Genomic DNA, 230,686 nt, shown 5'->3' with positions numbered 1-230,686 from the left:
CGATTTACTGCACCGTGGACCCGCATATTCAGGAAATTGCAGAGTCCGTGTATCAGGAGCGTGCCAATCTGGACGTGACCTCCTCCAGCGGACAGGACCTTCAGTCCGGCATCACCATTGTGGACCCGTCCACCGGCAATGTGAAGGCCATGGTGGGCAAGGTGGGCACCAAGCAGGATAATCTGGGCTGGAACTATGCCGTGGGCAAGCGGCAGTGCGGCTCCGCTATCAAGCCCATCACGGTTTATGCCCCGGCGCTGGACGCCGGAGTGGTTACCATGGCGTCTACCTTCGACGACTATCCCGTTCGCTTGCTGAACGACAACCCTTGGCCGAAAAACTCTCCCCAAGGCTATAAGGGCTGGACAACCCTTGCAAGCGGTGTTGCAAATTCCGTCAACACCGTGGCGGTGCAGGTAATCGAAAAGCTGGGCGTTAAAAACTCCTTTGACTTTGCTACGGAGAAGGAAAATCTGGATTTGGTAGCGGACGATATCAACACGGCGGCGCTGGGTCTGGGCGGTCTGACCTACGGTGTTTCAACCGAGGAAATGGCTGCGGCCTTCGCGGTGTTTGCCAACGGCGGCGTGTACAACTCTCCCCGTCTTTACACAAAGATGGAGGACAGCAACGGAAACGTGATTCTGGACAACGAGACGGAAACCCATGTGGCCGTGAAGGAAACGACTGCCTATTTCATGAACCAGCTGCTTCAGGGCGTGATGAACGGAGGCACCGCCTCCCGGTACAAGCTCTCTGGTATGAGCAGCGCCGGTAAAACCGGCACCACCAGTGACAATAAGGATCGGTATTTCGTGGGCTATACGCCCTATTATGCCGCGGCGGTCTGGTGCGGCTATGACAAGCCAGAGCGCATTAGCTATTCCGGAAACCCCGCCGCCTCCATGTGGCAGAAAGTCATGCAGAAAATTGCGGACGAGCAGGAGAACAAGTCCTTTACCAAGCCCACCAGCGGTCTCGTCAAGGTGACCGTGTGTGCCGACAGCGGCCTTCTGGCCACGGACGCCTGTGCGTCGGACCTGCGGGGCAGCCGTGTGCGAGAGGTTGAGGTGGCTGCGGGTACTGCGCCGGTGGAAGAGTGCAGTCTCCATAAGTTCTATGACTACTGCACCGAGGGCAAGGTTCTTGCCACGCCGTTGTGCCCGGCTACCAGTGTGAAGCCGGCGGCCTTGCTGGACTATACCCGGGTGGACTACGGTCCCAGCATCAAGGCGGACGATGACGCCTATCTGATTGGCTCCCTGCAAACGAAGTTGGAGGATGGAACGGTGGTGCTTCCGCCCTGCCCGGTTCATCAGGACGGCGTTTTGCCCACCGACCCCGACGGCGAGGGGGAGATTACGAATCCCGACGATGGGGGAGACACGGGACTTGCTCCCGAAACGCCTAAAACAGAACCCGGCGGCAGCGGCGGCGGAACGACTGTGCCGACAGAACCCACGCTGCCCACAGAACCCACAGAGCCTTCCACCGGGATAGACGATTGGATCAACAACGTCTGGAACACGGGAAACTGATACAGCATAAAACCCGCCGCACGGCTGTGCGGCGGGTTTCTTATTTTTGCGGAACAAAAGCCAACGACTTCACAGGCAAAAAAAGGACGTAGATTCCATGCCATGAGAACACCCCGGGGCCACCGAATAATCTGATTTTTCCCGTTTTACGGAATTAGGCCGCGGGGTATGGACATTTCACCGAAAAATTTTCCCAGAGGGCGGAAAAATTCTTGTGTTTGTGCATTGCAACCGGTCCGCTTCTATGGTAAACTAGTCAAAGTGCAAAGACAAATGACCATGGGAGGCGGACGAAATGGGCAGAGAGGTCAAGTTTTACATTGTAGCGGCGGACGCCCTGCCGGAGATTTTTGTGAAGGTGGCGGAAGCCAAGCGCATGATACAGACCGGCGAGGTAAACACGGTGGGCGCCGCCACCCGAATGGCCGGGATCAGCCGCAGCGCATTTTATAAGTACAAGGATTCCGTGCAGCCCTTCAACGATTTAAAATCGGAGCACATCATTACGTTTTACGGAATGCTGAAGGACGCCCCGGGTGTACTGAGCCGTGTTCTGTCGGGCTTCGCGGGGGCGGGCGCCAACATCCTGACCATCAATCAGAGCATTCCCACCAACGGCTGTGCCGCCGTCACCGTGTCTGCGGAGACCTCGGACATGGAGATGACGCTGGAGGCGTTTTTGGAGCAGGTTTCCGGCGTGGAGGGCGTGGTCCGGTTTGAGGTGCTGGCCGGATAAAAACAGCGAAAGGATCGATCCATGAGTAAGATTGCAATTTTGGGCCTTGGCACGGTGGGGACCGGCGTAGCCAAGGTAGTGGTGGAAAACGCCCGGCAGATCGAGAAAAAGCTGGGAGAGCCGCTGAGTGTAAAAGCTATTCTGGTCCGGCATTTTAAGGACGGCCCCTACCGTCAGCTGATGACCGACGATTTTGCATCTATTGAGCGGGACGATGAAATCCGCGTGGTGGTGGAGACAATCGGTGGGACAGAGGCCGCCTATGAGTACACAAAACGGGCGCTGGAGGCGGGCAAGCATGTGGTGACCGCCAACAAGCAGCTGGTGGCCGAAAAGGGCTGGGAGCTGATGGAGCTGGCCCAAAAGAAGAATGTGAACTACCTTTTTGAGGCCAGTGTGGGCGGCGGCATCCCTGTGCTGCACCCGTTGACGGAGTGCCTGTGCGCCAACCGGGTGGATGAGATTTTCGGGATTCTCAACGGTACCACCAATTACATTCTCACCCGCATGGTCCGCACCGGCGCCTTTTTTTCCGACGCGCTGCGGGAGGCTCAGGCCAAGGGCTATGCCGAGGCAGACCCCACCGCCGACGTGCAGGGCATTGACGCGGGGCGAAAAATCTGCATTCTGGCCGATTTGGCCTTTGGCGCACAGGTGCGTCCGGAGGACGTTCCCATGGAGGGAATCACAAAGCTGTCCCTCCGGGACGTGAAGGTGGCCCAGAGGGCGGGCTACCGCATCAAACTGCTGGGCCGGTGCCTGCGGATGCCCGGCGGGGGACGTACCGCCTACGTTGCGCCCCATCTGGTGCCGGAGGAGCACCCCCTGGCCAACGTGGAGGACGTGTACAACGCTGTGGCCATTCGGGGCAGTGCTGTCGGCGAGGTGATGTTTTACGGCAGGGGCGCGGGAGAGCTGCCCACCGCTTCGGCCTGCGTGTCGGACGTGATGGAGAGTCTGCGCCGCAGTCCCCGGCAGGAGGGACTTGGCTGGAGCGGTGACGCCGACGGGTTTGTGGACCCCGCAGAGGTGCCCACCCGCTTCTATTTCCGTATTGAGGGTAGCCTGATGGACGCGGCGATGGCTTTCGGTCAGGTGGAGGTGCTCAGTGAGGATGGAGAAACCGGCTTTTTGACGGATTCCATCACTTTGCGGGAGGCGCTGGAAAAATCCGAGCGTCTGAATGTGCTTGCCCGGCTGCGGGTGCTGGGCTGAGCCGGGACTGATTGCCCGGTGATCCAGAGGAGAAGGGGTTAAAGCAAATGAGTTTGATTGTGCAGAAATTTGGCGGCAGCTCGGTGAAAAATGCCGAGCGTATCCGCCACGTGGCGGAGATTATCGAGCGGACTTATCAGGCCGGGAACGACGTCATCGTGGTGCTGTCCGCGCAGGGGGACACCACCGACGACCTGATTGAACGGGCGCAGGAGATCAATCCCCGCCCCTCCAACCGGGAGATGGACATGCTGCTGTCCGTGGGAGAGCAGATTTCCATTTCTCTGTGCGCCATGGAACTGGAGCGGCGCGGCCTTCGCTGCGTATCTCTGGCAGGATGGCAGGCGGGGGTTCAGACCTCTGCCGTGTACGGCGAGGCCCGCATCAAGCGGATAGACGCGGAGCGGATTCAGTCTGAGCTGGACCAGCGCCGCATTGTTCTGGTGGCCGGCTTTCAGGGGATTGACCGCACCGGAAATATCACCACACTGGGCCGGGGCGGGTCGGATACCAGCGCCGTGGCGCTGGCAGCTACCTTCCATGCGTCGCTGTGCCAGATTTTTACGGATGTGGACGGTGTTTACACCACAGACCCCCGCCTTGTGCCAAACGCAAAAAAGCTCAGCGAGATTACCTATGATGAAATGCTGGAGCTGGCAAGTCAGGGCGCGCAGGTGCTTCACAACCGCAGCGTGGAGCTTGCCAAAAAATTTCATGTGAATTTGCAGGTCGTGTCCAGCCTGGAGGATAAGCCCGGTACGACCATCAAGGAGGTTACGAAAGTGGAAAAGACGAATATCGCAGGTGTGGTGAAGGATTCCAGCATTGCCCGCATTGCCCTGGTGGGCCTGCAAAACAATCCCGGCGTGGCATTTCAGGTCTTTGACCTTTTGAGCAAGGGCAACATCAATGTGGACGTGATTTTGCAGTCCATCGGACGGGAGAACACAAAGGACATTACCTTTACCGTCCATAAAAAGGACGTGGATCAGGCCGTGGAACTGCTGGATGAACATAAGACGGCCCTGAAATTCGACCACATCAACACCGACGAGCACATCGGAAAGGTGTCTATCGTGGGGATGGGTCTGATGAGCAACTGCGGCGTGGCCGCCAGAATGTTTGAGGCGCTGTATGAGGCGGGCATCAACATTCAGATGATCAACACCTCTGAAATCCGTGTCTCTGTCCTGCTGGACGAGGCGGACGTGGATAAGGCCGTCCGCGCCATCCACGCGAAATTCTTTGACGAAACCTGATTTCCACAGCGACGGAATCTGAAAAGGACCAAGCGGTTCTGATTTTTCATTGGGGCGCATAAAGTCTCAGTGAGGTGAGTCGTCCTATGAAAAATCGTTTTGCGCATTTTTCCATCCGCTTTTTGACGGTTCTGCTGGCGGGGCTGTTTTTACTGCTGCTTCGCTCAGTGGGGAGCAACCCGGTTTTTGCCGTGCTGACGCCTCGGTTTGCAAGTCCGTGGGAGCTGGGAAAGCTTCTGTTCTGGCCGCTGCTGCTGGCTGCGGTGATCCCTTTACGGGACGGCGGAAAATTCTTCGAAAGGCTCCCGTGGCTTACGCTGACGCCGCTGGCCGCTGTCCTGATTTTCTGGGTGCTGACCGCCGTCAGGCCGGGACCGGGGGCATATCTGCTGGTGTGGATCGTGCTCTCTGCCGTGGCGTTGGCGCTGGCGCAGCGGGGGATTCTTTCCAAGGGGGATCGCTCTGTCTGGCTGGTTTTGGCGGTGGCGATGGGTATACTATACATCATGCTGACGTTCCTGCCGCCTGCCTTCGGGCCTTTTTTGGACCCGTCGGACGTGGCGGCCATGGCAACCATTCCGTGCTGACGGCACGCGGGGGAAAGGGCGCCGATGGGCGGCCCTTTCCTTGCTTTGCATGGGATTTTACAGAGGAAGGGCGCGGCGCGGTCCGCGCAAAAACAAGAGAGAGGAAGATAGAAATGAACGCAATCGTAACGGTAGTAGGGGAGGACAGGGTTGGCATTATTGCCGGCGTGTGCACGCTTCTGGCGGAAAATAACGTCAATATTCTGGACATTACGCAGACCATCATGCAGGGGAGCTTCACCATGGTGATGGCCGTAGACGTGAGCAAGGCACCTGTGCCCATCGGGGAGCTGGGCACCCGGCTGGAAACTCTGGGCAAGCAGCTTGATATCTCCATCCGCATTCAGCGGGAGGAAATTTTCGACGCGATGCACCGTATTTGAGGGCGAGACTATGTTAAATCAAAAGGACATTCTCTCCACCATTGAGATGATCGACCAGCAGCATCTGGACATCCGCACCGTCACCATGGGTATTTCGCTTCTGGACTGCTGCGATTCAGACCCCGTGCGGGCCTGCCAAAAAATTTATGATAAAATTACAAAATCCGCAGAAAAGCTGGTGAAAACCGGGGAGGACATTGAGCGGGAATTTGGTATCCCCATCGTTCATAAGCGGATTTCCGTTACGCCCATGGCGCTGGTGGCTGGGGCCTCCGACGCGGAGGACTACGTGCCCTTTGCGCTGGCCATGGACCGGGCCGCCGCGGCCTGCGGTGTGAATTTCATCGGGGGATATTCCGCCTTGGTGCAAAAGGGAATGACGAGGGCGGATGAAAAGCTCATCCGCTCGATTCCCGAGGCGCTGGCCTCCACTGAGCTGGTCTGCTCCTCCGTCAACGTGGGCTCCACCAAAGCGGGCATCAATATGGACGCGGTGGCCCTGATGGGCCGCATTGTCAAGGAGACAGCGGCGCGCACCGCAGACCGGGACGGGCTTGGCTGTGCCAAGCTGGTGGTATTTTGCAACGCGGTGGAGGACAACCCCTTTATGGCGGGGGCTTTCCACGGCGTGGGCGAGGCCGAGCGGGTCATCAATGTGGGCGTCTCTGGCCCGGGCGTGGTGTGCAGCGCGCTGAAGGCCGTTCGGGGCCGCCCCTTTGACGAGCTGGCAGAGATGGTGAAAAAGACCGCGTTCCGCATTACCCGCATGGGCCAGTTGGTGGCACAGGAAGCATCCCGCCGGCTGGATGTCCCCTTTGGTATTGTGGATTTGAGCCTTGCGCCCACCCCTGCAGTGGGGGATTCCGTGGCCCGGATTCTGGAGGAGATGGGGCTTGAAACCTGCGGTACTCATGGGACCACGGCGGCCCTCGCCTTGCTGAACGATGCCGTGAAAAAGGGTGGCGTGATGGCGTCCTCCTCCGTGGGCGGGCTTTCGGGTGCGTTTATCCCCGTCAGCGAGGACGAGGGGATGATTGCCGCCGCCCGGGCCGGGACGCTGACCATTGATAAGCTGGAGGCCATGACCTGCGTGTGCTCCGTGGGGCTGGACATGATCGCCGTCCCCGGCGATACCTCCGCGGACACCATTTCCGCCATCATCGCGGACGAGGCGGCGATCGGCATGGTGAACTGCAAAACCACCGCCGTGCGTATCCTGCCTGTACCCGGCGGAAAGGTAGGGGACACCGTGGAGATGGGCGGATTGCTTGGCAGCGCCCCGGTGATGCCGGTCCACACGGAGTCCGCGGCCGACTTTATCGCCCGGGGCGGGCGTATTCCCGCTCCGCTCCACAGCCTGAAAAACTGAGAATCCTCTGCGGCACATACCACAACGCAGCCCGCATACACTGGCTGGGGAGGGATACTCCGTGAAAGAAAAGCTTATCAAGCTGATCGATGTGAAGAGCATTGTGACGTTTCTGCTCACCGGAACCTTTGCCGTGCTGGCGATTCGGGGAGATATCAACGAGCGGGAATTTATGACGGTCTTTACCGTGGTGATCAGCTTTTATTTTGGCACAGAGATTCAAAGGTGTGTCAGCGAATCCAGAAAATAACGGCTTTGCCGAAAGTAAATGCCCCAACGCCCCCGCACCCTAAGGTGCGGGGGCGTTGGGGCAAATATGAAGGGTTTTTGCTAAATTAGCAGCAGGGAGTAGGATTGCAGCCGCCGCAGTTGTTCCCGCAGCCACCGCAGTTGTTGTTGCAGCCGCAGCCGCAATTGTTGCCGCCCCAGCTGTTGCCGTTGCCACAGAAGCAGAACAGGAGGATGAGGATAATGATCCAGCAGCAGTTCCCGCCGCCAAAGAAGCCGTTATTACACATAATTGGACCTCCTATGAAATCGTAGACCGACCATGCATCAGTCTCAATCCATAGTATGCGGGCCTGCGTTGTGTGTTACGAAAGGCGGTGAGATGAAATCATTGCTTGGGCAAAAGAGTGCTCCTCTGCTGTAAAAACGCCCCGATTCAGTAGTGTCTGGCACAACGTCTCCCCTGTACCGGCAACCTCCGCGTCCAGGGCGTACCAAGAGACATAGACCAGATCTGCCCGCAGGAAGGAGCCCTTGGCCAGAACGGCCCGCTCCCCAGAGGTCAGAACGCCGCGGTCCACCGCCCGATCCAGCGTCCCGGTCAGGTCTGTCGTGCCGGTGGAGCTGTGGCCCAGCGCCCGGAGGACAAATTCCACGTATTGATAAGAATTTACCTTTTGCCCGGGACGGAAAGTGGTTTTGGTATAGCCGTTGGAATAGCCCTTGGAATAGGCGTAGCCCACATATTTTGCGGGCTCGGACCCAGCCTCGATGTCGGTAAACGGGGTGGAGCCGGTATAGGCCAGCGCCGCGTCCTCCTCGCCCAGCAGGCGGATGAACATAATCAGCGCCTGGAGCCGTGTGGGGGATACCTCCAAGTCAAAGCCCTCGCCAAAGCCGGTAAGGCTGCCCCGGAACAGGCGGACTGCCTTCAGGGCTGACGCGATGGCGTTGTAGTCCGTGGCGGAGGAATAGGAAAGGGTGTTGGGCCCCTGATAGGACAGCACGGCGGTTTTCCCCGTCACCGAGAAGGCGGCGGACGTGTTCTCCGCCACCAGATAGCGGTGCCGAGGGAGCAGGGCAGAGCCGGAGGAAACCTCCGTTCCGGTGGTTGCGTCCACCACTGCACCGGAGGAAAAGGTAACCCCGACCTCTCCCGCCAGCGGCAATACAAAGGTTCCGGTAGAGCCGGAGAGAACGTCTCCGGATTTCAGCCGGGTTTCCGTCCATTCGGCTGCGCCGGAGGGTTCGCCAATGGACGTACCGGAGCCCAGCGCGTCGATTTTTTTCCGCACGGTGTCGGTAAAGGTCCCGTTCAAATAGGAAAGGGAAACAAGCGGATCGTCGGCCCCGCCGCCTGCCGCAGCGGCGTACCAGCCAACCATGGCCGACAGCAGCAAAAAGAGCGCGGGAAGCAGCGCCCGTTTTTTCATAGGAACTCCTTTCACGCGCCTGAGCAGCTCAGCGGTTTGCGATGCGGTAGCTCAGCGTCAGCAGGCTGTCTGCAAAGTGAATGTTTTCAAACTGCACCACTGGGTCCGTGCTGGACAGCTCCGTATTGGTAAAATTCCAGAAGCCGCGGATGCCCAGTGCAATCAGCCGGTCGGCAACCTCCTGCGCCACATGCTGGGGAATGGTCAGCGACACCACATCTATCTGATGAGTCCGGATAAACTCATCCAGCTCGTTCATAGAGCGGACGGGAACGCCGTTAATGCTCGTTCCCACAAGTCTCGGGTCCACATCGAACGCGGCGTCCACGGTAAAGCCGGTCTGGGAGAAAGGGAAATTTTGCAAAAGAGCATGGCCAAGATTGCCCGCGCCGATCATGACAAGGTGGTGATTTTTGTCCACACCCAGAATGTGGCCGATTTCTGCCCGCAGCTCCTCTACATTATAGCCGTAGCCCTGCTGCCCAAATTCGCCGAAGCAGCTGAAATCCTGCCGGATTTGGGAGGCGGTAATGTTCATTTCCTGCCCCAGAGAGTGGGAGGAAATACGGACAACGCCGCTGTTGTGCAGGCTATTGAGCTGGCGGTAGTATCGGGGAAGACGCCGAATTACGGCGTCGGAGATGTTTTCTTTTTTCAAAGGGATACCCCTCCTCTGACAAAATCCGTTAAATAATTCTCAAATAATAGTTTAGACCAAAACAGGAATAATGTCAATTTTTTTAACAATCTTTTTGTGAAAATTTTTTTCTGCATCAGGGCTTTACTTTTGTAGAATTACCTGTTATACTAATTTTTGCTGTTTGGTTGTTTCCAAATTGCGGATATGCGCCCGTAGCTCAGTTGGATAGAGCGTTAGACTCCGACTCTAAAGGCCACTGGTTCGAATCCAGCCGGGCGTACCAAAAATAAACCCCTGAGGCTTGAGCCTCAGGGGTTTATTTTTTTAACTAAGTACACAAAAGAGTACACACACGCTATATTTTTAATAATTGCGTAAAATGCGTTCATGGTGTCATCTGCTGCTTTTTCAAATCCAGTCGGACAGAAATTGCTGCATTTTAACACATGGGACCACGTTGCGTGCCAAAAACTGTGATATTTTGGTATCGTGGATTTTTACATACAAAGGAATGATAGAGTAAATTCTCCGCATACTAGAGTAAAACGAAGGGAGGAATTACCTTGGGCATCTTAGGATGGATCGTTATAGGCGCTCTCGCTGGTTGGATCGCAAGTATGATTACCAATCATGATGAAAAGATGGGAGCAGGCGCCAATATTGCCGTGGGTATCGTTGGCGGCTTTCTAGGCGGACTGGTTATGAATCTATTGGGTGGCAGTGGAATCACCGGATTTAATCTATGGAGTTTGCTGGTTGCCGTAATCGGAGCTGTTATCTTACTGTGGATTGTAAGTGCAGTTAAAAGAAAAGCTTAACTGAAACAAGAAACCGACCGCCTCTGGGTGGCCGGTTTCTTTTGGCCGGCGAGCATCTACCGGGCGTCCGCCTTTCTGTGTCACGCCCCCGAGTGAACCAGAAGCGGGAAAAGAGCCACCGGAGGACATCATCCGCTGGTGGCTCTTTTAAAAAATTATCTTTTCCATATAAGCGCTGCGACAATTACAATCGCTACAAAAAAAGATGCCAGCAACAAAGCAAGGATTGTGAATGACATTGAGAGTAATCACTCCTTTCTCGTATGTACTTGTACAAAAACATACTAACAGACAATCGGAGCAAAGTCCGATCAATTCAGCCGCCATTCCTGTACACAGGCGAGATAGAAAAAATAGAGCCTGTGGATTCGCTTTTTACCCCAGGAAAAAAGCTAATCCACATAGTAGCGGTCGTTTCCGGATTCGTCCCGAACGGTAAAGCGGTCCACCCGGGAGAACCCCTTTTATCTGATATACAGCTTCATATTGTTTTCCAATCCGTTACGCCCGCAAAACCAGTTCCTGAATGTGGGTGTTCAGTGTGTCTTCTTCCGCCTGCATGACGGACTTCATACCTTCCAGTTTCCCCTGAATGTCCTCTACCTGACAGCGAGTGGAGCCAATTTGCTGCTGGGAGCTGTGAATGCTGTCCAGCACCGCCCAGTCGGCAAATAGTCCGTCAAAGAAATAATCCGCAAAACGAAGAAATCCATCCACCTGTGCCTGTACATTGGCCTGCACAGTCACGTCGGCAAGCTCGGTGTGGTAGCGACGCAGACGATCCTGCAAATCGTTGATTTGCGCCTGTGCATCGTCCAGATGAGAGTGCTTGACAAGGTCGGAAATCAGTCCGCCCCCCAGCAGGTCCCAAGTGCCCCAGCCCTCGGCGCTATCCAGAGAGCCTTCAATGGATGCAATCTGCCGCAGTACGCCTTGCCCAACGGATATTGCCTCGTCAATTTCCCGCTTTTGTGCCGCTATATAGCCCAGCCGGTTTTCCATATGGCACAGTTTGTCACCAAAAGCTGGATTTTCTAGTTTTACGGCGTCCATCTTCTCCGCGAACAGCCGGTCGTACTTCACTTGTACTTCGGAGAGATCACACAGCTCGGTTTCCAGCGCGTGAATGTCATATTCCGCCGCCTCCACCTGACGACGGGCGGTGTCGTGTTTCACCGCTGCTGCATAGGCTTCCGCTTTTTCCTTGTCCAGTTTTTCTTCCTTTTTACTGATGGCCGCGTAAAAAAAGGCGGCAAGGCTGTTTTTTTCCAGCCGATCAACATCGGCCTGCTCTTTGGAGCGTTGGGTGGAAAGCCGCCCCTCCTCCGCTTGAAGCTCGGTCAGCTGGGAGCGAAGACTCCGCAGCATGGATTCTATTTTTCCCTTGCGCGCCAGCTTTTCCTGCAGCGCATTCAGCTCGGTATTATAATCACGCATAGCGCACCTCTTTTTTGTTTATCATTTACTATGTCACTTACTATATCACGAAATAGCCGTAAATTCCACTGTTTTGACATGACAAATACTTCTTGGAGGGGATGCCCTGCACAGCTATCTTTGTAAAGGAGCACCCGGAAAGAGAACATGTCCCAAGTGCAGTTTGTTTTACGCACTGTGCAATTTAAACATAAAATATTAATTATTTTGTACATGTTAATATTTGCAAAATTTGCTATACTTTATAGGAAGACAAACAACCTGTAAAATATCTGATATATAAAACAAAGGAGATGGAATGATGTCTAAAATTACTGCCGTGACAGCAAGAGAAATTCTGGATTCCAGAGGGAATCCGACGGTTGAGGTAGACGTAGCGCTGGAGAGCGGCGCTTTGGGCCGTGCAGCGGTCCCCTCCGGAGCCTCCACCGGGACGCGAGAGGCCGTGGAGCTTCGGGATCACGACGAAAAACGGTTTCATGGCAAGGGCGTTCAGACGGTGGTAGGCAATGTGAAGACCATCATTGCGCCCGAAATCGTCGGCTTTGACGTGCTGGACCAAAGGAAGCTTGACCGCACGCTCATTGAGTTGGACGGTACGGAAAATAAATCGCGGCTTGGTGCCAATGCGATCTTAGGGGTATCTCTCGCTGCGGCAAGGGCCGCTGCCGCCTCTTTAAATCTGCCCCTGTTCCGGTATATCGGCGGAGCGGGTGCCTGCGAACTGCCGGTGCCGATGATGAACATTCTCAACGGAGGCAAGCACGCGGACAACACCGTGGATGTGCAGGAATTTATGATTATGCCTGTGGGTGCGGACAGCTTTGCCGGGGCCCTGCGGACATGCGCCGAGGTATACCAGACCCTGAAGGGCGTTATGAAAGATAAGGGGATGAACACCGCGGTGGGCGACGAGGGTGGCTTTGCGCCGGATCTCGCCACCAATGAGGACGCGCTGAAGCTGATTGTAGAGGCGATTGAAAAGGCGGGCTACCGGCCCGGAGAGGATGTGTCCATTGCACTGGACCCCGCCTCCTCCGAATTCCGTGTTGATGGGAAATATGTGTTTGCCGGGGAAAAGGTCAGCCGCACCTCTGAAGAAATGATCGACCTTTACGCCGAGTGGATTCGCAAGTATCCCATCATCTCCCTTGAAGATGGGCTGGCCGAGGACGATTGGGACGGCTGGGCTGCTCTGACGAAGCGGCTTGGTGACAGGGTGCAGCTGGTGGGCGACGATATTTTTGTCACCAATCCGAAGATTCTCAAGGAGGGAATTAAGAAGCATGTGGCAAATTCCATCCTGATTAAACTCAACCAGATCGGAACGCTGTCCGAAACGCTGGAAACGATTCAAACGGCGCAGAAGGCGGGCTATACTGCCGTTGTCTCCCACCGGTCGGGAGAAACGGAGGACACCACGCTGGCGGATGTGGCGGTTGCGCTGAATGCGGGCCAGATTAAGAGCGGCGCGCCCTGCCGGGTGGACAGAATCGCAAAATATAATCAATTGCTGCGAATTGAAGAACTGCTGGGCGGCAGCGCCGTTTTCAGAGGAAAAGACAGCTTTTACAGCATCAAGAGATAAAGCACAGTCTCCACCCACAGGGTCAAGCGCTGAACAAAGGCCGTGGACGTAAAGACCGGCTTTGAAATGCAGCTGGGGGAGACACCATAAAAAACAAACAACATCCCCGCGGGAGCGCATCGGCTCCCGCGGGGATGTTGTTGCGTATAAATTCAAATTCGCTGTGCAAGCTTCGCTTCCAAGGGTCTTATTTATGACAAGAGGTACGGAGCCTTGCAGCCGCCCCTGCGGAGCAAAAAATAATTTCCAAAGCTATCGTGCAGATGCGCTTTGCACCGCGTGCTGTCCCTTATTCCCAGAGGTGTTGCTTTTCAGGGATATCAATCCGTTGCGGCTCTAAACAAAAAGAAAAGAAGCCTTGAAAAATCAAGACTTCTTTTCTGGTACGCCGTGAGGGATTCGAACCCCCGGCCTTCTGGTCCGTAGCCAGACGCTCTATCCAGCTGAGCTAACGGCGCGTACCACTGTTTTCAAACAGCTTAGTTATAATAGCACGGCATTCTATAAAATGCAAGCATTTTCTTCTAAAAATTTTCACTTTTTTTCCTGGGGCTTGTAATGAGAAAAACGCTATGCTATAATTATCAAAACTTGCAAAGCCCACGGACGCCGGTTGGATGCGCGGCGGCAGAGGCCTTTTGAGGGCGTTGCCCGCATAAGACGGATGCCCCAAAAGCCCCGGTAAAGGCTCGGGCGGGACCCGGAGAAGGAGCGGCGAACATGGAAATAAAAAATTTCAGAAGCGTTACATTCGGTGGCTTTGATAAAGAGGAAGTCATTCAATACGTGCAAAAGACCGCGCAGGAAAACACGGATGAACAGGAAGCGCTTCGCAAGGACAACAGCGCCCTGCGCGAGGAGAATGAGGCGCTGAAAAAGCAGCTGGAAGTCTCATTGCGGGAGCAGGCGGAAACGGCCCGGCGGGAAGGCACGGAGCTGCGGGAGAAAATTCGCTCGCTCACGGCCGAGTTGGAAGAGCTGCGCCCCCAGGCCCTATCTTATCAGGAGGTCCGCGCGCAGGTGGGGGACATCGAGTGTCAGGCCCGGCGGCGGGCTGGGGAGCTGGAAACAGCCACCACCGCGCGGCTGAATGCGCTGGTATCTGATATTCAAAAGCAATATCAGGACTTGGCCGGGGCTTTTGATGTAACTGCCGTTCAGGTCACTGCGGAGCTGCGGAAAATTGAAGTGGGTCTTTCTCAGCTTCCCCGGGCAATGGATCAGGCCGGCAAGGAGCTCAGCGAGCTGGTGTCCGCCGCAGGCGGCGAGAAAAAAGCATGATGTGCACAGACAGAGCACTTTCCTATGGGGGGTGCTCTGTTTTTTCATACCTCTAAAAGTTTTTTTTTCTACCTAAAACTATTTATACTGACGGATATAGCAAATTTATGCACGGATATTGCTGCTTTTTGCGACGGTAAAGTGCGAAAAAAACGGTGAGATGGTTGTGGGGCGTGAAAAAAATAGCCTTGCTTTACAAATTTGAATGCCATATAATGGACTAAAGTATTGTGTGGTGTCTTATTCTTTAGAGCAATACAAATTCATTGGGAGAGAAGGTGATTAAGGAATGTCACTGGAAGCCATTGAAACCGTTGTCAGGGCGGAAAACGAGTGCAAGGCACGCAAAGCCGCCGCGGAGCAAGAGGCAAAAGAGCGGATTGCCCAGGCAGAAAAGGATGGTCCCGCACTTCTGGAGCGGATGCGTGCGGCATCTGTGCAGGAGGGCAAGCGGCTGCTGCGGGATGCGGAGGAACGCGCTGAAAAACAGTGCGCAGCGATTCGGGAGGATGCCGCAAAGGAATGCGAGGCCCTGATCAAGCAGGCGGAGAGCCATATGTCCGCTGCGGCAGAGCGCATTGTTGGAAAGGTCGTGAAGCAGTAAAATGGCCATCGTAAAAATGAAAAAGCTCAGGGTGGTGGCCATGGCGGAGGAACGGGATGCGCTGCTTGGGGAGTTGCTGCGCCTGGGCTGTGTGGAAATCAGTGAGCCGGACGGCCAACTGGAGGACCCGGCCCTGTCTGCGCCGCTGGCCCGGAACGTATGCGCTCTAATGGATACCAAGGGCTCCGTCGCCGACGTAACCACCGCGTTGGGCGCCATCCGGCGGTACGCTGCCGTAAAGGATGGAATGTTTATCAAGAGGACACCTGTTAAGGAGTCGGAATTTCACAGTGCTGATTCTGCGGAGCAGGCCAGGGAGACCTGCGAAAAAATCAACGGACTGCTGGCCCAGCTGTACAATATCGAATGCGATGAGGGGCGGGTCGCGTCTCAGGCCGCGGCCCTGACGCCGTGGAAGGATCTGGATTTCCCGCTGGAGACGCAGGATACGGCCCACGTCGTTTTTCGTATGGGGGTGTGTCCTGCCGCCGCGGATGTAGGGGCGCTGAGGGCGGAGCTTGGAGGCGGGGAACTGGCCGCGGAGCTGTACCCCGTGGGAGCCGACAAAACGCAGCAGTATCTGTTCTTAATCTGTCACCGGGCAGATGAACCGGCGGCCATGGAAATCCTGCGCCGTGTCGGATTCAGCGTGGTGACCTTCTCGGATTACATAGGGACTCCGGCTAAAAATCTGGAGGCGATTGCCTGCTGCGTTCAGGAAGCAAGGGCCGAGCAGGCGCGTATCACGGATGAACTGGCTGCCTGCGGCGGTGCGCGGGATGCGCTGCGCCTCCACTCTGACCGCCTGAATACGGAGGCGGCGCAGGATGAGGATGCCCGGCGCATTCTTACCGACGGAACCATTGTCTTTTTTGAAGGCTGGGTTCCTGCGGAGGCGGAGGGAAGGCTTGCGGCTTTGCTGGAGAAACGGGGCTGCGCATGGGAGACTGCCGAGCCCAGCGAGGAGGAGTATCCGGACGTTCCGGTGCAGTTGAAGAACAACTGGCTGACAAAGCCGCTGAACATGGTGACGGATATGTACTCCCTTCCGGCGTACGGAAGTCTGGACCCCAACCCGCTGATGGCGCCGTTTTTCATTTTGTTTTACGGAATCATGATGGCGGATATGGGCTACGGCCTTTTGATGCTGCTGGCCTCATCGATTGTGCTGAAAAAGTACAGACCTAAGGGAGGCACGGAGCATTTCTTCAGCTTGATGCGCCTTTGCGGCGTCAGCGTGTTTATCATAGGGGCACTGACCGGCGGCTTCTTCGGAGACTTTTTGACCCAGCTTGTGGGAATTATCAGCCCGGGTACGGTGTTTACGCTGCCCGCCCTGTTTACCCCGCTGGACGATACGCTGATGATTCTGATTGGTTCTATGTGTCTGGGCTTTGTCCAGATAAACGTAGGCATGGCCGTCAGCTTTTACAAAAAGCTCAAGCGGGGTCAGATCATGGATGCCCTGTGGGAAGAAGTGACCTGGTGGGTCGTGTTTCTCGGCGGAGGTCTGGCCGCGCTGGGTGTGACCAAGCTGGTGCTGCTTATCGGCGGCGTGATGGTGCTGGTTGGCTCCGGTTGGAATGCCAAGGGCTTTGGCAAGGTGGGGGCCGTGTTTGGCTCGCTCTATAACCACGTCACGGGCTATTTCGGAGATATTTTGTCCTATTCCCGTCTGATGGCCCTGATGCTGGCGGGCAGCGTGATTGCACAGGTATTCAACACCTTGGGCGCCATCCCCGGCAACGTGGTGGTGTTTCTGATTATCTCTCTGGCGGGCAACGCTCTGAACTTCGCGCTGAACCTGCTGGGCTGCTACGTCCATGACCTGAGACTCCAGTGTCTGGAGTATTTCAACAAGTTCTACGAGGACGGAGGCAAGCGGTTCCGGCCTTTGGAGATTAAAACCAAATATGTTGATATCGTAAAAGAATAAGGGAGGAAACTTACAATGAGTGATTTAGCACAGATGGTAGAACTCCAGCAGAGCCTGACCTTTTTGGGCAGCATCGGTGGTTTGGCTTTGGCGCTGTTGGGCGCGGGTCTGGCGGCGGTTCTTTCGGGCATCGGCTCCGCAAAAGGCACCGGCATTGCCGGCGAGGCGGGCGCGGGCCTGCTTTGCCAGGACCCCAGCAAGTTCGGCAAGGTTATGATTCTTCAGGTCATTCCCGGTACGCAGGGCCTGTACGGTCTGGTGGTATGGTTCTTCGCCATTTTCCGCATGGGTATGCTCAGCGGGGCGCTTCCCGCATTGACGGTGGCGCAGGGTATGCAGTATCTTATGGCCTGCCTTCCCATGGCGCTGGGCGGACTGTTCTCTGCCATTGCGCAGGGCCGCGTGGCTGCCGCCTCTATTAATATTCTTGCCAAGAAGCCGGAGGACTGGTCCAAGGGCATGGTGCTGTGCATCACCGTGGAGTTCTATGCCATTTTGTCCTTGCTGGCTTCCATGCTCATGCTGATCAACATTAGCTGATGGCCCCACAGAAAGGGGAGTCGATATGAACGGAATCGAAAAAATCACGGACCGCATTGCCGCCGAGGCGCAGTTGGAAATCGACCGCGTACTTTCCGGGGCAAAGGACGAGGTGGAGAAAATCTCTGAAAAATACCGCGTTCAGGCGGACCGTGAGGCGGCGGAAGCTGCCGCGAAGAATGAAAAAGCTGCCGAAGAGCGGGAGGAACGTCTGGTGAGCGTTGCGCAGATGGAGGCCCGAAAGGACCTGCTGACCGCGCGGCAGTCTCAGGTGGAAGCCGCCTTCGAGCTGGCGCTGAAGACCCTCCGGGATTTGCCGGAGGATCGGTACATTGCTGTGGCTGCGGACCTGCTGGTCCGGGCTGCCGGTGAGGGCGGGGGAGAAGTCGTGTTTTCTCCCGCAGCCCGGGAGAAAATTGGCCGGGCCGCGGTGGACGAGGCCAATCGGCGGCTGAACGGAAAGCTGACCCTCTCCGAAGAAACAAGACCGCTGAAGGGCGGCTTCATTCTGGTGGACGGCAGCGTGGAGGTCAACTGCACCTTTGACACGCTGGTGCGCCTGCAAAGGGGAGAGATGGCCGGCGAGGTCGCCGCAGTACTGTTCCCGGAAGGGTAACGAATCAACGAGCAGGGAGGAAGCGCCTTGTCAAATAAAATCAAGGACACCGATTATCTGGTGATATCCGCCCGCATCCGCGCCATGGAAACGGGGCTGCTGACGGGCGAGAGAATGGAGCAGATCCTCTCCGCCCGCAGCGACGAAGAAGTGGTAAAGCTCCTGCAGGAAAACGGGTATCCCGACATGAGCCTTGAAAGTCCGGAGGCTATGGATGCGGCAATTACTGCCGCAAGGGAAGAGACTTTACGGGACTTGGGCGACAGTGCTCCGGATAGGAGATATCTGGATATCTTCAAGTTAAAATACGATTATCACAACGCGAAGGCCATTTTGAAGGCGCAGGCGCTGGGGATCGATCCGGACCACATGCTGACGGACCTGGGCAGGGTTCCGGCGGAGGAGCTGAAAGAAGCGGTTACCGGCGGGGACGGCAATCAGCTTCCGCCTCTGCTGGCCTTTGCCATCGCCGAAGGAAAGGCGGTTCTGGAAACCACCCGCGATCCCCAGCTGGGGGACATGGTGCTGGACCGCTGGAGATATCAAGATGAGCTGGAGACGGCGAAGGAAACCGGAAGCGAGTTTCTTCTGGGCTATGTCCGCATCTCCATCGATGCGGCAAACCTCCGTGCGCTGGTCCGGACCATCCGCATGGGCAAGACCGAGGCCTTTTTGGAGGGCGTACTCTTTTCCGGCGGAAGCGTGGACGAGAGCGAGGTGCTGGAGGTTGCGTGCGACTGCGGAGACAGCCTTGAGGACCTGTACGCGGGCACGGAGCTGGAGGCCGCTGCAAAGGCTGGCTTTGACGCACTGAAGGGCGGAGGACTGACGAAGTTTGAAAAGCTGTGTGACGACGCGGTGTCCGGGTATCTTTCCGGCGCACAGCTGGTGGCGTTTGGCGAAGCGCCGCTGATTGGCTATCTGGCCGCGCGGGAGACGGAGTATACCAATCTCCGGATTCTTCTAATGGGCCGGGCCGCAGGGCTGGACCCGGAAATTATCCGGGCGCGGCTGCGGACGTAAGGAGTGTGAAAAAATGGCAACGACCTATCGTATCGCGGTAGTGGGGGACTGGGAGTCTGTCATGGGCTTTCGGGCCTTGGGGCTGGACACCTATCCTATCTCCGTGCCGGAGGAGGCCCGCAAAAAGATTCACGAGCTGGCGAAAACCGACTGCGCGGTGATCTATCTGACGGAGCAGCTGGCGGCAAAGCTGCCGGATGTGTTGGATCGGTACAAGGACGAGCTGCGTCCCGCCGTCATCCTGATTCCCGGACGGGGCGGAAGCCTTGGCATCGGCAGGCGCAACATCCAGAACTCGATTGAAAGGGCGGTCGGCGCCGATATCCTGTGACGCGGGGAATGAAGACTGCGTTCCTGCCAGGAATGCGTCTTTCGTCCAGAGAGCGAATTTATCCTGAAAGAAGGTTGTCTGTTTGAGCGGTAAAGTTGTGAAAGTATCCGGACCGCTGGTGGTGGCCACGGGCCTGTCGGACGCGAATATGTCCGACGTGGTGCGTGTGGGCCCCCAGCGGCTGATCGGCGAAATTCTGACCATGACGGGCGATTCCGCGTCCATTCAGGTCTATGAGGAGACCTCAGGCTTAGGCCCCGGCGCGGAGGTAGTGACCACCGGCGCGCCCATGAGCGTGGAGTTGGGACCCGGTATGATCGAGGGCATTTACGACGGAATCCAGCGTCCGCTGGAGAAAATCGTGGAAAAGGTAGGCTCCAACATCACCCGCGGCATTGAGGTTCCTGCGTTGGACCATGACAAGAAATGGGACTTTACACCTGTTGCAAATGTTGGCGATAAAGTAATTGGCGGCGATATTCTGGGAACTGTTCCGGAGACGCCGGTGGTGCTGCACAAGGTCATGGTGCCGCCGAATGTCAGCGGCACGGTGAAGAAGATTGAAAACGGCTCTTTCACCGTTTTGGAGACAGTGGCGGTGATTGAGACGGAGGACGGCAAGACGGTGGAACTAGCCATGGCTCAGAAGTGGCCCGTCCGCGTTGGTCGCCCCTACCGGCACAAGTATCCCCCCACCCGGCCTCTCAGCTCCGGCCAGCGGGTCATTGATACCCTGTTCCCGATTGCCAAGGGCGGCACCGCCGCGGTGCCCGGCCCCTTCGGCTCCGGCAAGACGGTGGTTCAGCATCAGCTGGCCAAATGGTCCGACGTGGACATCGTGGTTTACATCGGCTGCGGCGAGCGGGGCAACGAAATGACCGACGTGCTGCGGGAATTTCCCGAGCTGAACGACCCCCGCACCGGCGAGTCCCTGATGAAGCGCACGGTGCTGATTGCCAATACCTCCGATATGCCCGTGGCGGCCCGTGAGGCGTCGGTTTACACCGGCATCACCATCGCGGAGTATTTCCGCGACATGGGCTACGACGTGGCGGTTATCGCCGACTCCACCTCCCGCTGGGCCGAGGCGCTGCGAGAGATGTCCGGACGGCTGGAGGAGATGCCCGGCGAGGAAGGCTATCCCGCGTATTTAAGCTCTCGTCTGGCCCAGTTCTACGAGCGGGCAGGCAGCGTGGAGTGCATCGGCTCCGGCGAGCGCCGGGGCAGCCTTACCGCTGTGGGCGCGGTGTCGCCTCCGGGCGGCGATTTGTCCGAGCCGGTGTCTCAGGCCACGATGCGGATTGTCAAGGTTTTCTGGGCACTGGATTCGTCTCTGGCCTATAAGCGTCATTTCCCGGCTATTAACTGGCTGAATTCCTATTCGCTGTATCTGGATTCCCTGAAGCCCTGGTTTGACGAGAATTTGGGCGAGGGCTTCATGAAGGACCGGAGTCAGGCCATGAGTGTTCTGCAAAGCGAGGCCAGCCTGAATGAAATCGTCCAGCTGGTGGGCAAGGACGCCCTGTCTGCCAGCGACCAGCTGACGCTGGAGACGGCCCGCATGATTCGGGAGGACTTCTTGCAGCAGAACGCATTCACGGATATCGACGGCTATTCCAGCTATGACCGGCAGAAGAAGCTGCTGTTTATCATTTTGCGGTACGATCAGCTCTGCCGTGAGGCAATCGCGGCCGGCGCCGACGCAGCGGATCTGTTTTCCATTCCGTCCCGGGAGAGTATCGGCCGCGCCAAAAGCGTGCCTGCGGAGGAATATGAGGCGACGTATGCCGCCATGGAAGAGGCCATGACACAGGAGATCGCGGCGATTGCCGCGCAGGGAGGTGAGGACTGATGATTAAGGAATACCGCACCGTAGAACAGATTGTCAGCCCCCTGATGATGGTCCGGCAGGTTGAGGGCGTCACCTATGACGAGCTTGTGGAGGTGGAGCTGCAAAATGGCACCGTCCGTCAGGGCAAGGTGCTGGAAGTCAACGGCGACACCGCCGTGGTTCAGCTGTTCGACTCTGCCGCAGGCATCAATCTGGCGCAGTCCAAGGTTCGTTTTCTGGGCCATCCGCTGCGTTTGGGCGTTTCCGCAGATATGCTAGGCCGCGTGTTCAATGGCATGGGTGAGCCTATCGACGGCGGCCCCGCCATTCTGGCGGAGGGGTACAAGGACATCAACGGCCTGCCCATGAACCCTGCCGCACGGGACTATCCCAACGAATTTATTCAGACCGGCGTGTCCACTATCGACGGACTGAACACGCTGGTTCGCGGGCAGAAGCTGCCCATTTTCTCCGGCTCCGGCCTGCCCCATGCGAATCTGGCGGCGCAGATTGCCCGTCAGGCCAGGGTGCGGGGCGACGAGGCTTCCAACTTCGCCGTGGTGTTTGCCGCCATCGGCATCACCTTCGAGGAGTCGGAGTTCTTTGTCAGCGAGTTTAAGCGCACCGGCGCCATTGACCGGACGGTGCTGTTTTCAAACCTTGCAAACGACCCCGCCGTGGAGCGCATTTCAACGCCCCGTATGGCCCTGACCGCTGCGGAGTACTTAGCATTTGAGAAGGATATGCACGTGCTGGTTATCCTGACGGACATCACCAACTACGCCGAGGCGCTGCGCGAAGTTTCCGCCGCAAAGAAAGAGGTTCCCGGCCGCCGGGGCTTCCCTGGCTATCTGTACACCGACCTTGCCACCATGTACGAGCGGGCCGGCCGTCAGTTGGGGAAGAAGGGTTCCATTACTTTGATCCCCATTCTGACCATGCCGGAGGACGACAAGACCCATCCCATCCCGGATCTGACGGGGTATATCACCGAGGGGCAGATTATTCTGGCCCGGGAGCTGTACCGCAAGAATATCCATCCCCCGGTGGATGTGCTGCCCTCCCTGTCCCGTTTGAAGGACAAGGGTATCGGCGAGGGGAAGACCCGGGAGGACCACGCCAGCACCATGAACCAGCTCTTTGCCGCCTATTCCACCGGTAAGGACAACAAGGAGCTGATGAGCATCCTGGGCGAGGCCGCTCTGACGCCTACGGATTTGCTGTACGCAAAATTTGCGGACGAGTTTGAGCGGCGGTATGTGAATCAGGGCTATGATGAAAACCGCTCCATCGAAGAGACGCTGGATTTGGGCTGGGAACTGTTGAGCATCCTGCCCAAAAGCGAACTAAAGCGCATTAAGCCGGAGCTGATTGAAAAATACTGGCCCAAAAAGGACGAACAGTAAGGAGGGGGGACCATGCCAAAGCTCAATGTGAACCCCACCCGCATGGAGCTGACCCGTCTGAAGGGAAAGCTCCGCACGGCCCAGCGGGGCCACAAGCTGCTCAAGGATAAGCGGGATGAGCTGATGAAGCAGTTTCTGGAAACTGTCCGGGAGGTGCGCGCTCTCCGGGCGGAGGTGGAAGAGGAGCTGATGACCGTACACGCTTCGTTTACCGTGGCGTCAGCGCTCATGTCCTCCGAGGCGATGGAGCAGGCGCTGCTGTATCCCAAGCAGAGCGTGGAATTGACCATGGGCTTTCAAAACGTCATGTCCGTCAATGTGCCGGTCTATGACTTCAAGACCAAAACCCAGTCAGATAGCGACATTTACCCCTATGGCTTCGCCGGAACCTCCGGCGAGCTGGACACCGCAGTGGACGCGCTGGGAAAGGTTTTCCGCAAGATGCTGAAGCTGGCGCAGATTGAAAAATCCGCCCAGCTCATGGCAGAGGAAATCGAGAAAACCCGCCGCCGCGTCAATGCGCTGGAGTACGTGATGATTCCCAATACGCAGGAAACCATCCGGTTTATCAATATGAAGCTGGATGAAAATGACCGTGCCACCACCATCCGTCTCATGAAGGTGAAGGATATGATCCTGAAAGAGGCGCTGGAGGAAAAGCGGCAGCAGGATGCGAGTGCCATTAATGGTTTTAAGGGTTAAGCAAAACTACTGAATCTGGAATAACCTGTTAGTTTGACCATCAATTGACTAATTCTACGTTCCATCTAAATGAACCAAGGCGGTATTCCCTGATATAAAAAGGGAATACCGCCTTGGTTTTTATTCTTTGACTTTGACTGAAAGAGAAGTAAGGAAGGGGTAACATTAGCACACAAAGTCGAACTTATTGATTATTTGGGAAATTGTGGTATACTATAAAAATGCAATAAAATAATAAGGTTTTTCAGGAGGTTTTGACATATTGATAGTGCCTAATAGCAATGAGGGGGAGTTTGCATAACAGTGGCTGCGAGGTAAAATCATCTATCAATTACTTAAATATATCGCATGATGAACTACTGCAAATTTCGCATTTATTGTCCGACATGCGCACGGTTAGCTTATAGGAGATTCTTATAATGATAGAAAAGGATAAAAAAACAAGTAACTTCATCACAATAAATGCGCAGAGCAGCGCTTCTTTTGGAAGTCCGCTGCGCCCGGTTGCCGTGAAGGACAGTGTGAAGCCCGTGTTTCTAAATCGTCTGTCGTAGAATACGGCGGCACTCTGGGATGTGATAGCGTCACATCCTGAATCATTTCCTGTCGGTAGATTGTGGTCGGCCCCTTTCGGTGTGGTTTGCCGTAATAATAATGTACCATTGGGGGCTGGCTGTTTCTATTTTTCGTAGTGACAATTGCGTGTTGCCCTGACGCGAACCCTTTGATTGCACTATATTTATCAGGTTTTGCTTACGATTAAAAATGAAGATCATTGGGAGGTAATGGTTTGAAACGATTGATATATGTATTTCTTGCGGTTTACGTGCTTGGTATTCTCTTCTCGCTGATCGGCCCTGAAAAAGACGAACGGTTTCAAACTACTTTTCCATTAGAGGAGGAAGTGGTTACTGCTACGCTGGAAAAAACCGGGCTACCCGGTATAATTTCCGAATCAGAAACGGATTCTTATAGAAAAGGACATATGCATTATGTAGTTCGCAGTCCAACAGAAACTTATGACGGCACCAACAATAGCGTGTTTCTCGCGGATATTTCCTCTTCAAATTATGAAGGCGAACGGATGTTATTTACAATATTTGATCAGAGTATTGATTCGGATCAAATTGAGTGGGAGGACTGGAAACAGCAAATCGTGTTCGCTACGCTGCTTTACGGCGGTTTCGAGAATGAAGAAGACGTTTATCAGGCTTTCCTAGAAAAGGAGCTTCCAGATGGTAAAACCTCATTTAGGTGGGACGCTCAGCTTTCAGGGGGATATTGCAGGGTGGACTATTCCTCCCGTAGTCATACAACCTATAACGAAGACGGCTTACCTATAAAGAAGCAATCCGCTTTTTTGCGAGTAGACATCTATGAGTCCTACGAGCTTTATCAAAAACTCAACACGAACCAGCAAGGCAAAACAAGCTGATAAGGCGCACCTGCTCTATGCCAATGAGTATAGGAATTTGGATGAGAGTCGCAAAAGATAAAAAGGCCACGGATGCCTATGACGGAAATATATATAAATTAGAGTTGGGAGACTGCGGTAAACCAATAAGCGAATCTCGTCGAGGAGAGCAAGGCGACGAGTATTACGTCAAACTTAATATTGTAAAATACGAACTTGAGCACCACATTGGTAAGAAGCGGTGGAATGAACCACTTATATACGTTGCGCATTGATACAGTGTGGGACTTCGAGAATAGTTGAGTTATTGTAGGAGCACTTCCGGCTTATTTAGACCTAAGAGCAAGCAGCGAACATTGTTTGGATAGCAAATTATCTGGGCAAAGACGAGAAAAAGCAGTCGAGAAGAACTGCCTTTGTTTGGATAATTCAATAGTACGAAACCGCCATCTATGGGAAAAGTATAAGTTCTCTTGCTAACTTTTCACAAGTATAGTATCCGCAAAAGCCTAGTAAATCAAGGATTGCGGCAAATACGAAATAGGGAAATTATATTTTTAGATGTAACAAATAGACCTCCACTGGTATGAGGGAGAACAGGTAGTTGAATTTTCATAGCCTTGTTCCATCTGATAGGTGATTAATGTATAGTACAATTTGATCAAGTCCAGGCCATTCAGGAAGTGGATGAGCTGGAAAAGTTGAATCAGTTTCTAGGATAAATAACGCCTCAGCAGTGGGAAGCCACTGCTGAGGCGTTATTTTTTGAAAAGTCAAGATGAAAACAGGTGTATTGCTTGTATTTGATAATATAAATACCTTGCCTATCGTTGTTTACAATAATATATTAATATAAGGAATAAGTGAATTACATGCGTAATATTAAAGTATAAAAGATGTTGCAAAGCAAAACACACCTAAAAGGTGATCATATAAACCATTATTTTTGTATATTTATACTAAAACTTGTCGCAGTACAACTAATACTGAGAGTGGCATTTTGAAAATAATTTTATGGTTTTATTGTAGTTTAACTGCTTATATTTGTCAACTATGCCTACAAAAAAATTGACATGTTGCATGTTTTTGATCCTTAAACCTACTTCAAATCTGTGCATAAAAAAATAGGCCGTCAAAAATGCCGTCATATACGAGAGGAGAATTGCATGTCACGCAAAGGAGAAAACATCTATAAACGCAAAGATAATCGATGGGAGGGTAGAATTCATAAGCCCGATGGAAAATACCATTCTATCTATGGAAAATCATACAAGGAAGTCAGGGAAAAAATGCAACAGGCAAAGTCAAAAACAAGTATTTCAAAAGGGGTATCTCCCTCCAAAAATAAAAACATAGCTGTAAATTTATTTAAAGCATGGATATCTGGGGAAGTGGCTATACGAGTAAAGCCCTCGACTTACGAAAGCTACGATCAGTGTATAAATAAATATGTATTACCTTATTTTAGCCAGCCTGGCTACGAGCGTTTGACGGCCAGTTCTGTTTCCAAGTTTGTAAAAAGCATTCGAAAAACCGAAACACTTTCTGAGACATCTCAAAAAAAAATTATATCAATCTTTAAAATTGCGATGCGGGAAATTGCCAAAGATATACCAGAATATACGGCACTTTTAGATGAAATAGCAGTTCCTTCCGCAAGCAGTTGTAAAAGTATTCCGGTATTTACAATAACAGAACAACGAAAAATTGAAAATGCTGTAAAAAATTCATCTGATCAGCGAAGCTTTGGTATCATTCTCTGCCTTTATACGGGAATTCGCATTGGGGAACTTTGCGCTTTAAAATGGCGTGATTTTGATCTGGATAGTGGCATTATGACTATTTCAAGAACTGTATCACGAGTTAGAAACTTTGAATCCACCACTTCAAAAACACAGCTTCATATAGGTACGCCTAAGAGTCGTACTTCAATGAGAAAGATACCCTTACCAGAATTTTTATTGAAAATGATACGTGTATATCAACCGATTGCAGCGAAAGGAGAGTGGGGGATTCTCTCTAATCAGCCTGATCCATTTGAGCCACGCGCCTATCAGCGGATATATAAACAAATTCTGAAAGAAGCTGGTGTGGAGAATCGAAAATTTCATGCGCTCCGACATAGCTTTGCGACACGAGCGCTTGAGCTTGGCGTGGATATAAAAACACTTAGTGAAATATTGGGACATGCCAACATAAGCATCACGCTAAACATCTATGCGCATTCTCTCATGGAACAGAAAAAGATTGCCATTGAAAAATTTAACGACATGCATCTTATGTATATGGAGTCCCCGTCTTACGCCGTCAAATCTCTGGTCAGTGCATTGAATTAGACCAGAAGAATCAGTATATTTGCAATAATCTGCTCAGTATTAGTTGTACTGCGACACATTTTATTGAAAATTAATTTTATAAAAACCATTATACTCTAGACAGACAAAAATTATTTAAATAATTAGAAAAGAAACGAGGGGAAAGAGATGTCTGGTTATTTTAACAAAGTGCCTGATGAGTATTTTATTGAGCAAGATGCTACATGTATTTTAAAAAAAGATATTTACAATAATAATGGAAGGCTGTTACTTGCCCGGGGTACAAAAATAACCAAGGAAACAAAGTTGAGATTACAAAGTATGGGGACCTTTCAGCCCACATATGCAAATAGCTTTAATGACCCCCTTGATTTTACATCCTCTCCAACAATTAAAGAACCCGAAGACATGTTAACACCGGTTGTTCAGACATTTGCATTAAGAAAAAATATTTCAAATGTGCAAATAATTGAACAGCCCTATCGGATACTGACGCCGATTATGTTTGAATCCAAAGGAGAACCTTGGTGGGCTCTTGTGGAAGCAATGATTAGCGATTCAAAGCCACTATATGCCCACTCAATTGATGTGGCCATCATTTCATTGATTTTAGCGGTAGAATTGAAATTTGATGAAGATGCACAAAAAAATCTGGGGCTTGGGGCTTTCCTGCATGATGTGGGTAAACTGCTTTTACCCAAAACGGACACGGAACCACAAAATTCTATTGCCAGTATTGATGCATTTCGGGATCGGCAGCATTGTGAGCTAGGTGCAAATACCCTAAAGGTATTTGGCCTTCCCGAACTTTGTACGGATATTGTCATGGATCATCATGAATATCTCGATGGAAGCGGATATCCAAGAGGCCTAAAAGGCAACGAAATACCCAGAGAAGCTCAAGTTGTGATGGTTGCCAACATTTTAGATAACCTGACATCTTCACAATCTTATGAACCACCACTTTCAATAGACTCCGCAATAAATAGATTGAAGAACGAGATAAATAAATATCCGCAGGAAATTGTCCTTATTCTGGAAAGGGTATTAAAATCATCATTGTAATTTGCCGTATCCTTTTATAAAGTTCTAAAAAGCGAAATATGCTTATGAACGCAGCGGATACCCGATAAAAGCGGCAAGCTTTACAGGCCGCAGTCAGCCTAATCCGGGTTAAAAAAATATCTTGCTATGACTATGGCAAAAGCGGCGTTTTTTCCCGTATAATCTTATTGCGACGGCAAACACTACCTCCACACAGAATTTGAATCATAGAATTTACAACAGGAGGTCGTGTTCCCTTGAAAATGACAAATAAGCAAGCCCGCGTATCGGCGTTGCTGCTGGCGCTGCTGGTGACGCTGACGGTGCCCGCTCAGGCACTGTTCGGAAAGAAGAGCGAGGAATCGGCGCCGCCGGTTCAGGGCGCGCCCATTGCAAAGGAAATTTCCGTCAGAACCTATCGCAACATTCCCTACCGTGCACAGTTCTTGGCCTCAGACGACGAAAACGGCGAGCTGACCTTTACCGTGGACACGGCGCCCAAGAAAGGCACCGTCACCGTGGCGGGGGACGTATTCACCTATACGCCGACGGAGGGCAAAAGCGGGAAGGATAGCTTCACCTACGTGGTGACCGACACCACAGGGAATGTCTCCGCTCCCGCAACTGTTACCGTGATGGTGGAAAAAACCAAGTCCGGTGTCGAGTATCAGGACATGGGGGACAACTCCGCTGCCGCCGCTGCCCAGTATCTTGCGGAGACGGGGGCCTTTACCGGCGCACGCATCGGCGGACAATATTATTTTGAGCCGGAGCGCACGCTTTCCCGGGCCGAATTTTTGGCTATGACCATGGAGCTTGCAAACCTCCCGGCGGATACCGTTACCATGACCGGCTTCTCTGACGACGAGGCGATTCCCACCTGGGCTAAGTCCTATGCAGCGGCGGGCCTGTCCGAGGGAATTATCCGGGGCGTCTCCACCGAGACGGGGGCGGCGTTCCGCAGCAATGAAGCCGTGACCTTCAACGAGGCGGCGGCCATTTTGGACCGGATGCTGGCAGTTGGTGACGTGGACCTTGCCACATGGTATGCCGACCGGGACGCCACGCCTTCCTGGGCGGCGCAGGCCGTGGGGAATCTGGAAGCAGTCAGCGTGATGTCCGTGGGCAGCTTCGGAAGCGGCACACTTGCCCAGCCCATGACCCGGGCGGACGCGGCGCAGATGCTCTGCGCGGCGGGGACGCTGCTGGACGGAGAGCAGACCGGGCTTCTGGACTGGATGCGCTGAAAAAGTCCCGGCGCTTCATTTATAAAAAAGTACAGGAACCTGCCGAAAAGTATTTCCGGCAGGTTCCTGCGCTTGTATTCACGGAAAATTTGTGCTAAACTGGTACGGATTGCAATAGCTATTGGATAGTCCGGTCCTGCCTGTGGCAGGCTGTGGAAAAGGGCATTTGTGTGGGCCGCCGACGGCGGCGGAAGGAGGAACCATGAAGATCGTGGTATTGGCCGGTGGACTTTCGCAGGAGCGTGAAGTTTCGCTGGTTACGGGGACGGCGGTGTGCCGGGCGCTTCGTAAGGGGGGGCACCGGGCCGTTTTGGTGGATTTGTTTTTGGGGCTTGAGGACTATGACGGTCCGCTGGAGGCCGTGTTCGACGCGCCGGACGGACGTTGCGGCGACGCCGCCATTAAAACCACCGCGCCGGATCTGGAATCGGTGCGCCGCAGCCGGAAGGACCAAGGCCCCAGCCTGATCGGAAAGGATGTTTTAAACGTCTGTGCTTTGGCCGACCTTGTGTTCGTGGGGCTGCACGGCGAGAGCGGGGAGGACGGCCGCATTCAGGCTACGCTGGATTTGCTGGGGATCCCCTACACCGGCTCGGGACACCTTTCTTCCGCCATGGCGATGGATAAGGTCGTTACCAAGCGGCTGATGGAAGCCGCGGGTATCCGCACGCCTAAGTGGCGGCTGGTGGAGTACGGCGAGGCAGAGGTGGAAGCTCTGTCTGAAGAGCTGCCCATGCCCTGCGTGGTAAAGACGCCGGGAGGCGGCTCCTCCATCGGAGTTTACATGCCCGAGACGCGGGAGGAGCTGAAAGCTGCCCTGCGGGACCTTCTGCACTTTGACGGCCAGATTATTGTGGAAGAGCGGATTGTGGGCCGGGACATTTTCACCGGCATACTGGGGGACCGGTGGCTGCCGTCGGTAGAGGTCATTTCCGCCAAGGGGAAATTCGACTACGAAGCAAAGTACCAGTCTGGCGGAGCGCTGGAGCTGTGTCCGGCCAATATCACCGGGGAGCAGCAGGAGGAGATTGGCGAAATGGCGCTGAATCTTCACCGCCTGCTGGGCCTGTCGGTGTATTCCCGGGCCGATTTTGTGCTGGATGGGGCCGGTGTGCCGTGGTGCCTGGAGATCAATTCCCTCCCGGGCCTGACCTCCGCCAGCCTGATGCCCAAGGAGGCTGCCGCCGTGGGGCTTACCTATGAGGAGCTCTGCGAGGAGATTGTTCAGCTTTCTTTAAGGAGGACGTGTCATCATGCTGCCAATGACTGTCAGGGAGATTGAATCCGCCGTCGGCGGCGTGTGGTGGAATCCCCGGGAGGACGCGCCGGCTGTTTCCGCCGTCTGCACCGACAGCCGGGATATAGCCCCCGGATGCCTGTTCGTGCCATGGAAGGGCGAGCGGTTTGACGGTCACGACTTTATTGACAGTGCACTGGAAGCGGGCGCTGCTGGGATTTTGTGCGCCCGTCTGCCCGCCGACTTTCGCCCCGATAAATTCTACATCAAGGTGGACGACACCCGTTTGGCTCTGAAGGCGCTGGCCTCCGCCTACCGGGATCGGTTTGACATTCCCTTTGTCCAGATTACCGGCTCTGTGGGGAAGACCACCACCAAGGAGATGATCGCCACAGTCCTTTCTGCGGGACTAAAGGTGCTGAAAACGCCGGAGAATTTCAACAACGACATCGGAACGCCGCTGACGCTGTTCGGCCTGACGTCGGAGCATCAGGCGGCGGTGATTGAAACGGGCATGAACCACTTCGGAGAGATTCACTATCTCTCCGAGCTGGTGCGTCCCGATATTGCGGTGATTTCCAACGTCGGGGACGCCCACATCGAATTTTTGGGCAGCCGGGAGGGAATTTTAAAGGCCAAAAGTGAGATTTTTGACTTTTTGAAGCCCGACGGCGTGGCAATTCTCAATGGAGACGACGCGCTGCTGAATACCCTGGAGCTTCCCTTTACCACATTGCGGTGCGGACAGTCGGAGGGGTGCAGTGTCCGCGTCAGCGACGTGGCCGACCGGGGGCTGGACGGAACCTGCTGCCGCGTCACCACGAAAAAAGATGTGTACGATTTGACGATTAACGCGCCGGGACAGCATTTGGTGTACTGCGCCTCCATGGCGGTGGCCATCGCAGAGCTGCTGGGCCTGGATCATTCGCAGATTGTCTCCGGCGTGGCGGCCTTTCAGGGCGTGGGAAACCGGATGGAGGTGGTGCGCCTTTCCGGCGGCCGCATCATCCTGAACGACTGCTACAACGCCAATCCCCAGTCGGTTGCGGCAGGGTTGGAGGTGCTGGCAAAGAGCACCGGCTCCCGCAAGCTGGCAATTTTGGGGGATATGGGCGAGCTGGGGGACCACGGCGATGCTGCCCACTATAATATCGGCGCGCTGGCGGCTATGCTGGGCATCGACATGGTGATCGCCATCGGGGAAAAGGCGGAGAAAATCGCGGAGGGAACGCTGGCCTCCGGCGGGTGCGCACTTCACTTCCCGGACAAGGACGCGGCGAAGGATGAGCTGCTGTGCCAGTTCGAGCCAGATACCAGCGCGCTGGTGAAGGCTTCTCACTTTTCCATGCATTTTGAAACGATTGTGGAGTTTTTGAAAGCACAGGATTATCAGGATTAAGGAACACGAATGATAGAAATACAGGTAGAAGGGCTGGTCAAGTCCTTTGATTTGGAAAAGAAAATACTGGACGGACTGACCTTTCAAATTGACGAGGGGGAGCGGGTGGGGCTTTTGGGGCCCAACGGCGCGGGGAAAACCACGCTGTTCCGCATCCTCACCGGTGAGCTGGACTATGACGCGGGCAGTGTGTCTCTGGCAAAGGGCCGTCGGCTGGGGCTGATTTCTCAAATTCCCGTCTATCCTGAGGGGTATACGGTGGAGGATGTGCTCCGCACGGCCTTCGACCGTCTTTCCGCGCTTGCAAAAGAGATGGAAGACCTTGCGGGCCGGATGGAGGCAGGGGAGAGCGACCCGGCGCTGCTGCGGCGGTACGGGGCGCTGACGGAAAAGTTTGAGCTGTTTGGCGGGTATGACACGGAGGTGGCCGTCAACAAGGTTGCAAACGGCCTCTCCATCCCGCAGTCTATGCGCTCGGAACCCTTTGACCGTCTCTCCGGCGGAGAGAAGACCCGGGTGAATCTGGGCCGCCTGATTCTGGAGGACACGGACGTTTTGCTGCTGGACGAGCCCACCAACCATCTGGACCTTCATGCCACGGAGTGGCTGGAGGATTATATCTCCCATTTCAAGGGCACCGTGGTGGCAATCTCCCATGACCGGTATTTTCTGGACCGGGCCGTGACGCGGATTATCGAGATCAACGGCGGCAAAGCAGAGTTTTACAGCGGGAATTACAGCTTTTACGCCGTGGAAAAAGAGCGGCGCTATCAGGAAAAGCTGAAGCAGTACGAAAAAGAACAGGCTAAAATCGCCCAGCTTACCGAGGCAGCGGACCGCCTGCGGCTGTGGGCCTTTATGGGAAACGACGCGATGTACAAGCGGGCGTTTTCCATGGAAAAGCGCATCGAACGGATGCGCACCACCGACAGGCCTACCAAGCGCAGGAAGATGGATGCCCGCTTTTCCTCCATTGACTTTCAGGGAGACGAGGCGCTGACAATTCGGAATGTGTCCAAGTCTTTCGGGGCGCGGAAGCTCTTCGAGGATATCAGCTTAAAAGTGGAGGGGGGCGAACGCATCGCCCTCATCGGCGACAATGGGGCGGGAAAATCCACCCTCATCAAGATGGTGATGGACGAGGAGTATCCCGACGAGGGGCGCATGAAGCTGGGGCCTGCCGTCAAGGTGGCCTGCCTGCCCCAGATTATCCATTTCGACCATCCCGACTGGAATCTGGTGGAGAACCTTCAGGCAACCAAGCGGGGCATGACGGAAACCAGCGCGAGAAACCGGCTGGCATCCTATGATTTCCGCGGCGAGGACGTGTTTAAGTCCGTCTCCGTCCTTTCCGGCGGGGAAAAAAGCCGCCTGCGCCTGTGTATGCTGATGGACGGGGAGATTAACTTTCTGATTCTGGACGAACCTACCAACCATCTGGACATCGATTCCCGTGAGTGGATAGAGGACGCGGTGGAGAGCTTTGACGGGACGCTTCTGTTCGTTTCCCATGACCGGTATTTTATCAACCGCTTTGCCACCCGCATCTGGGAGGTGGCCGACGGAACCATTACGGACTGGCCCATGGGGTTTGCCCGATACCGGGAGGAAAAGGAACGGGAAACGCAGAAAAAACATGAGAATACAAAGGCGGTAAAGGATAAGGCCATTACGCAAAAACCGCCCCGGACGGGACGGGAACAGACCGCCGCCCGCAAGCAGTTGGTTATCTGTGAACGCCATATTGGCGAGACGGAGGCCCTCCTTGAGAAACTGGATGCGGACATGATGGCGGCCGCTTGCGACTATGAAAAGCTGAACGCCCTGCTTGCGGAGAAGGACGCGGTGCAGGCGGCGCTGGACGAGCTGTATGAAAAGTGGGAGGCACTTTCGGAGGCGGCAGAGTGAAAAAATCGGTTCGGATTTCTCTGGCGGCGGCAGGCTTGGCGCTGCTGGCGGGAATGGGAATCTGGTTTGTGCCCGGCATGAAGTTTTCCGCATGGCTGTGTGGAGGAATTGCCACAATTTTTGTTCTGTGGGCAGCACTGATTCGCTGGAGCGAAAAAAGTAGGGCCGGGAAGGTCTGCAAGGTGCTGTTTTTGCTCTGTGCCGTAATGGGAATCCTGTCCTTTGCGGCGGTAGAGGCGCTTTTAGTGAAGGTGGGACGGATTCCACCCACCGGGGACTCGCCTGCGGCGGTGGTTGTGCTGGGGGCGGGAGTCAACGGAACGACGCCCTCTGTGGTGCTGGCCTCCCGGCTGAACACCGCAAGAACCTATCTGGGCCAGATGCCGCCGGACACCCCCGTGATTCTCTCCGGCGGACAGGGACCGGGGGAAGACATCACCGAGGCGCAGGCTATGTACAATTATCTGACGGCGGTTGGAATTAGCGGAGAACGGCTGTATCTGGAGGAGAGCTCCACCACCACGGCGGAAAATCTGGCGTATTCCAGCGTGATTCTTGATGAACTGGGAATTGACACCTACAATAACAGCGTGGCTGTTGTAACCAACGACTTTCATATGGCGCGGGTCCGCTATCTGGCGGATTTCGAAACGCCTATGTCTGTAACCGGCGTCCCCGCGCGGCTGCCATACTGGTGGCTGACGGCAAACTATTACACCCGGGAGTATTTCGCACTGGCAAAGGCTCTTTGGAACAGACTGAACGGGGCGGGCTGAGGAATTGACCGCTGAGGCCGGGCGCGAACGCGCCCGCGAGATGATCAGGGAGGTCTTATGAGCGATATTTTATGTATGTATTACTCCCGCACGGGGAACACCAAGACGGCGATGCAGGAGCTGGCTGCCGCGCTGGATGCGGAGCTGGTGGAGCTGCGGGACGGGGTGAACCGGTCTGGTGTGACGGGCTTCCTGCGCAGCGGAATGGACGCCATGCGCCGCACGGTGGAGACGCTCCAGCCCATTGAAACAGAAAAGCCGCTGACGAATTATAAGCTGGTGATTCTGGGTACGCCGGTTTGGGCCGGGCGGTGCAGCAGTGCGGTGCGCAGCTTTTTGCAGGAGCAGGGACATCTCCTGACCGACGTATCCTATGTGCTGCTTCGGGGCGGCAACGCCAAATACGAGGAGATTTACGACCAGATGGACAAGTATCTCTCCCAGCCCCACCAGACGGCCGTGTCTCTTCGGGCCGGGTCCGTGGGCTATCATTTCTGGCAGGAGGAGTTTCTCCGCCGGACCCGGGCGTTTCTGGAGGGACGGGAGTGTCAGAATTAGCGGCCTTCCCGGCATAAAAGAGGGGAGGCGAACTGCTTGTTTGAAAAACTGAAAGAGATTGCGGTGCGGTACGACGCGCTGCAGACCCAGCTTGGCGATCCGTCGGTTTATGGAGATGCAGACCGGTTGCGGGTGGTGAATCAGGAGCTGAAGGAGCTTTCTCCTGTGGCAGAGGCGTTCTCCGCCTGGGAGTGGGCAGACCGCCGCCTTCGGGAGACGGAGGCACTTTTGAGCGACCCTGAGTTGCGGGCCATGGCACAGGAAGAACTCCCGGAAGCACGGGCGGAGGCGGAGCGGCTGGAGGCCGCGTTAAAGCCCTTGCTGCTGCCCCGGGACCCGGACGATGGGCGCAACGTGGTGGTGGAAATCCGGGGCGGCGTCGGCGGGGAGGAAAGCGCGCTGTTTGCAGCGTCTCTTTTCCGAATGTATCTGATGTACGCCGAAAAGCGGGGATTTTCCGTGGATGTTGTTAACGAAAATAGAACGGAGCTTGGCGGTGTAAAGGAAATCAGCTTTCTGGTGGAGGGCGATGGCGCGTGGTCCCGGTTCAAGTTTGAAAGCGGGGTCCACCGGGTGCAGCGGGTTCCGGAGACGGAGTCCGCAGGGCGCATCCATACCAGCGCGGCTACCGTTGCTGTGCTGCCGGAGGCGCAGGAGGTGGAATTCGCCATCGACCCCGGCGATTTGCAGATCGACACCTTCCGCGCCTCGGGCGCGGGCGGGCAGCATATCAACAAAACAGAGTCCGCCATCCGCATCACCCATCTGCCCACCGGGACGGTGGTGGAATGCCAGGACGAGCGAAGCCAATACAAAAACCGGGAGAGGGCCATGAAGGTGCTCCGCTCCCGACTGTACGAGGCGGAGCTTGCCCGGCGGGACGCAGATCAGGCCGCCCGCCGCCGCAGTCAGGTGGGCAGTGGGGACCGGAGCGAGCGTATTCGCACCTATAACTTTCCTCAGAGCCGGGTGACGGACCATCGCATCGGGCTGACGCTGTACAAGTTGGACAGTGTGATGAACGGCGAGCTGGACGAGTTGATAGACGCGTTGATCGCCGCCGACACGGCGGAAAGACTGCGAAAGCAGGAAAAATAAAAACGGGCGAAGCCCGCGTAAAACAGAAGGTAAAACCGCATGGAGACAAAATTCATTGATTTGACAAATATCAAGGGCCAGCAGCGGATTGTGGAGGAAAAGATTCAGACAGCCGCCGACATCATTCGCTCCGGAGGGCTGCTGGCCGTGCCTACGGAGACGGTGTACGGTCTGGGGGCCAATGCGTTGGACGAGGCGGCGGTGCGCAGGATTTTTGAGGCGAAGGGACGTCCGCAGGATAATCCTTTGATTATCCATGTTCCATCCGCTCAGTGGCTGCCCCGGTTCTGCGTAGACGTGCCGCCTCTTGCATATACGCTGGCGCGGAACTTTTGGCCCGGCCCCCTCACCATGATTTTAAAGCGAAGCCCCGCCATCCCCGCCGCAGTGACGGCGGGACTGGATACGGTGGGCGTCCGCTGCCCGGCCCACACGGTGACGCAGGCAATCATCCGCTATGCGGGAGTGCCCATCGCAGCGCCCTCCGCCAATCTCTCCGGCCGCCCAAGCTGTACCTCCGCGGCAGACGTGGCGGCGGATATGGACGGCAGAATTGAGGGAATTGTGGACGGCGGTCCCTGCACTGTGGGCGTGGAATCCACCATCGTGGATTTGACCGTCTCGCCGCCCCGGATGCTGCGCCCCGGCGGACTTCCGTTGGAAGACCTTCAGCGTGTTCTGGGAGAGATCGACGTGGATAAGGCCGTTTCCGCGCCGCTGGGAGAGGGGGAAGCCCCCAAGGCCCCCGGCATGAAATACCGCCATTATGCGCCCAAGGCGGCTGTTACTGTGTTTACCGGTAATCCCCGGCGGACGGCGCAGGCAGTGGTCCAGCGTTTAAAGCCCGGTGTGGGCGTGATCTGTTTTGACGAGTTTGAATCTCTGTTTCAGGGCTATGAAACGCATCTGCTTGGCCCCGTGGACGACAAGGAGATTCAGGCCCAGCGCGTGTTCGACGCGCTGCGGGCCTTTGATACAGGCAATGTGACGGAAATTCTGGCCCAGTGTCCCGACAACCGGGGGCTGGGGCTGGCTATCGGCAACCGGCTGAAAAAGGCGGCGGGCTTCAACGTGGTGGACGTGGAGGAGGAGCGCATCATTCTGGGCCTCACCGGCGGCACCGGCGCTGGGAAAACCAGCGCGCTGAAGGCCGTGGAGGATTTGGGCGGACTGGCGCTGGACTGCGACGCGGTGTATTACGAGCTGCTGAACACCGACCCGGGCCTGCGGGACGCCATTGCGGGCGCTTTTGGCTCGCAGGTCTTTAATCCCAATGGCGCGCTGAACCGCAAGGCGTTGGGTGAGCTGGTCTTCGGAGATAACGACCGGCTGGACCAGCTCAACGACATCGTCTTCCGTTTCCTGCGGCCGGAGCTGGAGCGGCGGATTGCCGCTTTTCAGGGAAAGCTATGTGCGCTGGACGCCATCAATCTCTTTGAGTCCGGCATCGACAGGCTGTGCGACTGCACCGTGGCGGTGACCTCGCCCATTGAGATGCGGGTCAGGCGGATTATGGAGCGGGACGGAATCGACGAAAAGTATGCAAGGCTTCGTGTTTCCGCCCAGCAGCAGGACGATTATTTCCGGGAGAAATGCGACCGGGAGCTGAGCAACACCGCCGAAACGCCCAAGGCGTTTCGGGAGGCGGCAAAGGAATTTTTTAAACGTCTGATTGAGCAGATTAAGGAGGATAAAGCAAATGGCAGAAAATAAAAAGACGAAGGATCTGCGCGAGAAGCTTCTCGCAGGCAAAAAGCATGGCTACGACCGGTTTGACACCAAGAACGAGCAGGCCATGGAGTCCTACTGCGCGGACTATCGGACATTCTTAGACGCAGGGAAGACCGAGCGGGAGTGCGCCGGGGAGCTGGTGCGTCTGGCGGAGGCGGCGGGCTTCCGTGCCTTTACCCGGGGCATGAAGCTGAAAACGGGGGACAAGCTGTACTTTTCCAACCGGAGCAAGAGCGTGTATCTTGCCCGCATCGGCAAGCAGCCCCTGAGTGTCGGCGCGCAGATTGCGGCCGCCCACATCGACTCGCCCCGGCTGGATTTGAAGCCCAATCCCCTGTATGAGGACGGTGAGCTGGCCTATTTCAAAACCCATTATTACGGTGGCATCCGCAAGTATCAGTGGACCACCGTCCCGCTGGAGCTTCGTGGCGTGGTGGCCCTGAAAAACGGGGAAACGGTTTCTGTGCGCATCGGCGCAGACCCGGGGGACCCCAAGCTGGTTATCACGGACCTGCTGCCCCATCTGGGAGCCGAGCAGAACAAAAAGCCCTTGGGCGAGGCGGTTCCCGGTGAAACGCTGAACCTGCTGCTGGGCAGCCGCCCCTTGCCGGACAGTGAGGGCAGTGACCGGGTGAAGCTGGCGGTGATGCAGATTCTCAACGAAAAATACGGCATTGTGGAGGAGGATTTGACCTCCGCCGAGCTGGAGGCTGTTCCCGCTTCCATGTCCTGCGACATCGGGCTGGACCGCAGCATGATCGGCGCCTACGGCCACGATGACCGGGTGTGCGCCTACGCGGCGTTCCGGGCACTGGTGGACTTGGAGGAAACGCCGGAGAAGACGGCGGTGTGCATTCTGGCGGACAAGGAAGAAATTGGTTCCGATGGTGTGACCGGCTTACAGTCTGCCGCGTTTGACACCTTTATGGAGGACCTGTGCGAAGCGCAGGGTGTCCCCCTGCGGGTGTGCCTGGAGAAGTCCTTCTGCCTCAGCGCGGACGTGACGGCAGCGTTTGACCCCAATTTCTCGGACGTGTTTGAAAAGCGGAACGCCGCTTGGCTGAACCACGGCGTGGGCCTTTGTAAGTACACCGGCGCCCGTGGCAAGTCCGGCGCGTCCGACGCGGACGCGGAGACGGTGGCTTATGTCCGTTCGCTGTTCGACGAGGCGGGCGTGCTCTGGCAGATTGCGGAGCTGGGCAAGGTAGACGCAGGCGGCGGCGGTACGGTGGCGGCCTATATGGCCAACCGCAACATCGCCACGCTGGACGCGGGCGTTCCGGTGCTGAGCATGCACGCCCCCTTTGAGGTGGTGGCGAAGCTGGACTGCTACGAAACCTATAAGGGCATGAAGGCTGTGTTTCTTGCAAACAAATAACCCGCGACAAATTCGGCCCCCAGCTTTAAAAAGCTGGTCCCGAGAAAATTTACGAAGGAGCCGCTAAAAGCGGCTCCTTCGTGCATTTGCGGATACCTGTTGCAGCTGACACAGCGGGAAAAGCTATAAATTGACGCGGATTCTTTTCGCGTTAAGGAAACTGTACGGAGAGCGTGCCCATTCCGTCGAATGACCTCTCAGCGTGAAACCAAGACAAAAAGTCACACGAATTTTTCGGGAGCAGGAAAACTGAAAAGAAAAGCCCGGCCCGGCCCTGCCTTTTGGCAGGGCCGGGAACTTATTAAAGACTTAGGAAGACTTACAGAAGAATGATGCCCGCTTTTTCGCAGGCGGCCATCGTCTCCTTATCCCAAAGACTGGCCTGAACCTCGCCAATGTGGCAGGTGCCAAGCAGCAGCATGCACAGCCGGGACTGGCCGATACCGCCGCCGATGGACTGAGGCAGCTGGCCGTCCAGCAGCATCTTATGGAAGGGAAGGCTTCTCCGCTCGTCGTGGCCGGAGAGGGCAAGTTGGCGGTCCAGCGCGGCCTCGTCCACACGGATACCCATGGAGGATACCTCGAAATTGCGCTCCAAAACGGGATTCCACATGAGGATATCGCCGTTGAGCGTCCAGTCGTCATAGTCCGGGGCGCGACCGTCGTGGGGCTTACCGGAGTTGAGCTTTCCGCCGATCTGCATGAGGAACACGGTGCGGTGCTTCTGGCAGACGGCTTTTTCCCGCTCGTTGGGGGTTAGATCCGGGAAGCGGTCCTCCAGCTCCTGTGTGGTGATGAAAAACACGTCCCGATCCGGACGGAAGGTGAGGGCAGGATAGGTCCTGCGCAAATCCTCCGCTGTGTCGCAGATAGAGCCTACAATGGTGCGGACGGTATCCTTGAGGAACTGGAGGTTCCGGTCCTCGCGCCGGATGTGCTTTTCCCAGTCCCACTGGTCCACGTACACGGAATGGAGATTGTCCACCTCCTCGTCCCGGCGGATGGCGTTCATGTCGGTATACAGGCCCGTTCCTGCCTTGAACTCATACCGCTTCAGCGCCAGACGCTTCCACTTGGCGAGGGAGTGAACCACCTGTCCGTCGGTTCCCACGTCGGGGATGTCAAAGCTCACGGGGCGCTCCACGCCGTTAAGGTCGTCGTTCAGGCCTGTGGCCCCATCCACGAACAGGGGGGCGGAAACCCGGTGAAGGTCCAGCCGATTCGTCAGATTTTTCTGAAAGTCGGCGTGGATAAATTCGATGGCGCGCTGAAGCTGGTTATTGGTCAGGGGCATTTTGTAACCGGCGGGAATTACAATTTTACTCATGTTGGGCTACCCATCCTTCTGAATTTGTATTTCACCGGCGCTCAGCCCAGCAGGGAGAGGCCGTGCCGCAGTCTTTTCAGTGTTTCGTCCCGCCCCAGGATGCGGCAGATTTCCACCGCGCCGCCGGGCGTCACCAGCTTACCCGCCGCCGCGATGCGCACGGGCCACATCAGCGTGGCGTTTTTTACCTCCAGCTTCTCCGCAAGGCCCGTCAGCGCGTCGTGAATAACGTCCGTGTCCCAAGTGGGCAAAGCCTCCAGCGCGGGAATGGCGGCGGAGAGCATCGCCTTGGAGATATCCTTGTCTGTCTTGGACTTTTTGTTGACATAAAATTCAACGTTATAGTCGGGGAGCTCGTCGAAAAAGTCTACCTTTTCGGGAATCTCCGTCAGCTTTTCGCACCGGGCCTGCAACAGCGCGGCAACGTCTGCGGGGTGAATGGCCGGGTTTTTCACGCTCTGGCGGATATACGGCTCCGCGATTTTTGCAAATTCCTCCGGCGCAAGGGCGCGGAGATAAGTGGCATTGAAATAATCCAGCTTGGCGATGTCAAAAATAGCGGGGGATTTTGAGATTCCCGCAATGTCAAAAGCCTCCACCAGCTCGTCCAGAGAGAAAATCTCCTGCTCCTTCTGTTCCCCCTTAGGTGCCCAGCCCAGCAGGGCAACATAATTCAAAACGGCGGTGGTGAGATACCCCTGCGCAATGAGGTCCTCGTAGGAGGGGTCCCCGTGGCGCTTGGACATTTTATTGTGCGCGTCCCGCATGACGGGAGAGCAGTGCACATAGGTGGGAATCTCCCAGCCGAAGGCCTGATACAGCAAATTGTACTTGGGGGCGGAGCTGAGGTATTCACTGCCACGGACCACATGGGTGATGCCCATGAGATGGTCGTCCACCACGTTGGCAAAGTTATAGGTGGGCAGCCCGTCGGACTTGATGAGCACCTGATCGTCCAAAGTGTCGTTTTCCACAGTGATGTCCCCGAAGGTCACGTCGCGGAAGGTGGTGCTGCCCTCCCGGGGAATTCTCTGGCGGATGACATGAGGGGTTCCCGCGTCAAGCCTGACCTGAATTTCGTTGAAGGGGAGGTCAGGACAGCCGCACTGGTGCTTTTTGACCTTCACACCCTCGGCAACTTCCTGTGCCTCGTCCTCCTCTTTCCCGCAAAAGCAGCGGTAAGCGGAGCCTTTTTCCACCAGCAGCTCGGCGTACTTTCCGTACAGCTCCCGCCGCTCCGACTGGATATAGGGTCCCACCGGGCCGCCCACATCCGGGCCCTCGTCGTGCCCAAGGCCGCACTGGGCCATGGTCTTGTAGATGACGTCGGTGGCGCCCTCTACAAGGCGGCCCTGATCGGTGTCCTCAATGCGCAGGAGAAAGGTGCCCCCCGCGTGGCGGGCGATCAGCCAAGTGTACAGCGCGGTGCGCAGGTTGCCCACGTGCATATAGCCGGTGGGGGAGGGGGCGAAACGGGTGCGAACCTTCCCTTTGGGAATACGGGCCTCCATTTCGTCAAAGAATGCTTTATCTACGGCCATGAATTTACCTCCATGTATTGTTTAACAATTTATTATCGCTTTTGCAGCCCGGAATGTCAAGGGGTTTCCTGCGGCAAACGCCGCAAATACGGCGGCGGCAGAGCCGCCCACACCGGGGCAAAATCCCCGAAACAGATTGCACTTTTCAATGCTTCGTGCTACAATGACAAGGCTATATTGCCGCTTTCTGGACAAAGGGCGCGAGAGCGGCAGATTATGAGGTGGTATCATGGAAAACGAGACGATTAAACGGCGGATTCTCAGCGGAATTCAGCCCTCCGGCGACCTGACCCTTGGCTCCTATCTGGGGGCCATCCGCAACTGGACGGCGCTGGCGGACGAGTACGACTGCTATTATATGCTGGTGGATATGCACACCATCACGGTCCGGCAGGAGCCGGCGGAGCTTCGGCGACATACCCTGACGCAGCTGGCCGCCTACATCGCCTGCGGCCTTAACCCAGAGAAAAACACGCTGTTTATCCAGTCCCACGTTCCGGCCCACGCCCAGCTTGCATGGGTGCTGAACTGCTACACCATGTTCGGTGAGCTGAGCCGCATGACCCAGTTTAAGGACAAGTCCTCCAAAAACGCGGACAACATCAACGCGGGGCTGTTTACCTATCCGGCCCTGATGGCGGCAGACATTTTGCTGTATCAGGCGGATCTGGTTCCGGTGGGAAGCGACCAGAAGCAGCATGTGGAGATCTGCCGGGACATTGCGGCCCGGTTCAATGGAATTTACGGCGACGTGTTCAAAATCCCGGAGCCATATATTCCGCAGGTGGGGGCGCGGATTATGAGCCTGACCTCCCCTGAGAGCAAAATGAGCAAGTCCGACAAGGATCAAAGTGGCTGCGTCTATATGCTGGAAAAGCCGGAGGACATCCTGCGCAAGTTCAAAAAGGCGGTGACGGATTCCGAAGCCTGCGTGCGGTATGACCAGAAGGAAAAGCCGGGCGTGTCCAACCTGATGCAGATTTATTCCGCCTGTACCGGCCGGGACTTCGCCGCCATCGAAGCGGAGTTTGCCGGCCACGGCTACGGGGACTTCAAGGCCGCCGTGGGCGAGGTGGTGGTGGAGCTGCTGCGCCCGATCCGGGAGGAGACGGAGCGGCTGCTGGCGGATAAGCCCGCGCTACAGGCCGTCTACCGCGATGGAGCGGAGCGGGCTTCCCGGGTGGCCAATCGGACGCTGGGCAAGGTCTACAAAAAGGTCGGCTTCATCGACCGGTGATTATGGTGCGCGCCGCCATGAAGGCTGAACATACGCGCGGTGAAAGGAAACGTTGTCGCAATGCTAATCAATACAAATTTGCTGGCCGGGGTGTTTCTGGCTTTGCTGGTGGCGCTGGCGGTGAGCTTTCTGGCGTCTCCGGTGGTGAAGGCGTTTGCCTATAAGGTGGGTGCCATCGACGTGCCCAAGGACAACCGCCGGATGCACCATATCCCCATCCCCCGGCTGGGGGGGCTGGCCATTTTCCTGGGCTTCATTGTCAGCATCCTGCTGTTCGCGGAGATGACAAACCAGTTCCGCAGTATTTTGCTGGGAGCGGTGATTATCGTGGTGCTGGGTGTGGTGGACGATATTACGCCTCTGCCTGCAAAATTCAAGTTCCTGGTCCAGATCGGTGCGGCGCTGATTCCCACGCTGAACGGTGTGCGCATCCATGTGCTGAGTAACCCCAACCTCTTCTCGCCCGATCCCTATTGGGACATGGGCGTGCTGTCTGTTCCCGTGACCGTGCTGTGGATTGTGGCCATCACCAACGCCGTGAACCTGATCGACGGACTGGATGGGCTGGCTATCGGTGTGTCCGCCATTTCGGCCACCACCGTGCTGGTAATTTCCCTGCTTGTAAGTGAGGTGCAGGTGGCTGTGGTCATGGCGGCGCTGGTGGGAGCATGCGTGGGCTTTATGCCCTATAACCTCAATCCTGCCAAGATGTTTATGGGAGACACCGGAGCCACGTTTTTAGGGTATATTCTGGCCTGTATGTCTGTGGAGGGGCTGTTTAAATCCTGGGCCATCATCTCCTTTGCGGTGCCTTTTTTAATTCTGGGCCTGCCCATTTTCGACACGGCCTTTGCGATCCTCCGCCGTCTTGCCCACGGGCAAAGCCCCATGCAGGCGGACCGGAGCCATATTCACCACCGCCTGATCGACATGGGACTGAACCAGAAGCAGGCGGTTGCAACGCTGTACGTGATTTCCGCGATTCTGGGCCTCAGCGCTGTGGTGCTTACCACCAGCGGGGAGCTGCGGGCCATGATGTTCTTCGTGTCGCTGTGCGTGGTGGCTGTGGTTGCTGCCAGAGTTGTCTTCCCCAAGGAGGTCCGGGAGGAGCTTCACGAGGAGATGGAGGAGCTTCACGAGGAGATGGAGGAGCTGAGGGACCATGGGCACCACGTCGAAAAGCGGGAAGAACCGGATGAGGCCGCGCCCCCTGTCGGGGAGGAATCGGAAGGGGAACATGCCCCCGGCCCCTGCGACGGGAATCCGGAAGCCCCGCAGGAGAAGACCGCCCCGGTGCCGACTGTTGAAAATTCCCCTGCGCAGGAGCAGGACAGTTGGGAAGGAGAGGAGGATCAGTGATGAAAAACATTCGCGTCATGAGCGTCTTCGGCACCCGGCCCGAGGCCATTAAAATGGCGCCCCTTGTCAAGGAGCTTGCCGCACGGGAGGGCATTGAGAGCCTTTGCTGTGTCACAGCCCAGCACCGTCAGATGCTGGACTCCGTGCTGGAGGTTTTTGACCTGAAGCCGGACTGGGATTTGGATATCATGACCCCCCGGCAGACCCTTTCCACCATTACCAGCAAGTGCCTTTTAGGGATGGACGAGGCCATTGATGCGCTGAAACCGGATTTGATTCTGGTCCATGGAGATACCTCTACCACCTTTGCAGGAGCGCTGTCTGCATTTTATCATCAGGTGAAGGTAGGCCATGTGGAGGCTGGATTACGAACCTATGACAAGTATTCACCCTTTCCAGAAGAAATGAACCGGGTGATGACCTCCCGACTGGCAGATCTCCATTTTTGCCCCACGGCTGGCAACCGGGACAACCTGCGCCGGGAGAGCGTGCGTGGGGATTTGTTTATTACCGGCAACACAGTGATTGATGCGCTGCGTACCACCGTCCGTTCCAGGTTTCATTTCTCCACGGAAGAGCTGAACCACCTTCCCTACGGAGAAAAAAAGGTGTGTCTTGTCACCTGCCACCGCAGGGAGAATTACGGCGAGCCCATGAAAAACATTATGATTGCCCTGCGCCGGATTGCGGAGGAGAACAAGGACGTGGAGCTGGTGTATCCTGTTCATCTCAGCCCTGTGGTGCGGGAGAGCGTGGACCAATATCTCCGGGGCGCGCCCCGGGTTCACCTGATCGACCCGCTGCCCGCCGACGAGATGCACAACCTGATGGCCCTGTGCTATCTGGTGCTGACCGACTCGGGAGGACTTCAGGAGGAGGCCCCCGCCCTTGGAAAGCCCGTGCTGGTGCTGCGGCGGGAGACGGAGCGGCCCGAGGCCGTGGCCGCCGGAACGGTGAAGCTTGCCGGAGTGGCGCAGGACGACATTGTGACCATGGCCACCCGCCTGCTGCGGGACCGGGAAGCCTATGACAAAATGGCCCGTGCCGTGAATCCCTATGGCGACGGACGTGCCTGCGGGCGCATTGCGGACGCGGTGGAGTGGCATTTTGGCCTGCGCCGCGACCCGCCGGAGGACTATTCCGGCGTCTGAGCCGGATGCGCGGAGAGGGGGCCTCATGAGAAACAGCAAGGTTGGAAAATTTACCGTCGCCGGCTTTGTCATCCTGATTTTGCTGGTTGTGGCAATTCTTTTGAGCAACGGCCTGCGCCGTTCCTCCCGCATTGTGCTGCCGGATGCTGTCCTGCCCACAGGAGATTCCTCCGCGTCGGGCGGAGGAGAGGACGACGGCATTGCCCTGATTGCCGTGACGCCGGGGACGGTGCAGTCCGCCATTGAGTCGCTGGAACGCCCTGCCGTCTATCGGCGGAGCATTGCAGAAGAGCGGTTTTGGACCGGGGGCAGCGGCACGACACAGGTGCTTGTCTCCGTCAGCGGCGACTGGACCAGAACGGACTGTGCGCCCAAGGGGCAGCAAATCCGCCACTCACTCACCGACGGAACCACCACGTATATCTGGTATGGAAACAAGACGGAGGTTTACCAATGTCCCACCGGGGATGTTTCCGCAGATCAGGAACAGGGCATTCCCACCTATGAGGACGTGCTTGCCCTGCCGGTGAATCAGATTGAACAGGCGGACTACCGCTCTCTTTCCGGGGTGAATTGCATTTATGTGGAAACGGGAGAGGATGAAAACGGCTTTGTCCTGCGGTACTGGATCAGTGTGGACACAGGGCTTCTGGCAGCGGCGGAGTGGCTGAAATACGGCGAGACAATCTACCGCATGGGCTCTCTCGTGTTGGATGCGGCTGGCCCTGTCACGCAGGATTTCACGCTTCCGGATGGAACAGTATTGACCGCAATCGAATAGGAAAAAGCGGCTTTCCCACTGTGGGAAAGCCGCTTTTTAAAGAATCAGCAGGAGACCCAGAGCGATTAGAAGCTCCTCGTCCGCTTCTTCCCGGAACAGGAAGAAAATCATCAGAAGAAGAATCAGATCTCCGGAATCCACGTTGTCCAAATGTAGTTTATCCAGCAGCCGCCGCAGCGTGGCGGAGAAGCCTTCGCCGTGGAGCGGCGGGGGCGGCGGGCCAAAAAACGGGTCATTAGGCGGCGGAAATGGCCCCGCCCCACCGCCTCCGCCGGGAGGAGGCGGTGGAGGGGGAGGTCCACCTGGACCGGACCCAAATGCGCCGCTGGGCGGAGGTGGGGGAGGTGGTCCGCCGGGACCGGGCCCAAAGCCACCGCCGGACGGTGAGGGGCCCCCGGGACCGGACCGGGCATCCTCTTCGGGAATGCGGAAATAGGAGCCGTCATCGTTGCGGATATAGCGGTTATACATCCCTCATCCTCCCTTACGTCTCCCAGTTGGCGATGAATTTTTTCCCGATATGAACAATGCGCGCCAGTTGGAGCGCCCGTTCGATTTTTGTTTGCCGTTCGGTCTTTAAGTAGGGTCGCAGCGCATAGAGCAGCGCCCGGCTGTTGTTGTTTTGGTGACTGCCCAGCTCTCCAATCAGGGGCATCAGGCGGGCAATGGTGCTCGGGTCGATGCTGCCCAGCAAGGAACTCAGGGGGTTCTCCCCAGGGGCAGGTCCCGGCGAGGGAGGATAATTCCCCGGAGGAGCATAATTTCCCGACGGGGGGGCCTGATAGCCCTGCCCCGGCGGAGAATACGGGGGATACCCGCCCTGAGCCTGCCCCGGCTGGGAGGCCGGGGCAGAGCTAGTTCCCCCATTGATAGACTGTGCAAGCTGCATAATCTGCGCCATGCTGTTGGGGTCCGACAGTATCGCGTTCAGCTTATCCTCAAATTCCGCCATTCCGTCCGCCCCTTTTCCGTTTATTTTTGGGTTGCCTGATTGATGCGCTCCACCAGCGCGGCCCCCTCGGGGCTTTGCATCAGCTGGTTAATCATCTGTGTAATCCGGGCGGAGTCGCCTCGCATGGCGCTCATTGCTGCCTGCTGAATGGCCGCGCCTCCGTTTGCCTGGGACATCATTTCCACCAGTCTGCGTCCATCCTGCGAGGTGAGCAGGCGCTGAACGGTGGCTGGGTCCTGATTGAGCTGCTGAATGGTTTGTCTGGTCTTGTCGTCCATGATAGCCTCCTGTCGGTGGTTGAACAATCGTTGTCAAGGCAGTATATGAACGAAGTGGAAAAAAAGTGCGTCTTATCGGAAAATTCCCGCCCGGACAAGGTATTCCTCGTGGGAAGGCCTTTATCAAAGCGGGAATTTTCGTGCGGGCCGGTGAAAGAAGTTTATCGTCCGCCCAGATATGCGTCAATTTCAAAGTCCAGCAGTGCCGTATCCTGCCGGAGATACAGCGGGTGGTGGGGATGTCCGGATTTCAGAAGGGGGCCTGCGGAAAACCACTTGGCCCCGGCGGTGCGGCCCTCCTCCGCAAAGTCCCGCAGGCAGTCCATCAGGTAGGGCCGCTTCTCGATGATATTGCCCCACGCGGCCCAGACGGCGGGCTGGGGAGACAGGGACAGGAGATAGGCAAAGGCCCTGCGGTTTTCCCCGTGGAGATAGGCGTTGCAGGAGTGCTCCATGTCGTTGGGCCGGGTGGCCCGCTGGGCATAGACATTGAACATGAGAAAGCTGTCATACCCGTTGTTCATGGCAATGCGCCGGGCGGAGCTGACGGTGGGGTCCAGCTTGTCGGGCACGGCGGTAGAGGGGTTGATGCCCAGACAGATCAGGGGCTTTTCCCCTCGGGTGCCCAGAATGTAACGGTATTCGGAATAGGCATTGGGGACATACAGCCACTTGGCTGCATCGTAAGCCGGATTGGGGCACAGTGCGGCTTCCAGTGCCGCGTCAAAGGACAGGACCTCAATTTCTCCGGTAGTAGAACTGGGAATATGCATGGGCACGGCTCCTTTTCGACAGTTTTCTCCAGTGTAGCAGGCCCAGTGCAAAAATGCAAATCCGCTGTTCATATGGGCCAACATGTGGTATCATGTCGATGGAGCAGAGGCAGACAATTTTGGCTGCAAGGGTACGGTGTGCCTGCGGTATTTTGCACCTGCAAAAGGCGCCGAAAGTGCTTTTGCGGGGGATACGGCCATACGGCGGAAGGGAAGAAAACCATGCTGAAAATTCTCATGGGACGGGCAAGAAGCGGAAAATCCCGCCGGATTTTAAAGGAGATTGCGGAAAAGGGCGATTCCTCCCGTCAGGTTCTGCTGGTGCCGGAGCATGCCTCCCATCAGGCCGAGGTGGATTTGTGCCGTGTCTGCGGCGACACCGCCAGCCGCCACGCAGAGGTTTTGAGCTTTCGCCGCCTTGCTACCCGGGTGCTGGCCATCACCGGCGGCGCGGCGGACGTGAGCATTGACGCGGGGGGAAAACTATTGCTGCTTCAAAGGGCCCTGACGGAGCTGGCCCCGGTACTGAAGGTCTACCGCCGTCCCAGCCAGCGGGCCGGGTTTCTGGAGCAGCTTCTGGGACTTTTGGACGAGCTGACCAGCTACGCTGTCTCGCCCATGACCTTGGCCGCACAGGCAGAGGACATTCCCGGCGCTATGGGGGACAAGCTCCGGGACCTTGCCTTGATTTACGCTGATTACGAAGCGCACCTCCACCGCCCGGAAAAGGACGGCAGGGACCGCATCGTAAAGCTGCGAGACCACTTAGAGGAATCCCGGTACGTCGATGGAGCGGACGTGTATCTAGACGGCTTTTCCTACTTTAACGGACTGGAAATGGAAATTCTGTCCGTGCTTTTGCGCCGTGCTGCCAGTGTAACGGTGACGCTTTTGGGGGACGAGCACGACCCGGGCGAGATTTTCGAGGTATCGGTGCGTACCCGGGACCGGCTGCGCCGATTGGCGGAGGCATCGGGAGTGCCCCTTGAAATTCAGTACGTCGCATCCCGGGATAACTCTCCCATGGGGCTTGTAGAGCGGTCATTTTTTGACGGAGACGAGACTTGGGAGGGGGAAACCTCCTCTGTGCGGCTCCGGGAAGCGGACTCCGCCTTTACGGAGGTGGAGCAGATTGCCGCCGATATTCTGCGGCTGGTGAAAACAGGAAAATGTCGCTTCCGGGACATTACCGTGGCGGCACGGAACATGAAGGATTACGCATCCGTCATTGAAAACGTATTTGAGCGGTATGGCGTGCCGGTTTATCTCAGCCGCCGAAGCGACATTCTGGAAAAGCCGGTGCTGTCTCTTTTGACGGGGGCCTTGGATGCCGTCACTGGCGGGTGCGAATATGAGGATATGTTTCACTACCTGAAAACCGGTCTGGCGGGGCTTTCGCCCGAGGAGTGCGACCGGCTGGAAAACTATGCCCTCACATGGGAAATTCACGGCTCCCTCTGGCTGCGGGAGGCCGACTGGTCCGCCAATCCCGGAGGCTACGGCGCCCCGTGGACCGACGCGCGGCAGGCGGAGCTTGGAGAGCTGAACGAATTGCGCCGCCGGGTGCGCGGTCCCCTAAAGCTGCTGTCAGACGGGATGAAAACAGCGCAGACTGCGAGGGGACAGGTGGATGCACTTTACAGATTTATGGAAATGCTGGATCTTCAATCGGCTCTGGAAGAGCAGCTTCGTGCCCTCGGGAATCAGGGAGAATTACAGACGGCGGAGGAAACGGGCCAGCTGTGGGGAATTCTCTGCGGTGTGCTGGATCAGTTCGTGGAAATTCTCGGTGATGAGGATATGGATGCCGAGATGTTTACCCGCTTGTTCCGACTGTTACTGACCCAGTACAGCGTGGGAACTATTCCGCCAGCGCTGGATCAGGTGTCCGCCAGCGAAATTACCCGGAACGACCGCCACACTGCAAAGTACCTTTTCTTGCTGGGGGCAAACGACCATGTACTGCCCGCCGTGGCCCAGCGGGGGGGTGTGCTGAATGACGAGGACCGGGAAGAGCTTGCTGCCCGGGGGATTCGTCTGGCTCCCACTGGCATGGAGCAGTTCAATGTGGAATTGCAAAACCTTTATGCGGCCCTTGCCCAGCCCACGGATGGGCTGACCGTCAGCTATCCCGTTTCCGATGTCAACGGGGCGCAGCTTCGGCCCTCCTTCGTGGTGGAGCGGCTGGGAAAGCTGTTCCCAGAGAACCGGGTGGAGCGGGAGAGCGGAAAAAGAGAATACCGTCTGGCGGCCATTGCCCCGGCACTGGAAGCCGCGGGAGCAAATCCGGGCGGGCCGGTGTGGCGCTGGTTTGCGGAAAAGCCGGAGTGGGCGGCGCGGTTGCAGGCGATGCAACGGGCCGCGGCCATGGGCCGGGGGCGGTTGAGCCTGCCTGCCGTCCGGGCGCTGTACGGCGAGCAATTCAGCATGTCCGCCTCCCGACTGGAGCGGCTTCGCCAGTGCCATTTTGCGTATTTCATGCAGTATGGACTTAAGGCCCGACAACGGAAAACAGCCTCCTTTGATGCGCCGCAAATCGGCACGTTTTTGCATTTTATATTGGAAAACGTCACGGAAGAAGTAGCGAAACAAGGCGGATTTGCAACTGTTTCCCGGGAAATGCTTTTTAAGCTGACAGATCGCTTCATGGACGAGTACGTCCAGCGGGAGCTGCCCAATCTTCAGGATCGGACCGCTCGGTTCCGCTATCTCTTCTCCCGGCTGCGGACCACGGCTTATGCCGTGGTGGAGGAGACAGCGCGGGAGCTGGCGCAGTCGGACTTTGTGCCGGTGGAATTTGAGCTGTCCTTTGGAGACAAGGGAACGCTGCCCGCCGTCACCGTATCGGAACCGGACGGGGAGCTGCGGGTAAACGGGAAGGTAGACCGGATTGACGGGTGGCTGAAGAACGGGAAGCTCTACCTGCGGGTAGTGGATTACAAAACCGGGAAGAAGACCTTCGATCTGGCGGAGGTACGCATGGGACTGGACATCCAGATGCTGCTGTATCTGTTCACGCTGAAAAATCAGGGTAGCTCCTATTTTAGGCAGGAGGTGGTTCCCGCTGGGGTGCTGTATCTCCCGGCCCGGGATGAGATTTTGGCGCAGGAGCGGAACGTGACCCCGGAGAGATTGGCGCAGGAGCGGGCGAAGGCATTGCGCCGCAGCGGCCTTTTGCTGAACGAGCCGGAGGTTTTGCAGGCCATGGAGCACGATGCTTTGACGGAGCCGAAGTATCTTCCTTTGCGGGTGGACCGGGAGGGAAACCTTTCCGGTGGCATCGCCACTGCCGCCCAGCTTGGGCGACTTGGCAGCTACGTGGAGCGGCTGCTCCATGACATTGCCGCTGAGGTGCGGGACGGCGTGATTGACGCGGACCCCTGTTGCCACGATGAAAATGACAGTGTGTGCCGGTTTTGCGATTGGGCCGGGGCCTGTCACTTTGAGGACGGGCGGGGAGGCGACCGCCTGCGCTACATTCGAAAGGTAACGGCGGCGGAATTCTGGCAGGAGCTGGACGGAGAGGAGGACGGACGTGGCTAAGATACAACTGACCCCCGCCCAGCGCGCGGCGGCGGAAAACCGGGGCGGAAGCCTGCTGGTGTCGGCGGCTGCCGGGTCCGGTAAGACAAAGGTGCTGGTGGAGCGCCTGTTTCTCTACATTCTGGAGGATGGCTGCAACATTGACGACTTCCTCATCATCACCTATACGAAAGCAGCGGCGGCAGAGCTGCGGGGAAAAATTGCGTCGGAGCTTGGAAAGCTTTTGGGAGAGCATCCCGGCAACGCCCATCTTCGCCGCCAGCTTATGCGAGTATATCAGGCGGACGTGAAAACCGTGGACGCGTTCTGTACGGCGCTGCTGCGGGAAAATGCCCACCTGCTGGCAAAGGAGGGCGAGCGGCACTGTCTGACACCGGACTTCCGGGTGCTGGACGAGGGCGAGGCAGAGCTGCTGCGCCGCCGGGTGCTGGACCGCACACTGGAGGATTTCTATAAAACGCTGGACGATGCTCCCGGCGGCGCGCTGCTGGCGGACACGCTGGGTGCGGGCCGGGACGATGGCGCGCTGGCGGAGCTGGTATTGGAGCTGCACGGAAAGCTTCAGAGCCACGCCTATCCGGAGCGGTGGCTGGAGGAAAACCGGAAATCCTGGATGAATCTGTCCGGAACCTTCGATGAAACGGCCTACGCCAAGGAGTTGTTGGAAGGAGCCGCTCACAGGGCGACATCTTGGGTGGAGATATTTCGCTCCGCCGCCCAAAGCGTGGAAAGCGATACGGCTTTACATACGGGATACGGTGAGAAGTTCCTGACTGCTGCCGCTTCGCTGGACGCGCTGGGGGAAGCGGCAAGGAAAAGCTGGGATGAAGCAGGGGCAATGGCAGAGGCGGTGGACTTTCCCCGCCTAACCACACCTAAAGGTCGCAAGGACGACCCCGAGGTCCTGCGGCTGAAATCTCTGTGGGACGGATGCAAGGCCGACGTAAAAAAGCTGCGGGCCGAGTTGAATGTCACAGGGCAGGAGGCTATGGAGGATTTGACCGCCGTGGCCCCCGCCATGGCGGCGCTGCTGGAACTGACGGGGGAGTTTTCCCGGCGCTATCGGCGGGAAAAACTGCGGCTGAATCAGGCGGACTTTTCAGATCAGGAGCATTTGGCGCTGGAGCTTTTGACGGGGGAGGATGGAACGTCCACGGAATTGGGGGAGCAGATTTCAGCCCGCTATATGGAGATTCTGGTGGACGAGTATCAGGACACCAACGAGGTTCAAAACCACATTTTTCAGGCGGTGTCCCACGGAGGACGAAACCTGTTCACCGTGGGGGACGTGAAGCAGTCCATCTACCGTTTCCGGCTGGCAGACCCCACCATTTTTCTGCGGAAATACGCCGCTTTCAAGTACCATACCGATGCGCAGGAAGGGGAGGAACGGAAAATTCTTCTGTCGCAGAACTTCCGCTCCCGCCGGGAAATTCTGGATGCGGCTAACTTTGTTTTTGAAAATATCATGTCCCCGGAGCTGGGGGAGATGGAATACGGCGCGGACGAAAAGCTGTATTTTGGCGCGGAGTATTACCCGGAGCGGAGCGACTGTGCCCCGGAATACCACCTGATTTGTGCCCACCAGCGGTCGGCAGAGCTGGAGCGTCCGGTAAAAAAGGGCATGGCGGAGGCCCGCCTTGCGGCGAAGCGAATTCGCAGTCTGTTGGACGAAGGGTACCCCGTCACCGGTGAAGACGGCATTTTGCGGCCCTGCCGGGCGGAGGACATCGTGATTCTGATGCGCTCACCGGGGAGCCGGGGACTGGCGTTTTCGGCGGCGCTGGCGGAACAGGGCGTGCCCTGTTCGTTTCAGGAGCAGAGCGACTACTTTTCCTCAATGGAAGTAGCCACCGCTTTGAGCCTTCTTCAGGTCATCGACAATCCCCGGCAGGACGTGCCGCTGATTGCCGTGCTTCGTTCACCCCTGTTCGGATTTACGCCGGATCGGCTGGCCCGGGTGCGGGCGGGCACGGCGGACGGGGATTATTACGACGCGGTGTGCCGGGACGGGGGAGAGGACTGCCGTTCCTTTCTTGAGACGCTGGACAGTCTGCGTCTTTTGGCCCGGGACATGAGCGTGGAGCGCCTGCTGTGGCGGATCTACAACGATTTGAACGCGCTGGGTGTGTTCGGCGCTATGGACCGGGGAGAGGAGCGGAAGGAAAACCTGATTGCGCTGACGGAGCACGCGGAGAATTTCGAGGCCAACGGCTGCCGGGGCCTGTTCCTGTTTTTGGAGCAGCTTCAAAAGCTCATTGACAGTGACCGCGCCCCTGCCACTCGGGGAAAATCCGACGCGGGTGGCGTGCGGCTGATGAGCGTCCACAAATCCAAGGGGCTGGAATTTCCCATTGTGCTGCTGTGCGATCTGGACCGGGCTTTCTCCCGGATGGACTTTGACACTCCTGTGCTGGTGCATCCGGAGTTGGGCCTTGGTCCACGACGGGTGGATCTGGACCGCCGCATTTACTATCCCACCATGGCCCGTCGGGCCTTGGAGGGAAAGCTTCGGCGGGAGAATCAGTCGGAGGAGCAGCGCATTTTGTACGTGGCTATGACCCGGCCCAAGGAAAAGCTGATTCTGCTTCATAGTCTTTATCACGCGGAAAGTAAGCTGAAGCAATTGACCAGCCTTGCGGCCTGCCCCGTCCCGCCAGAGACGGCGGCGGGTTGTCGGAGCTACGGAGAGTGGCTGCTACTGCCCCTGCTCTGCCGCCCAGAGGCAAAGCCTCTGCGGGATCTTGCGGGTGTGGAGCCGGAGAATTATTACGCCGGAGACGAGAATGCCTGGCAAGTGTTTATCCATGACAGTGAGGATTTTCAAGGAGTTTTAACGTCTAAGACGGAGAGGGAAGAAGATGGGACGCAAGATGATGCGGATTTAAGTCTTTTAGAGCTGGTCTATCCCTACGAGGCTGCCACCCGCTTCCCCGCAAAGCGGACGGCTACCCAGCTTAAAGGCAGGGAGAAGGACGAGGAAGCGTCGGAAAACGCGCCCCGCCCAACGGTGCTGCGGCCATTGGATCAGCCCCGGTTCCGGCAGGCCGGCGGGGGACTTACCCCTACGGAGCGGGGCACGGCTGCCCATCTGGCCCTCCAGTATCTGGATTTTTCCAACCCGGACGCAGCGGAGCAGGTGGCGGCTCTTGCGGAAAAGCGCCTCTTGACGCGGGAGCAGGCGGACAGCGTGGACATTTCGCAGCTAAAGGCATTGCTTTCCTCTCCGCTGGGGGAGGAGATTCGCCGGGGAAAAAACGTGTTGCGGGAGTATCCATTTACTGTCCTGATTCCAGCCACGGAGCTGGACGGGGACGCGGGGGACGATCAGGTCCTGCTTCAGGGCGTGGTGGACTGCTGCTTCGAGACGGAGGAAGGCCTCACCGTGGTGGATTTCAAGACCGACCGGGTGTTCGGGGAGGAGGTCGCCCGCCGGGCGGAGCATTATAGACCGCAGCTTGCGGCATACGGCGCGGCGCTGGAACGGGTTTTAGAGAAAAAGGTAGTTCGCAAGGCGCTCTATTTTCTGGCCTCCGGCGAAACGGTGAGCCTGTGATGCAATCCGGCAAAAACCGCTGGAAAATTTGACCGGATTGTGGTATACTACCAATTTAACAATTGATCTTTGTCGGAAACGAATATTTTGAGGTGGATTCATGGAAAATGAAATGAGGACCTTCGGCTATCTCTGTCCCGCCTGCGGAAAACCCGTGATGGCGGCCCGTTCCCTGTTCGCGCTGGAGGCCTCCGGCGTGGAGGTGGAGTGCGGCTGCGGCGGCTCGGCCCTGCGGACGGAATTTGACGGGCAGCGGTGTAAGCTGTTTGTCCCCTGTGGGCTGTGCGGCGAGACACATACTGCCCGCTGTGCCCCGGAGGAATTGACCCGGGAGGGCGGCGTGGCTTTCGGCTGTGCCAACTCGCAGGAGTTTTGCTGTTACGTGGGGGACGAGGGAAGCGTAGAGAAGCATCTTCGGACGCTGGAAGTTCTGGCGGAGAAGGAAAAACGAAATCAGGAAAACGGCGGCGAGCCGTTTTTGGACAGCGTGATTATGTATGAGGTCCTGTCCGAATTGAAGGAGATTGCCGCCCGGGAAAACGGAATTACCTGTGGGTGCGGAAGCCATGACTACGCCATGGACATCCGCCGCTCCGCCGTGGATTTAAGCTGTAAGGACTGCGGCGCAAAACTGCGGATTCCCGCAGCCACGGAGGACGATTTGGACGATTTGTGCTGCCATCTACGGCTGACAATTCCCGGCGGGGTGTAAGAGCTTGCGGAGATATTACAATCTCCACCTGGAAAAGAGGGACCCGTAAGTGACGGAACGGTATGTGCTTTGCGCCTGCCGTGTCACAGGGTCCCTAAACCTAGCCTGGAAGCAGCGGAAGACGAGGGACTGCGATCATTGTGCCGGACGTGGGCAGGACAGCAGTGTCCCGGCGAGAGGGAAAAGGAGTTGACGGTATGATACGACTTCTTGCAAAAATCTTTATCAGGGACCAGGCGAACGCGCCGTCGGTACGGACGGCCTACGGCGTCCTGTGCGGGGCTGTGGGGATATTTCTGAATATTCTGCTGTTTGCGGGAAAGCTTTTCGCAGGCTCTGTTTCCGGGTCTATCGCCGTCACCGCCGACGCGTTCAACAACCTCTCCGATGCCGGCTCCTCCGTCATTACGCTGACGGGCTTTCGTCTGGGCGGACATCGGCCTGACTCTGAGCACCCGTTTGGTCACGGGCGAATCGAATATATCTCCGGTCTTCTGGTGTCTATGCTCATCATTTTGATGGGCTTTGAGCTGGCCCGGACGTCTGTGGAGAAAATCCTGCGTCCCTCGCCTGTGGACTTCTCGTGGCCCAGCGCGGCCATTCTGGTGGCGTCCATTTTCGTGAAGCTGTATATGTATCGCTATAACCGGACGGTAGGGGAGCGTATCGGCTCCACCGCCATGCACGCCGCGGCCATAGACAGTCTCAGTGACAGTGCGGCCACCGCTGTGGTCCTGCTGGCGACGCTGGCGGGCCGCTTTACCGATGCGAATATTGACGGCTGGTGCGGCATTCTGGTGGCGCTGTTCATCGTCTGGTCCGGACTCTCCTCCGCCCGGGATACCCTGGATCCTCTTCTGGGCCAGCCTCCCTCCGCCGAATTTGTGAAGAACATCCGAAACATTGTGACCAAACACCCGGGGATTTTGGGCGTTCACGATCTGATCGTCCATGATTACGGCCCCGGCCGGTGCATGATCTCGCTCCATGCGGAGGTCCCTGCCAATGAGGATGTGCTGATACTTCACGATGAGATTGACAACATTGAGCGGGAGCTGAAGCGCACACTCGGCTGTGAGACGGTCATTCACATGGACCCCATCGTGACGGACGACGGCGTGACCAAGGAAACCCGCAGGCGGGTGGAGGCGCTGGTGAACTGCATTGACGAGGAAATCTCCATTCATGATTTTCGCATGGTGACGGGGCCTACGCATACAAACCTGATTTTTGACGCGGCAGTGCCCTTTAAATTCCGGCTGACGGACGAGGCGGTACGCGCCAAAATCTGCGCCGCGGTGCGGGCGCTGGACGGCGATTATTTTGCGGTGGTAAATGTTGAGCGGTCATATACCGCGTGAGGTTTGTCACAGAAAGGTGCCCCCGGCCGACGCTTCGGCTGGGGGTATAGGATACTCACCGTCATAATTACCAAATATGCGACAAAAATTTTTAAAAAGGCGTGGGAAATCCGCTCTTGCAATTTATTTGCTGTTTTTGTATAATTGTGCGGATAAGTGCGAAAGGAGGCTGGAGTTATGACGGTTTGGAAGGGTCTTAACACCGCCTTTTTTTGCGACCCCATTTGACCGGCCTTTGTGCCGGTATTTTTTTGCGCAAAATAGAGAGGAGATCTGCCATGAACGAGAAAAATTCCGCCCCTGTCCGGGACGCAAGGACCCTGGGCATCCCCAAGATGCTGCTGCTGGGCCTTCAGCACATGTTTGCCATGTTTGGGGCAACGGTTCTGGTCCCCATCATCGTCAGCGGCTACGGACTACCCCTGTCCATCCAGACAACACTACTGTTTGCAGGACTTGGTACGCTGCTGTTCCACGCCTGCACGAAGTTTAAGGTCCCGGCGTTTTTAGGTTCCTCCTTCGCGTTTCTGGGAGGCTTTGCCGCCGTGGCGGAGATGAACGGCGGAAAGTACGCCGCCATGACCGGCGCGGAAAAGCTGCCCTATGCTTTGGGCGGTGTGGTTGTGGCAGGCCTGATGTATCTGGTTCTGGCGCTGCTGTTCAAAGTAGTGGGACCCTACAAGGTCATGCGTTACTTTCCGCCGGTGGTCACTGGGCCCATTATCATCCTGATCGGCCTGATTCTTGCCCCCACTGCCGTGACCAATTCAGCTACCTGCTGGCCCTTGGCCCTGCTGGCCATTGTCACCATCATCTCCTTCAACATCTGGGGGAAGGGCATGCTGAAAATTATTCCCATTCTTCTGGGCGTGGTCATCCCCTATGTGGTGGCACTGCTTACCAAACAGGTGGACTTCGCCCCCGTTGCTCAGGCGGGCTTTGTGGGCTTGCAGCCCTTTGTTCTGGCAAAATTTGACGTGTCCGCCATTTTGGTGATGGCCCCCATTGCCATCGCCGCCATGATGGAACACGTGGGTGACATCTCCGCCATCTCTGCCACGGTGGGGGAGAACTTCCTAGAATCTCCGGGCCTCCACCGCACACTGGTGGGTGATGGTCTGGCCACTGCCATGGCTGGCATGCTTGGCGGCCCTGCCAACACCACCTATGGCGAAAACACCGGCGTACTGGTGCTCAGCCGGGTGTACGACCCCAAGGTAGTCCTGCTGGCGGGTGTGTACGCAATCATCCTGTCCTTCAGTCCCAAATTTGCCGCCGTTATCAATTCCATTCCCGTGGCGGTTATCGGCGGCGTCAGCTTTGTGCTCTATGGGATGATTTCCGCCGTGGGTGTGCGCAACGTGGTGGAAAATCAGGTTGATTTTACCCGCAGCCGTAACCTGCTGATTGCGGCGGTGATTTTGGTTTCAGGTCTTGGCTTCAACGGCACGGGGGGGCTGACCTTTACCGTGGCGGGCGCCCATGTGACACTGACAGGTCTGGCCATCGCTGCCATCGCGGGCGTTGGGCTGAACGCCATTCTCCCCGGAAACGACTTTACATTCGGCAAAACCGCCTCCGCGGATGTCTCTGCGGATTTGGGCAGGTACTGAGCTTGCCTGCAAGAATGTTCGTCTTCGTCTCAAGGCAACCCCGTCTTCTTGACAAACACTGAAAAATCGGGTATACTGTCTAACGTATACAGTAATACAGTGATGATGGGGAGAAGTACCCCGCGCGGCGTTGCAAAGAGAGCCTCTGGCTGGTGTAAAGAGGCGGGCGGGCGTGGGCGAATACACCTCTGAACCGGCGTCCAAACGGCTAAATTCGGCCCAGTAGGCGCGCCCGGGCAGCGCCCGTTACAGCGCGGTCGCGCCCAAGGCGCGGCAAGAGGCGCCTGCCCGCAAGGACGGCGCGAACAGAGGTGGTACCGCGAAGCGATTCGCCCTCTGTCCCCATGGGACGGAGGGCGTTTTTTCCACGTCTCGTCCCATATAAAAACTCGTCAGACAGGAGAATTGAGACAAATGGGAATTTACGAGGAATTGAAGGCCCGCGGACTGATCGCGCAGGTGACGGACGAAGAGGAAATCCGGGAGCTGCTGAATAACGGAAAAGCCGTGTTCTACATCGGCTTTGACCCCACGGCGGACAGTTTGCATGTGGGTCACTTCATGGCGCTGTGCCTGATGAAGCGGCTGCAAATGGCGGGGAATAAGCCCATCGCCCTCATCGGCGGCGGCACCGGCATGATTGGCGACCCCTCCGGCCGGTCAGATTTGCGCCAGATGATGACCACAGAAACGATTTGCCACAACTGCGACGCCTTTAAAAAACAGATGGAGCGGTTCATTGAGTTCGGCGAGGGTAAGGCCATGATGGTCAACAACGCGGACTGGTTAATGAAGCTGAACTACGTGGACATGCTGCGGGAGGTTGGCTGCTGCTTCTCCGTGAACAATATGCTGCGGGCAGAGTGCTACAAGCAGCGGATGGAGAAGGGACTTTCCTTCCTGGAATTCAACTATATGATCATGCAGTCCTATGACTTCTATCATATGTTCCAGGCCTTTGGCTGCAATATGCAGTTTGGCGGCGACGACCAGTGGAGCAACATGCTGGGCGGCACGGATCTGATTCGCCGGAAATTGGGTAAGGATGCTTATGCCATGACCATCACCCTCCTGATGAACGCAGAAGGGAAGAAGATGGGCAAAACCGCCTCTGGCGCGGTGTGGCTGGACCCCAACAAGACAAGCCCCTTCGATTTTTACCAGTACTGGCGGAACGTGGGAGACGCGGATGTGCTCAAGTGCATCCGGATGCTGACCTTCCTGCCTCTGGAGGAAATCGACGCCATGGACAAATGGGAGGGCAGCCAGCTCAACCGGGCCAAGGAAATTCTGGCCTACGAGCTGACAAAGCTGGTCCACGGCGAGGACGAGGCGGAGAAGGCGCAGGAGACGGCGCGTGCGCTTTTCTCCGGCACCGGCGACGCGGAAAATATGCCTGCAACCGTCCTTTCAGAGGATCGGTTTGAAAACGGAAAAATCGGCGTTCTGAATCTTCTGACGGCTTGCGGCCTCTGCGCCTCCAACGGCGAGGCTCGGCGGCTGGTGCAGCAGGGCGGCGTGATGGTGAGCGACAAAAAGGCGGAGGTGACCGACGTGTACGACCGGGAGGATTTCTCCGGCGAGGGCGTGGTCATCAAAAAGGGCAAGAAAATCTTCCACCGGGCCCAAATCTAAGCGTTGCCGTGAATCCAATGCCGTCGTAAAATGCGGAAACAGCAGCAGCGGCAGACGCGCCTTGGCGCGCCTGCTGCCGCGCTGAAATACGAAAATAACAAAAAGGAAAACGAGAATGATTACAGTCAGTGAAGTCAGCTTAAACTTCAGCGGCCAGGCGCTGTTCAAGGACGTGAATCTGAAATTCATCTCCGGCAACTGCTATGGCATCATCGGCGCCAACGGCGCGGGAAAAACCACTTTCCTCCGCATCCTCTCCGGAGAGCTGGAGCCCACCACCGGCGACGTGTTCGTCTCCGACAATCAGCGTATGTCGGTTTTGAAGCAGGACCATTTCCAGTATGACGAGTACACGGTGCTGGACACGGTCATCATGGGCAACCAGCGCCTGTATGATATCATGAAGGAGAAGGATGCGCTGTACGAGAAGGAAGATTTCTCCGATGCGGACGGCGTGCGGGCCAGCGAACTGGAGGCAGAGTTTGCCGACATGGACGGGTGGGAGTCGGAATCCGACGCCAGCCGCCTGATTCAGGGGCTGGGTCTTTCCAACGATATTTTGTATACGCAGGTGTCTTCTCTCACCGCAAAGGAAAAGGTGAAGGTGTTGCTTGCGCAGGCCCTGTTCGGGAAGCCGGACATTATCCTGCTGGACGAACCCACGAACCATCTGGATTTGCAGGCCATCGAATGGCTGGAAAACTTCCTGATGGACTATGAGGGCCTGATTATCGTGGTGAGCCACGACCGCTATTTCCTGAACAACGTGTGTACCAGCATCGTGGACGTGGACTACGGCAAAATCAGGATGTACGTGGGTAACTATGAATTCTGGTATGAGTCCAGCCAGATGGTCCAAAAGATGATGAAGGACCAGAACCGGAAAAATGAGGACAAGATTAAAGAGCTTCAGCTCTTTATCCAGCGCTTCTCCGCCAACAAGTCCAAATCCAAGCAGGCCACCTCCCGCCGAAAGCTCTTGGATAAGCTGACGGTGGATGAGATGCCCGCTTCCTCACGTCGGTATCCCTTCGTGGGCTTTGCGCTGGATCGGGAGCCGGGGAAGGAAATTCTGACCGTGGAGGGTCTGAACAAGACCATCGACGGGCGGCAGCTTTTGAAGGATGTGTCCTTCCGGGTGAACAAAGGAGACAAAATCGCCTTTGTGGGTGAAAACGAGCTGGCGAAAACCACGCTCTTCCGCATTATTATGGAAGAGCTGGAAGCCGACGCAGGCAGCTTTAAGTGGGGCACCACCATTTCCACCAGCTATTTCCCGCTGGACAACTCCGCCTTTTTCAACGACTGCAACCTGAATTTGGTGGAGTGGCTGGGGCAGTATACGGCGGACAACGCGGAGGAGGGCACGGAGTCCTTCAAGCGCGCCTTTTTGGGACGGATGCTCTTTTCAGGAGACGACGTGTTTAAGGCGGTCAAGGTACTCTCCGGTGGTGAGAAGGTGCGGTGCATGCTCTCTCGGATGATGCTGTTCGGCTCAAACGCGCTGGTGCTGGACCAGCCCACCAACCATCTGGATCTGGAGTCCATCACCGCCGTCAACAAGGGTCTGATCGAGTACAAGGGCGTGGTGCTGTTTGCCAGCCACGACCATGAGTTTGTGCAGACCGTGGCCAACCGCATCATCGACTTTCAGGCCGACGGAACCATCATCGATAAGGCCTGCACCTATGACGATTATATTGAGCTGCAAAAGGCGGGAAATGCTCGCTGAGCCTGCAAAGACTGAGAATTAAAAAACCTCCTGCCCACAAAATGTGGGCAGGAGGTTTTCCTTTACAGCGTCTGTTATTTCGAGGTAATATAGCCTTTTTTGCACAGCAGTTCTGCCAGCAGAACACCGCCGCCGGCGGCGCCGCGCAGGGTGTTGTGGCTCAGTCCCACAAACTTATAGTCATACTGGCTGTCTTCCCGCAGGCGGCCGATAGAAATTGCCATGCCGTGCTCCAGATTCCGGTCCAGACGGGTCTGGGGCCGGTCTGCCTCCTCAAAATAGTGGAGAAACTGCTTGGGAGCGGAGGGCAGCTCCAACTCCTGCGCGGGGCCGCGGAAAGAGGCCCAATCCTCTTTAATCTGCTCAATAGACGGCTTACAGCCGTCCTTGAATTTCATAAACACGGCGGCCATGTGGCCATCCTGACAGGCCACGCGAAAGCACTGGGCCGTGATGACCGGAGCGCTGGCGGCGACAATTTTTCCATCCTCCACCTTGCCCCAGACCTTCAAAGGCTCCTGCTCGGATTTCTCCTCCTCGCCGCCGATGTAGGGGATGCAGTTGTCCACCATCTCGGGCCAGCGCTCAAAGGTTTTTCCAGCGCCGGAAATGGCCTGATAGGTGCACACCAGCGCTTGCTCCACACCGTACTTCAGCAGGGGGTGGAGAGCGGGGACGTAACTTTGGATGGAACAGTTGGACTTCACGGCGATAAAGCCCCGCTTTGTGCCAAGGCGACGACGCTGGGCTTCGATAACCTCCAGGTGCTCGGCATTTAGCTCAGGCACCACCATGGGCACGTCCTCTGTCCAGCGATTGGCGGAGTTGTTGGATACCACGGGGCATTCCAGCTTTGCGTATCTCTCCTCCAGCGCCCGGATTTCCTCCTTCTTCATATCCACGGCGCAGAAGATGAAGTCCACTTGGGCGGCAAGCTTTTCCGCGTCGGCTTCCGCATCCAGAACGGTCAGTCCCTTTGCCGCCTCCGGAATTTCAACCTCCATGGCCCAGCGGGCGGACACGGCCTCCCCATAGGGCTTTCCCGCGCTGCGTGCGCTGGCGGCCACAGCGGTAAGCTGGAACCAGGGGTGATTTTCAAGCAGGGTGACAAAGCGCTGGCCCACCATGCCGGTGCAGCCTACAACGCCCACTTTGTACTGTTTCATCAAGATTTGCCTCCTAAGTGATATGATTTGGCGGGGAACGTCGAATTTCTGTTGAATGTGGGGCTTTCCTGTACTATAATATAAATGTATTGCACTCGGTTAAAATTCTTGTTCACCTGTTGCGGACATTTGTATTATGGTAGCACTATTTTCGTGTTCCGTCAAGGGAAAAGCCATGGGGAGGATGTATGAAAAAGCTATTTGGGATTCTGTCAATTCTCGTCATATTTCTTGCTCTTGGTACCGTGTCGGCCTCCGCCGCCGTAAACGGTACGGTGAAGGTGGGCCTGCGGTTTGGCAGTTCCGCCGTCTCCTCTGCCAATCTGGAAAATACCCAGAGCGGGGGCTATTCCCTCGGCTATTACGACGAGGGACGGAGCTTTGTCTCTCTTGGGAGCATTACTCAAACGGCCATTACCATGCGGCCGGGGGCGGATCTTGGAAATTTTGACCAGTCGGGGCCTTACGGTTCCTTTGCAGAGGCGGCCTCTGCCGCTGCGAATATGGGCGGCTGGCCTGCCTATGTGAGTGGGCAGTATTACGCCCGCCAAAGCGGTGGCAGCAGCGGGCACACGTCCACCTCTGTGGCGGTGACGGACACGTCCTCCTCGGCGGTTCTTTTTGAGTTTGACAGTCAGGGAATTTACAATCTCGGCGTTTCGCCGGTGGGTGGGCCGACCTGGTTCAAGGGCTACCGGTATGCCGGGGGCTTTGAATATCCGCGGGTCACAGGTGGAGGACTGTATGTGGTGAACGTGGTGTCGCTGGAGGACTATGTGAAGGGCGTTCTCCCTTATGAGATGGGGAAGGGATGGCCCGAGGCTGCGTTGCAGGCTCAGGCTGTGTGCGCCCGGACCTATGCCTCGGTGACCGCCAAACATCTGAATACCTATGGCTTTGATCTGTGCAACACCACGGACTGTCAGGTGTACAACGGCGTGAACGCCGCAGGCGGGGACACGGACGCCGCGGTGGATTCCACGGCGGGGGAGCGGGTGTGGTACCGGGGGGCGCTTGCCGAGACGGTGTATCATTCCTGCGACGGCGGCGCCACCGAGAGTGCTGAAAATGTCTGGGGAGGCACGGTGGGATACCTGGTTGGAAAAACCGACCCTTACGAGGCTACCGTTTCGATTCCCAATTACAGCTATACCGTGACCTACACGCCCTCGGAGCTGACGTGGGTGCTGCAAAACAGCGGCTATTCCATCGGAACGGTGAAAAACGCCTATGTCTCGGAGCGCACCTCCACCGGAAACGTTTACAAGGTCACTTTTGTGGATACAACGGGAAAGAGCCTGACGGTGAAGGGCGAAACCTGCCGCATGGCGTTTTACAGCACCACCTATGGCAAAAACGTGAAAAGCATGCGCTTTTCCATCAACGGGGACGACAGCGGGATGAACACCGCCTCCGGCTACTATGTAAACAACTCCGGCAGTACGCTTCCCTCCCTCAGCGGAGCCTATACCGTCTCCGGCAGCGGGGCGGTAGCCCCCTATACGGGAAGCGCACCCTATGTCCTCACCGCCTCGGGTGTGCAAGCGCTGAACGGGACCTCCGGCGCGGCGGTTTCCTCCTCTGCATCCTCTGCGTCTCCCGGCAGCTTTGTGATTACCGGCACCGGAAACGGACACAATGTGGGGCTTAGCCAATACGGCGCGTTGGCCATGGCAAAGCAGGGGTATTCCTACCGCGACATCCTGAATTTCTATTATACGGACATCACTGTGGAGTGATGCGGAACATTGGCAAGCCGCCCGCCAAAAGCGCGGCAGAGCCGCGTTACAGCGAAAAATTTTTCCTTTGCGGAATTTTTTCCAAAGCACAGGCACGCGGACCCATAGAGAGGTATAAATGAAGACCAGCGATTTTTACTATGACCTGCCCCAGGAACTGATTGCCCAGACGCCGATTGAAAAGCGGGACGCATCCCGTCTCCTGACGCTGGACAAACATACGGGCGCTTGGGAGCACCATCATTTTTATGAGCTTCCGGATTTTTTGACGGAAAAGGACTGCCTGATTTTAAATGATTCCCGGGTTTTGCCCGCCCGCCTTTTGGGGCAGCGCCTGCCCGGCGGCGGCGCCTGCGAGGTGCTGCTGCTGGCAGACAGGGGAGACGGCGTTTGGGAGTGTCTTGTCCGCCCCGGCAAAAAGCTGCGTCCCGGCGCGCAGGTGTCCTTTGGCGAGGGAGAGCTGACGGCGGAGGTCGTTGAAGAGGTGGAGGGCGGAAACAGATTAGTAAAATTCCACTATGAGGGAATTTTTCTGGAGGTCTTGGAGCGTCTTGGAAAAATGCCCCTGCCGCCTTATATCAAAGAGGAGTTGCAGGACCGGGAGCGATATCAGACCGTCTATTCCAAGGAACTGGGCAGCGCCGCCGCCCCCACGGCGGGCCTGCATTTCACAAAAGATTTACTGGAGAAAATTTCCGCCAAGGGTGTGGGAATTGGGTATGTGACGCTTCATGTGGGCCTTGGCACGTTCCGCCCTGTGAAGGAGGAGGAAATCCTTGACCATGAGATGCATAAAGAATTCTGCACCATTTCCCGGGAGGTGGCGGATCTGATCAATCGCACCCGGGCCAACGGGGGACGGGTAGTGTGTGTTGGAACCACTTCCTGCCGCACCGTGGAGTCCTGGGCCAACGAGGACGGGACCATGGAGCCCCGCTCCGGCTGGACGGGCATCTACATTTATCCCGGCTACCGCTTCAAGGTGACAGACGCGCTGATTACCAACTTTCACCTGCCGGAATCCACGCTGGTGATGCTGGTTTCCGCTTTGGCGGGACGGGAGCATATTCTGGCGGCTTACGAAGAGGCTGTGCGGGAGCAATATCGGTTCTTCAGCTTCGGCGATGCGATGTTTATTCATTAAAGACTGCCTCTGTAAAAACGAAAACCCCGGAGGGCCTTACTTCAAGGCCCTCCGGGGTTTTTTCGCACTTTCTCCCGATTTCAAAGTTTCCTGCCAACTATAAAAATCTCCTGTTCATTTCCGTTTGGCTTTCTTTCGGCGGCCGTAGGTGCCGATTTTCATGAGGGAAAAACCGCGGGCTAAAGCGTCACCGTAAAGCATGTCCATGCGCCCTCTTTCCCTGACACGGCAATCTTTCCCTTGTGAAGCTCTACCAGTGATTTGGCAATGGCAAGGCCAAGACCATATCCGCCCGTCTTGGTGGAGCGGGACGCGTCGCTGCGGTAAAACCGTTCAAAAATCCGCTCCTTTTCCTGTTCGGGAATTCCCGCGCCGGTGTTGTATATCTCCAAAATGTTTTTTTCGTTCTCTCGACGCAGCGTCACCTTTATTTCATCTCCTTTTCCGGAGTGCTTAATCGCATTGTCCATCAGGATGGCCACGAGCTGTTTAATCTGCGGCTCTCCGCCGGTGTACCGAAGGCCCTCCGCCACGTTGAAATCCAGACTTTTCCCGTCCTCAAAGGCCTGACTTTCAAAGGCCAGAAGGGTGCTCAGCACCGCGCGGCTCAAATCAAATTCGGTTGTCACCAGTTGATTGACGCCCTCGTCGGCTCTGGCCAGAGCAAGCAGATCGTGAACCAGACGGGTCATTCTATCCGCCTGATCCCGAATTTGCTGAAGCCGGATATTTTCTCCGATTTCATTCTCCAGCACATCCACATTGGCTGAAATAATGGTTAGAGGCGTTTTCAGCTCGTGGCTGGCGTCGGAAACAAACTGACGCTGCTTTGCAAAGGTCGCTTTCACGGGCTTAACTACCCACTTGGATAAAAGCACGGAGAAACCAAGCAAAATCACGCAAGTCACCGCCGTGACGATCATGGAGATAAAAATGAGCTCGTCCAGTATTTTCAGTTCCCGGCTGTTCTCCACAAACACAATGATTTTACCGTAATCTTTTTCTGCCACAAGGTACTGGTAATCGTCGTAGGAGCCTCTCACTTTTCCGCTCAGCAATACCGCCTCCGAATAAGAGATTGCCTCCTCCTGTGTAAAGCCGAACATCATCTCGTGCTGCACCTGCAAAACCTGATCCTGCTTGTCCAGCTTGACAAAAAACAGTCTCGCTGCCCGCATGGACTGAGAATCGAAGCGCGGTGGGATTAAAAGCTCCTGATGCGCGTCCTCTTCCGTCCGGCCGGGAGGAAGTAAAAACTCCATTCCGTCCTGATCCGCCACCATCCGCAAAATGTTGTCTGTCTGCTCGGCGTTGCTCCAATACACGAAAATATTCAGCGTTGCCACCAGGACTGTAAAAACCAGAAACAGAACGCCCATCATAATGCAGACAAACTTAATTTGCAGTCGCTTAATCATTCTGTTTCCTCCATAATATACCCCACGCCCCGCACCGCTTTAATCTGCAAAGGCGAGCCGATGACAGCCAGCTTCTTACGGATGAAGGAAACATACACCTCAATGGCGTTGTACTCCGCATCGCTCTCATAGCCCCAAATTTTTTCAATAAACCGTTCCTTTGGGATAATCTGGCGGTGATTCTGCATGAGCATTTCCACAATCTGATATTCCTTTTGCCCCAGCTTGACGGGGTTGCCTTTGTAGCTCAGCTCATAGCTTCGTTTGCTTAGCCGCGTGTCTCCACAGGCCAGTTCGTCGCCGGTAAATTCGCCCTTTCTGCGGGACATCGCCCGCAGGCGGGCCAAAAGCTCTCCGGAGGCAAAGGGCTTGGTTAAATAATCGTCCGCCCCAATATCCAGACCTTCTATTTTATCTTCCACCTCGGACTTGGCTGTCAGCAGCAGCACCGGGGTGGAGTTGTTCTGTTCGCGCAGCGAGCGCAGAACATCCAGACCGTTCTTTTTGGGAAGCATGATATCCAATATAATGACGTCGTAAATGCCGGTCATGGCGTATTCCTCACCGGAGACGCCATCGTAAACCGCGTCCACGGCGTATTTATCCTGCTTCATCAAAGCAACCAGCACATCGGAGAGCTGGGGCTCGTCCTCGATAATCAATACATTCATCATAAATCCCTCCTTATGGCTCTCATTATAACAGAAATGCTTGAAAAAATCTTGAATCAAATCTCAATGTAGCTTCAAGGCAGACGGGTTATTCTTTGCGCATACCAAATTGCAAGGAGGTTACCCATGAAACCGCGACACGAATTTAAGCACAGTCTCAATTATATGGACTATATGATTCTGCGCAACAAGCTGCGGGCCATTTTGCCCCACGACCGCAATGTGGGTGAAAACGGAGAGTATATCATCCACAGTCTCTATTTTGACACGCCGGAGGATAAGGCTTTGCTTGAAAAGCTGAACGGCGTCAACCGCAGAGAAAAATTTCGCCTGCGCCGCTATAACAACGATACGGAGTTTATCAAGCTGGAGAAAAAAAGCAAAGTAAACGGGATTTCCTACAAGGAGTCCAGCCGCCTTTCCCGGGAAGAGACAACCATGCTTCTCCAAGGGGAATGGGGCTGGATGGTGCAGCAGGAGCGCCCCTTGGTGGCCGAGCTTTACAGCAAAATGAACGGCCATCTTTTACAACCGAAAACCATTGTGGACTATACCCGGGAGCCATTCATCTATCGCGCAGGCAACGTCCGCATCACCTTTGACCGGGATATACGCACCGGGCTGCGCTCCAAGGACTTTTTGGGCGAGGATATTCCGACGCTTCCGGCGGGGGATGAGCTTGTGATTCTTGAAGTCAAATACGACGAGTTCATCCCGGGCTTTATCGCTGACCTGCTGCAATTGGGGAACCGAAAAGCGTCGGCCTGCTCCAAATATGCTTTGTGCCGCACCTACGGATAAGCAATCAACAACATAATGAAACGATAAAGGAGATTATTTTCATGACCTTTGATGATATTTTTAAATCAAGCTTCCTGGAGAATGTGACCAGCATCTCTCTTTTGGATATGGTGCTTGCCCTGGGCCTTGCCTTTGGCATCGGGGTATTCATCTTTCTTATCTACAAAAAAACCTTTAAGGGCGTGATGTATTCCGCCAGCTTCGGTGTTTCTCTCATTGCGTTAAGCATGGTTACCACCCTTGTTATTTTGGCGGTTACCAGCAACGTTGTGCTTTCCCTCGGCATGGTGGGCGCGCTGTCCATTGTCCGCTTTCGCACGGCAATCAAGGAACCGCTGGATATCGTGTTCCTTTTCTGGTCCATCGCTTCGGGAATTGTTCTGGCGGCGGGCATGATTCCTCTGGCTGTGTTTGGCAGCCTGTTCATCGGCATCATTCTGCTGGTCTTTGTAAACCGCAACTCTGTGGATACGCCCTATATTGTTGTACTTTCCTGCATGGATGCCGAAAGCGAACAAAATGCGGCTCAAAAGTTGAAGGGATTTGTCAAAAAGAGCGTGATTAAAAGCAAAACCGTCAGTCAAAAGGGCATTGAGCTGAACTATGAGATTCGTCTCAAATCGGATGATACCGCATTTGTCAATACGCTGAGCGAACTGCCCGGGGTGCAGAATATCGTGCTGGTCAGCTATAACGGTGAGTATATGGGATAGGAGGCGCGTCCATGTTAAGGCATAAATACACGACGCCGATCTGTATAGCAATTGTTGCGGCTATGCTGCTGACAACGATTCTGTTTGTATTTGGCGAATCTTTCGGACTGTCGGTGGCGCAGACGGAAATGCCCTATGTGGAATCTCTCTTTTCTACCGACCGCGTCCACATGCTGGATATTGTGGTTGAGGAGGACGACTGGCAGGAAATGCTGGACAGCGCCTCGAATAAAGAATATATTGCCGCCAGCATTGTGCTGGATGGGAATTCGGTGAAAAACGTCGGCCTGCGCACCAAGGGAAACTCCTCTCTTTCCAGCATTGTAAGCTCCGATTCCGACCGGTACAGCTTTAAAATTGAGTTTGACCATTACCAGACGGGTCAAACCTATTATGGGCTGGATAAGCTGGCCCTCAACAACATTGTGCAGGACAGTACCTATCTGAAGGATTATATCAGCTATCAGATGATGAACGAGTTTGACGCGGATTCTCCCTTGTGCAGCTTCATTTATATCACCGTCAACGGGGAGGATTGGGGCCTGTATCTGGCCGTGGAAGGGATTGAAGATGCCTATGCCAGCCGAAACTATGGCTCGGATTCCGGGCAGATTTATAAGCCGGATAGCATGAATATGATGGGCGGCGGCAATGGGGATAATGATGAAACCCGCGAAATACCCGACGGGAACAACCGCCAGCAATTCCGCCAGGCCGTCGATGCAAACACAGAGCAGCAGACACAGCAAGCAGCTGAGACAAGCTCGGAGCAGCAGACAAAGGAAATTGTCGATGCAGACCCGGAAAAGCAGTCCCGTGAAACTGCTGATACAAACGCGGAACAAAACACGGCGGTGAATCAGGACATTGCGGATATCAGCGAAAGCGCCGTGCCCTCTGCTGAGAATCAAGGCGATTCGGGAGGGGGACGGCAGGGAGGAGGTGCGGGCGGCATGGGTGGCGGAAGTACCGATGTGGCGCTGGTCTACTCGGACGACAACTACGACAGCTATTCCAATATTTTTGACAATGCCGTTTTTGATATCACAGATGCCGATAAGGAGCGGCTGATCTCCACATTGAAACAGCTTTCGGATGGGGAAAACCTTGAGGAAATTGTCAATATTGAAGAAGTTCTGCGATATTTTGTCGTACACAACTTTGTGCTGAATTTTGACAGCTATACCGGAAGCATGATGCACAACTATTATCTGTACGAAAAAGACGGGATGCTTTCCATGATCGCCTGGGACTACAACCTTGCCTTCGGCGCTTTTTCAGGCGGAGGAAATGCCCAAAGCGGAACGTCTTCCGCCACGTCACTTATCAATTACCCGATTGATACCCCGGTTTCCGGTACCACGCTGGAGGAGCGCCCTCTATTAGGGAAGCTGCTTGAAAATGAAACCTATCTGGAGCTTTATCATCAGCTTTTTGGTGAATTCATTTCCAACTATTTTGACAACGGAGAGTTTGAGCAAATGATTGACAGTACCGTTGCTCTGATCTCCCCTTACGTTGAAAAAGATCCCACCGCGTTTTGCACCTACGAGGAGTTTACCGAAGCCTGGGCCATGCTCAAAAGCTTTTGCCTGCTGCGGGCCCAGAGCGTGCAGGGCCAGCTTGACGGAACCATTCCCTCTACCAGCGAGGGGCAGAAGGCAGACAGCGCAAGTTTCGTGGATGCTTCCGCGATTGACATAAAAAGTATGGGCTCCAATACAGGCGGCATGGGCGGCGGAGAAAATTCCCGACCGGGCGGCCAGCAGACAGATGTGCAGGCGGACACGCAGTCTGGTGAAACGAATCCGGTTCCCGTTGATGCGGCGGGTGGGGAAGAGGACAGTGCGCAAGCTGCTCCTCCCGCAGGAACGGGAGACGACGGGCAGTTTCAGGATCAGAATGCTTCAACGGAATCCGGAGAGGATACTTCTCAGGATAGTACCGCAAAGGATGATACCGTGCAGGAAGATGCGCAGGTCTTTGGAGAGGGCTTCCCACCCGGGGACGGTGGGCGGGAGGGGAGACCTTCCGGAAATCGCCCGCAGGGCATCGGAAGCTGGCAGGAAACTGCCTCTGCATCCAATCAGATGTATTACTATTATCTGGCGGCAGCCGTGCTGTTTCTTGCCGTAGGCATTATTGCTGCTCGGCAGTTCCGGGTTCATCGCTGATTTTCTTTTTTGTAAGCATTAAATCAATAGGAAAGCGCCGCATCCTTCTTTTACTGAAAAGAGGATGCGGCACTTTTTGCCCGCGGAAATACGATGGAATTGCCCTGACAGTAAAAGAAGGGCCCGGTAAGGAGCGGTGGGCAGGGGAGAGCCGGTGTAGAATATACTGCCGGGCAAAGCAAACCCCAAACAGATACTTGTTGGCGAGATCGGCTTCGTAAACGGAGAATTAATGCCGTGCTTGCAAAGTCTGGCGCTTCCGTGTATAATCAGCAAAGTGAATTTTATGGCGTTGCGGGGCTGCATTTCAAGCTGTCTCCATGCTGCTTTTGAAAGGATTCGGTGGCCTTAGTCAGTCGTTTGCAGAATGAATGCATACTCAGTTTTGCATATGCATCGGATATACATGCGTATGCAATGCATATGCAAACGAGCGACTTCTCGGGTTTACCGGACGAGACGTTACCGCATAAAACTTCAGGGATTAGGAGCTATTCATGTTTAAAGTGATTGCGTATCAAGGCCGGGCGCGGCGGGGCGTTTTTTCCTGCGCCCACGGCGGCGAGGTTCAGACCCCAGTATTTATGAATGTGGGCACGCAGGGCGCCATTAAAGGCGGCGTCAGTGCCTTGGACCTCAAAGAAATCGGCTGCCAGATTGAACTTTCCAACACCTATCACCTCCATTTGCGGCCCGGAGACGGAATTGTGCGGGAGATGGGCGGCCTCCACAAGTTCATGGGCTGGGATGGCCCAATTCTCACGGATTCGGGCGGGTTTCAGGTGTTTTCTCTGGCGTCTTTGCGGAAAATCCGGGAGGAGGGTGTGACCTTTGCCTCCCACATCGACGGGCATCGGGTTTTCATGGGACCGGAGGAGTCCATGCGCATTCAGTCCAACCTTGGAAGCGACATTGCCATGGCGTTTGATGAATGCGTGGAGAATCCTGCGACGCACGAATACGCCGAGGCGTCCTGCAAACGGACGGCCCGGTGGCTGGAGCGGTGCATCGCGGAGCACGAGCGGCTGGGCGCCTTGCCGGACACCGTGAATCCCAAGCAAATGCTCTTTGGCATCAATCAGGGGGCCACGTTTTCAGACCTGCGGGTGTGGCATATGAAGGAAATTGCCAAGCTCAACTGCGACGGCTACGCCATCGGCGGACTTGCGGTGGGGGAGCCTGCGGAGGTGATGTACGAGGTCATCGACGCAGTGGAGCCTCACATGCCCAAGGAGAAGCCCCGGTATCTTATGGGCGTGGGCACGCCCAGCAACATTATCGAGGCTGTCGCCCGGGGCGTGGACTTTTTTGACTGCGTGATGCCCTCCCGCAACGGACGGCATGGAAAGCTGTTCACCTGGGAGGGGACGGTGAATATCATGAATCGGAAGTACGAGACGGACCCTGCCCCGGTGGGCGAGAGCTGCGGCTGTCCCTGCTGTCGCAGCTTTTCCAGAGCATATCTGCGCCATTTGTTTAAGGCGGACGAGGTGCTGGCCCTGCGGCTGTCCGTGCTGCACAATCTCTGGTTCTATAATGAGCTGATGCACAAGATCCGGGACGCGCTGGATTCCGGGACATTTGACGCATTTCGGGAAAAATACAGCGGAAAGCTGGAGCAACGGGTGTAAGCCTTGAAAAAGGGCTTGCAAATTTTGGTTGCTTTGGATATAATAAATTCATTCTGATAACACAAAGGAGTATTTGCCCTATGGATCCTACAACAATCATGATGCTGGTAGTTCTGATCGGCGTGTTCTACTTCATGATCATCCGTCCGGAAAACAAGCGGAAAAAGTCTGCCCAGCAGCTGCGCGACAGTCTGAAAAAGGGTGACAAGCTCACCACCATCGGCGGAATCGTGGGTTCCATCGTGCAGGTGAACGACGACACGATTATCATTGAAACCAGTGAGGACCGCGTCCGCATGGAAATTACCAAGTGGGCCGTATCCACCACCGGCGTGCAGACTTCTACCGACCCCAAGGCCAAGCAGAAGCAGGAGAACAAGCCTGCGGAGCAGGCGGCTGAGGAACCTGTCGCAGAGGAGCAGTCTGCTGAGACAGAACAGCCCGCCGGAGACGGCGAAAAGAAGTCCTGGGACCCCGAGGTGTAAAAGCGCCGGGGTAAAACCGGGACTACCCTTCATAAACAAACCTCTCCCGTCATATGCTGGTAAAGAGCATATGACGGGGGAGGGCTTTTTATGGCCAAACGAAAAATGCCCGGATGGGCAGGTTTTTTGGAGGGAGCGGCGCTGTCGCTGGGGCTTTACATCGGATTTCAATGTTTGCTTGCGCTGCTGACCATCAAGGGTGTCATGCCGGAGGAGATGGCGTTCCGCTTTCAGGCGGCAAGCGGAGTGCTGGCGGCCTGGGCTGGGGGAACGCTGTCAATTCGCCGCACGGAGGTGGGGCCTTTGTGGGCTGCGCTGGGGTCCGCGGTAATTTTTGCAGCCACGCTGGCCTTGGGCGGAATACTGCTTTGCGATGATTTGGTCTGGTCCGGAGAAAGTCTTATTTTGCTGGCGGCGGCGCTGGTAGGAGGCTTGCTGGCCGCGTTGCTGGGCCGAAAACCCGGAAAAAAGAAGAAGCAATCCCGCACTGGACCTGCCCGCCGGGCAAAGGTGGGGAAGAAGAGCTGATGTGTCCCTTGTGATTTTCACCAAATTTTTGGAGTTTTTTCAGATTTTTCCAAAAATTATTTAGCAGGGACTTTGAACCGCGGGATCATGTATTGGCACAGATGTAGTGGGGTCCGCTTGTGAGCGGACCCCACATCTTGACGTTTGCACTAGCGAAAGAACTATTTAAAACATTCGGTTTCTTAAGTTTACATAATGTTATTGACATAACATTTTGTCATAGTTTACAAAAAATAGAGGATTCTCGAAAAGCCCTTGCGGTCCGTGGAAAAAAGCAATATATTAGTAAGGACGATATTTACGTCAACCGACTTCTAACCTGTCCGCCCGCCGCATAGATTTGCGTGAGGTGAGGCGCTTTGTTTGTGGGGTCGGTGGGTGGCGGACGCCGCCTGATGCGGAGCGGACGCGGTCCGTGGCTCCGCTTGTTGCTGTTAGCCGCCTGTTTTCTTGTGGGCCTGTTTTTGGGACAGGTTCTTTCCGCCCGCGTAAGTGCGGAAACAGCCAGAGAGCTGACGGAGTATTTAAACGGCTATTTTTCATTGAGCACCCCGCCGGAGCCAACCGGGAGGACGGTGCTTTCTGCACTGGCAGTCTATTTTCGTTATCCATTGCTGGCGTTTTTGCTGGGCTTTGCCTCGGTGGGCGCGGTGCTTCTTCCGGCGGTGACGGCGGCATACGGTTTTTTTCTTTCGTTTTCCGTATGCTGTCTTACGGCGGCTTTCGGCCCCGGCGGCGTGCTTTTGGCGCTGGCGGTCTTTGGCCTGCGCTGCCTGATTACGCTTCCATGCTATTTTGCGGTGGCGGTCCCGGCGCTGGAAAAGTCCGTGGCGCTGGCGGCATTGTCTCTTGAAAAGGGAGGGCGACCCTCGCCCCCGGTTTATAATAAAGCCTGGTGGCTTCGGTTTGCGGTGGTGAGCGCGGTCCTGTCCGCCGGTGTGCTGACGGAACTGCTGGTAACTCCGTGGCTTTTAAACTGGGTTTTGGGAATGATTCTCCGGTAACATAAAAATTTTAAAAACCGTGCCGAACAAATTATTTTAAACGGCAGCGAGAGAGGGGGAACTTTTACTGTGGCGGTGGATTACCTGAAGCTTTACGAAAAATATCTGACCGCAGAAAAGGGCTCCTCCGTCAATACGGTGTCCGCCTATCTGCGGGACGTGGCCCAGTTTCAGGAGTTTCTCCATGTGGAGGAGGGCAGTGAGCTGCGCCGCGCCGCGCCCGAGATGGTTCAGCGCTATATGGATTGGATGCATACGAAGGGCAAGTCTGCTGCCTCGGTAACGCGGTTTCTGGCTGCTGTCAAGTCCTTTTACAGCTTTATGGTTTCCTCCGGCTCCATGGCAGCCAGCCCCGCGAGAGGGCTGACGGCCACAAAGGCGGAGCGGCGGTATCCTGAAATTCTCACCAGCAAGGAAGTGGAGCTGTTCTTGGAGCAGCCCCGCTGCATGGACGCCAAGGGTTTCCGCGACCACGCCATGCTGGAGTTGCTGTACGCCACCGGCATCCGCGTCAGCGAGCTGATTGCGCTGGATGTGAACGATCTGAATTTGTCGGCGGGTTTTTTGCGCTGCGCCAGCCGTGGTCGGGAGAGGATCATCCCCCTGTATCCTGCGGCGGTGAAGGCCCTGCGTGATTATGAACTGAGCATCCGGCCGGAAATCATCGCGGATATGGACGAGCGGGCTCTGTTCGTGAATATGAACGGTGAACGCATGAGCCGACAGGGCTTCTGGAAAATTATCAAGTATTATCAGGACAAGGCCGGGATTCAAAAGGACATCACGCCCCACACCCTGCGTCATTCTTTTGCTGTCCACCTGCTGGAAAACGGAGCCGATTTGCGCTCTATCCAGGAAATGCTGGGCCACGCGGATATTTCCTCCACGCAGATTTACACTCATGTAATAAAGAATCAGCTCAAGGACGTGTACAACAAGGCTCATCCCAAGGCGTGAATCAAACAGGAGCTAGCCGGGGCTGGTGCGGGAGCTTTCCCGCGCCAGCTCCTTATTTATGTTTAAAAAATTTTTAGTCAGAGCAAATCAAAATGGACGGATGGATGCTCTAATGAGTAGAGAGGGGGGATCGGGTGGACCGGGAAGAATTTGTTCGGAGGACGGAGGCCCTGCGGACGCGGCTGTATCGCACGGCCTTTGCGTATCTTGGCGGCGAGGCATCGGCTCTGGAGGCTGTGGACGAGACGGTGTATCAGGCACTGGGGCATCTGCACCAACTTCGTGAGCCGGACTATTTTGAAACGTGGCTTACCCGCATTCTCATCAATGAGTGTGGACGGGAGCTGCGACGGCTGAAGCACCAGCGCCCGGAGGAATATCTGCCGGAGGCGGGGGAGAGCTTCAACTACGACGCGCTGCCTTTGCGGGAGGCGGTGGCCCGACTTCCGCAGGAACTTCGGCAGGTGATTGCACTGCGGTACTTCGGGGATTTGACACTGGCGGAAACCGCCCGTGCCCTGAGCATTCCGCAGGGAACCGTGGTTACCCGCCAGCGCAGAGCGCTGACGCTGCTGAGACTGGAACTGGAGGAGGGAGAACCATGAACCGAAACGAGGAATACGTGATGCTGCGCGCTTCGATTGTGGAGCCGCCTCAGCTTGAATATACGGTAACAAGAGCCTTGAAGCGAAACGGCAAAGCCCTCAGGCGCGTCCGCCTTTTCGGCGTTCCCGTCGGGAGCCTTGCGGCGTGCTTCCTCGGCTTTATGCTGCTGGTAAACCTGTTTCCACCCTTTGCCCGGGCCTGCGGCGGTGTGCCGGTGCTGCGGGAGCTGGCAAGGGCGGTATCGTGGTCGCCGTCGCTCTCCGCCGCCGTAGAGCATGACTATGTGCAGCCTGTGGGACAGGAGCAGAGCAAAGACGGAATCACCGCACGGGTAGAATACCTGATTGTGGACCAGAAGCAGCTGGAGATTTTTTACTCGCTGGATTCCGACCGATACGAAGAGCTGGAATCAGACGCCAGCATAAAGCTGCCTGACAACAGCGACGGATACGGCAGTTCTAGCGGGTCGTATGGCACGTCAAACGGAGAGCTGCGTCAAATGACGGTGAATTTCGTGGAGCGGGATATGCCGGAACGCCTGACCCTGCTTCTGGATGTCTATCAGAACATCTATGAGAACGGCGGGACGGAGCCGAATACCAGAGAAGAGTCTATGGAGGAGACATATTTCGGTTCCCATGATCGTGAACCGGACATTCTGGCAGCGTTTAATTTTGACCTTTCCTTCGATCCCCAATTCACCGCCCAAGGCGAAATCGTGGAGGTGGGGCAGACCTTCCAAATCGACACACAGACACTGATACTGGAGCGCGCAGAGATTTATCCGACCCACCTGCGATTGGACTTCGGCTATGTTCCTGAAAACACCGCATGGCTGAAGGGATTGGAGTTTTACGTGGAAAACGAGCGGGGCGAGCGGTTTGACCCGGTGCGCAACGGGCTTACCGCCAGCGGAGACGAATCCTCTCCATCCACAGTGACCTATTGGATGGATTCCACGTATTTCAGAAAGAGTAAAGAATTAACGCTTTACATCGAACAGGTGCGCTGGCTGGATAAGGGCCGGGAAAAAATTCGACTGAACTTGGTTACGGGGGAGCACGATTTCCTGCCGGACGGCGCGGAGCTTGCTGGGATTCAGCGGCTTGACAGCGGAAATTTGCTGACATTCCGGGCAAAGCAGTATCGGGAAAACAATATGTACTGCCTTTGGAACGGGTATCTGGATGAAAACGGGGAGGAGCAGTCCTTTTCCTCCTCCGGTTCTTCCTACACCTATCAGGACTTGGACACGGGCGAATATCTGGACGGCAGCACATCCGGCTTCTTTTACGAGACGGTTCCGCTGCCTGCGGCTGTTGGTCTGGAGGTTTGGCTAAAGCCGGTCTTTACCCGGGTGACAGACCTTCCTGTTCCTGTGAAGGTTCCCATCAGATAAAAGACAGCATAAAAAAGGAACGCCTTGAAACAGGCGTTCCTTTTTTCGGGTTGCGTATCCCGCTGTGATTTGCTATAATAGTTTTGATTGTGCGAAAGGGGGGCGCTATGCGGATTCTTGGAATTGATCCCGGCGTGGCTACCATCGGCTTCGGGCTGGTGGAAGCGGACCGAGGAAGCGCGCGCATGGTGACCTACGGCACCGTCACTACTCCTGCGGGCCTGCCACTTTCCCAACGGCTATATCAGATTTCCGGGGATATGGAGGCTTTGATCGGCAAGCTGAAGCCAGAGGTGATTGCCGTGGAAGAGCTGTTTTTTAACAACAACATTACCACTGGCATCGCCGTGGCCCACGGTCGGGGCGTTATTTTACTGTCTGCTGAGAAATGCGGCGTACCGCTGTTCGAGTATACGCCGTCTCAGGTGAAAATGGCGGTGGTGGGATACGGCAAAGCGGAGAAGCGTCAGGTGATGGACATGACCCGGCGGCTTCTGAATCTGAAATCCGTCCCCCGTCCCGACGACGCCGCCGACGCTCTGGCGTTGGCTCTTTGTCATGCAAGGAGTTTTACTTCACGGCTTCCGCAGATGAGTGGCGTAAAAGAGACAATCTGAACCATAAGACGCGAGGCACAGCCTGTATTTGAACGAAGAATGGGAGGAGTCCTGTGTTTTACTATCTAAACGGCACTGTGGCCGAGGTACAGCCCAATCTGGCGGTAATTGATTGCGGCGGTGTTGGCTATGCCTGCGCCACCACGGGGCACACACTGTCGGGCCTGAAAAAGGGAGAAAAGGCAAAGCTGTACACCCATTTTCATGTGGCGGAAAACGCCTTTGGACTTTACGGATTTGGAAGTCCTGCAGAGCTTGGCAGTTTCAAGCTGCTCATCGGCGTGTCCGGCGTGGGGCCCAAGGCGGCGCTGGCAATTCTGTCCGTTTCCACCCCGGAAACCCTGGCCATGTCAGTGATTACGGGGGATGAAAAGGCCCTGACGGCGGCCCCCGGCATCGGGAAAAAGATTGCTCAGCGCATTATTCTAGAGTTGAAAGATAAAATGAGTAAAGAGAGCGCCGCCAACGGCTTTGCGCTGGGCACAGGGGGCGCCGCAGTCAGCGCGGATTTCACCAGCAAGACAATGGAGGCTGCCGCGGCCCTGAGCGTGCTGGGCTACTCTTCGGCAGAAACGGCCGCAGCGATGAAGGGCGTGGACACACAAAGCCTGCCGCTGGAAGAAATTATCCGGGCCTGCCTGAAAAAAATGGCGCGGTAAGCGCCAATCTGCGGGTGTATCTGAGATACCCGGAGGCTGAAATACCGGGAAGCTTTCTTCCCCATAAATAAAGAAAAAAGGATTGCCGCGGTGCGACATGTGCCGCTGCGATACAGGAAAGGAGAACGGCTATGGCAAAATACGAGCGTCGGTTTCAAGGGGAGTTTGAAAGCTCGCTGAACGTTCTGCACGCCGGGATTTTAAACGGCAGTGCGTCTGCCACCTATGAGGACGGCAGCGACTATGCCGCTGCCGACGTGCGCTGCGCTGTGAGGGTTTACGAGCGGTACAGCTATGCAGGGGGAAACCGGGTCAGCCTGAATCTGACCCTGATGGGCTACGGAACGGATTTATTCCTCACCGTGATTACTTCCGGCGGAAGTCAGGCCATGTTTTTTAAGCTCAACACCTTGGGTGAAGAAGCGTTTCTTGATACCGTACGTGATATAGCGGAATCTCTGTAAAGGAAAATTGCTGCACAGAGAAACGCGCCTGATTTGGGGGAAGTGAGCAGTTGAGCATTGACTTTGGAAGCGACATTTATGAGGAGCCCATCGTCGCCAAAACCTTTCTTGAGGAGGACGGCGGTGAAATTTCCCTGCGCCCCCGGGCGCTGCGGGACTACATAGGGCAGGAAAAGGCCAAGGAAAATCTGAGCGTGTTTATTGCCGCCGCCAAGCAGCGGACGGAGCCGCTGGACCATGTGCTGCTTCACGGTCCTCCGGGACTTGGCAAAACTACGCTGGCGGGGATCATCGCGGGGGAGATGGGGGTCAACATCCGTATAACCTCCGGTCCTGCCATTGAAAAACCGGGAGATTTGGCGGCGCTTTTAACGAATCTTTCAGAAAACGACATTCTGTTTGTGGATGAGATTCACCGGCTGAACCGGGCCGTGGAGGAAATTTTGTACCCGGCCATGGAAGACTACGCGCTGGACATCATTGTGGGCAAAGGACCCTCCGCAAATTCCATCCGTCTGGATCTGCCCCGGTTTACACTGATCGGGGCAACCACCCGGGCGGGCCAGCTTTCCGCGCCTTTGCGGGACCGTTTTGGCGTGACGCTGCGGCTGGAGCTGTATTCTTCGGAGGAATTGGCCCTGATAGTCACGCGCAGCGCCGGGATTTTGAATGTCCCCATTGAGGACGCGGGCGCGTTTGAGATTGCCAAGCGCAGCAGGGGGACGCCCCGTATCGCCAACCGGATGCTCCGCAGGGTGCGGGATTTCGCGCAGGTAAAAGCCGACGGCGTCATTACAAAGACGGTGGCCGATCACGCGTTAAACGCGTTGGAGGTGGACTATCTAGGCCTTGACTCCGTGGACCGGCGGATGCTTTCCTCCATTGTTGAAAACTACGGCGGCGGCCCGGTGGGTCTGGAGACACTGGCTGCCACCATCGGAGAGGAATCCGTGACGCTGGAAGACGTTTACGAACCGTATCTGATGCAATTGGGCTTTCTCACCCGCACGCCCCGGGGCCGGTGTGTAACCCACCGGGCGTATACCCATCTGGGGCTGAGCGTCCCCGGCGGGCCGGAGCAGCTCTCCTTTTGATTTTTGAATAGAACGAGGTATATAATATGGGCAAACTCTTTGGGACCGACGGTATCCGCGGAGTGGTGGGGGAAACCCTCACGGCGCAGGAGGCATTTCGCGTGGGGCAGGCCGTGGCCGCCGTGCTGACAGAGGATTTGGGCCGCCGCCCGGTGGTTTTGATCGGTAAAGACACCCGCGTTTCTTCCGATATGCTGGAATCTGCCCTGATGGCAGGCATCTGCGACGTGGGCGGCGACGTGAAGCCGCTGGGGACCATTCCCACTCCCGCTGTGGCGTATCTGACAGTGCGGGAGCGGGGTGACGCGGGCATTGTGATTTCCGCGTCCCACAATCCTTACGAGCACAACGGAATTAAGGTGTTTAACGCCCAGGGCTATAAGCTATCCGACGAGGTAGAGCTGCGGGTAGAAGAGAAAATTTTGTCTGGCGGGCCCATCAAGTCCCGTACCCGGGATGAAATCGGACGCCGCCACCACGGAATGCGACAGCTAAAGCGGGACTACATAGATTTTGTGGCAGGTACGGTTGAGAGCGACCTTGCGGGACTGCGCATTCTGGCGGACTGCGCCAATGGCGCGGCCACCGCCACTGCGCCGGAGCTGTTCGGCCGGTTTAAGGCCCATACGGATTTCATCCATACCCAGCCCGACGGCGTGAATATCAACAGCCGATGCGGCTCCACGTATCTTACGGACCTTGCGGCTGCGGTGGTAAAGGGAAAGTACGACGTGGGCGTGGCCTTTGACGGGGACGCCGACCGCTGCCTTCTGGTGGACGAAACGGGCGGACATATTGACGGCGACAAGGTGATGGCCGTGTGCGCTGCGGACATGAAACGCAGGGGCAAGCTCAACGGAAACGCCTTGGTTGCCACCGTGATGAGCAACCTGGGCCTGCACGAGTTCTGCCGCACAGGCGGGCTGGAGTTGGTTTGCACCGACGTGGGAGACCGGAACGTGCTGGAAGAAATGCTCCGAAGCGACTTCCGCATCGGCGGCGAGCAGTCCGGGCACACCATTTTTACAGATTTGGAAACCACCGGAGACGGGCAGGTCACCGCGCTTCAGTTTTTGCAGGTTTTGAAAACCTCCGGAAAAAAGGCCTCGGAGCTGGTATCTGTCTGTCCGACGTATCCTCAGGAGCTGATTAACGTGCCTGTCGACCATCAGCGGGGCGTGAAGGAGGCGATTATGGCCTCGTCCGCTCTGCAAAGCGCCGTGAAAGCGGAAGAGGAGGCCATGGGCGGCGAGGGCCGCATTCTGGTGCGTCCCTCCGGAACGGAAGCGCTAATTCGTGTCATGGTGGAGGCGAAAACCACCGAAAAGGCGCGTAAAACAGCTGAAAAGCTTTCGGATTTTGTGCGAAACCTAAAAATCTGACAGATGCCGCAGAGCGGAATTGCCAGAATTTTCAAAAGAAATTTTAACGAATTTTATATTTCTCTTGACAAAATTTGTGTTCAAAAGGTATAATAACGTATGTGCAAGTGCGAAGAGTCTAATTCATTCTGTGCAGACGGCCTTTCGGATGAGGAGCTGTGTGTTCGTGCCGCCCGCGGGAATCGTGGGGCGGAGGAGCGGCTGGTTTCCAAATACACCCGTCTGGTCCGCTCCTGTGCCCGTCCGTTCTTTCTGATCGGAGGCGACAGCGAGGATTTGCTGCAGGAGGGAATGATCGGACTGATGAAGGCCGTCCGGGAATACGACGGAGAAAGGGACGCCTCTTTTCGCACCTTTGCCGAAACCTGTGTCCGCAATCGTCTGCTTTCAGTTCTGCGCGCCGCCTCCCGCGGCAAGCATATGCCTCTGAACCAGTCGGTTTCTCTTGATACACCCTTCTTTGATCGCGACTCCTACACCCTTGGTACCCGGGATCTGACGCAGCGCAGCCCTGAAGATTTTCTGATCGACAGGGAGCACACGAGCAGTCTCTTGTTTGGTGTTCGGAAACAGTTGTCCGAGTTTGAAGCGAAGATTTTGGGGTATTATTTAGACGGTTTATCTTGTCGGGAAATTGCCGAAACCGTGGGCAAATCCCCCAAATCCGTGGACAACGCCGTGCAGCGGATCCGTCGTAAGGTGGCACGGCAACTTCTTTCCGGCGATTTCAGCAAGAGCTGAACGCAATATATTTTTCTTTTCAAAGAGAGGGTAAAATCATGTACGAAGACAAGACTTTAGTGTGCAAAGAGTGTGGGCAGGAGTTCGTGTTCACTGCCGGTGAGCAGGAGTTCTATGCCGAGCGCGGCTTCCAGAACGAGCCTCAGCGCTGCAAGGGCTGCCGCGATGCCCGCAAGACCGCTTCCCGCGGTCCCCGGGAGTATTTCGCCGCTGTTTGCGCATCCTGCGGCGGTGAGGCTCGCGTTCCCTTCGAGCCCAAGTCCGACCGTCCTGTGTATTGCAGCGAGTGCTTCGCCAAGATGCGCGAGGAGCAGAGATAACGAAAGTCATCTCAGAGGAACGCCCAAAAGGGCGTTCCTCTTTTTACGCCTTTTTTACAGACGCACCGTTTGTTGGCAAACGGTGTAGAATTACAACGCCGTTTTTTCAAAGCTTTGCATATAAAAGGCAGGTTTTGCCTTTTTACATGAAATTTTCCCCGGATTTCTCTTGAAATTAGAGGGAAAACGGGGTATAATACTTAAAAGTGAACGGAGCTTTGCTCCGATAAACTGAACTTTTGGAGGCAAACTTATGGTTGAAATTACTAAGGACACCATCATCGGTGATATTCTGGACGTGGCTCCTCAGACCGCGCCGATTTTCTTTTCCATCGGAATGCACTGCCTTGGCTGCCCTTCCTCCCGCGGCGAAACCGTGGAGGAGGCCTGCATGGTTCATGGCGTGGACGTGGACAAGCTGTTGGCGCTGGTCAACGAAGAAGCCAACAAGGCTGCGGAATAAGGCTTTTTCAAGGAAGAATCTGACAGAACGCATACGGGAAATCCGTATGCGTTCCGTTTGTCAGCAGTTGCCGGGGAGCGGCAGGAACTTTCCCGTTTGCAGCGGGCCGGAGGGAGATAGAGAACGGTAATGAATACACGGAAACTTGAGCTATCGGCCCGGCTTCAGTTACTGGCGGACTGGGTCCCCCAAGGCGCCGCCATGGCGGACGTGGGGACGGACCACGCCTATCTCCCGGTCAATCTGACGCTGGAGGGACGGCTCCGCTCCGCCATTGCCTGCGATCTGCGGTCCGGCCCCTTGAGCCGGGGGGAAGATACCGCACGGCGCTTCGGCGTTTTTGAGCGGATTGACTTCCGGCTGTGCGACGGGCTTACCGGAGTGGGACCGAAAGAAGCAGATACCGTGGTGATTGCGGGTATGGGTGGGGAGAACATCGTTTCCATTCTCGCCGCCGCCCCATGGACGGCGGACGGCAGTCACACACTGCTGCTTCAGCCACAGTCCCGGGCAGAGGAGCTGCGGAACTTTCTCAGTGCCAACGGCTACACCATCTTCCGGGAACGTCTGGTGGAGGATCGGGGAACCATTTACCCCGTGCTGGAGGTTGGGGCAGGCTGTCAGAGCCTGTCACCAGGGCAGATATACGGCGGTGCTTACCTGACAGGGGACCCGCTGGGCGGACAGTATCTTGTGGAGCAGATTTTAAGGCTACAGACGGCGGTAGCCGGACTTAACCGTGGAAGCGGACCGGAAACGTGGGAAAAAGCGGACCGGCTGCGGGACGTGATCGGGTCCCTGCTGGAATTATGGGAGGAGTGGCGCCATGCCAACGGCTCTTGAAATTGAAAAAAGTCTGTTTGATCTTGCGCCCAAAGCCGGTGCAATGGACTGGGACAACGTGGGTCTGCTGGTGGGCGACCCGGCTGCGGAGATCACCCGCGCTCTGGCGGCGCTGGATGTGACGGAAGCGGTTGCCGATGAGGCGATTGCAAAAGGCTGTCAATTGATCGTTGCCCACCATCCCGTGATGAACTGTCGGTGGCTCCCTGTGCAGACTCTGCGGGAGGATACCCCTCAGGGGCGGCTGCTGCGGAAACTGGTCCGGGCGAATATGTGCGTGATTTGTATGCATACGAATTTGGATGTGGCGGAGGGCGGCGTCAACGACGTGCTGGCCCGCACTCTCCGTTTGGAGGACCCTGGGCCCCTTGATGGGACGGATGGGCTTATTCGCATGGGACGGCTCCCGGCACCCATGGCGCTGCGGGATTTTGCCGCCTGCGTCTCTCAGGCGCTGGGCTGCAACGGTGTGCGCTATGCCGACACGGGAAAGCCGGTACTTCGTGTGGCTGTGGGCGGTGGAGCCTGCGGCGAATACGCGGACGCGGCTGCTGCCGCTGGGTGCGATACCTTTGTGACCTCCGATTTGGGCTACCACGCGTTTCTGGACGCGGAGGGGAAGGGCATCAATCTGCTGGACGCAGGCCATTTCCCCACGGAGGACCCGGTCTGCCATGCGCTGATTGCTTGGTTGCAGAAAAAATTCCCCGGGCTTTCCATTGAAAAATCCGCTTCCCACCGGGAAGTCATTCAATTCTACATCAAAGGAGAATAAACATATGTCTGGACATTCCAAGTGGCATAACATTCAAAAGACCAAGGGCGCAGCGGACGCGAGACGATCCGCGGCATTCACCAAGGTGGCAAAGGAGATCCTCGTTGCCGTGAAGGAAGGCGGCGGCGGCGATCCCAACAACAATTCCCGTCTTGCCACGGTCATTGCAAAGGCCAAGGCAGTGAATATGCCCAACGACAATATCAAGCGCACCATCGAGAAAGCTTTGGGCGCAGGCAATACGGAGAGCTTTGAGGCCATTACCTATGAGGGCTACGGACCGGGTGGTGTAGCCGTCATTGTGGAGGCCCTCACCGACAATCGCCAGCGCACTGCGCCGGAGGTTCGCCACGCTTTTGACAAGTGCAACGGCAACATGGGCGCTCCCGGCTGCGTCAGCTGGTCGTTTGACCGCAAGGGCGTCATCGTCATTGACAACGAGGATGGTGAGCTGGACGAGGATACCGTGATGATGGACGCGCTGGAAGCCGGTGCGGCGGACTTCACCGCCGACGGACCGGCTCTTGAGATCAACACCGACCCGGATTCCTTTAACGCCGTGGTAAAAGCACTGGAGGAGAAGGGGTACAGCTTTGTCAACGCCGACATCGAGATGGTTCCTCAGAACACCGTTGTGCTCAGCAGCGAGGGCGATGTGAAGAATATGGATAAGCTCATTGATATGCTGGAGGACAACGAGGATGTGCAGAATGTCTGGCACAACTGGGAGCAGGACTGAGTTGGACTGCCCCGTTTTCCGGACTATCTGCTGACCAAGAGAGTTTAAAGGCTTGCATTGAAAATACAGGAAGCCCGGGAGCAAGCTGCTCCCGGGCTTTTTTTCATCTGCATTCAACAAAACTTAGATTTTGTTGAATGCAGTAGTGAAGGTAGGTTTAAAAAAGCAGTGAAGTGGGGAGAAGCCGAATAAACCTAAAAACAATAAGAGGCCGCTAATAGCATGGCAGAGACATTGGGAAAAATTAAAAAACTCGGATGCGCCCGGCGCAGATGGGAGTTCGTACCGAAGCGGAAAGACAATCCTTCAAAAGGCAACTGATTGATAAAGGAAAATGGGTGGATACAGGGAAAAAGAACAAGCCCTGGCTGCGTGTTCCGCAGCCAGGGCCATATCTGATGCAAGCAAAACTGTAAGCCGGGTTCTGTATTTGACAGTCATCTATCTCGACGTACCGTTGCCGGCACGCTCCAGCCACCTCCCGGAAGCGGTCGGGCCAACCTGTTGCTTCCCCACGGTGTTGCTCCGGATAGAGTTTACAGCGACGGACTGTCTCCAGCCGTCGGGTGAGCTCTTACCTCACCTTTCCATCCTTACCGTCTTTTGCCAATCCACGGAAGCCGACAATTCCGCGTTCCGCCCGAGGGCAGCGCTAGCCGACGCGGCCCGACCGCCATGGAACGGCAAAAGACGGCGGTATATCTCTGTTGCACTTTTCCTGAAGTCGCCTTCGGCGGGCGTTACCCGTTATCCTTGCCCTGTGGAGCCCGGACTTTCCTCATAGACGGCCTTTCGGCCTGCCCACGCGACTGTCTGTTTTACTTGCCCGTTTATTTTACCTGCTCTTTCACTGCTTGTCAACAGCAAAGAAGATGAAAAATTTGAGGGGCCTGATTGCTATTTTTATTGCTTTGCGGTATACTGTTTTGAGTAATTTTTCCGCCCCTGCGGGCATTTTGGGAGGGACCGCTTATGACGTTACAGGAATACATCGCATCCATTCGGGAAAAAACCGTGGCCATTGTCGGAATCGGCGTCAGCAACACGCCGCTGATCGAGCTTCTGGCAAAATCGGGCGTCCGCGTTACCGCCTGTGACCGCAAAAGCCGCGAAGATCTGGGCTGTCAGGCCGGACGTCTGGAGGAGCTTGGCGTGACGTTAAAGCTGGGAGAGGATTACCTGAAGGATCTGACCCAAGACGTGATTTTCCGCACGCCGGGACTGCGACAGGACGTTCCCGAACTGCTGGCCGCCGCGGCGCGGGGAAGCGAGATTACCTCTGAAATGGAGGTCTTTTTTCAGGTGGCTCCCTGCATGCTGATTGCCATAACCGGAAGCGATGGAAAGACCACCACCACCACGCTCATCTCAGAGTTTTTGCGGGAGGCAGGAAAGACCGTCCATGTGGGCGGAAACATCGGCCGCCCGTTGCTGTGCGAGGCGGATGAAATGCGGCCAGAGGACTATGCCGTATTGGAGCTGAGCTCTTTCCAACTGATGACCATGACTCGTAGTCCCCACATCGCCGTGATTACGAATCTGGCACCTAACCATCTGGATGTGCACCGGGATATGGCGGAGTATATTGCTGCGAAGGAAAACATCTTTACACATCAGCATGCCGAAGATATTGCCGTATTCAATGCTGACAATACTATTACGGCGGAGCAGGCCCGCCGGGCCGTTGGACACAGGCGGCTGTTCTCCCGGGAAGGGGAGCCGGAGGAGGGCGTGTTCCTGCGGGGGGACGTAATTGTTTCCCGGATGGACGGGGTAGAGCGGGAGATTATGCGTACGTCCGATATCCTGCTTCCCGGCGTTCATAACGTAGAAAACTATATGGCGGCAATCGCCGCCATGGATGGGCTGGTGCCCGATGAAGCGATGCGGCAGGTGGCTCGTACCTTTGCCGGTGTGGAGCACCGCATTGAGCTGGTGCGGACGCTGCGGGGTGTGCGGTATTACAATGACTCCATCGGGACCAGTCCCTCCCGCACCATCGCGGGACTGCGGTCCTTCCCGGAAAAGGTCATTCTCATTGCCGGGGGCTATGATAAGCACATTCCCTTCGACACGCTGGGACCGGAGCTTGTGGAGCATGTGAAGCTTTTGATTCTCTGCGGGGCCACGGCGGAAAAAATACGCGCCTGCGTTGAACATGCACCCAACTATCAGGGTGTTCCGGAAATGCTGACCATCTCTGAGCTTCGCGCCGCCGTGGAAACGGCAGCCCAGAGAGCGGGAGAGGGCGACGTGGTGCTGCTGAGCCCCGCCTGCGCGGCCTTTGACCAGTTTAAAAACTTTATGGAGCGGGGCAGAGCCTTTAAGCAGATTGTGTCCGGATTGAAATAGGGAAAAGCCCCTTTTGCATAGAATCTTTCAATGGGGTGATTCTATGAGATCATACGGATACTACCGCCGCCCCCTGACCCGGCGGATGCTGGCGCGGTTGGTGCTGGCGGCGGTGCTTTTGGGGCTGGGGATTTTTGCAGCCGTGGCGGGCCTTCAGATGAAGCAGCTGCTGACCCAGCTGGCTGTTACCCGGGTTAGCAACACGGTGAACGGCATTGTCACGCAGGCTGTGAATGAAACAATTGACAGCGGGGAGATTAGATACGACGATTTGATTTCCTTTGAAAAGGACAACGATGGAAAAATCACGGCGGTAAAAAGCAACATGCCGGAGTTCAACCGGTTACAGTCGGAAATTTTAAAGGTGATTCTGGAGCGGCTCTCCGACGTGTCTACAAAAGATTTGTCTATCCCCTTAGGCAGCCTTACCGGGTCTGCGCTGCTGTCCGGGCGGGGGCCGGGGGTGAAAGTACGAATGCAGTCTGTGGGATCGTCTAGGGCGCATTTGGAGAACCAGTTTGACTCTGCGGGAATCAACCAGACCAAACACCGGATTTTGCTGGAGGTGGATGTATCCGTGGCGATTCTGCTGCCGGGGTTTAACACCGCCACGCAGGTGAGCAACGCCTTTACCGTGGCAGAAACGGTGATTGTGGGCACGGTGCCGGAGAATTACACCTATTTCAGCAATACAGGTGATCAGGCGGAGGACGCCAGGGAGCTGATTCTCAACAAGGGCTGAGCGGGAGGACTATCCTCCCGCTTTCAGTCCGGGCAGGAAAGGAAAAGGAACGAGCGCATGGACTATCGCGAGGAAATGAAGCAACTGCGGGAGGAGCTCAATGAGAATGCCTACCGCTATTACGTACTGGACGAACCTACCATGTCGGACTATGACTACGACATGAAAAACCGCCGCCTTCAGCAGCTGGAGCGGGAGCATCCTGAGGAAATCGCCCCGGATTCTCCCACTCAGCGGGTGGGGGACAAGCTAAAAGAGGGCTTTTCCTCCTATCGCCACGAGGTTCCGCTGGAGAGCTTGCAGGATGTGTTCACTTCCGGGGAGGTGGAGGAATTCTGCCGCAGGATGGGGGAATCGCTGGGTGAAAACGCGGCATATTCTCTGGAGCCGAAGGTGGACGGACTGTCGGTGGCGCTGGAGTATCGGGACGGTGTGTTTGTCAGCGGCGGAACAAGAGGCGACGGCCGGGTGGGGGAGGACGTGACGGAAAACCTGCGCACCATCCGCTCCATTCCCATGACGTTGCCGGAGAAGCTGCCCCGGCTCATTGTCCGTGGAGAGGTCTATATGGCCCGCTCCGTATTTGAGGAGATCAACCGCCGCCGGGAAATCGAAGGGAAGCCCCTCATGGCCAATCCCCGGAACGCAGCCGCAGGTTCGCTGCGCCAATTGGACCCCAAGATTGCTGCGGAACGGCGGTTGGACATCCGGATTTTTAACCTGCAATTGGCGCAGGGACGCACCTTCGCTACCCACTCTGAAACGCTGGACTATCTGGAGAGCCAGCATTTTCCCGTTATTCCCCATAAAACGGTCCTCACAGCCGATGAGTGCCTGGAGGAAATTCACGATATCAACGAGCGCCGGATGAGCTATCCCTACGACATGGACGGCGCGGTGATTAAAATTGACCGTCTGGCTGACCGGGAGATTCTGGGCAGCACTGTGAAATGTCCGAAGTGGGCCATTGCCTACAAGTATCCACCGGAGCAAAAGCCAAGCAAGGTGCTGGATATCGTGGTTCAGGTGGGGCGCACCGGGGTGCTTACGCCGAAGGCGGTGCTGGCTCCGGTTCATCTGGCGGGTACCACCGTCCAGAGCGCCACACTGCACAATCAGGATTATATCGCCGAAAAGGATGTCCGTGTGGGGGACACCGTGCTGGTTCGGAAGGCAGGGGAGATTATCCCGGAGATTGTGGAGGTGGACGTTTCCAAGCGGCCGGAGGGGACGGTTCCCTATGAACTTCCGAAGACCTGTCCCGTTTGCGGTGCAACCGTGACGCGGGACGAGGACGGGGCAGCGGTGCGCTGCACCGGCGCGGAGTGTCCGGCCCAGCTTCTGCGCAATATCACCCACTTTGTCAGCCGGGATGCTATGGATATCGACGGTCTAGGCCCCGCCGTGCTTCAGCAATTGATTGAAACCGGGCTGATTCACTCTGCCGCCGACCTTTACAGCCTGACGGAGCAGGACCTTGCCCAGCTGGAGCGCATGGGGGAGAAGTCCGCCTCCAACGCGGTGGCTGCCATCGGGAAATCCAAGGAAAACGACCTTGGAAAGTTGCTCTACGCGCTGGGTATCCGACAGGTGGGCGAGAAAGCCGGGCGGGTGTTGGCCCAGCATTTTAGAACACTGGACGCGCTGGAACGGGCCACGCCAGAGGAGCTCACCGCCATTGACAGTGTGGGGGCCGTCACGGCTCAGTTCATTCTGGACTGGCTGGCAAGCCCCCAGTCTCAGGACCTGCTGCAAAAGCTCCGCAGTGCCGGGGTGAATACGACCTGCACAGAGGAGGCGGTGGACGACCGCTTTGCGGGAAAAACCTTTGTTCTCACCGGCACGCTGACCCGATTTGACCGCAAGTTCGCCGAGGAGATGATTCAGGCCCGGGGCGGAAAGGCATCAAGCTCCGTATCGAAGAAAACGACCTATGTGGTGGCGGGGGACGCCGCCGGAAGCAAGCTTCAAAAGGCTCAGGAGCTGGGAATCCCCGTGCTGACGGAAGACGAATTTGCGGCGCTGCTTGAGTGATTTCCGTATTTTATAAATTACCAAAAGGCGATATAGCTGTAAAGCTATATCGCCTTTCACTTGTTGTGGATTCGTAAAACCCATGCATAAAAAGCCGGAGGAAAGCCGACGCCAAACAACCTTCCTCCGGCAGAAGCGTTTTTGTAAGCCTTTCCCTTTACCCTGCAATCAGGTGTCAAAGGACGGGTTCATATAGTACACGTTTCGCTCGTTCATCCGATCCTTTGCCAGCCGCAGGCCCTCGCCGAAGCGCTGGAAGTGGACGATTTCTCTGGCACGGAGGAAGCGGATAGCATCGGTGACATCCGGGTCGTCGCTCATCCGCAGGATGTTGTCATAGGTCAGGCGGGCCTTCTGTTCTGCTGCGATGATGTAAAGACAACATTTTTAAAACCAGCAGGTGCACCAAATTTTTTCCGATGAGTTATTTTCCCGCTTCTTCTACCAGATGGCGGAAAAGGGGACGAAACCGATCGTAGCGGTCCACGAGTTCTTCCGGATGCCATTGAACCGCGTAAATATGGCGGGCTTCGTTTTCAAAGGCTTCCACAACTCCATCCGCAGCGCAGGCGGACACACTAAACCCGGGCGCAAGTTCCTTGATTGCCTGATGATGATAACTGTTAACAAAAAGAGGTTCTGCTCCCAGCAACTGCTCCATGAGTGATCCGGGGACTAACTGCACCCGATGTGTCATCTGGCTCCGTGTAGAAACATCCTGGCTGTGCCCAATACAGCCGGGGCATTGGCTGGGAATGTCCTGATAGAGCGTACCGCCGAAAGCCACATTCAAGAGCTGAATCCCGCGGCAAATACCAAAGATGGGCATCTGCCGTTCACTGGCAAGATGTATCAAAGCAAGCTCGAGACGATCCTGATCCTCCAGCATATACGTTACCTGTGGAACAGAATCTTCTCCATAAAGGGTGGGTGTGACATCAGCGCCGCCGGGAATCAGCAGCCCATCCAACAGGTCGATGTATTCGTTTGCCGTGGCAGGATCTCCCGTAACAGGAAGAAGGAGAGGCGTGCCGCCCGCATGGACGATGGCTTGAATATAGGGAGTATTAACGATATGCTTTCCAGTCATCAGCGCAGGAGACGGCCCGATCACCATTCCAATGGCAGGCTTCTTCTTACTCATGCTTTTTCCAATTCTCCTCGCATTGCAGTGACAAATGTTTCTTCAAAACGTTCCACCGCTTTGTTGGCTGTGTAACCGGTCCACAGTTGTGTTTTGTCCTGATCAAGGGTCAAAGGATACGTGTCGAATACGATTTGTTCGTTAAAGGGGCGGGCATATCGCGCTGCTGTCTTGCGTGCACGCCGCGCGCCGTCCACGGCCATTTCCTTCATGGCGCCTGCCATGGCGTCCCAACCGGACTCGCCCAGCAGCTCAAGCGCTGCCTCAAGAATATAGTAATAAAGCTTCACGCTGATGGATTCAAACCCGGTTTTACCGCTGGCGGGGGTGGGATGGACATCCGGCGCGATATAGCCCGGGTCATACTCTGCAAAACATTTGGGTCTTAGGTCCTTGGGTAAATTTTCTGCACGCAGGACAACGTTGAAGTCACAGTATTCATCCTTTTCTTGTGTGAGTGTCATACCAAGATTGACATGACCATATCCAAAGGCATAGTGGCTGTAACATGCGGGATGAAATTCTTCGCAGTAAATGCGCCCGATATGGGCTTCGCCATAGGCTTTCCAGATATCCGCCATGGGGCAGACCAGCGTGTGGGAAACGCGCTCTTCTGGATTGAGCTCCTGCAGTTCCCGGCGGAATCGGGGGTCAGGAGGAAGATCTCCGCCAACGGAAAAAAGGCTCTTCATATTGATTTTCACATTCAGTGCCTCGTGATTTCTGCGAGAGTTTTCTCCCCGGTCGCGTCCATAGCGTCGGGTGCCTTCCCGCAAAGCTTTTTCACCGGCAACACCAAAGGCGTCAATGAGGCTGCGTCCAAGAAAAGAGTACAGGACGGTATAGTTGTCACTCAGATCCATAATGCACTGTTCTTCGTATGTATACATCTCTGTTCCCCTTTATCTTTCTGCCTGAATGATAGAATCCAGCACAAGAGATTGCATCAGTTCCCGTGCCTTGTGACCGGTTCGGCCGGTCCACAGGGAATCGGACGAGCTGTCCGTGGACAATGCAAAATTCTTGTTGACAAATTCAGCGTCCATGGGCAGGAGGGTATGGTCCGCCTGTAATTGGAGCGCAGAAATTGCCTGCGCGGACCACTGCTTGAGTCCTTCTGCAACCGCAGAAATCCCCTCGGTACCACATGTTTCTTCCGCAACTTCTAAAAGGTAGTAGTATACAGAGATCGTCAGATGACCAATGCCATCCCCAAAACTGACATCAGCCGGGGGTTCGGGTGGCTGATATCCGGGATCACAGTGTGCAAAGGATTTCTTAGCCTCTTCTTCGGTTAGGTTTGCCTCCCGGTAGAATGCGCTCAGGTGGCAAAAATTATCCCGTGGACAGGTAAGCGTGTTGGAACTGCAAAACTGCCCTACATTGTTGGTAAACGCCAGAAGGCGGGCATAGTGATATTCCTCACAAAAAAAGCTGCCCAGCTTACCGCAGTGATACTTATTCCAGAAATCTGCCATAGGGCAGGTATGTACCTCGTATATCTGGCGTTCTTCTTCATTGAAGATTTCGACGCCGCGAAACCGGGGATCCGGAACATAGTCGCGCGCGCAGTAAAACAGTGTCTGCAAATTGGTTTTGATATTAGCAGCCAGAAACTTTTCTCGTTGTGCGCAGCCGCTTTCGCGGCCTGCCCGGCGCATGGCTTCCCGACAGATTCCCTCGCCTGTGCGTCTGCCGCAAAGGTCGAGAATACTTCCGCTAACGTACATGTACATGGCAGAGAAAGCATCCTGCTTGTTCTGCAGTTTGATATCGCCATAGTTATACATTATTACGATGGTCCTTCTTTCTTTTAATGCAGTGCAGTCCTCATGATGGACTGGCTGAATCTGGTGCTGATTTGCAACTCAGATACCGAAACGGAAGCAAGAGACAAAATGATCTGGTTCAATCTCTTTCAACTGGGGGTCTCCAGCGCCACAGGCATCCTGTGCATAAAGGCAGCGGCTGCAAAACCGACATTCCGGTTTGGGATCAATGGGCGAGGTCAACTCGCCGGTCATGAGAACACGTTCTTTGCGGTTATGCAAGCTGGGAATCGGAATTGCGGAAAGCAAAGCCTTGGTGTAGGGGTGTACCGGATTGGCAAAGAGAACCTCTGCCGGCGCCTTTTCAATCGCCTGTCCCAGATACATCACCATGATATCGTCCGAAATATGATGGACGACGCTCAGATCGTGGGTGATAAACATATAGGTGAGATTCAGCTCTCTTTGCAGGTCCTGCATCAAGTTCAAAATCTGTGCCTGAATCGAAACATCCAGTGCTGAGACCGGCTCGTCGCATACGATAAACTTGGGATTCAGCGCCAGCGCACGGGCAATGCCGATGCGCTGACGGCGGCCACCGTCCAATTCATGGGGATAGGTGTTGTATAGCCGTCTGGCAAGGCCAACGATGTCCATCAGCTCCGCCACACGTTTTTGGCGGCTCAGTTTGTCCGGACACAGATTGTAAAGTGCCAGCGGCTCGTCAATGGTCTGACTGATGGTCATGCGGGGATTCAGCGAGGAAAACGGATCCTGAAAGATCATCTGCATTTCGCGGCGCTGGCGCCACAGGTCATCACGGCTTAGCTTGCTGATGTCTTTCCCATCAAAGAGGACATTTCCGGCAGTTGGCTCCTGCAGACGAATGATGCTTCGTCCAAGGGTGGATTTCCCACAGCCCGATTCACCTACAACGCCCAGAGTCTTTCCTGCTTCAATGGTAAAACTGACATCATCCACCGCGTGGACGGTGCCTTTCGGACTCTTAAAGTATTTTTTTAGATGTTCAACGCGCAGCAAAGGCTCACTCATTTTTCAGTACGCCTCCTTCCTGAATGCTGTGTTCATTATAAAGGTGACAGGCTACGTAATGCTCGTCATTGCGGTAGAAAATTTCCGGCTTTTCCTTGGAACATTTTTCAAGGGCATAGTCGCAACGGTCAGCAAAGGCGCACCCTTCAGGAAGCTTGCTGGGATCTGGCATAAGACCGCGGATTGGCTTGAGCCGGGCACTTCGATCTTCCATATTGGGCAGAGAATCAAAAAGGCCGCGGGTGTAGGGATGAAGTGTGTGGTCAAAGACATCTTCCAGAGTGCCATGTTCCACCACGCTGCCGGCGTATATCACCGAAACACAGTCGCAGATGTCCGCCACAATACCCAAATCGTGAGTGATCATCAGCATGGAGGTGTTGTGCTGCTCCCGAAGCTTCTTCATCATATCCAAAACCTGTGCCTGAATGGTAACATCCAGAGCGGTCGTGGGTTCATCAGCGATCAATAGCTGGGGATCACAGGCCAGCGCCATGGCAATCACCACCCGCTGTTTCATACCTCCGGAAAACTGATGAGGATATTCTACCCCGCGCTCACCGGGAATACCAACCAGCTCCAGCATCTCACGAGCCTTGGCAGTTGCATCCGTGTATCCCAGATGTTCGTGGTGTTCAATAACCTCTGCAATTTGACGCTCTACAGTGAGTACCGGATTCAGGGAGGTCATGGGGTCCTGAAAGATCATGGAAATGGTTTTTCCACGCATACTTTGCAGTTCCTTTTTTGTGAGGCAAGTTTTTGCAACCTGCTTTCCCTTGTTATCCGTCTTGGTACAAATCACATTTTTCCCATTCACGGTAATGCGGCCAGAAGTAATGATGCCGGGGGGACTCTGAATGAGATCCAGAGCTGCAAGTCCGGCAGTGGTCTTTCCCGCACCGGTTTCACCCACAAGGCCCAGTGTCTGTCCCTTTTTTACGGATAGGTTCAGGTGGTTGACCGCATAGACTGTGCGGTCATGTGTGCGGAATTCTACACTGAGATCTTCAATTTCCAGCATATTGGACGTGTCTGCTTTGATTTCGTTCATTTTCTGCGCCTCCTTACTTTAGTCGGGGATCGAGCGCGTCGCGCAGACCGTCACCCAACAGGTTCAGCGCCAAAATTGTCAGCATGATGCAGATGCCGGGAATGCAGGCAAGATAGCTATAATCCCGAATAAATTCGCGTCCGCTGGACAGCAGAGCCCCCCACTCCGGCTGTGGCGCTTTGATGCCAAGGCCCAGAAAACTGAGGGCTGCCGTATTGGAGATGGTGGCAGCAATACGAAGGGTGGTCTGGACAATGATAGGGCCCATGGAATTCGGGAGAATATAGCGGAATAGAATGCGGGGCGTCTTGACGCCAATGGAGCGGGCGGCTTCTACATAGTCCACATCGCGAACAGTCAGAACGGCACTGCGGACAATTCGAGCAAAAGTGGGAACGGATGAGATGGAAAGTGCAATGATCAAATTGACAATACTGGAACCCAATGCGGCAACAATCACAATTGCCATCAGCATCATGGGAACCGCCAGAAAGACATCGCATATCCGCATAATGAGGTTATCAATTTTTCCGCCGAAAAACCCTGCGACAGCCCCCAGCATTCCACCCAAAGCCAAACCGAATGCAACGGCGATAAATCCGATAGACAGAGAAACGCGGCTACCAAAAACAATCCGCACCAGCAGATCGCGTCCATACTCATCAGTGCCGAATATATGTTCGACAGAGGGCCATTGCAGCCGCTGGCTGATGTTCTGATTGATACACTGCGCTTCATAATCAAAAATTACACTTGCAAAAATAGCCGTTAATATAAGGAGGACAAGGAAAATCAGTCCTGCTATGGCGGCTTTGTTTTTGAACAGGCGGCGGGTGACATCTCTTAACTGGCTGTTTTTCTGGGCTGACAGAAAGTCAAATTCTTCTGCCGTGTTTATTTTTTTCTTCATAGCTCCTTTTCCTCTCATTGATACATGGTACGTACACGCGGGTCAAACACACCATATAGCAAGTCGACCAGCAGGTTTACCAAGGAGAAACAAAGCGTCATCAAAATAATGCAGCCCATTACCGTGGGGGTATCCCGTCCGTTGATGGCCTGAATCATCAGCCGACCGACGCCCGGCCATGCAAACACCGTTTCCGTCAGAACGGATCCCCCCAGCATTTGTCCTATCTCCAGCCCAATGACGGTGATGGTGGGGAGCATTCCGTTGCGAAAGGCGTGGCGCATGATAATTGTTCCTTTGGAAAGCCCCTTTGCATACGCTGTGCGGATATAATCCTGACGGATGGTTTCAACCATAGATGAACGAGTGGTTCGGGCGATGGACGCCATATTCATCAAACCCAAAGAAATTGCCGGCAGAACAATACTGTTCCACTTCGTTGCGCCGTAGACCGGAAACCAGCCAAGTTTCAACGAAAACAGTAAAATCAGCATAACGGCCAGCCAGAAGATCGGCATGGATACACCGATGAGAGAAAGTACCATACTGACATTGTCAACCCAGGTGTTTTGCTTCATTGCGGCAAGAATGCCCAGAGGCAGTGCCAGAACGATTGAAAATACTGCGGCAACCAGGGTCAGCTTCAGGGTGTAGGGGAAGCAGGCCATAATCTTGTCATTTACAGACTCTCCGGAGGTGTAGGATGTACCCAAACTTCCATGAAGCAGATCCTTCATATAATTAAGGTATTGAATGGGAAGTGGGCGATCAAGGCCCATCGTATGCTGCAAATTGGCCACCTGCTCTGCGGTTGCATTGTCACCTAACAGCATCTGGGCAACATTGCCCGGTGCCAGATGCATAATGATAAAAACCAGAAGCGTGACGCCCAGCAAAACGGGAATCATGTATAGAACTCGTTTCAGGACATATTTTGCCATAATGAATGCTCCTTTGCGTACGAGAAATCGTATTCATTTGGAGAATCCCGGTCCTGTGCAGGACCGGGATCTATTTTTGCGGATTAAATTATTTTACATTAACCCCAGTACATGGTAGAGAAGTCCACATAACCAGTGGCACTGCAAACAACACTATGCAGCTTGTCGCTATGAGCGCGGGAATAATTAACCTGATAAATGGGAACAAACCAACAGCCGGCGTTCGCTTCCGCAGTAATTTCCTGAATCAGCTGCGTACGGGAGTCGGGATCCATCTCAACGCGCAGCTTGTCCACAAGTCCATCCATCTCGTCAGTAGACACAGATGCGGGGGTATTGCCATGGCGGTCGGAGTGGAAACGGGAGACATAGGTAGCAGCGTTGGCAGGGGACCAAGACACAATGGCAGCACTCAGGGTATCGGTCGCCATGGCAGTCTGATATGTTGCAGAGTCAGTGGAATCAATGACAACATTAATACCAATCTCAGCAAGCTCAGCTTGCATAATCGTTGCGATCGCAGTTTTTGTGTCGTTTGAACAAATGATTTCCAGCTTAACTTTAGAGGGATCGCCGCCCCAAGCTGCCAGATATTCCTTCGCTTTATCAAGATTATAGCTATACGAATTCGTGTTCACTGATTCCGGGTATCCCATAGAGACGGTGGAATAGGAGGGGGTTCCATAGCCGTTTAAGGCACCGGCAACAATATCATCACGATTAATTGCGTATGCAACTGCCAAACGCAGGTTGGAATCAGTAAAGTCACCGTTGACGGCGTTCAGATACAAAAAGAAGTTCTCAACAGAGACAATTTCTTTCACATCAATGCCCTCAGCAGATTTCAGACGATCAATATCAGACGACGCAACGGAATAAACAAAGTCAACGTCGCCGGATTCCAGAGCCATGGTACGAGTGGTACCTTCAGGAATAATAGAAAAAACCAGATTTTTGATAGAAGGCGTACGGTCGGCATCAAAATAGTCCGCATTGGCCTCAAAAGTGATCGTGTTTCCCTTATCCCAGGAAACCAGCTTGTACGCGCCGGTACCTACGGGATTTGCGCTGAAATCATTTCCGGACTCAATCAGGCTATGGGGCAGAATGTAGTTGAAGTGATATGCCAGATCATACAGCAGATTGGGAGCGGGTTCAGCGGTAACGATTTTAACCGTATTTTCATCAACCACCTGCACTTCGGCGATGGAACCAGTGTAAGTTGCGGTGCGGTCAAACGTCTGGGCATATTCGATGGACGCTTTTACGTCATCGGCAGTAAAAGGATCGCCATTTTGAAAAGTGACCCCTTTCTTTAAAGAGAATGTCCACTCTGTATCACTGTCCTGTGTATAGTTGTCAGCCAAATCCAAAACCGGCTGAAGTGTCTCCATGTCGATTCGGGTAAGGCCATTGTATGTCAGTAGGTTCATTTGGGCACCCATTAGGGAGTCAGTGTCACAGGTGGAAAGATAATCGGGTTCGTCTGTCAGAGCAACGGTCAAAGTATCTTTGACTGATCCGGTGCCACCTGCAGAGCCAGAACCCGCGGGATTGCCGGAGGTGGAAGAAGAACCGCACCCGGCCAGCAGACCTGCGGTTATACCCAGTGCAAGAACAAGAGAACCAATGCGTTTAAATTTGCCGTTCATTTTTTACATACCTCTTTTCATTTTTTGGCTTTATCTTTAAACATTGAAATGAATGTGCCATTTAAAATAATAAAAAGCCCATTCATTTCAATTAGTAACCGAATCATGGCAATCGAAAGAAACGAGATAAGGGTCGTCATCGTCTTTCCAAAAAACGAAAGTTATGTCAATAGTTTGTGCAGGAGAAAGAATTTGCAAAAGCACATCTATAAAAAGAGCAAGTAAATTTTTGTTATTATATCACTTTGTCGGAAAATGTGATAATATTGTTTTTACCATCGCAATAATACATTTTTAGTATATCATTTAGAGGAAGTTGAATAAGACAAACCGGCTATTCAGGGTTATGATGGATTATATCTCAGAAAAAGCCGGTGCCATTTCTCGAAGAAGAACAGCAGCTTTGCTGAGAAGGGGACGCTCAATATGACAAATAATCAGATCCGCTACATGATTGAAGTGGCAAAAACAGGCAGTGTAAATCAGGCAGCAAGAAATCTTTTTATCTCCCAATCCTCACTTTCCAATGCAATTCAAAGTGTTGAGACGGAATTTGGACGAAAAATTTTCAGCCGAAGTAAAAAAGGGATGACATTGACGCCATTTGGTCGCCAGTTTATCGCCTATATCACGCCCATTGAGCGCCAGCTACGCCAGCTGTACGCAATGCGCAACACAACGGCGTCGACACCTCAAAACACTTTGTCCGTCATCAGCAACGGTTTTTACTATCTTTCAGATATCGCAGAAGCCATGGGGCGACGCCACAGAGAAGGCGGTCTGCACCTTTCTTTGCGGGAAGAATACAGCGGAAATGTGACCGATGCCGTGGTGAGTGGCGATGCCGATATTGCCGTTGTCCGCATATGGAGCTGCTATCGCGACCAACTTCTGGAGAGATTCCTCTCTGCAAATCTTCTGTATCATCCAATCTGTGAAATGCAACTGGGTGTGGATGTTGGCCCCAAAAATCCGTTATACAACTCTCAAGAAGAAGACATTTTACCAGAGCAACTGGCCGGGTATCCACAAATCATGGATGAAAGTCTGGACTGCGGCCCATATGCAGATATTTTTCCCAGAATTGGTCTGCCAGTGGAGAAGATGCGCTATATTGTGAACTCCCGTGCCGCAACTTATGAGATACTCAACAAAACAGACGGATATGTTTTGAATTCCAGACGAGTGCAAAAGCCAGGGAAAGTGAACCTTGGAGCCTATGAGTGGCGATTTCTTTTATTCCGAAATTGCGAAATCAGTTCCGAGATTGGTTGGGTCAGTAAGGAAAACAGCGTTTTGAGCGCGGAGGCAAGAGAATTTGTGCGCTTACTGCAAGATCAATTACTATATATCGGGTTTGAGTATATTAATTAATCGACATTAACTATAATGTAAAAACGACGAATATTACATTAAAGCAGAGAAGTGTTTTCGTGAAATTGCAAGCAATGAAATTAAACCTGCAAAAAAACAATGGAGGAGTTTATTTGTGCCATTTTTAGTGGCTCTGACCGGCCCAAACAGTGTCATGGATTGGGGACTTTGGATCATTTTGATTGCTTTGTCCACCATCATTCTATGGTTGTATTTTAGACCTAAAAAATGAAGCTCCGACGGATAGACAGTCGGATTCGAGGAGGAGTACATGATGGATGAAATCGAGAAAAAAATCTGCGCCGTGATCGACAAGCATCGGGACGAACTGATCGCTTTCGGCGAGGACCTATGGCTCCATGCGGAGCTGGGTTTTCAGGAACACCGTACAGCGGGTAAATTTGCTAATCAGATGAAGTCGCTTGGGCTTCGTACCGAGGAAAGTTTGGCAGTAACCGGGGTAAAAAGCTATCTCAAAGATAGCGCGGATGGTCCCACTGTGTGCCTCATGGGTGAATTTGATGGATTGCCTATCCCGACACATCCACATGCCAATCCAGAGACTGGGGCAGCACACTGCTGCGGCCACCATGCGCAAGCAACCGGCGTTGTCGGCGCAGCAATTGCACTTTGCGACCCGGAGATTGCTGAGGCGCTGGACGGAAATGTAGTATTCTTCGGCGTTCCCGCCGAGGAGTATGTAGAAATCGAGAAGCGCAATAAAATGCGTCAGCAGGGACTGATTCGTTATGGATGTGGAAAGTGCGAACTGTTGCGGATCGGGGCAATGGATGATTTGGACATTGTGGTGGGTCACCATGCTTCCACCTCGAAGCAATATCTGGTGGCAAACCGTTCCTGCAACGGCTTTGTGACCAAGATGGTGCAGTTTCATGGCCGTGCAGCACATGCTGCGGGAGAGCCGGAGCGAGGTATTGACGCGATGAACGCAGCAAATATCGCCATGCATGCGGTTGATGTGCAGAGGGAATCATTCCGGGACGGAGATACCGTGCGGGTACACGCCTGTATTTCCAAAGGAGGCGATGCGCCCAATATTATAGCAGATGATGTGCGGCTGGAGTATTCCATTCGCGGCAAGACCATTCCGGCCTATCAGGACGCGGCACGAAAGGTAGATCGCGCGATGCATGCTGGCGCAGTGGCTACAGGCTGCGGCTTGACAATTACGAATCTTCCGGGAAATTTACCGATTGTGCCGGTGAAGGACGCCAGTGTCGTAGAGGAGGCATTGCAGCTTATCTGCGGTGATACGCCGGTAACCTGTACAGGGCCGGAGTTTCATTCTACCAGTTCTGGCGATTATGGAGACGTGAGCTGCATCATGCCGCTGCTGCAGTTCAACACCGGTGGATTCCGCGGAACACTGCATTCGCCGGATGTAGAACTGACTGATCTTGATGATGCGTATATAGTTCCGGCGAAGGTGTTTGCCCTGATTGCCTATAAGCTACTTAAAAATGGAGGTAATCGTGCCAAAGCTATCATTGACAGTTTTGAGGCAGTCCTGACAAAGGAGCAGTATCTGAAACTCATGGAGGGTATGCTTTCTGTCGATGAGATGGAGATGAAGCTTCTGCCTGCACTCGAATAAAGTCGGCATATGAAAAGGATAGAGATGTAAAAACATCTCTATCCTTTTATTTCATACTATTTTTCAATTTCAAAAGTTCCAATGAATTTCAATGGGAACCTCTTTTGTGCCGGGGATACGCTTTCCGACAGATATGTAGTCGATCAGGATTTCTACCATTTCCCGCGTTAGATGCTGAATGTTGGTATATTGCTCAATCAACTCCTGGCGATTATCTCCGGCGAAAATCCGTTCATCCAGCTCTGCAAGCTGCATCTGACTATCGTTTACCACTCGCTCAAGCCGCTCTTTTTCTGAAGAAAAGTCAGCAGTCATTGATACAAAATCTTTCTGAGAGATAATACCACGGACCTTATCCATATAGAGTTCAAGGATACCTTTGGCATATTCATCAATTTTTCTCTGATAGGAATCCATGTCCTTCACAAGCTTCTGCCGCCGTGCCTTGAGCGTGTCACAGAATTCAATATTCCGTTCCAGCTCGTCTTTATCCAAATATTCGGACGAGAGGCGCCGGAGCTCTTTGAGAACCATTTGTTCAAGCCTATCCATCGAAATAAAGGAGCCAATGCAGGACTCCTTCGAAACATGCCGGTTAGAACATTGCAGATAGTGTCTGCCGTGATTTTTGGAGGAACGCATGGTGTAGCCACAATTCATGCACTTGACCTTTCCGGCAAATAGGCCAATGGTTCCCACGGTAAAGGGTTTCGCCCGCTGCCTGATAAGCGATTGCACCTTATTCCACAAATCCTGATCAATGATTGCTTCATGGGTGCCTTCCACGCGATACCACTGTGTTTTGGGCCTCGGTTTATTTTTCTTTGTTTTGTATGAAATACTGCCGTATTTACCCTGCACCATGTTCCCAATATAGATTTCGTTGGTCAGCATATCAGAGACGGCAAAATATTTCCAGAGGGTGCTGTTTTTTTGTTTTGGCTGCTGATATCGGAGCCCATGTAGACGTTTGTATTCTGTTGGATTGGGAATACCCCTGTCATTTAACATTCTGGCAATGGCAGTTTTTCCGTACCCTTGGGAAAAGAGCGTAAAGACTTCCCGTACTATGGCGGCAGCCTCAGCATCAATGATGAGATGTCCTTTTTCTTCTGGGTCTTTCCGATAGCCATATAGGGCAAAAGCACCAATGTGGAGCCCGTTTTGCCTGCGGCTTGTCAAAACGCTGCGGATATTCTCTGACATATCCTCCAAGTACCACTCATTTACAAGGCCGTTGATCTGTCTGGACTTTTTATTTCCCTTAATGGCAGTGTCCGCGTTATCCACGATACTGACAAATCGGACGCCCCAGACTGGAAAGAGTCCATGGATGTATTTCTCCACCAGCTCCAATTCTCGGGTAAAGCGGGATTGTGTCTTGCATAGGACGATATCAAACTTTTGCTGCTCCGCATCGACAATCAGGCGTTTAAACTCAGGACGATTTCGGTCCGAACCAGTGTAATCATCATCACTGTAAATGTTAAATACTTCCCACTCGTGAAGCATGGAATACTGCAACAGCATGGATTTTTGATTCTGAATGCTGCCGGAATCATCGCTTGCTTCTTGTTTATTTCTGTCTTCTTCAGATAATCTGCAATAAATAGCTACTCTACTCATTTCAATTCACCTGGTAAATAAGGAAGTGCCTCTTCCAAACAATGAGGAAAACGCGGCCCTCAATACTTATACCCCTGAAAGTATTTGCTTGGACTTTTCCAATTGATTGATCAGAGTGATCCAAATTTTAGTGTAGTACTCTGATGAAAGCTTTTGTCCCTCCTTGAAAACACTCGTACAAATACTTTGATTGTCCATGTACAAAGCTCCTTTCCCGAGATAGAATCACGCACAAAATTCTCATTAGAATAATATGAGGCTGTACTCAAAGAACAGTACGTATAAAATTCAGTAAACATATCAGAGCTCCGGATTATTCAATATATCAATCCCGCTATATCCCCGAAGCCCCTCAGATATTGTCCGTTTGACGGCTTTAACCCGTGAAATTATTTCGGACAGCACGCCAGACAAGTATCTTGAGAAATGGATTGAGTTTGTCTGCACCAATTCGTTTTCAGAACAAAAGCCTATGTATTCCCTAAACAGCCTTTCAAATGTAATTTTACCAGCCATATCTGTAATGAGGCGAGGAGAAGCTCTTGCTTAATATTCAACTCCCGGAGATTCGTTTACCAAAACGAATCTCCGGGAGAGCTTTAATAGATACAATATCGAGGTTTTCTGATATCTCTGGTCAGTTAAAATATGTTGTCCTTACACCATCGCACCATCCGCCGCCAAATCCTCAGTCAAATCCGCAATGGTATCGCCGGTAACGGCAATACCGTCCGCGCTCCACGGGGAACCGGAAGCTGCGGTGGGGTAGACCGAGGTGGTGTGGTCGATAAAATAGGGGGCAAAGCCGCCTTCCTTTACGTCACTTTCCGTGAGATTCCGGGTTAGCTGATGGACGATGGTCCCCACCATCTCCAGATGACCCAGCTCTTCTGTTCCAATATCTGTTAAAAGCCCTTTCAGCTCGGGATAGGGCATGGAGTACCGCTGGCTCAGATACCGCAGCGATGCGCCGAGTTCTCCATGGGGTCCTCCATATTGTAAGAGACTACGAAAATCAATTAAAAGATAAGGCGGTAGTGCATTTGCAGAAGGTTTTGAGATTTGTCCCAGGTGGCGTATTCGATGATGGAGTGGGCGGCTTCGGATTTCTGCTCCATGGTCGCGGTATCGGAGGTAATGGTTTTCAGCGCCGAACGAATGGACTTTTTTATAATGACGGGAGTGCCGAGCTGGGCACTCTCTTTTTCAGCCTTTTTTAGCTGAGCAGCCACCTCGTACAGCTTTTCCTGCGCGGGCTCTTTCGCGGCCTTATATTCCTCCACGGTGTCGGCTCCGGCAAGATATGCATCCCGCAGTCGGCCCAGTTTTTTAGTGAGGGAATCCTGCTGGGTACGCAGCGCGTTTAATTTCTCCTCGCCGCCATCCTTAATCCGAATCACTTCGTATTGGATGGGAAAATCGGTTTCAAGGTCAATTTGCAGGCGGCGAATGATGGCCTCCTTCAAAAGCTCGGTAGAAACGTGCTGGGAGGTTTTACAGCAGCCTCGGACATAGTGATTGCACTTCCAGTAGTTCGGCTTTGCGTAAATCATGGTAGCGCCGCAGGAGGAACAGCGGATCAGTCCGGAAATCCAGTCTTTATTGCTGCCGAGGGGCCGCCCGTGATATTTCCATGTGGCTTTCAGCTCCGCGATGCGGGACTGGGCAATGTTCCATGTGTCCATATCAATCAAAGGCTCGTGTTTTCCATCCGCCAGCACAATGGCGGTGTCTGTGAAATTGCGGTGAGTGATGCCGGAGGGATTCCAGCGAAGCTTTCCAATGTAAACTGGATTGCGAAGAATGTACTCCACTGTGCGGTTTTCAAAAAGATTCCCACGATGCGTCCGAACGCCGATGGAATTCAGCCATTTGGCAATGGGGTAAAAACCTTCTCCCTCACAGAAGCGGCGGAAGATTTCTTTTATGTAAGCAGCTTCCGGTTCGCTTGGAACCAGCACATTGTCCTGCACTGCGTATCCGAAGGACGGGTTGGATTGCAGCTCACCACGGCGGTGCTTTTCCTCCATCCCGCGCTTTACCTCTTCGGCAAGGTTGATGGAGTAATATTCGTCCATTGCCTCAATCAGGGCCTCCATAAGAATGCCCAGCTTTCCTTCGGCAATCGGCTCACTGATGGAAAGCACCTCAATGTGAAGCTGCTTTCGCAGGACGGACTTATAAAACACTGCGTCGTCCCGGTTGCGGGCAAAGCGGGAGAACTTCCAGAGAAGGATTGCGTCAAAGGGCTTGGGCTTTAATTTTGCCGTTCCGATCAGGTGGCGGAACGCGTCCCTGCCCGCAATCTTCCGTCCGGAAATTCCTTCATCCACAAACACGTATTCGTCTGGGACAATCCAGCCGTTTTTCGCCGCCCATTTCCGAATCTCCACAAGCTGGCTGGCGGGAGACAGCTCAGCCTGGTCTTCCGTGCTGACACGGATGTACGCAGCGGCGATTCTATATTCGTCTGGCATGGGGCTTCACCTCTATTCCTCCGGATTTCCGAGCATCTGCGCAGAAACAATTTTCAAAAGGTCCTTTGCAATCTGCTCTAAAAGCGCGTCTATTATGAAATCACGCTTTTCGGCATCAGGCTCGAACATAATTTGCATAGCCTTTTTGGATGTAATCACAGCATATCCCACTCTCGTCCTTGGGATGCATGGATAGTCAATATCCGTCCGGATTTTTTCCTTTTGGGAGCTTGGCGGAAAAAAGAAATTTGACTGGAATAGTGCGTGAGAATCGCGTAATCTGAGATTTGGTTGAGTGACAGGAAACGTTTTACGTTATTCACCTCAGCTCGTTGCTCCAAGGCTTTTCATCTGGCTGTGCAGGCGCATCCAGACGGTAAATAGATGCGCCATCATCAGATGCACTATGAAAATTAGGAACATAAACATAAGAAGCCAGCAGTAACGCCAGCAAATTTCCAAATCTGAAAGAGGCAGTGCGCTGATACGACTTTTGGCGGAGCGGAAGGACGAGAGCATAGGACAACCACGGAAAACCATAGGCTGCATTGAGGTGAGGGACATGGCAAAACGGCAGCAGGAGCCTATCCGGGTAGAGGCGTTTGTGACTGTGAACGGACAGGAAGTGAATATTGACACGCTGCCGAAGGAAAAGCGCAGCGAAATCGGCGCTGCACTAAAGGTGACCTATCTGAACGCACTTTTCCGGGGCAAAGTCGTGTTCCGCATAGAGGAGGAGCCAAAGCCATGATGTGCCCCAAAAGCGTGTCCGCGCGAAAGAGCACGATAAAGAGAACCACGTACAAAGCAGAGTTCCCCATGTGTGCTGGCGGTGCTGGCGGAACGGCTACGCGGACCCGCTGGACAAGCACCACATTTTCGGCGGGGTGCTGCGGAAGAAGTCGGAGCAGTATGAACTGGTAGTCTACCTGTGCAACAATGGCTGCCATGAAAACGGGCCGGAGACCGCGTACTGGAACCCGGAAACCATGCAACAGCTTCACGAATACGGCCGGCGGAAAACGACTGGATCACGGAAAACTTTATCCGGGAGTTCGGAAGAAATTATTTGTGAGGGGAACACTTTATGAGCCAGAAATCAGAAAAATGCGCCCGCAAAATGGGCCGCAGGCTGGACCGACTGGAAAAACCGTGACGGACGTTTTGGGCGAGACTGCCGGAATTCCGGAGGGATTCACCGGGCGGACACTGACCTTGCGGATCAAGTACATACTGGAGTATGTGATTTTGGGAACAAAAGGGCGGTGGCGACAAGATGAAGAGAATTAGTTTATTGGACACCACTTTGGCGATCAAGCTATATCACCGTGGGGCTATGAGTCAAAAAAGTGGTGGTGCGTAAGCACCACCACTTTACAGCCTCCATTCACACACCTAGGTACTACTAATCCACAACCATCACTTTTTTAAGTAAGTCAATAGTGCGAGCAGTAGGACGTTGGCTGAAATGATTAGTGTAAAGACTTGGAATGTAGTCATGGTAAGTCCTCCTTCAAACGCCGATGGAGGCTGCAATTACAGTATAGGACATGTTAAAAGAATATAAAGTTGAAACTCAGTCGCATTTCAGAAGAAAAATTTTGCTTTTGAAACCACAGAAAAGAAACTTCAAAATAGGAAGATTCATCTGCGCTTAATTTTACAGAAGCAGGCCCCGCCTTAAAAAGGCGGGGCGGAAACTTTATCGTTTGTCATCGCCGGGTTTATGCCGGTTTCCCGACTGCTTTTTATCATTGCGGCCCTCGCCGTCAAGGGCGCTTTGTGCAAATGTCGGACCGCCCTTTGCTTTTTTCAGGCGGACAGGCTTTGGGTCAAGCTGGCTGTCTTTTGGCATTTTGAATCACCTCACCTGTATTTTTGGCAGATTCAAAATTTATATCCTTTGACAAAACAAGTGCGGGCGCACCATCGGCAGAGCATGTATAGAATCATGAGAATAAAAAAGCGCCGTCCCCGGTGTATAAGACCGGAGACGGCATAGCCGCTCAACAGCAACATGAGGGTATGTTTTTATAAATTTGCCCGCAGGCAATCTTAGGGCCTGAATCCCCGGACGGTTGCGTTGTGAAATCATCCCGATACCTATGGATTACGACGGTTTTGCCTACAATTTCGTCTACGAAAAATCTGTTTGTAAAAACCGTCATGAATGCGAAGCCCTGATTTCCGAAAAGCGGAGGAAGATCACCTGCGTGGTCCGGGTGCAAGCAATTTCTCGGATTGTAGTGTCCGCCCGTATCGGCAAAGGGGTCTGTCGCATTCCCTGCACATATGGCACCCTCGTGAATATGAAAGCCGAAGATCTCAGCTCCACAGGGACCGTCATCATAGGGTAATCCGGTCACTTCCGCTGCTACAAGCACTCCGGACCTTGTCTGATAAAACCGGACGATTCCGCGAATTTCGGGATACATCACGCTCCCGTTTATTTGTGCACAAGCATTTGGTGATTGATTGAAATTTATGAGATGCACTGTCATATCACCCCTTGATATCTTATGAAAAGCAAGTGGAAATGACACTAAATAGTAACCGGAAGAAGGCGAGATTTGTGTGGCTCCGGCAGCCAGCGGAAGTAGAAAAAGAAAACCGCCCCGGTTAAGGGGCGGTAGATCAAAGGTCCTGAAGGTCGGCGGCGGGAAGATCGTTTTCTAGATTGTCCCTTGCCAAGTCTGTGTCAATGACCGGGTAGACGTTCTCCGGAATAGGTTTGTCACCGTCTTCGTCTTTCAAAATTTGCGGCAGATTTTTCTTTGGGTCCATACGATCACCTCCAAAATAGTCTTTGCCAAATTGTTTTAAATATTTTGTAGGTGGCTTTTTAACGCCTATGGGTATTAGCCGATATGCGGGGCGGGGCCGGGCCTATGCCCCGCTCCAAGAAGGAAGTACATATGAAAAACGGGCAAAGGCGGCAGGCATGCGGGTGGCCAAGACCGTGGCGCAGACGGCAGTTTCAGCGATCATCTGTCTCGGGACATTCCTGCTCCGGTTGGTGGGCCAGCACCCGGTTAATAATTTTCATGCCCGCCTCGTGGTAGTCGCGTCCGTTTGTAGACGCGCAGAACTCCCCGAGAACATCGAAGTCATAGCCTGCGTCGAAAAGCGTAATTGCCGATGCTAATACGCAGGCATCCGTATCAAAACCGACCAGATCAATATGAGAGCACTGCCCCACCAAACGGGACAGGTCTTCATGCGGGAGTCCGTAAGTCGTTTTTTCCTCGACCACCGTCGGCAACCCGGCCGGGGGGTGGATCAGCAGGGAATCGGAACAGGCGTCCAGACCGCTGTATCGGTGCAGCCGGTTATAGAACGGCGACTGCGGCGTATTTTTGTAATAAGTCAGGATACAGTAGTCATATCTGCCGGTCTCGACCAATCTTTGGATTTCAGGAACACGGTCTCTGGTGGTGTCCGTCAGAAATTCCTTCTGAACATCAATAATCAGAAGTGTGTTGCAGAAAGGTTTGATCATAACAATGCCTCCGGATCTGATTCATTCCGATGTCTTGGGTTAGAATGCACGGGTGAGCACTGTTTCATTCGTTGGGCTTCGTACAGAGGTTTCGAGTTGGACAAGAATACACAACGCCAGTCAGGGCGGAGCGCTGCCCTTAAATATGAAATACGGATATCATTCAGGGAGAAATGCTGCTGGTTTAAAATTGTCTTTTCATTTTTGCAATTTGTGGTATACTTAAAATAATAAAGTAGTTTCTGCGGTTCCCGTTGATCTTTATTAACGGGAACCGCGCTGCTTTCTTAATTCGTACAAAGTAGGACGCATCTGTGCCATGTGCATGAGTGCCGCCTATTCTGATATTTTAGAAGAAGAGAATGACATGACATTTAAAGAACTAAACCTCGCAGCACCTATTTTAAAGGCGGTTGAACGCCAAGGATACACAACACCGACTCCCATTCAGGAAAAAGCAATTCCTTTGCTATTGCAAAAGAAAGACCTGATTGGCTGCGCCCAAACCGGTACGGGCAAGACCGCGGCCTTTGCCCTTCCAATTCTTCAAAACCTTGCGATGGAGCAAAAAAAGGGTATTAAGGCATTGATTCTCACGCCCACAAGAGAACTGGCCATTCAAATTCAGGAGAATTTTGAGGAATATGGAGCCAACCTGCGTCTTCGCTGCGCTGTTATCTTTGGCGGCGTCAGTCAGGTGCCGCAAATAGAAAAACTGCGGCGAGGCGTTGATATCTTAATTGCGACGCCTGGGCGACTGTGCGACCTGATGAATCAAGGCTATATCGACATCTCGCAAATTCAAGTTTTTGTCTTGGATGAGGCTGACCGGATGCTGGATATGGGCTTTATCAATGATGTAAAGAAAGTTCTGCGCGCGCTGCCGGAGAAGCGGCAGACGCTTCTTTTCAGCGCCACAATGCCAAAAGAGATTGAGGCGCTTGCAAACACGATTCTTCACGACCCGGTTACAGTGAAAGTAGACCCCGTGTCCAGCACGGCGGCCTCCATTGACCAGCATATATATTTTATCGATAAGAAAAACAAACGCTACCTGCTGGCAAAACTGCTTCGTGGCCGCGACATTAAAAGCGCACTGGTATTTACCCGGACAAAGCATGTTGCCAACAGGGTAGTCGAGGAGTTGGCCGGATCCGATGTGGTGGCGATGGCTATTCATGGGAACAAGAGCCAGACCGCCCGACAGACCGCCCTGAAACGCTTCAAAAACGGAGATATCAAAATCCTTGTTGCAACAGATATTGCGGCAAGAGGAATTGATATTCCTGAGCTATCCCACGTGTTTAACTATGAATTGCCAAATGAAGCGGAAACTTATGTTCACCGTATCGGCAGAACCGGCCGTGCTGGTTTAGGCGGCATTGCCATTAGTTTCTGTGACTATGATGAAATTTCGTACCTAAAGGATATCGAACGGCTGGTAGGGCGGACTATTCCCGTAGAAAAATCAGAGTGGCCAATGAAAATCCTGCAAAAGTCTGAAAAGGCACCGCAAACCAGATACGGCCACGGTCGTTCACATTCCCCCTCATCATCCTCTAATCCCAGACATTCACAAGCCCGGACGGTCGTTTCTGAAAGGCCTCATGCTGCATCCGAGAAAGCGCATGATCGCGTGGCAGGCAATCGAAAAAGACGCGAGCGCCGGTAAAAGCCTCCCCTGGTTTGGGGCAGGACACAGCGCACCCTGTGTAAAAGCAAAACATCACGTCTTCGGTTTCCCGGAGACGTGATGTTTTTGTAGTCTGTTGAAATACGGTCCTCCGTATTGACTGATAATTAACGCCGCCAGCTTGGGATTCGGAGTTTTGATATTAACGGGATATTGCAGCTTTTTTTCATAAACAAACATCAGCCGTTCACTCCTTCATCCCAGGGCCATGGGTCATTTAGCCAGATAAAGCCTTCCTGCTCCGTAATATCGGTCTGGAGGAGGGGCCCGTACATTTTGCGATACGTTATCCGGCCCTCTTGGGCAAGCTTGATATAGGACCAGTAGAGATTCAAAACCTCCTGGTCCTTGGGGTGGGTGGTGAGATAAAGGCCCAGCTCGTCGATCGCAAAATCAAGCGCCATCAACTCCGCCAAGGCGGTGTTGTTGGTTTTCAGCTTGTCAGTCATTGCCGCCTTAAAAGGCAGGTCCAGCCCCGGAAACAGTGTCCCCGTCTGAAGCGCCGTGGCGTTTTCATAGCGGGGCGGGTCCTGATCCTGCATGGGCACATAGGGAAAAGCCAGCGGCGCACAGCGTCCGGGAAGGCTCCCGTCGTTTTGGCCGCAGGAATTCAATTCAGGTCTATCCATCTGCAAAAATACTCCTTCCTTTGCGCAGGTTTGCTCAGACTGCGCACGGTATCGTGCGCTTATGCCATACTATGCCGGGCAAACCTCGCGGGTACATCTTGCGGGACCGGGCGAAAGGGTGCTATAATATTCGGGGGCCAGCACAGTCAGCCATATCGGCTGCTTCGCCCCATCCGAAGGACATAATGGAAAAGCCGTACCTCATATTCTTCACGGGAGGTGACGGCGATGGTTGTTTTTATACGCAGAACCCATCTGGGCTTTTCCGCGCTGCTGCTTACGGCGGTGGCGGGAATGGCGTTGATTTTGTGGCAGGGGAGTGGGAGTGTCTCCGTGCTCTCGGCCCAGCCGGTGGGAAGCCCCAGCCGCGTGGTGGTGGTGGACCCGGGCCATGGCGGAGAGGACGGCGGCGCGGTGGCCGGAGACGGCACAGTGGAAAGCGGGCTGAATTTGCAGATTGCCGGGCGGCTGGACGCGCTGCTTCAGTTTTTGGGGCAGGAGACAGTGATGACCCGGACGGAGGACGTGTCCATCCATTCTCCGGAAGCTACAACATTGCGGCAGAAAAAGGCCTCCGACCTTAAAAACCGGGTAGCGCTGGTAAACAGTCTGGAAAACGCGGTGCTCCTCAGCATCCATCAAAACAGTTTACCGGGTTCTCCGAAAACCCATGGTGCACAGGTGTTTTACAACGGCGTGGAGCCTGCCCCGGCACTGGCCGCGACCGTACAGGAGCGGCTGAACAGCAACGTAAATACCGGAAACGGAAAAACACCCAAGCGTATTTCCGATTCCATCTATCTCACGAAAAACGCCACGGCTCCGGCAATCATTGTGGAGTGCGGCTTCCTCTCCAACAGTGCGGAAACCACCCGCCTGCAAGAGCCGGGATACCAGACACGGCTGGCGCTCGCCATTGCCGCCGGATATTTTTCTACGGAGGAAACATCATAGATGAAAGTGAAAAGCACGTTTTACTGCACGGAATGTGGAAACGAGACGCCCAAATGGGCGGGGAAGTGCCCCGCCTGCGGCGCTTGGAACACGGTGGTGGAGCGTCCTGCGGAAGCCGCGCCGAAAAAGTCCCGAGGGATCGGGAAAGCGACGGCTCCGGCAATCCCCGTCGTGGGGGGAGCCCGCCGTGCCCGCCCGGTGACGGATTTGGAAACCGCATCGGAAATTCGCTTTCCCACCGGAATGGGAGAGCTGGACCGGGTCCTTGGCGGCGGAGCCGTCAAGGGTTCTCTGGTGCTGGTGGGCGGCGCGCCGGGTATTGGAAAGTCCACGCTGATGCTGCAAATTTGCAGCAAGCTGTGTGAATTCTCCAAGGTTTTGTATGTATCCGGAGAGGAGTCGGAGCACCAGCTAAAGCTCCGGGCAAAACGGCTGGATGTGGAGAGCGAACAGCTGTTCGTCATCTCCGAAACCTGCCTGGGGGACGTGCTGGAAACAGTGGCGGTAGAGCAGCCCGATATTCTCATCATCGACTCTATCCAGACGCTGTACAACGACGCGCTGGATTCTCCCGCCGGAAGCGTGGGGCAGGTGAAGGACTGCACTATGGCCCTGATGCAGCTTGCCAAGGGGCAGGAGGTCACCGTGTTCGTCATCGGGCATGTGAATAAAGAGGGCTCCATTGCCGGACCCAAGGTTTTGGAGCACATGGTGGACTGCGTGCTGTATTTCGAGGGAGATCAGCACAGCTCCTATCGTATTTTACGAGCGGCAAAAAATCGCTTTGGGGCCACCAATGAAATCGGCGTATTCGAGATGGAGGACGCAGGCCTGCACGAGGTAGAAAACCCCTCGGAGCTGCTGCTGGCGGGTCGCCCGGCGGATGCACCGGGGAGCTGCGTCACCTGTGTGATGGAGGGGGTGCGGCCTGTGCTGGCGGAGGTGCAGGCCCTGATTGCTCCCAGCGGCTACGGAACGCCCCGCCGCACCAGCAACGGCTTTGATTATAACCGTGCGGCCATGCTGATTGCGGTACTGGAAAAGAGGGGAGGGCTGAAGCTCTCCACCTGCGACACCTACTTAAATATCATCGGCGGATTGTGGCTGGACGAGCCTGCCGCCGACCTTGCCGCCGCCGTGGCACTGGCCTCCAGTTATCTGGATCAGCCCATTCCCAGCGACCTGGTGGCTATCGGAGAGGTAGGTTTAACAGGGGAGCTGCGCAGCGTCAGCCAGCTCAGCCAGCGGGTGAACGAAGTGCAGCGTCTGGGCTTTAAGCGCTGCCTGATTCCGGAGCACCGGTCCCAATCGCTCCATCCACCGGCGGGATTGGAACTGATTCCGGTGCGGAATATTGGGGAGGCTCTGCGCTCCGTGCTGCGCAAACAGGGATGAAGTGAACGCAGCCGCTTCCGGCGGGGAGAACTCCCGCAGCGGCCGCACAGTCCAAATCGCACAGTCCGTCCTTTTGATAGATACAGGCAGAGGTGCATGGAATAAGCCCCATAAAATTCAGTCCATTCCTTTCAGTTTGAGATGCTTGCAGGCAGTTCAGATGTTTGCGGCTAGGATGTGCTGAAACGGCGGAGTTTATGTTTTGAAAAAAGAAACCGGCCCGACTTTGCGCCGGGTCGGTCTGGCATCTCCCGGAACGAAGCCAGCGAACCACGTGATGGCTGACGCGCTGCTTTTTCGGAAGAATGTCCTTGCCGAGCAACGGAGGCGGAAACTTTCGGTTGACAAGTGACCAGCGCCGCTCTATACTTGTGTCAAAACAACCTTGCACCTGAATGGGAGTTGTTTTGACACAGCCAATACGGTGCGGAAGGAGGACGGCAAGCTAGGTTCGGAGGCGACGAAAACACACGCCATCGAATACCAAGACGGAACAACAACGTTTATTTTGTTGCCCGGAGCGGCTGGCCCCAAGCGCGGTGCGGGGCGCTGCTTCCGACGTGCTGCCTACGACACGCAGCGCGCGCAGCCCGGTGGCACGTCGGGGCGCAGGGCGGACAGTCGGCATTGTTTTACAATGACGATTGAACAAAATAAAAATTTTGTTCAAAGCAGGGGAGTCAAACAAGCATTGATATACTCCGACCGTCTGCTATTCAATAGATGCCAAACCCCTTGCCATCGGTTAAAAAAAGCCGTACCATTACCGACCCGGGTTTCTATCTATAAGGTACGAGGGCACAGTATCTGTGCCGACCGCTCGCAAAATCTATCCCGGTAAACCCGTTTCCAGCGATTTGAGTAGCTTTTTATGAAGATTCATGTTTTCAGACCGCTCTGGTGGCTGCGCTAACAAAGTCATTACATAATTTGAGGGTGATATTTTGAACGATTACCGCACCGAAGCGCCGCCGGTCCTGCGGGACTTTCTGGCTTATCACGAAACCATCAAAGCCCACTCCAGACGAACCGTGGATGAATATTTTCTGGACCTGCGGAACTTTTTCCGTTATATGAAGCAGACACGGGACCTGTCCCTGCGGAACAGGCGTCTGGACGAAGTCTCAATTCTGGATGTGGATTTAGACTTTGTTAAATCTGTAACATTAACAGATATTTATGGATACATGACCTATCTCAGCCGCGACCGAATTTTGCATCAAAACAGCTCTTCGTCAGATTATGGACTGAACGCTGCCTCCAGAGCACGAAAAATTGCAACGCTCCGCTCTTTTTACAATTATCTGACCAATAAGGTCCATCTGATCACAGAAAACCCCGTGAAGGATATCGATTCTCCAAAAACCAGAAAAACACTGCCAAAATATCTGACGCTGGATGAAAGCATCCGGCTTCTAGGGTCGGTTGACGGAAAGAACCGCGAACGGGATTACTGCATCCTGACGCTGTTTCTAAACTGCGGATTGCGGATTTCCGAGCTGGTGGGTCTGAATTTAAATGATATTCAGGACGAGGCCCTTCGGATTTTGGGCAAGGGCAATAAAGTCCGCATCGTGTATCTGAACGAGGCCTGCAAGGATGCGCTGCAGCGATATCTGGCAGTGCGGCGCCCCGTGTCTGGACGGGACAGCAGCGCCCTGCTTCTATCAGAACAGAACAAGCGTATCAGCCGCTCCGGCGTGCATGCACTGGTGAAAAAGCATCTTGGCCAAGCCGGACTGGACGCGTCGGAATACTCTTCTCACAAGCTTCGCCACACGGCCGCCACGCTGATGCTCCAAAATGGCGTAGATGTGAAAGCGGTGCAGGAGGTTTTAGGTCACGAGCACCTGAACACCACAGAGATCTACACCCATATTGATAACGAGGCCCTCCGTGTTGCCGCCAAAGCCAATCCCCTTTCGCAGGTTAAGGCCCCGAAAAAACCGCTGGATTCCTGAGCCTTGGCAATATTTATCTTTCCCCTCTTCCCTGTTCCAAAAAAGACAAGGTCCCCGGAAATTTCCGGGGACCTTGTCTTTTTACTTGGATGTCAGCAAGCTGCTCCAGTTCCAGTCGGCTTCAGCGGGAATGGTTCCCAGCCGCCACAGGGAAACGCCGGTAATGTCCAGCAGTTTGGCGGCGCCAAGCTTGACGTGAACGCTGTCGTTGTCGTCGTACCACACGAAATAGCGGCTGCCGTCCTCCGTGGTATAGATTGCATAGGGCTGCTGATAGGTGTCAGACCAGCCCTTTTCCGTATTCGACTGTCCCAGCCGCTGATGCAGCGTTTCATTAGAGGGATAGACCGGCGTTCCGGAGAGAAGCTTTCCGTCCGTGCCGATTTTCCAAGCCATGGGTTTGCTGGAGAATCCCAAAAGCAGCTTGGTCTGATTGTCAGAGCCCATTTGGGCGGCGGCGGCCAGCAACGAGGCGTATATCTGGTCCGCGGGAGCCTGCGCGGCGGTCTTGTAATACTCCGTTCCCACAAAGGAGGACATATCTGCGGTGTTGTAGTCATAGGCCATCAGAATCACCCGGTCGGCAAGTGCACCGATGGCAGAGTAATCATAACCGTCGTAATAGCTGCCAGTGGTTAAAATCGGAGAAACGCAGACGTACAGGCTCTTGCCAAGGGAGTTCACTTTACTGGAAAGCGTCGTCAAAAACGCCGTAAAATCGGATTTTTGCGCCGCCCGCAAACCCTCAAAGTCAATCGTCACACCGGAATAAGGATTCTTTCCCACGGCGTTGTAGGAAACGGTTAGTTCATTGAAGATCTGCGCCACCGCCGCCGATCTTCCGGCCTCCGAGGCCAGCAACTCCCGCACGCCGCCGGTTATATCCATATAAACGCTCAGGTTCAGTGGCGTGCCGTTTGCGTCCAGATATGCGGTTACATCCTGATAGCCGCTGGGAACGGCATACTCATTGCCGCCAGTCGAAGTGGTGGAAAGCAGCGCTGTGGTTCCGTCCCAGGTCATCCTGCTCCACCCGGCGCTGACGGCTTCCATTCCGTCCGTCAGGTCAAGCTGGCTTCGGGAGGAAATGGCATAGAACCCGTGGACAAACTCCGTGGCGCGGCTGAGCTTCTCGTAAATGCGTACCAGCATGGCGGCGGCCTGCCCCCGGGTTGCGGTTGCGCTGGGGGCGAAGGTGGTTTCAGAGGTGCCGGAGGTCATGCCGATTTGATAGGCCACGGCCACATAGCCCTTCCCTGCCGCTACATCGGTAAACGGAAGGGTGGTCGATTTTTCCTGAATCGCGGCCGCCCCCTTCAGACCCGCAGCACGCACCAGCATCTCGGACATCTCGGCGCGGGTGATAGGCACGTCCGGGCGAAATTTTTCGCTCCGGTCCACCACGTCATGAGCCAACGCCGTTTCCACAACAGAGTACCATGTGTGGGAGGAGGGCACATCGGAAAAGGAGGGCTGCTGAGGCAGCTTTCCGTCCCAGTTCATGGTTTTCACCATCATCCGCACCAGCACCGCGGCAAATTGGCCACGGGTGATGGGATCCGAATAGCCGAAACTGGAGGCGCTGTATCCGCCCATCAGACCGTAGTCTGCGGCCTTTTGCACCTCGGCCGCAAGAGCACTCCCCACCGGAATATCCCGGAAGGACGCGGCGGAAACCGGCAGTGCGGACACCACTGTGAGGGCGGCGGCCAGCAGCGCCGCACAAAGCTTTTTCATATGTATTCGCCTTTCTTATTTCAATATTTTCCAATAAAATTAATCACGGCTGTCGGAGTATTTCCGACAGCCGTGATTATAGCACCTTTTTTCGCCGCGTTCAAGTCACGCACGATTAACGCCGAGGATTTTGACAGGTCGAATGAGGACGTACTCATAGCTGTTCAGCGGTCTGTTGTCCGCGTCGAAGCTGTGAGCCGCCACGAGAATGTCCTCCGGCCCATAGGGCGGCTGCGCCTCCACCACAATCGGTGAATGCTGAAAACGGTTCCCGCCGAGAGAGAGCTGCACCAGATCGCCCGGACGCAGCTCCCAAAGCTGACATTCCACACCCACAGGGCCCACCGAGGTCTGGGCCCGTGTGAGGAAGTTGAACAAATACTCCACCCCCGTCCACGCGGGGGCCTTTCGATTTGCATTGATATAGTACCAGCCGTAGGTTGGGAGAAAATTCATCACGCCGCCCCCGGCATAAAGACACTGGGATGCAAAGTTTGTGCAGTCTCCACCGATATTTTCGTAGTCGTAAAAGGCCGGATTCCGGCCATAGGCCCAGCGGTGGGCGTACCACACCGCGGCCTGACGGTCATACTCCTGTAAAAGGTTCATGGGTACCCCTCCCCTGCCCCCAGCTTATGCCACGGAGAGGAATCTGTGCCATCACCGGCCTTATGCGAGACACACCCGCCCATGCAACTTTTGCATAAGCAGTGCAGACTGTATGAAAAAGCAGGGAGGTAATTCCCCCCTGCCCTTTTTTTAACGGTTAAATCTTGTGGTCGCAGCCCAGAACGTGAATCAGCTTATGGGCAACCATATCCCTGATAGCCTGACGGGCGGGCTTGAGATACTGGCGAGGGTCAAAATCGCTGGGATTGTGGGCAAAGTGCTCCCGGATGCAGGCCGTCATGGCAAGGCGGAGATCGGAGTCAATGTTGATTTTGCACACGGACAGCTCCGCCGCGTGTCGCAATTGATCCTCCGGCACGCCGATGGCGCCGGGCATATTGCCGCCAAATTGATTGATTTTTTCCACAAACTCCTGCGGTACGGAGGACGATCCGTGGAGCACAATGGGGAAGCCGGGCAGACGACGGGAAACCTCCTCCAGCACGTCAAACCGAAGCTGGGGCTTGGTGCCGGGCTTGAACTTGAACGCACCGTGGCTGGTGCCAATGGCGATGGCCAGAGAGTCGCAGCCGGTGCGGGAGACAAATTCCTCCACCTCTTCGGGGCGGGTGTAGGAGGAGTCCTCGGCGCTGACGTTTACCTCGTCCTCAATCCCTGCAAGGGTCCCCAGCTCCGCCTCCACCACCACGCCATGGTCGTGGGCGTATTCCACAACCTTCCGGGTGATTTCGATATTTTCGTCGAAGGGCTTGCCGGAGGCGTCGATCATCACGGAGGTAAAGCCGCCGTCGATGCAGCTCTTACAGGTTTCAAAATCCGGGCCGTGGTCCAGATGGAGCACGATGGGAACGTTGGGACACTCAATGACCGCAGCCTCCACCAGCTTAATAAGATAGGTGTGGTTGGCGTAGGCCCGGGCGCCCTTGGATACCTGAAGAATCAGGGGGGCATCCAGATCACGGGCGGCCTCGGTGATACCCTGCACAATCTCCATATTGTTGACGTTGAACGCACCGATGGCATAGCCGCCTTCATAGGCTTTTTTAAACATTTCGGTTGACGTGACCAGTGGCATATCAATCATCTCCTGTCAAAATTATTGTTTTCCCGGCGCGGTGAGGACACGCGCCCGGGTCCGTGCATCCATCCGAAGCGGTTTGGATGCGTTTTTAAGAAAACGATTTTCTGTTATCATAATAGCACAGAGAAATAAAATTGCAAGTATTTACAATTGTAGGTGAACATGATAAGATATTTTCACTTATATATCTATTAAACCCGGCTTTCCGGGATGAAAAATCAGGAGGAACTATCCATGGGTGAACTGAAAGGCGCCTGCATTTTGGGCCAGTCCGGAGGTCCCACTTCTGTAATCAACGCCAGCGCGTACGGCGTAATTGCCACCGCACTGAATTCTCCCGCTATCACTGCGGTTTACGGTGCGGAGCACGGCATCAAGGGCGTTTTGAACGACCGCCTGTTCGACATGGGCAAGGAGGACCCGGCAGAGCTGGAGCTTTTGAAGTACACACCCTCTTCCGCGCTTGGCTCCTGCCGCTATAAAATGGCGGACCCGGACATGGACGACACCGACTACAAGCGCATTCTGGAGACGTTTAAGAAGTATGACGTGCGCTACTTCTTTTATAACGGCGGCAACGACTCTATGGACACCTGCAACAAAATTTCCAAGTATATGCAGAAGGTGGGCTATGAGTGCCGCGTGATGGGCGTACCCAAAACCATCGACAACGATTTGTATGGCACAGACCACTGCCCCGGTTACGCCTCCGCCGCCAAGTACATCGCAACAAGCTGCATGGAGGTTTATCAGGACGCCCGGGTCTATGACACCGGAATGGTCTGCATTATCGAAATCATGGGCCGCCATGCCGGGTGGCTTGCCGGCGCGGCCGCGCTGGCCACAGCCTACGGCGCAGGTCCCGATCTGGTCTATTTGCCGGAGACGGACTTCAATATGGAGGAATTTCTGGCCGATGTGGAGCGCATCTACAAGGAAAAGGGCAACTGCATGGTTGCCGTGTCCGAGGGGATTCACTATCCAGACGGCACCTTTGTCTCGGAGGCAAAGGCCTCTGCCACCGACGGGTTCGGTCATGCCCAGCTTGGAGGCCTTGCCGCCACGCTTGCCGCCGTCGTCAAGGAGAAAACCGGCGCCAAGGTTCGGGGCATCGAGCTGAGCCTTTTGCAGCGCTGTGGTGCACATCTGGCTTCTGAGACGGACATTGAGGAGTCTTTCATGGCGGGAAAAGCCGCCGTGGAAAACGCGGCCAACGGCATCACCGACAAAATGGTGGGCTTTGAGCGGACCGAGCGGGACGGGCATTACGTCTGCAAAACGGCGCTGCTGAACCTGACCGACGTTGCCAATACGGAGAAAAAGGTTCCCCGTGAGTGGATTAATGCCAGAGGAAACGGCGTGGAGCAGCCCTTTATCGACTATGTACTGCCTTTGATTCAGGGCGAGCCAAAGCTGCCCAAGGAGGACTCCCTCCCCCGCTTTGCAAGGCTTAAAAAGGTATTGGCGAAATAAAACCGGCGATACCGCGCGGCCCGCTCGAATGAGCGGGCCGCATATAATTTAAGAGGGCTGTTACAATGCGTATCGTCCTCGTTTATATCTTGCGAACGCATCCAATTTCGTCCGCCGGACGGTGGTACAGTGCACTGAAGTCGTTCGCTATGAATATGATAGATTGCGGCCTGTGTATTGGAGGTAATTATTTTGGAGCTTGAAACTTGTCGCAATAATGATACCGTCATGGACACTGTCATGATCGCACGCATTCTTCGTGCCGAGCGCTGCCAGCTGCTGGTGTGCGACTGCGCTACAAACCAAGAGGTTGTTGTTCATGCAAACAATGCATGCTGCTTTTCCTGTGGTGAGTGCGTATGCATCCGTTACAGCGGAGCCATGACGATGAGCCTACCCCCACAGATTTCCGCCACCTGCGTTGCGCGGCACTGTGGAAAGTAAGTGTACTTCTCCTATATAGCAGAGAGGGCCTTTCGGCCCTCTCTGTTTTATTGAACCCTGCGGACTGTTTTTACGGCACTACTCCCTACGGCCATTGCCGCCATCTTACTTATGCTTGCGGATAGCTTCCAACTCATAGACAATCCAAAAAATCATGGCAGAAGCTATGAACCAAATAAACCCCATGTCCCCTAGAAACATTCCAATAAATCCAGCCATAAAAATGGATATCGCAGCCCCAATTGCAAGTCTCATTTTCGTATCTCCTACCGATTTTTCTGGTAGATGGCCCACAGCCCGTCCATCAAAAGGTACTTGTCGTAGACAATCTCGTTCCGGCAATACTTCACGATGATGGGTGCGCTTCCTCCCGTTGCCACCACGCTGACAGTTTTCCCTCGAAACTCGTCCCGGATGCGGTCCAACACGCCGTCCAGCATCCCGGCGGTTCCATAGATAATACCGGCGCGCATGCAGTCCTCCGTGTTTTTACCGATGAGGGACTTGGGATGCTGGACAGAAATGGCGGGGAGCTGCGCCGCCCGGCGGCTCAAAGCCTCCAGAGAGACATTGACCCCCGGCAGTAAAAGCCCGCCCTCATAGGTTCGGTCATGGGAGATGACCCCGATGGTGATGGCGGTGCCCATATCGATGGTGACAATGGGCGCGGCAAACTTTTCAAGGGCCGCCACCGCGTCCGCCACAATGTCGGCCCCCATCTGGGTCTGAAAGTCCATGCGGATGTTCAGGCCTGTTTTAACGCCGGGACCCACCACCATGGGCGGCTTCCCCAATAACCGGCCCACGGCCTTTTCCAGCATGAAATTCAGCGGCGGAACCACGCTGCACACAATGGCTCCGCTGACGTCCTTCAGGTCGTAATGATACAGCGTGAATACGTTCATCAAGTCAATGCTGAACTGATCCGCCGTTCTGCGAATGTCCGTATCCAGCGCAGCCAGAAATTTTAGCTCTCTGTCCGGGCCGAACAGCCCCACGGACATATTGGAATTTCCCACGTCGATGGCCAGAAGCATGTCGCAATCCCCTCCCGTGTTTGATGCTTTTATGGTATCACGTCAGGACAACTCTTGCAAGTGGAACTGCATTCTGCTATAATGATTTTATTAGTCGAACAGATGTTGCCTTTAATTGTTTTTAAAATTTGAAAGGAGCTTTGCCAATGGATACAATCTGCAAGCTTTCCTCTCCCTTGGGTCCCCTGTGCCTTGCGTCCGACGGCTCCGCTCTGACGGGGCTGTGGCTGGAAGGGCAGAAATACTTCGGCTCCATCCTTACGGGGCAGGAGGAAACCGCCGCACTTCCGGTATTCGACCGGACGAAGGACTGGCTTGAGGTCTATTTCTCAGGCAAAACCCCCGGCGCTCTTCCGCCGCTGGCACCCCAAGGCAGCGCATTTCGCCGGGAAGTATGGAAGCTGCTGCTGGAGATTCCCCGGGGCGAAACTGTCACCTACGGCGCACTGGCGCAGCGTCTGCAAGCGCGGGGAACGTCCGCATCGGCCCGGTCTGTGGGCGGCGCGGTGGGACACAACCCCATCTCCATTCTCATCCCCTGCCACCGGGTGGTGGGTGGCGATGGCTCCCTCACCGGCTATGCCGGGGGACTTGCTAACAAAACACGTCTGTTGGAGCTGGAAGGCGTGGATTTAAAAAAATTCCACCTTCCCAAAGAAAAATAATGCGCGTAGAGCAAATGTGCTTTATAAATAATTTGAAAATTGAAATGGAGACTTGCATTTTTTGATTGGAAAGGATACGGAGAGAATGGATGAAACAATTGTTGTTAAGCAGTCGAGAAAGGGCGCGTTTCTCTACATATGCGGAGCATTGGGATTGGTCTTGCTCGGTCTGTTTATACTGTTCGCAGATTTGACGGAAAATCCTTTGAAACGAACCTTATTTAAAGTCATTGGTGTTTTCGGGTTTCTATTTTTTTCTTATTGCAGCATTTTTTTAATTAAAAAGACGCTTTCTGGAAAAGCTCTTCTCACGGTCACATCGGATGGCATCACGGACAACAGTTCTGCGGTTGCTTTCGGATTTATTCCGTGGAACGACATTGAGCGCATTTATCTTGACAGTATGATGGACAATGTATTTATTGAAGTACAATTAAAAAATGAGGAAGATTATATCGGAAAACTTCGTGGCATAAAAAAACAGGCTGTGCTTGCAAACCGAAGAATGGGGCATCAGGCCGTGTGCATCACTCTGAATTCCAGCGGCGTCTCTCCGCAGGACCTGATTGGAGAGCTCCAGAGACGGCATCTGGCGGCGCAGTAAAATAGCCAGTGACCCATACATACAAGCAGTGGGAAGCACTTTGTGCTTCCCACTGTCTTTTTCTATTAGAGAATAATGCAGATCAGCCCGCCGCTGCCCTCGTTGATGATGCGGGTCAGCGTCTCCTGAAGCTTTTTCCGTGCGTCGTCGGGCATCCGCTGGAGCTTGTTTTGCAGGTCCTCGCTCACCAGCTCGTGGAAGCTGCGGCCAAAGATATTGGACTGCCAGATTTTGCTGGTGTCCCCCTCAAACTCCTGTAAAAGGTAGTTCACCATATCCTCCGACTGCTTTTCGTTCCCCACAATGGGGCTGACCGCCGTCTCGATGTCGGCGCGGATCATGTGGATGCTGGGGGCGCTGGCCTTCAGGCGCACGCCGTACCGTCCCCCCTGCTTCATGATTTCCGGCTCCTCCAGCTTCAGCTCATCAAGGCCGGGAACCACAATGCCATAGCCGTTTTCCCGCACGTCGTTCAGCGCGCCTGCCACCTTGTCGTACTCTGTTTTTACGGTGGCAAGCCGGGTCAGCAGGCTCATCAGATCCCCGTCGTCCGCCACGGCGAAGCCGGACTGCTCCGACAGCGTCCGATAGAACAGCTCCTGAGGAAGGAGCAGAACCGAGGAGGCCACGCCGGTTCCAAGATCGATGCCGGTGAGCTTGGCAGAGCTGATGTTCTCGCTCTTGCCAAGCTGCGCGATCACGCCGTCAACCTCCCGGATGTGACGCAGTCCCATGGTCCCTTCCCGCACAGAGCCGTACAGTCCGGCCTTGATGGGGTGGTCCGCCGGAAGGGCGTCCACCCATGCGGGCAGGAACACATCCAGCTCCTGCATGGGAAACTCGTACAGCACGGCCTTCAATACGTCTGCCACCGCCGCCTCGTCCAGCTCCAGACAGTTTACCGGCATACAGTTTACGTCATAGTGGGCCGCAATGTCCTTTGCCATCGCCTGCACCCGCTCGGATTTGGGCGAGTCGGAGTTCAGCAGAACGATAAAGGGCTTTCCCAGTTCCTGAAGCTCCCGGATGACCCGCTCCTCGGCCTCCAGATAGTCCTCTCTTGGAATTTCCGAGATGGACCCGTCGGTGGTAATGACGATGCCGATGGTGGAGTGCTCCGCAATTACTCTGCGGGTGCCAAGCTCCGCCGCCTCCATCATGGGAATCTCGTGGTCGTACCAGGGTGTTGTCACCATGCGGGGCTGGTCGTCTTCCGTGGACCCGATGGCGCCCCGTACCATATACCCCACGCAGTCAATCAGCCGCACGGAAAACGCCGCCCCGTCGGACAGCTGAATCTGAACGGCCTCCTCCGGCACAAACTTTGGCTCCGCCGTCATGATGGTCCGTCCCGAGCCGCTCTGGGGCAGCTCGTCTCTGGCCCGCTCACGGCGGTAGACGTTTTCAATGTTGGGGATCACCTGCGTCTCCATAAACCGTTTGATAAATGTAGATTTTCCCGTGCGTACCGGGCCTACCACACCGATGTAGATGTCACCGGCGGTCCGGGTGGCGATATTCTGATAGATGGTCGTATTCATAGCATCCCCCGTCCTTCTTGCAATCCTGCTTCCACTCTATGTGGAAAGCCTGACAAGTATGACAGGCAGGACGCACCGAAAATTGCACAAAAGCCCGTCGTTTTTTTGCGGATTCTTTTTGGATATCGCATATTTACAGTTTTACGTTATCATGCTAAATTGGTAGTTAACTAAATCAAAAGGGCAGCGCCCTTAAATTGGAGGAATTGTGATGAAACTGAAAAAGATTCTGGCTCTGCTTGCCATGGCGGCAATTGTCGGCTCTCTTGCCGCCTGTGGCGGCACCGCACCCGCAGGCAGCGAAGCGCCCGGCTCCGCGTCGTCTTCCCCGGAAGCCGCGTCCGGCAGCGCGGCACGCACCACCTTTACCGTTGGTTTTGACGCGGAGTATCCCCCTTACGGCTTTATTGCAGACGACGGAAGCTACGTGGGCTTTGATCTGGATTTGGCACAGGAGGTCTGTGACCGCAACGGCTGGGAGCTGATTCGCCAGCCCATCGACTGGACCTCTAAGGACATGGAGCTGGACGCGGGAAATATCGACTGCATCTGGAACGGCTTCACCATGACCGGCCGCGAGGAAAACTATACATGGGTAGGCCCCTACGTAAATAACTCCATTATGTTTGTGGTGCGGTCCGACAGCGGGATTACCGATGCGGCGCAGCTTGCCGGAAAGCCAGTGGTGACCCAGTCTGGCTCCTCCGCCCTCACAGCTCTGACCGACGATCCCGGCGACGGCAGTAACGACGAAAACCTTGCTCTGGCCGCCTCTTTCTCCGCGCTGGACGAAGTCCCCGACTACAACACCGCCTTTATGAATCTGGAATCCGGTGCCAACGACGCCATCGCAGTGGACATCGGCGTGGCCAACTTCCAACTGAAAACTCGTGGCTCTGACAAGTTTGTCATGCTGGAAAAGCCCTTGTCCACTGAGCAGTACGGTATCGGCTTCAAAAAAGGCAACACGGAGCTGGCCGATCAGGTGAAGGCCACGCTGGATGCTATGTGGGCCGACGGAACCTTCCAGAAAATTGCGGCCGCTGCCGCCACAACCTACGATGCGGCGGAGCTTGCCGATATGCTCTGCTACGGCGAATAAGCAGACTGCTTCCGTGAGGGCAGCGGGAAACCCCGCCGCCCTCTCCGGCAATTGAAAATCAAGGAGAATTGGGAATGGTTTTGGCAAATGTACTTCAGCAGCTGCTGACGGGCCTGTGGGCCGCCGTGCAGCTTTTTGTGCTGACACTAGTATTTTCCATGCCTTTGGGGCTTCTGGTGGCGCTGGGGCGGATGTCCGCCTGGGCGCCTCTGCGCCGTCTTGGCACAAAGAGTGAATATGCCGGTAAAAATCCGGGGAAAGCAGTGTCGGCGCTGCGGGCATTCAAGCCCGTGCAGACACTGGTTCGGTTTTTTATCTCTGTCCTCCGGGGCACGCCGCTGATGCTCCAGATGATGGTGGTATATTTCGGGCCCTATTATGTCTTCGGCATCAGCCTGTCGGGGTATTCCCGATTGCTGGCGGCGGTCATCGCGTTTTCTATCAACTACGCCGCCTACTTCGCGGAAATTTATCGCTCTGGTATTCAGTCCATCCCACAGGGGCAGTATGAGGCCGCGCAGGTGTTGGGCTATGGCCGGAGACAGACGTTTTTTAAGATTATTCTGCCCCAGATGGTAAAGCGGGTCCTCCCCGCCGTCACCAACGAGGTGATTACGCTGGTGAAGGACACGTCTCTGGCCTTTGTCATCGCCTATCAGGAGCTGTTCAACGTTGCAAAGCAGATTTCCGCGGCCAACACGACCGTACTTCCGCTGTTTATCGCGGGAGCGTTTTACTTTCTCTTTAACAGCGTGGTGGCATGGGGAATGGAACGCATTGAAAAACGCATGAGCTATTATAGCTGAGGAGGTGTCCGACTATGAAAGTGATGGAGCTGAACGGCGTCCGCAAGTCCTTTGACGAGACTGCGGAGGTGCTGCGGGACATTTCCGTGAGCGTGGACAAGGGCGAGGTTGTGGCAATTATTGGCCCCTCCGGCTCCGGAAAGTCCACGCTGCTGCGCTGTGCCACGCTGCTTACGGAGATGGACGGCGGCGAACTGTCCTATTCCGGAAACAAGGCCGCATGGAATGATGAACAGGGCAGAACGATCTATGCCGGGGACCTGAAAAAGATAAGGCGCTGCTTTGGGCTTGTGTTTCAAAATTTTAATCTTTTCCCCCACTACACGGTCCTGAAAAATCTGACGGACGCGCCCGTCAGCGTGGCGGGCCGGAGCCGGTTGGAGGCGGAAAACGAGGCCATGGAACTGCTGAAAAAAATGGGCCTATCCGACAAGGCAGGGTGCTATCCCTGCCAGCTTTCCGGCGGGCAGCAGCAGCGGGTGGCCATCGCCAGAGCGCTGGCCATGCAGCCAGAAATTCTGTTTTTTGACGAGCCTACCTCCGCGCTGGACCCGGAGCTGACCGGCGAAATTTTAAAGGTCATCCGTCAGCTTGCACAGGAAAAGATGACTATGGTGATTGTTACCCACGAAATGGCTTTTGCCCGGGATGTGGCAGACCGGGTGATTTTCATGGACGGCGGGGTCATTATAGAGCAGGGCCCGCCCAAAGAGGTGCTGGGTGCACCGAAGGAGGAGCGAACAAAGCAGTTCCTGGCCCGGTTTTCCAATTAGTTTGCCGCACACACGCCAAGGATAACTGCGGCAAAGCTCTGCGGGGTTTTTACAGTCTAAAAGCGGTCCGGCTATGCCGGACCGCTTCTTTAATCGTTATAGGCGCTTTCTGGGAATCAGCAGCAGCTTCTCCTCCGATACATCCATCTCGTCCTCCAAGTCATTTGCAGAGAGGATGGTGGTGACGGTGGTGTTGTACCGCTTGGCAAGGTCCCAAAGCGTCTCCTGCCTGTTTTTGCACCGCAGCACAAGAGATGGCGCACCGGTAAGATCCTTGGGTGCTTCACTGCTGATTTTTGCAGAGGACACGCAGACCCTCTTTTTCCGGGAAACTGCCTCTGCACGAAACTCTACCGAGAACCTCACTTCGATCCCCCGGTCCCCCAGACTCCCCTGAACCTCCTCGGGGCAAATGGCGTGAGCGGTTACCCGGCAGTCCTCCGGCAAATCCATCTGGCAGCTCACGTCAATGCTCCGCTCGGCCATCAGCGCCGCGCCGCCTTCGTCCAGATACAGCGCCCGAACAGCCACGGCGGTACGCAAGGTACTGCCCCCGCCCTCACGGCTGACGGATACGGCGCTGGGAGAGGCGGAAAGCGTCAGAATGGAATCCGCCACCACGCCGATTTCCAGCACCTCCCGCACCGTTTGGCGGCGGGTCAGGGTTTCCGCAAAGTCGCATAGCTGCAACGGCTGGGCCTCGTAGCTCAAGTCATAGGCCGTGCTGTACAGATCGCACAGCAGCGTCACGTCCTGCTCCTGGCGCAGCAGGGCCGTGGCGTGTAGATACAGCGTAACGGCAATTTTTCGGTTGTCGTGGTCGCCGTCCACCTGAATATCGGTTCCGGTGAGCTGAACCCTGACAGCGGCCACACAACCCTCGGCCGCGCCGTCCACCTCCATAATCTGGGAGAACGGCAGTTCACCGGAGGTGGAGCAGCATCTTCCCTCCAAAGAGCGGTACAGGAGACAAACCGTGAAAATTCCCTTTAAAATCAGCTTGCTGCCCACCACCTTTGTCTCCGTCACACAGACGGACACGCGGCTGGACAGAATTTCCGCAGCACCCTCCCTGCCCGGGGACAGGTCCAGCTCGTCGGAAAATGTAAAATCTTTTTCTGCGATATGTGTCAGTGCGGTGGTATGCTGCACCTCCCGCCGTTTTTCAACGCACAGGGCCGCGTCTGTCTCCGCGTCGGTACAAAATTCCGTCTCTGCCCGGCGATATCCGCTGAGGCGGGTGACTAACCGACAGCGGGTAAACACCTTGCGGGGGTTTAACGCGCGGGTTTCCAGCAGCTCCGGCTCCGTGTCCGCCACCAAAAGCACACACTCCGGCATGGCCTTAGCGTCCGACTCGGCGGAAAAGGGCATTGCAAAATCCAGCGTGCGAACGCCGCTCTCCCCGTCCGGGGTATAGAGCACCGTCACCCGCACGGTGCCGGAAAGCTCCGCTTTCCCGTCTCGCAGCTCCCGGCTGTGGAGATAGACTTTCCCCTCCGTGTCGATGATGCGGGCAATGTCGGGGCAGTAATCCGGCACAATTGTCTCCGCCGTTTCCTCCTGCGTCAGCACCAGCTCCCCGCCCACGTCATAGGCGTCAAAGCGGGCTTTTTTTAAATCCAGTTCCATTCAGACCATCCTTTCCCGGCCATTGTGATTCTGGCCTATCCTATGCCGGGAGGATGAGGGTTATTCCTTCATCCCGAACAACCTGCGCAGCAGGCCGCACAGCGCTTTCGGCGACTTCCAGACGACGATTTTCATATAGACGCACTCCTTTTCCAAATCAAACTCATCTCAGCGCCGAAGACAGGCGCTCCCGCAGGCGATCAGGAGCAGCGCGACGATAAACAGCAGAAAGCCGGTGGGAAAAATCGCCGCAATTAAAATACCCAGCCCCAGCGACACCGCACATACGCCCAGCCAGCAGCCCCCTCCTCCTCCACGGCCACACCACATATCCGCCGCACCTCCTCTCGTATTCCAGTATATACGCGGGAATAAAAAAGCGTGCGGAACAAAGCACCAAGGCGGGGAAATTTTTGCACGGAAAAGGAAAAATAAAAAAGTGCGGATACCGTAAAATCGGTATCCGCACTTGTCCTATTTCTTTTGCTCCGCCCATTCCTTGAGGGGCTTCAGCTCCTCGTAAAGCCGGAGATAGCTGTCGTGGCGGCTCTTTTGAAGTTTTCTGTCCATAAGGGCCTCCAGCACCGCACAGCCTTTTTCCTTTGTGTGGCTGCATCCCACAAATCGGCATGCCTCCCGATACGGCGCAAAGTCCGGAAAAGTTTCGGGAAGGCGGTGTTTCAGCTCTAAATCCAGTTCTTCGGAATCAAAGGACGCAAAGCCGGGTGAATCCACCACCTCCGCGCCGCAGGACAGGTGAAAGAGCTCTACGTGGCGGGTGGTGTGCCGTCCCCGGCCAAGAGCCTCGCTAATCTCTCCCACCTGTAATCCAAACGCCGGGTCCAGTGCATTTAAAATACTGGATTTCCCCACGCCGGAGTTTCCTGTAAAGGCAGATAGCTTTCCACTTATCAAAGGCTTCAATTCCTCCAGGCCCTCCCCCGTTTCCGCGCTGACGCGGACCGTGGGAAAGCCCGCGGCGCGGTAAATCTCATACAACCCATCGGCGCTGTTCAAGTCGCACTTGTTCAGCACAATCACCACGCCGCAGTCCTTCAGCGCCGCGATGGCGGAAAGCCGGTCGATGAGATAGGGGTCGGTTTTGGGAAGAGCCTCCGAGGCAATCACCACAATCTGGTCGACATTTGCCACGGCAGGACGGCGAAAGATATTCTTCCGGGGCTTTATGGCCTCCACATAACCTTCTCCGTTCCCCAGCTCCCGGATTTCCACCCGGTCCCCCACCAGAGGGGAAAGGCCCTCTTTGCGAAATTTTCCTCTGGCACGGCAGCAAAATAGTTCACCGCCGCACTCCACGTAGTAAAACCCGCTGAGGGCCTTTTGAATCCGGCCCTCACGCATCAAAGCTCACCGTACGTGTTTCAAACAGCGTTCCGTCGTAATACACCTGCACCGTGCCGCTGCCAGTGCCATACAGGTCCACAGTCGTGGTTCCGTCGCTGCAATTCACATTGCCGTCAAACTGGGACTGACCGTCCAGCAACACCACCATATGAACGGTTTCCCGCCCATCCTGCGGCAGCGAAAAAGTGGCCGGCTGGAGAACCAGATTTCCCGAGGGGTTATTCGTGCCCGCGGGGCCCTTGCTGACGGAGAGAATAATCGTGTCGCCCTTGTTGGCCTTGGTATTTCCGGCGGGGTCCTGCGCCACTACCATCCCGACAGCCTCGTTGCTCTCCACATCTTTTACCTCTACCTCCAGACCAAGGCTTCTGGCCAGTTCCTTCGCCTTGTCAACGGGAAGCGCGGTCAGGGGAAGCACATCCACCGGAATTTTCTCCGGTCCCGTGCTGACATACAGTATTACGGTGTCGCCCTTTTTCAGGGTAGCCCCCGCCTCCGGGTCTGTGCGAATGATGGCGTCCGCCGTCACGTCGTCGCTGCTCTCCTCGACAGTTTGAATTTCCAGCTTCAAATCGGTGACGAGCGTTTTCATATCCACCTTTGCAACCTGAATATTCTTTCCGATCAAGCCGTCCGGCATCGTGTCGGTTCTCTCCCCGGCACTGACGATGACATCAATAACAAGGTTGGTCTTTTTCGTCATGTTCTCCGATGGGTCCTGCTTGAGGATCACATCCACCGGCGCATCGTCGTAAACCCTGCTCACCACATTGATTGTAAAAATTCCGTCAACCTCGGGAAGCGCATTGGCCTCGTCCACCGTCAGTCCCAGCACATTGGGAACGGTATATTTGTCTCCCGCATCCATGGAGCCGAACACGGCCCTAGCCACGAAAAACACCGCCACCAGCGCCACAATCACCACGCCGGTAATCATGGCCGTGCGTTTGTTCGGGGACAGCTCTCCTTCGGACTTTCGGGGCGGGTCCCGGTCGTAATCCGAGCTATACTTCCGGTCGCGGCCCCGCCCGTATTCCCGTCCGGTTTCCCGCTCACGGGAAAGCTCCCGCGCGGCATGATGCTGCGCGGCAGCAGCCATCACAGCGCCGGTACGCAACGGGCGGGTGGGCTCGTCAGGCTCCTCCGGGCGAAGGTCCTTGGGATCAATGTCCAAATCCACGCCGGGATTTTTACGGAAGGCATCCAGATCGAGAATCATGGCTTCGGCGGAGTCATACCGCCGGTCCCGGTCCGGGGCCATGGCCTTCATGCAGATCAGCTCCAGCGGCTCGGGGATACCGGCGTCAATCTCCCGGGGTGCCAGCGGAATAGAGCTGAGATGCTGGATGGCCACTGACACCGCCGAATCCCCCTCGAAAGGCAGGCGGCAGGTGAGCATCTCATAAAGCACCACACCGGCGGAATAAATGTCGGAGCGTGCGTCGGTCCGGTCACCCCTGGCCTGCTCAGGAGAAATATAGTGAACCGAGCCAAGGGCCTCCTGCGTCAGGGTCTGAGCGGAGTTTTCAAGGCAGGCAATCCCAAAATCGGCCACCTTTACACTGCCGTCCCGCAGAACCATGATGTTCTGGGGCTTGATGTCCCGGTGGACAATGCCCCGGCTGTGTGCGTGGGAAAGGCCGCGCATAATCTGGGTGATGAAGTGCAAAGACTCCCGCCAGTCCAGTTTTTCCCGCTTCTCCATATACTGCTTGAGGGTGATGCCATCAATCAGCTCCATGACGATGTATTCTACCTCCGCGCTTTGGGACACGTCGTACACCGAAACGATATTGGGGTGGGACAGCATGGCAACGGCCTTGGACTCTGCGTGGAACCGGCGGCGGAACTCCTCGTCCTGCGCCAAATCGCTCTTGAGAATCTTCACCGCCACCAACCGGTTCAAACGGTGGCACTTGGCTTTGTAAACGACGGCCATTCCGCCGGTTCCGATTCGCTCCAGAATTTCATAGCGGCTGTCCAGCATTTTTCCGATATAGGAATCCACCATGTCACACACCCTCCTTTCCGTCCGGTTCGCGCATCAGCACAGCGGTTACATTGTCTTTCGCGCCCCGTTCCTTGGAAAGCTCCAAAAGCCTTGCAAGGCAGTCCTCTCCCGTCTTGGCACTGTTCACCTCGTCCAGCATCTCCTGATCCGACACGGTGTCTACCAGCCCGTCGCTGCACAGCAGAATAATTTCTCCCGGCTCCATGGGGCATATGTAGCCGTCGCTCTCGATCAGCTCATCCGGCCCCAGTGCCCGGGTAATCAAATTGCGGTTTGGATGGCGGCGGGCCTCCTCGGCGGTGATGTCCCCCCGTTCCACCATGCTTTCCACCAGCGAGTGGTCCCGGGTGATCCGGACGATGGAATCTTTTGTGATATGATACGCGCGGCTGTCGCCCACGTTGCTCACCACAGCGCCGCCGCCGTAGCCCACGGCCGCCACCAGCGTAGTTCCCATGTTCTGATATTCTTCGCTCTGCCGTGCCGCCTCCCAAACCGCGCGGTTTGCAAGAGACACCGCAAAGGACGACGCCTCCCGAAGCTGCCCCGGCGTCATCTCCGAGCGCAGAACGCGCCGTACCTCCCGCATATAGGTATCCACCGCGATATGGCTTGCCAGACGGCCGCCAGCGGTGCCGCCCATGCCGTCGCATACCACGCAGACGGTATGTCCGCTGTCCGTGCGTTCCCGCACGGCAAAGGCGTCCTGATTGTCCTTGCGGACCAGGCCCACATCCGTAATGCCCCATACCTGCATGTCGGTCACACTCCTTTCCTCTCTTCCATGGCCTTCCGACGGAGCTGACCGCAGGAGGCGTCGATATCCCCGCCCAGACTGCGCCGCACCGTGGCGGTGACGCCATGGGACTCCAGCCGCTTTTGAAACGCCGCCGTCCGCTTGGACGGCTTGAACGGGCTTTCCACCACGTCGTTCAGCGGGATGAGATTCACATGTCCCGGCATTCCCCGCAGCTTTTCCGAGATAAGGTCCGCCTGCCAGTCGCCATCGTTCACGCCGTCGATCATGGCGTACTCAAAGGAAATGCGCCGTCCTGTTTTTTTAAAATACCGATGACAGGCGGCAAACAGCTCCTCCACAGGATAGGCCCGGTTCACCGGCATGATTTTAGAGCGGGTTTCCCCATCCGGCGCGTGTAGGGAGACGGACAGCGTAAGCTGAAGGCCCAGCTCCGCAAGGCGGTCAATGCCGGGGATGATACCGCAGGTGGACAGGGAGATGTGCCGCATACCGATGTTCAGCCCCTCCGGGCAGTTCACCAGCTCCAAAAACCGCAGCACATTGTCCAGATTATCCAGCGGCTCCCCAATCCCCATTAAAACGATGTTGGAAACCGGCAGACCGGCGTCCTTCTGGGTGAAAATCACCTGATCCAACAGCTCCGCGGGCGTCAGGCTCCTGACCTTTCCCGCCACGGTGGACGCACAGAACGCGCAGCCCATCAGGCAACCCACCTGCGAGGAGATGCAGACGGTATTCCCGTGGTGATAGCGCATCAAAACAGATTCGATGCAGTTTCCATCGCTCAGCTCCCACAGGTATTTCACGGTGCCGTCCAGCTTGGAAACCTGCTTGCGCACGGCCACGGGCGGTGTGAGAATACATGTACGCTCCAGCTTTTCCCGGAGAGACTTTGGCAGATTCGTCATCTCATCAAAAGAGCTCACCCCACCGTGAAGCCAGGAGAACACCTGCTTCCCGCGAAAAGCAGGCTCTCCCATGTCCTTCAGGGTACGGGTCATTTCCTCCGGCGTCTGGGATTTCAAGTCGATCATTGTGAGACTTCCCTTTCAGCGCGCCTCAGACGGCAGATGTAAAATCCGTCGGTTCCATGGCGGTGGGGCCAGAGGGTCAGCTCCCCCGTCTGCTCCCCCAAAGGCTGGGGCAGCGTAAAGCTTTCCCGGGAAAACTCCGGGTGGGCGGCGAGAAATCCGTCCACAATCTGACCGTTTTCCTCCGGAAGCACGGTGCAGGTGGAGTAAATCAAAGTACCGCCGGGCTTCACATACCGCGCCGCGTTTTCTATCAGCGCGGACTGCGCTACGGTAAGTGTAAACAGATCGTCGGGGGATTTATACCGAACGTCCGGTTTTTTGCGAATAATGCCAAGGCCGGAGCAGGGCGCATCCACCAGCACTATGTCAGCGCTGTCGGCCCATTCGGAACGGAAAACCGTCCCGTCGGCGGCAAAGGTCTGAATAGATGTAATACCTAGCCGCGCGGCGCCCTCCTGAATGCGGACAAGCTTTTTTTCATGGAGGTCACAGGAGAAAACCTCGCCCCCGTCCCCCATCAGCACAGCCGCGCCAAAGGACTTTCCACCCGGAGCAGCGCACACGTCGATGACCCGATGTTCCTTTTCAGGCGCAGCAATCAGGCCCACCAGCTTGGCGGCGGGGTCCTGCACAAAAAACTCGCCCTGCCCAAACGCCTCCAGCGCCGTCAGATCACCGGAAGAGGACAACTCCAGACAGTCCGGTACCCACGGGTGGGGAGTAACCGCCACTCCTGCTGCCGTAAGCTTTGCGGTTAGCTCCTCCCGCGTAGTTTTCAGCGTGTTGACCTGAACCGTCAGGGGTGCAATGCCGTTGTCGGCGGCGAGGAATGCCTCGGCCTCCACCCGTCCCAGCAACGTCAAAAGCCACTTTACCAGCCACTTGGGATGACTGTACTTAATAGAAAGGTATTGCGCCTCATCCCTGTCGGGAATAACCGGCAGCTTATCCTTGTTCAAAGAAACCTTCCGCAAAACGGCGTTCACCAGCCCGGAAGCCGCACCACGTTTGTTTTTCTTTGCCAGCTCCACGGCTTCGTTCACAGCCGCCCGGTCCGGCACCTTGTCCAAAAACAGAATCTGATACGCGCCCAGTCTCAGAATGTCCGAAAGCGGTATTTGCAAATGGCTCACCTTCTGGGTGCAGTAGGCCCCCAGGTAAAAGTCCAGCAAAGCGCGGTTCTGCAAAACGCCGTAGACCATGCGGGTAGCCAGCGCGGCTTCCGCTCCGGTCAGGCCGTCCCTCCGGAGTTGGGCTTTCAAAGAAGCATCCGCCCATGCGGCATTGGACGAGACGGCACCCAGCACCCGCAGTGCGGTATCCCGGGCGCTCATCTGCGGCCTCCCCGGCGGTTGCCGCCCCGGGCCGCAAAAATGGCCACGAACCGCAAAAGCTGTAAAAGGCTGGTCAGAAGCGCCGCCACATACGTCAGTGCCGCCGCCCGCAGAACCTTTTTCGCGCCCCCAATCTCATCCTCCGCCAGCAAACCCTCGCCCTCTATGGTTTCGATGGCCCGGGCAGAGGCGTTAAACTCCACCGGCAGCGTCACCAACTGAAAGAACGTTGTAATCCCAAACAAGATGATACCCGCCAGAAACAGGGACTGGCTGTACATCAGCATTCCGATCATCAGCAGAATAAAAGAAAACCGGGACCCAAAGCTGGTGGCGGGAATGATGAGATTGCGCAGGCGGATGGGAGCGTACCCCACGGCATACTGCACCGCGTGCCCCGCCTCATGGCAGGCCACGCCCACCGCTGCCACGGTGGCCGCGCCGTACACGTCCTCGGAGAGATAAATGGCGTTGGAACGGGGGTCATAGTGATCGGTGAGTCGTCCTTGTGTTGGATGAATGGTCACACCGGTAACCCCGTGGGCCCGCAACACCGCCTCAGCGGCTTGTGCGCCCGTCATGCGGCGGCGGTTGGTTTCCTTGCTGTATCGGTTGAAGCTGCCGGAAACCTGCGCCTGTGCGTACAGAGACAGCAGAAAGACCGGAATCAGCAGAACCCAATATAGGTTGTTCGCAAAGAAATAAGCATAATCGTTTTGCATCAAATTCCTCGTTTCAAAGTTGGATAGGATGGCCCCGCAGATAGTCCGCGACGGACATCCGCTTTCCCCCATCCGCCTGTATTTCTGTCAAGCAAAGAGCCTTGCCATCCCCGCACGCAACTGAAATTCCACGCTTACCTGCGGAAAGCAGTGTCCCCGGCTCGGCGGAGGTTTCCTCCCCCGTCTCCTGAGATTTAAAAACCTTCATCGCCCGTCCGTCCACCACTGCGGAAGCCGCAGGCCAGGGAATCAGTCCCCGAATCTGGCAGTTGACGGCATGGGCATTCTTCGTCCAATCAATGGGCGACAGGTCCCGGGAAAGCATGGGCGCATAGGTGGCCGCATCCTCATCCTGAGCAATACGAACCACGGTTCCGGATTCAATCGCCGCAATTGCTTCGCTCAGTGCTTCCGCCCCCAGCTCGGCCAGACGGGCGGTCAGGGCCTGCGCATCCTCATCCGGTCCAATGGGTGTTTTGATTTTGGAGATTACGTCCCCTGCGTCCAGCTTGTCCACCATATACATGATAGATACGCCCGTTTCTCCGTCCCCATTTAAAATCGCCCAGTTGATGGGAGCCGCGCCCCGGTATTTAGGCAACAGGGACGAGTGGACGTTGATGGAACCGTATTTCGGATAGTTTAAAAGCTCCTCCGGCAAAATTTTGCCGTAAGCCGCTGCCACAATCAACTCCGGCTCCAGCCTGCGCACAAGGTCCATTGCCTCGCCGTCCCGGGCCTTCTGTGGCTGAAATACGTCAAGTCCAAGCGTCAGTGCATATTCCTTAACAGGCGTTGGTATCAGTTTCATGCCCCGGTTTTTAGGCTTGTCCGGCTGTGTAATGACTCCGCAGATTTCATGACCGTCCTTCGCCAGTCTTCGTAGCGAAGCCACGGCAAATTCGGGAGTTCCCATAAACAACACGCGCATCAGCGTTACGCCTCCGGTTCCGCGTTTTCGTCCTCGTCAGGCCCCTCGGCCTCCAAATATTCCGACAACTCCTCGTCAGTCAGAAAATGGTCCACATACTCGGAGAACAGGTGTCCATCCAGATGCTCAATCTCATGGCAGAAGGCCCGGGCGGTCAGGCCTTCGCCCTCCACCTCAAACCAATTGCCCTCCCGATCCTGCGCCCGGACACGCACATGGTCAGGCCGTGTAACCACGCCCCATTTTCCAGGCAGGCTCAGACAGCCCTCAAGCCCCGTCTGCTCCCCCTCCTGAAAAATGATTTCCGGGTTAATCAGCTCGATATACTCCTCGGAATCCTCGTCCAGCACCAGGCAAACCCGCCGCAAAACGCCCACCTGGGGTGCGGCAAGACCCGCGCCTCTGGCGTCCGTCAGCGTCTCCGCCATGTCGTCCAGCAACTGGCGCAGGCGCCCGTTGAACTCCGTCACGGGGCGGCTCTTCTTTAGCAGGGAATTGTCCCCCGCCTCTATAATTCTTCTCAAAGCCATTGCGTTGTCCTCCAATCGAAAATCGCAATCAATCCATTGCGTTACAATCTGCAAACAGGTTCAGACCCCGGTTTTCCCGCCGCTTTCCAAACTCGCGCAGCAGCCATGCCACCCGGTCCCGGGTCGGCTTGTCATTTTTGCCGGAGAGAAACACCCGGTAGCGAAACCGGTTGTTCACCTTCAGTACCGGCGCAGGGGCGGGACCTAAAATTTCCGGCTCAGTTTCCCGAACCGCTGCGTCCTCCATCAGCGTTCCCAGCTCGCCCCGCAGGGCCATCGCCGCACGGAGCACCGCACCCTCATCTCCGCCGGAGACGGTAAGAGTAAAGAGGTCCGCAAAGGGTGGATAGCGCCGGATGCGCCGCAGTGCAATTTCACTTTCGTAAAACCGTTCGTAATCCTGCAACGCGGCACTCTGAATCACCTCGTTGCCGGGGGTATAGGTCTGGATGACCGCCCGGCCGCTCTTACCGCCCCGGCCCGCCCGACCCACCACCTGCGTCAGCAGGCTGAATGTCCGTTCGGCGGCGCGGTAATTGTCCATATACAAAGACGCGTCGGCGCTGAGTACGCCCACCAGCGTCACATTTTCAAAATCAAGGCCTTTGGCCACCATCTGGGTTCCCAGAAGGATGGGAATCCGCTCCCGCTCAAACCGGCCCAGAAGCGTTTCATGGTCCCCGCCGGCGGTGTCCGCGTCCATCCGCAAAACGCCCACGCCGGGGAATAAGTCCCGCAGCTCCTCTTCCACTCGCTGGGTCCCGGCCCCGATGTGCTTCATGATGCCGCCGCACTCGGGGCAGACGTTGCTGGCTGGGCTGGAATGACCGCAGTAGTGGCACATCAGCCGCCCGTTGGCGGAGTGATAGGTCATGGAAACACTGCATCTTGGACAGGCGGGAACGCTGCCGCATTCACCGCACACCAGCATCCGGCTGTTGCCCCGGCGGTTCAGAAACAGGATGCTCTGCTCTCCCCGCTCCAGATTTTCCTGAAGCTCCCGCCGCAGCGGCCCGCTGAGCGCACCGGAATTTCCAGCCTTGATCTCCTGCCGCAGGTCCACCACCTGAACGTCGGGCAGGCTCTGTTCGTTGTACCGCCTGCGCAGCAACTCGTGGTGATACTGCCCCTGCTTCGCGCTCCATGCGGTTTCCACCGCCGGGGTGGCAGAGCCCAGCACCAGCGCCGCGCCGCTTTGCGCGCAGCGGAACTTTGCCACGTCCCGGGTATGATACCGGGGCGCGTTTTCCGACGCGTAGCTCCCCTCCTGCTCCTCGTCCATGATGACAAGACCCAAATCTACCAGCGGCGCAAACACCGCCGACCGGGTGCCCAGCACCAGCCGTGCCTCTCCCCGGCGGATGCGCTTCCACTGGTCATACCGCTCTGTCATCCGCAGGGAACTGTGCAGCATGGCAACAGACCCTCCGAAGTAAGAAGAAAACTTCTCCATCATCTGGGGCGTCAGCACAATTTCCGGCACCAGCACCAGCACGGACCGGCCCTGCTTGAGGACTTCCTGTGCCAGACGGATATAAATCTGCGTCTTTCCGCTGCCTGTGACGCCCTGTAAAAGCGCCGCCTCAGCCTTGCCGGATTGCATCAGGGCCAGCAGCCGCTCAAAGGCGGATTGCTGCTCATCGTTAAGGACAATAGGTGGCCCGGGTTCGACCTCCTTCGGCTCCGGAATCCGAAGCCGTTCTTCCTCCGAAAACGCCACAATACCGGACTTCTCCAATCCCTTCAGGGTCTGGGCGGAAGCTCCGGTAAAATAACAGATGTCCCGCACCGAAGCCCGACCGGTGGCGCTTAGCAGCAATACCACCTCGTAGCGCATCGGCGCGGATTTTTTTCTGGGTTCCACCAGCGCAAGAGCCTCCGCCCCGTCCATGGTCAGTTCCGCCATCCGACGCTGTTTATCGCTCACGCGCCGGGTGGAGGTGACGCTGGAGCAAAGCACGCCCTTCTTGCACAAAGCACGCAGCGTGGGCTCCGCGTCCTCGCCGCAGACGCCCTTTAGCTGGGTCAGCTCGGCGCTGCCCCCGGCAGCAAAAACCGCATCCAGCACCGGCTCGGCGTGTTTCATTTTTCCGGCGAGGTCCTCAGCGGCGGCGCGATCAAGCCCCTCCGTCAGTGTAAAAACCTCACGCAGGCGATACCAAAGGCCCGCGGGCAAAATGGTCTTCACCGCCTCATACATGGTGCAGAAATACCGCTGGCGCATCCACAGAGCCAGCGACACGCCCCAGTCGTCCAGCACCGGCTCGTCGTCCAGCACGGATGAAAGCGGCTTTACGCCAGCGCGCTTCGGGCCGGTTTCCCGGGCCAGAATCACACCTTCGCAGCTTCGGTTTCCCCTGCCGAAGGGTACGGACACCCGCACCCCCGGCCTCGCCTTTTCCAGCATCGACTGGGGAATCACATAGTCATAGGGTCGATCGATGGAAAACGTGGCCGCGCTGACGGCAACCTTTGCAATCTCTGAACGCTCCATCCTCGTCCCTCCCCGTCCGCGGAATTATTCCTGCGGCATTCTCTGCTGGTCGGCATCGCTCTCCGCGATGGTCAGGTTCATGCCCCGGGAATCCAGCTTGCCGTCCGCCACCTCATGGATAGCCAAAGTCACGGGCTTTTCGCACAGCGGCTCACCGGAGCTTTCCGCAGCCTCGGAAATTTGACGGGCCCTCCGGGCCACTACGTTCACCAGCATATACCGGTTGGGAATGTAGCTGTTCAGCTGGGTCATTGCAGGATAAAGCATCATGGTAAATTTCTTCCTATCTGCCTTTCGGCTTAAAATAATCGCCTGATAGGCGGTCACTCATCTTCCGCTGATAATCTCCATGCGATCGCTGGGCTTGCAGTGCTCCGCCGTCATAATGGCGTCCAGCTCCGCCACCGCCGTTTCCACGGTGTCGTTGATGACGAAGTAATCATAGGTATGGGCCGTTTGAAATTCCACCTTGGCCCGCAGCAGACGCTTCTGCACCTTTTCCGGAGAATCGGTTCCCCGTTCCGTCAGCCGCCGCTCCAGCTCCGCCCAGGAGGGCGGGGCGATGAAAATGCGGGGTGTCCCCGGACGTTTGTCGCACACCTGTAACGCGCCCTGAATCTCAATGTCCAGAATTACATCCTGCCCGGCCTCCATGGCCTCGTCCACATATTTCTTCGGCGTACCGTAGAAGTTTCCCACATACTCGGCATACTCCAAAAACTCCTCATTGGCGATTCTCTCCCGGAACGCGTCCACGTCCATATACCGGTAGTGCACACCGTCCACCTCTCCGGGACGCGGCTCCCGGGTTGTGGCGGAGATGGAAAAGTACAGGTTGGAGCGCTTTTCCAAAAGCGCCTTTAAAACCGTGCTCTTTCCCACCCCGGAGGGCCCTGAAATAATGAAAGTCTTTCCCTTTTGCATCCTATTCTTCCTCTTCCTTCGGGATTTCAGTCCCCAGACGCCCCGCCAGCTTTTCCACCGGCAGCGCGGAGAGGACCACATGGTCGCTGTCCATGACAAAAATCGAGGCGGTCTTCCGCCCATAGGTCGCGTCGATCAGCATTCCCCGCTCCCGGGATTCCTGAATCAGGCGCTTCACCGGCGCGGAATCCGGACTGACCACCGCCACCAGACGGTCTGCGGATATCAGGCTTCCAAAGCCGATATTGATAAGCTTCACGGCCTTACTCCACGTTCTGGACCTGCTCGCGGATTTTTTCCACCTCCGCCTTCAGGTCCACCGCCACCTGCGCGATGGAAACATCGCAGCACTTGGAGCCGATGGTGTTGGACTCCCGGTTCACCTCCTGAATCAAAAAGTCCATCTTCCGCCCCATGGGTTCGTCGGAGCGCAGCATCTCCCGAAGCTGGGAAAGATGGCTGCGCAGGCGGACCGTCTCCTCGTCCACGGCCACCTTGTCGCTGTAAATCGCGGCCTCCGTCAAAATTCGCTGGGGGTCGATGGAGGCGCTTTGCAAAACCTCCTCCATCCGGGCCGTCAGCTTCCGGCGATACTCCGCCACCGTCTCGGGAGAGCGCTCCTCCACCCGCTTGGTCAACGCCTCGATTGCGTCCAGACGGCCGCTGATATCGGCGGCCAGCTTTTTGCCCTCCAACGCCCGCATGGTATTGTACGCGGACAGCGCTTCATCCAGCACCAGACAGATATCCGCGCCCAGCGCGTCGAGATCTTCCTCCGCCTTGGTCACATTCAGCACATCGGGAAACCGGGCCAGCGTCTCGGGATAGATTTTTGCCTCGGTACCACAGAGTTCCGCAAGCTCCCTCAGCGCGGCAGCATAGCTCTCTGCAAGGCCGCGGTCCACTGTCACCTTGGCAGTGTCCGCCCCTGTGGAATCAATGCTGAAAAGGATATCCACTTTCCCTCTTGAAACGGTCTGCTGCACGTGCTTGCGCACCGCGTCCTCCGCGAAAACGTAGGCTCTTGGCAGCTTTACCGTGCAGTCCAGATACCGATTGTTGACAGACCGAACCTCCACGGTAATATCCCGATTTTCAAGTGTTTTTCTCGCCCGGCCATAGCCGGTCATACTCTTAATCACTTTTATTTCCTCCCTATCAAACGCCGTGCCTTACAGGCAGCGGAATCCAAGACCGCAGCCGTTGCACAAAAGATACGTGCAGCAAAGCTGCTGGCAAAGGCCCGCGTTTCCGCACTGCTCCATACCAAATCCGCCCTGCGGGCTGTAAGCCGACGTTCCGGCGTTGTCCATAAATTCCAGCGCCTGCCGGTACTCCCGGTTGCCCGGGTCCATTCGGGTGGCGGTTTCGTAGTATCTCCGCGCCTCGTCCAGCCAGCCCCGGCGGTAGCAAACCGCGCCCCGGAGAAAATTCCACTCCGCATTGTGGTCGGCGTAGTTTGCAAGCAGGGCCTCCGCCCGGCTCAAATCCCCGGAGTTGACCGCCATGCGCACCTGCTGCAAAACGGAGCTTTGGGACGACTGTCGGGCGGACCCGCCCGCGCCGTAGCCGTAACCGCCGGAGTAGCCTCCGTAACCGGAGCTTGAACGGCTTGCTCCGCTGCTCCGCCCGCTCCCCCGCCGCTTGCTCACTTCCTCATAGGCGGCGTTGATCTCCTTCATCTTCTCCTGAGCAAGATCCGCCAGAGGATTGTCGTGGTAGTTGTCGGGATGGTACTTCCGCGCCAGCTCCAAATATGCTTTTTTTACTTCCGCGTCCGACGCGGATTCGGGAACGCCGAGTACCTGATAGGGATCGTTCATGTGGTTTCCTCAACTTTTCTGTCTTTCTTACGCGCTGACTTTCCTGCCCGGTAGGTACCTGAAAGCACTGCCTTTCCCACCTGAAACAGCCCCGTGTAAACGGTCTTCTCCAAAATGGGAGTCCAGCACCCGAAATCCCACAGCTCATAGGCCGTGGCCAACAGGCGGACGGAGTGGTCCAGCGTCTTTGTAAAGGCCTCCCGGCTCTCCGGCGTCCACGCTCCGTCAGTCAGACCGTAGCGGTAGATCAGCGGGTTGTAGTTTCCAGAGAGGGCATCCTCCTTCAAGTCGTCCGCGGCATCCGTCAGGTATACCCAGCGGCCCAGATGGTATAAAAGCTGATGGAGAATGCGGCGCAACGGTCCGTCCTCCGCCTCGTCGGCGGCGGCAGCCAAAATTTGGGCAAAAGCGTCTGCCGGGGCATCCAGCGAGGAGGACTTCTCCCGCTCCAGCTCCGCAAGCCGATCAAGCTGCTCCCGCGTCACCCGGTCGAATTCCGGACGGGCGGCAGCGGCCTTTCGATATCCGCCCCGCAGAGCCAGAGCCGCCCCACGGTATTTAAGTCCCTTCCAAAACCCGTGATCCGACACGCCGTCCCTCGCCTGCCAATAGGCCAGAATCACGCTCTCGTCCGCCGCCAAATCCAGCGCCGGGTGTTCTCCGCAGCACGTCCTCTTTTTCAGGGGGCTTGCCACGCACCGCTCACAGCGGGTTTCCGGCTCCTCTCCGCCCGAAAGCAGAATAGCCAGAAACGTAAAGTCGTAGTTCAGAATGAACCGGGCGGGGAGTCCGCACCGGCGGCGCAAAGTGTGGCACAGTCCGCAGTAGGCCCTGCGGAACCGCTCCTGCTCCTCAGTGGGGAGCAGATCCAGCGGGGGCCTGACGTAACCAAACATCGCGCCCCGGCTTAAAACAGCCTGACGATGGTAAACTCCATACCGCCCTGCCGCCGCAGACGGCGGTCATAGAGCACCGCCGGAATCATACCCAGTGCAAAGGCGATGACCGCCGCGGTATACCGGGCCGCTACCGTAGCGAAAAATCCCCCCAGCGCATACCCAAGGAAAAACAGCACCACCGGTACCATATAGACCAGGAGGATAATTCCAATAATGTTTTTGGTGCTGCTCTCCACCACCACCTTCTGTCCAGGCCTTGCCCCGATAGAGTTTTTTGCTCTGGCATAGACCGACGCACCGGAAACGCCGCAGCCGGCGCACTCCTCGCAGTCGTGTCCGCAGGCGGACTGCCGGGCCACAGAAATTTCTGCGTGGTCTTCGTCCAGCAGTTTTTCGATTGTTGCAATTTGTGTCATTTAATCGCTCCTAAATCCGCTGATTGTTTACGTTAAGGGACTGTGGGGTCAGGCGTCTCCGTCTGCCCGGTATCTTCGGAAATGGTGATCTTCACCTGATATTCGCCTACCACGCCCACGTCCGCGCCGTTGCCCAGGGTGACCTTTGCGGGAACCGTATAGCTCCCGCTTGCGGCGAGAATATCCGTCAAATCCGCCGTCACCGTAATATCCTCCGCCGTGACGGACGCCACAGCCGCCGCGGTTCCCCGCAGGGACACCGGCAGTTCCGTGGTTAGAACGGTTACAGTTTTCCCTTCCGGTACGTTTTCACACGTAAAATTCACAGCATTGAAGTCGGCAGAGGCCATGTCCTTGAATCGAACGGTCATGGTTGCCCGGACAGCCCCGCTGAGATTTTCACAGCCCGCAGGGACGTTGATTGTATACCGATAGGTGGAGGGACCCACAAATTCCGCCAAATCGAAATCATCCAGCGTAATATACTCAACGTCCTTCAAAAGCTCCGCTGCGCCCGAAACCGTGATGCTGGCGGGAGTGATGGAATAGTCCAGATTCTGAATTCTGGCACCGTCCGCCTCGATAAAGTTGACCCGAAGGGGCAGCTCCTTTTCCACATTCACGGGCAGCGTCACCTGAATCTGATCGGAGGTGGCGCGCAGGTCTGAGGTATCCTCAATCAGCTCTCCGGCCTCGTCGTAAAGCTCATAGTCCAGCGCTCTGGAAACGGTTTCCGTGGCATTGTCCACCGCAAGCGTCACCTTGGCATAGGCCACTGCGTCCACCTCGGTACGTGGGCCGCGCAGCTCCAGCGTCTCCGGCTCCAGACGGAGCTCACCGGCAATATACCCTTCGGCCACGGTGCCCGTCAGCGTACAGCGGATATCCACATTTCGCCGATAAAGCTCGCCAATTTCCACATGGGCCGCATAGGATGCATTGGAATAGGAAACTGCGTCCCTCGGAATATTGCTGGGATAGCGAACCGTATACCCCACGTTATGGGACCCGGTTTCCGTAATATCGGACAGATTCGCCTGAATACGGATTTTATCGGGGTCCAGCTTGGCCAGAATCAGCCGCCGCGCCTTAATGGTCAGCGTCATGGTCTGGTCGCTTTCCGGCAGGAGCATCAGCCCCCGGTCGGCCAGAATGGTGTCGGAACCGACGTATTCGATGGGAATATCGCTGATGGTCTTCTCCTTTTCGGGGTTGTTGATGCTGTCCACGTACAGCCAGATGGCACAGGAGAACAAAACGGAGAGGACGACGTACAGCACCTTGCTTTTGTTCCAACGTTGTTTATTGTTCTCCATTGCGGCCGCCTCCTTCCCTGCGGACGCGCAGCAGACCGAAAAGGCCCGGTTTGCGGTCCGACGGCTCCTTTTCCTGAGGCAGCAGCTCGTTGCGCAGGAGGTTTTCCAGCGTCTCCGGCATCAGATGCCGCTTCAGCATCCCCCCCACGGCCACGGAGATAGACCCCGTCTCCTCGGAGACAATCACCACCACCGCGTCGGAGTTTTCGCTCATGCCGATACCAGCCCGGTGGCGCATCCCCAAGTCCCGCGAGAGATTCACATTTTTGCTCAGGGGCAGCATACAGCCCGCGCCCAGAATCCGTCCCTTGCGGACGATGACTGCGCCGTCGTGCATGGGCGCTTTCACGAAAAAGATGTTTTTCAAAAGCTCGCTGGATACGTCCGAATTCAGCACCGTGCCGCTGCGGACCATGTCGTCCAGCAGATTCTCCCGCTCAAACACAATCAGCGCGCCGGTGCGGGACTTAGACATTTCGGTACAGGCCAGAACGGTCTGCCCGATCATGCGCTCCAGCGTGCTCTCCGTCTCTCCTCTGGTGAAGAAAAAGGCCAGCCGTCGGCTGCCCATCTGCTCCAGCACACGGCGAAGCTCCGGCTGAAACAGGATGATAAGAGCCAGAACGCCCCACTCCACCATCCGGCCCATGATGTAACTGATGCCGTTGAGGTGGAAGATGGAGGACAGCCACAGCACCGCCAGAAAAATCAAAACGCCCTTTAAGAGATTTGCCACCCTCGAGGTCTTGACAAAGTTCAGCAGCTTGTACAAGACGATGGCCATCAGAAGAACGTCCAGAATGTCCGTGATTTCAATTGTCAGCATGTACCGGGCAATCATGCCCGGCAGAAGCGAAAATTTTGCGCTCATCGCTGCATCAGCTTCCTTCCCGGGTCAGGGCAGGATTCCGCCCGTGGCCAAAGCCGCAGGATTCGGAGATTGCCCAAATTACAAGAACGCTTATATTATATAGAAAATGACGCCGGATTGCAAGGCAAAAGGCGTCAAAATTCATAGTATGTTCACCGCTTTTCAGGATTTTTCCTCCAAACCCGGCTTTGCCGCCCGCGCCCCGAAAGCCGGGTGCGGGCGGCTGTGGGAGAAATCAGTCGGAAAGGCGCTTCAGGATTCCCGGCAAGGCCTCCAGCAGTAAATCCACCTCTTTTTCCGTGTTAAACGCGGAGAAGCTGAGACGGACGGTACCGCTGTCGATCGTTCCGGCGGTACGGTGGGCCAGAGGTGCGCAGTGCAACCCGGACCGGACCGCAAAGCCAGCCTCTGTCAGCGCATTGCCAACAAATTCGGAATCCACCCCGTCTACCACAAAGCTGAGCACACCGGTCTGGGCGAAAAGATCACGTCTTGCGCAGACGCAGACGCCCGGAAGCTTCCTCAGGCCCTCCGAGGCCTGCAAAGCCAGCTTTCGCTCGTGGAGGCAAATGGCGCTTTCTCCCTTTCCGCGGACAAAGCGAATTCCCTCCAAAAGGCCTGCGATGCCGGGCACGTTGTGGGTCCCGCTTTCCAGCCGGTCCGGCAAAAAGTCCGGCATTTCCTGCTGGATAGACAGGCTGCCGGTTCCCCCCTCCATCAGCGGGGTTGCCTCCGCCTTATCGCCGCAGAGCAATACGCCGGTGCCCTGCGGGCCATACAGTCCCTTGTGCCCCGGCATAGCCGCAAACGCAGCGCCCAGCGCCGCCATGTCTAACGGCATCACTCCCGCGGACTGGGATGCGTCAATTACAAAGGGAACACCCCGCTCCCGGCAGAGCGCCGCCACAGCCTCCACCGGCTGCACCACGCCAAAGACGTTGGATACATGGCTGCAAACCACCGCGTCCACGTCCGAGGTAATGGCCTTTTCAAAAGCCTCCGTGGTCAGGTCCGGGCGGAACAGCGGCGCGCCGGCCACGATAATTTCCGCGCCCAGCGCCGCAAGTGGCCGGGTGACGGCATTGTGCTCATAGCCGGAAATCACCACCCGCCCACCGCGGGGAACAAGGCTTTTGATGGCAACATTCAGCCCGTGGGTGGCGTTCATGGTAAATACCACCCGGTCCGGCTCCGATATATGAAAAAGCTCGGCCAGTTCCGTGCGGCAGGAGAACAGGGTATCCGCCGCCTGCATGGCCGCCGGATAGCCGCCGCGTCCGGGAGAGCTCATGGTTTGCAGAGCTTTCACCATTGCTCGGCCAACCGTCTCCGGTTTTTGGAAGCTGGTAGCCGCACTGTCCAGATAGATCATAGTCAACCTCCTAAAAAAGTTTCCAAAGCGGCGTTTTTACCCCGCGTTCCAACGCTATCCGAGGTCCGGCGGCAAAGCCGCCGGACACGGTTTACAGAGAAATCTCCACGTATTTTCCCTGTTGTAACAAATATAATTTCGCGGGGTAAAGCCCCGCCGACCGAAGAATCGACAGTGCGGACCGCAAAGCCCCGCCCGTCACTTCCACGGCATACGCGCAGCCCATATTGCTCAACTCTCTGGGAGCGCGGAAGATGCGCGTCCGGATCCCCGCGGCCATCAGCATTCTTTCCATTCGTTGGGCATAGGTCACAGAGCGGGCGATCATCCAGTATTGTTCCACGGACACTCCTCCTCTCCCCATAGTTTATGCGGACCGGAAAAAGGGGTGAGAACGGAAGTACCAAAACATTGACGGACCGCCGTTCAGGGTCTTGCAAACAAACGGAGGCCCATCCTCCCGGATGGGCCTCCCAAATCAGTTGTCATTCCTTTTCCAAAAGCACCGCAGCTTGCGCCGCCATGCCTGAGCCGTCTCCCGTGAAACCAAGACCTTCTTCCGTAGTGGCCTTCAAATTCACCCGGTCCCGCTCCACACCAAGCGCCCCGGCAAGATTCTTCGCCATCTCCGCCTTGTAGGGGGCAATTTTCGGTTGCTGGGCAATCAACGCGGCATCCACGTTCACCACCGCATAGCCCTTCTCCCGCAGAAGCGCCGCCACCTGCCGCAAAAGGGCAATGCTGTCCGCGCCCGCATATTGAGGGTCGCTGTCCGGAAACAGGGTACCGATGTCCCCCAGTCCCGCCGCACCGCACAGTGCGTCCATCACGGCGTGGGTCAGCACGTCCGCGTCGGAATGGCCCAGAAGTCCCTTTTCCCAAGGAATTTCCACGCCGCCAAGAATTAGCTTTTTCCCCTCCACCAGCCGGTGAACGTCATAGCCCTGACCGATGCGCAGCCCCGTCATAGCAGACCCTCCCTGGCGTCCAAAATCGCCTGAGCCAGAATCAAATCCAGCGGCGTGGTGATTTTCAGGTTCTCCTCGTCTCCGTCCACCAGATATACGGTTTTGCCCAGCCGCTCCACGGCGGAGCAGTCGTCCGTCGTCTCAGCCCCGGCTTCCATGGCGGACTGAAGTGCCGCCTTTAAAAGGCTGGCTTCAAACACCTGCGGCGTCTGTACCGCAGCCAGTGCGGAGCGGTCCAGCGTTTCTTCCACCTGCCCGTCCCGCACGGTTTTCACTGTGTCCTTCACGGGAATCGCCGGGGCGGCAGCGTTGCACCTTGCCGCTTTTTCAATCACGCTGTCAATCAGCTCCGGCACAGTCAGAGGGCGCGCCCCGTCCTGCACCGCCAGAAGCTCCGTTTTCTCGTCAGCCTCCAGCGCGGCCAGCAGCACCGAATGGGTACGGGACTCTCCGCCCCGAATCACCTTGGCGCATTTTGAAATATCATATGTACGGCACAAATCGGAAAAGGACAGGATATCCTCCTCCCGGGCCGCCACAATGATGGCGTCCACACGCTGCGCCCGCTGAAGCGCCAGCAGCGTCCGGGCCAGAACGGGAATGCCGTCCAGCGGCTCCAGCAGCTTGTTAATTCCCTCTCCCATCCGGGAGGAGCCGCCGGCCGCAGCTACCAGCGCCGTACAAAAGGGACGCTGCGCATCTTTGAAACGGTGAAAGAAACGGAACATTGGATCTCCTCTTCCCCGACCGGCTTTCCCCGGCCCGTATTTATACCTCCATGGAACCGTCCAGCCGTTGCTCCACCTGTTCATAGCTGCCCACGCCGGTAAGCACGATTTCCGAAATCAAAATCTGCTTGGCGTTGTGAAGCATTTTCCGCTCTCCGGTGGACAGGCTCCGCTCCCTGTCGCGCATGGTCAGGCTTTTGATTACCCGAGCCAGCTCATAAAGGTCCCCGCTTTTCAGCCGCTGGAGATTTTCGCGATAGCGCTTGTTCCAGTTGGTGCTCTCGTCGATGTTCATGGTGGGAAGCGCACTGAACAGCGCCTCCACCTCCGCCCGGTCCGACACGGGGCGCAGGCCGATCGCATCGCTGTTGGCCGTTGGAATTTTCAACAGAAGCCCGCCCACCAGCATCTTAAAGACATAGTAATCCTGCGCCGCGCCGCCGAGCTTCTCACACACAATGCCGTCAATCACACCGGCGCCGTGCATGGGATGAACCACCATATCTCCGACACTGAACATTTCAGGCTCCTTTCATGTCCCGGATGCGCTCATCGCAATTATCAAAATTCCAAAAATCTTAAATAGATCATATCACATTTCGGGTAATCTTACAAGTATATCCTGAAAAATGTTGCGTAAACCGTAAAAAACCGCCCTCCACGGCACTGTGAAGGGCGATTTTTATCAAAAAGAGAGCCTTACTTCTTGTTGGACCGACGCCAGATGTGCATTTTTTCTGCCTCGGCAATCAGCTCCTCCCGGAACTGGGGATGGGCGATGCTGATGATGGCCTCGGACCGCTGCCAAGTAGACATACCCTTGACGTTGACCTTGCCGTATTCCGTTACCAGATAGTGTAGGTTGCTGCGGGTAGCGGTGACGACGGAGCCATTAAGCAGCGTGGAGCGGATACGGGAGGTCAGCTCGCCGGTTTTCTTGTCCTTTACAGAGGAGGAGCAGCAGATGAAGCTCTTTCCGCCCTTGGACAGATATGCACCCATCACGAAGTCCATCTGGCCCCCTGCGCCGGAGATGTGGGTGGTGCCGGAGGACTCAGAGGAAACCTGCCCGTACAGGTCAATGTCCACTGCGCCGTTGATAGAGACAAAGTTGGGAATCTGGGACACGCGGGCAACATCGTTGGTATAGTCCACAGGAGCCGCCATGCACTGGGGGTTGTTATCCAGGAACTCATAGAGTTTCCGGGTGCCCGCGGCAAAGGTAAAGGCCTGACGGCCCTTGTCAAAGGGCTTGTATTTGCCGGTGATTTTCCCGGCCTTGGACATATCCACGAACGCGTCCACGTACATCTCCGTATGTACACCCAAATCCTTCAGGTCGGACTCGGCAATCAGCTTGCCCACGGTGCCGGGCATGGCGCCAATGCCAAGCTGGAGGCAGGCCCCGTTGGGAATCTCCTCCATGACAAGGTGGGCAATGGCAAGATCCGTCTCACTGGGCTGGGCAGCGCCGCCCAGTTCATCGGGAAGGCTGTTCTCTCCTTCAACAATCATATCCACATCGTCGATATGAATGCAGTTTTCAAAGCCACCGTGGCAATAGGGTAAGGAGGTATTCACCTCTAAAATAATACATTTGCTGCGTTCACAGGCCGCCTTCAGGTGGGAGCAGCTGGGCCCGAAGTTGAACCAGCCATGGGAATCCATGGGGCAAGCCTGTATCATTAGGACGTCGATGGGTGCCATATTTTCACGGTAGTACCGGGGAAGCTCGGAATACCGAATGGGAACGTAAAACGCCAGACCCTCCTTGGCCATCTTCCGCTCCAGACCGCCCATGTGCGTGGAGTTCCATGTAAAATGCCGCGCCGCATCCGGAACATTCATCACAGCGGGACGGTGCGTGAGAACGCCCCCGCGGATATTCACGTCTGTCAGCTCGTCCGCGCGCTTTGCCAAAGCCTTATCCAGCGCGTCGACAGTTCCTACGCACCAGCCGTAATCAATCCAGTCTCCGGATTTGACGATCTTGACAGCCTCGTCCGCAGTCTTCAGTTTCTGTTTGTATGTCTCCTGATAGCTCATGAAAAATTCCTCCCTGTTTTTTCAATAAAACCATGCAGTTTCAAAGATTGTCAATATTGTAACATAATGGTTTTTAGAATGCAATCAAATCTGTGAAATTTGCGCGCAGGATTTCCAAAGCGGCGGCAGTCGCCATAGCCCTGTACGGGAGGCGCTCCAGCCGCCCCTACGCTTGATTGTCCTGGAAAAAACCGGGGTCTATAAAAAGCGACTGCTGGTTGCGTGATTTCAGCTCCAAGGCTTCAAAAAATTTTCGGCGGTTTGCCGAATGAATTGTCGGAATAAGCGGATTATGTCAAGGAAGCGGATAGAAAGAAAGCTCCGGAAATGCTTTTGCATTTCCGGAGCTGAATTGCGTATCAATCGGTGAGGCTTGGCTTACTCGCCCTCAACCTCGGACTCGTCCTGCGCTGCGGGAGCCAGCAGAGCGCGGATAGACAGGGAAATCTTCTTCTTCTCCTCGTCCACGGCGATGATCTCGGCTTCCACTTCCTGACCCTCGCTCAGCACGTCGCCGGGCTTTTCAATGCGCCGATCGGCAATCTGAGAAATGTGAATCAGGCCATCCACGCCGGGGACAACCTCGGCAAACGCGCCGAAGGTCATCAGCTTGACGATGCGGACCGTAGCCACGTCGCCCACGCGGTACTTGCTCATGAAGTCCTCCCAGGGATTCACGCCGCGGTCCTTCACGCCCAGAGAAATCTTGCGCTTCTCGGCGTCGAAGGAGATGACGTACACTTCCATGGAATCGCCCACCTTGCAGACCTCGGAGGGGGTCTTGATGCGGCTCCAGCTCAGCTCGGAGATATGCACCATGCCGTCCACACCGCCAATGTCCACAAACACGCCGTAAGCGGTCATAGACTTTACGGTGCCGGTATAGCGCTTGCCAACCTCGATGCTGTTCCACACCTCGTCCTGCGCGGCTCTACGAGCCTCGTCAGCCACGGAGCGGATGGAACCCACCACACGGCGGCGGGCGCGGTTGACCTCGGTGATGCGCAGCTGCACCTTGGACTTGACCATGGTGTCAAGGTCCGCCCCGCGGGGCATGCCGCTCTGAGAGGCGGGCACGAACACGCGCACGCCCTTGACAGAAACGACCACGCCGCCCTTGTTGACTTCGGTGACGACGCCGTCCATCACGGTCTTGTCCTCTACGGCCTGCTCGATATTCTCCCAGACCTTCACAGTGTCAAGACGCTTCTTGGACAGCTCGGCATAGCCTTCAATGTCGTTGACGCGGACGATATATGCCTCGATCTCGTCGCCCACCTTCAGAAGCTCCTCAGGCTTGGCGTTGGGATCGTCGCTCAACTCGCTGGCCTTGATGTATGCGGCCTGCTTGGCACCCACATCCACCTGCACCTCCGTGGGACCCACGGCCGTGACGATGCCGGTTACCTTTTCGCCTGTATTTAAAGTCTTAAAAGATTGATTCAGCAGTTCCTCAAAGGATTCCTCGCCACTTTCGACGTTCTTGATTTCTTCACTCATCGTTGCATATACCTCCTTAATGATGCCCGCAGGCGTGGAGGCACCGGCCGTCAGACCTGCAACAGAGCAACCATTGAAAAAATCCGGCGAGAGCTCGTCCGCCCCCTCGATTTGGAGAACGCGCGGGCATCTCTCAATACAAATTTCCGTCAAATGTTTGGTGTTTGCACTTCTGGGGTCTCCAACCACCACCATTGCGTCCACCCGCCCGGCAATCTCTGCCGCCTCGGATTGACGCTTACGCGTAGCATTGCATATTGTATCAAATATTTTGGCGTTTGTACACTGTTTTTTTAAGATTTTTATGGAAGTCTCAAAAAGTTCACGAATACAGGTGGTCTGTGCCGCCACCGTGATGGGAAGGTCCCGCCGTGTTGGGTCCTCCGCAAGCCAGGCGGCAAGCTCCTCCGGCCCGCCGAAAATCAGCGGATGCCTGCAATAGCTGGCGATTCCCTGAATTTCAGGATGATTTCGCTCCCCGATGATGATGACCTGCCGTCCGTCCTCCTCCGCCTGCCCCACAAGGGTTTGAATCCGCAACACGTTAGGACAGGCGGCGCTGACGCAGCGAAGTCCCCGTGCCGCCAGTTCCTCCACCAGCTCCCGCCGCTCTCCGTGGGAACGGAGCACGACGGTTGCACCCTCCGGTGCATCCTCCGGTCCTGCGATTTTCCGCACACCCAGAGCCTCCAGCTCCGCCACCACATGGGCATTGTGAATCAGGTCTCCCAGCATGACGCAGCAGCCGCTTTCGGCGGCGGTTTTCTTCGTCAGCTCCACGGCCCGCTCCACGCCATAGCAAAACCCGGCGCTCTGCGCCAAGAGTACTTTCACAGCGGCGTCCCTCCCACGGCCTGTCCGCCTAAAGCGTAGGCCGCCGCCAGAACCTCGTCCGCCACGGTCTGAATTTCCTCCGCCGTGCCGTGCTTTCCGGTAATCCGGGGTTCATAGGGTTCGCCGAAAATGATGCGGGTACGGCGGAAGGGCTTCTTCTCCCCGTCCACAAACACCGGCACCAGCTTCGCGCCCGTGCGGATCCCGATCATGGCCACGCCGCCGTGGGCGTGGGCAGGCAAGCCGTCCACATGGCCGATGCCGTTGCGAACAGTGGTTCCCTCCGGGAACATCAGCAAATTGTCTCCGGATTTAATGGCCTGCATGGCGGTTTTGACCGACTGAATGTCACTGCCGCCCCGGCTGACGGGAAACACCCCCACCCGGCGCAGAATCCAGCCCAAAAGCGGATTGCGGAACAGCTCTTCCTTTGCCATGATGTGCAGCCGGTAATTTACCGGCAGCACCAGCGCCACCATAATGGGGTCCCAGTCGCTGGCATGGTTGGGACACAGCAACGCTCCCCCTTTGGGCAGGCGATCCATCCCCTCCACCTTGGCAGGATGGAGCAGATGAGTGACAAAGCCCACCACATAGTAAATAAACACAAAAAAACGGTTAAAAGGCTTCATTTCAGCGCCTCCTCCACCACCCGTGAAAGCGCGGCCAGACTCTCCTGAAAATTCAGTGTCGTGGTATCCACCGCCACGGCACCCTCCGCCTGCCGCAGCGGCGCAGCGGCACGGTGGGAGTCGTCCCAGTCCCGCTGGACAATCTCGCTGCGCACTTGATCCAGCGCTTCAGGCGTTCCCCGCTCCGAAAGCTCCAGATACCGCCGCTTGGCTCGGGTCTCCACCGAGGCGGTGAGAAAAATTTTCACGTCCGCGTCGGGCAGGACCACCGTACCGATGTCCCGTCCGTCCATCACCACGCTGTGGTTCCGGGCCAGCTCCCGCTGCATTTCCAACAGATACGCCCGGACCTCCGGGTGGGCGGAGACGACGGAGGCATATTTGGAAACCTCGGGAAGGCGAATCTCCTCCGACACGTCTTCTCCGTTTAAAAACATACGCTGCGTTTCATCTTCGCCCCTACGCAGTTCCACCTTCGCCTGCGGAAGCAGCCGCAACACCGCCGCCTCGTCTGCCGGGTCCACCCCACAGCGGCGGACATAGCAGCCGACGGTCCGGTAAATAGCGCCTGTGTCAATGTACAAATATCCTTTTTTCTTTGCCAGCGCCCGGGCCAGTGTGCTCTTCCCCGCGCCGGAGGGCCCGTCGATGGCAATGCTCACGTTCTTCATGGGAATGCTCCTTACTCCTTGGTATCCGCCGCTGCAAATCCCGCGGCGCGCCCGGTTGCCCAGGCAATTTGCAGGTTAAAGCCTCCGGTATAGGCGTCTACATCAATCAGCTCGCCCGCAAAGTACAGTCCCTTTACAGTCTTTGATTCCATGGTGCTTGGGTCGATTTCTCGCACTGTTACGCCACCGGCGGTGACAATGGCCTCCTCCACCGGGCGGGGCGCATCGACAGCAATGGGAAAATGCTTTAAAAGACGCAGCAGGCCCTGCCGCTCCTCCCGCGTGACATCGTGCACCTTTCGATGCGGGGAAATCCCGCAGCACTCCACCATGACCGGAATCAGCTTTTGGGGCAACAGATCGCTCAGCGCGTTACAAAAATCGCTGTTGGCGTATTTTTCAAAGTCAGAGAGCAGGCGCTTGTCCAACTGCCCCTCGTCCAGGGCGGGCTTCAGATCAATTTCCAGCCGATACGCCTTTTCTCCAAAATGCCGCATATGGGCCGAGGCAGACAGCACCAGCGGACCACTGACCCCAAAATGAGTGAACAGCAGCTCGCCAAAGTCCGTATGAATCTTTTTGTTGTTTTCAAAAACCGACAGTTCTACGTTTCTCAATGAAAGTCCCTGCAAATCCGCGCAGAGGTTCCCCACTTCCCGCAAGGGTACCAGAGAGCCTCGCAGCGGCGTCACCTTGTGGCCCGCCTGCTCCGCGAACCGGTGTCCGTCTCCGGTGGAGCCGGTGGCGGGGTAGGAAATTCCGCCGGTGGCCAGAATTACCGCGTCGGCGTTCAAAGGTCCCCGCTCCGTTTCCACGCCCCGGACTGTCCCGTCCTCAAGCAGCAGGCTTTCCGCCCGCCGCCGCAGAATGGAGACATTCAGCTTTTTCAGCCGACGCTCCAGCGCGCCGCTGACGTCAAAAGAGCGGTCGGACACGGGAAATACCCGCCGCCCCCGCTCCACCTTCAGCGGAACGCCCAGCTCCTGAAAAAACGCCATGGCGTCCCGCCCGTCAAACCGGGAAAATACACTATAAAGAAATTTTCCGTTGCGGGGAACATTGGCCAGCAGCTCCTCGCACCCGGAATCGTTGGTAACGTTGCACCGGCCCTTGCCGGTAATATTCAGCTTTTTTCCAAGGCGGTCGCCCGGCTCCAGCAGCGTCACGGACGCCCCCCGCTCCGCCGCCGAAATTGCGGCCATCATGCCGGCGGCTCCGCCGCCGACCACCAGGACTTTTTTATTCATCGTCTGCCTTTCCAAACACGCCGTAGGCATCCCAGATGTCCTCCAGCTCAGAGAAAATGGTGGTAACATCCTTCCCCAGCCGGAAGCCCAAAGACACCAGCAGGGCATTTACCATGGACATAGGCGCCACCATGGAGTCCACAAAGGAAATCATTTCGCTGGGAGCCAACACCGCTGCGCTGGACATCTGTCCCAGAGGGGACAGCTCGTTGTCCGTAATGGCCAGAATTGTCGCGCCCCGGTCCTTTGCAAACTTCGCGGTGTTGATGGTGGCCTTGGAATACCGTGGAAAGCTGATGGCCAGCATCACGTCACCGGGTCCGATGCGGAAAATCTGCTCGAAAATAGCGCCCGCCGTGTTGGACTGCACCAGCGTCACATTGTCCATCAGCAGGTGCATGTAAAAGTTCAGATACCCCGCCACAAAAAAGGAGGACCGGACACCCAGTATATAAACGTGCCGGGCCCGCACCAACTCATCCACCACGCGGTCAAACTCCCTGCGGTCCGCTTTATCCGCCACCATCCGCAGCCGGTCAAAATCAGAGCGCATTACGGAAGACAGTACGTCATGTCCGCTCATCATGGTGTCCGCCACCTGAATGCGCTGCGTGGAAGTCAGGCGGCTGCGGATCATTTCCTGCAGCGTCCGCTGCAAGGCGGGATAGCCCGCGTAGCCCAGCTCATAGGCAAAGCGGACCACCGTGGATTCACTGACGCCCGAGAGCTGCCCCAGCTTGCTGGCCGTCATGAACGCGGCCTTGTCATAGTTCTCCATAATATAGGAAGCAATGCGCTTTTGTCCCTTTGAAAAGCCGCTCATGCCGCTCTCCAGCGTATATAAAATGCCTTTCGCCACGATTTTCCCCTCCGCCGTATCTCTTCTTCCGGGTCAGCGCATCAGGCACTGACCAAGTGTGATGAATAGCTTATCATATTTCCTGCATTTTTTCAATAAAAACCTTTGTTTTTTTGATATAACGGCCTTGAGAAAACGGTTGTTTTCTAAAATCCCCTGAAATTTCAAGGGCTTTTTATTGCTGCAATGGACATAAGAATTGCAGGATTTTTAAAAATCCTGCAATCATATGCTTTCCAGCTGCGAATTCGGCGAAGCCTCCGTCACTGCGCTTGCAGCGCGGCCAGCTCCTCCTCCGTCAAAAACCGCCACTTCCCCTCCGGCAACGCGCCCAGCTCCAGAATGTGCTCCCGCACCCGCCGCAGCCGGAGGACCGTCAGCCCGCATTGGGCGCACATGCGCCGAATCTGGCGGTTTTTGCCCTCGTGAATGACCACGCTAAACCGCGCCCGGTCCCCGCTTTGAAAAAGCACCGCTACCGTGGCCGGAGAGATGGGCTCTCCGGCAAGATCCGTAACTGCCCGCAGGGCCGCGTCCGCCCCGGCCCGGAAGCCGGAAACCTCCACCTCATAGGTTTTGTCAATCTGAAAGCTGGGGTGGATTAACCGCTGCATCAGCTCCCCGTCGTTGGTCAGCAGCAGCAATCCCTCGGAATCCATATCCAGCCGCCCCACCGGGAACACCCGCGCCCCTGCGTCCTTCACCAGCTCCGCCACTGTGGGGCGGCCCTTCTCGTCGGAAAGGGTCGTCACATAGCCCCGTGGCTTGTTCAGCAATATGTACGTTTTATGTTCTTTCCGCCCAAGCGGAGCGCCGTCCACACGCACGTCGTCCCGGTCCGGGTCGGCCCGGTCGCCCAAGTGGGCGATTTGTCCGTTCACCATCACCCGTCCGTCGGTAATCCATTCCTCCGCCGCCCGGCGGGAGCACAACCCCGCGGCGGACAGCAGTTTTTGCAGACGTTCTTCCATGTCCGCCGCTCCTTTCTGTGTGTCCAAATTGGAAAGGCCGCGCTTTACCGCGCGGCCCCAGACCGTCGGGATGGGTTTCCCGCGCCAAACGGTCTGAATATTTCGGAACTCCGCGCCGCCTGACGGCGCACTCAGCACTTCTTCAGCAGCTCACCCATGCGGCGCAGCAGGCTCGAAGGGGGCTGGATGGCGGACAGCGCATCGCCGCCGCACAGAAGCTCCACCCGTCCCGTCTCCTTGCCGCTCAAGGTAAACACAGCATGTCCGACTTTTGTTCCCGCCGTCACCGGAGCTTTTACACTCTCCGGCAGCTCAAACCGAACCTCCAGCTTTTCTCCCTGCGCCAGAGGCCAGGAAAAGCTCTCCGCTGCCACCACAGGGATTGCGGTGCTCACACCCCCGGTCACCGCCAGCGTCCCCACCGTCTCACCGATGGTCATGGCCCGGTGGGCAGGATATTGGGAAAACCCATAGTCATACAGCGCGGCGTGATCCGCCCAATCGTTCCCGTCCTGCAGCGTCACCGCCACCAGACGCTGCCCATTTCGCCGCGCACAGGATACCAGCGTGCGGCCCGCGGCTTTGGTGTAGCCGGTTTTCAGGCCGATACAGCCATCCACATAAGAAAGCAGCTTATTATGATTGGTCAGCGTCCGCCCGCCCACGGTCACGGAACGGGTGGAGACAATCCGGGCAAAGGCCTCGTTGTTCATGGCGGCGCAAGCCAGCACCGCCATGTCTCTGGCGGTGGAATAGTGCTTTTCGTCGTCCAGCCCGTTTGGATTTGCAAAGGAGGTGCCGTTCATTCCCAGCTCCTTCGCCTTTTGGTTCATCAGCTTCACGAATTTATCCGTGCTGCCGGCCACACCCTGCGCCACGGCCACCGCCGCGTCGTTTCCGGAGGAGAGCATCAGCCCGTACAGCAGGGTTTCCAGCGTCAGCTTCTCCCCCGCCTTCAGGTACATGGAGGAGCCCTCCGTGTTGGCGGCCTCCGCCGTGACCTTCACGGTGCCCCGAAGCTCTCCGTTTTCCAGCGCCACCAGCGCCGTCATAATTTTGGTCGTACTGGCAATCAACATTTTTTTGTTTTCGTTTTGGGCGTACAGCACCCGGCCCGAATCCACGTCCATCAAAACGGAGGATGTGGCAGAGGTACTGACAGCCGACACCTTGCAAGGAAAAATACTATACAGACATAAAAGGGCGCAAAGCAGCGCCGTGAAGCGTTTGAAGCGAGTTTTCATCCACGATCACCTTTCCACTGAGGTGACCTTAGTATACCCCCGTCAGAACTCCTCTTTTTCCTTCTTTTTGTCGAAATATTTTTCCACTTTGTCCAGAATATCCGGGGCCATCTCCACCAGACGGTCCACGGTGGACACCGGCGGCAGCGAAACCGGCAGAACGCGCGTGATTCCGTCTTTAATCACCAAAAATGCCACAGGAGAAATTTTCACGCCCGCGCCGCTGCCGCCGCCAAAATTTTGGGGCTGTGTCGCGCCATAGTCTCCGCCGCCGCTGCCAAAGCCGAAACTGACCTTGGAGATAGGAATCAGTGTCACACCGTCGGGCGTGGTAATTGGCTGGCCCACAATGGTATTGGTGTCTACCATCTCTTTAATTTTTTCTATGGTGGAGCCCATCAGGTCGTTCAGAGGGTGCTTCTTCTCAACTGTATTATCCATAGCGATTTCCTTTCTATGCGGCGGATTTCGGCGTTTCTGTCTCCGCCGTTTTTTCCTGCCGCGGTTTGTCGTTTTTATGAGCCCGATAAAATTTTATAAGCCAGCGTGCGCCGGGAATCAGCGCACCAAAGCCCATGGACAGCAGTGTTCCCACGCGAATGGATACGCCTACATTCCCACGGATGTAAAGATGCTCCAGGTCGTAATCTACGCTAACATGCAAAGACGGCTTGGGAATATCGATCAGCTCTTCCAGCAGTGGCATCACCGTCCACATGGCGGCACAGACGCGTCCATAATTTTCTGCCGCCGCTGCGGGATCGTCCTGCCCGGGAAGTGTTGCCGACAGTGACAGCGGGTGGATGCGGATACCCCGGCCAATCCGTCGCAAAATTTTTCTCATTGGTCCCTGAAAGATATGATATGCGGATTTTAAATCCTCCACCGTGGGTATGGGAATTTTCTTCACGGCTTTTGTCAGGTCCTTCGGTCTTTTTTTCTTCTTTTCTTTTTTAGGCTTCGCGACTACTTTTACGCCACCCTTGGCGGGCGCAACTCGAAAGCGCAGGAACCCAACGGCCACGTCCGCCGAAACAATCTCCGCAATGTCCACCCGGATGCCAAGCCGCACCCTGCACAGCAAGAGAAATAAAACCGCCAAACCAATTAAAATTTTCAGCCAGAGCAAGGTCTTTCCCCCTTCCGCAGCGTTCCCGAACGGCAATGCTTATTCGCCACGTTCCGTCCCGTCGTCCTCCATCGGCTCTTGAAGCGCACTCTCCGGGTCTACAATTTCCCCGTTGTCCCCCAGGCGCATCTGCCCAGCGACGCCGAAATCCGGCAGCTCCGGCAAATCCTCCAGCGAGCGGAGATGAAACGAGCGGAGAAAATTTTTCGTGGTCCGATACAGCCGGGGCCGCCCCGGCACCTGAAGCCGCCCGCAATCCTCAATCAGATTCCGGTCCAGCAGCAGCCCCACGGTGTAGGCACTGTCCACACCACGAATTTGATCTACATAGGCCCGGGTCACAGGCTGATAATAGGCAATCACGGTCAGCACCTCCAGCGCAGGCTGGCTGAGCTTGGCAGGCTTTCGGATTTCAAAGGCCCTGCGGATGACCTCCGCATAGTCTGGCGCGGAGCATAGTTGCCACGTGTCCTCCACGTGGAGCAGACGCACGCCCCGACGGTCATAGGCATAATGATCCATCAGGTTTTGCAGCACCCGTTCCGCCGTGGGGCGGTCCGCCTCCAGCGCAATGCAGATGCGGTCGATATGCACCGGGTCGCCGGAGGCAAACAAAATGCCCTCCACAGCAGACTCGATTTCCTTCATGTCCAAATTTTCCATGCCGTTTTCCTTACAGTGTCAGATTTTCGGGCAGCTCCTGCTCCTGCTTCACGGTGCAGTCCGTCTCGGACCCGGCCAGCCGGATAATGCTGGCGCGACACAGCTCCAGCACCGCCAAAAACGTGGCTACCACCTCACTGCGGGTTCTGTTTCCCCGGAACAGCAGCAAAAACCGGGTAATTCCCTCGCTTTTGAGCCGTTTTATAATGTCCCGGGCCTTACTCTCCACGGGATATGGCTCGTGGCGCACGATGTCGGCAAAGGCCGCTCTGGGGGGGGGCAGCGTCCGCTCCGACCGCTCCCGAATGTCCGCCATGGCCAGAATCAAATCCACCGGGTCCTGATCGTATTCAAAAATTTTTCCCCGCTCCACCGGCTCCGGCTGGCGGAGAACAATGCTGCGGCCAAACTCCCCCATAGGCTCCAGTCGCGTCGCCGCCGCCTTTACCACGCCGTAATTCTCACTGCGGCGGCGCTCCTCCAATGACTTGATCAGGGCGTCCATTTCACCCCGGGCCTCCTCGTCCTCAATGGACAGAAGCATCCGCGTCTTGAGATAGATGAGATGGGAGGCCATGGAGATAAATTCGCTGGCCACCTCCAAATCCATCTGTTTGCGGGCCTCCAGCCAGCGAAGGTACTGGTCGCAAATCAGGGAGATGGCGATGTCCTGAATTTCCAGCTTATTTTTGCCAAGCAAAAACAATATTAAGTCCAGCGGCCCTTCAAAATCCTGCATTTCCTCCTGCGCCTTGGCCCGGACCACTTTTTCCAGCTTGAATACAGGACTGTCCAACAATCGTTCACCTCAATAAATCAGGTTCACCATAGCGGTGTACACGCCGTAGATTCCGCTGCCAATCAGGCCTCCGCCCACATTCGCAAAGGAAAGCAGCAATAAAAGCAGCATTCCATACCGCTCATAGCGCATCAGCGTAAAATAAGTCCGGTCGGGCAGCACCACGCCCAAAACCTTCGACCCGTCCAGCGGCGGAATGGGGATCAGGTTAAACAGCCCAAGCCCGATGGAAAGAATGGCGGTGGTGTGCAGAAAATTGAAAATTCCGTCCCACAGCGGCGTATACTCCGCGTACAGGTAAATCCCACGGCTGGCAAAAAGCAGCACCAGTGCCAGCACAAAATTGGAAAGCGGCCCCGCCAGCGCCGTCAGCGCCATGCCCCGCTTCGGGTCCTTGAAATAACGCGGATCCACCGGCACGGGCTTCGCCCAGCCAAACCCCACGGTAAACATCATGGCAAGTCCCAGCCAGTCGATGTGCCGCAGAGGGTTTAAGGACAGCCGGTGCAGCTCCTTGGCGGTGCGGTCCCCCAGCGTCAGGGCAGCCAAGCCGTGGCACATCTCGTGCACTGTCAGGCACAAAAGGACGGACGCCACCCGCAGCACCGCGTCTAGCGCGGAGGAAAGGTCAAGCTGCCCAAGCAGCGCCTGAATGTAATGCAGCAACGTAATCTCCTTGCGTCATACGCATTTTAAAGTTAATGCACATATTATAGCAGTTTTTCCCTTTCATGACAAGGAGAATCCTTGGAAAAGCGCGCAAAAGAACGGGCGGGAGAAGCATAGCCTCTCCCGCCCGTCGGTATTCGACATCATCTTCCCTTTTGCAGCAGCATGTCCAGCACAAGGTCGTCCATTTTGGGCGAACCGTCGTTGCCAAGCTTCACAAAGTTGGCGATGGTCACCTCCGGGTCCTTCTCCACAATGCCGTCGGTGTGCTTCACGGTTTCGTCCCGCAGAGCCATTGCCGCGCAGTGGAAAGAGGTGAACACGCAGGTGGAGATTTTCAATGCGCAGTCAGCCTTGGCCCCGTCGCACAGCATCCCCGTCACATCCCCCAGCATATTGTTGACGGCATAGCCGATCTGCTGTAAACCGCCGCCTAGTAAGTACACCAGCCCGCAGGCCGCGCCCGTGGCGGCGATGGTAGCTCCGCACAGTCCCGAAAGCAGTCCGAAGTCCGCATGGATATGGATGGACATGAGATGGCTCAGCGTCACGGCCCGAAACATCTGCTCGTCGTCAATCTTCAGGGACTTTGCCGCCGAGACGATGGGCATGGTGGCGGTAATCCCCTGATTCCCGGAGCCGGAGTTTGTGACCACGGGCGCGTTGGCCCCCGCCATGCGGGCGTCCGCCGCGCTGGAGGTGACAGCCACTGCCTCCAGCATCACATCACTGCCCATCAGGCCGGACTCCTGACTTTTGCGGATGTGCCGCCCTACGTTCAGTCCGAAGTTGCCCTCCGCCCCCACCTTTGCAATTTCACTGTTGATGTTGATAGCCTGCTCAATCATGTGCAGGTCGTCTTTTTCCCGGTCAAGCGTTTCCACGAATTCATAAATCGTCTGAATACTCAAGGTATCCTTAATGACCTGCGGCGTGATGGGATCGGCAGCAGCTTCCTGTGCGGCCGTCTCCAGCGCTTTGTGGTCCGCCTCCACCAATGTCACATTGGTGTGGGCCCCCCGGATAATCGCGCGGGACTGATGTGCGTCGTTGGTCAGCTCCACCTCCACATAGAGTTTATCCGGCTCCTTTGTCCGGCCCATCTCCACATGGCCGCTCTGCACCAGCTCCAAGGCTCTGGCCACATCCTCCGGCGAAGCGCCGTCCACCACCTGTAATCGGCGCTCCACCCGTCCGCACACGGCGCCCAGCGCCGCCGCGTAGTTCATGCCGGTGCACTCCGTTCCCGGTATGCCGGCGGCCATTGCGTTCTTGATGATGTTGACGCTGGCAAGCACCTTTACGTGGGTCGGTTCCCCCACAAGGTGCTCCCGGGCGACAGCAGCGGTCAAGGCAATTGCCGCCGGCTCCGTACACCCGGTGGCCAGCATCATCTCGTGGCTCAGAATCTGACAGATCAAGGTACGATTCATGACAGTCCTCCTTTTTCCAATTTGTTTTCGTGGAAAAGACGCATTTAATTCTTTTCGTATTTTAGCACTGCCCGCATCAGAAAGCAAGAATAGATAGATGCCCCTTCCCCTGATTCCGGGAGGGCCAGAGAAGCCGAACATCCCAGTAAATTGCGGTAAACGGAAGCAGTCAAAAAAGCAGCGGACCTTCCCCCCGTTGGAGTAAAGCCCGCTGCCTTTTATTTGTCATTTCATGCATTTTCCGCTTTAAAATCCTTTTTAACAATGCGAAAATTCATAGCTTTCCTCGATATGCCTCCGCCCCGTCCAGCAGTTCTCCCGCGCTTTGCAGCAGCGCGTCCGTCACCTTGCTGCCGCCGGTGATGCGGGCCAGCTCTTCCATGCGCCGCCGACGGTCCAATTGAAGCACCTCGGTAAAGGTTCTTCCGCCCCGCTCTCCCTTTTCCACGGAAAAATGTACGTCCGCCATAGCCGCAAGCTGGGGAAGGTGCGTCACACACAGCACCTGCTTGTGCCGGGAGACTTGGGCCAGCTTCTCCGCCACCTTCTGTGCCGCTCGGCCGGAAACGCCGGTATCCACCTCGTCGAACACCAGCGTACCAATCTGTTCCTGCTCTGCCAGCACGTTTTTCAGCGCCAGCATAATGCGGGCCAGCTCGCCGCCGGAGGCAATCCGGGCAATCGGCTTCAAGTCCTCTCCCGCGTTGGCAGACATCAGAAAGCGGATGGCGTCGCAGCCGTCCGGACCCGGCTCACCAGGCGTAAATTCAATAGAAAACCGAACCCGACCCATGTCCAGATCCGCCAGTTCTTTCAAAATCCGCTTCTCCAGCTCTTCGGCAGCGGATTTCCGCGCCTTCGTCAGTGCTGCACCCACCACAACGGTCTTCTTTTCGGCGGCGGAAAGCTGCCCCGCAAGACGAGCCAGCGTGTCGTCCGCCGTTTCAATTTCGTCCAATTCCCGGCGGCTCCGATCCAGAAAGGTCAGCATGTCCTCCACCGTGGAACCATATTTTTTCTTCAAACGGTAGAGCTGGTCTGCCCGGTTCTCCACCGCGTCCAGCTCCTCCGGTGAAAAGTCAAACTCCCCCAGCATATCCCGCACGGAATCCGCAAGGTCATAAGCTTCACAGCGAAGCTGTTCCAATCGGTTCCAAATTTCTTCCAGCCGTCCGTTGCGCCCCTTGACATGCGCAAGGCTGTTTGCCGCCTCCTGAATCAGGGACACCGCCCCGCCAGTTTCATCGTCCCCGTTCAGGCAGCCGTCCGCCCCCTGTACCGCCGAGAGATATTTCTCCCCGTTGCGCAGAAGGTCCCGCCGCTCCAGCAGCTCCTCCTCCTCACCGGGGCGCAGCTCCGCTCGCTCCAGCTCTTGAATCTGAAACGTCAGGCTGTCTACCTTACGGGCCTTTTCCGCCTCGTCCATCCGCAGGGCATCCATCTTACGGCGCAGCTCCGCCATGGAGCCGTAGGCCGCGCGGTATTCCCCCAGCGCACCATCCAGACGTCCGAAGGTATCCAGATATGCGCCGTGCCGCTCCTCGTCCAGAAGCTGCTGCCCATCGTGCTGCCCGTGGATGTTCAAAAGCTCCGCGCCAAGCGCCCGCAACTGAGCTACCGTCACTGGTCGGCCGTTGACCCGGCAGAGGTTTTTGCCGTCCGCATCCAGCTCTCGCTGGAGGATCAGAAGGCCCTCCTCATCCAGCGACCCGCCGCACTGGGCAAGGCCGGGAAGGTCTGCCTCCACCCCGGAAAATTCCGCACTGACCACGGCCCTCTTGCTGCCGGTACGAATCAGGTCCCGGGAAGTCCTTCCCCCCAGAACCGCACCCAAAGCGTCAATGACAATGGATTTGCCCGCGCCGGTTTCGCCGGTGAGGGCGTTGAAGCCCGGGCGGAACTGAATGTCCGCCTGCTCGATGACTGCGATATTTTCGATGTGCAGCAGCTCCAGCATGGCTTCCTCCCCCTTTTCTATTCTGTAATGATACTTTCCTTTACATGTTAATCATTTCCTGAATTTCTTTGCAAAATGTTTCTGCCGAAGCAGTGTCCCGCATCACCAAAAACGCCGTGTCGTCCCCCGCCAGGCTCCCCAGCATATAGCCTAAATCCATGTCGTCCAGCGCAGCGCAAGCGGCACTGGCCAGCCCCGGCATGGTTTTCACCACCACGATATTTTGGGCGTTTTCAATGCCTGTGATGCTCTCCCGGAAGATGGTGCGCAGCTTCTCCGCAAAATTCAAGCGGGTGCGGTTTCCAGACACAGAATATTTATACACTCCACGCCCTACCGGCTCCTTAATGAGGTGCATCTGCTTGATGTCCCGGGAAATGGTGGCCTGTGTGCTGGACACGCCACGGGCCTGGAGCCGCTCCAAAAGCTGCTCCTGCGTCTCGATATCCTCCTGCCCGATAATCTCCAAAATCAGCATTTGCCGTTCATTTTTCATCTTCCTGTCCTCCCGGCAGCATTTTTCTAGCAAAGATTTCACAAAAACTTTTTTCGGTCAGCCGCACCAGCTTCAGCTCGTATTTAGACCGGCGCACCTGCACCTCGTCCTCCGCATGGAGGGAAAAGCCCCTGCTCTCGTCCACAAACAGATATACCGGCTTGCGCCCGTTCCGCTCCGTGCGAATGGACAGCGTGTGTCCGGGTGAGAGAACATACGAAGAAAACCGCATGTTATGCGTGCAGATGGGACAAACCACCATGGCCTCCGCCTCTGGCTCCACTACGGGGCCTCCCGCAGAGAGGGAATAGGCCGTGGACCCGGTGGGCGTAGCAATGATCACGCCGTCTCCGGCAATATCCGCCAGATGATGCCCGTCGGACTCAATCCGCAGATGAATCACATGGGAGATAGGACCCTCCCTGATCACCGCATCGTTCAGCCCCAGGTTCGTGTAGACGGACCGCCCGTTCCGCAGGACATTTACGTCCAGCATCATCCGGCCTTCCGTTTCAAAATCCCAGACTGCCAGCCGCCGCAGCATTTCCAGCTCGCCCAGCTCCAGCTCCGCGATGAAGCCCAGGCTCCCTGTGTTGATGCCCAATACCGGCACCTTATTCAGCGCCGCCAGTTTGGCAAGATGCAGAATTGTGCCGTCTCCGCCCAGCGTAATCAGCAGGTCCGCCGAGCGCAGTTCGTGGGTCAGCGGGCGCACCTCCAAATCCGCGAAGGAGGTTCCCTCCCTCTGGTCCCGGAAAGGGGAGCACACCACCGTCCGGAAGCCACACTCGTGCAAAATAGCAAGGGCTGCCTTCGTGGCGCTCATATCCCGGTCTCGGCTGGGATTGGGACAAAGAATGATTTTTTTGCCTTCTTTCATCTTTCCGCCCCTCCCTTTTCCGGCAGGTTCGCGTGGGATTCCTCCACCAGCGCCCGCAAATCAAAGCCCGGCGCCTCTTCCGACGCGCCACAGCGCAAGAACCCCAGATACTCAATGTTGCCCTCAGGCCCCCGAATGGGAGAGTATGTCAATCCAGCCACTGTAAAGCCAGATTCCTTTGCATGGTCCAAAAAATGTTCCAGCACCTCCCGGTGTACCTCCGGGTCCCGGACCACGCCTTTTTTTCCCACCTTTTCCCGGCCTGCCTCAAATTGCGGCTTCACCAAGCATACCACGCCGCCCTCCTGCTTTAAAAGCCCCCGCAGGGCGGGCAGGATCAGCTTCAGGGAGATAAAGCTCACGTCCACGCTGGCAAAGTCCAGCTCATCCGGCACCTGTTCATGGGTGAGATACCGGGCATTTGTCCGCTCCAAACATATCACCCGCGGGTCGGACCGCAGCTTCCACGCCAACTGTCCATAGCCCACATCCACAGCGTAAACCTTCTTTGCCCCGTTTTGAAGCATACAGTCGGTAAACCCCCCGGTGGAGGCCCCGATATCACCGCAAATATTCTCTTTCAGATCAATCGGAAACACGGACATCGCCTTTTCAAGCTTCAGCCCGCCCCGGCTCACATAGGCCAGTCCGCCGCCCCGTACTTCAATTTCCTCGTCTACGGAATAGGCGGTTCCGGGCTTGTCCGCCCGCTGGCCTTTTACAAATACCAGACCGCTCATGATAACAGCCTGCGCCTTTTGCCGACTTTCCAGCAAGCCCCGCTCCACCAGCAGCAGGTCCAGCCGCTTTTTTTCACTCATGCTATGTCCTCCCCGCGAAACGACGCGGTATCCTCAACGGATTCCTTCTAAAACAGCCTTAACAATGCCCTCTGCGTCCAACCCAAGGCTGTGCCGCAATTCTTCAACGGACCCTGCCGGAACAAAACTGCGGCCAAGATTCTTGAAAAGCATCTGCTTGGGCGCGCTGCCCCGGGCGGCAAGAATGCCGCCGACTCTTTGTCCCACGCAGCCGGAGCCGCAGCAGTCCTCCACTGCGAGAATGCATTCGCAGCCGGAGAGCGCGGGCGCCAAATCCTCGTAATCCAGCGGCGCGATGCGGTTCAGCTTCACCACTCCGGCGTGAACCCCCTGCTTTTCCAATAAATCAGCCGCGTCCAGCGCCTGGTTCACCAGTACGCCGTAGGTCAGAATGCTTACATCCTGACCCTCCCGCAGCCGCACAGCGGCATCTTCTCCGCCATCCTCCCGGTAGCGGCCCTCACCGCCTCTGGGGTAGCGGACAGCCACCGGCCCCTCGCACTCCAAAACCGCGCTGCGCAGCATTTGCCGCAGCTCTGCGAAGCTGGCGGGGCAGTACACCGTCATCCCCGGAACGGTGGGCAAAAACAGCGCGTCAAACGCGCCATGGTGTGTCTCTCCATCGTTTCCCACAAGACCCGCACGGTCCACCCCCAGCACCACATGAAGTCTTTCCAGCGCCACATCGTGGAGCAGCATATCATAGCTCCGCTGCAAAAAGGTGGAATACACCGCAAATACGGGAATCATCCCCTGCGAGGCAAGGCCCCCGGCCATGGCCGCGCCGTGCCCCTCGGCAATGGCAACATCGAAAAATCTTTTTGGAAATTCATTTTGAAAGTGGTCCAGCCCTGTTCCGTCCGCCATGGCGGCGGTGATGGCGCACACCCGTGGGTCCCGGGCGGCAAGGGAGACAAGGGTCTTTCCAAAAACGGAGGAAAAGCTCTCCGTCTCCGGCTTTTTTAAAAGTCCGGTCGCTGCGTCAAACGGCCCAATGCCGTGGAACTTGCCGGGGTCCCGCTGGGCAGGAGCATAACCCCGTCCCTTCTCCGTGTGTACGTGGACTACCACCGGGCATCGCAGCTCTCTGGCCCACTGGAGCATGTCGCACAGCCGGTCGATATCATGTCCGTCAATTGGCCCTAAGTAATTGAAGCCCATGTCCTCAAACAGGGTGCTGCCGGGCCACAGGGCTTTTTTCAGGGAAGTTTTCATCCGGTGATTAAAGCGGTAAAGCCCGCTTTTCGTGGGTTCCGCGCCGAACAGGCTCCGATACCACTTTTTGAAGTGGTAATAGGCGGGCTTGCTGCGGATTTTTCCCAGATGCCTGCTCACCGCCCCCACGTTGGGGTTGATGGACATGCCGTTGTCGTTCAAAATCACAATTAACGGCTCTTTGGAGGCACCTGCGTTGTTCAGGCCTTCATAGGCAAGTCCACCGGACAGCGCCCCATCCCCGATGAGGGCCAGAACGCTGTGATCCTTCCCCGCCAATGTTCTGGCCCGGGCCATACCCAGCGCCACGGAGACAGAGTTGGAAGCGTGGCCCGCCACAAACGCGTCGTGCTCGCTCTCATAGGGCTTTGGAAAACCCGACAGGCCACCGAACTGCCGCAAAGAGCCGAACAGTTCCTTGCGCCCCGTCAGCGCCTTGTGTACATAGCACTGGTGCCCCACGTCGAAGACCAGCCGGTCGCTGGCGGTGTCGAACACCCGATGGATTGCCACCGTCAGCTCCACCACGCCAAGATTGGAGGCCATGTGTCCGCCGGTTTGGGAAACCTGCTCTATCAAAAATCGCCGCAGCTCGTCGCACAGCGTATCCAGTTCCCCGCGGCTCAGTGCCTTCACGTCCGCAGGAGAATTGATTGTTTCAAGAATCATAGGTGTCTCTCTTTTCAAAAATTACCGAGCACCCCGCTCTTTATTTGGAAAAGCCATGGAAAACGTGCAAAAGCTTTCCCGCGAGGAAAACCACGCGGGTGCTCTGATTGATGGCCAGTGATTTTCCAAGGGCCTTCCCGCCGATGGTCAGGCCGGAGATAACCGCCGTGACCCCTGCGCCCATCAGTACGCTGTGTACATCCAGCAGCAGCTGGAGCCGGGCCACGATGACGGCGGCGGTGGTGCCGGACACAATGCCGCAGATGTCGCCCACCACGTCGTTGCAAAAGCTGCTGACCCGTCCGGCATTGCGAAGGAGCATAATCGCCTCCGACGCACCGGGCTCTTTATGGGCAGCCATGGAGTGAAAGGGGCGCTCGTCCGCGGCTGTAACGGCCACGCCGATAATATCAAATATAATGCCAAGTCCGATAAATCCCGCCAGAACCAGAAGCGCCGCCGCGATCCCCGCCCCGGTGAGCGCGCTTTCAGAAGCAAGGCTCAGCGCGGCGGACAGCGCCACGGCGATGAAAAAGATCCGCAGTGCCCAGCGGTACTGCGGCAGCTCCGCGTCGTTTTTTCGTTTTCGTTTTATTTTGCTCAACCTGTTGCCTCCCTGGGCACAGCAAAATTTCGCCGGAACCGGCGGTTCAAGTATTCAGAATACTAAGTCGGCGGCGGTGAAAAAAGTAAATCTTACGGCTTAGGTACGGGTTGGATTTCCCCGCAGCGCACCTCTCGTTGCCGATAGAGGCGGTTCCCCTTTCGGCGCTGCGTCGCGGCGTTGCCGTCCGCGCGACCCGATTGCCACTTAGTCCGCACTGTAATCCTTTTTTCGCCCTTGCGACAGCCTAGATGATTTCCACCTCAGTCTGTGCGTCTCTTTAGCCTCTTTTGCAGACGGGGTTTCAAAAGGCAATAGCAGCTTCCGCTCTGGCCAGAGCGGATTCCGCCTGAATCCTCTATCCACCGCGCCCACGCAAGGCAGGCTACATCTGCACACAGCGTTACGGACGAAACCGCCCGATGCACCGCATTGCAGGTTCATAATCTGTTTCGTACGCGGGCCGGGTACCCACATGGGATTACGTCCGCGCACAAGAACAGGTCTCCACAGAAACAGGGTCGGGTTGACCATGCCATTGCTCATCGCCCTGAGTCCGCAAGCGTGAAATCACGCTTCCCCCCAGCATCCACCCAAAACTGGGCGTTTCAAGCAGACACCACGGGTTTCATCGATATGCCCTTCAGAGGATTTTTAGCCCCTCCTTGAAAGACGCAGTACTGACTAGGATACTGCGCCGCCGCTTAGTGCGTTTATTATAGCACGTTCCTAATAAATATACAACGATTTTTGTATATCCAAAATGTGAATTTTCAGAGCGCCGGTGCGCGTTTTCAGCCGGTCCGCTCTGCCAGAGAGTCCGCCAGAACGTCCAGAAATTCATGCTCCGGAAGCCGCGCCAGCGCGGCCTTTGCCGAGGCTGTGCACATCCGTACGGCATTTTCGCAGCCAGTAAGTCCCAGCACATCCACATAGGTGGTTTTCCCATCCGCCTTGTCAGAGCCAAGGGTTTTTCCAAGGCTTTCTTCGTTCCCCACTACGTCCAGCATATCGTCCCGAATCTGAAACGCCACGCCCAGCTCCCGCGCATAGCTTCCAAGGGCCGCCCGCAGGTCCTCCCCCGCGCCGGCAGCGGCACAGCCCATCAGCGCAGCGCCCCGGAGCATGGCCCCGGTTTTCAGGCTGTGGACCTCCAGAAGCTCCTCCCGGGTACGGGGGCTGTGCAGCGTGTCCAGCACCTGACCCGCCACCATGCCGTCCGCTCCGGCGGCCTGTGCCAGAATCAGGGCGCAATCAGCCCGACGGGCCGCGTCAAGGCCGGGCGCTGTTAAAATCAGGCGGAATGCCTCCGGTTGGAGAGCGTCTCCCGCCAGCACCGCCAGCGTCTCGCCATAGACCTTGTGGTTGGTGGGCTTTCCACGACGCAGGTCGTCGTCGTCCATGCAGGGCAGGTCGTCGTGGATGAGGGAATAGGTGTGCACCAGCTCCACCGCGCAGGCGGAAGGCAGCGCCAGTCGCCAGTCCAGCCCGCACAGGCGGGCCGCTTCCAGCGCCAGCACGGGCCGCAGCCGCTTTCCCCCGGCAAGAAGACTGTACCGCATGGCGTCGTACAAATCGGCCCAGTGGGGCTTGTCCGAAAACAAGCTCTCCAGATAGTCCTCCACCGCCTGACGGTATTCTCCGTACCGTGCGTCAAACGCCGCCTTATCCATCCGCTTCTTCCTCCGTGTCAAAGGGCAGCTCCACCGGTGCGCCGTCCGCGCCCTTCATCAGCCGCACCACCTTTTGCTCCGCCTCATCCAGGAGCTTTCCGCAGGAGTGAATCAGCCCCGTCCCCTCGTCAAACAGCGCCAGAGAGTCCGCCAGCTCTGCATCTCCCTTTTCCATCCGAGCCACAATCTCCTCCAGACGGGCAATCTGCTGCTCAAAGGTCTGGGAGTCTTCTTTTTTCTTTCCAGCCATCACGGTCTTCCTTTCTCAACGGTACATTCAAGGGATCCCTCCCCCAGCGCCACCTCGATACGGCTGCCCGGGGGTGCGTCCCGATAGCTTTTGAGGATGCCCTGTTCGTTTCGGGCCACGGCGTAGCCCCGGCCCAAAACCTTTAAGGGACTCATGGCATCCAGCGACGCAGCCAGCGAGGAAAATTTCTGCCGCTTCGCGCCCACGCTCTTCTCCGAAAGGTCCCCCAGCCGCTGCTGCAAATGGGTCAGCAGCATTCGCCGGTCCTGCACAAAGGCAAGCTGATCCTTCATCACCCGCTTTTCGGCAAGTGTCTGAAGACGGCGGCGGCACAATTCCAGCTTCATCTCCTCTGCCTGCGCCATGCGCTCCCCCGCGCCCCGGAGCCACCGCAGCAGCTCCATCTGGTCGGGCACGGCAATTTCCGCCGCGTTGGAGGGGGTGGACGCCCGTACGTCCGCCACAAAATCGGAAATAGTCACATCCGGCTCGTGGCCCACGGCGGAGATCACCGGGAGCTCCGACTCGTAGATGGCCCGGGCCACCCGCTCGTCGTTAAAGGCCCACAGGTCCTCCATAGACCCGCCGCCCCGGCCCGTGATAATCAAGTCTCCCACCTTCCAGCGATTTGCATACCGGATGGCCCCCGCGATTTCCGCCGGGGCCTCCACCCCCTGCACCCGCACCGGCAGCAGCGCCACCTCGGCGGCGGGGAATCTGCGCCGCAGAATGCGTAGCATATCGTGAATCGCCGCCCCAGCGGAGGAGGTGACGATGGCAATTCTTCGGGGATAGCGGGGCAGGGGCTTTTTGTGCGCCTCATCAAACAGGCGCTCCTCCAGCAGCTTCGCCTTGAGCTGCTCAAAGGCCACCGCCAGATCACCCACCCCGTCGGGCGACAGTCCGCCGCAGTATAGCTGATAGGCCCCGTCTCTTGAGAAGACGGAAATCCGCCCCTGCGCGATGGCCTTCATGCCGTTTTCGGGGCGGAACCGCAGCCTTTGGGCCTGGGACCGGAACATGACGCACCGCAGCGCGCTGTCCTTATCCTTCAGCGTAAAATAGTGGTGTCCCGAGGGATAGACCTTGTAGTTGGACAGCTCCCCCCGCACCAGAATATCCTGCAAAATCGGCTCTCCGTCCAGCAGAGCCTTCACATATTCGTTTACCTGAGAAACCTGATAGACAGGCTGATCCACAAACGCACCTTCTTCCTTGCGGTTCTTTTGTATTTGGACAAAAAACAAGGCGGGCATGACTGCCCGCCCCGTTTTTAATCAATCCTGCGGACATTCCTGGCGGGCAAAGCTGCCGAGAATCCCGTTGATAAACTTCACCGTCTCCGGCGTCTCGTATTTTTTTGCGATTTCCACGGCCTCGTTGATGGCCGCGCTGTTGGGAACGTCCGGCATGTAGAGAACCTCGTACATGCAAACCCGCATAATGGCGGAGGCCACCAGAGGAATCCGGGCAAAGCTCCAGCCCACCGCGTATTTGGAAATATAGCCGTCCAGCTCGGCCGCGTGCTCCCGCACGCCCAGCACCAGACGGCGGATATAATCCGCCTGCCTTTCGTTAGGCGCGTCGGCGTAAAGCGGGTCCTCCCCCGCAAGGGTTTCAAAACTCTCCGCCGTCAGCCGCCGGTCCAGCAGCTCCTCCGCCGTCGCATCCGTAAAGCTCAGCTCATAGGCCAGATGGATGGCGATTTCCCGTGCAACGTTCCGTACCATAAACCGTTTCGTCCTCTATCTTTCTCAGTCCAGCGTCACGCCGTCCACATGAATGTTCACCGTGCCCACCGGGCAGCCGGTCATGGCCTCCACCGAGGAGACAACGGCCTTTTGCGCGTTCTCCGCCACCTCGGGAATAGGGTGTCCGTATGAAACCGTCAGGTACACGTCCAGCGCCAAAGACGCGCCGGTCATGTCGATTTTTACGCCCCGCGTGCCCTTTCTGGCGTTTTTCTTGTTCATCAGGTCGGTCACGCTGCCGCCCATGCCGCCGATCATCCCGGACACGCCCTCCACATCCCGGACGGCGCCCACAGCGATGGCGGCGATCACTTCCTCCGCGATATTGATGCTGCCGTTTTCCTCTGGCAGGATCATGTATTCCCGGCCTTCACCCATGGCATTCACGCTCCTTTTCGTCGCCCGGTCAATGGCCGGGTCCCTTCTTTCGTGCATATTAGTTTACCATGCTTCTTTAAAAATTACAACAGCTAATTTGCCGCCATGATCTTGATATTTCCGGCGGGATAGCCCGTCTCCGTCATGGCAATGTCGGTAATTTTTGCCACGTCGGTGTCTGCAAGCTCTCCACTGGCTGTGGACACCACCACGCTGAGACTGTCCTCGCTCATAAATGCCACGCAGTCGGCATAGCCCTTGGCCGTCACCAGATTTTCAATCTGCGCCTCTGCCATGGTAAACTGCGCCATGGCCTGAATTCCCTGCGTCGCCTGGTCAAGCGCGCCCTGAGACGCGCCGTCCTCCTCCGCAGCCTGTTGCAGCAGCGAAACGGCGGAATCCCGTGCCTGCTGGCGGGTCAGGCGTGCGGAGGCAAAATAATCCGACCCCGTGTAAACGCCCGTCTCGTCCACCGGCGCGGCGGAGCCGTCTCCGCCGGAGACAAGGGCGGCTTCACCCAGCAGCTTGCCGCCCGACTGTCCAGAGCTTCCGGCCTCCGCCGGAGCGGCGTTCTGCGTCGCCTGCCAGTTCAGGGCCGCCGCCGCACAGATCAGCACCAGCATGGTCACCACCACGGTATAGCGTTTCCAGTTTCCTCTCATGTTCCGCTTCCTCCTCCAAAATATCACTGACATTTAACCACCGTAATCCGATCCGAGCCCAGGCCCGTCAGCGCAGCCACCGCAGCCGTCACCGCCAGACGCACCTGCGCGTCTCCCGCGCCCTGGCATACCACCAGCGCGCCCCGAAATGTGGGGCATCGGGTCCCCGTTACCACCGGCTCCTGTGCGCCGCTTTTTCCCGCAAGCACCGTTTCGCTTTTTCGCTGATAATCCGTGGGCGCGGCAGTGTCTCCGCTGTAACTCAAATCCGTGTCCTGTGCCAGGCTGCGCTCCGTGCCCGTGTCCGCCGTCAGCATCAGGTGCAGCTCGCCCACGCCGTCAATTTTTGTCAGAATCTTCTCCATATTTGCCTGCGTCTCCTGCACCGCGTCCTGTATGCGTTCCTCCGGAACCGTGTCGGCGCTCTTTTCGTTCCCGGAGGGCAGCAAAAGCAGCGCCACGCCCGCCGCCGCCACCAGAACGGCGTATTTCCAGCGGTTCCAGAGCTTTTTCACCGTCTCAGCCTGTTTCATGATAGACCTGCCTCTCCTTTGGAATTCCAAGCTCCCGTTCCATATAGTCCGCCAGCGCGTCCGATTTCTCCCCCGTCAGCTCCGCGCCTGTCGGAACGGGCGTACCGTCTTCTCCCGGCTCCATCAGGACCCGGACGGTGCATGAAATCCCCAGCGCAGCGGCTTTGTCCAAAATATATGCTTCCGTCTTCTCGGCTATGAGTTCCCCCATCGTTTGATTGCTCTGCTCCTTCAATTCCGTCTGGCGCTGTTGGATTTCCGCGGCATAGTCCTCATACCCCATCTCCAGACCGCTAACATCCACTCCCGGGAAAGGCTTCAGCATCACCAACAGCAACACCAGCCCCCCGGCAAAGCCCGCGATTTTCCGCACTGTCCCCTCCGGAATCAGGCTTTGGGACAAAGACACGAGAAAGGCCGCCGCCGCCACGGAAATAATCCAGCCTCTGATTGCCTCAATCATTGTGTCTGTCCCCCTTTCACGTGACCGCCGCTACGGAGGACAAAATCGCGATCAGCAGCAGCAGCGCGCTGGCTCCCGTCATTCCCAGCACCAGCCCGAAGGCGCTGCCAAGGCCGTCGATGAGCTTGCACAGCTCCGGCGAACCGATGACCCCCGCCAAAAAGCCCGCCAGCTTGTATAGAAGGTATTGAATGCCCAAATGCAGAAAAGGCCACGCGCAGGCCGCCAGCACCGCCAGCGTTCCGAAAATGCCGATGGTATTTTTCAGCATCCCCGCCCCGGCCAGCACTGTTTCCGCTGCCTCGGCGATAATGCTTCCCACCACGGGCACCATCCCGGCAACCGCAGAGCTGGCAAGCTTCACCGCCGTTGCATCCGTCGCGCCCGAGATAACATGGGCGATGGAGAGATAGAGGGTAAACGCCGTCAGCGCGCCGCACAAAATCCAAGAAATACACTTGCGCAGCGCCTCCGCAATATTCCCCAGCCGCCCCCCGGGCAGGCAGGCGGAGGCGGTGAGCGTACCGATGTAAAGGTATGTAAGCGGCAGGAGCAGCTCTTGAATCAGCTTCAAAAGCAGCCCCGTAAACAGCACCGCCGTCACCTGCTGCACCGTGGCGGTGGTGATGGACCCGCTGACGGCGGTGGCTGCGGCCAGCACCGGCAGCAAAATCCTTGCAAATTCGTTTAGCTCCTGAATGGTCCCTCCGCCCATGCCAATCAGGCTTTCAAAGCTTCCCGCCGCCAGCAGCGTCACCGATAGCGCCCCCGCCGCCAACACTAGCTTTGGCCCCGTGCCCCCGGCGGTCTGGGAGAAGCCTTCCACCGCGCCGCACAGCAGCGCCACCAGCAAAATACTCACAGCGCCCCGCAGCCGCTGGAGCAGAACAGACCTTGCCTGTCCTATGAGATTTTGAAAAATCTGGACCGCCCCCCCGCCCAGCGGGTCCGTGCCGGACAGATCTGTGTCTTCCAAAATCGATTCCGTCCCCTCCGGCAAAGCGTCCCATAGCTCGTCCGGTACCCCTGCGGCGGAAACGGGCACGGTAACAAGCAGCGCCAGAAGCAACGCAAGCAGCCATTGTTTCATCCCATCAGCTCCAGCAAAACGTCCATCGCCTTTTTCAGCAGCGGCAGCGCCGCCAGCAAAGCGCACACCGCCCCCGCAATTTCCACGGCGGAGGCCAGCGCCGCCGCCCCCGCATCCTTGCACAGTCCGCTTCCAATCTTCACCACCAGCGCGATGCCCACGGTTTTGTAAAGCGGCACAAACAGTTCATTGGATACCCCGGTTTGGGCGGTAAGCTCCGCGAAAAAATCCATCAGGCTCCGCAGGCTTTCAGACAGAGCCAGCACCGCCGCCACTGCGGCGGCCAGTCCCAGCAGCAGAGCCGCCTCCGGTGCGCCCCGGCGCACCGCCGCCGCCAGCAGTGCCGTCACCACGCACACCAGCGTGATCTGCATAACCTGTCCCATCAAAAACCAAACAACGTTTTGATAAGGTCAAACAGATCGCTGATCTGCCGCACCATCATCATCAGAACCACCACCAGACCCGCCAGCGTCGTCATCATAGCCTGCTCCTCCCGTCCGGAGCGCACGAGGAGCTGGTTCAGCACCGCCACCAGAATGCCGATGGCGGCAATCCGAAAGATTAAATCAACGTCCATGGTAAACATTCCTTTCGTATGTCCTTCACAGCAGGAGAATCAGCAGCAGCGCGGCGGCGGAAAAGCAGACCGCCGTGGTCTGCCTGAAGCAATCCCGTTTTTCTTTTCTCCGTTCTTCCGCTCTTTTTCTGAGCCAGTCTGTGGAAAGTAAAATTCCCTTACAAATTTCCGCCTCGTCACCCGACAGCTTGTACCCCAATCCGGCAATTATTTCCCGTGCGTCGTCTTCAATCGGAAGACGGCGGCAGGCATTCTCCCATACCGGGCGCAGGGGTTCTCCCCGCTCTAACGACTCCGCCGTCCCGGTCAGCCAGACCTTCACGTCTCCGCTTCGCCGTGATTGGCCCACCTGCCGTAAAAGCCGGGGCAGGGGCGTGCGGGTCAGGCGAACACCTGCGGAGAGTTCCTCCAGCGCGGTAATCAGCTCGTCCAGCGTCTCCGTTTCCCGCTGCCGGCGGCGCAGCTCTCCCAGCCAAATTGCGCCGAATCCCAAAAGAAGCAGCAAACTGCCCAGCGCTTTCACGAAAGCTCCTCCAATTCATAGCTCCGTCCCTCGGTGGTCCGCCGGATGCACACCGCGCGGCAAAACACCTTCGTCTCCAAAAGCTGCCGATACAAGGGTCTTTGCGTAAGCTCTTCCACATCGGCGGCATGGACGGTGGCCAGCAGTCTCACACCGCAGCCCGCCGCCATGGTCATGGCCCGGATGTCCTCCTCCGCCGTGATTTCGTCGGCAGCCACAATCTGTGGATTCATGGTTCGCAGCAGCATGGGGATCGCAGCAGACTTCGGGCAGCCATCCAGCACGTCGGTACAGGGGCCAACGTCCATCTGGGGCCGCCCTCGATAACAGACTGCTACTTCTCCCCGCTCGTCCGCAAGACCCACCCGCAGTCCCTTCTGGGAGACACAGCGAATCAAATCCCGCAGCAGCGTGGTTTTTCCCCCTCCCGGTGGGGACAGCAGCAGCGTACTTTCAAACCGGCCTTCGGATAATAGCTGCTCCGCCAGCTCCTCCGCGATGCCTGTCTTTTCCCGCGCAATCCGCACATTGGCAGAGGACAGATCCGTCAGGTTTGTGCACACCCCGCCTTTCATCACGGCAGAGCCGCAAAAGCCGATGCGAAAGCCGCCCCGCACGGGTAAAAATCCCTCCCGCAATGTTTCGGCGGCAGCATAGCGGGAAAATTCGGTGCCCAGATCACACAGCGTCTCCAGTTCCTCCGGCTCCACCGGCGGTTCGGAGCCCCATGGGCTGCTTTCCCCCTCGGGCAGCAGCACCGTCATAGGCCTGCCTGTCCGAAGGCGAAATTCTTCCGCCACAACCTTTTTTTCTCCCGGCAGCGTGTCCGCCAGCTTGCGCAGCCGCACCGGCAGAAAGGCCGCCGCCTGCCGGTATCTGGCTATCTCGCCTTGTTCCTTCATCTCCGCTCCTCCTTGTCCGATACCAAACCATATGAAGGCCCGTCCCCCTTTATGCCGGAAAAATTGAAGGAAAAAAGCGCCCGGTATCCTAAAATACCGGGCGCTTTTTGCATTTACCTGCCGCACTTGCAGTAGTTTTTTGTCTCCTCGTAGGTTTCGCAGCGGCTTACAGTGTTGGGCGGGAAGAACTCGCCCACAGGGAAGCTGATGTTGCGGAACAGGCCGCAGGGGTCCTGAGCGGGGTCGGTGCCGCCGGAACCGGAGCACTCTTTCTGGGGCATGCAGTAGTCGTACACGGGGATCAGCAACTGGGTATCACGCTCCAGCCGCACGATGGAGAACTGGCCCAGAGTGACATACACTCTCCGCCCGTCCTCGCCGGAGCTGAGATCGCCATCGAAATAGTCGCTGATAAAGGTCGGAATTTCGCACAGGTCGCAGTCGCAGGGGCGGCAACCGCACACATCCACCAGCTTCGCATCCAGCACGATGGGGTCGACAGCCTCGACCACAGCGATGGGCGCGTTTCCGGTACGCAGGCACTGGCTATCCACGGTGCAGGTATCAGAGGAGAAAACTCTGGCGCCGCCCTCGCTGCCGAACAGCAGGACGCGCTTGTCAAACACGCACAGACCCTCCACGGTTACGGGACTCGGCGTGCACAGGTATGCCTGGAGCGTCACCTGATAGAAAAACCGCATGTCGACGGTGTAGCAGCCACGGTTGAAGGTCACCGGCTCCACGTCTACGTACACATACAGCAGCTTTGCTGTGCCGCCCTTCAGAGAAACAGCGCGATTGAGGACATCCACGTACTGCAGCTTGGGATAGAAGCGCAGGTCTTCGATACAATCCTTGTCTTTGCACGAGTCGAAAATTTTCTTGGTGTGAATGCAAACCGCCTCGCGGATGCAGCGAGAGTCATCCACAGGTCCGGGCATGATCTTTTCAGGCATTGCAATACCTCCTATTTAAGTAGCTGTGAAAGAAAATTTCTTTCAGTCCAGTCTATGCTTCCCGAAAAAAAAAGTGAGCGCACCGGAAAATGTCCCGGCCCGCTCAAAAAAATAAAAGCTTTAGAAGCCATTCCCACACAGGCAGGCGTTTTCCCTCCCAGAATTTTGGATGGGAAAGCCCACGGAAAAAGCACGGCGTCAGGAACTTTTCCTGACGCCGTGCCCTTTATCGTTATAAACCAGTTTTCCCGGAAGAAATCAGCCCTTCACCATGGAGGCGATTTCGTCGGCAAAGTTCTCCTGCTTCTTCTCGATGCCCTCGCCCTTTTCAAAGCGGGCGGCGGAGACAAATGCGATGGAGCCGCCCAGTGCCTTGGCGGAAGCGGCAATATAGCCCTCCACGGTCATGCTGCCGTCCTTCACGAACTCCTGCTGCAGCAGGCAGTTTTCCTCGTAGAACTTATTCAGCTTGCCGGAAGCGATCTTCTCCTTCACAGCGTCGGGCTTGGAAGCCATCTTGGGGTCGTTGGCCATCTGGGCCACGAGAATCTTCATCTCCTCGTCCAGGATCTCCTGAGAAACCTCGGACTTGTCCCAGAAGCGGGGATTCAGAGCGGCAATCTGCATGGCCACGTCCTTACCCACAGCCTCCACCTTCTCGGCGGGCAGGTCGGTCTTGAAGTTCACCAGCACGCCGATCTTGCCTCCGGCGTGGATATAGGGAACGGAGACGCCCTCGGCGAAGCGGATAAAGCGGCGAACCTTGATGTTCTCGCCGATCACCAGCACCATCTCCTGCTGCTGCTGGGTGACGGTGAGGTCGGTGCCCTCATACTTGCACTCCATCAGCGCGTCCAGATCGGCAGGATTCTGCTTTGCCACCGTAGCGGCCACGCCCTTGACGAAGTCCACAAACTTCTCGTTCTTGCCCACGAAGTCCGTCTCAGCGTTGACCTCTACCAGAGCGCCCACGCCGTCGATTACCTCCGCCAGAGCAACACCCTCGGCGGCGATGCGGCCGGCCTTCTTCGCGGAAGCGGCCATGCCCTTTTCACGCAGCCATTCAACGGCCTTGTCAATGTCGCCGTCGGTGGCGGCCAGCGCCTTTTTGCAGTCCATCATGCCCACGCCGGTCATTTCGCGCAGGTTCTTTACGTCAGTAGCTGTAATAGCCATCTTCGATTTTCCTCCAATTTTGATGATTTGATATACCCGTACCAGGGAGCCGTCTTACTGGGCGGACTCGGGCGCGGGAGCCTCGGCGGCAGCGTCCTCCATCTGCTCGCCCTGACGGCCTTCCAGCATGGCGTTTGCCATGATGGAGGAGATCAGCTTGATGGCGCGGATGGCGTCGTCGTTGCCGGGGATGACGTAATCAATCTCATCGGGATCGCAGTTGGTATCGGCAATCGCCACCACGGGGATGCCCAGCTTGTGGGCCTCGGCAATGGCGTTGCGCTCCTTGCGGGTATCCACAATAAACAGCGCGCCGGGAAGAGACTTCATGTTCTCCACGCCGCCCAGATACTTCTCAAGCTTCGCGATTTCGCCCAGGTGCTTCATGACTTCCTTCTTGGGCAGCATATCAAAGGTGCCGTCCTCCTGCATGGTCTTGAGCTGATGCAGACGGTCCACGCGGGTACGCATGGTCTTGAAGTTGGTCATCATGCCGCCCAGCCAGCGAGCGTTCACAAAATACTGACCGCAGCGCTGGGCCTCCTCGCGGATCGCGTCCTGGGCCTGCTTCTTGGTGCCCACGAACAGCAGGCTCTTGCCGTCGGCGGAGAGGTCGCGGACGAAGTTGTACGCCTCCTCCAGCTTGCGGACGGTCTTCTGCAGGTCCACGATATAAATGCCGTTGCGCTCGGTATAGATATAGGGAGCCATCTTGGGGTTCCACCGACGGGTCTGATGACCGAAGTGGACACCTGCCTCCAGCAGGGATTTCATGGATACGATGCTAGAATTTGCCATGGTTGTGTTCCTCCAACATATAAATTTAGTTTACCCTCTGGCGCTTCATCCCATCCGCCAGTTTCCAAAGGAAACACAGACGGACAGTCCACCACCATGCGTAATGCTGTAATATGATACCACAGGATTCCTCACGGCGCAAGGGTTTTTTATTAAAACAGGAAGAAAAATCCCGGGATTCCCCGGGATTTTTCCGTTTCTTTGCAGTTTGCCGCCGTTTCTCTTCCGAAACTCAATATTTGGAAGCTGCGCCGCCAGTCATCGGCTCTCTCTGGCCCGGACTGTAGGAACGCTCCTCCACCGGGGCAGGGCGCGCGCCGGTCGCGGGCGCTTCCTCTCCATCGATAAATTTGAACTGTCCCACCAGCTCTTTTAGCATCTGCGCCTGCGCGGACATCTCCTCGCTGGCGGCGGCGCTTTCCTCACTGGTTGCAGAGTTGTTCTGCACCACGGAGGAAATCTGCTCCACGCCCAGCGACACCTGCTCCAAAGAGGTGGACTGCTGGGCAGAGGCGGTGGAAATCTTCTCGACAATGTCCGCCACGGCGGCAGAGTTTTCCTGCAACCGCTCCATGGCCTGCGCGGTGGAGCTCATGGCCTGTGTTCCCTTTTCAACAGAGGAAACAGCAGCGGCAATCAGCTCCGAGGTGCTTCTGGACGCCTCGGCGGATTTGCCCGCCAGATTCCGCACCTCGTCAGCCACCACGGCAAAGCCCTTACCCGCTTCGCCCGCCCGGGCAGCCTCCACGGCGGCATTAAGGGCCAGAATATTCGTCTGGAACGCAATATCCTCAATGGTCTTAATGATTTTTCCGATTTCCCTTGAGTTTTGATTGATTTCGCCCATGGAATCCTCCATGCCCCGCATCTGCGCGTCACATTCCTGCATCAGGCCATAGGCCTGATGCACCCGCTCACTGGCGGTAACGGTGTGGTCCGCAGTGTTCCGCACATTGGCGGAAATCTCCTGAAGAGATGCGGCCAGCTCCTCTACGGAGGACGCCTGCTCCGTCGTCCCCTGAGACAAAATCTGCGCCCCGGAGGAAATCTGCTCCGCACCGTCGGAAACCTGATCCGCCGCCAGCACAATTCTTCCAAGGGTCTGCCCCTGCAAGCGGCGCAGGTCCTCCACCGCCGTCAGCAGCGGAGCGTAATCCCCAGCGTACAGCTCAGAAGCCTTGCTTTGGCATGTGAAATCGCCGGAGGCAATCTTCTCCAGCACTGCCTCCAGATCGCGGATGATGCCGGAAATCGAGGCGGTGATGGTGGCGGTGGCGGCGGCGAGACGGCCTGTCTCATCCTGCCGGGCAACCTTTGGCACATCGCTGGTCAAATCGCCCTGAGCAAGCTGCTCCAGCCGCTGGGTGCAGACGGTGACGGCACTTCCGATTTTTCTCGACGTCCGGTTGGATACCAGAATTACCGCCACGGCGGCCAGCGCCAGCAACACCACAGAAAGCAGCATATTGGCGTAGGTCATGCTCATAAAGTCCTTTACAACGGCGCATACGCCAAGGCTCCAGCCGTCGGTTCCTCTCACCGGGGCATAGGCCAGATATTTGGTCACACCTCCGTAGGTATACCGTCCAAAGCCGCTTTTTCCCTGCGTCATCTCCGTCTCCATGGTGGCCAGGGCACTGAGGCTGGGGTCCGTCTGCGCATCCCGGATGGTGCTCTCCGCATTTAAAACAGTCTCCATATCCGGGTCGGCAATCGTAAATCCGTCCTTGTTCAGCATATAAGTGGTGGCGCCCTCGCTGATCTTGATTTCCGCCATAATGTCGTTGAGGAACGTCTGCTGGGTTTTCAGAAACACCACGCCGGAAATTCCGCCGCTGCTCCTGCGAACGGGGGCAGCCGCGTAAATCGTCACACTGCCTGCGTCCTGATCCAGCTCCGGCTCGGAAATGTAAGTCTCTCCGGCCAGCGCCCGCTTAAAAAACTCACGGTCGGCATAGTTGCCGCTTCCCGTGAGGCTCCGTCCGCTGGCATCCAGCAGATCGCCGCCCTCCAGGTCGTATGCGTCCACGCACTGGTCGATGACCGCGGCGTAAACTGTGGGGTCCGCTGTCTCGTCGCTCAGCTCCGTCCGATACCCAAGGTCGGTGGCGACGTTCTTCACAGCCGTCAGCTTCTGGCCCACCAGCTCCGCGCTGGTTTCTGACAGCTCCTTCATCATGCGCTCCACCGTCTGATTCACGCCGAAATAGCTCACATAACCCGGCACGGCTGCCATCAGCAGCAGAGGAACCAGCGCCAGCAGCAGCATTTTTGAAAACAGATCCCTGCGAATCGAAGCGCTTCCTCGTTTCTCTTTTTTGCGAAGCTTATGGTCTTTCTTTCCTATCATCTGTTTTCTGTCCTTTCTCTTTCGTAACCCGCAACATGGTTTTCCAAGATTTTCTTTTTGAACTTTTTGAAAACTTTTCTATTTTATTATCGGATAATCCGTCAAAAAATGCAAGAGGTGAATAAATTAAATATTTTTCATGCCGAGCATTCCAATTTTTCAGCATCGCCGCCGTTTTCGTTCCAAAGCCGGGTCCCGCCGCTGAAAGGGCTTGTCGATGAGAATAATGTCGTCCCCGATCCGCTGGATACACTCCCATGGAATGTAGTATTCCTCGCCCCTGCCGAACAGGCCAAAAAAGCGGTAGGGTCCAAATACGATGATGGCGCACACCTGTCCCTCGGGCAGCTTGATTTCCACATCCCCCACAAAGCCCAGCCGGCAGCCGTCGCAGATGTTGATCACTTCTTTTCGCCGTATATCCCTGATTCTGCATCCCATAGCGCACGCCTCCTCCCTGAAAAAAATCATATGCCAAACCGGGAATGTCCTATGCCGCGCGGCTTTCTCCCCCGTCTCGACAAAACCTTCCAGTATAGGAAAATCCGCCTCCGGAAATACTGATTCACGAAGAAAAATCAGGTAGCGAGGTGGCTTTCATGCAGGGAAAGGTCGAGATTTGCGGCGTAAACACATCCAAGCTGAAGGTCCTTAAGAATGAGGAAACCATGGCACTCCTGCGCCGGACAAAGGAGGGCGACCGGGAGGCGCGGCAGGCGCTCATCGAGGGAAATCTTCGGCTGGTGCTCTCCGTCATCCAAAAGTTTTCCAACCGGGGCGAAAACCCGGACGATCTGTTTCAGGTAGGCTGCGTGGGTCTGATCAAGGCCATTGATAACTTTGATATCTCCCAGCCGGTGCGCTTCTCCACGTATGGGGTCCCGATGAACATCCGTTGTCCAAAAAAAGAAAGGACAACAAATTATGACCAGGAAAGAAGCCCTGAAAGAAGCCGTTGAAATCATAAGTAAGGCCCGCATTGGGCAGCAACGGAAGGATGATATCATCAAGGGGTTGGAGCTGTGTGTTTCGGAGCTGCCTTTCGCCAAATGGACTGAGGCAGCGATTTTTGACGCCTGCGAAGAATTTTTGAAAACCCACGACATGATCCAGCTTAAGGATTTTGACCGCGCCGGTCTGCCGTCACATCCAACCATCCGAAACCGCTTTGGAATGACCGCAAAGGAATTTCGTGACCACTACTACCCAATCAGCGACGTCACCACACGCAGCCGATATTTTCGCCGCAACCGATCCGAATGGGACGCGTTATTTATTCAAGAGTTCCATCGACTGAAGGTCACAGGCCAGGATGATTACAACCGTCGAAGGGACAAAAGCAAGCCTACCTGGAACAGTCTGGCTACCATGCATGGGGTACATACCTGGAAGGCGCTTTTGGAAGACCTTGGGCTGAAAACCCACACAAAACCCAGGCCGGAAATCAAGGTTCGCGTGTTGGAAGCGGAAATCTAAAAACAAGCGTTGCAAGCCTTTTGAAAACACTAGAACCGCAGTGTTCAGAACTGACGAATGAAGGAATCTGTAGCGAACGGCGGACGACCCAGAAGGCCGTCCGCCGTTCGCTCCGCTGCCCCCAATCATGGCTTTATCCTCGGTTTTTTTAAATGTCTTTTGTTATAAAGTAAATCTCGTGTACCGGCAGTATTTTTAAAATCTTTTTTGCTCCTGATTTTGAGCATACTCTCAATTTGAAGAAACGTGTTCCCATTCTTGACTCAGTCTCGTTTGCGACTATATCCCATTTTGACAGATAGCCGTTTACCCGTTCATGCTCGATATATTCGAGCATAAACGAGTAACCGTCTATCTTGTTTGGGAAAAACCTCGACTAGGGCAGCGCCGCTTCCGCAGCGCTGCCCGGGAACTTCCCAAGAAGCGTCCCTAATAGCCTTCAGAGCAAATTTCAATAGAGAACTTTACACAATATAATGTCCTGCGATTACTGAGATGCGATTATGACCCAGGGCCCTGCTGGCAATCAACATTGCCACCCGATCATAGCAGACACCCGCCAAGTCACCCCGACAATCATAACGCTCAGACCGGCTCAGCGCGGTGATGTCACGGGCGTGCATGGCGTAAATGGCCTTGGCGTAATCGCGGCGGTAGCCATGGATGTCCGCATTGACCGGGATGCGCGGCCACACAGGGTCATCACCGGCGGCCTGTACCTGAGCGATTACACCATCGGTGTGGGGCCCGATAATGGGCGCGTCGCGCCACCGGCCACCCTTGCCCTTGACATGCAGGCAAGCGACACCGTCAATATGTACCAAAGAAGATACCGTTACCTGGTGAATTTCATGTCGACGCAGGCCAGTAGCCCTGCAAAAATTGATAAAATCAGCATTGCGAACCGCGGAGAAGTGCTTGTCGCGCACGGCAGGTCCCCGGCTGCGCATGATATCCTGCCGATGACGCGACCCAGTTGGCGCAAAGTCTTTTGTGGAACAGTCATACAATTTTGCTAGGGCGGAAGCCCTCAGTTTAACGGTCCACCGAGATTGATTCGCATTTTCCACCACAAGCCACTCATTGACATAAGGGCGTGCTTTGGCAACCGTCTTACATCCATATACCCGGTGGGCCCATTTCAAAAATGAAATGGCGTGTTTCGCATAAGATCGAAAAGTCGAGTAACTAAAAACGCAGTTCGCTTTTTCTTCTTTTGATGCAGTATGTTTGCTTTTGCCGGCCGTGAGTTTCGCAAGCAAAATTTCAAGGCCTTCTTTCTGGATACTCGAACGTCCTCGTGGCATACTGTTGCCTCCTTTGATTTTTATAATGTTAAGGTATAAACACACCGTTTTTTTACGCGCTCGGCCTGCGCGATTTAAATCAAAGAGACAACAGTATTTCCCCGGGTTCTGTTTTAAGATGGCGGCGGACGGATTTTTAGTATCATTCTGGTTTTCATATTGGATTTTCTCCTTCTTCCCTTTTGATTGTAGTTTGAAATAATATATAAAAAGGCACTGCCACACCCAGCTTGGGTATAACAGTGCCTTGTATAATATGTTAGTGACAGCCCGCCCAAAAACAGGCGGATAAGTGACATGCTGCGCTGGACGCACAGCAGAGAGAGACAATTACAATATAATACTATCCCTGATCTTGGGGTTTGTCAAGTGGTGTTTCTTGAGGCTATATATTCCACGGAAATGGAAAGGCCAAGTCCAGTGCAGATCCTGAACACCCAAAATCTACGGGTTAGGCAGTCAGGCATCTGGCGACCTGATGGCCGCTTGGATTGGCGGTATAGATTCGCTCCCGGTTGTAGTAGGTCATGATATAGCGGAACATGACGCTTTTGACCTGAGACATGGGCAGCTCGCCCGTTGGCAGCCGGTAGAACTTTTCCTTTTTAAGTGTGAAAAAAAGTTCTCCATCCAAGCATTGTCATAGTAGCGGCCCGTGCCGCTCACACTCTGGACAGCATTATACACGACGCACACACTTCGGCATTGCTTTGCGACGCATCTGCTGGAATGCGGTGCCAAAGTCTGCCAGATCAAGGAACTGCTTGGCCATACATTTATCCAGACGACCGCGTTCTATCTTCACATCAGCAACATGAACAAGCAGGTTTAAAGCCCGTTGGACACGTTGCCAAAAAAGCAGGGCCGCAAGCCGAAGATGTCATCAAATGCCTGATGGACAAGATGTTTTAGTGCAGTATGGGGATAATTACCGGCAAAGTCACCGGCTATTCATGGCACAGCACAAGACAATGAATGCCGTTTTAAATTGCCGCACAGCCAGACTTGGAGGACACACGGATCACTGCTTCCACCCGCACATTCACTGTATTGTCCCGGGCGGTGGTCTCACCAAACTGGGCAAATGGCTTCCGTCCCGGAAAAAGTTCTTCTTGCCGGCGAAGGTGTTGTCTAGAAAATTTCGTGGCAAGTTTCTGGCGCTGCTCAAACGGCAGTTTCCCAAGATAGGCCCGTCACTGCTCAGTGAGTGCTGTTCCAAAGAATGGATGGTCTAATGCAAGCCTCCTTTCAAAGATGTAGCCTGCGTGGTGGAGTATCTGTGGCGCTACACCCACAGGGTGGCGATCTCCAATAACCGTATTCTAAGCACAGAGAGCGGGCAGGTCTCATTTAAATGGCGTGACTACCGTGACGGCAGCCAATGGAAGGTGATGACCCTCTCGGCTGAAGAATTCATCCGTCGGTTTTTGATGCACGTTTTGCCGCTAGGTTTTATGAAGATCCGGCACTATGGATTTTTCTCCAGCCGCGGCAAACAGAAAAAGCTGCATATCTGCAAGGTACAGATGGAAACACCTCTGAAAGGAGGAGAAAAGCTTTCCACCGAAGCCCTCATCCAAAAGATCCTCGTCAGAAAGCCATCTCAGTGCCCGAGCTGCGGATGCTGCGGTCTGCTTCGAACCGGACTTGCACCACCGGCAGCCTGCTAAACTGCAACGCCAGCCTTTTCAAGTCTGCTCTGAGGGCAGGCTGGCTTTGCTGTACCTATTTTTTGCATAGAAAGGGGCCGCTTGAAATGATTTGTACGCCGGAACTGTCTTTTCAGGTATACGAACAACTGCATTTTGAAAAATGAGAACCCATGCTTTCCCCATAGCCACACCAAACCAACCACGGTTTCGTGCTATGGAATTATTCAGACATGAGCGATGCAGTTTCTACTGTGTCGCTCTTGTTTTTTGCCCATGCTCGGATAATTCTCTACTCATACTGCAAACTCGGCAAATGTATTATCAAATTAAAACTGCTTAATAATATTGTCCAGCTCGCGTAGCAGGCATTCGTCCGAGACGGTATTGCGAATAAAGCTTGCGCGCATTCCTGTATCGCGCAGCTTTTCAATCCATTGCAATGTTGATTCTCGATGTGTCCCTCGTTCAATCATACCAAAATAAATATATCCCAGTTCATTTGTGACATTGGTATTGAATACAGATGGATCATCCGAATTCACACAGGTAAGTACATTTCGAAAATCATATCCTGCATGGTTAATACTGTAAACCTGGTTTTCAGAAAGCGTCTCCATATCCGTTATGACTACATTGGAACTCGGATTCACCTCAACAATTATACCCTGTTCATTCAGATAGCACTGAACCAGCCGCTGCATTTCTCCCGCAATACAGATATCCTGTTCGGTAACCTTACGATGGATCGGTTCATTCATAGCATACGCATATTGCCTGCAATGCACGCTCCAAACCAATTCAGTGACAGACCATGCACAGAGTTCTCTTTGTGCAGAGTTATGCAGTTTACAGATGCTTTCCTTAAAAAATCCGGTATTCACCGGCATCGACGTCTGCTTTTCTCGCGCGTCCTGGGGCACTTTTCGTTCCGGATTAGATGGAGTATATGTGCTAATTTCCAAGCATCTCGCGCACGCCTGTAGCCTTTCCCATTGTCCGCCGGTCTCTGGGGGAAAATACAATTTTTCATAGGCGCGTACAAGCATAGACAGCGTAAGATTGCGCCTTTCCCCATAGATGTCCCGTGCTAATTTCATGATCTCCTGCTCTAAATAGACCGTGTTAATGGCAGAATCAGCGGAGGTCTTGCTGGAAAGAACGCTGTATACCCACAAGTAATTTTCCAGCGCCTCAAGCCGTGGAATTACGATTGTAGGATGGGCGCGATGCCATGCCTCTGGAGACAGACCCAGTGCAATTCCATGCCCAATCCGATCGCCCGCATGAAATTTCAAGCCTCTGGCAGCCTCGTAAATCCGGCGCAGACCAGACAGGATATGCCGGAAATCCTCCCCGGCATGAATTGTAAATCCCAGGCTTTGGAAGGATTGACCGGTATGGCAGGTAAGAGGCTCACTCCTGCTGTCACGCGCCTGCTCGTAAAGATCGGTCAAGACCCAGGTGGGTACCGCACTCTCCAGGCTGGCCACATCCAAGCCTACAATAAATTTATCCAGACCCAAATACATGCCCTGTGCATTCTTTCTGCTTCTTAGGTCTGTTAAGCACTGAAGCTGTATTTGATATTGGTCATGCAACTGCATATATTGCCGGCAGTGCGCCTCGTCACCATGGTAGGCGCATAACGCGGGATCATAGTCCTGTTCACGTTTAATCAAATGACAAACCAGCGCGGCGCGTGGCAATGGACCGATCGGTTCGTACCGCAATTCTCCCTCCCTGCCGCGCGTTTTTCTACAGTAATCCGACCGTAAAATGTTGCGATAAGCCACCAGAAAGGAAAAAACATTGATTTTATTATCTTTCTCCTGGGCAGAGAGTGAAGTGCGGAATTCAATTTTATGCAGGTTCTGGCTCTGCAGCTGCTCACGAATTGCCCGTTCCCAGAACGGCACGCCGGTAATCTGAAGGGCGGCCCGCCCAAAAGCGGAATTTGTTTGGTAATATGCGCTTTGAAAATACATTAATCCATGAATGGTCTTTTGCTGCACAACGGTACGATAGAAAAAATTTTTGATGCGGAGATAGCTGAGAAAGAGCAGCTTCAAATTCCCTAGGCAGGACAAATCACCGCCTTTTTCCTGCTGCTTCCGAATAGTGGATAGCACATGATACAAAAACAGATTTTCGTCCGAGGTCTGGATCGACGCATATCCGGCAAACATGGTGTGCATGATGCCTTCTTGGCGGACTTTGGGGATGGATCCACACGACGGTAGCACTTCCTGCCAAAAGGAAAGGACCCATTGCTCCAGCGAACCCTGGTCATCCGAACCGGTTAATGCGGCAAAGTTCTCCTTGACCTTGTGTTGCTGTAAAATCCGCCATACTTTTCCAAACTCCTCCGGCACCCCCTTTTTCGCCTCCTGACCGTTTGCAGTGAGCCAGAGGCAAAAGTAGCGCAGCATTCCCGCGAGGCACAGATAATAAATCCACTCCTTTTTGTTGTAAAACAGATCCGGAAGCGGTTCGGTTTGCAGAAGTGCCTTCAGCTTTGCTTCTGTAATGGGCAGCATAAAATCTTCCCACACGCGCTGAAACGAGGCAGCCACACCGCTGTGCAGATGATTTTCCGCCACACCCTTTTCCAAAACGGAATCCAACAGCTGATCGGACACATGAATTTGTCCATAATTACCCGAAAGATCGGCCGCAGCTTTTTTATTTCGTACCAAGTAAAGCGCAATCAAGATATCCATTGAAAACATCCGCTGCATGCTGTGAAACAGATAGATTTTGTTGGAGCCGCTGAAACCGCTTAAAATCTCTTTATCCCGCTCGTTCTCCCAGTATTTATAGATGATTTTCCCATCTCGCTGTGAAATCAAGCTCTTGCTGAAGCATAGGAGATGCTTGAAAATAAGATCGAATCCGCAGTCCGGGCTGTTTTTCTGCTTTCCGGCTTGAGACGGGTGCCCGGGATAGAGATACCACTTGTCCAGAATAAGATAAATTTCGTCCAGCGTATTGATATCGCAGGTCCTTCTCATATATGCAGCCAGTTTTTTGCGAAGCTCCATGCGACACGCGTGATCCCGCTCGTTTTCAAAAAACTGCGTCAGTAAATCCTGATCCAAAAAATCCAAGGACACAAAGGGATACGAAAAGACCCCCAGATATTGATTAATTTCTGCGTTAAGCATTGTCAGCCCCCGACCTTCTTTGGTTGGGGAACGCCTTTAAAATGGCCTCCTGATCCAACAAGGTTTTAAATTTTTGCTCTTCCGCTTCGGCTTTTTTGATCTCCATATCGCTTAGCATGTTTTCAAGCTGCGCCGCCTGTGCGCTTTGCTTATAAATCTGCTCTGTCTTATGTGTAGCCAAAAACTGCAGAATAAAAAAGTAAATCCAGTCGGCATTGCGCCGGATACGTTTGGGCAGTTCACTCGCGGGCAAAAGCCGCAGTGCATTGCATTGGTTACGCAGCTGAAATACCTCTGACTTTTTATAATGAAGTCTAACATTCTTGCAATAGCCGTTGACGGTCATGGTATTGGATGCCTCGTTATTTCTACAGTCTTTCACCAGCACGGGTTCTTCTGTCCCCATGATTGCGCCAAGAGTGGCAAGAGAAATCGTCTCAGCGCACTCTGTTTTGTGTGCAATATTTTGAATCAGAAAGGCAAGACCGTATTGCAGATCTGACATCGAAGGATCCGTCCACAACATTCCAAATTTATTTTCTAAGAGTTTGTCGATTCCTTTGAAAGAAACCTCTGCTTTTGAGGAGACCTCTTGAAACAGGCTTTTTATCTGCCTTTTCAAACAATCTGTCACCGGTGCGCAGTCCTCGCTGTCCCACAGCTGATTTTGTTCAATATTGCATAAAATTCCCCACTGCCGCTCGGTCATTTCTGTGTTTGAAAATTTTTCTCTCTGCATCATATTGGGTGCCTTCAGTTGATCGTGCTCTGTAAACAAATCCTGTACTTCTTCTGCCAAGGTATTGACGAGCACGGTCATCTGAATCGGATAGAACGCACTTGTTTCCGACCCTCCGTCCTTGCCAAGCTTTTTGGAGGCGGTCTCCAAAAAGCTTCCAAAAACCTTTTGCAAAAGGAACCTGCGATCTCCAGCAAACTTCTGAGGATAGTCAACCAGTGCCTGTACCGCCTCTGGGTATAGTGACAGCAGGTCTTCGTTCTGCGCTTCATCATTTTTTCTTTTCTCTCCGCCGATCTTGGCAAGCTGGCGCTTAATCGACCAGAGCGCATCAGCAGCACTTAAATAGATTGCTTCTCTTACCGGGTCTTGTTTTGCTTTCCGAGCTTGCGCTTCTTCTCCTAACTCCACAAGGACGGCATCTGCCTCCTTTGTGTCCGTCAGAAGTGCCTCATACTCTTCCTGTGTAAAATCAAGGGCGGATTGTATATAATGGAGCGTAAATACAATCTCAGAATTCAGTAAAACAGATAATAATTTGTTTGCACTACTGTTATTGCCCTTGCTGTTATTGCCCTTGCTGTCCTTGGTTTGTATGGTCTGAATATAGCCGGAAATGATCGGATATTCCAATAATTCATACACGGCGAGGCTGCGCATTTTCCGATAATCCACATTCTCCTGCCAATCGGAAACTTGAGGAGATAAGAGCCGCTGTGCAAAATCTGCGAATATAAAGATCTGGAATCGCGCGATCGGATTCTCAAAATTCCTTCTGTTCTGTGCATAAACCTCGTGATACAGATTATCAAATCGGACGGATGATGAAGAAAAGTCGTCGCCGAAATGAATCACCTGCTGAAACAGCAGGCCCCGGCTGACGCTCAACATCCGGTTGGACGCAGCCACGGTTTCTAAAAAGAGCTTAACCGATTGATAGGCCGACTCCTCGAGTTGTTTTGGGGTGGCGGCCATGTCCTTTTGTAAAAGCACTTTTCCGTAAGCTTGGAGGCTTTCTTTCTCGCTCATCAGCGTTTCATATACACTGTTTAATCCGCGCGCCGTATTATCAAACAGATGAAAAACCTGCGGAATCCCGCGCGGTGCAATTTCTCTTTCTTTCCAGTACTGGAAATAGGGCGCGCAGCCATAGTCGCGGAACGTTTCGGTCAGCAGTGCCGCAAGTGTCAGGCTCGCTTCCGCGTCTTTTTGTTCTGTGTGCGTAGCCTTGTTGTCCGGATCCTGCGCAGCAGGCTGTGAGATTTGATACGCGCTCCTTTCAAAAATATCCCACTGCTTTACGGAATGCCGATAGAGCGGCGGCAAAATTTTTTTCATATATTCATACGCCAGTTGCTGCTTGTGACGAAGAAGAGAACCGTCCGGTGTACCCTGGGGAGGGGTTCCAACTGTACCCTGAGACGTTTTTTCCTTCTCATCCTGAAGAAATTCTTCCTTTAGAAGCTTCGCTTGCAACGCGCCGTCTTTGCGCAAAAAATCGAGCGTCAGCGCCTCTTCAAAAGTATCTAAATCCCCCGAAATAAGGATGACCATCTGGGGATGATTGAGGTAGGAAAGCAGAGTTTTCACCACATCTGTGCAGCGATGTGTGCTCAGGTCAATATCATCGATCACAAGGAAAATTAAAGCATCCGACGCAACATCCTTACGCTCCAGAAAACTGTTTATAAAGGCGTTCAATGCCGGTAGGAACTCCGAATCGGAATTAAAGACCTTGGATGAGTTGCGCACATATTCATTTTCTGTCGTATATTGTTCGACCAGAACCTTACGAAAATCATTCTGAATGAAGCAAAATTTCTTAATCAGCGCATTGAATTGCGTCCGCAGAGCATTGCTTCCACCTATTTCCCAGCACGAATGTTCAAAACATTCTGCATCTTTTTCAATCGCTTCAACCTGCTTTTCAAACAGGCCAAGAATTGCAGCCATCAGGTTTATAGAGTCCGGCATATTTTCCGGAACAATCATAGGAAGTATAATGTTTTTTTCTTTCTCCCCCCTTTTTTTCGACGCCTTATTATCTTCTTCAAGCTGCCCTTTAAGCGTTTTAAGAATCGAGGTCTTGCCGGTGCCGCGCTTACCCAATACACCGATATTGTTGATATAGTCATCTGCCTCATTCGCTGATTTTTGATCGGTTTGTGGACGCATGGCCTCGATTTGCTGTTTCAGGCGCTTATAGGTTGGAAGAATTGCGGTCACTTCTTCCTCTGTGAGAACTCTTGCGCCTACTTTTCCCCCCGCTACTGTCTTAGACATATGTGTCCTCTCTTTCAAAACAACTTATTCGATCTTTACATCCGCTATTTTGGATACGAAAGCAATGCAATCACAAAAGATATAGTCATACTGATGTCACCGTACGTTCCTCATGGTCAGCTGGTCATCCTTAACTTATAAGCTACGCAGTATTGCTATCAGTTGCATACCATTCATCGTCCATGGCGATACTTCGCATAGGAGTGATAATATGCAGTCTAATAAAACGTGTCCCATTCTTGAACAGTGCTTGGCTTATCTTATTACAATTAAGGGACGTAGCCAAAATACAATTCTTGAGTACAGAATGGATTTGCTTTAATTCTTCCGTTATCTTGCAGCCCAACGAGGCATTACGGACGCCAGTTTTAAGTTTGCTGATGTGGATTTCATCCGTTCCATTCAACTGACCGATATGTACGGCTTCATTGCTTATCATCAGGAAACGCTTCATAATTCGCCGGGCATGCGATTCAGAAAGATCGTTTCAATCTGACAATTCTGGAAATATCTTAAATTCAAGGCGCATATCGTAGATAATAATATTGCCGAAGAATTGGAAACGCCAAAGCTACCCAAGCGCATCGTTCACTGTATGACCTTAGAGAAATCAGTGCGACTTCTGATCGAAACCAGCTCCACCTCAACACGAGATAACTGTATCATAACAATCTTCCTGAATTGTGCTTTGCGCTTATCTGAGGTAGCAGCCCTCATCATTGAGCAGGTTGATAGCGATGTACTGACTGTCATTGGGAAGGGCAATAAAGAACGGAAAATATATATGACACCAGCAGTCAAGCAGGCCTTATCTAAATGGCTCCCGGTTCGCCGGTACATGAATGTAGATACCAACGCGTTGTTCATTTCTCGGAATCATCAACGCCTCACTACGCGATCCATTCAAAATGTTGTAAAGAAGCATATCATAACTTCGGACATCACCCCAGAAAGCTCTTCCGCGCATAAATTCCGTCACACGGCAGCAACCCCTATGTATAAGTATGGGTATGCGGATATTTGATACCTGCAACAGATTCTCGTGCACGAAAGCATTGCAACTACGGAAATCTACACCCATGTCGATGATAACCAACTTCATGCTGCAGTTAATGCCAATCCCTTAGCCATGATGTTCAACTGAGCATCATGGCTATTAGACATTAGAGGAAGTAAAAACATTCAATTAATGCCACGCAAAATCCTCCTTACTTCTAGAGCAGACCACTTTTTTATCAAGGACATTTTATTGTTTTCGAGCATGTCAGCTTGTAAAAAATTGCAAAAACTAATAGCCTCCTTGTTCTGAGACAGCTCCTCTTTCAAACTATCAATAGATCTCCACACAAGGTCATAATTAGATTTTGCACATGAGGCCAGTGCCTTTTGCAAGGAGGTGTATAGCGTGTGAAAGGAACCGTCTCTGAAAGAATCAGAAAAACGCATTCGCACAGCATCAAGCAGCAGTGGGAGGAGACTAATATCATGAATCATGGAAATCGATTCTGTAACTTCGTTAATTCCGTCTGAACAATCAAAAATGCTATTACTTTCTCTTGATGCGTTAATATAAATCTGAAGTCCTTCTGGAGCATTTAGTGCAATAAGGTTCTTGAGCAAAAGGCAGCTGGGTTCTTTTTTATATCTTATAATCATTTCAGATTTAAGCCGATCATCTGCAGCCTCTCGTAACATATTGATGATTATCTCAAATAATGCGTCGTCCGATGTTGGCATGATTTCATCGAGAATTAGTTCTGAGCCAAACACTTCAAAAAGGTACTCTAAGGCATTCCTGCGATTATACGCCGAAGCCTCACTCATCTTGCACATTCGAATGGCCATATCCCTACACGACCTAATCCGGTAACGCTTACAACCAAACATAAGGTCATCAAGAACGCAAATTCGTGTCTCTTGGGTAGCGAGTTTTTCAATTTGTGTTGCTATGGCATTCGGAGCAATGTGCTGTTCGATTAAACCATACTTTTCTCCAACATCCGACCGTTTGTTGACAAATCCGCAGGGAATTTCCAAGAGTCCCAAATAGTAATCGGGGGGCGAGGAAAGGTTCAATGCATCTTTGATAATTATGTAATTGTGCATCTTTGATGAGAATCGGAAACTATTCATATCCGGCTCTTCGACTGCGGTATGATAATCCAGCTTTTCTTCTAGCTGATGGTAAACTTCGTTAAGTACTTCATACTGCTTTTCACTGATAACTAATAAAGTCAATGCTTTTTCATTTTTAAACAAGTAGCAGATTCTATCTATAAAGAAATAATTCCAGTCAATTAAACCAATAAAATCAATTATGCGTTCTTCCTTAAAGCTGCTCTGTATCAATGTAATTTCCAGCACATATGTTCCTTCTGGGTAATTTTCATGCCAAACCCGCGACTCCCGCAATTGATTATAAGTTATTTCACGATTACCATAAAAGTCTGCTAGTTGGATTAACAATCTTTTCATGGCACGCGAGTCAAATAGGTAATCAAAGAAAGCCTGTACATCTTTCTGTCGTTGCATATCATAGTCCCGTGGCGGCTCAGCTAGTGTGAGTTCTTCCCCCGTTTTTATCCTAATTGCCTCTGCGCACTTCTCAAATAGAACGTCATTTCCCTGATGGCGTAAGGTATACCTCCTAAATATTTCTTGGTCACTTAATTCACCCTCAGTATACAACCGACAAAATATATCTATTAGACTGGGCTGAAATTGTATTGTATCTTCAATCATGAATAGCCGATCATCGGAATCTTCAGATACCAAACGAGCAAAGGCTACCTTCATTGTACTGGTGGTCGAAAAGAATTTTAGCGCGTCGGGAATGTGGTATCGGGAATACTGTCGCGTTGCGTTGATAAAAAAAGCATATACGGTTTCAAACAAAGGGGTATAGCCATTGTTATATGCGATACATGCTTTATTAAAAAGACCGGAAAATAATTTCTCTCTATCATAGAAATCTATATCTATATGATCTTTATTTGAATACCATCTAATTGCTTTTTCAATGGCTATCGGGTCAGATATACTGCTAAGGCATTTAATTAGGGTGAAATGCTCCGTACCGTTTGATATTTCGTCGTTTTGGTGCGAATAAGATAAGTATTTAATTCCAAACAGCAAAAAATTAACATTCTCATTACACTGATTGGATTGATGTAAGTATTTATATACACCCAAGCGCTCATCGGAAGCCCTACTTCCTGTAAACTTATTAATTAAATCATCGGTAATTTCCGGTGTATTAAGTTTCAAAGTAGCAATTGCCGAAATAGCAACTCGTTTTTCGTGTGGTCTGACATTTTCACTCTGATAGCAGTCTACCAACGCATGGCGAACACTGTCGCCTTTTCCGTATAGATCCGAAAAGCAATAAAGCACAGAAAGGCAAAAATATAACGAACGGAAATGCGCAGGAGTCTGGATGTGGCCAATTAATAGAGCGACAGCTTGCGGTGACTGGGAGAAAACAGCAAGTTGTTCCTCCGAACACGTCTCATTTCGAAACCATACGTTTTTCCTCACAATGTCGGACAATGCGGTAGTCAAAATGGAGTAGCGTAATTCAGGGGTAATGCGGTCCGGTTCTAATTTAGTCAAAGCTAACGGTTCGGTTTCCTGAATCCACGATTCTAATTCTTTACATACGTTCAATTGCAGAATAAGCCCAAGGACATTAAACCAATTTGGGTTTAAGTATTTTGTTCCGGGAATAGATATTTGCTCAATAATATCTGCCGGATTCATCTGAGAAACATACTTTGCGACAAGATGCTCTTTAAAAATGTTGTGTCCAAAACCATGTCCAGCAGACGTGTTGATTGTTAAACTACTGTGCTTTATGTATTGCCTATCATCTTTTTGTTCAATGATACACTGATATGTTTTTTCATCACAGTTCGAGCAACCAAGTAATTGCATCCCATAAGCAAACCGTGTTAAGGCTCTCTCAACTTCATACCGGCTGTCTTCCATCGTTTTTGAGTATTCAAACTTTTCTATGTCTTTTGCAAACTGAATATCAACAAACCTATTGATAAGTTCCGATTGATTAGGTAATGACTTGTCAGAAATATAGATTTCAATGATTTTACTAAGATAGAAGGGATTTTGTACAAGTTTAAGCAAATTTTTTCTCTTGCATTCTTCAAAAAATGATTGTTCACTTATACCATATTTTTGTAGTTCCATCTTTACATCTGTATTTGCAAGTTCCAGAAGCTGATAAGCAGAAAAGTTTTTAAATGCAGAAGAATTGGATGCCAGAAAATTGCTGCGCATCGATATACAAATATGTGTATCGGAATTGGTAATTACATACCGAGAAAGAGCTTTCTTAAATGATTCTGGATCTGCCAATTCATCATATCCATCCATGATAAGGATAAACTGATTGGGATCTAACGTTTTATACCTTGGAACACGAAAATCCAGATAGTCTTTTATTGATTCCCCATCATAGAGATTTAGCGGCAGAAGAACAGGTCGCATATAGAGATTGTTAACTGAAACAGCATAGGCTAAGTGCTGCATTTCCAAGGTTTTTCCCAATCCAGCATCAGCAATGAACAAGACTAGTCGTTCCTTTAAGCATGCATCAAAAAGTGTGGTTTTCTTATCCGAGACAAAATATCTTGTTATTTCGTCACCCTCAGCGATATCGCGTGGCAGGACATACCGCTTCATATAGGCTTTGGGGTTCTCGTACTGTATACGTGGGATCAGATCACCGTGGTCATATTCTGTAGTCGAATTGGGATAAAGGCAAATGTTTTCATACCGTGTAGCTCCACCACGCCATAACCAATTTGCAACAGCCTCAACACTGTTTCCGTTAATCTGAATTTCAAGGAATTGCTCTTTTTCATTATCTATTCCAGGGTTTTCAATGCCTATAGAACCCACCCCAAACAGCATGCAGTTTCCATTAATATCAAAATTACGAGTGGCATGAGCATGACCATGAATCACAAATCTGATTTTATTCTGCTTAAGGAACTCCATCGTCTCCGGCTGTTTGATAATGCCTGTATGGTCGCTTGAATCTTCGAATAATATGCTGTGGTGCATAAGGAGAACGTTTTCCTTATCTGTGAGCGTACACGCACGAATTGCTGCCAAATCAAGCCATCCAGCAATTCCATATTTTTTGCCTCGAACCGAGTCCGTCAAAATAAAATTAAAATTTTCTACAGTGAAGTTAAACGTTGTCTCCCGAGAAAAAAGAAGTGGATCAGCAGGGATAGTTTGATGTCTACGGCAAAACTGCTCAAACGCGCTCAAGTTTCCATTGCAGTAATCGTGGTTTCCCGGAATAAATGCAATTTTATAATTGACCGGCGAGAGTTCTAATTCAATATAAGAAAAAATTTTACTAGCGGCATTATATGCCAATTCTCCGCTTTTTCCGTCATTATTAATTAAGTCTCCAAGAACTAAAATTAAGGTATCAGGATAATATTTATTTCTCATAAAATTGCAAAAGTTATTTACCCATGGAGTAGAATTGGAATCACTATCCGGAGTAATATGCAAATCTGACAAAATTAGAATTCTCATAGTTTTCTCCTGTGAAGCATCGTAAAACTAGAATTTTGAGCGTATAAGTATGAATATCTAACTTGGGATATTGATATAACCTACTGTTAGACGAACTGCGCATAATTGCTAGTAATGTCTAATCAGCAATACCAGAATACACCAAGATTTCACCAATTTCAACCAAAAGCACCCTTGGGTAATGTTTTTCCCAAAGGCGCTCGTTTACCAAAGCGATGTTTAATTGTCTTACGCCGTGGCCACAAGCTGGGTGGTATGTTTTTGAGTATTCTGTAGAAGGCTCCCAGCTCCGTAATCCAACCGCTGACTTCCTCCCTCCGCAGTACCTCCGGCATCCGGTGATGAACCCCGCGCACGGACTCGTTGGCCTCCGTGGTTAGAGTGCAGTAGCGGCATTCGTCCTGCTCCTGCTCGTAGATGCCCACCAGATAGAGCGTCTGCGCATCAGGCAAGTGGAACAGATACTTTCGCTTATCCTCCACTCATAAAAGCCGCTGGCAGGGATGACGTAGCGGCGTGTTTCTGTTGTAAGTATGACAAAACCAAATACGCAGAGAAAAGACACCATCCGGCATGATGGTGTCTTTTTCATTTCCCATGGAGGTCTAAATATAAACGAGGATGATTACTCATTCATTTATTGTATATCAACTTCTTTGCACAACTATATGGTCTCCATTTTTCATCTGAAGAACACCTGCCTCGAAAGTTTCAGCAAATACTTCAAGAAATTCCTGACGCTCTTCATTATTGGGCAAATTGAGCGCTAAAGAGCTTCCAGTAATAACTCTATTAGGGTCATCTGTAACATACAATAATAATTTCATGGATTACCTCTTATGAGAGCGTTTGCGAACACTTTCCAGAATGGGTGTGTTTCGCACCGCCGCCAGTATTTTTTCTTTATCTTTTATGATCGGAACAAAAGCAATTACGATTCTGCCATCTGATAAACTGCGCTTTGTAAAGTACAATTCCTTCGTACCAAACGAACGCGCTGCATCATATAAAATAGCCGCCTGCTGTCCATCGTTTTCAAGCGTAAGGCGCTGCTTTTCCGACTTTGGTGATGCTATCAATGCCACACCTTGCTCAATAAACATCCTTTTTCTTTTTTCGAGTCCAAGCATCGCGGTAACCCATATATCATCTACAAATAGCTCGGCTCCTCTGATATCAATTTCCCCAAAATGGAGCGAACAGATATCGCCAATGCATTTGCCTTTTGTAAAATGGACCAAAGAGCAAATCAGAGCTGATCCTGTCATTAAAGCGATGGCCAGATTTATCCAAACATTCTGGCTCATAACAAGATATAACGCCAAAACCGTGCCGAGTGACGTTAGTAAGCAAATATAGTTTCTTGCTTCAAATGTTTTTGCAATTCCATCAATATAAGCGCTCCCGCGCGGGGCAAATCCAACCGAATCAATTTGCTCCAGACTTTCCTGAGTTTGTTTGCGAATATCCCGAAAATGCTGAACCGCCAGCATTAAAAAGGTGACTGCGGCAAAGTCGTCGGACAATAAAGCGGGGATTGCAACAGAACCGAGGCTGGCAGCGAAAAATCCGGTTACAAGATTGATAAAGTAGCTGTTTGGATAGCTGGGTACTTGCCTGAAATCAATGCGCAGGGTGACAAAGCGCGCCACAGTCCCCATTAAAATGCCTAGCAGTATACGTATCAGTGTAATTATCGAAATTACATCGGAGGCTGAACTCATAGATATCTCTCCCTAAATAATAAAAACAGTGAAAATTTGATGCCGATTGACAAGATCAGTACGCTTAAAACAGGCGGCTTCCTGTGTAATACAGAAAACTATCTTTATTTCGGCATATTGTACATGCTGTTCACCGCTTTGCGGATTTCCTCATAGCTGGTGCAGCGGCAGAGGTTGGATTGCAGCCATTCCTCTATGACAAGCTCTTCCGGTATGATAGGGTGCTGTATTTGCAGCGCATGACATACCATTAAAAATCCGGAGGTGCAATATCCGCACTGAAAGGCATTTTCCTTTACAAAAGCTCTCTGAATTGCGGCGGTTCCGTCCAATCCTTCGACTGTTAAAATCACATGTCCTTCCGCTTCTGCAGCCAGAACGAGACAGGACTTGGCAGGCCAGCCGTCCATGATGATCGTGCATGCGCCGCAATCCCCATTTTTGCAGCCGGGCTTTGCCGCAGTCAGGCCAAGCTGTTCCCGGAGGACATCCAAGAGCAAATCTGAAGGCCGCACCGCCAGATCATGAAGCTCTCCATTAACATTTAACTTTATGATGGTTTTTCCCTCATACCTGACCATGTTCCACCTCCTCCAAAAGCGCCTGAACCATATTCTTGAAAACAAACATCCGGTATTCGACAGATCCTTCAACGTCACTGTACGCCGGTTCCGGCAGCAGAGCTGCCGCTTGATCCGTGCGATTCGCACAGGACAGCAAATGATTGTTTAAAACAGCTTCCATTTGCGTGCTTCTGAAAGGATAAGAGCAAATTCCGGAAAACGCGATGCGCAAAAAACCATCTTTCAAAAGTGCAGACATACTTACAAGTGGATAATCTATTTTTTCATTTGCTGTCCGCTTCACATGAAAATGCGGCACCCCAAGCGCCCACTGTGGCACATGCAACTGCACAATCAGCTCGCCGGGAGGGAGCTGCATCCGTCCTTGAAACACGCTCTGAAAGGGTACTGTGTGCGGGCCCCCGCCGCCGAACAGAGTGATGGTGGCATCCGAAAGTAGCAGGGGTAAGCTGGTTTCCCTGTAGATAATGGTTCCACACAGATTTCCGCCCAAGGTGATTCTGCACTGATTGGTATGGTCTGCAATTCTTCCGCATGCCAAAGCAAGAAGTGGGAATAGCTTGGATTCCTTGATTTGATTCAGGGTACATGCAGCGCCTATGTGCAGGCCCCCCTCGCCAGCAGATAAGCGCATGCATTCGGGAATTCTCTTGATATCAATCACAGCACCCGGCTTTATGCTTCCTGCGCGGGACATAGTAATGATCTCGCTGCCTCCGCTGTAATAAACAGGATTTTTACCCTCGGTCTGCAGCTGCATAAAAGCCGCATACGCCTCTTGTAGCGTATCCGGACGGCAATAGATAAAATCAAACGGAATCATTTGCAGCCTCCTTGACCGATCTCCAGATCCGCTCCGGTGTGAGCGGCAGAAAAGAAAGCTCTTTTCCAAATGCTGCGGAAAGTGCGTTGCCCAGTGCGGCAGGAATTCCGATAATACCGTGCTCAGCATAGCTACGAACGCCATAGGGTGAATTTGTCTCCGGGGTTTCCACAAAACCGACCCGATAATCCGGTTCCTGCCCGATATGCAGCAGTTTGTAGGTGCGCAGATTGGGTGCTTTCGGTACGCCTTGATCGCTATAGGAAAAAGCCTCCCGGCTGGCCAAACTGACGCCCATGGACATGCCACCCGCAATCATTGCGCGCATCAACTCCGGATTGATGACTTTTCCGACATCCATAACTGTGGAGGCAGAGATCATGCGGTATGAAAAGGTTTTTAAATCCGCCTCAATTTCAACAACCTGTGCGCCGAGTGTCCATGCGGGACCCGTTTTGCCTTTTCCTGTTTGGGGATCGAGCATGCTTAAGCCCTTCAGCATAAAGCCGCCGCGCCCCAGTGCCGGCTCTCCTATTGATTCACCGGAGGCGGATTTGTATCCCTGTACAATATCTTTGAATTCTATAAATTTTTCCGGGTTCTTTTTTGAGAACACACGTCCATTCGACACCTGAATTTCTTCAATCGCATAGCCCAGTGCCTGCGCACCGTTTTGCTTCAGCTGTTGTAGCAAATCATTTGCTGCACGCATTACCGCATGTCCTGCCATATGCTCCGTGAGGCTGGCGACTGTTTTCCAATGCTCCGGTGCTACGCGTGTATCCACAGGCAAAACGACGTGAACCTGTTCAGGAGCAATGCAAAGCCTTTCGGCTAAAATCAGCGCCAGATTTGTTTGCCCGCCTGACCCCATCTCCACCACACCGGTGTTCAAATTAACGCTGCCGTCGGGGTTGAAGGTAATCATTGCACCGGAAATTGCGTCAGTCGGAGGATTCTCTGTTTTCCATAAGCAGGCAACACCTTTTGCACGCACAGTATCCTGCTTGATCAAGGAAAGTTTTCCGCCGTCCCATTCTGAGAGACTTTTCACTTTATTCAAACATTCCGTCAGGTTTCCCATCAGGCTGTCCGTGCAGACAACCTGCGTAGGGGTTGAACTGCCTGTGTGGATGGCGTTTTTGATTCGGAGTTCAAGCGGGTCAAGTCCACACTGATTGGCCAGCATATCCATCATGCGCTCTATACAAAACGTATAGGATTCATGAGCAAAGCCTCTGAACGAGGTTGCGTAGGTATGGTTGGTATAGACACACAGGGAGTCACAGCTGAGATTTTCAATATGGTATGGGCCGGTGCAGTCAGCGGCAATGGCTTTTGACATATAAGGTGAAATGTCAGTATAGGCTCCGCAGTCAAGCCAATAGGTCATTTCGGCCGCCCGAAGGAGTCCGTCCCGATTTGCGCCAAGTTTTATCTCCGCTTCCAGTCCGATACGGCAGGGCGCAGAGGCCATGTCCTGCTCTCGAGGGATAGTCAGGCGCACTGCCTTTCCGCCTACACTGCGCGAAGCCAGAAACGCCAGTATTTCAAGAAAAACCGGGGCCTTTCCGCCAAAACCTCCGCCAATAAATGGGACCTTGACCTGAATCTGCCCTGATGGTATCAGGAATGCCTCTGAAATTTGCTTTCTGACCGCATAGGGGGATTGGGATGCACTTGTAATAGTAACAGTACCGTCCGAAGATATTTCGGCACGGGCTGTCCGCACCTCCATAGCCAGATGATCCGAGGGAGGCAGGCAAAACCGATGCTGCACGATGATGTCGCAGCGGGTAAACGTCTGCTGTGTATCACCTTTTCGTATTTTATAGCGGCTCGCTACATTGGTTCCTGCCTCGGGGTACACATCCGTCATGACCTTTTTATATCCATTTGGTTGGTTGTGTACTAAAACAGCGCTGTCAGCCAATGCTTCAGAGGGCGTTAACACAAAAGGCAGTGGAGTATATTCTACTTCAATCAGCCGTATAGCCATTTCGGCGCTTGGCTCATCCTGTGCCACCACAAGCGCCACCGGCTCTCCCGCATAGCGAACAACATCCTGTGCCAGAGCTGGCCTGTCCAATGTCAACGGGCCGAACATCTCGGGGCATTGCGCTCCCGTTAAAATAGACCTTACCCCTCGGACTGCAAGGGCTTTGGAGATATCAATCCGCTTAATACTTGCATGTGCACATGTACTGGTGAGAAGCCTTGCGGAAAGTATGCCTGTTACGGGAAAATCTTCGGTATATTCCGCTTTCCCAGTCACCTTGTCCCAGGCATCCTTGCGCTCTATACTTTTTCCAATTGCAAAATTCATATATTCACCGCCTCTCTTTTTCTAAGTTTTACCGCTAAATGTGCAAATTATCCAATGAACGAAGTATACCTTGAAATGTTTTACAGATAATAAGGTATAAACTATCAAAGGAGAATTGCATATGAATCCGTTTGAGCAAAGGTCTGTTCAGATAAAAGACACAATCATGGATTGGTCAGCCTTGTATCCCATTCCCTATAACAAAATGACCGTCGATCCCTATACAAAAGTACGAATTATTCTGATGAACGGCATTGAGGTAGAAGCGGTGATGTTTAAGCATCAATTTCACCGCAACTGTCCCAATAACGACTTGCGCCGTGAATTAGCATTATCCCGCAGGATAGAACAGCAGCAACAAAAGCGCATCAACTGGCTGAAGCCCATTGATGAAACGCAGCTAGAGACTACCATTGGCTATGAGCATGTTGCCGTTGACCTTACCGCCTGGCTTGCGCAGAATGAACCGAATTCCTACGTAAAGCAGGCGTTGGACTTCGCTCTGTTAGAAGACTTCGACCATCTTTACCGTTATTCCAACCTATTGGATCTGGATGCGCAGATTCCCGCGCAGCAGCTTGTGAAAAGCTACGTGGATATTACCCCTGGACGTCCCACCATTGCGGAACACCGTTTTCCTTTTGAATCGGTTAAAACACCGGTGGATTTTAAAACTGCTGATATCCGAACCAAGCTGAACACGCTGATTATCACGGCAGGCGAACAGCAGACTATGAATTTTTATATGAATCTGGGTAACACCTACTACAACGATCTTGGCCGACAGCTTTATCAGGAGATTGCCATGATTGAAGAACAGCATGTGAGTCAATACGGATCGCTGCTTGACCCCAATTGCACATGGCTGGAAAATCTTTTGCTCCACGAATATACTGAATGTTATTTATACTACTCATTCTATCAGGATGAACTTGATGTGAATGTCAAGTCCGTCTGGGAATTGCATCTTCAACAGGAAATTGCACATCTTCATAAAGCGGTGGAGCTACTACAAAAGTACGAAAACAAAGACTGGCAGCAGGTCATTCCCGGGGGAGAATTTCCTAAGCTGCTCCAATTTCATGATACCCGCGACTATGTCCGGCAAATTCTTGGGCAGCAGATTTTGCTCACTGCCAACCGGGAACAGTATACTCCTGTACCTGAGCTTCCCAAGGATCATGACTTTTTCTTTTATCAGAATAAAGTCAATCATGATGTTAATGCAGTAGCCAGCCATAACGTAATTGCACAGCATCAGCAGAAATATAATGTGGATTACCGTGCAGAGGCACAGATAAACCCAGTGCATGAACTGACAGACCGGACTGTGGATAATACAACAATAGCGCGCTAAGCGAGAAAGCAAAAATGCCGTCCAAGATTGGACGGCATTTTGTACGTATGGTATTATTTAAAACTATATCAGCAACTTGTTTGATTGCTGACGAGCAGGTAAGCGGCCACTGCAACTTTTATACACGTGGCAGATTGATGCAATAGGGCTGATGAGAAAACGGATACTTTATTTTCCAGAGCGGTAATCGGTTTTAAGACATATTGGTTTATAAGAGGACCACCGAATAAGAGTAAACTTGTAAAGCAGTTATATATCAAAAAAATGTAATAAAAGCACCTGTGCAGCTGATCACAGAAGCCTCACGTATCCCATCCGGCAGTGTCTTCTTTCAAGCACATTTTTCCAAAGGCTGCCGCTGTATCTGTAATTTCCCAAGCTTCGCAGTTCTGCTACAACCGGCTTGTCCATCATAAATATTAGTGGAAACTCGAAGGGGTGGGTATTAACTTTTGTAGTGCATTTCTAATGCCGACAAGATTAAAGTCAACTTGCTTTCAATTGTATTAACCAACTCAATATAATCAACATCAAAAAATTTCTCTATCACACCATATCCAGTGGTAGTTAGCTTTATTTCATTATCGGCAACTTTTTGATACAGACTATAATGTGCCATGCAATTTCTGAATACTCTATCAAAGTAACCATCAAATATGTGGTCACAGTCTATTTTCAAATTTTGCAGTTCGTTCCTTGAACTATAAAATGTAATGTAAATTAAGCGCAGATATAGCATAGAATCTTGCGGACAATTTTTCTTGAAGCAATGTAGTAAAAAATTGATTCTACACGCTAAGCTGAAAATCAGAATATTATCGATTTGCTTAAATTTTCTTTTAAAATTGAAGTCCCTATTTATATGCAATTGGGATATATTCGCGCCTTGAGGTATTCGATAGGACGTCCCAGATAATATTGTGATTATTTCCTGTAGCATCGAACCTATTTCTGATGAAAAAGATTTAATTTCATCCCCAGAATCATGTATTGATTTATTTGGCTTGGAAAAAAGGTGAAAATCATATGCATATTGAATCGTATTTCCTATGTATGTGTTATTCAGCATATAGGTTCCAACATCATCTATTAAAAAATCAGGACAATATGGTTTTGCTAATTTTTTATAATAAGCATGCTCTGTTCTAAATATGCTTTCTATCATCAACCGTTGTTCATTAAATGACACGATAGTATCATTACCAAACAATTTAGCTTTTGCTCTTATATTCTCTAAATGCTCTTTTGATTCAAATGTAGTCAAAGAAATCTTTGCTTTCCTACACCACTCATATGCTTCGTTTGCAACCAAACAGATATATGGAGTGGACGCCAACATAAAAACTGGTCGATCTTTTTCAGAAATGTAAAAGATAGCGTTAGATAGTTCTATACAATCTCGAATTAAGAGCTTTTTCGCTATTTCTTTAATGTCGTACAATCCGCCCGATCTCCCTTCTCCAAACTTTTCTAATTTCCACAAATTGCCCTCAACTGTATATTACTTATTCCGTCGGTCGAAACTTCGCATAGGGGTGATAATATGCAGTCGAATAAAACTTGTCCCATTCTGGAGCAATACCTGGCTTATCTCCTTACAATCAAGGGAAGCAGTCAAAATACAATTCTTGAGTACAGAATGGATTTGCTTCAATTCTTTCGGTATGTTGCAGTTCAAAGGGGTATTCCGGCCCCCTGTCTTCAGTTTGCGGATGCGGATTTTATCCACCCTATCCAATTAACCGATATGTACGGCTTCATTGCATATTATCAGGAAATACTCCATAATTCGCCTGGCACACGATGCAGAAAGATCGTCTCAATCCGGCAATTTTGGAAGTATCTTAAATTCAAGGCACATATCATAGATAATAACATTGCCGAAGAATTGGAAACACCAAAGCTGCCCAAGCGCATCGTTCGCTGTATGACCTTAGAGGAGTCGGTGCGACTATTGATTGAGTCCAGTTCCAGCTCTGTGCGAGATAACTGTATCATCACTATTTTCTTAAACTGCGCTTTACGACTTTCTGAATTGGCATCGCTCAATGTCGAACAGGTTAATAGCGATGTGCTGACTGTCATCGGAAAGGGTAATAAAGAACGGAAAATCTATATGACTCCGGCAGTGAAACAAGCACTATCTAAATGGCTTCCTCTTCGTCAGTTAATGAGCGTAGATACTAACGCACTATTCATTTCTCGGAACCATCAGCGACTCACTACGCGGTCAATTCAAAATGTCGTAAAGAATCACATTGTGGCTTCAGGCATCAACCCAGAAGGCTTGTCCACACACAAGCTCCGTCACACATCTGCAACTCTTATGTACAAGTATGGGCATGTGGATATTAGATCACTGCAGCAAATTCTCGGGCACGAAAGCATTGCCACAACAGAAATCTATACCCATGTTGATGACAACCAGCTTCATGCTGCCGTCAACGCTAATCCCTTAGCCATGATGTTCAATTGAACATCATGGCTATTAAACATACTGGGAAGCTCAAAATCCATTTTGTGTTTCCTGTTGTGATCATAATCTTCACGACAAACTGAAATTGAGTTATTGAAGGCCCATGACAAAGAGTATCATTGCCACAATTGGTAGCACAGTCCATGTGATATACCGACCTGCAATTTCCCAGTCAGATGGTTCCACCCGGTCTACATTGCGAATTTGGAAGGCTAAATTCCAACGGAACAGCTCATCTGCAAACCAAATAGAAATCGCTGTGACAATGCAGACAAATACACCTCCGAACCATGCAAGCCATTTACCTTTATGCGTCAGCTCAGGGCTATTCAATAAACCAAGTATGGCAGAAGCGGACGGCTCCATTGGGTCAATTACATTCCCGTTTTTGTCCATTGCAATTCCATTGCCTGTCGTCACCGAAAAAGCTATGTTTTCAATACTCCCATCTTCATTGTATAGCCATCGGTATTCTCCCTGATCCAAGATGCCTCCACGAAATAGAATTTTTTCTCCCTGACGAAGCTCTACGCCAGTCATATACTCTCCCATCTCACTATCTTTCGGGATGGCGGTCGGGTCCCCCTTGGCGGTATAGGGACCGTAGATTTTATCGCCGTATTGAAACTCCACCATTTTATCTGCATACACTGTAAAGCTAGTCTGCTTTCCCTGAACCTTGCCGGAATATACAGTATTGCCATTTTCCTGAGCTTGGATAAGGATGGCATCCTCATATGCAAAGCCCTCTCGGGCGATAGTCATGGGATAGATCACTGTAAACGCAAGAACCACGGCGATCATAAGAAGCAGGACTCCCTTTTGGTAGCGATCCAAACGCTTGACCCTCTCCAAAGCTACACCTCCATTCCATAAACTCCAATTTGTCGTTCTACGCCAAATATAAATGATCTTTAGCATGCCTCCGTTTAAACATAATGGAAAGCTGGTGATTCATGAGTAGAAATTACTTTGGAAGAGGAATCAGTCCATATTTTCAGATTCTCTGCCCCGTGGCTTGTTTTTCACTATAACATATCTCTCATTATTCCGCTCATCCTCACGGTATTCATAAATCCATCCATTTGCTTTGAGTGCACCCAATATTGTAGTAACATCATCGTTTTTAGCATAATTTCTACGTCCACTTGCTTTAGTAAAGATACCGTTCAATTCAGAAAGGCCCAATTCATCGAAGTGAGTCTTACAAGTATCCTCATTGAGCCTTGGTATTGCCGTTGTAAATAGTGCGATTTTTTGATTTTGGGTTATAGATTCAGACTGAATCAAGATGGATAGCAGGATATCATCTATTTCCATGCTGTGTGCAATGATTCCATTAACGTTCCCAGCCGCTAATGTGGTTATTGCCTCTTGTGTCTTTTCTCCATATTGGGAATAGTATGCATAGAGATGCAGACTGTCCTCATCATTGAGATTATGGGTTATAATGTAGGCGTTAACTATGTCAGAATACTGCTTCCCAACAACAGAAATCGGTTCATCTGTGGAAGTGAGTAATTCCGTTTTTTGTTCATCTCCCACAGCCCATGTGATAATTTCCAATGCCTCATCAAGTCGGAATATTGATTCGGACATCAGCGAAAAGTATTCGTTGATGTTCCGCTGAATAAAGGCAAAACGATGCGCTGCATACTTTTCACGAACATAGCTCAAACTCTCTGCATCCATTTGCATGATTTCTTCACTGATAAGTATTTCGAATTTTCCATCAGAAATTTCATCTGCATCGAAATTATCAAAAGCATATCCTAAATCCATTAAAATGTTTTTATACTTTTCATTGGTCATTTCATTGCGCATGGCCGTCTCATTAAATAGTCTCTCTGCGGTTTTCTCTCCGAACGTATCGGCAACGGATGAGAAATCGACTTCTGCTTGCACATCGTTTATGTACTTAACAAGCGTTGCATCAATTCCATATTTCTGAAAGTAGTTTATAAAGTTTCTTATAGAAAATTCCACAAGTTGCTGTTTCATCAAAGTCGGCCACAGATCAGGTTCTGAAACCTGTGTAATATCAGTAATAATCGTAGAAAGGCATCCAATATACTGTTTCTTTGCGTCTATCTCAACATTAGCATTATTTAATAGACATACTACTACACCTTCGTTATCAGCTATACGACTTTCACAATTGGCGAGGACGATTTCCATGTACTCAGATATGTTTTCAGAAATATATCTTGCCAATGGTGCAGTGTTCTGGCTCATCACCAGTGTGTAATTCTTATGGATAATATCAGAAGAACATTTAACTCCATACTCTTCTCTAAGCATCAAAGAGATGTTTTCAAATGTGAGGGAATATAAACTGTATTTATATACTTCGTCAAATAGTATCCTATTTGAACTTTTGCAGTCAATCGAGGCAAAGGAAATATTAATAAGCTGGAAACTTGAAACCAGTTTGTTTATATCCTCAATTTCAATAGCTAAATAATTTGAACTATTTGAGATATACTCAGTTAAACAATTATCAACATTAACCATGGCGATTATCTCATCATCAGAGAAACAAAGTGTATCTACTGAGAATTGTCTTATCTGAGCAGAAGGCAACGCCTTATCTCGCAAAACAGCAAAAAAGAAATCGGGCCACTGCGTATTTATCTGTGCAACAAATTGTTGACGCGACTTATTTGCCTCATAAAACTTTGATACGAAATCAAAATTCCCCTTTTCTCTAATTTGTGCAATAAGCGCTTTGAGAAATGCGGCATACTTAAAATCAGTTTGATTAAGAAGCAAACATTCAAGAAGATCAAAATTCAAGGTCTCTTCTTGTTCAAATTCAACAACTCTAAGAACAGGTGAACAAAGTACTTTCTTGGGGTCGCGAAGCACATATGTATACGCCGCACCGCGCCTATCAGTAATACGACGCAAGAATGTCTTATCGTTAGCCGTCATGCTATCATCATAAAAATATGTCATGTAATCAGTATAAGTCTCATCAATATATCCGCTGCGAATCAGAAATTTGAGAAGATCAAAATAGTCGCTTCCTTTGATCTCTTTAAACTCATTGGTCTCATTGATTTTGTTCGTGTAGTTTGTTGAAAAAACGGTAGTGACATTATCTCTGGTTATAAGACTTTTTAAAGATTTTGTTTGAATAGTGGTAATTTCATGTTCCAGTTCCACTAATTTAGTTTCCAGTTTAGGAAGCGTTCCATCGAGAATATCTTGTATGGCCTGTTGTCGCTGTTCGCGTTCAATTTGATATTGCTTATTCAGTTCTTCACCTTGCGGCGTCAAGCGATTATTATAATACCTTTCCCTGGGCAATCGATTTTCTTTAGCGGCATATGCATCGTTTAACTCTTCTTGCGAAGTTAAGGTTTCTTTTTTTGCCAGTTCTATTCTATCTTGCAACTCTTGCCTTTGATTTTTTGCCGATGCTAAAGCTTGCTCAATAAGAAGCGGCTTCTGTTCAAATAAAGTAAAAACAAAACCTTTTGCAAGTTGTAAATCACTGAAATCGCGCGGAAATAGGTTCTTGTAGGAAATCATCGCCATCATTTTATTCCAATCCAAATCAGTGGTGTTCAGACGATTAATGTATACCACAAACTCATTATAAATGTTCTTCAGAATCCGCATGTCATCAACATATAATGATAAGCTCTGCAAAAAGTTTTGATCAAATCTTTCAAGCAGTCCCCCTTCTTTTAGGTGTTTCAAAAACTGTTCATACGAGTTGGAATTGTCTACAATTGGTACTATTGGTACAATGTAATCAAAAAACTTTGTCCTGTCTTTGGAAACAAAAATATCATCACGCAACAAATAAAAGAACCTAAGGGGTGTATAGTTTTCGCCATGCTCCTTTTTCCTTTGAATATTAACAAGTGTATTCACCTCGCGCAACCGTTCAAAGATTCGGCTGGCATTAAATCTATCCATATCTTCAAAGACAATGACATCTGCGTCTACATTTTCAAATAAGTACAAAACTTCGTTGAGATATTTATCAAAATATGAATCATCTTGAGTTTCAAATATTTCTATTTCTGTCCCCTGTAAACTGATTTTTCGGAACATGTTCTTGTTTTTCTGTGCCTCTATCAGCGAATTAATAAGAACAACAGAGAAAACGCCACAGATTATGGCGGCAAGGACAGACACATATGGGCTAAATATCACAGACAGAATGGCCTTTATCCAATTATCTGATAGTGAAGCAATGAACGAAAGAACCTTCGATGATAAAAGCAAAAAAGCGATGCTTCCTATGAACAAACTTGAAAACGCTGTACACCATATGATCTGCTTTTTGTTAAAGCCTTTCTTGACTCGGAAGTTCGTCTGCGGTATCTTCTCAGACGGTATCTGATGAATTAATTGGTTTAGTATTTTCCCTTCAAGAACAGATTCTTTTACCGGCTCCTCCGGCTGACCAATTTCTTGCTCTGGGGTCCGGAAATGTGCAAGAGAAAGGTGCACAAAGCGAAGGTTGCTATGTTTTGCTTTGTATGATTCAAGCATGCTACTTTTTCCGGCGCTATAAGCACCGGAAATGGCAACATTCTTCACATCGGCATTTTCAAAAACAAAATCAATTGCTTGTTCATATACCGATATGTCGGCATTGTTTACGGGCGTTAGCTTTTGAAAATTATACTCTTTTTTTGACATAAAGCGCCTCTTTTCTTATCCCGCTCACTAAATATCACATGCAAATTCTTTTATTCTCATTATTGCTTTCAGTTGCATACAATTCATCGCCCTGGGCGATACTTCGCATAGGGGTGATAATATGCAGTCTGATAAAACATGTCCTATTCTTGAACAGTACCTTGCTTATCTTTTGACCATCAAAGGCCGTAGCCAAAACACAATCCTTGAGTACAGAATGGATTTACTTCAATTCTTCCGCTATATAGCAGATCAAAGAAAAAATACTGAAATCGGGTTTGAATTTGCTGATGCTGATTTTATTCGCTCGATTCAACTATCTGATATGTATGGCTTTATCGCTTATCATCAAGAGTCGCTTTATAACTCTGCTGGTACACGATGCAGAAAAATTGTATCAATACGGCAATTTTGGAAGTACCTAAAATCCAAAGCGCATATCATTGACAACAACATTGCTGAAGAACTGGAAACGCCTAAGCTCCCAAAGCGAATCGTTAGGTGTATGACTCTTGAGGAATCTGTGAGGCTTCTGATTGAATCAAGCTCCAGCTCAGTACGTGATAACTGTATTATCACAATCTTTCTGAATTGTGCACTGCGTTTATCTGAACTTGCTATGCTTAATGTTGAACAGGTTGATAGCGATGTGCTTACAGTCATCGGTAAAGGAAACAAAGAACGAAAAATCTATATGACTCCGGCAGTCAAGCAAGCATTATCAAAATGGCTTCCAATACGCCAGATGATGCAGGTTGATACCAATGCATTATTCATCTCCAGAAATCACAATCGGCTTACCACGCGTTCAATTCAGAATATCGTAAAGAAACATATTGTGGCTTCCGGGATTGATCCAATAGGCTTGTCCACACACAAACTGCGCCACACAGCAGCAACCCTTATGTATAAGTATGGTCATGTAGATATCCGTTCGCTACAGCAAATTCTTGGACATGAAAGCATTGCAACAACAGAAATATATACCCATGTGGATGACAATCAGCTTCATGCGGCTGTCAACGCTAATCCTTTAGCCATGATGTTTAACTGAACATCAACGCTTTTTAAACATTAAGCGAAGCTCAGTTTTCAAATCTATTTCTCGAATTTTAGTTTGAGCTTTATGATTTCATCCAAATGTAAGCGACTGAACCTATTCACGCCATTTGCAGTATTCTGGACTGCAATCAGTTTTGTCAAAAGACTCCATGTTGACAGCAATCCCGCATTTAGGACACTCATAAACCGTTGTATAATTTTTACAATATAGACATAAACCACGTATCATATTTTTATTATATTTTATATTAGCTTTATCATAAATCACCATATCTTCGTGACAGTATGTACATTTTACAAAACCATAACAGGGGCTATCTTTAAAACTTAGTAAACAACCCAAACATTTTTTGTTCGGTGTTAAAAGTTTTCTATCACATATTGGGCAATAATATGGATCCCCATATTCAGAATCAATCATATCTGATAATGTATCGAAATATATAGCGTTTTTCATTAATTTTCCGTATTCATCCATATCTATATGGTCTTGCATGTACGTTCTATCGTCATCATTAACGTCATCACTCATTAAGACGCCTAATATATATACCAATACATGGATAATGTCTTTCTCAATCTGACTATTTTCTTCATCTGAAAACGAATAATTGAAATGCACCAATTTGTTTCTCCATTTTTGAAATCGTTCGATATATAGATATTCTGGTTTATCAAAATTAAATCTATTTTTCGACTTAAGAAAATTTTTAAGGTTATCAAATTCTCTAACAATTAGTTTGTTGCTATAGTACATTTCTTCAAGTTCGTTATCAGTAATATCAGAGTTAACATTTTGCAATATATTAACTACTCCATAATCACTTACTATTTTAGCTTTTATTGCTAACTCCAAAGCCATTTGTAGATTAACTATGGAAAGAACTTTATTTTTATAATAGTTCAGTCCACTATTTACAGATTTTATTGAACTGTTTAAGAAAACTGTTGCATTTAGAAATATTGAGCTATATATTTCATCCTTAATCATTATTTTACTTCCTGTCTAATTACTTCGCTGAGAATTTAGCAAATTGCAAATTAATACTATAGATCGTTCACTATAAATACCCGTGGCCCATACTGAACGTTAGTTCCTATAGTTGTATTCCAGAAATAATCAAAATACCTTTGTTGTAATCGATGATAATCTTCAAGCTTAAAAGCCCAGATTGAATCACTGCCAATTGCTTCAAGAGATGATGATAATGAAATACCCCAATCTTCAGAAAAAACATATCTGTCATGCAGAGGATGAGAGCTTTTTGCTGCCGAGCTGTGTACTATCTTTACAAGCAGATTAGAAGTGTTAATCTTCGATAATGCTAACCTTAAATCATTTCTGCGCTTGCTACCGTTTCCATCATCATCTGATATTAGAATTCGAATACTGATATTGCTAGGTATATTATTCAGGAATTGAAGGCTACTATCTTTAAAGTAACGGTCTATGATATAAATATATTTATTAGCTAAAGCCCATAAATCATCGATATGCTTACATCTAGAACTAACGTTTATACCGAAATTCTGTTCAACTCCTATTACGGCATCAATCTCTTTTTGCCTTAAATATATACTATTTAAATTGGCACCTGCAGATAAAGAACAACTTCCATTACAACATAAAGTTGGGTGTATTATATCTGTCATTAACTCTTTTACTAGAATATTTCCACATCTCTCTATAGAGCGAAACCCATCTTTTTGTCGGCTTATTAATGTATTTGTACACCAAGCCGCATATGGTGGACTTACCGCGTGTTCCAAAACAACATTTGCTAATTCTATACCTGCTGCAGCAAGAGGATTATAAGCAAAATTATACTGACTTGTAAGACCATTTAAAGCAGATTGCTGCTCTGATCTTATCTTATTACAATCAAAGCTTGGGAATAAAGCTTCAAAACTTGGGTTTCCTAATGTATTCCTAATATCTTTTATGCATTCACGATTCCAATATGGTATATAATATTTACTTTCAGCCCTATTCAAATCTAGATCATGAATTTTGCTCCAAGCTCTCCATTCAGACACAATCTTTTCTAGCGCCATTATTGGATTTCCATTATATTCATCTTTCTCTTTGCTACCAATGTTCATTGCCTCAGTCCACTGAAATAGCCAGAGGCAATAATTAACCAATTTTGAAAATCTCCCCCCCAAAGCAGCTTCAGGGCAAAACCTTGATAGCAAATATTCTGCTTCAAACCATGATTGCCCTAGAGCCTTTGTCCAAGCATCGCGGCAAGTCATCGTATCTCCAATTTCAGAAGAAGGTAGTGGTTCTATACAAATGGATACAGGCCATAGCTCTTTCCCTTTATTTTCGTAATATGAAATCGTTTCTATGGCACTCGAAATCTGCTTTTCTGTTACAAGGTGTTGATCTGGACTTAAGTTAAGTAGGAATGGTTCTTTTAAGCATAAAGATAAAGGGAAATCCTTGTCAATCTGTATCTCATTGAGATACTGATTTTTCCTGATCATTTCTGCGATTTGCATTGAGAAATGAAGGTTGTTATTATCATTCATATGTGGGCCAATGCTAGAGGGAGAATAATTTTTACTTACAGCAAACAAAACGCTTATACATATAAACGGTGGAAGAAAAGCAGCAAAATCTACATTAATCTCGTCATCGGATCTAACCCTTCTAGTATCAACATCTAAATGGAAGCCTTCATAACGAGTAATAGAAATCTCTCCTCCAGACACAATGAGCTTAGAAAGATTGCCGGAAGAATATCTTAGAAACCATTCTTCCTTACATTCATCTGGCAATTGTATGATAATTGATGCTGTTTCAAAATTAATTTCTTCATTATTAGTTGGATTAATATACGTTTGTATTGCCATCTAAAACTTAACTCCTTTAGATCTCTTTTCTCATTCAAGTCTCAATCACCAATCCAGCTTATTTAATCGCCAACTTCCCATTTTTGCTAAATCATGAAGCTCAAACAATAAGGGAGGCTGTTCTGCTAGAAAATGAACCCAGACAGGATTCGGGTTGTTTTGCCATTTATATTATAGTAGCAATACGATAGATTTACAATGTCATAGCACGTATTTTGGCGAATTATCAAATGTCGCTCCATTTCAGACGACAAAAAAGCAGGCCGGGAACCTATTTTCAGATTCTCGGCCTTGTCAATGCTATCCGCAGGGTTTACATCCGCTTTACCTCGTTACGTAGCATCCGCTTGATTTTGTCACTCATGGTTTCGCTGCTGGTAGCGCCAAAATGGACGATCACTCTGTAAGTGGTCTTGCCGATTTTCTTTACAGGCGCTGGCCGCTCGTCATTTCTTGCTGTTAAAATGCGGGTATGGTCAGTTGCTTGGGTACTGATGCTGACGATTTTTACATTTCTCATAGGCGCTCCCTTCTCTAAAGAAAAAGCCCTCCATCCCAAGATGAAAGGCTTACATGGTGTTATTATTTTTTTTGGTACGTTTGGAAACATAGCGCAGGCATTCCACAACCACGACCCGGAAACTCTGTTTACAGACGCGGACGCATTTCCGGCACAAAGCATTCTAGGTAATCCGGTTGCTGTGATTGAGAAATAGTGACCATACCAGCTTTCGCTTCTTGCTCATGCTCGGCATAAAAACGGCTCCTTCCCGACGGTCAAGGTGATATGAACCGATAGACGGATTTTCTGTATCTCCCCGGTGTCAATTCCTTGGAATTTTGCCCTTGTAAGGCTCCTTGCGAGATGCAGGCATATGGTGAGCAGGGATAGGATAGATGGATAGGAATAATCCTGTTTCGGTGTCATTCGGGAAATGTTTTTCAATGCTCATGTTCAGACTCCCTTCCGAAATATTTCTTCGTGCATAGTGTTGTATTTTTCGTGCAAATGGCATATAATATAAGTACTAGCACGAAAGGAAATGATTGTATGGCTGGCTCTACTACCAATATCAGCATCCGCATGGACGCCGACCTGAAAGCGCAGGCCGACACGCTGTTTAACGAGTTGGGGATGAACCTCTCCACGGCATTCAATATTTTTGTGCGTCAATCGCTTCGGGAAGGCCGGATTCCCTTTGACGTTTCCCTCAACCAGCCCAATGCGGAAACCATTGCGGGAATGCAGGAAGCGGAACGTATTGCCTGCGACCCCAACGCAAAACGCTACATCCGATGCTGACACTGGCCCGTACCGGAACCCATAGCGAGCTGTTTGGCGCCGTACCGGTGAAACCTGTACGGCGTTTTGCTTTCCCTGTCAGCGGTCATGCTCCCGATCCCGGCGGGATTCGGTTTTGGCAAGCTAATCGGCGGCCTTGCGGAGTTTCTCAACAACCTTGATGTCCTCGCGCATGGCCCGCATTTGCCCATATTGTTCGTTTTTACGAGCGGTCAGATATTCCGCTTCCGCCCGCCACTTTTTTGGAGCGATGGCTTCACCGGACGCTTTCAGATCATCCAGATACCGCTTGGCGGTATCATACAGGGCAAGCTCCGCGCTATGTGCGGCCCGGTATTTTCTCCGCGCTTTCGGCTTCATGGAAACAAGTTTCTGATGGATAGTCTTATGTTTAGAATATTGCCCCACATGGAAAGGCGTTCACTGAGAATGGCAACCCAGTGCTCGGCGCTCACGATTTCGCCGCGCAGGACGTAATAATCTCCGTTCATACCGGAGATTATTTCATGTAGCTCCCACATGGAAGTGACGCCGTTGGCTTGCAGGAAATTGAACAGGGCGGCTATTGGCACCAATTGGGACAAACGGCAAGCATTCGGTTCCTTCACCGCTTTCGTATCTACGGAGCCGCGCAAGACTTTGCAGCGTTGCCTGAAACCGGCAAGGATAAGCTGGCCAAACTAAATAGAAAATACAATAGAGACCCCGGTGTACAGAGCAAAGAACTCTTGGTGGCTATCTCAACATCCTACCCTATTATAGAGGAAAATTTGCTTACAATAGACCCTAATAAAACGATGTACCGTTATTGGATACAGGTTGATGAAGATGACAATGGTGTGGATTTCTTCAATTCCTATCATAAAATCCGTTTTATGCGGATATTTTGAAGCCGATATAGAGGAAATAGTGCGAAAGTGGAATATCCAGACCGTACATGTTTTCATTTCTTCCTCTGTGTCGTTTACTTTCTACCTCGGCCAGCTTATGAACAATAATCAGTTCCGTAAAATAATTGTCTACCACTATGACAACACACAATTTATCTGGGGCATCGACATAATGCGGTCGGGCCCACAGAAGGCTATCGTCTGGGCAAAAGGACTCAGTTGTCCAAGTATCTCCATGTCTTAAGCGGTTTCTGAAGAAAAGTAACCGATACAACATGGAAATTAACCAAGTTTTTCCGGCTTTGGGTTATGCATTACGTCAACAATCTGCTTGCTGGATGCGAATGATGCCCCTGGCAAATGAGCCACATCCGGCGAAAAATTTGCAGTGCGTAGCTCGCTTGGCTGCCGCGTGAGTTACACACATATGAGATTTTTTTCAGTTTTGATTTTGCCAATTAAAATCAAATTGTTGGTAAGTCTAAAAGCAAAGGAAACGAGCCGGTTTCAGCATCTTTCAAACCATTTTTTGTAGTTTGAATTATGCTAAAACCGGCCCGTATGGTAGAGCGTACGATTTGCATCTGTAAGGCCGTGGCGTGCATATAAAACCACGGATTTCTACTCATCTTTTTGAAGGCACGAGTTCAATACGTCTTCCAACCGCGCTGTCTCGTATACCGACTCGACCATGGCCTGCAGGAGTTCGTCCACTGGAACCGCACTCCAATCTACCTTGTAGCCATTTCGCAGGAACAGTAGCCGCATGAATTCTCTTGTTGCCCGACCATTTCCCTCGCGGAAGGGGTGGATATAGTTCAGTTCGGCCATGTAGTAAGCGCTGCGCTTTATGAATTGCGTCCGGTCGCCCCCAGCCAGATAGTACTCGGCGCGTAGCCCGCTCAGTAGGCCTGTAAGCTTTTCCCCGATCTGATTAAAACCAAGAAACCTTGTTTCACCTTTTGCAATGTCCTCCCGTCGAAAGTGCCCTGCGAAGGGATACACGTCGCCAAGAAGCCGCCGGTGGATATTGCAGAGATGGCTTGGCGTGAAACGCCCCGAAACCGGATTCTCAACCAGTTCGGTTTGCCGTGCCGCAGAAATGTCGGCTTCGATGCGCCGTAGCATCGCTCCATCACGGATACCCAGTTTGTTCCGAAGGACATTTGAGTCCTTGTGGCAATAGACAGATCCCGCGACCGCATAAACGTCGTATTTCCCGAAGTCGTCAGGCATTAGGGCGCCTGCTTTCGATGCCATAGCTGCGTTTGATCTGCTCCACGGCACTATCTCCGGAAATGCGGCCCTCGGCAATTTTCTCGCAGAGGCGGACAGCCTTGCGGCTCGGTACCATTTTCTCCGCCGCATGAGTTGCAAGGGAGTATTTTACGCTGCCTTTTGCTTTTTGTGTCATATTATCCGCCTCCAAACTATTTTTGTATTATATCACATTTCCGGTGCCGTTATCAAGATATTCTGGCAATTCATAATACGATGTGTACATACCCGACGTGCTTAAAGTGGATCGTGACTTTCTGGGTTTTAATGCCGTTCAGCTACGTCTCCCGCTGGGATATATCGATCCGCTCGATCAGCGTGTGCAAAACATGGGCGTCCAACTCCTGCAGGTCTGTGTATTTTTCGATCAGAGAGGTAAACCGTTTCGCCTTGATAACCACCTCGTCCACTTCGAATTCCACGCGGAACCATGGCACGGTTTGAGGAGCCGCAGGAGCTTGTGATGTATCTGCTGCGGGAGACAATTCTATCGGATAAGCATATTAAAAGTGTGAATTCTGCGGCGAGAAAGATGTCAGCGCGGCGTACAAACGCATCGTCGTCAATCTCACCGCCAAAGATAAAAAGCAAAAGGAGCTCCGCTGCCAGTATTGCCTGGACGGCGGAGCCGTGGTGAAGCCGCGCGAGGTGCTGCGGCAGTTTTATGACGATAGCTATTCTCATCAGGAGCAATTCCGCTCTGTGTGGGAGGCGCTGAATAAAGCAGATAAAAAAAGCTGGCAGATCGCAAGGCACACGAGCAGGTCAAAACGGACTATCTCTTCTGGCTGGACAGTCGGCTCAGTTACGCCAAGAGCATTCATATCGATAACGACAGTTACCTCGGAGAATAGAAAAAATTTTGGATAAAAAATAATCGGTTGGCTGTAATTCAGCCAACCGATTATTTTTTATCCGGAATAAATCGAATTACATCTGAGACCTCGCATTGCAGGATGCTGCATAAGTCATTCAGTGTATTCAGCGTAACACTCCTGTTTTTGCGTAGCGCATCCATCGTTCCGGTGCTGACGCCATATTGTTTAATCAGCGCATACTGACTGACGCCTTTTCGTTTTAACGTATCCCAAAGAGGCTCAAATGTAATCACGCTACACCCTCCGTTTTCTTTTAAGGATAGCGTGATTATTATGACTTGAATATAGCCGAATATCAGGCTATAATATAGGGAAAAATACATAAGGAGGCGCAGGCTAAATGAAACACAAAAAGTCGAAGCAAAATTCTTTTGATCTATCCTTATATTTGTCCCATAACGCATTAAAGCAAATTGCCAGACGAGAGGGAAAAAGCATTGAACAGATCCGCAAACATATTCAGATTGCAATGATGTCGGGTCTTTTGAGTGACGATACCAATGTGCAAGAAAAGTGGACGCGTATTCCACATGCTGGAGAAATGCCAAGTCCGGAAGAGGTCATTGCGTATTATGCCAACAAGCTGTCTTCCGAAGATAAATAAAGCCTTACCCTCAAAAAGACAAATGCCTTTTTCCAGATACGGCTTAAATGTCGTCAAGTATTCGACTTGAGGACATAAAATTATATAATTTCAGTGTTTATTCTATGACAGAAGTCGCCATAAGTCAATTGCATTTGCCCTTTTTGAGAAATGAAACTCTATAGTTTTTAAGAAAAAAGCGAAATAGTAGAAAAAGGTATCCGTTTTAAATGTTTGTAGCCGCAAAAATCGCCGTCAAGTTTTCCGTCACGGCAAAAACAAAAAGGAGGATATCGTCCTATGGCACGCAGAGGAGAAAACATTTATAAAAGGCGGGACGGGCGCTGGGAGGCCCGCTATATCAAAAGCCGCGCGTTGAACGGAAGGGCAATATACGGGTATATCTACCGCCGCAGCTATTTAGAGGTAAAACGGGCACAAGCCGAGGCGAAAACAACCAGCGTGACTGGTAAGATGGAACCGCACAGTCTGCGTCATCCAAAAAATTTGGAAGCCTATCTGACCGCATGGCTTCCATTGATTCAGGAAAGTGTAAAAAAATCCACCTTTGCCAATTACAGCGGGTTGATTCGCCGCCACATTATTCCAGACCTCGGGAAGGTGCCTCTGGAGCAATTATCCAGTGAACTGGTACAGGACTATATCAACCGAAAGCTGAAAAGCGGCAGATTGGACGGGACAGCAGGATTGTCGGTTAAGACCGCTAAAGATATTATCGGTCTGCTCAAACGAAGTCTCAAACCTGTTGGCATAGATTTGCAAATAAAACTTCCGCGTTATAACCTTCCCAAACCCCGGGTCCTGTCTCCGACAGAGCAGTCGGCCCTGATAAGCACCGTGCAATGCACCGACGATTTAGAGGGCTTCGGCGTTCTGCTTAGCCTGTTTACCGGCATTCGTATTGGAGAACTATGCTCCCTGAAGTGGAGGGATATTTCCCTGAAAGAGGGCGTTTTACACGTAAACAAGACCATCCAGAGGATGGAAAATTGCGAAGGTGGTAACAGCAAAACCATTATTGACATCGGCGCTCCGAAAAGTGAGAGCTCGGTGCGGAATATTCCGCTACCTCAGTTCTTACTGCAAAAAGTGGCGGAGTTGAAAGAAACCGCCGGAGAGGATGACTATATCCTGTCCGGCAGCCGCCATTATGTAGAGCCCCGTCAGTGCCAGCACCATTTCAAGAAGCTGGTCAGAGAAGCTGGTATTCAGGACATCAACTTTCATGTTCTACGACACACCTTTGCCACGCGGTGTGTGGAACTGGGAATCGATATCAAAACCATCAGCGAAGTCCTCGGTCACTCCAGCGTCAACATGACTTTAAACCGATATGTCCACCCCGCTTTCGAGCACCAGAGGGAGTGCCTGGAAAAATTATCGGTTTCTCTTTAACAACTTCTTTCATTCGCCGTCAAAAAATTCCGTCAGGAATCTTATGAACTCCTTAAAGCACTGTTGTTTTTTGGCCAAATGTCCTCAAGTCGAATACTTGACGACAAGCTGTGCAATTCGCTTCAGTTTGCCATGCGGTTAGTATATCCAGCCGCAGGGGTCTTATTCGGACTCAGGACATAGTACGCTTTCATTTTGCGCATAAAGCGTACCACCTTTTTAGGTGCCACAGGCACGAAAAATGCTTTTAAAAATATAAAAGGAGGTCATGAGAATGCAGTTTGTGATGATGAATAGTTCCTAATCCGCCGCCTCGTTATGCCGTGCCTTTAGTTTCATTTAAGCACAAAAAGGCACAAAAGCAGGTATTCGCAGCAAAACTGCGGGTATCAAATTTAGACGAAGGGAAGTATATCATGAAAACAAAAGTACATAAGGGCTTATCGTGGCTGATGGCCCTTTGCATGACTGTCATGCTGTTGCCAGTGAGTGTGCTGGCGGAAGAAGTACCGGCAGTGGCCGATGTGTCGACGGCTGAGGAATTCCAGGCGGCAGTGGAAAACACAGCGGTTACGACGATTAACATCACAGCTAATTTTGATGCGGCTCAAAAGCTTGTGGTGCGCCGCCCCGTGACGATTAATGGCAACAGCAAAACTATCACCTTCACTGGTGATGAGGGTGGCTGGCAGGGCAATTATGTTCTCCAGGTCTACAACACGACAAACGTCACGATTAGCAATATCAACCTGACCGGCGGTGACGCGGCTTTGTTTGTGAACGGCTCTACCGTGGCCCTGACTGGGACCATTGACGTGAGCGGCAACGCTTTCGGTGGGATTGAGGCCGGAAAGGGCTCCGGCGTAGAAACCCAGCCCGTGCTGACGGTGTCGGATAATACGGCGCTAGTCAACAGCACTGAGGCGTATGGGTTTCCGACGATCTGGGAAGACGGCGTAGAAGACAACAGAGTATTCGGCGGCGGCACCTTTACGAAGATTACAAAGGGAAGCCAGCCGCAGTATTACCTGATTGAAAGCAATGCTGTGGACCCAGAAACGCCTGTCGCCGACATTGCCGATCTGACCATCGCTGTGAGCAGCGACGGAGTCATTAGCGGTGACGAAGCTAAAGCTGATGGAACTCTCGCTTACTACCTCGTTTCTGACGATAAGCAGTCTGTGATTGACGGCTGGAACGTGGAAACCTCTGCGGATGACATTGCAGACGATCTCGGCGCAACCGCCGAGGAAGGCAAGCCCGCTCTGACCATTGAGAACAACGGCAAACACCTCGTGGTCATCGAAACCAAGGACGGCAAGGTTGTGGCCGCAGGACAGTCCGCCGCTATTAACATCGAAGCAAATGTGTCGACGGCTGCGGAATTCCAGGCGGCAATGAAAAACACAGCGGTTACGACGATTAATATCACAGATAGTTTTAGTACGGATCAAAAGCTTGTGGTAAGCCGCTCCGTGACGATTAGTGGCAACAGCAAAACTATCACCTTCACTGGTGATGAGGATGGCTGGCAGGGCAATTATGTCCTCCAGGTCTACAACACGACAAACGTCACGATTAGCAATATCAACCTGACCGGCGGTGACGCGGCTTTGTTTGTGAACGGCTCTACCGTGACCCTGACTGGGGCCATTGACGTGAGCGGCAACGCTTTCGGTGGGATTGAGGCCGGAAAGGGCTCCGGCGTAGAAACCCAGCCCGTGCTGACGGTGACGGATGCGACGCTAGTCAACAGCACCGAGGCGTATGGGCTTCCGACGATCTGGGAAGACGGCGTAGAAGACAACAGAGTATCCGGCGGCGGCACCTTTACGAAGATTACAAAGGGAAGCCAGCCGCAGTATTACCTGAATAAAGACAACGCTGTGGAACCAGGCATTGCCACTCTGACCGGCGTTGCCGTCAGCGGCACGGCTAAGGTTGGTGAAACACTGACCGCAACCGTTGCACCCGAGGAAGCCACAGCCACATATCAGTGGCAGAAGGCAGATCCTGCCGATGGCAAATACACTGCCATTACCGGTGCAACCGACAGCACCTATGCCCTCTCCGCAGATGATCTTGGCAAGTTCATCAAGGTTGTGGCCACCGGTACCGGCGACTACTCCGGCGAAGTAACCAGTGATGCTACAACTGCCGTTGCTGCGGCTGATCCCGAAACCACCGCTCTGACCGGCATTACCGTCAGCGGCACGGCTAAGGTTGGTGAAACACTGACCGCAGCCGTTGCGCCCGAGGGAG

General features: G+C 53.9%; 214 protein-coding genes, 2 tRNA genes, 1 other RNA gene and 6 pseudogenes (1 of these 223 cut by a window edge). 99 read left to right on the top strand and 124 right to left on the bottom strand.

Going from position 1 to position 230,686, the window contains the following annotated elements; translation table 11 throughout:
* The 8 genes from ABVS15_RS03640 to ABVS15_RS03605 all read left to right on the top strand — a co-directional run.
* On the top strand, positions 1-1,538 hold the 3' portion of the coding sequence (locus tag ABVS15_RS03640; protein WP_369282398.1) for a transglycosylase domain-containing protein. Its footprint begins 1,084 nt before the window's first position; only the last 1,538 of its 2,622 coding nucleotides appear in the window; its start codon lies beyond the left edge, outside the window; it ends in the stop codon at positions 1,536-1,538.
* 295 nt (positions 1,539-1,833) lie between these two features.
* A complete protein-coding gene (locus ABVS15_RS03635) occupies positions 1,834-2,274 on the top strand; it encodes an ACT domain-containing protein (RefSeq protein ID WP_369282397.1) in 441 nt (146 codons plus the stop codon).
* A gap of 21 nt (positions 2,275-2,295) precedes the next feature.
* The gene (locus tag ABVS15_RS03630) at positions 2,296-3,489 is read left to right on the top strand and encodes a homoserine dehydrogenase (RefSeq protein WP_369282396.1); all 1,194 of its coding nucleotides are present in this window, start codon (positions 2,296-2,298) and stop codon (positions 3,487-3,489) included.
* 47 nt (positions 3,490-3,536) lie between these two features.
* Positions 3,537-4,748 (top strand): aspartate kinase, encoded by a 1,212-nt coding sequence (locus ABVS15_RS03625; protein ID WP_369282395.1) that lies wholly within the window; start codon positions 3,537-3,539, stop codon positions 4,746-4,748.
* A gap of 86 nt (positions 4,749-4,834) precedes the next feature.
* Complete coding sequence (locus ABVS15_RS03620) at positions 4,835-5,335, top strand: hypothetical protein (RefSeq protein WP_369282394.1); 501 nt, start codon at positions 4,835-4,837, stop codon at positions 5,333-5,335.
* Positions 5,336-5,448: 113 nt separating this feature from the next.
* The gene (locus ABVS15_RS03615; RefSeq protein ID WP_369282393.1) at positions 5,449-5,718 is read left to right on the top strand and encodes an ACT domain-containing protein; all 270 of its coding nucleotides are present in this window, start codon (positions 5,449-5,451) and stop codon (positions 5,716-5,718) included.
* A 10-nt stretch (positions 5,719-5,728) separates the two neighbouring features.
* Positions 5,729-7,087, top strand: a complete 1,359-nt coding sequence (locus tag ABVS15_RS03610; RefSeq protein ID WP_369282392.1) for a PFL family protein — start codon at positions 5,729-5,731, stop codon at positions 7,085-7,087.
* A 61-nt stretch (positions 7,088-7,148) separates the two neighbouring features.
* Entirely contained in the window at positions 7,149-7,337 is a 189-nt protein-coding gene (locus ABVS15_RS03605) for a hypothetical protein (protein ID WP_312280750.1), read from the top strand.
* Positions 7,338-7,422: 85 nt separating this feature from the next.
* Here ABVS15_RS03605 and ABVS15_RS03600 read toward each other — a convergent pair whose 3' ends face one another.
* The 3 genes from ABVS15_RS03600 to ABVS15_RS03590 form a co-directional block, all read right to left on the bottom strand.
* Complete coding sequence (locus ABVS15_RS03600) at positions 7,423-7,605, bottom strand: hypothetical protein (protein WP_369282391.1); 183 nt, start codon at positions 7,603-7,605, stop codon at positions 7,423-7,425.
* A 75-nt stretch (positions 7,606-7,680) separates the two neighbouring features.
* Positions 7,681-8,748, bottom strand: a complete 1,068-nt coding sequence (locus tag ABVS15_RS03595; protein ID WP_369282390.1) for an S-layer homology domain-containing protein — start codon at positions 8,746-8,748, stop codon at positions 7,681-7,683.
* A gap of 28 nt (positions 8,749-8,776) precedes the next feature.
* Positions 8,777-9,406: a redox-sensing transcriptional repressor Rex gene (locus tag ABVS15_RS03590; protein ID WP_369282389.1), complete on the bottom strand. Its 630-nt coding sequence runs from the start codon at positions 9,404-9,406 to the stop codon at positions 8,777-8,779.
* A 188-nt stretch (positions 9,407-9,594) separates the two neighbouring features.
* On the opposite strand from ABVS15_RS03590, the gene ABVS15_RS03585 reads away from it, so the two are divergent.
* Together ABVS15_RS03585 and ABVS15_RS03580 are read left to right on the top strand one after the other, a co-directional pair.
* Positions 9,595-9,671 (top strand) — tRNA-Arg (locus tag ABVS15_RS03585).
* 280 nt (positions 9,672-9,951) lie between these two features.
* Positions 9,952-10,206 (top strand): GlsB/YeaQ/YmgE family stress response membrane protein, encoded by a 255-nt coding sequence (locus tag ABVS15_RS03580; RefSeq protein WP_369282388.1) that lies wholly within the window; start codon positions 9,952-9,954, stop codon positions 10,204-10,206.
* A 501-nt stretch (positions 10,207-10,707) separates the two neighbouring features.
* Here the strand turns inward: ABVS15_RS03580 and ABVS15_RS03575 are convergent.
* Positions 10,708-11,643 carry a hypothetical protein gene (locus ABVS15_RS03575; RefSeq protein ID WP_369282387.1) on the bottom strand — a complete coding sequence of 312 codons (936 nt, stop codon included), beginning with the start codon at positions 11,641-11,643 and terminating at the stop codon, positions 10,708-10,710.
* A gap of 301 nt (positions 11,644-11,944) precedes the next feature.
* Between ABVS15_RS03575 and eno the strand changes: the two genes are divergently transcribed.
* The gene (gene eno / locus ABVS15_RS03570; protein ID WP_369282386.1) at positions 11,945-13,231 is read left to right on the top strand and encodes a phosphopyruvate hydratase; all 1,287 of its coding nucleotides are present in this window, start codon (positions 11,945-11,947) and stop codon (positions 13,229-13,231) included.
* Between the two features lie 381 nt (positions 13,232-13,612).
* Here eno and ABVS15_RS03565 read toward each other — a convergent pair.
* Positions 13,613-13,689, bottom strand: a tRNA-Arg gene (locus ABVS15_RS03565).
* Positions 13,690-13,951: 262 nt separating this feature from the next.
* Here ABVS15_RS03565 and ABVS15_RS03560 point away from each other — a divergent pair.
* The 23 genes from ABVS15_RS03560 to ABVS15_RS03450 all read left to right on the top strand — a co-directional run bounded on the left by ABVS15_RS03560 (position 13,952) and on the right by ABVS15_RS03450 (position 39,606).
* Entirely contained in the window at positions 13,952-14,512 is a 561-nt protein-coding gene (locus ABVS15_RS03560; RefSeq protein WP_369282385.1) for a hypothetical protein, read from the top strand.
* A 289-nt stretch (positions 14,513-14,801) separates the two neighbouring features.
* The gene (locus ABVS15_RS03555; protein WP_369282384.1) at positions 14,802-15,116 is read left to right on the top strand and encodes a hypothetical protein; all 315 of its coding nucleotides are present in this window, start codon (positions 14,802-14,804) and stop codon (positions 15,114-15,116) included.
* A 1-nt stretch (position 15,117) separates the two neighbouring features.
* Entirely contained in the window at positions 15,118-17,052 is a 1,935-nt protein-coding gene (locus ABVS15_RS03550) for a V-type ATP synthase subunit I (protein WP_369282383.1), read from the top strand.
* Positions 17,053-17,067: 15 nt separating this feature from the next.
* Positions 17,068-17,592 (top strand): V-type ATP synthase subunit K, encoded by a 525-nt coding sequence (locus ABVS15_RS03545; protein ID WP_369282382.1) that lies wholly within the window; start codon positions 17,068-17,070, stop codon positions 17,590-17,592.
* 25 nt (positions 17,593-17,617) lie between these two features.
* Positions 17,618-18,208, top strand: a complete 591-nt coding sequence (locus ABVS15_RS03540) for a V-type ATP synthase subunit E (RefSeq protein WP_369282381.1) — start codon at positions 17,618-17,620, stop codon at positions 18,206-18,208.
* Positions 18,209-18,235: 27 nt separating this feature from the next.
* Positions 18,236-19,231: a V-type ATPase subunit gene (locus tag ABVS15_RS03535; protein ID WP_369282380.1), complete on the top strand. Its 996-nt coding sequence runs from the start codon at positions 18,236-18,238 to the stop codon at positions 19,229-19,231.
* A gap of 13 nt (positions 19,232-19,244) precedes the next feature.
* Complete coding sequence (locus tag ABVS15_RS03530) at positions 19,245-19,562, top strand: V-type ATP synthase subunit F (RefSeq protein WP_312611943.1); 318 nt, start codon at positions 19,245-19,247, stop codon at positions 19,560-19,562.
* An 82-nt stretch (positions 19,563-19,644) separates the two neighbouring features.
* Entirely contained in the window at positions 19,645-21,414 is a 1,770-nt protein-coding gene (locus ABVS15_RS03525; protein ID WP_369282379.1) for a V-type ATP synthase subunit A, read from the top strand.
* Positions 21,414-22,799, top strand: coding sequence for a V-type ATP synthase subunit B (locus ABVS15_RS03520; RefSeq protein WP_369282378.1), 1,386 nt, complete (start codon positions 21,414-21,416; stop codon positions 22,797-22,799). The genes ABVS15_RS03525 and ABVS15_RS03520 overlap by 1 nt, the downstream gene beginning before the upstream one ends.
* 12 nt (positions 22,800-22,811) lie before the next feature.
* Complete coding sequence (locus tag ABVS15_RS03515; RefSeq protein WP_369282377.1) at positions 22,812-23,501, top strand: V-type ATP synthase subunit D; 690 nt, start codon at positions 22,812-22,814, stop codon at positions 23,499-23,501.
* A gap of 419 nt (positions 23,502-23,920) precedes the next feature.
* A complete protein-coding gene (locus ABVS15_RS03510) occupies positions 23,921-24,055 on the top strand; it encodes a hypothetical protein (RefSeq protein WP_369282376.1) in 135 nt (44 codons plus the stop codon).
* 236 nt (positions 24,056-24,291) lie between these two features.
* Positions 24,292-24,936: a hypothetical protein gene (locus ABVS15_RS03505; RefSeq protein WP_369282375.1), complete on the top strand. Its 645-nt coding sequence runs from the start codon at positions 24,292-24,294 to the stop codon at positions 24,934-24,936.
* 1,145 nt (positions 24,937-26,081) lie between these two features.
* The gene (locus ABVS15_RS03500) at positions 26,082-27,251 is read left to right on the top strand and encodes a tyrosine-type recombinase/integrase (RefSeq protein ID WP_369282374.1); all 1,170 of its coding nucleotides are present in this window, start codon (positions 26,082-26,084) and stop codon (positions 27,249-27,251) included.
* Positions 27,252-27,398: 147 nt separating this feature from the next.
* Entirely contained in the window at positions 27,399-28,295 is an 897-nt protein-coding gene (locus ABVS15_RS03495) for an HD-GYP domain-containing protein (RefSeq protein WP_369282373.1), read from the top strand.
* Between the two features lie 242 nt (positions 28,296-28,537).
* Positions 28,538-29,521: an Ig-like domain-containing protein gene (locus ABVS15_RS03490; RefSeq protein ID WP_369282535.1), complete on the top strand. Its 984-nt coding sequence runs from the start codon at positions 28,538-28,540 to the stop codon at positions 29,519-29,521.
* A 202-nt stretch (positions 29,522-29,723) separates the two neighbouring features.
* Positions 29,724-30,803, top strand: coding sequence for a D-alanine--D-alanine ligase (locus ABVS15_RS03485; RefSeq protein WP_369282372.1), 1,080 nt, complete (start codon positions 29,724-29,726; stop codon positions 30,801-30,803).
* Complete coding sequence (gene murF / locus ABVS15_RS03480) at positions 30,775-32,157, top strand: UDP-N-acetylmuramoyl-tripeptide--D-alanyl-D-alanine ligase (RefSeq protein ID WP_369282371.1); 1,383 nt, start codon at positions 30,775-30,777, stop codon at positions 32,155-32,157. Before ABVS15_RS03485 ends, murF begins: the two co-directional genes overlap by 29 nt.
* A 9-nt stretch (positions 32,158-32,166) precedes the next feature.
* Positions 32,167-34,065: an ABC-F family ATP-binding cassette domain-containing protein gene (locus tag ABVS15_RS03475; RefSeq protein ID WP_369282370.1), complete on the top strand. Its 1,899-nt coding sequence runs from the start codon at positions 32,167-32,169 to the stop codon at positions 34,063-34,065.
* Complete coding sequence (locus ABVS15_RS03470; protein ID WP_369282369.1) at positions 34,062-34,841, top strand: YdcF family protein; 780 nt, start codon at positions 34,062-34,064, stop codon at positions 34,839-34,841. Before ABVS15_RS03475 ends, ABVS15_RS03470 begins: the two co-directional genes overlap by 4 nt.
* Positions 34,842-34,898: 57 nt before the next feature.
* Entirely contained in the window at positions 34,899-35,399 is a 501-nt protein-coding gene (locus ABVS15_RS03465) for a flavodoxin family protein (protein ID WP_369282368.1), read from the top strand.
* Positions 35,400-35,435: 36 nt separating this feature from the next.
* Positions 35,436-36,497, top strand: a complete 1,062-nt coding sequence (prfA, locus tag ABVS15_RS03460; protein WP_369282367.1) for a peptide chain release factor 1 — start codon at positions 35,436-35,438, stop codon at positions 36,495-36,497.
* Positions 36,498-36,536: 39 nt separating this feature from the next.
* Positions 36,537-38,210 carry an L-threonylcarbamoyladenylate synthase gene (locus tag ABVS15_RS03455; protein ID WP_369282366.1) on the top strand — a complete coding sequence of 558 codons (1,674 nt, stop codon included), beginning with the start codon at positions 36,537-36,539 and terminating at the stop codon, positions 38,208-38,210.
* Complete coding sequence (locus ABVS15_RS03450; RefSeq protein WP_369282365.1) at positions 38,197-39,606, top strand: aminopeptidase; 1,410 nt, start codon at positions 38,197-38,199, stop codon at positions 39,604-39,606. Before ABVS15_RS03455 ends, ABVS15_RS03450 begins: the two co-directional genes overlap by 14 nt.
* A gap of 319 nt (positions 39,607-39,925) precedes the next feature.
* Here ABVS15_RS03450 and asnA read toward each other — a convergent pair whose 3' ends face one another.
* A complete protein-coding gene (asnA, locus tag ABVS15_RS03445; protein ID WP_369282364.1) occupies positions 39,926-40,933 on the bottom strand; it encodes an aspartate--ammonia ligase in 1,008 nt (335 codons plus the stop codon).
* A gap of 41 nt (positions 40,934-40,974) precedes the next feature.
* Entirely contained in the window at positions 40,975-42,474 is a 1,500-nt protein-coding gene (gltX, locus tag ABVS15_RS03440; RefSeq protein ID WP_369282363.1) for a glutamate--tRNA ligase, read from the bottom strand.
* A gap of 229 nt (positions 42,475-42,703) precedes the next feature.
* Here gltX and trpS point away from each other — a divergent pair, with 229 nt between their 5' ends.
* The 4 genes from trpS to ABVS15_RS03420 are packed head-to-tail and all read left to right on the top strand — an operon-like array spanning position 42,704 to position 47,002.
* A complete protein-coding gene (trpS, locus tag ABVS15_RS03435) occupies positions 42,704-43,711 on the top strand; it encodes a tryptophan--tRNA ligase (RefSeq protein WP_369282362.1) in 1,008 nt (335 codons plus the stop codon).
* A gap of 60 nt (positions 43,712-43,771) precedes the next feature.
* On the top strand, positions 43,772-45,070 hold the full coding sequence (locus ABVS15_RS03430) for an MraY family glycosyltransferase (RefSeq protein WP_369282361.1): 1,299 nt from the start codon (positions 43,772-43,774) through the stop codon (positions 45,068-45,070).
* Positions 45,070-46,221 carry a non-hydrolyzing UDP-N-acetylglucosamine 2-epimerase gene (gene wecB, locus ABVS15_RS03425; protein WP_369282360.1) on the top strand — a complete coding sequence of 384 codons (1,152 nt, stop codon included), beginning with the start codon at positions 45,070-45,072 and terminating at the stop codon, positions 46,219-46,221. Before ABVS15_RS03430 ends, wecB begins: the two co-directional genes overlap by 1 nt.
* A gap of 25 nt (positions 46,222-46,246) precedes the next feature.
* Complete coding sequence (locus ABVS15_RS03420) at positions 46,247-47,002, top strand: hypothetical protein (protein ID WP_369282359.1); 756 nt, start codon at positions 46,247-46,249, stop codon at positions 47,000-47,002.
* A gap of 36 nt (positions 47,003-47,038) precedes the next feature.
* On the opposite strand, the gene ABVS15_RS03415 is transcribed toward ABVS15_RS03420, so the two are convergent.
* From ABVS15_RS03415 to ABVS15_RS03400, 4 genes are all read right to left on the bottom strand, one after another.
* Positions 47,039-47,473 (bottom strand): hypothetical protein, encoded by a 435-nt coding sequence (locus tag ABVS15_RS03415; RefSeq protein ID WP_369282358.1) that lies wholly within the window; start codon positions 47,471-47,473, stop codon positions 47,039-47,041.
* A gap of 13 nt (positions 47,474-47,486) precedes the next feature.
* Entirely contained in the window at positions 47,487-47,954 is a 468-nt protein-coding gene (locus ABVS15_RS03410; RefSeq protein ID WP_369282357.1) for a hypothetical protein, read from the bottom strand.
* A 20-nt stretch (positions 47,955-47,974) separates the two neighbouring features.
* Positions 47,975-48,232 (bottom strand): hypothetical protein, encoded by a 258-nt coding sequence (locus ABVS15_RS03405; protein WP_369282356.1) that lies wholly within the window; start codon positions 48,230-48,232, stop codon positions 47,975-47,977.
* Between the two features lie 161 nt (positions 48,233-48,393).
* Positions 48,394-49,005: a DUF1643 domain-containing protein gene (locus ABVS15_RS03400; protein ID WP_369282355.1), complete on the bottom strand. Its 612-nt coding sequence runs from the start codon at positions 49,003-49,005 to the stop codon at positions 48,394-48,396.
* Positions 49,006-49,227: 222 nt separating this feature from the next.
* On the opposite strand from ABVS15_RS03400, the gene ABVS15_RS03395 reads away from it, so the two are divergent.
* The 7 genes from ABVS15_RS03395 (at position 49,228) to ABVS15_RS03365 (ending at position 63,157) form a co-directional block, all read left to right on the top strand.
* Positions 49,228-52,548 (top strand): PD-(D/E)XK nuclease family protein, encoded by a 3,321-nt coding sequence (locus ABVS15_RS03395; protein ID WP_369282354.1) that lies wholly within the window; start codon positions 49,228-49,230, stop codon positions 52,546-52,548.
* Entirely contained in the window at positions 52,541-56,104 is a 3,564-nt protein-coding gene (addA, locus tag ABVS15_RS03390; RefSeq protein ID WP_369282353.1) for a helicase-exonuclease AddAB subunit AddA, read from the top strand. The genes ABVS15_RS03395 and addA overlap by 8 nt, the downstream gene beginning before the upstream one ends.
* 100 nt (positions 56,105-56,204) lie before the next feature.
* On the top strand, positions 56,205-56,816 hold the full coding sequence (locus ABVS15_RS03385; RefSeq protein WP_369282352.1) for a hypothetical protein: 612 nt from the start codon (positions 56,205-56,207) through the stop codon (positions 56,814-56,816).
* Positions 56,817-57,013: 197 nt separating this feature from the next.
* A complete protein-coding gene (locus tag ABVS15_RS03380; protein ID WP_369282351.1) occupies positions 57,014-58,177 on the top strand; it encodes a cation diffusion facilitator family transporter in 1,164 nt (387 codons plus the stop codon).
* Between the two features lie 278 nt (positions 58,178-58,455).
* Positions 58,456-59,790: a uracil-xanthine permease family protein gene (locus ABVS15_RS03375; RefSeq protein ID WP_369282350.1), complete on the top strand. Its 1,335-nt coding sequence runs from the start codon at positions 58,456-58,458 to the stop codon at positions 59,788-59,790.
* Positions 59,791-60,204: 414 nt separating this feature from the next.
* Positions 60,205-61,425 (top strand): tyrosine--tRNA ligase, encoded by a 1,221-nt coding sequence (gene tyrS / locus ABVS15_RS03370; RefSeq protein ID WP_369282349.1) that lies wholly within the window; start codon positions 60,205-60,207, stop codon positions 61,423-61,425.
* 115 nt (positions 61,426-61,540) lie between these two features.
* Positions 61,541-63,157, top strand: coding sequence for an ABC-F family ATP-binding cassette domain-containing protein (locus tag ABVS15_RS03365; protein WP_369282348.1), 1,617 nt, complete (start codon positions 61,541-61,543; stop codon positions 63,155-63,157).
* 74 nt (positions 63,158-63,231) lie between these two features.
* Here the strand turns inward: ABVS15_RS03365 and asd are convergent, their stop codons facing one another.
* The gene (gene asd, locus ABVS15_RS03360) at positions 63,232-64,323 is read right to left on the bottom strand and encodes an aspartate-semialdehyde dehydrogenase (RefSeq protein WP_369282347.1); all 1,092 of its coding nucleotides are present in this window, start codon (positions 64,321-64,323) and stop codon (positions 63,232-63,234) included.
* Between the two features lie 188 nt (positions 64,324-64,511).
* On the opposite strand from asd, the gene ABVS15_RS03355 reads away from it, so the two are divergent.
* Complete coding sequence (locus ABVS15_RS03355; RefSeq protein ID WP_369282346.1) at positions 64,512-66,062, top strand: SpoIID/LytB domain-containing protein; 1,551 nt, start codon at positions 64,512-64,514, stop codon at positions 66,060-66,062.
* A gap of 118 nt (positions 66,063-66,180) precedes the next feature.
* Entirely contained in the window at positions 66,181-67,206 is a 1,026-nt protein-coding gene (gene queA, locus ABVS15_RS03350; RefSeq protein WP_369282345.1) for a tRNA preQ1(34) S-adenosylmethionine ribosyltransferase-isomerase QueA, read from the top strand.
* Between the two features lie 179 nt (positions 67,207-67,385).
* Here queA and ABVS15_RS03345 read toward each other — a convergent pair whose 3' ends face one another.
* Positions 67,386-68,624 carry a sensor histidine kinase gene (locus ABVS15_RS03345; protein ID WP_369282344.1) on the bottom strand — a complete coding sequence of 413 codons (1,239 nt, stop codon included), beginning with the start codon at positions 68,622-68,624 and terminating at the stop codon, positions 67,386-67,388.
* Positions 68,621-69,298: a response regulator transcription factor gene (locus tag ABVS15_RS03340; RefSeq protein WP_369282343.1), complete on the bottom strand. Its 678-nt coding sequence runs from the start codon at positions 69,296-69,298 to the stop codon at positions 68,621-68,623. Before ABVS15_RS03340 ends, ABVS15_RS03345 begins: the two co-directional genes overlap by 4 nt.
* A gap of 123 nt (positions 69,299-69,421) precedes the next feature.
* Between ABVS15_RS03340 and ABVS15_RS03335 the strand changes: the two genes are divergently transcribed.
* The 21 genes from ABVS15_RS03335 (at position 69,422) to ABVS15_RS03235 (ending at position 87,690) form a co-directional block, all read left to right on the top strand.
* Complete coding sequence (locus ABVS15_RS03335; RefSeq protein ID WP_369282342.1) at positions 69,422-70,096, top strand: polyphosphate polymerase domain-containing protein; 675 nt, start codon at positions 69,422-69,424, stop codon at positions 70,094-70,096.
* A 41-nt stretch (positions 70,097-70,137) separates the two neighbouring features.
* Positions 70,138-70,809, top strand: a complete 672-nt coding sequence (locus ABVS15_RS03330; protein ID WP_369282341.1) for a DUF4956 domain-containing protein — start codon at positions 70,138-70,140, stop codon at positions 70,807-70,809.
* An 11-nt stretch (positions 70,810-70,820) separates the two neighbouring features.
* Entirely contained in the window at positions 70,821-72,983 is a 2,163-nt protein-coding gene (locus ABVS15_RS03325) for a CotH kinase family protein (RefSeq protein WP_369282340.1), read from the top strand.
* A 497-nt stretch (positions 72,984-73,480) separates the two neighbouring features.
* Positions 73,481-74,614, top strand: coding sequence for a tRNA guanosine(34) transglycosylase Tgt (tgt, locus tag ABVS15_RS03320; protein ID WP_369282339.1), 1,134 nt, complete (start codon positions 73,481-73,483; stop codon positions 74,612-74,614).
* Between the two features lie 80 nt (positions 74,615-74,694).
* On the top strand, positions 74,695-75,099 hold the full coding sequence (gene yajC / locus ABVS15_RS03315) for a preprotein translocase subunit YajC (protein ID WP_369282338.1): 405 nt from the start codon (positions 74,695-74,697) through the stop codon (positions 75,097-75,099).
* Between the two features lie 90 nt (positions 75,100-75,189).
* Positions 75,190-75,627, top strand: a complete 438-nt coding sequence (locus ABVS15_RS03310) for a hypothetical protein (RefSeq protein ID WP_369282337.1) — start codon at positions 75,190-75,192, stop codon at positions 75,625-75,627.
* 395 nt (positions 75,628-76,022) lie between these two features.
* Complete coding sequence (locus tag ABVS15_RS03305) at positions 76,023-76,631, top strand: stage II sporulation protein M (protein WP_369282336.1); 609 nt, start codon at positions 76,023-76,025, stop codon at positions 76,629-76,631.
* A 75-nt stretch (positions 76,632-76,706) separates the two neighbouring features.
* Complete coding sequence (gene xerD, locus ABVS15_RS03300; protein ID WP_369282534.1) at positions 76,707-77,588, top strand: site-specific tyrosine recombinase XerD; 882 nt, start codon at positions 76,707-76,709, stop codon at positions 77,586-77,588.
* A gap of 134 nt (positions 77,589-77,722) precedes the next feature.
* A complete protein-coding gene (locus tag ABVS15_RS03295; RefSeq protein ID WP_369282335.1) occupies positions 77,723-78,193 on the top strand; it encodes a sigma-70 family RNA polymerase sigma factor in 471 nt (156 codons plus the stop codon).
* A complete protein-coding gene (locus ABVS15_RS03290; protein WP_369282334.1) occupies positions 78,190-79,593 on the top strand; it encodes a DUF4179 domain-containing protein in 1,404 nt (467 codons plus the stop codon). Before ABVS15_RS03295 ends, ABVS15_RS03290 begins: the two co-directional genes overlap by 4 nt.
* A 107-nt stretch (positions 79,594-79,700) precedes the next feature.
* On the top strand, positions 79,701-80,210 hold the full coding sequence (gene ruvC / locus ABVS15_RS03285) for a crossover junction endodeoxyribonuclease RuvC (protein ID WP_369282333.1): 510 nt from the start codon (positions 79,701-79,703) through the stop codon (positions 80,208-80,210).
* Between the two features lie 53 nt (positions 80,211-80,263).
* On the top strand, positions 80,264-80,869 hold the full coding sequence (ruvA, locus tag ABVS15_RS03280; RefSeq protein ID WP_369282332.1) for a Holliday junction branch migration protein RuvA: 606 nt from the start codon (positions 80,264-80,266) through the stop codon (positions 80,867-80,869).
* A 131-nt stretch (positions 80,870-81,000) separates the two neighbouring features.
* On the top strand, positions 81,001-81,333 hold the full coding sequence (locus tag ABVS15_RS03275) for a DUF6054 family protein (RefSeq protein WP_369282331.1): 333 nt from the start codon (positions 81,001-81,003) through the stop codon (positions 81,331-81,333).
* A 50-nt stretch (positions 81,334-81,383) separates the two neighbouring features.
* Positions 81,384-82,427, top strand: a complete 1,044-nt coding sequence (gene ruvB, locus ABVS15_RS03270; protein WP_369282330.1) for a Holliday junction branch migration DNA helicase RuvB — start codon at positions 81,384-81,386, stop codon at positions 82,425-82,427.
* A gap of 26 nt (positions 82,428-82,453) precedes the next feature.
* A complete protein-coding gene (gene glmM / locus ABVS15_RS03265) occupies positions 82,454-83,809 on the top strand; it encodes a phosphoglucosamine mutase (protein ID WP_369282329.1) in 1,356 nt (451 codons plus the stop codon).
* A 99-nt stretch (positions 83,810-83,908) separates the two neighbouring features.
* Positions 83,909-84,550 carry a sigma-70 family RNA polymerase sigma factor gene (locus tag ABVS15_RS03260; protein WP_293009466.1) on the top strand — a complete coding sequence of 214 codons (642 nt, stop codon included), beginning with the start codon at positions 83,909-83,911 and terminating at the stop codon, positions 84,548-84,550.
* 38 nt (positions 84,551-84,588) lie between these two features.
* The gene (locus tag ABVS15_RS03255; protein ID WP_293009465.1) at positions 84,589-84,870 is read left to right on the top strand and encodes a zinc-ribbon domain containing protein; all 282 of its coding nucleotides are present in this window, start codon (positions 84,589-84,591) and stop codon (positions 84,868-84,870) included.
* A 253-nt stretch (positions 84,871-85,123) separates the two neighbouring features.
* Entirely contained in the window at positions 85,124-85,333 is a 210-nt protein-coding gene (locus ABVS15_RS03250) for a DUF1858 domain-containing protein (RefSeq protein ID WP_369282328.1), read from the top strand.
* A 129-nt stretch (positions 85,334-85,462) separates the two neighbouring features.
* Positions 85,463-86,176, top strand: a complete 714-nt coding sequence (locus ABVS15_RS03245; RefSeq protein WP_369282327.1) for a tRNA (adenine(22)-N(1))-methyltransferase TrmK — start codon at positions 85,463-85,465, stop codon at positions 86,174-86,176.
* Positions 86,160-86,951: a Nif3-like dinuclear metal center hexameric protein gene (locus tag ABVS15_RS03240; protein ID WP_369282326.1), complete on the top strand. Its 792-nt coding sequence runs from the start codon at positions 86,160-86,162 to the stop codon at positions 86,949-86,951. The genes ABVS15_RS03245 and ABVS15_RS03240 overlap by 17 nt, the downstream gene beginning before the upstream one ends.
* Before the next feature lie 4 nt (positions 86,952-86,955).
* Positions 86,956-87,690, top strand: coding sequence for a YebC/PmpR family DNA-binding transcriptional regulator (locus ABVS15_RS03235; protein ID WP_369282325.1), 735 nt, complete (start codon positions 86,956-86,958; stop codon positions 87,688-87,690).
* 397 nt (positions 87,691-88,087) lie between these two features.
* On the opposite strand, the gene rnpB is transcribed toward ABVS15_RS03235, so the two are convergent.
* Positions 88,088-88,515: RNase P RNA component class A (rnpB, locus tag ABVS15_RS03230), an RNA gene on the bottom strand.
* A gap of 147 nt (positions 88,516-88,662) precedes the next feature.
* On the opposite strand from rnpB, the gene murD reads away from it, so the two are divergent.
* The 3 genes from murD to ligA are packed head-to-tail and all read left to right on the top strand — an operon-like array spanning position 88,663 to position 92,818.
* Entirely contained in the window at positions 88,663-90,042 is a 1,380-nt protein-coding gene (murD, locus tag ABVS15_RS03225; protein ID WP_369282324.1) for a UDP-N-acetylmuramoyl-L-alanine--D-glutamate ligase, read from the top strand.
* A gap of 43 nt (positions 90,043-90,085) precedes the next feature.
* Positions 90,086-90,784 carry a sporulation protein YunB gene (yunB, locus tag ABVS15_RS03220; protein ID WP_369282323.1) on the top strand — a complete coding sequence of 233 codons (699 nt, stop codon included), beginning with the start codon at positions 90,086-90,088 and terminating at the stop codon, positions 90,782-90,784.
* Positions 90,785-90,841: 57 nt separating this feature from the next.
* Positions 90,842-92,818, top strand: coding sequence for an NAD-dependent DNA ligase LigA (gene ligA / locus ABVS15_RS03215; RefSeq protein ID WP_369282322.1), 1,977 nt, complete (start codon positions 90,842-90,844; stop codon positions 92,816-92,818).
* Positions 92,819-92,986: 168 nt separating this feature from the next.
* Here ligA and ABVS15_RS03210 read toward each other — a convergent pair.
* The 9 genes and pseudogenes from ABVS15_RS03210 to ABVS15_RS03170 form a co-directional block, all read right to left on the bottom strand.
* A pseudogene (locus ABVS15_RS03210) lies at positions 92,987-93,187 on the bottom strand (manganese catalase family protein); the annotation flags it as partial.
* A 55-nt stretch (positions 93,188-93,242) separates the two neighbouring features.
* Entirely contained in the window at positions 93,243-93,962 is a 720-nt protein-coding gene (locus ABVS15_RS03205) for a gamma-glutamyl-gamma-aminobutyrate hydrolase family protein (RefSeq protein WP_369282321.1), read from the bottom strand.
* On the bottom strand, positions 93,959-94,825 hold the full coding sequence (locus ABVS15_RS03200) for an L-2-amino-thiazoline-4-carboxylic acid hydrolase (protein WP_369282320.1): 867 nt from the start codon (positions 94,823-94,825) through the stop codon (positions 93,959-93,961). The genes ABVS15_RS03205 and ABVS15_RS03200 overlap by 4 nt, the downstream gene beginning before the upstream one ends.
* Positions 94,826-94,864: 39 nt before the next feature.
* Positions 94,865-95,752: an L-2-amino-thiazoline-4-carboxylic acid hydrolase gene (locus ABVS15_RS03195; protein ID WP_369282319.1), complete on the bottom strand. Its 888-nt coding sequence runs from the start codon at positions 95,750-95,752 to the stop codon at positions 94,865-94,867.
* Positions 95,753-95,830: 78 nt separating this feature from the next.
* Positions 95,831-96,784, bottom strand: coding sequence for an ABC transporter ATP-binding protein (locus ABVS15_RS03190; protein WP_369282318.1), 954 nt, complete (start codon positions 96,782-96,784; stop codon positions 95,831-95,833).
* Complete coding sequence (locus ABVS15_RS03185; protein ID WP_369282317.1) at positions 96,777-97,838, bottom strand: ABC transporter ATP-binding protein; 1,062 nt, start codon at positions 97,836-97,838, stop codon at positions 96,777-96,779. The genes ABVS15_RS03190 and ABVS15_RS03185 overlap by 8 nt, the downstream gene beginning before the upstream one ends.
* A gap of 13 nt (positions 97,839-97,851) precedes the next feature.
* Positions 97,852-98,748, bottom strand: coding sequence for an ABC transporter permease (locus ABVS15_RS03180; protein WP_369282316.1), 897 nt, complete (start codon positions 98,746-98,748; stop codon positions 97,852-97,854).
* Between the two features lie 14 nt (positions 98,749-98,762).
* Positions 98,763-99,689, bottom strand: coding sequence for an ABC transporter permease (locus ABVS15_RS03175; protein ID WP_369282315.1), 927 nt, complete (start codon positions 99,687-99,689; stop codon positions 98,763-98,765).
* Positions 99,690-99,787: 98 nt separating this feature from the next.
* Entirely contained in the window at positions 99,788-101,341 is a 1,554-nt protein-coding gene (locus ABVS15_RS03170; protein WP_369282314.1) for an ABC transporter substrate-binding protein, read from the bottom strand.
* Between the two features lie 426 nt (positions 101,342-101,767).
* On the opposite strand from ABVS15_RS03170, the gene ABVS15_RS03165 reads away from it, so the two are divergent.
* Together ABVS15_RS03165 and ABVS15_RS03160 are read left to right on the top strand one after the other, a co-directional pair.
* On the top strand, positions 101,768-102,715 hold the full coding sequence (locus ABVS15_RS03165; RefSeq protein ID WP_369282313.1) for a LysR family transcriptional regulator: 948 nt from the start codon (positions 101,768-101,770) through the stop codon (positions 102,713-102,715).
* Positions 102,716-102,989: 274 nt separating this feature from the next.
* Positions 102,990-104,330, top strand: a complete 1,341-nt coding sequence (locus ABVS15_RS03160; RefSeq protein WP_369282312.1) for an amidohydrolase — start codon at positions 102,990-102,992, stop codon at positions 104,328-104,330.
* A 69-nt stretch (positions 104,331-104,399) separates the two neighbouring features.
* Here the strand turns inward: ABVS15_RS03160 and ABVS15_RS03155 are convergent, their stop codons facing one another.
* The 3 genes and pseudogenes from ABVS15_RS03155 to ABVS15_RS03145 all read right to left on the bottom strand — a co-directional run bounded on the left by ABVS15_RS03155 (position 104,400) and on the right by ABVS15_RS03145 (position 108,433).
* Positions 104,400-105,956 carry a recombinase family protein gene (locus ABVS15_RS03155; protein WP_369282311.1) on the bottom strand — a complete coding sequence of 519 codons (1,557 nt, stop codon included), beginning with the start codon at positions 105,954-105,956 and terminating at the stop codon, positions 104,400-104,402.
* A gap of 672 nt (positions 105,957-106,628) precedes the next feature.
* Positions 106,629-106,976: pseudogene (locus ABVS15_RS03150) on the bottom strand (manganese catalase family protein); the annotation flags it as partial.
* Positions 106,976-108,433, bottom strand: a complete 1,458-nt coding sequence (locus tag ABVS15_RS03145) for a recombinase family protein (protein ID WP_369282310.1) — start codon at positions 108,431-108,433, stop codon at positions 106,976-106,978. The gene ABVS15_RS03145 and the pseudogene ABVS15_RS03150, both read right to left, overlap by 1 nt.
* A 562-nt stretch (positions 108,434-108,995) precedes the next feature.
* On the opposite strand from ABVS15_RS03145, the gene ABVS15_RS03140 reads away from it, so the two are divergent.
* On the top strand, positions 108,996-109,184 hold the full coding sequence (locus ABVS15_RS03140) for a hypothetical protein (protein ID WP_369282309.1): 189 nt from the start codon (positions 108,996-108,998) through the stop codon (positions 109,182-109,184).
* Between the two features lie 1,255 nt (positions 109,185-110,439).
* Here the strand turns inward: ABVS15_RS03140 and ABVS15_RS03135 are convergent.
* The 3 genes from ABVS15_RS03135 to ABVS15_RS03125 all read right to left on the bottom strand — a co-directional run bounded on the left by ABVS15_RS03135 (position 110,440) and on the right by ABVS15_RS03125 (position 111,932).
* Positions 110,440-110,868 (bottom strand): superoxide dismutase family protein, encoded by a 429-nt coding sequence (locus tag ABVS15_RS03135; RefSeq protein ID WP_369282533.1) that lies wholly within the window; start codon positions 110,866-110,868, stop codon positions 110,440-110,442.
* Between the two features lie 199 nt (positions 110,869-111,067).
* The gene (locus ABVS15_RS03130; RefSeq protein ID WP_369282308.1) at positions 111,068-111,217 is read right to left on the bottom strand and encodes a hypothetical protein; all 150 of its coding nucleotides are present in this window, start codon (positions 111,215-111,217) and stop codon (positions 111,068-111,070) included.
* Between the two features lie 193 nt (positions 111,218-111,410).
* Positions 111,411-111,932 (bottom strand): isochorismatase family protein, encoded by a 522-nt coding sequence (locus ABVS15_RS03125; RefSeq protein ID WP_369282307.1) that lies wholly within the window; start codon positions 111,930-111,932, stop codon positions 111,411-111,413.
* Positions 111,933-112,251: 319 nt separating this feature from the next.
* On the opposite strand from ABVS15_RS03125, the gene ABVS15_RS03120 reads away from it, so the two are divergent.
* Positions 112,252-113,604, top strand: a complete 1,353-nt coding sequence (locus ABVS15_RS03120) for a DEAD/DEAH box helicase (RefSeq protein ID WP_369282306.1) — start codon at positions 112,252-112,254, stop codon at positions 113,602-113,604.
* A gap of 105 nt (positions 113,605-113,709) precedes the next feature.
* On the opposite strand, the pseudogene ABVS15_RS03115 reads toward ABVS15_RS03120, so the two are convergent.
* Both ABVS15_RS03115 and ABVS15_RS03110 read right to left on the bottom strand, forming a co-directional pair.
* Positions 113,710-113,805 (bottom strand): annotated as a pseudogene (locus tag ABVS15_RS03115) (manganese catalase family protein); the annotation flags it as partial.
* Positions 113,805-114,254, bottom strand: a complete 450-nt coding sequence (locus ABVS15_RS03110; RefSeq protein ID WP_293008898.1) for a spore coat protein CotJB — start codon at positions 114,252-114,254, stop codon at positions 113,805-113,807. The gene ABVS15_RS03110 and the pseudogene ABVS15_RS03115, both read right to left, overlap by 1 nt.
* A gap of 228 nt (positions 114,255-114,482) precedes the next feature.
* Between ABVS15_RS03110 and ABVS15_RS03105 the strand changes: the two genes are divergently transcribed.
* From ABVS15_RS03105 to ABVS15_RS03095, 3 genes are all read left to right on the top strand, one after another.
* The gene (locus ABVS15_RS03105; protein ID WP_369282305.1) at positions 114,483-115,208 is read left to right on the top strand and encodes an N-acetylmuramoyl-L-alanine amidase; all 726 of its coding nucleotides are present in this window, start codon (positions 114,483-114,485) and stop codon (positions 115,206-115,208) included.
* Positions 115,209-116,603: a DNA repair protein RadA gene (gene radA, locus ABVS15_RS03100; RefSeq protein ID WP_369282304.1), complete on the top strand. Its 1,395-nt coding sequence runs from the start codon at positions 115,209-115,211 to the stop codon at positions 116,601-116,603.
* 944 nt (positions 116,604-117,547) lie between these two features.
* On the top strand, positions 117,548-118,564 hold the full coding sequence (locus ABVS15_RS03095; protein WP_369282303.1) for a tyrosine recombinase XerC: 1,017 nt from the start codon (positions 117,548-117,550) through the stop codon (positions 118,562-118,564).
* An 81-nt stretch (positions 118,565-118,645) separates the two neighbouring features.
* Here ABVS15_RS03095 and ABVS15_RS03090 read toward each other — a convergent pair whose 3' ends face one another.
* From ABVS15_RS03090 to fba, 3 genes are all read right to left on the bottom strand, one after another.
* Positions 118,646-120,301, bottom strand: coding sequence for an S-layer homology domain-containing protein (locus ABVS15_RS03090; RefSeq protein ID WP_369282302.1), 1,656 nt, complete (start codon positions 120,299-120,301; stop codon positions 118,646-118,648).
* 105 nt (positions 120,302-120,406) lie between these two features.
* Positions 120,407-120,910, bottom strand: a complete 504-nt coding sequence (locus ABVS15_RS03085; RefSeq protein WP_369282301.1) for an amidase domain-containing protein — start codon at positions 120,908-120,910, stop codon at positions 120,407-120,409.
* Positions 120,911-121,067: 157 nt separating this feature from the next.
* Positions 121,068-122,006, bottom strand: a complete 939-nt coding sequence (fba, locus tag ABVS15_RS03080) for a class II fructose-1,6-bisphosphate aldolase (protein WP_369282300.1) — start codon at positions 122,004-122,006, stop codon at positions 121,068-121,070.
* Between the two features lie 240 nt (positions 122,007-122,246).
* Here fba and ABVS15_RS03075 point away from each other — a divergent pair, with 240 nt between their 5' ends.
* Positions 122,247-123,485, top strand: a complete 1,239-nt coding sequence (locus ABVS15_RS03075) for a 6-phosphofructokinase (RefSeq protein WP_369282299.1) — start codon at positions 122,247-122,249, stop codon at positions 123,483-123,485.
* A gap of 192 nt (positions 123,486-123,677) precedes the next feature.
* The gene (locus tag ABVS15_RS03070; RefSeq protein WP_369282298.1) at positions 123,678-123,929 is read left to right on the top strand and encodes a hypothetical protein; all 252 of its coding nucleotides are present in this window, start codon (positions 123,678-123,680) and stop codon (positions 123,927-123,929) included.
* Positions 123,930-124,034: 105 nt separating this feature from the next.
* Here the strand turns inward: ABVS15_RS03070 and ABVS15_RS03065 are convergent, their stop codons facing one another.
* Positions 124,035-124,184 (bottom strand): hypothetical protein, encoded by a 150-nt coding sequence (locus tag ABVS15_RS03065; RefSeq protein WP_369282297.1) that lies wholly within the window; start codon positions 124,182-124,184, stop codon positions 124,035-124,037.
* An 11-nt stretch (positions 124,185-124,195) separates the two neighbouring features.
* On the bottom strand, positions 124,196-124,966 hold the full coding sequence (locus tag ABVS15_RS03060) for a type III pantothenate kinase (RefSeq protein ID WP_369282296.1): 771 nt from the start codon (positions 124,964-124,966) through the stop codon (positions 124,196-124,198).
* Between the two features lie 146 nt (positions 124,967-125,112).
* On the opposite strand from ABVS15_RS03060, the gene ABVS15_RS03055 reads away from it, so the two are divergent.
* The gene (locus ABVS15_RS03055) at positions 125,113-125,631 is read left to right on the top strand and encodes a methylated-DNA--[protein]-cysteine S-methyltransferase (RefSeq protein WP_369282295.1); all 519 of its coding nucleotides are present in this window, start codon (positions 125,113-125,115) and stop codon (positions 125,629-125,631) included.
* Between the two features lie 85 nt (positions 125,632-125,716).
* Positions 125,717-126,235 carry an STM3941 family protein gene (locus ABVS15_RS03050; RefSeq protein ID WP_369282294.1) on the top strand — a complete coding sequence of 173 codons (519 nt, stop codon included), beginning with the start codon at positions 125,717-125,719 and terminating at the stop codon, positions 126,233-126,235.
* Between the two features lie 65 nt (positions 126,236-126,300).
* Here ABVS15_RS03050 and spoIVA read toward each other — a convergent pair whose 3' ends face one another.
* The gene (spoIVA, locus tag ABVS15_RS03045; protein WP_369282293.1) at positions 126,301-127,776 is read right to left on the bottom strand and encodes a stage IV sporulation protein A; all 1,476 of its coding nucleotides are present in this window, start codon (positions 127,774-127,776) and stop codon (positions 126,301-126,303) included.
* Positions 127,777-127,987: 211 nt separating this feature from the next.
* Between spoIVA and ABVS15_RS03040 the strand changes: the two genes are divergently transcribed.
* From ABVS15_RS03040 to ABVS15_RS03030, 3 genes are all read left to right on the top strand, one after another.
* Positions 127,988-128,878: an amino acid ABC transporter substrate-binding protein gene (locus ABVS15_RS03040; protein ID WP_369282292.1), complete on the top strand. Its 891-nt coding sequence runs from the start codon at positions 127,988-127,990 to the stop codon at positions 128,876-128,878.
* A gap of 74 nt (positions 128,879-128,952) precedes the next feature.
* Positions 128,953-129,684 carry an amino acid ABC transporter permease gene (locus tag ABVS15_RS03035; RefSeq protein ID WP_369282291.1) on the top strand — a complete coding sequence of 244 codons (732 nt, stop codon included), beginning with the start codon at positions 128,953-128,955 and terminating at the stop codon, positions 129,682-129,684.
* 14 nt (positions 129,685-129,698) lie between these two features.
* Positions 129,699-130,457: an amino acid ABC transporter ATP-binding protein gene (locus tag ABVS15_RS03030; RefSeq protein WP_369282290.1), complete on the top strand. Its 759-nt coding sequence runs from the start codon at positions 129,699-129,701 to the stop codon at positions 130,455-130,457.
* A gap of 96 nt (positions 130,458-130,553) precedes the next feature.
* Here the strand turns inward: ABVS15_RS03030 and ABVS15_RS03025 are convergent, their stop codons facing one another.
* From ABVS15_RS03025 to ABVS15_RS02715, 63 genes are all read right to left on the bottom strand, one after another.
* The gene (locus tag ABVS15_RS03025) at positions 130,554-132,089 is read right to left on the bottom strand and encodes an SPOCS domain-containing protein (protein ID WP_369282289.1); all 1,536 of its coding nucleotides are present in this window, start codon (positions 132,087-132,089) and stop codon (positions 130,554-130,556) included.
* A 168-nt stretch (positions 132,090-132,257) separates the two neighbouring features.
* A complete protein-coding gene (locus ABVS15_RS03020) occupies positions 132,258-132,419 on the bottom strand; it encodes a hypothetical protein (RefSeq protein WP_293007591.1) in 162 nt (53 codons plus the stop codon).
* A 144-nt stretch (positions 132,420-132,563) separates the two neighbouring features.
* On the bottom strand, positions 132,564-133,451 hold the full coding sequence (gene rsgA, locus ABVS15_RS03015) for a ribosome small subunit-dependent GTPase A (RefSeq protein ID WP_369282288.1): 888 nt from the start codon (positions 133,449-133,451) through the stop codon (positions 132,564-132,566).
* A complete protein-coding gene (gene pknB, locus ABVS15_RS03010; protein ID WP_369282287.1) occupies positions 133,444-135,465 on the bottom strand; it encodes a Stk1 family PASTA domain-containing Ser/Thr kinase in 2,022 nt (673 codons plus the stop codon). The genes rsgA and pknB overlap by 8 nt, the downstream gene beginning before the upstream one ends.
* Before the next feature lies 1 nt (position 135,466).
* Positions 135,467-136,222 carry a Stp1/IreP family PP2C-type Ser/Thr phosphatase gene (locus ABVS15_RS03005; RefSeq protein WP_369282532.1) on the bottom strand — a complete coding sequence of 252 codons (756 nt, stop codon included), beginning with the start codon at positions 136,220-136,222 and terminating at the stop codon, positions 135,467-135,469.
* Positions 136,223-136,227: 5 nt separating this feature from the next.
* Positions 136,228-137,259, bottom strand: coding sequence for a 23S rRNA (adenine(2503)-C(2))-methyltransferase RlmN (gene rlmN / locus ABVS15_RS03000; protein WP_369282286.1), 1,032 nt, complete (start codon positions 137,257-137,259; stop codon positions 136,228-136,230).
* Complete coding sequence (gene rsmB, locus ABVS15_RS02995; RefSeq protein WP_369282285.1) at positions 137,256-138,593, bottom strand: 16S rRNA (cytosine(967)-C(5))-methyltransferase RsmB; 1,338 nt, start codon at positions 138,591-138,593, stop codon at positions 137,256-137,258. Before rsmB ends, rlmN begins: the two co-directional genes overlap by 4 nt.
* A complete protein-coding gene (locus ABVS15_RS02990; protein WP_369282284.1) occupies positions 138,590-139,315 on the bottom strand; it encodes a zinc metallopeptidase in 726 nt (241 codons plus the stop codon). Before ABVS15_RS02990 ends, rsmB begins: the two co-directional genes overlap by 4 nt.
* Positions 139,316-139,328: 13 nt before the next feature.
* Complete coding sequence (gene fmt, locus ABVS15_RS02985) at positions 139,329-140,246, bottom strand: methionyl-tRNA formyltransferase (protein WP_369282283.1); 918 nt, start codon at positions 140,244-140,246, stop codon at positions 139,329-139,331.
* Between the two features lie 5 nt (positions 140,247-140,251).
* On the bottom strand, positions 140,252-140,776 hold the full coding sequence (def, locus tag ABVS15_RS02980; RefSeq protein ID WP_369282282.1) for a peptide deformylase: 525 nt from the start codon (positions 140,774-140,776) through the stop codon (positions 140,252-140,254).
* Between the two features lie 28 nt (positions 140,777-140,804).
* Complete coding sequence (gene priA / locus ABVS15_RS02975) at positions 140,805-143,270, bottom strand: primosomal protein N' (protein WP_369282281.1); 2,466 nt, start codon at positions 143,268-143,270, stop codon at positions 140,805-140,807.
* 24 nt (positions 143,271-143,294) lie between these two features.
* On the bottom strand, positions 143,295-143,540 hold the full coding sequence (gene rpoZ, locus ABVS15_RS02970; RefSeq protein ID WP_369282280.1) for a DNA-directed RNA polymerase subunit omega: 246 nt from the start codon (positions 143,538-143,540) through the stop codon (positions 143,295-143,297).
* Between the two features lie 57 nt (positions 143,541-143,597).
* Positions 143,598-144,194, bottom strand: coding sequence for a guanylate kinase (gene gmk, locus ABVS15_RS02965; protein WP_294854146.1), 597 nt, complete (start codon positions 144,192-144,194; stop codon positions 143,598-143,600).
* A 1-nt stretch (position 144,195) separates the two neighbouring features.
* Entirely contained in the window at positions 144,196-144,453 is a 258-nt protein-coding gene (locus ABVS15_RS02960; protein WP_293010454.1) for a DUF370 domain-containing protein, read from the bottom strand.
* A 4-nt stretch (positions 144,454-144,457) separates the two neighbouring features.
* Positions 144,458-145,336, bottom strand: a complete 879-nt coding sequence (locus ABVS15_RS02955; RefSeq protein ID WP_369282279.1) for a YicC/YloC family endoribonuclease — start codon at positions 145,334-145,336, stop codon at positions 144,458-144,460.
* 30 nt (positions 145,337-145,366) lie between these two features.
* Complete coding sequence (locus tag ABVS15_RS02950) at positions 145,367-146,017, bottom strand: DnaJ domain-containing protein (RefSeq protein WP_369282278.1); 651 nt, start codon at positions 146,015-146,017, stop codon at positions 145,367-145,369.
* Complete coding sequence (locus ABVS15_RS02945; RefSeq protein WP_369282277.1) at positions 146,014-146,913, bottom strand: DUF5685 family protein; 900 nt, start codon at positions 146,911-146,913, stop codon at positions 146,014-146,016. The genes ABVS15_RS02950 and ABVS15_RS02945 overlap by 4 nt, the downstream gene beginning before the upstream one ends.
* Before the next feature lie 11 nt (positions 146,914-146,924).
* The gene (locus ABVS15_RS02940) at positions 146,925-147,332 is read right to left on the bottom strand and encodes a SoxR reducing system RseC family protein (RefSeq protein ID WP_369282276.1); all 408 of its coding nucleotides are present in this window, start codon (positions 147,330-147,332) and stop codon (positions 146,925-146,927) included.
* Between the two features lie 32 nt (positions 147,333-147,364).
* Positions 147,365-148,648, bottom strand: coding sequence for a YbbR-like domain-containing protein (locus tag ABVS15_RS02935; RefSeq protein WP_369282275.1), 1,284 nt, complete (start codon positions 148,646-148,648; stop codon positions 147,365-147,367).
* A complete protein-coding gene (cdaA, locus tag ABVS15_RS02930) occupies positions 148,635-149,519 on the bottom strand; it encodes a diadenylate cyclase CdaA (protein ID WP_369282274.1) in 885 nt (294 codons plus the stop codon). Before cdaA ends, ABVS15_RS02935 begins: the two co-directional genes overlap by 14 nt.
* Positions 149,520-149,754: 235 nt before the next feature.
* On the bottom strand, positions 149,755-150,891 hold the full coding sequence (locus ABVS15_RS02925) for an aminotransferase class V-fold PLP-dependent enzyme (protein WP_369282273.1): 1,137 nt from the start codon (positions 150,889-150,891) through the stop codon (positions 149,755-149,757).
* 91 nt (positions 150,892-150,982) lie between these two features.
* Entirely contained in the window at positions 150,983-151,234 is a 252-nt protein-coding gene (locus ABVS15_RS02920) for a DUF3343 domain-containing protein (RefSeq protein ID WP_369282272.1), read from the bottom strand.
* 142 nt (positions 151,235-151,376) lie between these two features.
* On the bottom strand, positions 151,377-151,859 hold the full coding sequence (ispF, locus tag ABVS15_RS02915) for a 2-C-methyl-D-erythritol 2,4-cyclodiphosphate synthase (RefSeq protein WP_369282271.1): 483 nt from the start codon (positions 151,857-151,859) through the stop codon (positions 151,377-151,379).
* Positions 151,856-152,587: a 2-C-methyl-D-erythritol 4-phosphate cytidylyltransferase gene (gene ispD / locus ABVS15_RS02910; RefSeq protein WP_369282270.1), complete on the bottom strand. Its 732-nt coding sequence runs from the start codon at positions 152,585-152,587 to the stop codon at positions 151,856-151,858. The genes ispF and ispD overlap by 4 nt, the downstream gene beginning before the upstream one ends.
* A gap of 40 nt (positions 152,588-152,627) precedes the next feature.
* Complete coding sequence (locus ABVS15_RS02905; protein WP_369282269.1) at positions 152,628-153,107, bottom strand: CarD family transcriptional regulator; 480 nt, start codon at positions 153,105-153,107, stop codon at positions 152,628-152,630.
* A gap of 179 nt (positions 153,108-153,286) precedes the next feature.
* On the bottom strand, positions 153,287-154,633 hold the full coding sequence (locus ABVS15_RS02900; protein ID WP_369282268.1) for a butyryl-CoA:acetate CoA-transferase: 1,347 nt from the start codon (positions 154,631-154,633) through the stop codon (positions 153,287-153,289).
* A 378-nt stretch (positions 154,634-155,011) separates the two neighbouring features.
* Positions 155,012-156,967, bottom strand: a complete 1,956-nt coding sequence (locus ABVS15_RS02895) for a bifunctional 4-hydroxy-3-methylbut-2-enyl diphosphate reductase/30S ribosomal protein S1 (protein ID WP_369282267.1) — start codon at positions 156,965-156,967, stop codon at positions 155,012-155,014.
* On the bottom strand, positions 156,964-157,599 hold the full coding sequence (locus ABVS15_RS02890) for a lysophospholipid acyltransferase family protein (protein ID WP_369282266.1): 636 nt from the start codon (positions 157,597-157,599) through the stop codon (positions 156,964-156,966). The genes ABVS15_RS02895 and ABVS15_RS02890 overlap by 4 nt, the downstream gene beginning before the upstream one ends.
* The gene (gene cmk, locus ABVS15_RS02885; protein WP_369282265.1) at positions 157,596-158,270 is read right to left on the bottom strand and encodes a (d)CMP kinase; all 675 of its coding nucleotides are present in this window, start codon (positions 158,268-158,270) and stop codon (positions 157,596-157,598) included. Before cmk ends, ABVS15_RS02890 begins: the two co-directional genes overlap by 4 nt.
* Positions 158,271-158,281: 11 nt before the next feature.
* On the bottom strand, positions 158,282-159,517 hold the full coding sequence (locus ABVS15_RS02880; RefSeq protein WP_369282264.1) for an NAD(P)/FAD-dependent oxidoreductase: 1,236 nt from the start codon (positions 159,515-159,517) through the stop codon (positions 158,282-158,284).
* On the bottom strand, positions 159,510-160,376 hold the full coding sequence (locus ABVS15_RS02875; protein WP_369282263.1) for a MurR/RpiR family transcriptional regulator: 867 nt from the start codon (positions 160,374-160,376) through the stop codon (positions 159,510-159,512). The genes ABVS15_RS02880 and ABVS15_RS02875 overlap by 8 nt, the downstream gene beginning before the upstream one ends.
* A gap of 263 nt (positions 160,377-160,639) precedes the next feature.
* Positions 160,640-161,347: a pseudouridine synthase gene (locus ABVS15_RS02870; protein WP_369282262.1), complete on the bottom strand. Its 708-nt coding sequence runs from the start codon at positions 161,345-161,347 to the stop codon at positions 160,640-160,642.
* 131 nt (positions 161,348-161,478) lie between these two features.
* Positions 161,479-162,591, bottom strand: a complete 1,113-nt coding sequence (locus tag ABVS15_RS02865; RefSeq protein ID WP_369282261.1) for a D-alanyl-D-alanine carboxypeptidase family protein — start codon at positions 162,589-162,591, stop codon at positions 161,479-161,481.
* Positions 162,592-162,633: 42 nt separating this feature from the next.
* Complete coding sequence (ytfJ, locus tag ABVS15_RS02860; protein WP_369282260.1) at positions 162,634-163,032, bottom strand: GerW family sporulation protein; 399 nt, start codon at positions 163,030-163,032, stop codon at positions 162,634-162,636.
* Between the two features lie 13 nt (positions 163,033-163,045).
* Complete coding sequence (locus ABVS15_RS02855) at positions 163,046-163,720, bottom strand: hypothetical protein (RefSeq protein WP_369282259.1); 675 nt, start codon at positions 163,718-163,720, stop codon at positions 163,046-163,048.
* A gap of 39 nt (positions 163,721-163,759) precedes the next feature.
* Positions 163,760-164,374 carry an SMC-Scp complex subunit ScpB gene (gene scpB, locus ABVS15_RS02850; RefSeq protein WP_369282531.1) on the bottom strand — a complete coding sequence of 205 codons (615 nt, stop codon included), beginning with the start codon at positions 164,372-164,374 and terminating at the stop codon, positions 163,760-163,762.
* Between the two features lie 19 nt (positions 164,375-164,393).
* Positions 164,394-165,179, bottom strand: coding sequence for a ScpA family protein (locus ABVS15_RS02845; protein ID WP_369282258.1), 786 nt, complete (start codon positions 165,177-165,179; stop codon positions 164,394-164,396).
* Positions 165,180-165,191: 12 nt separating this feature from the next.
* Positions 165,192-165,848, bottom strand: coding sequence for a site-2 protease family protein (locus ABVS15_RS02840; protein WP_369282257.1), 657 nt, complete (start codon positions 165,846-165,848; stop codon positions 165,192-165,194).
* A gap of 146 nt (positions 165,849-165,994) precedes the next feature.
* Complete coding sequence (locus ABVS15_RS02835) at positions 165,995-167,284, bottom strand: serine dehydratase subunit alpha family protein (RefSeq protein ID WP_369282256.1); 1,290 nt, start codon at positions 167,282-167,284, stop codon at positions 165,995-165,997.
* 274 nt (positions 167,285-167,558) lie between these two features.
* Complete coding sequence (gene recN, locus ABVS15_RS02830) at positions 167,559-169,241, bottom strand: DNA repair protein RecN (RefSeq protein ID WP_369282255.1); 1,683 nt, start codon at positions 169,239-169,241, stop codon at positions 167,559-167,561.
* 40 nt (positions 169,242-169,281) lie between these two features.
* Positions 169,282-169,737, bottom strand: coding sequence for an arginine repressor (locus ABVS15_RS02825; protein ID WP_312940940.1), 456 nt, complete (start codon positions 169,735-169,737; stop codon positions 169,282-169,284).
* Entirely contained in the window at positions 169,727-170,617 is an 891-nt protein-coding gene (locus ABVS15_RS02820) for an NAD(+)/NADH kinase (RefSeq protein WP_369282254.1), read from the bottom strand. Before ABVS15_RS02820 ends, ABVS15_RS02825 begins: the two co-directional genes overlap by 11 nt.
* Positions 170,614-171,438 carry a TlyA family RNA methyltransferase gene (locus tag ABVS15_RS02815; RefSeq protein WP_369282253.1) on the bottom strand — a complete coding sequence of 275 codons (825 nt, stop codon included), beginning with the start codon at positions 171,436-171,438 and terminating at the stop codon, positions 170,614-170,616. Before ABVS15_RS02815 ends, ABVS15_RS02820 begins: the two co-directional genes overlap by 4 nt.
* Positions 171,439-171,471: 33 nt before the next feature.
* Entirely contained in the window at positions 171,472-173,322 is a 1,851-nt protein-coding gene (gene dxs / locus ABVS15_RS02810; RefSeq protein ID WP_369282252.1) for a 1-deoxy-D-xylulose-5-phosphate synthase, read from the bottom strand.
* Positions 173,323-173,362: 40 nt separating this feature from the next.
* Complete coding sequence (locus ABVS15_RS02805; protein ID WP_369282251.1) at positions 173,363-173,926, bottom strand: hypothetical protein; 564 nt, start codon at positions 173,924-173,926, stop codon at positions 173,363-173,365.
* Positions 173,927-174,720: 794 nt separating this feature from the next.
* Positions 174,721-175,599 carry a polyprenyl synthetase family protein gene (locus ABVS15_RS02800; RefSeq protein ID WP_369282250.1) on the bottom strand — a complete coding sequence of 293 codons (879 nt, stop codon included), beginning with the start codon at positions 175,597-175,599 and terminating at the stop codon, positions 174,721-174,723.
* Positions 175,592-175,849: an exodeoxyribonuclease VII small subunit gene (gene xseB, locus ABVS15_RS02795; protein WP_369282249.1), complete on the bottom strand. Its 258-nt coding sequence runs from the start codon at positions 175,847-175,849 to the stop codon at positions 175,592-175,594. The genes ABVS15_RS02800 and xseB overlap by 8 nt, the downstream gene beginning before the upstream one ends.
* Positions 175,849-177,105 carry an exodeoxyribonuclease VII large subunit gene (gene xseA / locus ABVS15_RS02790; RefSeq protein WP_369282248.1) on the bottom strand — a complete coding sequence of 419 codons (1,257 nt, stop codon included), beginning with the start codon at positions 177,103-177,105 and terminating at the stop codon, positions 175,849-175,851. Before xseA ends, xseB begins: the two co-directional genes overlap by 1 nt.
* Positions 177,106-177,126: 21 nt before the next feature.
* A complete protein-coding gene (gene nusB / locus ABVS15_RS02785) occupies positions 177,127-177,579 on the bottom strand; it encodes a transcription antitermination factor NusB (protein ID WP_369282247.1) in 453 nt (150 codons plus the stop codon).
* Positions 177,580-177,603: 24 nt separating this feature from the next.
* Positions 177,604-177,978, bottom strand: a complete 375-nt coding sequence (locus tag ABVS15_RS02780) for an Asp23/Gls24 family envelope stress response protein (RefSeq protein WP_312614226.1) — start codon at positions 177,976-177,978, stop codon at positions 177,604-177,606.
* Between the two features lie 92 nt (positions 177,979-178,070).
* The gene (locus ABVS15_RS02775; protein WP_369282246.1) at positions 178,071-178,640 is read right to left on the bottom strand and encodes a SpoIIIAH-like family protein; all 570 of its coding nucleotides are present in this window, start codon (positions 178,638-178,640) and stop codon (positions 178,071-178,073) included.
* Positions 178,641-178,663: 23 nt separating this feature from the next.
* Positions 178,664-179,173 carry a hypothetical protein gene (locus tag ABVS15_RS02770; protein WP_369282245.1) on the bottom strand — a complete coding sequence of 170 codons (510 nt, stop codon included), beginning with the start codon at positions 179,171-179,173 and terminating at the stop codon, positions 178,664-178,666.
* On the bottom strand, positions 179,160-179,636 hold the full coding sequence (locus tag ABVS15_RS02765) for a stage III sporulation protein AF (protein ID WP_369282244.1): 477 nt from the start codon (positions 179,634-179,636) through the stop codon (positions 179,160-179,162). Before ABVS15_RS02765 ends, ABVS15_RS02770 begins: the two co-directional genes overlap by 14 nt.
* A 16-nt stretch (positions 179,637-179,652) precedes the next feature.
* Complete coding sequence (locus ABVS15_RS02760; protein WP_369282243.1) at positions 179,653-180,726, bottom strand: stage III sporulation protein AE; 1,074 nt, start codon at positions 180,724-180,726, stop codon at positions 179,653-179,655.
* On the bottom strand, positions 180,723-181,100 hold the full coding sequence (locus ABVS15_RS02755) for a SpoIIIAC/SpoIIIAD family protein (protein WP_369282242.1): 378 nt from the start codon (positions 181,098-181,100) through the stop codon (positions 180,723-180,725). The genes ABVS15_RS02760 and ABVS15_RS02755 overlap by 4 nt, the downstream gene beginning before the upstream one ends.
* Positions 181,101-181,111: 11 nt before the next feature.
* Positions 181,112-181,306 carry a stage III sporulation protein AC gene (gene spoIIIAC, locus ABVS15_RS02750; RefSeq protein ID WP_369282241.1) on the bottom strand — a complete coding sequence of 65 codons (195 nt, stop codon included), beginning with the start codon at positions 181,304-181,306 and terminating at the stop codon, positions 181,112-181,114.
* 25 nt (positions 181,307-181,331) lie between these two features.
* The gene (locus ABVS15_RS02745; RefSeq protein ID WP_369282240.1) at positions 181,332-181,829 is read right to left on the bottom strand and encodes a stage III sporulation protein AB; all 498 of its coding nucleotides are present in this window, start codon (positions 181,827-181,829) and stop codon (positions 181,332-181,334) included.
* A complete protein-coding gene (locus ABVS15_RS02740; RefSeq protein ID WP_369282239.1) occupies positions 181,826-182,731 on the bottom strand; it encodes a stage III sporulation protein AA in 906 nt (301 codons plus the stop codon). The genes ABVS15_RS02745 and ABVS15_RS02740 overlap by 4 nt, the downstream gene beginning before the upstream one ends.
* Before the next feature lie 113 nt (positions 182,732-182,844).
* Positions 182,845-183,687: a hypothetical protein gene (locus ABVS15_RS02735; RefSeq protein ID WP_369282238.1), complete on the bottom strand. Its 843-nt coding sequence runs from the start codon at positions 183,685-183,687 to the stop codon at positions 182,845-182,847.
* Positions 183,688-183,945: 258 nt separating this feature from the next.
* The gene (tsf, locus tag ABVS15_RS02730; protein WP_369282237.1) at positions 183,946-184,863 is read right to left on the bottom strand and encodes a translation elongation factor Ts; all 918 of its coding nucleotides are present in this window, start codon (positions 184,861-184,863) and stop codon (positions 183,946-183,948) included.
* A 54-nt stretch (positions 184,864-184,917) separates the two neighbouring features.
* Entirely contained in the window at positions 184,918-185,661 is a 744-nt protein-coding gene (gene rpsB / locus ABVS15_RS02725; RefSeq protein ID WP_312279835.1) for a 30S ribosomal protein S2, read from the bottom strand.
* A gap of 232 nt (positions 185,662-185,893) precedes the next feature.
* Positions 185,894-188,011 carry a methyl-accepting chemotaxis protein gene (locus ABVS15_RS02720; protein WP_369282236.1) on the bottom strand — a complete coding sequence of 706 codons (2,118 nt, stop codon included), beginning with the start codon at positions 188,009-188,011 and terminating at the stop codon, positions 185,894-185,896.
* A 159-nt stretch (positions 188,012-188,170) separates the two neighbouring features.
* A complete protein-coding gene (locus ABVS15_RS02715; RefSeq protein WP_312615031.1) occupies positions 188,171-188,452 on the bottom strand; it encodes a YlmC/YmxH family sporulation protein in 282 nt (93 codons plus the stop codon).
* 158 nt (positions 188,453-188,610) lie between these two features.
* Between ABVS15_RS02715 and ABVS15_RS02710 the strand changes: the two are divergent.
* Positions 188,611-188,898, top strand: a pseudogene (locus tag ABVS15_RS02710) (sigma-70 family RNA polymerase sigma factor); the annotation flags it as partial.
* Between the two features lie 37 nt (positions 188,899-188,935).
* Entirely contained in the window at positions 188,936-189,487 is a 552-nt protein-coding gene (locus tag ABVS15_RS02705; protein WP_369282235.1) for a hypothetical protein, read from the top strand.
* Positions 189,488-189,951: 464 nt separating this feature from the next.
* Here ABVS15_RS02705 and ABVS15_RS02700 read toward each other — a convergent pair whose 3' ends face one another.
* Entirely contained in the window at positions 189,952-190,794 is an 843-nt protein-coding gene (locus ABVS15_RS02700) for a hypothetical protein (RefSeq protein ID WP_369282234.1), read from the bottom strand.
* A 655-nt stretch (positions 190,795-191,449) separates the two neighbouring features.
* Here ABVS15_RS02700 and ABVS15_RS02695 point away from each other — a divergent pair.
* Together ABVS15_RS02695 and ABVS15_RS02690 are read left to right on the top strand one after the other, a co-directional pair.
* Positions 191,450-191,626 (top strand): tyrosine-type recombinase/integrase, encoded by a 177-nt coding sequence (locus ABVS15_RS02695; RefSeq protein WP_369282233.1) that lies wholly within the window; start codon positions 191,450-191,452, stop codon positions 191,624-191,626.
* A 55-nt stretch (positions 191,627-191,681) separates the two neighbouring features.
* Positions 191,682-192,464, top strand: a pseudogene (locus ABVS15_RS02690) (transposase).
* A gap of 308 nt (positions 192,465-192,772) precedes the next feature.
* On the opposite strand, the gene ABVS15_RS02685 reads toward ABVS15_RS02690, so the two are convergent.
* Positions 192,773-195,610, bottom strand: a complete 2,838-nt coding sequence (locus ABVS15_RS02685) for a hypothetical protein (RefSeq protein WP_369282232.1) — start codon at positions 195,608-195,610, stop codon at positions 192,773-192,775.
* Positions 195,603-198,632: a hypothetical protein gene (locus tag ABVS15_RS02680; RefSeq protein WP_369282231.1), complete on the bottom strand. Its 3,030-nt coding sequence runs from the start codon at positions 198,630-198,632 to the stop codon at positions 195,603-195,605. Before ABVS15_RS02680 ends, ABVS15_RS02685 begins: the two co-directional genes overlap by 8 nt.
* Positions 198,633-199,227: 595 nt before the next feature.
* On the opposite strand from ABVS15_RS02680, the gene ABVS15_RS02675 reads away from it, so the two are divergent.
* Positions 199,228-199,656 carry a tyrosine-type recombinase/integrase gene (locus ABVS15_RS02675; protein WP_369282230.1) on the top strand — a complete coding sequence of 143 codons (429 nt, stop codon included), beginning with the start codon at positions 199,228-199,230 and terminating at the stop codon, positions 199,654-199,656.
* Between the two features lie 158 nt (positions 199,657-199,814).
* On the opposite strand, the gene ABVS15_RS02670 is transcribed toward ABVS15_RS02675, so the two are convergent.
* From ABVS15_RS02670 to ABVS15_RS02640, 7 genes are all read right to left on the bottom strand, one after another.
* Positions 199,815-204,203 (bottom strand): metallophosphoesterase, encoded by a 4,389-nt coding sequence (locus ABVS15_RS02670; protein ID WP_369282229.1) that lies wholly within the window; start codon positions 204,201-204,203, stop codon positions 199,815-199,817.
* 158 nt (positions 204,204-204,361) lie between these two features.
* Complete coding sequence (locus tag ABVS15_RS02665) at positions 204,362-204,685, bottom strand: SOS response-associated peptidase family protein (protein WP_369282228.1); 324 nt, start codon at positions 204,683-204,685, stop codon at positions 204,362-204,364.
* Positions 204,686-204,850: 165 nt separating this feature from the next.
* Entirely contained in the window at positions 204,851-205,030 is a 180-nt protein-coding gene (locus ABVS15_RS02660) for a hypothetical protein (protein WP_369282227.1), read from the bottom strand.
* Between the two features lie 3 nt (positions 205,031-205,033).
* Entirely contained in the window at positions 205,034-205,927 is an 894-nt protein-coding gene (locus ABVS15_RS02655) for a YIEGIA domain-containing protein (protein ID WP_369282226.1), read from the bottom strand.
* Positions 205,928-206,031: 104 nt separating this feature from the next.
* Entirely contained in the window at positions 206,032-206,508 is a 477-nt protein-coding gene (locus ABVS15_RS02650; protein WP_369282225.1) for a (2Fe-2S)-binding protein, read from the bottom strand.
* Positions 206,495-207,334 carry a xanthine dehydrogenase family protein subunit M gene (locus ABVS15_RS02645; protein WP_369282224.1) on the bottom strand — a complete coding sequence of 280 codons (840 nt, stop codon included), beginning with the start codon at positions 207,332-207,334 and terminating at the stop codon, positions 206,495-206,497. The genes ABVS15_RS02650 and ABVS15_RS02645 overlap by 14 nt, the downstream gene beginning before the upstream one ends.
* The gene (locus ABVS15_RS02640) at positions 207,321-209,660 is read right to left on the bottom strand and encodes a xanthine dehydrogenase family protein molybdopterin-binding subunit (protein WP_369282223.1); all 2,340 of its coding nucleotides are present in this window, start codon (positions 209,658-209,660) and stop codon (positions 207,321-207,323) included. Before ABVS15_RS02640 ends, ABVS15_RS02645 begins: the two co-directional genes overlap by 14 nt.
* Positions 209,661-209,781: 121 nt before the next feature.
* Here ABVS15_RS02640 and ABVS15_RS02635 point away from each other — a divergent pair, with 121 nt between their 5' ends.
* A complete protein-coding gene (locus ABVS15_RS02635) occupies positions 209,782-211,017 on the top strand; it encodes a hypothetical protein (RefSeq protein WP_369282222.1) in 1,236 nt (411 codons plus the stop codon).
* Between the two features lie 445 nt (positions 211,018-211,462).
* Here ABVS15_RS02635 and ABVS15_RS02630 read toward each other — a convergent pair whose 3' ends face one another.
* Positions 211,463-212,458, bottom strand: a complete 996-nt coding sequence (locus tag ABVS15_RS02630; protein ID WP_369282221.1) for a hypothetical protein — start codon at positions 212,456-212,458, stop codon at positions 211,463-211,465.
* A gap of 102 nt (positions 212,459-212,560) precedes the next feature.
* On the opposite strand from ABVS15_RS02630, the gene ABVS15_RS02625 reads away from it, so the two are divergent.
* Positions 212,561-213,493: a tyrosine recombinase XerC gene (locus tag ABVS15_RS02625; RefSeq protein ID WP_369282220.1), complete on the top strand. Its 933-nt coding sequence runs from the start codon at positions 212,561-212,563 to the stop codon at positions 213,491-213,493.
* Positions 213,494-213,583: 90 nt separating this feature from the next.
* On the opposite strand, the gene ABVS15_RS02620 is transcribed toward ABVS15_RS02625, so the two are convergent.
* Together ABVS15_RS02620 and ABVS15_RS02615 are read right to left on the bottom strand one after the other, a co-directional pair.
* Positions 213,584-214,330 carry a hypothetical protein gene (locus ABVS15_RS02620; protein WP_369282219.1) on the bottom strand — a complete coding sequence of 249 codons (747 nt, stop codon included), beginning with the start codon at positions 214,328-214,330 and terminating at the stop codon, positions 213,584-213,586.
* 147 nt (positions 214,331-214,477) lie between these two features.
* Positions 214,478-218,155, bottom strand: coding sequence for a hypothetical protein (locus ABVS15_RS02615; protein WP_369282218.1), 3,678 nt, complete (start codon positions 218,153-218,155; stop codon positions 214,478-214,480).
* A 121-nt stretch (positions 218,156-218,276) separates the two neighbouring features.
* On the opposite strand from ABVS15_RS02615, the gene ABVS15_RS02610 reads away from it, so the two are divergent.
* Positions 218,277-219,209 carry a tyrosine recombinase XerC gene (locus ABVS15_RS02610; RefSeq protein WP_369282217.1) on the top strand — a complete coding sequence of 311 codons (933 nt, stop codon included), beginning with the start codon at positions 218,277-218,279 and terminating at the stop codon, positions 219,207-219,209.
* Between the two features lie 102 nt (positions 219,210-219,311).
* On the opposite strand, the gene ABVS15_RS02605 is transcribed toward ABVS15_RS02610, so the two are convergent.
* From ABVS15_RS02605 to ABVS15_RS02585, 5 genes and pseudogenes are all read right to left on the bottom strand, one after another.
* The gene (locus ABVS15_RS02605) at positions 219,312-220,208 is read right to left on the bottom strand and encodes a hypothetical protein (RefSeq protein ID WP_369282216.1); all 897 of its coding nucleotides are present in this window, start codon (positions 220,206-220,208) and stop codon (positions 219,312-219,314) included.
* A 56-nt stretch (positions 220,209-220,264) separates the two neighbouring features.
* Positions 220,265-222,076 carry a hypothetical protein gene (locus ABVS15_RS02600; RefSeq protein WP_369282215.1) on the bottom strand — a complete coding sequence of 604 codons (1,812 nt, stop codon included), beginning with the start codon at positions 222,074-222,076 and terminating at the stop codon, positions 220,265-220,267.
* 313 nt (positions 222,077-222,389) lie between these two features.
* Complete coding sequence (locus tag ABVS15_RS02595; protein WP_369282214.1) at positions 222,390-222,596, bottom strand: transposon-encoded TnpW family protein; 207 nt, start codon at positions 222,594-222,596, stop codon at positions 222,390-222,392.
* 49 nt (positions 222,597-222,645) lie between these two features.
* Positions 222,646-222,831 (bottom strand): annotated as a pseudogene (locus ABVS15_RS02590) (hypothetical protein).
* 69 nt (positions 222,832-222,900) lie between these two features.
* Positions 222,901-223,029 (bottom strand): hypothetical protein, encoded by a 129-nt coding sequence (locus tag ABVS15_RS02585; protein WP_369282213.1) that lies wholly within the window; start codon positions 223,027-223,029, stop codon positions 222,901-222,903.
* A gap of 98 nt (positions 223,030-223,127) precedes the next feature.
* On the opposite strand from ABVS15_RS02585, the gene ABVS15_RS02580 reads away from it, so the two are divergent.
* A complete protein-coding gene (locus tag ABVS15_RS02580) occupies positions 223,128-223,379 on the top strand; it encodes a type II toxin-antitoxin system RelB/DinJ family antitoxin (protein WP_369282212.1) in 252 nt (83 codons plus the stop codon).
* A 123-nt stretch (positions 223,380-223,502) separates the two neighbouring features.
* Here ABVS15_RS02580 and ABVS15_RS02575 read toward each other — a convergent pair whose 3' ends face one another.
* A complete protein-coding gene (locus ABVS15_RS02575) occupies positions 223,503-223,739 on the bottom strand; it encodes a hypothetical protein (protein WP_369282211.1) in 237 nt (78 codons plus the stop codon).
* Positions 223,740-223,918: 179 nt separating this feature from the next.
* Between ABVS15_RS02575 and ABVS15_RS02570 the strand changes: the two genes are divergently transcribed.
* A complete protein-coding gene (locus tag ABVS15_RS02570; RefSeq protein WP_369282540.1) occupies positions 223,919-224,269 on the top strand; it encodes a hypothetical protein in 351 nt (116 codons plus the stop codon).
* Positions 224,202-224,513, top strand: a complete 312-nt coding sequence (locus ABVS15_RS02565; protein WP_369282210.1) for an SAVED domain-containing protein — start codon at positions 224,202-224,204, stop codon at positions 224,511-224,513. Before ABVS15_RS02570 ends, ABVS15_RS02565 begins: the two co-directional genes overlap by 68 nt.
* A gap of 377 nt (positions 224,514-224,890) precedes the next feature.
* Here ABVS15_RS02565 and ABVS15_RS02560 read toward each other — a convergent pair whose 3' ends face one another.
* The 4 genes from ABVS15_RS02560 to ABVS15_RS02545 form a co-directional block, all read right to left on the bottom strand.
* Positions 224,891-225,505, bottom strand: coding sequence for a Fic/DOC family protein (locus tag ABVS15_RS02560; RefSeq protein WP_369282209.1), 615 nt, complete (start codon positions 225,503-225,505; stop codon positions 224,891-224,893).
* Positions 225,498-225,683, bottom strand: coding sequence for a hypothetical protein (locus tag ABVS15_RS02555; RefSeq protein WP_369282208.1), 186 nt, complete (start codon positions 225,681-225,683; stop codon positions 225,498-225,500). Before ABVS15_RS02555 ends, ABVS15_RS02560 begins: the two co-directional genes overlap by 8 nt.
* Positions 225,684-225,825: 142 nt before the next feature.
* The gene (locus ABVS15_RS02550; RefSeq protein ID WP_369282207.1) at positions 225,826-225,957 is read right to left on the bottom strand and encodes a DUF4368 domain-containing protein; all 132 of its coding nucleotides are present in this window, start codon (positions 225,955-225,957) and stop codon (positions 225,826-225,828) included.
* A gap of 494 nt (positions 225,958-226,451) precedes the next feature.
* Positions 226,452-226,658, bottom strand: a complete 207-nt coding sequence (locus ABVS15_RS02545) for a helix-turn-helix transcriptional regulator (protein ID WP_312280283.1) — start codon at positions 226,656-226,658, stop codon at positions 226,452-226,454.
* A 107-nt stretch (positions 226,659-226,765) separates the two neighbouring features.
* Between ABVS15_RS02545 and ABVS15_RS02540 the strand changes: the two genes are divergently transcribed.
* The 3 genes from ABVS15_RS02540 to ABVS15_RS02530 form a co-directional block, all read left to right on the top strand.
* Positions 226,766-227,029 (top strand): hypothetical protein, encoded by a 264-nt coding sequence (locus ABVS15_RS02540; protein WP_369282206.1) that lies wholly within the window; start codon positions 226,766-226,768, stop codon positions 227,027-227,029.
* Between the two features lie 279 nt (positions 227,030-227,308).
* On the top strand, positions 227,309-228,424 hold the full coding sequence (locus ABVS15_RS02535) for a tyrosine-type recombinase/integrase (protein ID WP_369282205.1): 1,116 nt from the start codon (positions 227,309-227,311) through the stop codon (positions 228,422-228,424).
* A gap of 416 nt (positions 228,425-228,840) precedes the next feature.
* The coding region (locus ABVS15_RS02530; RefSeq protein ID WP_369282204.1) for a pectate lyase-like adhesive domain-containing protein at positions 228,841-230,686 on the top strand (1,846 nt) is incomplete at its 3' end.

The organism is Oscillibacter sp. GMB15532 (genome assembly GCF_041020825.1).
Lineage (GTDB): Bacteria > Bacillota > Clostridia > Oscillospirales > Oscillospiraceae > Oscillibacter.
The sequence above is the reverse complement of the archived record's forward strand: the minus strand, read 5'-3'. Positions and strand labels throughout refer to the sequence as shown.

Excerpts from the sequence above, each read along its gene's own strand:
- ABVS15_RS03635 (WP_369282397.1), top strand. The coding sequence starts at position 1,834 with ATGGGCAGAGAGGTCAAGTTTTACATTGTAGCGGCGGACGCCCTGCCG.
- ABVS15_RS03630 (WP_369282396.1), top strand. The coding sequence starts at position 2,296 with ATGAGTAAGATTGCAATTTTGGGCCTTGGCACGGTGGGGACCGGCGTA.
- ABVS15_RS03625 (WP_369282395.1), top strand. The coding sequence starts at position 3,537 with ATGAGTTTGATTGTGCAGAAATTTGGCGGCAGCTCGGTGAAAAATGCC.
- ABVS15_RS03620 (WP_369282394.1), top strand. The coding sequence starts at position 4,835 with ATGAAAAATCGTTTTGCGCATTTTTCCATCCGCTTTTTGACGGTTCTG.
- ABVS15_RS03615 (WP_369282393.1), top strand. The coding sequence starts at position 5,449 with ATGAACGCAATCGTAACGGTAGTAGGGGAGGACAGGGTTGGCATTATT.
- ABVS15_RS03610 (WP_369282392.1), top strand. The coding sequence starts at position 5,729 with ATGTTAAATCAAAAGGACATTCTCTCCACCATTGAGATGATCGACCAG.
- ABVS15_RS03600 (WP_369282391.1), bottom strand. The coding sequence starts at position 7,605 with ATGTGTAATAACGGCTTCTTTGGCGGCGGGAACTGCTGCTGGATCATT.
- ABVS15_RS03595 (WP_369282390.1), bottom strand. The coding sequence starts at position 8,748 with ATGAAAAAACGGGCGCTGCTTCCCGCGCTCTTTTTGCTGCTGTCGGCC.
- ABVS15_RS03575 (WP_369282387.1), bottom strand. The coding sequence starts at position 11,643 with ATGCGTGATTATAATACCGAGCTGAATGCGCTGCAGGAAAAGCTGGCG.
- eno (WP_369282386.1), top strand. The coding sequence starts at position 11,945 with ATGTCTAAAATTACTGCCGTGACAGCAAGAGAAATTCTGGATTCCAGA.
- ABVS15_RS03560 (WP_369282385.1), top strand. The coding sequence starts at position 13,952 with ATGGAAATAAAAAATTTCAGAAGCGTTACATTCGGTGGCTTTGATAAA.
- ABVS15_RS03555 (WP_369282384.1), top strand. The coding sequence starts at position 14,802 with ATGTCACTGGAAGCCATTGAAACCGTTGTCAGGGCGGAAAACGAGTGC.
- ABVS15_RS03550 (WP_369282383.1), top strand. The coding sequence starts at position 15,118 with ATGGCCATCGTAAAAATGAAAAAGCTCAGGGTGGTGGCCATGGCGGAG.
- ABVS15_RS03545 (WP_369282382.1), top strand. The coding sequence starts at position 17,068 with ATGAGTGATTTAGCACAGATGGTAGAACTCCAGCAGAGCCTGACCTTT.
- ABVS15_RS03540 (WP_369282381.1), top strand. The coding sequence starts at position 17,618 with ATGAACGGAATCGAAAAAATCACGGACCGCATTGCCGCCGAGGCGCAG.
- ABVS15_RS03530 (WP_312611943.1), top strand. The coding sequence starts at position 19,245 with ATGGCAACGACCTATCGTATCGCGGTAGTGGGGGACTGGGAGTCTGTC.
- ABVS15_RS03520 (WP_369282378.1), top strand. The coding sequence starts at position 21,414 with ATGATTAAGGAATACCGCACCGTAGAACAGATTGTCAGCCCCCTGATG.
- ABVS15_RS03515 (WP_369282377.1), top strand. The coding sequence starts at position 22,812 with ATGCCAAAGCTCAATGTGAACCCCACCCGCATGGAGCTGACCCGTCTG.
- ABVS15_RS03510 (WP_369282376.1), top strand. The coding sequence starts at position 23,921 with ATGATAGAAAAGGATAAAAAAACAAGTAACTTCATCACAATAAATGCG.
- ABVS15_RS03500 (WP_369282374.1), top strand. The coding sequence starts at position 26,082 with ATGTCACGCAAAGGAGAAAACATCTATAAACGCAAAGATAATCGATGG.
- ABVS15_RS03495 (WP_369282373.1), top strand. The coding sequence starts at position 27,399 with ATGTCTGGTTATTTTAACAAAGTGCCTGATGAGTATTTTATTGAGCAA.
- ABVS15_RS03490 (WP_369282535.1), top strand. The coding sequence starts at position 28,538 with ATGACAAATAAGCAAGCCCGCGTATCGGCGTTGCTGCTGGCGCTGCTG.
- ABVS15_RS03485 (WP_369282372.1), top strand. The coding sequence starts at position 29,724 with ATGAAGATCGTGGTATTGGCCGGTGGACTTTCGCAGGAGCGTGAAGTT.
- murF (WP_369282371.1), top strand. The coding sequence starts at position 30,775 with ATGCTGCCAATGACTGTCAGGGAGATTGAATCCGCCGTCGGCGGCGTG.
- ABVS15_RS03475 (WP_369282370.1), top strand. The coding sequence starts at position 32,167 with ATGATAGAAATACAGGTAGAAGGGCTGGTCAAGTCCTTTGATTTGGAA.
- ABVS15_RS03465 (WP_369282368.1), top strand. The coding sequence starts at position 34,899 with ATGAGCGATATTTTATGTATGTATTACTCCCGCACGGGGAACACCAAG.
- ABVS15_RS03455 (WP_369282366.1), top strand. The coding sequence starts at position 36,537 with ATGGAGACAAAATTCATTGATTTGACAAATATCAAGGGCCAGCAGCGG.
- ABVS15_RS03450 (WP_369282365.1), top strand. The coding sequence starts at position 38,197 with ATGGCAGAAAATAAAAAGACGAAGGATCTGCGCGAGAAGCTTCTCGCA.
- asnA (WP_369282364.1), bottom strand. The coding sequence starts at position 40,933 with ATGAGTAAAATTGTAATTCCCGCCGGTTACAAAATGCCCCTGACCAAT.
- gltX (WP_369282363.1), bottom strand. The coding sequence starts at position 42,474 with ATGGCCGTAGATAAAGCATTCTTTGACGAAATGGAGGCCCGTATTCCC.
- trpS (WP_369282362.1), top strand. The coding sequence starts at position 42,704 with ATGGAAAACGAGACGATTAAACGGCGGATTCTCAGCGGAATTCAGCCC.
- ABVS15_RS03430 (WP_369282361.1), top strand. The coding sequence starts at position 43,772 with ATGCTAATCAATACAAATTTGCTGGCCGGGGTGTTTCTGGCTTTGCTG.
- wecB (WP_369282360.1), top strand. The coding sequence starts at position 45,070 with ATGAAAAACATTCGCGTCATGAGCGTCTTCGGCACCCGGCCCGAGGCC.
- ABVS15_RS03420 (WP_369282359.1), top strand. The coding sequence starts at position 46,247 with ATGAGAAACAGCAAGGTTGGAAAATTTACCGTCGCCGGCTTTGTCATC.
- ABVS15_RS03415 (WP_369282358.1), bottom strand. The coding sequence starts at position 47,473 with ATGTATAACCGCTATATCCGCAACGATGACGGCTCCTATTTCCGCATT.
- ABVS15_RS03410 (WP_369282357.1), bottom strand. The coding sequence starts at position 47,954 with ATGGCGGAATTTGAGGATAAGCTGAACGCGATACTGTCGGACCCCAAC.
- ABVS15_RS03405 (WP_369282356.1), bottom strand. The coding sequence starts at position 48,232 with ATGGACGACAAGACCAGACAAACCATTCAGCAGCTCAATCAGGACCCA.
- ABVS15_RS03400 (WP_369282355.1), bottom strand. The coding sequence starts at position 49,005 with ATGCATATTCCCAGTTCTACTACCGGAGAAATTGAGGTCCTGTCCTTT.
- ABVS15_RS03395 (WP_369282354.1), top strand. The coding sequence starts at position 49,228 with ATGCTGAAAATTCTCATGGGACGGGCAAGAAGCGGAAAATCCCGCCGG.
- ABVS15_RS03385 (WP_369282352.1), top strand. The coding sequence starts at position 56,205 with ATGGAAAATGAAATGAGGACCTTCGGCTATCTCTGTCCCGCCTGCGGA.
- ABVS15_RS03380 (WP_369282351.1), top strand. The coding sequence starts at position 57,014 with ATGATACGACTTCTTGCAAAAATCTTTATCAGGGACCAGGCGAACGCG.
- ABVS15_RS03375 (WP_369282350.1), top strand. The coding sequence starts at position 58,456 with ATGAACGAGAAAAATTCCGCCCCTGTCCGGGACGCAAGGACCCTGGGC.
- tyrS (WP_369282349.1), top strand. The coding sequence starts at position 60,205 with ATGGGAATTTACGAGGAATTGAAGGCCCGCGGACTGATCGCGCAGGTG.
- ABVS15_RS03365 (WP_369282348.1), top strand. The coding sequence starts at position 61,541 with ATGATTACAGTCAGTGAAGTCAGCTTAAACTTCAGCGGCCAGGCGCTG.
- asd (WP_369282347.1), bottom strand. The coding sequence starts at position 64,323 with ATGAAACAGTACAAAGTGGGCGTTGTAGGCTGCACCGGCATGGTGGGC.
- ABVS15_RS03355 (WP_369282346.1), top strand. The coding sequence starts at position 64,512 with ATGAAAAAGCTATTTGGGATTCTGTCAATTCTCGTCATATTTCTTGCT.
- queA (WP_369282345.1), top strand. The coding sequence starts at position 66,181 with ATGAAGACCAGCGATTTTTACTATGACCTGCCCCAGGAACTGATTGCC.
- ABVS15_RS03345 (WP_369282344.1), bottom strand. The coding sequence starts at position 68,624 with ATGATTAAGCGACTGCAAATTAAGTTTGTCTGCATTATGATGGGCGTT.
- ABVS15_RS03340 (WP_369282343.1), bottom strand. The coding sequence starts at position 69,298 with ATGATGAATGTATTGATTATCGAGGACGAGCCCCAGCTCTCCGATGTG.
- ABVS15_RS03335 (WP_369282342.1), top strand. The coding sequence starts at position 69,422 with ATGAAACCGCGACACGAATTTAAGCACAGTCTCAATTATATGGACTAT.
- ABVS15_RS03330 (WP_369282341.1), top strand. The coding sequence starts at position 70,138 with ATGACCTTTGATGATATTTTTAAATCAAGCTTCCTGGAGAATGTGACC.
- ABVS15_RS03325 (WP_369282340.1), top strand. The coding sequence starts at position 70,821 with ATGTTAAGGCATAAATACACGACGCCGATCTGTATAGCAATTGTTGCG.
- tgt (WP_369282339.1), top strand. The coding sequence starts at position 73,481 with ATGTTTAAAGTGATTGCGTATCAAGGCCGGGCGCGGCGGGGCGTTTTT.
- yajC (WP_369282338.1), top strand. The coding sequence starts at position 74,695 with ATGGATCCTACAACAATCATGATGCTGGTAGTTCTGATCGGCGTGTTC.
- ABVS15_RS03310 (WP_369282337.1), top strand. The coding sequence starts at position 75,190 with ATGGCCAAACGAAAAATGCCCGGATGGGCAGGTTTTTTGGAGGGAGCG.
- ABVS15_RS03305 (WP_369282336.1), top strand. The coding sequence starts at position 76,023 with ATGCGGAGCGGACGCGGTCCGTGGCTCCGCTTGTTGCTGTTAGCCGCC.
- ABVS15_RS03290 (WP_369282334.1), top strand. The coding sequence starts at position 78,190 with ATGAACCGAAACGAGGAATACGTGATGCTGCGCGCTTCGATTGTGGAG.
- ruvC (WP_369282333.1), top strand. The coding sequence starts at position 79,701 with ATGCGGATTCTTGGAATTGATCCCGGCGTGGCTACCATCGGCTTCGGG.
- ABVS15_RS03275 (WP_369282331.1), top strand. The coding sequence starts at position 81,001 with ATGGCAAAATACGAGCGTCGGTTTCAAGGGGAGTTTGAAAGCTCGCTG.
- glmM (WP_369282329.1), top strand. The coding sequence starts at position 82,454 with ATGGGCAAACTCTTTGGGACCGACGGTATCCGCGGAGTGGTGGGGGAA.
- ABVS15_RS03260 (WP_293009466.1), top strand. The coding sequence starts at position 83,909 with ATGTGCAAGTGCGAAGAGTCTAATTCATTCTGTGCAGACGGCCTTTCG.
- ABVS15_RS03255 (WP_293009465.1), top strand. The coding sequence starts at position 84,589 with ATGTACGAAGACAAGACTTTAGTGTGCAAAGAGTGTGGGCAGGAGTTC.
- ABVS15_RS03250 (WP_369282328.1), top strand. The coding sequence starts at position 85,124 with ATGGTTGAAATTACTAAGGACACCATCATCGGTGATATTCTGGACGTG.
- ABVS15_RS03245 (WP_369282327.1), top strand. The coding sequence starts at position 85,463 with ATGAATACACGGAAACTTGAGCTATCGGCCCGGCTTCAGTTACTGGCG.
- ABVS15_RS03240 (WP_369282326.1), top strand. The coding sequence starts at position 86,160 with ATGCCAACGGCTCTTGAAATTGAAAAAAGTCTGTTTGATCTTGCGCCC.
- ABVS15_RS03235 (WP_369282325.1), top strand. The coding sequence starts at position 86,956 with ATGTCTGGACATTCCAAGTGGCATAACATTCAAAAGACCAAGGGCGCA.
- murD (WP_369282324.1), top strand. The coding sequence starts at position 88,663 with ATGACGTTACAGGAATACATCGCATCCATTCGGGAAAAAACCGTGGCC.
- yunB (WP_369282323.1), top strand. The coding sequence starts at position 90,086 with ATGAGATCATACGGATACTACCGCCGCCCCCTGACCCGGCGGATGCTG.
- ligA (WP_369282322.1), top strand. The coding sequence starts at position 90,842 with ATGGACTATCGCGAGGAAATGAAGCAACTGCGGGAGGAGCTCAATGAG.
- ABVS15_RS03205 (WP_369282321.1), bottom strand. The coding sequence starts at position 93,962 with ATGAGTAAGAAGAAGCCTGCCATTGGAATGGTGATCGGGCCGTCTCCT.
- ABVS15_RS03200 (WP_369282320.1), bottom strand. The coding sequence starts at position 94,825 with ATGGATCTGAGTGACAACTATACCGTCCTGTACTCTTTTCTTGGACGC.
- ABVS15_RS03195 (WP_369282319.1), bottom strand. The coding sequence starts at position 95,752 with ATGTATAACTATGGCGATATCAAACTGCAGAACAAGCAGGATGCTTTC.
- ABVS15_RS03190 (WP_369282318.1), bottom strand. The coding sequence starts at position 96,784 with ATGAGTGAGCCTTTGCTGCGCGTTGAACATCTAAAAAAATACTTTAAG.
- ABVS15_RS03185 (WP_369282317.1), bottom strand. The coding sequence starts at position 97,838 with ATGAACGAAATCAAAGCAGACACGTCCAATATGCTGGAAATTGAAGAT.
- ABVS15_RS03180 (WP_369282316.1), bottom strand. The coding sequence starts at position 98,748 with ATGAAGAAAAAAATAAACACGGCAGAAGAATTTGACTTTCTGTCAGCC.
- ABVS15_RS03175 (WP_369282315.1), bottom strand. The coding sequence starts at position 99,689 with ATGGCAAAATATGTCCTGAAACGAGTTCTATACATGATTCCCGTTTTG.
- ABVS15_RS03170 (WP_369282314.1), bottom strand. The coding sequence starts at position 101,341 with ATGAACGGCAAATTTAAACGCATTGGTTCTCTTGTTCTTGCACTGGGT.
- ABVS15_RS03165 (WP_369282313.1), top strand. The coding sequence starts at position 101,768 with ATGACAAATAATCAGATCCGCTACATGATTGAAGTGGCAAAAACAGGC.
- ABVS15_RS03160 (WP_369282312.1), top strand. The coding sequence starts at position 102,990 with ATGGATGAAATCGAGAAAAAAATCTGCGCCGTGATCGACAAGCATCGG.
- ABVS15_RS03155 (WP_369282311.1), bottom strand. The coding sequence starts at position 105,956 with ATGAGTAGAGTAGCTATTTATTGCAGATTATCTGAAGAAGACAGAAAT.
- ABVS15_RS03145 (WP_369282310.1), bottom strand. The coding sequence starts at position 108,433 with ATGCCAGACGAATATAGAATCGCCGCTGCGTACATCCGTGTCAGCACG.
- ABVS15_RS03140 (WP_369282309.1), top strand. The coding sequence starts at position 108,996 with ATGGCAAAACGGCAGCAGGAGCCTATCCGGGTAGAGGCGTTTGTGACT.
- ABVS15_RS03135 (WP_369282533.1), bottom strand. The coding sequence starts at position 110,868 with ATGTATCCCGAAATTCGCGGAATCGTCCGGTTTTATCAGACAAGGTCC.
- ABVS15_RS03130 (WP_369282308.1), bottom strand. The coding sequence starts at position 111,217 with ATGGACCCAAAGAAAAATCTGCCGCAAATTTTGAAAGACGAAGACGGT.
- ABVS15_RS03125 (WP_369282307.1), bottom strand. The coding sequence starts at position 111,932 with ATGATCAAACCTTTCTGCAACACACTTCTGATTATTGATGTTCAGAAG.
- ABVS15_RS03120 (WP_369282306.1), top strand. The coding sequence starts at position 112,252 with ATGTGCATGAGTGCCGCCTATTCTGATATTTTAGAAGAAGAGAATGAC.
- ABVS15_RS03110 (WP_293008898.1), bottom strand. The coding sequence starts at position 114,254 with ATGGATAGACCTGAATTGAATTCCTGCGGCCAAAACGACGGGAGCCTT.
- ABVS15_RS03105 (WP_369282305.1), top strand. The coding sequence starts at position 114,483 with ATGGTTGTTTTTATACGCAGAACCCATCTGGGCTTTTCCGCGCTGCTG.
- radA (WP_369282304.1), top strand. The coding sequence starts at position 115,209 with ATGAAAGTGAAAAGCACGTTTTACTGCACGGAATGTGGAAACGAGACG.
- ABVS15_RS03090 (WP_369282302.1), bottom strand. The coding sequence starts at position 120,301 with ATGAAAAAGCTTTGTGCGGCGCTGCTGGCCGCCGCCCTCACAGTGGTG.
- ABVS15_RS03085 (WP_369282301.1), bottom strand. The coding sequence starts at position 120,910 with ATGAACCTTTTACAGGAGTATGACCGTCAGGCCGCGGTGTGGTACGCC.
- fba (WP_369282300.1), bottom strand. The coding sequence starts at position 122,006 with ATGCCACTGGTCACGTCAACCGAAATGTTTAAAAAAGCCTATGAAGGC.
- ABVS15_RS03075 (WP_369282299.1), top strand. The coding sequence starts at position 122,247 with ATGGGTGAACTGAAAGGCGCCTGCATTTTGGGCCAGTCCGGAGGTCCC.
- ABVS15_RS03065 (WP_369282297.1), bottom strand. The coding sequence starts at position 124,184 with ATGAGACTTGCAATTGGGGCTGCGATATCCATTTTTATGGCTGGATTT.
- ABVS15_RS03060 (WP_369282296.1), bottom strand. The coding sequence starts at position 124,966 with ATGCTTCTGGCCATCGACGTGGGAAATTCCAATATGTCCGTGGGGCTG.
- ABVS15_RS03055 (WP_369282295.1), top strand. The coding sequence starts at position 125,113 with ATGGATACAATCTGCAAGCTTTCCTCTCCCTTGGGTCCCCTGTGCCTT.
- ABVS15_RS03050 (WP_369282294.1), top strand. The coding sequence starts at position 125,717 with ATGGATGAAACAATTGTTGTTAAGCAGTCGAGAAAGGGCGCGTTTCTC.
- spoIVA (WP_369282293.1), bottom strand. The coding sequence starts at position 127,776 with ATGAATACGACCATCTATCAGAATATCGCCACCCGGACCGCCGGTGAC.
- ABVS15_RS03040 (WP_369282292.1), top strand. The coding sequence starts at position 127,988 with ATGAAACTGAAAAAGATTCTGGCTCTGCTTGCCATGGCGGCAATTGTC.
- ABVS15_RS03035 (WP_369282291.1), top strand. The coding sequence starts at position 128,953 with ATGGTTTTGGCAAATGTACTTCAGCAGCTGCTGACGGGCCTGTGGGCC.
- ABVS15_RS03030 (WP_369282290.1), top strand. The coding sequence starts at position 129,699 with ATGAAAGTGATGGAGCTGAACGGCGTCCGCAAGTCCTTTGACGAGACT.
- ABVS15_RS03025 (WP_369282289.1), bottom strand. The coding sequence starts at position 132,089 with ATGGAACTGGATTTAAAAAAAGCCCGCTTTGACGCCTATGACGTGGGC.
- ABVS15_RS03020 (WP_293007591.1), bottom strand. The coding sequence starts at position 132,419 with ATGTGGTGTGGCCGTGGAGGAGGAGGGGGCTGCTGGCTGGGCGTATGT.
- rsgA (WP_369282288.1), bottom strand. The coding sequence starts at position 133,451 with ATGCGTGAGGGCCGGATTCAAAAGGCCCTCAGCGGGTTTTACTACGTG.
- pknB (WP_369282287.1), bottom strand. The coding sequence starts at position 135,465 with ATGGTGGATTCCTATATCGGAAAAATGCTGGACAGCCGCTATGAAATT.
- ABVS15_RS03005 (WP_369282532.1), bottom strand. The coding sequence starts at position 136,222 with ATGCAGGTATGGGGCATTACGGATGTGGGCCTGGTCCGCAAGGACAAT.
- rlmN (WP_369282286.1), bottom strand. The coding sequence starts at position 137,259 with ATGATCGACTTGAAATCCCAGACGCCGGAGGAAATGACCCGTACCCTG.
- rsmB (WP_369282285.1), bottom strand. The coding sequence starts at position 138,593 with ATGAGCGCCCGGGATACCGCACTGCGGGTGCTGGGTGCCGTCTCGTCC.
- ABVS15_RS02990 (WP_369282284.1), bottom strand. The coding sequence starts at position 139,315 with ATGCAAAACGATTATGCTTATTTCTTTGCGAACAACCTATATTGGGTT.
- fmt (WP_369282283.1), bottom strand. The coding sequence starts at position 140,246 with ATGCGCGTGTTGTTTATGGGAACTCCCGAATTTGCCGTGGCTTCGCTA.
- def (WP_369282282.1), bottom strand. The coding sequence starts at position 140,776 with ATGGCTTTGAGAAGAATTATAGAGGCGGGGGACAATTCCCTGCTAAAG.
- priA (WP_369282281.1), bottom strand. The coding sequence starts at position 143,270 with ATGGAGCGTTCAGAGATTGCAAAGGTTGCCGTCAGCGCGGCCACGTTT.
- rpoZ (WP_369282280.1), bottom strand. The coding sequence starts at position 143,540 with ATGATGCTTTATCCTGCAATGACCCAGCTGAACAGCTACATTCCCAAC.
- gmk (WP_294854146.1), bottom strand. The coding sequence starts at position 144,194 with ATGCAAAAGGGAAAGACTTTCATTATTTCAGGGCCCTCCGGGGTGGGA.
- ABVS15_RS02950 (WP_369282278.1), bottom strand. The coding sequence starts at position 146,017 with ATGAACGATCCCTATCAGGTACTCGGCGTTCCCGAATCCGCGTCGGAC.
- ABVS15_RS02945 (WP_369282277.1), bottom strand. The coding sequence starts at position 146,913 with ATGTTTGGTTACGTCAGGCCCCCGCTGGATCTGCTCCCCACTGAGGAG.
- ABVS15_RS02940 (WP_369282276.1), bottom strand. The coding sequence starts at position 147,332 with ATGACACAAATTGCAACAATCGAAAAACTGCTGGACGAAGACCACGCA.
- ABVS15_RS02935 (WP_369282275.1), bottom strand. The coding sequence starts at position 148,648 with ATGGAGAACAATAAACAACGTTGGAACAAAAGCAAGGTGCTGTACGTC.
- cdaA (WP_369282274.1), bottom strand. The coding sequence starts at position 149,519 with ATGAGCGCAAAATTTTCGCTTCTGCCGGGCATGATTGCCCGGTACATG.
- ABVS15_RS02925 (WP_369282273.1), bottom strand. The coding sequence starts at position 150,891 with ATGATCTATCTGGACAGTGCGGCTACCAGCTTCCAAAAACCGGAGACG.
- ispF (WP_369282271.1), bottom strand. The coding sequence starts at position 151,859 with ATGACGGGGCTGCGCATCGGTCAGGGCTATGACGTTCACCGGCTGGTG.
- ispD (WP_369282270.1), bottom strand. The coding sequence starts at position 152,587 with ATGTTCCGTTTCTTTCACCGTTTCAAAGATGCGCAGCGTCCCTTTTGT.
- ABVS15_RS02905 (WP_369282269.1), bottom strand. The coding sequence starts at position 153,107 with ATGTTCAGTGTCGGAGATATGGTGGTTCATCCCATGCACGGCGCCGGT.
- ABVS15_RS02900 (WP_369282268.1), bottom strand. The coding sequence starts at position 154,633 with ATGAGCTATCAGGAGACATACAAACAGAAACTGAAGACTGCGGACGAG.
- ABVS15_RS02890 (WP_369282266.1), bottom strand. The coding sequence starts at position 157,599 with ATGAAGCCTTTTAACCGTTTTTTTGTGTTTATTTACTATGTGGTGGGC.
- cmk (WP_369282265.1), bottom strand. The coding sequence starts at position 158,270 with ATGAAGAACGTGAGCATTGCCATCGACGGGCCCTCCGGCGCGGGGAAG.
- ABVS15_RS02880 (WP_369282264.1), bottom strand. The coding sequence starts at position 159,517 with ATGAATAAAAAAGTCCTGGTGGTCGGCGGCGGAGCCGCCGGCATGATG.
- ABVS15_RS02870 (WP_369282262.1), bottom strand. The coding sequence starts at position 161,347 with ATGGAAGAACGTCTGCAAAAACTGCTGTCCGCCGCGGGGTTGTGCTCC.
- ABVS15_RS02865 (WP_369282261.1), bottom strand. The coding sequence starts at position 162,591 with ATGAAAACTCGCTTCAAACGCTTCACGGCGCTGCTTTGCGCCCTTTTA.
- ytfJ (WP_369282260.1), bottom strand. The coding sequence starts at position 163,032 with ATGGATAATACAGTTGAGAAGAAGCACCCTCTGAACGACCTGATGGGC.
- ABVS15_RS02835 (WP_369282256.1), bottom strand. The coding sequence starts at position 167,284 with ATGAATCGTACCTTGATCTGTCAGATTCTGAGCCACGAGATGATGCTG.
- recN (WP_369282255.1), bottom strand. The coding sequence starts at position 169,241 with ATGCTGGAGCTGCTGCACATCGAAAATATCGCAGTCATCGAGCAGGCG.
- ABVS15_RS02825 (WP_312940940.1), bottom strand. The coding sequence starts at position 169,737 with ATGAAAAATGAACGGCAAATGCTGATTTTGGAGATTATCGGGCAGGAG.
- ABVS15_RS02820 (WP_369282254.1), bottom strand. The coding sequence starts at position 170,617 with ATGAAAGAAGGCAAAAAAATCATTCTTTGTCCCAATCCCAGCCGAGAC.
- ABVS15_RS02815 (WP_369282253.1), bottom strand. The coding sequence starts at position 171,438 with ATGAGTGAAAAAAAGCGGCTGGACCTGCTGCTGGTGGAGCGGGGCTTG.
- dxs (WP_369282252.1), bottom strand. The coding sequence starts at position 173,322 with ATGATTCTTGAAACAATCAATTCTCCTGCGGACGTGAAGGCACTGAGC.
- ABVS15_RS02800 (WP_369282250.1), bottom strand. The coding sequence starts at position 175,599 with ATGGATAAGGCGGCGTTTGACGCACGGTACGGAGAATACCGTCAGGCG.
- xseB (WP_369282249.1), bottom strand. The coding sequence starts at position 175,849 with ATGGCTGGAAAGAAAAAAGAAGACTCCCAGACCTTTGAGCAGCAGATT.
- xseA (WP_369282248.1), bottom strand. The coding sequence starts at position 177,105 with ATGCCCGCCTTGTTTTTTGTCCAAATACAAAAGAACCGCAAGGAAGAA.
- nusB (WP_369282247.1), bottom strand. The coding sequence starts at position 177,579 with ATGGTACGGAACGTTGCACGGGAAATCGCCATCCATCTGGCCTATGAG.
- ABVS15_RS02780 (WP_312614226.1), bottom strand. The coding sequence starts at position 177,978 with ATGGGTGAAGGCCGGGAATACATGATCCTGCCAGAGGAAAACGGCAGC.
- ABVS15_RS02775 (WP_369282246.1), bottom strand. The coding sequence starts at position 178,640 with ATGAGAGGAAACTGGAAACGCTATACCGTGGTGGTGACCATGCTGGTG.
- ABVS15_RS02770 (WP_369282245.1), bottom strand. The coding sequence starts at position 179,173 with ATGAAACAGGCTGAGACGGTGAAAAAGCTCTGGAACCGCTGGAAATAC.
- ABVS15_RS02765 (WP_369282244.1), bottom strand. The coding sequence starts at position 179,636 with ATGATTGAGGCAATCAGAGGCTGGATTATTTCCGTGGCGGCGGCGGCC.
- ABVS15_RS02760 (WP_369282243.1), bottom strand. The coding sequence starts at position 180,726 with ATGAAACAATGGCTGCTTGCGTTGCTTCTGGCGCTGCTTGTTACCGTG.
- ABVS15_RS02755 (WP_369282242.1), bottom strand. The coding sequence starts at position 181,100 with ATGCAGATCACGCTGGTGTGCGTGGTGACGGCACTGCTGGCGGCGGCG.
- spoIIIAC (WP_369282241.1), bottom strand. The coding sequence starts at position 181,306 with ATGGACGTTGATTTAATCTTTCGGATTGCCGCCATCGGCATTCTGGTG.
- ABVS15_RS02740 (WP_369282239.1), bottom strand. The coding sequence starts at position 182,731 with ATGAAGGAACAAGGCGAGATAGCCAGATACCGGCAGGCGGCGGCCTTT.
- ABVS15_RS02735 (WP_369282238.1), bottom strand. The coding sequence starts at position 183,687 with ATGCCTGAAAAGATCATGCCCGGACCTGTGGATGACTCTCGCTGCATC.
- tsf (WP_369282237.1), bottom strand. The coding sequence starts at position 184,863 with ATGGCTATTACAGCTACTGACGTAAAGAACCTGCGCGAAATGACCGGC.
- rpsB (WP_312279835.1), bottom strand. The coding sequence starts at position 185,661 with ATGGCAAATTCTAGCATCGTATCCATGAAATCCCTGCTGGAGGCAGGT.
- ABVS15_RS02720 (WP_369282236.1), bottom strand. The coding sequence starts at position 188,011 with ATGATAGGAAAGAAAGACCATAAGCTTCGCAAAAAAGAGAAACGAGGA.
- ABVS15_RS02715 (WP_312615031.1), bottom strand. The coding sequence starts at position 188,452 with ATGGGATGCAGAATCAGGGATATACGGCGAAAAGAAGTGATCAACATC.
- ABVS15_RS02705 (WP_369282235.1), top strand. The coding sequence starts at position 188,936 with ATGACCAGGAAAGAAGCCCTGAAAGAAGCCGTTGAAATCATAAGTAAG.
- ABVS15_RS02700 (WP_369282234.1), bottom strand. The coding sequence starts at position 190,794 with ATGCCACGAGGACGTTCGAGTATCCAGAAAGAAGGCCTTGAAATTTTG.
- ABVS15_RS02685 (WP_369282232.1), bottom strand. The coding sequence starts at position 195,610 with ATGCTTAACGCAGAAATTAATCAATATCTGGGGGTCTTTTCGTATCCC.
- ABVS15_RS02680 (WP_369282231.1), bottom strand. The coding sequence starts at position 198,632 with ATGTCTAAGACAGTAGCGGGGGGAAAAGTAGGCGCAAGAGTTCTCACA.
- ABVS15_RS02675 (WP_369282230.1), top strand. The coding sequence starts at position 199,228 with ATGACCTTAGAGAAATCAGTGCGACTTCTGATCGAAACCAGCTCCACC.
- ABVS15_RS02670 (WP_369282229.1), bottom strand. The coding sequence starts at position 204,203 with ATGAGAATTCTAATTTTGTCAGATTTGCATATTACTCCGGATAGTGAT.
- ABVS15_RS02660 (WP_369282227.1), bottom strand. The coding sequence starts at position 205,030 with ATGAAATTATTATTGTATGTTACAGATGACCCTAATAGAGTTATTACT.
- ABVS15_RS02655 (WP_369282226.1), bottom strand. The coding sequence starts at position 205,927 with ATGAGTTCAGCCTCCGATGTAATTTCGATAATTACACTGATACGTATA.
- ABVS15_RS02650 (WP_369282225.1), bottom strand. The coding sequence starts at position 206,508 with ATGGTCAGGTATGAGGGAAAAACCATCATAAAGTTAAATGTTAATGGA.
- ABVS15_RS02645 (WP_369282224.1), bottom strand. The coding sequence starts at position 207,334 with ATGATTCCGTTTGATTTTATCTATTGCCGTCCGGATACGCTACAAGAG.
- ABVS15_RS02640 (WP_369282223.1), bottom strand. The coding sequence starts at position 209,660 with ATGAATTTTGCAATTGGAAAAAGTATAGAGCGCAAGGATGCCTGGGAC.
- ABVS15_RS02635 (WP_369282222.1), top strand. The coding sequence starts at position 209,782 with ATGAATCCGTTTGAGCAAAGGTCTGTTCAGATAAAAGACACAATCATG.
- ABVS15_RS02625 (WP_369282220.1), top strand. The coding sequence starts at position 212,561 with ATGCAGTCGAATAAAACTTGTCCCATTCTGGAGCAATACCTGGCTTAT.
- ABVS15_RS02615 (WP_369282218.1), bottom strand. The coding sequence starts at position 218,155 with ATGTCAAAAAAAGAGTATAATTTTCAAAAGCTAACGCCCGTAAACAAT.
- ABVS15_RS02610 (WP_369282217.1), top strand. The coding sequence starts at position 218,277 with ATGCAGTCTGATAAAACATGTCCTATTCTTGAACAGTACCTTGCTTAT.
- ABVS15_RS02605 (WP_369282216.1), bottom strand. The coding sequence starts at position 220,208 with ATGATTAAGGATGAAATATATAGCTCAATATTTCTAAATGCAACAGTT.
- ABVS15_RS02600 (WP_369282215.1), bottom strand. The coding sequence starts at position 222,076 with ATGGCAATACAAACGTATATTAATCCAACTAATAATGAAGAAATTAAT.
- ABVS15_RS02595 (WP_369282214.1), bottom strand. The coding sequence starts at position 222,596 with ATGAGAAATGTAAAAATCGTCAGCATCAGTACCCAAGCAACTGACCAT.
- ABVS15_RS02585 (WP_369282213.1), bottom strand. The coding sequence starts at position 223,029 with ATGAGCATTGAAAAACATTTCCCGAATGACACCGAAACAGGATTATTC.
- ABVS15_RS02580 (WP_369282212.1), top strand. The coding sequence starts at position 223,128 with ATGGCTGGCTCTACTACCAATATCAGCATCCGCATGGACGCCGACCTG.
- ABVS15_RS02575 (WP_369282211.1), bottom strand. The coding sequence starts at position 223,739 with ATGAAGCCGAAAGCGCGGAGAAAATACCGGGCCGCACATAGCGCGGAG.
- ABVS15_RS02565 (WP_369282210.1), top strand. The coding sequence starts at position 224,202 with ATGAAGATGACAATGGTGTGGATTTCTTCAATTCCTATCATAAAATCC.
- ABVS15_RS02560 (WP_369282209.1), bottom strand. The coding sequence starts at position 225,505 with ATGCCTGACGACTTCGGGAAATACGACGTTTATGCGGTCGCGGGATCT.
- ABVS15_RS02555 (WP_369282208.1), bottom strand. The coding sequence starts at position 225,683 with ATGACACAAAAAGCAAAAGGCAGCGTAAAATACTCCCTTGCAACTCAT.
- ABVS15_RS02540 (WP_369282206.1), top strand. The coding sequence starts at position 226,766 with ATGAAACACAAAAAGTCGAAGCAAAATTCTTTTGATCTATCCTTATAT.
- ABVS15_RS02535 (WP_369282205.1), top strand. The coding sequence starts at position 227,309 with ATGGCACGCAGAGGAGAAAACATTTATAAAAGGCGGGACGGGCGCTGG.